The sequence below is a fragment of the Burkholderia sp. PAMC 28687 genome (assembly GCF_001577465.1).
GTDB lineage: Bacteria > Pseudomonadota > Gammaproteobacteria > Burkholderiales > Burkholderiaceae > Caballeronia.
On the sequence record NZ_CP014506.1, the window covers coordinates 688,868 to 919,553 of the forward strand.

Genomic DNA, 230,686 nt, shown 5'->3' on the forward strand with positions numbered 1-230,686 from the left:
CGAAGAACATGCGCACGGTGGACATCGTCTGATAGGCGACGTTCTTGCCGACTGCGCCCTGGCCTGTTTTCGGGTCATAGGGCTTGCCTATGCCCGAGAGCAGGAACAGCCGCGCGTTGTTGTACGCGAACGTGCTGGCAATCACGAGCGCTGCGGGCTGCTCGACGGTATTGCCCTTGATGTCCACATATGTCACGCCCGTCGCTTTCTTTTTGCTGCTGTCCAGGTTGATGCGCAGCACGTTGCAGTTCGATCGCAATTCGAACAGCGGCACCTGTTTCAGCGCAGGCAGGATGTTGACGTTCGGCGATGCCTTCGAGTAGTTGTAGCAGGCGAAGCCCGAACAAAAACCGCAGAAGTTGCACGGACCCATCTGGCAGCCGTACTGGTTCGTGTAGGGTTGCGCAACGTTCGCCGACGGTTCCTGAAACGGATGAAAACCCACTTCACGCGCGGCGAGTTCGAACAGGTGCGCGGTGTACGGCGTCTTTTGCGGCGGCAGCGGGAAGTTGTCCGAGCGGTTTGCTTCGAACGGATTACCCACGCCGTTCGCAACAATCTGACCTTTCACGCGATACGCCTGGCCCGACGTTCCCATCATCTTTTCGACGAAATCGAAGTGCGGTTCCAGCTCTTCGTAAGTTACGCCGAAGTCCTGCAGCGTCATGCCGTTTGGCACGAACTTGCGGCCGTACTTTTCCTCGTAGTGCGACTTGAGACGAAGTTCTTCCGGATACACGCGCCAATGCTGGCCGGACCAGTGCAGGCCCGCGCCGCCCACGCCTTCACCGGGTTTGAAGGCGCCAATCTGCCGATACGGCAACGCGGTGTCGTTCAGGGAATGGCGGAACGTGAAGCTCGTCTTCGACATGTCCTGGAACAGCTTCCAGCGCTGCAAATAGGTCAGCTCATCGAGCGTCTTCGGATACGCGCCGTCCGGGTAGGTGTCGCGATACGCGCCACGCTCCAGTGCAACCACGTGCAGGCCGGCTTCGGTCAGTTCCTTCGCCATGATGGCGCCGGTCCAGCCGAAGCCGACAATCACGGCGTCCCACGGGCTTCATCTTTAAATCGGCCATGCAATGTGTCCTTGTTTGTCAGCATCTGCGCTTATGGAACCGGTTCCAAAACCGGGCAACGATCAGGCGCCCCGTTCAGCCGATTGAAACCGGCGGCAGCGGATAACGCTTGCCGTATTGTTCGACCCAGTCGATGTAATCGCCGCGTGCGCCCGGGAAATTGATCATTCGCCACGCGTCCATGTGCTTGTTGCCGCCGTGCTTCGGATCGCAGAAATAGCCTTCGTGCGTGTTCTGCAGCAACTGCGCGAAGAAGTCGGCGGGCGGGACGTCGCCGATTGCCAGCTTGCCGTGTTCGAGTTCGCCGATGAGCGCATCTTTGCCGGCATCGTCGAGATCGTTGAAAGGCTTGTTGCGCCTGGCGATGACCGCCTTGTCGAAACCGGCGAGCGCCGAACGGTACAGCGTGCGCGGCGAGAATTCGAGCTGGTAGCCCATCAGCGGCGATGTGTCTCTTACGAACGGGCCGCGCATGTACCAGAGCGCCCCGAAGCCATACGGCTGGTTCATCTGCAAGTCGATGAACTCGGCCACGCCGGCCTCGACCGCGCCCGGGCCTTGCGCGTCGGCGGGAATCAGCCGGTCAACCAGCGCATTGAGCGTGGTCCATTCCTGGGCGGTGAAGTAGGCCGGCTTGTAAGGTTGGTCGTCGGCCGCCTTCACGAGCGTGGAACCGGCCACACCTGTTCCAACCGCGACGGCGGCGGGCGCCATGGCAAGTGCATCGCGGAGAAACGCGCGCCGGGCAGGGGAGATGCCGATGGTTTTCATTATCGAGTATCCAGAATGGCGAGCGGTCTTCAAGGGGTGGGATTATGACTGGCCACTTTGAAAGGCGCGCCGAAGCCGCCCGATAAACACCTTTGCAAGAATTGAAAATATAAAAGCAAACGTAAGATTCAAGTAATCATTTGGGAGGCTGGTGCTTGGCGGATCCTAAGATGATTCCGGTGGCCGATCACAAGCAGACAACAAACTTGACACTTACCCGTGATATTTGTTAATAATAATCATTTGCATTTGAGCTAGGGCTGGCTGGCGCGCCCGAGTGCGGTCACGGACCCGGTGACCACCGTCTGCAGCTTCGACGGCAAACAGCGCAACTGCAGCCTGGAACTCACGACCTACGGCGACGTGCTGAGCGGCCTGCGCCTGACGGCAAGCTTGACGTTTAACGACGCGGACGGCGTGCCGAAACGCGCGATCAACTTCGGCGTTGGCTGGGACCTGCCGTGGGTACCGGGCCTGAGCCTGAACGGGCGGGTCATCACCACCTCTTCGCCGTAATTCGATGCGGCCAACCGCATCGAGGTATCCGGCTGGACACGCACGGATGTCGGCGCGCGTTATCGGACGCGGATTGCGGGGAAGTCCGTGGTCTAGCGTGCCAACGTCGAGAACGTGTTCAACGATAACTATTGGCTCGTGAGCGGCGCGTATGCAAAGGTGGCCGCGCCGCGCCGCGCACGTTGCTGTTGTCGGCGCAGATCGACTTTCAATGGCTCCAGCATGACAACGCAAGACACTGCAAGCAAATGAACATCGTCATCACTCGATTCGCCCGCGTGGGGCCGCTGGTATCGCGCATCGTATGCGCCATCTTCGGCGGCTACGCGCTCGCTGCACTGACAAGCGTGGCGACCCTTGCATTGCCGATCAGCAAACCGCAAGCGGTCCTGACGGGCATGCTTGCCAGCTTTATCGTGTATGTCTGCGCTGTGATCTGGGTGTTTGCGGTGCGCAGCGCCTTGCGTGCGTGGACCGGATGTCTGGTCGCGGCGCTGCCGTTGTTGTGTGCAGCCTGGACCGTGTGGTCGGGAGGGCATGTCTGATGAAGGCATCTTCCACCCCGAAGCCGCAGGCCCGCGGCATCCGCCAGAGCATGTCCGACCTGCATACATGGGCGGGCTTGCTTGTCGGATGGATTCTCTACGCAATGTTCCTTACCGGCACGGTCAGCTACTTCAAGGAAGAAATAACGCAATGGATGCGGCCTGAAGTTGCGCACCGGACAGCGCCGCCCGACGCCGCGCTGACGGCCGAGCGCGTAGCCACGACGCTCGGTACGCTGGCCGCAGGCAGCGCGCAGTGGAGTTTCGATCTGCCCAATGAACGAAGCAGCGTGATCGGTTCGTTCTGGCGCACGCCGGGTATTGCGACCGGAAAACGTGCGTTCCAGGAAGCGAGCTTCGACGTCGACACCGGCCAGAAAGTGACGGCACGCGACACGCTTGGCGGCGATTTTTTTTATCGGTTCCACTTCCAGTTCTACTACATGCCTGCGTCATGGGGACGGTGGATCGCGGGCTTCTGCGCGATGTTCATGCTGGTCGCCATCATTAGCGGCGTGATCACGCACAAGAAGATCTTTGTCGACTTCTTTACGTTCCGATGGGGCAAGGGCCAACGTTCATGGCTCGATGCGCATAACGCGCTGTCGGTCTTCGGGCTGCCGTTCCACCTGATGATCACTTACACCGGCCTCGTCACCCTGATGGCGATGTACATGCCGTTCGGGTCCCAGGCCGCGTTCAGGACGCCGGCAGAGAGCCAGCAGATGACAACGCAGTTGAGCGCCTTCATCCAGCCGGGCAAGCCGAGCGGGCAGAAAGCGCCGCTTGCGCCAGTCGGCCCGATGGTGCGTGAAGCCGAGGCCCGCTGGGGACGCGGCAATGCCGGGCGCGTGACGATCACCCATCCCGGCGATAGCGCGGCGCGCGTTGCCGTTTCGCGCGGGGACGCAGCACGTGTTTCCATGAGCCCGCAATATCTGTTGTTCGACGGCGCGACCGGCAAGCTGATCGAAGTGAAAGGCGGCGTCGGCGCGGCGGCGGAAACGCGCGGGGTGCTGTATGCGTTGCACCTCGGCCGGTTCAGCGGCTTGCAGTTGCGCTGGCTGTATTTCATCGTGAGTCTTGCCGGCACGGCGATGGTAGGCACCGGCCTCGTCATGTGGACGGTCAAACGGCGTCAAAAGCTGCCCGATCCTGCGCGGCCTTATTTCGGCTTCTGGCTCGTCGAGCGTTTGAATATTGCGAGCATCGCGGGGCTTTCCATCGCGATGACGGGGTTCCTGTGGGCCAACCGGCTGCTGCCCGTGGCAATGCCCGAGCGCCCGAAAGCAGAGATCAACCTGTTCTTCACGATATGGGCGGCAACCTTGCTGTACACGCTTGCACGGCCTGCAAAGCGCGCCTGGATTGAATTGCTGTGGTTCGCGGCCGGCTTGCTGGCGTTCTTGCCCTTGCTCAATGCGCTCACCACGCAACGGCCGTTGTGGCGTTCCATCGCGCAAGGTGACTGGGTGTTCGTGGGCTTCGATCTGATGATGTGGGCTTTCGCGGCGCTGCATGCGGCGCTGGCGGTCCGCACGGGGCGTCATCGGCCACGTGTGAAGGCTGTGGCAAGAAGCGCGGCCGGACGCCGGGTTGCGGTGCGGGAAGCAGAAGAGGAGAGCACGTGATGCATGGATTGGCTTTGATCATTTGCGTACTGTCCTTTGCGTTTCTCGCCCTTGCCATGGAGCGGCATCAGGACACGGTATTCGGACGGAAATTGCGCGAAGGTCAGTCGCGCAGGTTCCGGATCGCAGGTTGGTGCGGGATTTTGCTGGCGCTCAGTTTCGTAGTCGGCGACGAAGGGTGGGCGATGGGACTCGTCAGTTTCGGCGGTTGCACGAGTCTCGCGGCCGGAATCGTTTATGGCGCGCTGATACTTCGGGACCGGCGGGGCGCACGCGGTTAGCGTTCCTTAAAAGAAGAAGCGCGAAGCACTCACGACTTGCCGCGCCAGGGCACGAGCCGTCGTTCGAGAGCCCGCATGCCGAGATCGAACGTCCACGCAATCAGGCCAATCAGCACGATGCCCATGACCACCACGTCGGTGCGCAGGAAACTCGATGCGTTGAGCACCATCTGTCCGAGTCCTGCTGTCGCTGCAACCATCTCGGCGGCGACAAGCGTGGTCCAGCCGAAGCCAATGGCGATCCTCAGCCCGGTCAGGATCTCGGGCAGCGCCGCGGGCAAGACAACGTGACGCACCACCTGGACAAAACTGCCGCCAAGCGAGTAGGCCGCGTTGATCTGCTCGGCGCTCGCGCTGCGTGCGCCGGCGCGCGCGGCCATTGCAACCGGCGCAAAACAGGCGAGATAGATCACGATCAGCTTCGCGGTTTCATCGATACCGAACCAGATCACGACCAGCGGCAAATACGCGAGCGGCGGCAAGGGCCTGTAGAACTCGAGCAGCGGATCGAGCAACCCCCGCGCGACGCGGCTTACTCCCATCAGGATGCCGACGGGCACGGCCGTGACAGCGGCCAGCGCAAACGCACCGAACACGCGGATGGCGCTCCACATCAGATGCTGGGACAGCGGCAGGCCGCCCTGGATGCGTCCGTTCCAGGCATCGATAAACGCGGCCCATACCGCTTGCGGCGAAGGCAGGAAAAGCGGCGCAACCCAATGAAACGATGTCGCCGCCCACCACAACGCGGCAATGGCGGCGACAGAGACAACACTCAACGCCGCGGTCGGTCCTTCGCCCGGCAATCCGCGCCGCGGTTTGCGACGGCGGCGGGCTCGCGTAGCCGGGGTAGTGTCCGCTGCCGTGGGTAACGAATCGACAGAGCTCATGACCGCGCCTCGCTCGTCGTTGAGTGCGGCTCCGCGTGCAGCCGTCTTACCAGCCGCTCACGCCACTCGATGAACGCCAGCGACGACTTGACCGCGCGTGCATCGCGGGAAGCCAGGAACTGGCGGGCGAACGGTACATCGTGACTCTCGGCGATCCGGCCGGGACCGGGCGTCATGAGTACGAGCCGCGTGGCAAGAAACAATGCTTCTTCCACGCTGTGAGTGATGAAGAAAATGGTCTTGCGCGTGCGGCCCCAGACATCGAGCACGAGTTCCTGCATGGTTTCACGCGTGAGTGCATCGAGCGCGCCCATGGGTTCGTCCATCAGCAGCACCTGCGGGTCACTTGCGAGCGCGCGAGCTATGCCCACCCGCTGCTGCATCCCGCCCGAAAGCGCATAGACGCGCGCGTCTGCATGTTTTTCAAGCCCGACGAGCGCCAGCGTTTCTCGCGCGATCTCGCGCCGGCGTGTGCGCCCGACACCCTGAAAACGCAGCCCGAGCGCGACGTTATCGATCACATTGAGCCAGGGCATGAGCGCGTACTTTTGAAACACCACACCGCGTTCGGCGCCCGGTCCGTCGATTGGCTCGTCATTCAGGCGCGCTTCGCCTGTGGTCGGATCGATGAACCCGGCGAGGCAGTTGAGCAAGGTCGTCTTGCCGCATCCCGAGGCGCCGAGCGCGACGACAAATTCGCCGCTCTCGATCTGCAGGTCGACGCCCTCAAGGGCAGGCGAGGCTGCGCCTTCATAGGTCACGCCGAGGCCACGGATATCGAGCGTGCTCATTTTGCCGCTTGCTGCACGAAGCGCGGATCTACGCCCTTTGAGTAGTCGGGCAGCACGTTCTGGATCGTGCCTTGCGTCTTGAGGAACTCGGCCGTCGCCGCGAGCGACTTCGCAGCACCGCCTTGTGCGCCGCCGCCAAGCCACGTCGGCGACGCCTGCTCTGTGGGTGTCGGGAATGCATAGAGCGCGAGGCTGGCGGGGACATCGGCTGCATTGGCGCCCGATTCCTTCGCCACGCCTTCGACTTCCTTCGAGTCCGGCGTCCATGCAGACGGATGATCACGATATTGCGCGTCGGTCGTGGCAAGCACCTTGACGAGGCTCGTGAGGAACGGCCCGTTATCCTGCGCGAACTTGCGGCTGACGGCGAAGCCATCGAAGGTAGCCTTGCCGGTTTCCTTCGCCACTTGTCCCGATGTGATCAGCACCTGCCCATTCTTCTTGACCTTCGCGAGAACCGGATCCCAGATGTAAGTCGCGTCGATATCGCCGCGCTCCCATGCCGCCGCTACTTCCGGCGGACGCAGGTTGACGATCTTCACCGTGGACGGATCGACGCCGGCGTGCTGCAGCGCGACCAGCGCATGGAAGTGCGAGGTCGACACGAAAGGCAGGCCGATCTTCTTGCCCTTCAGGTCAGTGAGCTTGGTGACGCCCGAACCGTTGCGCGCAACGAGTGCTTCCGCGTCGTTGATATTGTCGAGGATCCAGAAGAGGGAAATGTCCACGCCCTGCGACAAACCCGCCGCAATCGGGCTCGAACCGGCTTCACCAAGCTGGATTGAGCCGGACGCAAGCGCGCGGATCACGTCCGCGCCGCTGCCCAGTTTGCGATAGCTGACCTTGTATCCGGTCGCCTTTTCAACCGCGCCGCTCACTTGCGCATATCGCCAGGGCACGACCATGTCCTGGTAACCGATCACGACCTCGCGTGGTTCGGCTATGCGCGGCGCCGAGGGCAATGGAGAAGAGCGCAACGCCGGCGAATATCGACCGAAGCGAGGAGAAAGGGGGTTTCATCGGGAGCCCGTTATCTGACGGATGTTATGTAAGGCTCTCGACTATATGCAATCGACAACGCTTTGGTTCGAAGCATTCCTGCATTGCAAATGACATGGCATGCAGAACGCCATGCCTTCGCTAACCCTGATTCACAGCGACGTGACTCGCCGACGCTCGCGCCGAACGTGGAGCCGCACGAGCCGAGTCCGGGATCAGTGCTTCGAGCGCGGCGCGATCGCGCGCCTTGATCTAACAAGAAATTGACCGAACCTTATCGCGTGAACGGGGCTGCTTGTTTTCGCCTGTGCATATAAGCTCCCACTCCATGGCGAGATTGTGTGTGGCCTCGTTCTGGTGGTGCAGATCATCGTTGTGATTTTGCGGAGACGCCTTGAGACTCAAAGCGCTCCTCCATGCGAGTAATCGCGTGCCCCAGAAACTCCTGGAACATGCCCATGGCTGTCGTCGTGGTCAGGTCTGATCGCTGATAAAGGCAACTGAACGACTTGGCTCCCGCATCCGAGAGCGGAGTCCACACGAGTCGTCCCTGTTCGACGTCTTCCGCCACGTTCTCGGCAATCAGGAAGCCGATACCCAGGCCATTGGCCACCAGACGCCGAACCATCGAGACCGAACTGGTCTCGACGAGCGGGCGCGCCTTTCTCTGCTCCCGATGATCGATCTGATCGACCATTGCGCGCAATTCCGTGTCGGGTGTCATCAGGATCAGGGGATAGTCGAGACAGTCGCGCAACCGAGGCCGCCTGTCCAGCTCGCACAACGGATGACCGGGCGCTGCGACCAGCCCCAGACGCTGAGCGAACGCCCGCACTTCGACTACGCCTGGCGGCGGCTTGCGGCGCAGGCCATAGCCAATGTCAGCCTCGCCCGTCTCGACCCACTTCAGGATGCTCTCGCCATTGCCGGAGCGCACGCTGAAGGTGATCCCGGGATAACTCTTGATGGCCGCCTCGATGGCCTCCGGGACCATGTGTTCGGCCGAGGAAGGCGACACCGCGAGGTTGATATGACCGCGGCGCAGCGAGCGAAGATCTTCTATCTGCGTCATGGCGTTGTCGAAGTCACGTTGCCCGCGTCGTACGGCCGCGATCACGATCTCGCCGGCCGTGGTCAATTTCATGCCACGCGGCAGCCGGTCGAACAGCGGCGTGCCGACCTGTTCTTCAAGATTCATGATTTGCTGGTGCACGGCGGCCGCCGTCAAATGCAGCGCCTGAGCAGCTTTTCGGATGGAACCGCGGCGGACGACTTCGTCGAAGCATCGGAATGTCTGTGATATTGAGCGCATGGATCGGGTGTATGTTTTTTCCGAACGGGCCGTAAAGAATAATCATATTTTCCTGACGGCCAGTATCCCCTACATTGGGCTCCGTCATCAAAGGAGTTCAACGTGTCAACGTCCGTAGACCAGATTACCCAGCGACGCCGCGGCGTCGGTCTCATCGCCCATGATCCCGCGCTATCGGCGCATGGCTATACCCTGATCGCGCCGCAAACGGGCGGGGGTCATGTCTATCTCATCGATATGCAAGGTGAGGTCGTGCATCAATGGAAGATGCCCGTGCGCCCCGGACGTCACGCTGTGATCCTGCCTAACGGCAACCTCGGCTACAACGGCAGCCATGCACATTCGCCCGATCGCTATGCGCCCTGGTCGATGTGGCACGGCGGCGATTTCTCCGAAGTCACACCGCAGGGCGAAGTGGTCTGGCGTTACGAAGATCCCGCGCATCACCACGACGCGCAATGGCTTCCCAATGGCCACCTCCTGTATTCGGCCTGCGCGCCAGTTCCACCCGGCTTCGCTGGGCGAGTACCCGGTGGCACGGCACACGGACCCGACGAAGTCATGTATGGCGACGTCATCCGCGAAGTGAATCGCGCGGGTGAAGTCATATGGGAATGGAAAGCCTGGGAACATTTGAATCCCGAGGACTTCCCGATCGCCCCGGGCTTCGGCCGATACCACTGGCCGCTCGTGAACGGCATCGGTGTCAACGCACAGGGCCAGGTGCTCATGAGCTTGCGGACGACCTCCGGCATCATCGCAGTGGACAAGCAGACGGGCGCGCTCGCCATGCATATTCCGCCCAGCGTGGTGTCGCACCAGCACGCGCCGGTGGCGCTGCCGAACGGCAACATCCTCACCTTCGATAACGGCAACTTTCGCACTGGCGCGCACGTCGCGTTCTCGCGCGTGCTCGAGATCGATCCCTCGAACAACGCGGTCGTGTGGTCCTACGCTGACGACGTGGTGAACGTGTTCTACAGCCCGTTCATGGGCAACGCGCAGCGCCTGCCCAACGGCAATACGCACGTGACGGAGTCCGCGACAGGCCGCCTGTTCGAGGTCACGCCCGCAGGCGAAGTGGTTTGGGAATACATCATTCCGTGGTTCGATCAATACCCCGATGAAGCCGCACGCAAGACCGGTCCCGGCCAGTTGAACAGCGTGTTCCAGACCCTCCGGTACGGCCGCGAGCAATTGCCCTGGCTACCGGCCTGAACCATGCCCACGCGCCTGACTTCCGGAGGGGCCATGAGTCCTGATCCAGCAAGAGATCCCGTCGATGCACGCCTGCCCGCATGGCAACTCGTGCTGTTCGGCTTACAACATGTTTTATCGATGGCGGCATCGCCGATCACGGCCGTTTTCCTCGTCGCCAGGATGCTGTCGCTGCCCGCTGAACTCACGGTCCAGTTGATCGGTGCGACATTTCTTGCTTGCGGCATCGGCACGTTGCTGCAGTCGTTCGGCTGGGCGGCCATTGGCGCGCGACTCCCGTTCGTGATGGTTCCGGGCGGCGCGCCGGTGATGCTGTTCGCCCTCGTCGCGAGGCAGACCGACCTGCAGACCGCCGCCGGGTCGGTGATCCTCACGAGCCTGTTCTACTGGATCATCCTGCCGGTGTTCGCGCGTTGCCTGCGCTTTTTTCCTCGCGTGGTGATCGGCGCCATGTTGCTGCTGGTGTCGGTGAGCCTGATCAAGATCTATGCGGGCGTGATCGTCGGACAGCCCGGCACTCCGACATTCGCGCAGCCGCAGGCGCTCGGACTTGCGCTCCTGACCATTGCCTCCACGCTTCTGATTGCGCGTGCCCTGAAAGGAGCGGCGGGGCGGCTTGCGGTGCTGCTGGGCCTCGTCATCGGCGCGTTGGCAAGCTGGGCATTGGGCTACATGCCGCTCGCCACTGTCATGCAGGGTCCCGTTTTCACGCACCCGGTGCTGTTCCCGTTCGGCACGCCGCATTTCGATGTGATCGCCGCCCTGCCCATGCTGATTTTCAGCGTGATATCGATGGCCGAAGCAACGGCGCAGACGGTCGCAGTCGGCGAGATCACGGGCAGGGTCATCGATGCTTCGCGCGACGTTCCCCGCACCATTCGCGGCGACGCCGTGGCTTCACTGATCGGTGCGTTGCTCGGCACGTCGCTCATCATCACGAGCGCCGAAAACATTGGCGTGGTGCAGACGACCGGCGTGCGTTCACGCTATGTCACGGCTACCGCCGGCGTTATGTTGATCGTGATCGCACTGTTCGCGCCGCTCGCACGGCTTGCTTATTCGATCCCCGCGCCAGTGGTCGGGGGCACGGCTTTGATCGTCTTCGCGATGATCGGTGTCATGGGCATCAAGATGCTTGGACAGGTCGACCTGAATGCGCGCAGCAATCAGTACACGCTCGCCGTGGCGTTGATCGTCGGCCTGCTGCCGATACTGGTCCCCAATCTCTACGCCCGCTTTCCCGCGAACCTGCAACTCGTGCTCAGCAACGGCATGGCGGCAGGGACGGTGGCGGCGATCATCGTCAATCTTGTCTTTACTGCTGTGTGGGCGCGGCCCGGGAAAAAGATTCAGACAACCTGAACCCGCGCCGTTCCTTTCCCTTCCTTTCCTTCCACGCTTTTCCTCTCTTCCAATGAAAATTGCATCCGTCGTGTGCGCGGCCGGGGTCGCGTCTGCTGTCGCGCTCTCTGCGCCTTCAAGTGTTCATGCGCAAAGCAGCGTGACGTTGTACGGAAGTTTCGATGCGGGACTTGGCTATGTCAGCAACCTCCACGGGTCCCGGGCTTTTATCGCCGAGCAGGGCACATTGCAAGCCGACCGGTTCGGATTTCAAGGCGTTGAAGATCTCGGCGGCGGCCGCTCGGCGCTGTTCCGACTCGAAGGCGGATTCGTCACCACCACGGGCGCGGCCGCGAGCGCCGGCACTTTGTTCAACCGGCAGGCCTATGTGGGCCTCTCCGATCCCCGGTTCGGCACGGTCACATTGGGGCGGCAGACCGACTGGAATTTCGACTGGCTGGGCTCGGTATCCACAGGACAGTTGCTTGGGGATTTTTCCGCGTTTCATCCGGGCAACCTCGATGGTCTCGGCAGCACGTTGCCCGTGCAACTATCGAGCACGGTCAAATGGAAAAGTTCGAACTACAGCGGCTTGACGTTCGGTGCGCTCTACGGATTTCCTGGCGCAACGGGCAGCAATACCAACGGCCGGACGATCAGCTTTGGCAGCAATTACACGAATGGACCGGTGAAGCTCGTCGCAGTGTATTCGGAATATCGGGACCGCTTGCTGCCGCTCGCCGGCGGCCTCGGACTGAGCACATTCGAAGGTCAGGCCCTGGCCGCGGGCGCGACGTTCAACGCCCGGCAGGTCCGCGATGCGGGCATTGGCGGGTCGTACCGGTTCGAACGCGTGACGGTGCACGCGCTGGCCACGGATCTGCGTATCACGTCGGCCCGCACGGAACACTTTCGTACTTTCGATGGCGGCGCGAACCTGCGCCTGACGCCATCGGAAGAAGTATCGGCGGGCGCTTGGACGGCGACGCTCGAAGGGCACCGCTGGACCCAGTTCACGGTCGCCAACGTCTATTCGCTCTCCAAATCGACGCAGGTTTATGCGGACCTGATGTTCGAGACCGCGGGCGGCGGCGCGGTGGCGGATACGTTGGGGATCGGCGCGTCGTCGGGTGGCCGGCAGACGGTCTTGCTTACCGGGATTCATCATCTCTTCTGAGTCATGCACCAACAGGGCCCGTAGCTGCAAATCGGTCCTTGTGTGCGCAGTTGCTCCCGCCACTGCCAAGGGGCCAACGCTGCGCCACCGAAATAAAATGTTGCGATGCAGCATGTATCGGCCTATGCTGGATCAACGTAACGAGATGAGCAACGGCAATTGGCGTCGGCGACGGCCGGCCCGCAGTCGGCCCGTCGATAGCACTCACAGATCGTGAAGGAGCTTGGCTGATTAACTGGCTGTTTTGACCGCTTTGATACCGGGCTGGCCGCCAATCCGGCAAAAACGACGCCGAAACCAGAAGTCAAGAACGAAAGTCCGTGCCCACGCCTCGGACGACCGGATTATTTTCGGTTAGCAGCCCTTTCAGTACTGCGGCATCGCTCCAGGCAATTCCCTTCGCACCATCAGGCACATTTCTGACATATCAAATTTGCGATCTGACACGGTCCTTTATTTATTGATTGGGATCATTATCAGGTATCCCTCTCGGACGTCTTATTCTGGAGCGCTTCATGACTTCTTCCACCCTTTCACCGGCGCTCGGCGAGCTTTCGGCGAACTGGTTACGCCTCTTCACTGAAACCTGCGAAATGCTCACTGCGACGACGGAAGTCGTCAAAGTCCGCACCACTCGTCTTGTCATGGCCGGGCCGCTGCCCAACGAGCGCGACCGGACCGAATTCAGCCTGATGAGCCGGGAAAAAAGCGATGCGGCGAACGAATCGCTTCAGGCAATGGGTTCGGGGTTCATAGGCTTGAGCATGGGACTGGCGATGGCAACCAGCAAGCACATCTGGGCCACGTCGGCCGCCGCCGCGGACCTGGCTTCGAGCCGGTCAGCCGCGCAATTTCTCGAACGCCAGGCAGCGCTTGTAAAGGTCGCAGCAGCCTCTCCAGCCAACCCTTTGCAGTTGGCAAGTTCCGCGACGCGCGTGGTGCAGGAAAGCCTCGCACCCATTCACGGCCGTGCAACAGCAAATGCCAAACGGCTGGGTGCGCTTTGACAGCCGCCGTGCTGACGCCGCCCTCTCTTCGGCAAGAAGACCGGGCGGCGCGCAGCCACAAAGCCCAGGCACCGGCGAAGATCACTTCTACATTGCACGGCGTGTCTGAAACGATGCTATGGACGCTTTACGATCGGGCGTCCGAAGCACGTCGCGACGACGGCATTCTTAACGACCCTGACAGCGTCCGTATCTGCGATGCGATCGACTACGATTTCATCGGCCATTTCGGCGAACCCGTCGGTGCATTTGCGGCGCGTGCGGCAGAGATCGACCAGCTCCTGAAGCGATGGCTCGAACGTCATCCCGACGGCTTGATCATATCCTTGGGCGAAGGGCTGGAAACGCAGGCTCGCCGCGTGGACAACGGGCGGATGCGCTGGCTGACGGTCGATCTTCCTGCTGCCATCGAACTGCGCGAGCATTTTCTTCCATCGTCCACGCGCTTCGATCACATTACCGCGAGCGTGTTCGAGCCAGGATGGATCGACGGGATCGAATCCGGCCCCGATGTTTTCATCGTCGTTCAAGGCCTCTTCATGTATCTCGAACCCGAAACCGTGAGACGTCTGTTCATACAGATCGTGGAGCGTTTTCCGGGTGCTGAAATTGCGTTCGACATCATTCCGCGATGGTTTTCCCAGTTGACCCTGTGGGGCTTCATGCAGACGCCGCGCTATCGCCTGCCGCCCATGCCTTGGGGTATCGATAGTAACGAGATTGCGGGTCGCCTGCGCAACTGGTCGTCATCCATCGCTGCCATGAACGTGCTCGAGTACAGGATCCCGCGTGGCTGGCCGAAGGTGACCGAGGACCTTTTTCGCATGAATCCGCTGACAAGATGTCACTTGCCGTGCCTGGTCCATTTGAAGGTTCGCGAGCAGTAGTGACCGCGCCGCGCAGTTCAATGCCGCGCGCACGAAGGAAAGCGCCTGACACAGACATAACGCAATTCCAAGGCTGGGAAGCATCACGGCAACGGTCATAAAATCCACCCCTTCTTCGAGCCCCGCGTCATGAAAGACAAGATTGTCACCGCTGATGAAGCGATCGAGTTGATCCGCGATGGGGACGCTGTATGCTGCTCCGGCTTTGTCGGAATCGGTACTCCGGACGACTTGATCATGGCGCTGGAAAGACGGTTCACGGGCTCGGGTTCGCCACGCGATCTCACGCTCGTATTTGCCGCCGCGCCGGGGGACGGCAAGGATCAGGGCCTGAACCGGGTTGCACTGCCGGGGCTGGTAAAACGCGCCATTGGCGGACATTGGGCGCTATTGCCGAAGCTCGCGAAGATGGCGACCGACGATGCGATCGAGGCATACAACCTTCCGCTCGGAACGATCTCGCATTTGTATCGGGACATCGCCGCTCATCGGGCTGGCACGCTGACTCAGGTGGGACTGGGCACGTTCGTCGATCCCCGCCAGGGTGGCGGAAAGATCAACGCGAGAACGACCGAGGAACTGGTCAGCACCATCGAAATCGATGGCAAGACGTGGCTTTTCTACAAGGTCTTTCCCATCAACGTGACCCTGATCCGAGGCACCACGGCAGACCCCGAAGGCAACGTCACGATGGAGCGCGAGGCGCTCGTGCTCGACGCGATGGAGGCGGCAATGGCCGCCCATAACTCGAACGGACTCGTGATCGTCCAGGTGGAAAGGATCGCTGCGAGCGGGACGCTCGATCCTCGTGCAGTCGTCGTTCCCGGTATCTTCGTTGACCGTGTCGTGGTCGCATCCAATGGCGCGCACGCCCAGACTTACGGTATGGCATATAGCCCCGCTTTTTCCGGCGAAATGAAGGTGCCGTCGGGCACGACGCGAAGCCAGGTGCTCGACGAGCGAAAGGTGATCGCGCGTCGATGCGCCTTCGAGCTTCCCTTGGGTAGCGTGATCAACCTGGGTATTGGCGTCCCTGAAGTCGTAGGAGCCGTCGCCGCGGAAGAGCAACTGCTGAGCCACCTGACGTTGACCGCTGAACCCGGTGTGATCGGCGGCGCGCCCCAGGGCGGCTTGAATTTCGGCGCGGCAATCAATATCGATGCCCTGCTGCACCAGAACCAGCAGTTCGATTTCTACGATGGCGGAGGGCTGGACCTCGCGTGTCTCGGCATGGCGGAGATCGACCGGTGTGGAAACGTCAACGTCAGCCGCTTCGGGCCGCGCCTGGCCGGTGCCGGCGGATTCATCAACATCAGCCAGAACGCGCGGCGCGTGGTGTTCGCGGGAACGTTCACGGCCGGCGGACTCGAAGTCGCAGTCGAGGATGGACGTCTGCGTATCGTGTCGGAAGGGTCGAAGAGGAAACTCGTCGAGTCGGTCGAGCAGATCACGTTCAACGGGTCTCTCGCGGCCGAACGCGGCCAGCCTGTGACGTATGTGACTGAGCGGTGCGTCTTCCAGCGCGTGTCCGAAGGACTTGAGCTGACCGAAATTGCACCCGGCATCGATATGGAGCGCGACATTCTTGCCCACATGGACTTCATGCCTATAGTGCGCAACGTGCGTTCGATGGACCCCCGTATTTTCCTGCCGCAACTCATGGGGCTCGCAACGGTGCTCCTCGATCGGCAAATGAGCGAGCGGCTCAGCTATGACGTCGGGCGCAACACGCTCTTTGCGAACTTCGAGGGCATGGGCGTCCGCTCGACCAGCGACGTGGAAAGTGTGCGGCGCGTGCTCGAGGCATTCTGCGATGGAATCGCCCATAAGGTTTCACTGATAGTCAACTACGACGGATTCCGTCTGGATGATCCGGTTGCCGATACGTACTTCGCAATGGTCAGGCGTTTGCAGCTCAAGTACTACAGCTCGGCGACCCGTTTCTCCGCCAGTGCATTCATGCGCGTGAAACTGGGCGCCGCTTTTTGTGAAGTCGATGCGGAATCGCACGTATGCGAAACGCATGCGCAAGCCGCAAGCCATGTGGCGAGCCAACTCGAAGATGAAGTAGGGCGCCCGCTACGCTGAGTCTTGCTTCCAGCGTCAGGGACATTCAATGCGCAATCCCGCATCTTTTGGCATTCTGAATGCGCTGGCAGGGACAGTCCGCTGCAATACGCGGCGATTAGCCGTGATTGAAAGAGTCAAGGAGATTACGTATGAAAGCATCAGATCTGTTCGTCAAGGCGCTGGAGAACGAGGGCGTCGATCGCATTTTCGCGGTGCCGGGCGAAGAAAATCTCGACGTCGTCGAGTCGCTGCGACGCTCGAACATCGAGTTGATCGTCACCCGCCATGAGCAGTCGGCGGCATTCATGGCGGCCACCCACGGCCGCCTGACGGGAAGGCCGGGTGTCTGCATGGCAACCCTCGGTCCCGGCGCGCTGAATCTGGTCACAGGTGCAGCCTACGCCCATCTCGGCGCCATGCCGATGGTGCTTATCACCGGGCAAAAGGCCATCATGACAGCGCACCAGGCGCGCTTTCAGATAGTCGACATAGTCGCAACCATGAAGCCGCTGACGAAGGCGTCGCGGCAAATAGTCAGCGGGAGCAGCATCCCGAGCGTGGTGCGCGAAGCGTTCCGCCTCGCCGCGGAAGAGCGGCCCGGTCCGGTCCACCTCGAGTTGCCCGAAGACGTGGCCGCCCAAGAAGTAAGCGACGACGTGGCGCTTGTTCCGCCGCATCCGGTCGAGCTTCCGGTCGCGCAAGAGGCTGCCATCGAACGGGCCGCGGCCATGCTGATGAAGGCCGAGCGTCCGCTTGTCATGTTCGGCGCCGCGAGCAACCGTCCCCGGCTCGCGGGCCAGTTGACCGAATTCATTCGACGTACCGGCATCCCGTTTTTCAACACCCAGATGGGCAAGGGTACCGTGGCCGCAGTTGGCCATGACGAAGCCAGCGAACTCTGGATGGGAACCGCGGCGCTCAGCGAACGCGACTATCTTCACGAGGCAATAGACCGTGCTGACCTGATCCTGGCGATCGGCCATGACACGGTCGAAAAGCCGCCGTTCATCATGGGCCCGGACGGACCCAAGGTCGTTCATGTGAGCTACACGCCGGCCCACGTCGAACAAGTATTCTTCCCCCATGCGGAAGTGGTAGGTGATCTTGGCCTGAGTCTCGCGCGACTTGCCGATCACGTTCAGGGCAAGCTTCCGAACGCAGCGGCGCTGGCGCCGTTGCGCGAGGGCATCCTGAAGCGGACGATGGACCGCGCGGGGGAATCGCGCTTTCCGCTGACGCCGCAGCGCATCGTCCATGACGTACGCGAAGTCATGCCGGCCGACGGCATCGTCGCGCTCGATAACGGCATGTACAAGATCTGGTTTGCGCGCTGCTACCGGACCCGCAGCGCCAACACGCTGCTGCTCGACAACGCGTTGGCAACGATGGGCGCGGGTTTGCCGTCGGCCATGATGGCCGCGCTGCTTTACCCGGCGCGGCGTGTGATGGCGGTGTGCGGCGACGGCGGTTTCATGATGAACTCGCAGGAACTCGAGACCGCCGTGCGGCTGAAGCTCAACTTGGTTGTGCTGATCATTCAGGACGATGCCTACGGAATGATCCGGTGGAAACAGGCCGTAGACAACTTCACGGATTGGGGTCTCACGTTCGGCAACCCCGACTTCGTCAAGTACGCCGATGCCTACGGCGCAAAAGGACGGCGCGTCGAATCAGCCGAAGCACTGGCACCGACGCTGGAAGACGCGTTCCGCGAAGGCGGTGTGCAACTGGTCATTGTTCCGGTCGACTATTCGGAGAACAGCCGCGTACTCGTGGATGAACTCAAGAACCGTGTCAGGGAGGTCGCGCAATGAAGATCAAGGCCGCTGTCCTGCAAGCAATGGGCGCAACGCCGCCTTACGCCGTCTCGCGCCCCTTGCGTATTGAAGAGATCGACCTGGCGCCCCCCGGCGCCGATGAAGTCCTGATCAAGATTGCGGCCGCCGGCCTGTGCCATTCGGACCTCTCCGTCATCAACGGCGACCGTCCTCGTCCAATGCCGATGGCGCTCGGTCACGAGGCCTCCGGCGTCGTAGAGGAACTGGGGGCGGGCGTGACGGATCTCCAGGTGGGCGATCACGTCGTCGTGGTGTTCGTGCCGAGCTGTGGCCACTGTGCGCCCTGCGCCGAAGGACGTCCTGCATTATGCGAACCGGGCGCCGCAGCAAACGGCGCAGGCACCTTGCTGTCCGGCGCGCGCCGCCTAACGCGAGGCGGCGAGGCCTTGAACCATCATCTCGGGTGCTCGGTGTTTGCCGAATATGCGACCGTGTCGCGCCGCTCTGTCGTCAAGATTGATCCCGGTGTTCCACTGGAGGAGGCTGCGCTGTTCGGGTGTGCGGTGCTCACGGGTGTCGGCGCGGTGGTCAACACGGCCCAGGTCAGGGCCGGTGCATCGGTTGCCGTGGTGGGCCTCGGCGGCGTGGGGCTGGCGGCACTCATTGGCGCGCAGGCGGCGGGGGCCCGGCAGATCATCGCAATCGATCTGTCCGATGACAAGCTGGAACATGCGCTCGCCTTGGGCGCTACGCACACGGTCAACGCCGCTCGGGCCGATGCATCCGAGCACATCCGGGCGCTGAGTCATGGCGGCGTCGAATTCGCTTTTGAGTTCGCCGGCTCGATCCACGCGCTGGACCTGGCTTACCGCATTACACGACGCGGCGGTTCGACCGTGACAGCGGGACTGCCTCCGTCAACCGCACTCTGGCCGCTTCCCGCAGTCAGCCTTGTTGCGGAAGAGCGCACCCTGAAGGGGAGCTATATCGGCACGTGCGTGCCTTCGCGCGACATTCCGCGTTACATCGATCTCTATGTGCAAGGTCGTCTGCCCGTGAACAAGCTGCTTACCGGCCGCCTCAAGCTCGACGAGATCAATCGTGGCTTCGACTTGCTGCATGAGGGCAAGGCGATTCGCCAAGTGGTGGTATTCGAGTGATCAGGGGACAGCGACGCCTTGGGTAATTCGACCTAAGTCCGAGGCAGTGGAGTCACGAATGGTGTTCGAGGTCCAGTTGGGATGAAAGGTAGACGCCAGATCACACATCATGAGAGCCGCGCACTGGGTTTCACTCGTCGGGCTAGGATATCGACGAGCCAAAGAAGACTGCCGTGCCATGGACCATGAAGCCGCGCCTGGAACGTCCGGTACAGCATTGCGTGCCCTAACTGTGCGATGCGCCCCCGAATGAAGCCGCCCTTGAAGAAGCCGAAACGACCGAGCGAGCCGTAAGCATCGAAACCTCCAAGGGAAACGAGAGACCCGAAGTCATGATATGAAGCCGCTGGCGCCTGGCTGCCTGCAATCAGTTTTGGAAGATTGCGGCACATATATACGGCTTGCTGATGGGCGGCCTGCGCTGTTGTCGGAACCGCATTGTCACGGCCAGGCAGTTGCGGACTGGCACAGTCACCGACAGCGTAGATGTGCGGATCGTCCACGCTGCGCAGCGTGGGCCCGACCACCAGTTGCCCCGAGCGGGTTCGTTTCACGTCGCCCATGTTGTTCAAGAGATCGGGTGCTTTGACACCGGCCGCCCACACCTTGAGAACGGCCGGAATCGTTTCACCATCGACGAGATGGAAGCCGTTTTCGTCCACCGACGCCACGCGTGCGCTCACGCGCACCGTGACACCAAGTTCCGAGAGCTTGCGGTGGGCTGCGTCGGCCACGCGTTGGGGGAACGGCCCAAGAAGGCGAGGGCCGGATTCGATCAGCAGGACTTTGAGATGGCTCGACGCGCCGCGTGCGCCGTATTCTTCCGCAACGGCCGCGATCCGGATCAGTTCGGCAGCCAGTTCTACGCCGGTTGCCCCGCCACCGACTATCCCGATGGTCAGCAGCGTATTCGACACGACCGCCTGGATCAGCCGAAGCCGCAGTTCGTCATTGAAGGCGATGGCCTCAGACCGCGAATCGATGGTCGAGCAATGGTCTTTCACGCCGGGCGTACCGAAGTCGTTCGCACGGCTCCCGACCGCCAGCAGCAACGTGTCATAGGCGACAACGCGCGCGGGCACGACTTCGATCTCTCCATGGCGGAGCGGTCCAATATGGATCTCGCGCCGCGCGCGATCGACGCTGGTTGCACACCCGGGCTGATAGGTGAACCCATGAGTGCGCGCCTGGGCGGCGAACGCTGTCTCTTGCGCGCCGGCGTCGGAGGTCCCGGCCGCAATCATGTGTAGCATCGGCTTCCAGACGTAAGCCGGTTCCTTGTCTATCAGCGAAATCTGCAACGAGCCGTTGCCTGCTGTGTTTCCTGCGAGGTGGGTCGCGATGTCGAGCCCGGCAACGCCTCCGCCTACGATAACTAATCTGTGCGGTTGCTGATTTGTTCGCTGTGTCGATTCCATGCCCATCACGTCCGCATAGTCGGGACGCAACCTGAAGCAAGCAGCGGTCCTGCGCCACTCGATGGTCCTGGCCTCGATCGCTTCTGGTACGACGCATGTTCCCATGCGCTGCATATTCGGTGCGCCGGAAATGCCATGCCGGGAGCATTGCTTGCTGTCATGCAATGGTGCAAACCGCTCCCCGGTGGAGGAGGATTCAATGACAGATCAACATCGTTCCAGCACGCAGACAGACAAGCATGGACAACCGCCCGACGGCGACGCCGACGAAACCTTCAAGACGTTCAAGGATCTGGTCAACATGACGCCCGCTCAGATCGAGAAGTGGCTGCAAACCGATGAGTCCCGCGACGTCGGCCAGAAATCCGGCGGAAACGAATCGGTCGGTCATCAATCAGGCCGGCACATCATCGCCATTCTCGGCAAGAAGAAGGCCGACCTGTCGGAGGCGGATTATGCGCACATGCGCAAGGTTATCGGCTACATAAAACGACATCTCGCCCGACGTCCTAACGATGTCGAGCACTCGAACTGGCGCTATTCGCTGATGAATTGGGGCCATGATCCTGTGAAGTGACGTGCCGGGCATCAACGAAGCGCAACCCCTTCGCTTTTGGCACTGATCGCCGCGAACAACGCATCTCGCCCTCGGCCTTCCAGCCACCGGTCGAACGTCAGCAGACCGGGGAACGACTCGCGCAGAGATGCAAGGTCGGCGTTACCGGACAGTCGGCCGTCACCGACAAGCCTGGCCAACGTCCCGAGGAACGGGCTTTCGGCGAGCACGGTGTCCGGAAAGCGGCGATAGACCACGGGACGCCCGGTTATCAGGCTGAATTTGCGGGCCAGGGCCGGACCAGTTACTGCATCGCCCGCTATTTCGATAGTGCGGGACGAGAACACTTCAGGCGCCGAGAAGATCCGAGCCACGATCTTTCCGATATCTTCGGCGGCAATGAATTGCATCGGCTGGTCTGCATGCATGAAGAAGGTGAGCTCGCCTTTGTCGAGTCCCATGCCAGGCAGCATCAGGATTTCCATGAACGCGCTCGGGCGCACAATCGTCGAGGTCATGTCAAGGCGGCGGACGTAGGCTTCGATTTCGCTTTTGCTATCGAAATGTCCCATCCCGGTTTTGGTGGGACCCGCTGCGTTGGTCGAGCTGTAGACAAAGTGCTGGACGCCGCTTTTTAGAGCGATGTCAGCGACGGTCTTGCCGTAGCGGATCTCGTCTTCATCCGTGACCCCGTACGCAACGCCTTGACCGGAACTCGGCTGCACGCTGAACACGCCATAGACGCCTGCCATTGCATCCTGTATGGACTGCGGATCGGAGAAATCTCCCTTCACGGTTTCGACTCCCATCGCCGCAAGCGCCTTTGCACTGTCGCTCGCCGGGTTGCGCACGAGCGCCCGCACCTTCCATCCGTCAGAGCGCAATGCCTTCGCCACGAAGCCACCCTGTTGCCCGGTTGCCCCGAACACGAGGATTGGTTCATCAGTTCTGTTCATCGCGGTATCCGAAAGTAACTATTGACGGGGCGATTGTAGGCCGCTATATCTTTTCCGCAAGACGGCACGGGGGTGTGCTTTAGTTACATGGAGGTAACCTTGTCCCAGACAATTTTCGGCCGCCCGTTTGCCATGACGCACGAAGGTCCGGTTGTGACGCCATGTGCGCCGCACGATGTGCTGGCGCGTCTCGGGGACAAGTGGACGATCCTGATCATGTCGTTGTTGTCGCTCGCCCCGCATCACCGGTTGCGTTTTTCGGGCATCAAGCGCGGTGTGAACGGCATCTCCCAGCGCATGCTGACGGCGACGCTCAGAAACCTGGAACGTGACGGCTTGCTCGTGCGGCACTACTTCCCGGAAGTACCGCCGCGCGTCGAGTATGAACTGAGCGAAATGGGCATCAGCATGTTGCCGGCGCTGGAAGGGTTCACCGCGTGGATCCGGATGAACTGGCCCGCGATCGAAGCGTCCCGGCAACGATACGATTCGCAGGCCTGCGGCGACGCCTAGCGCGGATGGCATTCCCAATCGTTGTAAGCCGGCTTGTCGAGCGGAGTCAGCCCGGGGATCATGAATACGGAACAACCGAATCGACGTCCCTTCGTGGTGGTTGCGTCGTAGGTCACGGGCGTTCCCCCAAGTGAGTTGCGCTGGCCGTATTTGATGTTGGAAACGGTTATCTCGTCAGAAGAAGCCAGCCCGATAGTTCTGGACGTGGTTTTCTGAACTTCGATCATGTTCATCTGCGTCGTGCCGCAGGCCGACAAACCGGTCAACAACACGGCCGAGATTGCGGCGAGTATCAGTATTTTCTTGTTCAAGAGAATCCCCGTGAGTGTGATGTCTAAGTCCTGCCATCGGCCGCCCATAGCGCGCGGCCGATCCGTTGCATGCATGCCGCGGTTCAAACGCCGAACAGTGATACAGGCGTACAGAGCGCCCCTTTGCAGTTTCCCGGCGTGAAGTAGAGCGTCTGGATCTTGCCGCTGGGCAGCACGAACCCACCGATCAGGCCGTTACCCTTCGCGCCCTCGACGTTCGCCTGCTGAATGAACGTTGCGCTGGTGGTGGCCGGATCGAGGCCATAGAAGTTGAACGTGGCGGACTGCGACAGATCCTTCGCGAAGATTGCGCCGGTTCCATCGGAGAACACGAACTCTCCGCGGAAACGATAACCACGCGCACCTTCACTATTCAGTTGCGTCATGAAGGAGGTATCGTCGGTCGGCACGGCCGTGATCTCGTAGCCGTATGTCGCATTACCCTGCGAGCTCTTTTCGTAGATCGATGACGTGCTCGCATCGCCCAATAAGAACGCCGGTGCAACGTTGTAATAACCCTGCGCACCTTGCGCGTTGGCCTGTGCCACGAAATCGGCCTTGCTCGCGGGCTGGGTCAGGACCTGATAGGAATACGTAGCGATTGAACCATTGTCTTTCCTGTAGAGAAAGAACATGTCGGTACCCACGGCCAGTTCGCCCGCCCACCGGAAACCCCTGGCGCCTTCGCTATTCGCTTGCGTCAGGAATGCGGCGCTGCCCGACGTGACGTCCTGTACTTCGTAGCTATAGGTTGTCGCTTGATCCTTGACGAAGGCCGATGTCTGATCGAGCGTTGCGGTCGCAGTGAAAGCATAGTCGCTCAGATAGCGATAGCCCTGCGCGCCTTGCGTGTTGAGACTGGACAGGAACTGCGCGCGGCTTGTGTCGGGCGTGAGGCCTTCGTAGATGAAAGCGGTAATTGCCGGTGTCGAAGGCGTGGAAGGTGACGACGGCGTATCGGGCGCCGTGTTGGCCGGCGTGCCATTACCGGAATCAGGGGAGTTACTCGATGTCTTCGCATCATCTCCGCCACAAGCCGCCAGCGCAAAGGCGGCGTATATGACTGGCATCGACCATTTAAGCATCCAGACCCGTGAGCTACTCATTTGCAAACACCCCTTTGTTTTTAATACTCGCAATTGGTTTAGTACCGACGCAAACGGATTACCGGTCGGCCGACTGATCGGCAGACGCGAGACATGATGGAGAAGTCGTTGAACCCGCTGCACCATGGGTATCGAGCCGGTTGACTACCGGTTCCAGTGGCGCAGTGGTTTTCTCACCTGATGAATCAGGCGAAGGAATGGTAGCAGTTGACTAATCGATGAATTTGCCTGAACGTCCCGATTGCTTGCCTGCGCGTCTCAATTGAATGAGAGTGAGTCGGCACGACAATCAGAAGCTGACGAACGTCCTGCTGAGCATTTCAAGCCGGCCGCGGGCGTCGCAGCTCCATCAGCCAAGGTCATGCGCATCCGCTTGACGAGGCCGATGAAGCTGCTGCCTCAACGCATAAGCGGCCACGACAGCCGCTATAAACCCCGATGCAGCACCAACGCCTAGCGACCAGCGCGGGCCGGGATGGTCCGCAATCCAGCCAACGATGGGCGCGCCGATCGGCGTGCCCCCGAGCGCAATGCCAAGACGCAGCGCCATCACACGTCCGCGCATGGCGGGTTCGGTCGAGAGCTGCATCAGCGTGTTGGTGGCGTTGGTGAAGGTCAGGGCCGCTACGCCGATCACGACCAGCGCCGCCGCGAACAGCCAGTAATTCGGTGCGACGGCCGCGAGCGTGCAGCCGAACCCGAACGTCAGGGCGCCGATCAGCAGCGACGTGAATTGCGGTTTGCCGCGGCGGGCGGCGAGGAGAGCGCCCGCGACCGTGCCAACCGCCATGATCGATGACAGGAGACCATAGCCACGCGCATCGGTATGAAAGACGCCGACCGCCATGGTCGAGATGAAGATCGGGAAGTTCAGTCCGAACGTGCCGATCAGGAACAGCATGACCAGGATCGCCTTGAGGTCCGGCCGGGACCATACATAGCGAAACCCTTCGGTGAAGCTGCCCTTGGTGCGGCGAGCCCTCGCATTAGCACGCAACTCGGAGACGCGGAACAACGACAGGGAGGCCAGCACCGCGATAAAACTCACGCCGTTGATCATGAACGCCCAGCCGGTGCCGACCGAAGCGATGACCAGACCGGCAACCGCCGGCCCGATCATCCGCGCGGCGTTGAACGAAGTCGAATTGAGCGCGACCGCGTTCGACAGATCCTCGTCGCCGACCAGTTCCGCCACGAAGGTCTGGCGCACGGGTGCATCGAATGCTGCCGCGCAGCCGGACAGGAAGGCGAACACATAGACGTGCCAGAGCTGGACGACGCCCGTGACGGTGAGCAAACCCAGCGCCAGGGCGAGCGTGCCCATGGCTGCCTGCGTAGCAACCAGCAGCTTGCGCTGGTTGTAGTGATCGGCAGCGAAGCCCGTCCAGGGCAGCAACAGAAGCTGCGGCCCGAACTGGAGCGCCATGACCACGCCCACGGCCGACGCATTGTGATGCGTGAGCTGGGTGAGCACGAGCCAGTCCTGAGCCGTGCGCTGCATCCAGGTTCCGACATTGGAAACAAGCGCGCCGGCCGCCCACACCCGATAGTTGTAGCTCCTCAGCGACCGAAATGTGCCGGTTGACAAAGCGGTCATGAACGCTCTGGACTATCACCGCCGTGCAGGCGGCCAAAGAGCCGCGCGCACAGCAATCCCATGGCCAGGATGCCGAGCCCGAAAGCAAGGGCATCGCTCGTGATCTTCAGTGCGAAATCGCCGACGCGGCAGACGAGCACATACCCGAGGACGATATTGAAGAAGCCCCAGAGCACGTTCACGGTAGACGATGAAAGCCCTTGCCCCGGCGGTTTGGCGAACGGGCTCTGGAACGGCTCTCCTTTCACGCCGCTGACGAGATGCGGCACGGCGTTGGTGAGAAAAACCCCGCCAAAGAAGTAGGAGACAAGCTGCAGCCATTCCATGTTCAGTTCCTCGTTCCAAGCAGGTCGATGATGTCCTGGGCCGTGCCGGTTTCGCCCAGCCTCGGGAAGACGTTCCTGATGCTGTAGTCGTGCGCCTCGGAACGTGAATCCGTCATCGCGTCGATGGCGAGCGTCACGTTGAACCCGTGCTCATAAGCCTGGCGGGCGGTCGATTCGACGCCGGTCCCGGTAGCGACACCCGTGACGACGACCTGGGTCACGCCCAGCGCCTTCAGCCGCTCCCCGAGATCGGTGCTCGCGAACGCACCCCAGGTCCGCTTTGTCACGACGATGTCGCCGGGCTGCTGGCCGAGTTCATCGATCAGGTCGGTCCACCCGGCCGGAAACGTTCTGCTGTGGCGCGGCTGCTCGGTGCGCCCCGGCGCTCCACCCGCGACGTTGACCAGCACGACGGTCAGGCCGCGTTCACGAAACGCGTGGAGCAGGGCACACGAGCGCTCCACGACCTTGTCGATGGGATGGCTGAAAGGGGAGCCGACAAGACCTTTTTGCAGATCGACGACGATAAGGGCGGTGTTCGGATCGAGCGTGGTAACGGCCATGGTTTTCCTGAAAGGTCTGGGACTCGCTCAGAAGTCGGCGAGCCGCTGCAGCAGTTTCACTGCGGCCGCGAGTGCGTCCTGTTCCTGTGGCGAGAGTTGTGCCTGCAAAGCGCGGAGCAGCCAGTCTTCTCTGGCAGCACGGCTGGCCTTGATGGTTTTTCGGAAGGCGGGAGTCAGGTCGATCAGCGTTTTTCGTCCATCGGCTGGATCGGCCTTGCCACTGATGGCCCCGATGGCCTCCAGGCCGGCCACTGTGACGCGCATGGACTGCGGACGCACGCTTTCCGCACGGGCAAGAGCGGAGACGGTTGCGGGCCCGTCGCGATCCAGACGATGGAGGACCGATTTCTGGGCGGAGGTGAAGTCGCCCGGATGCGCTTGCTCACGCAACCGTCGAATGAGTTTTCCAACAGAAATGCGCAGTTCACCGGCAAGAGCGGCCGACCTGAGAGTCTCAGGCGTGGGTGATTGTTTGACCATGTGCAGACGATAACATACATACAGTCAAACTGTACAGTTTGACTGTATGTATCGCTTCATTGCCGACTGCTGGGCCCATGCGGTTCGTCGTGCAGCGAATGCTGGTGCCAGACTTTCCCGACCAGCCACTGAAATATCGATTGATGAGTTTCGTGGTCTTCGGGAATCGGTGTCGTCAATTTCCCGAGCCTGTCCTGACGGGAAGCCAGAAGCTGGCACATCTGCCTGGCAACCTCCGGATGGTCCTTGAGGAAAGCTGTCATGTCCTCCTTGCCCAACTGATACAGCACGGAGGGCGTGAGTGTGGAGACGGACACGCGCATGGGAAGTCCTGCAAGCAGACCTGCCTCTCCGAATGCTTCGCCTGGACCCACTCGCGCGATCTCGCGCTCGCCTGACGGTTCGGTGAATTTGACGGAGAGAACCCCCGACGCGACGATAGACAGACTATCGGGCACTGTATCGGGCGCGGATATCACCTGATGTTCCTGATATTCATGACGTGAAAGTCGTGTGGCGAGCCGCTTTACTTCATCCCCAGTCAGACTTTCGAACAGGCTCACGCGTTTGAGCAGCGCTTCTTTTGCGTCATGCGTGCTTTCGACCGGCGCAGGGACGCCGAGCGCGCGCATGGGAATGGCTGACGAAGCAAGATGCCGGTAGCAAAGGTCGAACAATTCGTTGGACGCGGCGAGTTTCTTGTCCATGTTGTCGACAAACGCAACCACCTCGTATTGCACCGAGTTCACTGTAGTGCGCTTCATGTGGGCATAAGGCGCAGGCGCGTTCAGGATGATGTCGCAGCCGGTGAGTGCGCGGCGCAGCGCTTCGAGCACTGTCTGTGGCCGCGCTTCGGGAGCGATTTCAAGCACAAGCGACAGCCCGTGGACATTGGCCGGCCTGCTGTTATTCGAAATCTTGCCCTTCGATGCAACCGCGTTCGGCACGATCAGCGTATTTCCCTGGCCTGTCAGCAAGTGAGTGGCGCGCCAGTTCATTTCGACAACCCTGCCTTCCACGTCATCGATCATGACCCAGTCGCCGACCGAGTACGGCTCCGTGGTGTTCAACACAATGCCCGCGAACACGTCGCTCAGCGTGCTCTGGATCGCCAGACCCAGGACGATGGCAAGCGCCCCGGATGTGGCGACCAGTCCACGCACCGGCAACGCGAGCACAAAACCGAGGGCGGCCACGACCGCGGCCAGAAAGACCACGGCGCCGAACACGTCCGAAAAGAGCCGCTGCTTTCGCCAGGTGCTTGGCAATAAAAGCGTGTCGAGGGAAAGGGTAAGCAGCCGTGCGCCCATCAGCCACCAGATTATTTCGACGATCTGGCCCAGCCAGTGGAGCTCGGGCGCGGCGGCATCCGGAGCTTGCGTGAAGGGGTTCAGGCCTGACGAGAAGAGCACCGCGCTCAGCGCGCTAAAGAGCGTGAGCCGTATGAACAGCCGTATGAGCTCGTTGGGAGGCACCCGCAGCCGCCATACGACGACATCAAGAGCGACGATACCGAATCCAAGGATCAACGGGTATTTCACAGGCGCTCCGCCAGGAGATAGCTTCAAGAGGACCGATATAGGCACGCGAATGGTATTTCGGCCGTGCGCAGCAGGACACCCGGCAGCCGGGTGCGCCAATTCTGCGGCTCCTGATGGGGCCGCGCAACTGTCCTTTTTTGCGCTGCGTGCGATTTCGAGCCGTAGCTCAGCGGAGAGGATAGTGCAGATGCCGCCCGCACTCGGCGGGACGGCGAAAGAATCATCGAACCGGTTTGGCGCGAGCGCTGAGGAAAGCGGTGGCGATGGAGAATGCTCCCGGACGGGAGACTCGTGAAATCAGCCTGTTTCGGGACCGGCCGGCGGCGGGCCGGAACGGCTTTCGCTGACCGCGCCCCGTGCCCTTAAAATCGCCGGCGCTCCGCTCACGCCACCCGCTTGCTTCTCCGATACTGATCGAACAACACTGCCAGCAGCAGAATCCCGCCGCGAATCAGGTACTGATAAAAGGTCGGCACATTCATGAGGCTCATTGCATCCTGCACCGAGCCCATGATCAGCACGCCGACCAGCACGCCGGAGATCGTGGCCACGCCACCGGTCAGCGACACGCCGCCAAGCACGCAGGCCGATATCACCCCGAGTTCCAGCCCGACCGACGTCTTGGGGTCTCCAAGACTCATCCGCGAAGCCAGCATGACACCGGCGAACCCTGTCACGAGTCCTTGCAGCACGAACACCGTAATCTTGATGCGCATGACCGGCAGACCTGCCAGCAGCGCCGCTTCGCTATTGCCGCCCACCGCCAGCACGTTCTTGCCGAACACGGTCTTTTTCAGCAGAAAACCAAACAGCAAGAAGCCGACGATGTTCGACCAGATCGGAAAGGAGATGCCGAGGAACGATCCGCCGCCGAGATCGAAGAAACGTTCTTCGGAGATCATCACGGCATCGCCGTTCGACGTGATGTAGGCGAGTCCGCGAACCACTTCCATCATTGCCAGCGTGACGATCAGCGAGTTGATCTTCCAGCGTGCAATCAGCACGCCGTTCACGAGTCCGACTGCACCGCCTGCGAGCACGCCGCCGGCGATCCCCAGCGTGACGCTATGCGTGGACGTGATCAGCGTGGACGCCACCACCCCGGCAAACGCCACGATCGAGGCCACCGACAAATCCACCTCGCCGAGCGCGAGCACGAACATCATGGTGACGGAGATCGAACCGATCAACGTGACCGACAACAGCAAGCCCTGGATATTGCGCGAGCTGATGAAACCCGGGACGGTGAAGGCCAGCGTCACGAACAGGATCACGAACACCATGACGATGCCCGACTTGTTGATGAGGTCCCAGGTCCGCGCGGCGCGAGCACGCGAGCCCGTGCTTTGAGCGGGATTCGACTGATTGGTGACGGGGGTAATTTCCATGATGTCTCTTTCGTTCGCAGCGCGTTGAACGTGCTGCGGGTGTTATCGGTGATGAAGGTGAATCAGCCGGGCAGGGCGAGCTTGATGAGTTGATCGGGCGTCGCCTGCGCCTTGGGCAGGTTGCCGACGATCTTTCCTTCGCGCATCACCATCACGCGATCCGCCACGCCAATGACCTCGGCCAGATCGCTCGATACCACGATGACCGTGCGCCCCGCTTCCGCAAGCCCGTACAACAGGCCGTAGATTTCGCTACGTGCGCCGACATCGATACCGCGTGTCGGCTCGTCCATCAGGAACACATCGATCTCTTCGGCGAGCCAGCGCGAAAGAATGACCTTCTGCTGATTGCCGCCGGAAAGCGTGCCAATAGGCGTGTTGCCGTTGCGCGTCTTGATGGCGAGCTTCGCGATGTAGTCGGTTGTCGTCGCGGCTTCCTTGCGGCTGTTCAGGATGTTGAACGGGCTGAAGTGCCGGCGGCAGCTCATGTTCATATTGTCGGAAACCGAAGCGATCGACACAATGCCTTCCTGCTTGCGATCTTCCGGACACAGCGCCACGCCCGCGCGCACGGCGTCGCGCGGCGATCTGAACTTGCGTTTCGATCCCTTGAGCACGATCTGCCCCGACACGGGTTTGACCGCACCGTAGATCAGCTTCATCAGCTCGGAACGGCCCGCGCCAACGAGCCCGAAGAAGCCGACTATTTCGCCCTTGCGCACGCTGAACGACGCCGGTTCCGCCAGACCCGGACCCATCAGCGCCTGCACATCGAGCTGCACATCGCCTATGTCGCGTGCACGGTAGCCGTACACGTCGTGAATGGAGCGTCCGACCATGCAACTGATCAGGCGATCGCGTTCGAGTCCGTCGACTTCCTCGAAGGTCTCGATGCGCCGGCCATCGCGAAACACCGTCACGCGATCGCAAAGCGCATAGACCTCGTCCATGCGGTGCGTCACGTAGATGATCGCGCGTCCCTCGCTTTTGAGCGCGCGAATGATCTTGAACAGTTGCTCCGTCTCGCGCGATGACAATGAACTCGTGGGTTCATCGAACGCGATCACGCGTGCGTTGCGCATCAGCGCCTTGCCGATCTCGATCATCTGGCGTTGCCCGATCGACAAGTGCTTGACTTGCATGTTCGGATCGATCTTTTCACCCAGCCGGTCCAGCTCGGAGATTGCGCGCTTGACCAGCGCCTTTTCGTCGAGCATGCCGAAGCGGTTCGGCATTGCGCCAAGCATCAGGTTCTCGGCCACGGTCAGTTCCGGGACGAGATGCAGCTCCTGATAGATGATCGCGATGCCCGCCTCAATGGCGGCCTTGGTGGTCGTGAACTGCTGCTCGACGCCGTCGAGCGACAAGCTTCCACCGCTTGTCGAATTCACGCCCGACAGCACTTTGAGCAACGTCGACTTGCCCGCGCCGTTCTCGCCCATCAGCCCGTGGACTTCGCCCGTGCGCACGCCGAGCGACACGGAGTCGAGCGCAAGCACGCCGGGAAAACGCACGGTGATGTTATCGAGCAGGAGATAAGGCGCGGCCGTGGCCACTGCGGTATCCATCATTGAGCGTTCCTTGGTTGAAAACTGAAGCGGGCGCCATGACGTGCATGACATGCACGACGCCCGCGGCCAAACGCTCAGATACCCAGTTCCTTGCGCACGTCCTGCCAGTTGCTGCGAACCATCAGCTTGCCGGTGGTCTGCGTATCGGCGGGCGGCTGCTTGCCGTTCTTGATCCAGTCGACGAGGTTCTGCGTGCTGTCCTTCCCATGGTTTGTCGAGCTCACGGCAATGGTGCCGTAGAAGCCCGTTTGTTCCTTCTTCTGGAATTCGGCGAACGCTTCACCCGCGCCGTTGATGCCCACGCCGATCACATCCGCCGACGCAATATGCAGTTGTTCGGTCGCGCGCACGGCGCCGAGCACGGTCTCTTCATTGATCGCGTAGATCACCCATTTCTTGATGTTCGGATGCTGCGACAAGACCGGCGATGCCGCGTTGAAACCGCCTTCGTCGTCCGTCGTCTTTTGCGGGGCATCGAAGATATTTTCTTTCTTGAAGCCGCTCGCCAGGAGCGTCTGCGTGGCGCCGTCGGTGCGTTGCTTCGCCGTCGGGAGTTCGTAATCCGTGATGCGCAGCGCGCCCACTTCCTCGGGCTTCCAGCCGCGCTTTTTCATTTCGTCCGAGATGGCGGTGCCGACCTGATTGCCGATCTTGAATGCGGACATGCCGAGGTGCGGGACGTTCGGCAGCGGCTTGCCGGTCGAGTCGACCAGTTGGTCATCGACCGTCACGAACTTCATGTTGTAGCGCTTCGCGCGGGCCTGGATGGCCGGTCCGAGACGCACGTCGGGCGCGCAGATCACGAAGCCTTGAGCGCCCTGCGCGCCAAGGTTATCGATGGCGGACAGCACCTTCTCGCCATCCGGCGTGCCGATGTTCACCACTGAGAATTTTTCCTTTTGTCCAAGCGCGGATGCCGCTTTCTGTTCGTTGATAAACCACGCCTGTTCGGGCATCTTGACGAGGAAACCGACCTTCAGCGGTTCGTCGGCATGAGCGGACATCTGCGGGGCGAACGTGATGCCGAGTGTGGCTGCGGCAATGGCGGACAAGGTCAAACGACGAAGCTTACGGTTCATGAGGGCGTCTCCTGGTTGAATTGAGGCTGCATGACTCAAGTGACATGCAGCGAAGCGCAGGCTTGCAGCCCGTTCGCCTCTTCTTGCGGTATTGCGGGTCAATCGTTGTTCCGGCAGGCAGGCGGGTTTGTTGTACGGTCGTAATGTGCGCGAGGCAGGCCGCGTCTTGTCGGGTTAGCCCTCATGCCCTCGCGAACTCGCTATCAGGCTTGCTGCAAACGCAAAGGGCGCAGTCTCAGGTTCTAAAAGTTTGACTGCATCTTAAGGAAGCGGCTGATTCCTTTCCAATCAGTTTTTTGACGATACCGATATCAAATCCGGTATGTCCGCGATGCTCCTACATTCTGGGATGGAAGCTTGCTCAAGCTGGCCTCAGCCGGTCAGGATCGGCTACGATTGGCGATCGTAAAACTTGCCGCAGGCGCATTGCATGGCCCAAAACTATTCGAACATCACCGTGCGCACGCGCCTCAAGACGCGGCAACTGCTTCTTCTCGCGGCAATGGAGGAGGAGGGCAACGTGCGCCGCGCAGCCGAGATCCTCGGCATGACGCAGCCGGCGGCATCGCGATTATTGAAGGAACTGGAGGATGTGCTGGAAGTGCGGCTCTTCGACCGCACGCCGCATGGCATGCACCCCACGCTGTACGGCGAAGTGATGATCCGGCACGCGCGCATGGTCCTGTCGAACCTGAGCCAGGCGCATGACGAAATCGCCGCATTGCGCGCGGGTCTCGTGGGGCAAGTCCAGATCGGCGCGATCGCCGCCGCCGCTGCGACGATGGTGCCGCTCGCAATCGCACGCGTGAAGGCGAGCTATCCGCAGTTGCAGATCTGGCTGCAAGTGGAGACATCGGACGTGATGTTGCCGCTCGTGGCCCAGGGACATCTCGACATCATGGTTGGCCGCGTGCTCGAGCGGCAAGGCCAGTTCAAGGATGCAGTGCGTTACGAGCCTATCGCCGAGGAACCGCTTTGTGTGGTCGTGCGTCCCGGGCATCCGTTGGCGAGCGCAAGCACGCTGACGATGGCTGACATTGTCAGCGAGGGCTGGGTCTTGCATCCCCCGGGCAGCGTCTTGCGTCATCGGTTCGACATGGTGTTTTCGCAGATCGGTCTCGCCGCGCCGGATAACGTGGTGAACACGAACAACATCGTCGCGATCTCGGGCATCCTGCTGCAAAGCGACATGCTTGCCGTGATGCCAGAAGAGGTCGCGCGGCAATACGAGGAGTTCGGCACGCTGAAGCGTCTTGCTATCGAATTGCCTTGCCGCATGGACGCGTTCGGAATCATCACCCGGCAAACGCGCTTGTTGTCGCCGGCGGCGACCGTCGTTTTGCGTGCATTGCACGATGCCGCGCTGGAGGTTTACGGCGCGCGGGTGGACGCTATCGCCTGACGCAAAACGCCTGAAATAAGGCCCTGGGCACGCCATCTGCTCTTGCAATCCCTAAACGGATTCTGGAGAGAAGATCATGTTCAGGTTTAGCGAAAGCATTTACCGCGGTTATCGGATCACGGCCTGGGCGCAAAGCGCCCTGGATCTCACCGATAGCGCCAAGCCCACGAGCTTCGTCGCACGTGCTGTCGTGGCCGGGACTGCGGCGGCGGTGATGGACTACCGCTTGCCGGTTCCTGGTCTCGACGCGGCAGCGTTCGCGCAACCGGCAGCGGCCCGGCATCGGGCTGAAGCAGCCGCACGGGCTTATATCGATGAACTGCGCCGCAACGAGGAAGCGGAGTCGGCCGGGCAGTATCGCCGGTCCCGTGCCGATGGAAACCGGGGCGTCAGCGCCGCCGCATAAGCGCCCGACCGGTAACGCATTGAACCAGCCGGGCGGCTGGTTCAGGCCGCGCGTCTAGCCAGGTTCAAGGCTGAAAGCAAGTAAAGACCTTAATTGTAAGCTGCATTTGAGAATGCTTCTCGTTTAGGTTATATTGAAATCCGACCTAGAAATGAGGGGCAACTCGATGACGGAAGTGCTCGACCGGCCGGCACAATCGCCCGCCACACCGCTGATACCTCCTTCGCTCGTTAGCGCCGGGAACGCATGGCGTCCCGTACATGACGCCCAACCGGCAACTGAATCGCCCGCGCAGAAAGCAGCGTGCCCTGCGCGCACGCTGCTCGACATCGCCATCTCCAACCGGCCGATGCTCGTGAACATGGCGCGTGGTTTTGTCGGTTGCGGCAGCCGGGCAGAAGACGTTGTCCACGACGTCTTCATCAAGCTCATCGATTTCCCCAATCAGGACGCGGTCCGCCAGCCCGCCGCGTATGTCGCGCGGATGGTGCGCAATGCATCGATCGATGCGTGCCGTTCGCAGACGCTCGAAAACACCTATCACGCCGACGAAGACGACGGCCTCGACGTGCCGTCGCCGCAATGCACGCCCGAGGTCATGGCCGAGACGCGCGACACGCTGCGTCAGGTTATGGCTGCGCTGGAACAATTGCCGGCGCGCTGCCGCGCGGCCTTCGAGATGGTGCGTTTGCGCGAGGAAACGCTGAAAAGCACGGCGAGCGCGCTCAACGTCTCGCAAACGCTGGTCCATTTCATGGTGCGTGACGCTGAAAAGCATTGTGTCGATAGCCTCGATGCCTGCCATCGCGGCGACGCGAATCCGCGCTATTTCGACGGCTGCGCACGTCGCCGGTAAAAATTCGCTTTCCCCAAGCGTCTATTCCATACAGATGGCGCCGTGAGCTCAAGGCTTCCGGCCGCCGACCTCCCAAGTTTTCCCCGACCAGGCCGCCGATCATGACGCAAGCCCAGCACACCCCGACCGCGTTCGCACGCGAAGCCGACGAACTCGAGTACACGGTCGTCATCAATGACGAGGAGCAGTATTCGCTCTGGCCGACCTTTCGCGCAGTGCCTGCGGGCTGGCGCACGGTCGGCGTGAGCGGCTCGAAGGACACGTGTCTCGCGCATATCGAAACCGTCTGGACCGACATGCGTCCGGCCAGTCTGCGCCGCCACATGGACGGCGTCGCGTCCTGAACATGCATGCCGGGTGATGTCATCCCGCGCCAGGAGAATTTCGCATGAACTCGCTTCCAGAAGCATGGCCGACGCTGGACGATCTGAACATCGAACCGGGATTGCCGACCGTGGTCTCGCCCAGACCCGGCGTCAGTATCTCGCTTGAAGAAGCCGCAGCGCCGCTGCGCACGATCATCGATAGTACGCTCGAGCGTTCAGGCGGGCTGCGCTTCACGGGCTTCGAGGTTGCATCGATAGAAGCATTCCAGCGCTTCGCCGCATCGTGCGGAGATCCGCTCATTGGGTATGAATTTGCATCGACGCCGCGCAGCCAGGTCGAGGGCGCCGTGTACACATCGACGGAATATCCGCCGCATCGCTCCATTCCGCTGCATAACGAACAGTCGTACACACGCGAGTGGCCGTTGCGCATCTGGTTCCATTGCGCGCTGGCGGCGCGATCGGGCGGCGCGACGCCGATTGCGGACAGCCGCGCGGTCTACCGGGCACTCGATCCCGCGCTGGTCGACCGTTTTGCAAAACGCGAGCTGCTGTACGTGCGCAACTTCGGGCAAGGACTCGATCTGCCATGGCAAAACGCATTCGGCTCAGATGACCCTGCAGTGGTCGAACGGATCTGCGCGACGCGCGGTATCGAATACGAGTGGCGCGATGGCGACGCTGACGAACTGCTCCTGCGTACCCGCGAACGCTGCCAGGCGGTCGCGCGCCATCCGCGCACGGGCGAGATGGTGTGGTTCAACCAGGCGAATCTGTTCCATCTCTCGACGCTCGATGAAGACATGCAGGAAGCACTCGTCGATGCCGTCGGCCTGGAAAACGTGCCACGCAACGTGTATTACGGCGACGGCGAACCGATAGAAGCTGAAGCGCTCGCGGAGATTCGCGGCGTGCTGGACGAGCAGCGCATCGTGTTTCCGTGGATGACCGGCGACGTGCTGATGCTCGACAACATGCTGACCGCGCACGCCCGCGATCCGTTCGAAGGACCGCGCAAGGTCGTGGTCGCGATGGCGCAAAGCTACAGCGAGCGGACGGATACACGATGACATTGCCCGCAGGACCCGCACTGGCCGCGCACTCGCTGACGGTTGGATACGGGGAACATATAGTGCTTGACCGGCTGGATGTGAGTATCCAGGCAGGGCGGGTTACCGCGCTGTGCGGCCCGAACGGGTGCGGCAAGAGCACGTTGCTGCGCACGCTTGCCGGATTGCAGCCGGCGCTTGGTGGACATGTCGAAGTGAACGGCGTGCCTATTGGTACATTGCGCCGGCGCGTGCTCGCCCGGACGCTGACCATGCTTGCGCAGTTCAACCAGATTCCGGCAGGGCTGACTGTGCGTGAACTGGTTGCATACGGGCGTTATGCGTATGGCGGCTGGCTGAAAGGACTGACACGCGCGGATCACGCAGCGATCGATGAAGCGCTCGAAGCAAGCGGCCTGGCCGATGATTCAGCACGCGATGTCGCCGCGCTCTCGGGCGGCGAACGTCAGCGGGTGTGGATCGCGATGGCGTTGGCGCAACAGGCGCCTATCGTGTTGCTCGACGAGCCGACAACCTATCTCGACATCCATCATCAACTCGATATTCTCCACGAACTGCGGCGGCTGAATCGCGAGCGCGGATTGACGATCGTATGGGTGCTGCACGACCTCAACCAGGCTGCCGCGTTCAGCGATGAAATCGTATTGATGCGCGCCGGCCGGATCGTCGCTCATGGCGCGCCCGATGCCATGCTCGACCCGCATCATCTCAACGATACGTTCGGCGTGCGGATGCTGAAGATCGCACATCCGCAGACGGGTGCGCCTATGTGCGTGCCGGCTTACGAAGCGGAATCGCTGGGAAGCCCGGCCAGGGATCTGGTCGCATGACCACGCTTGCCTCGTCTTCCGAGCGATGGCGCGCGCCGGTCAAAAGCCGCGTGGGTTTGCTGGTCGTCTTGCTCGTGCTCCTGATCGTCGCGGTTGCGCTGTTGCGCCTCGCGCCCGATGTCCGTGCGTGGCTTGAGGCCGCGCCCGGCAGCGACGCGGCTCAGCTCGCCGGTGTCTTTCTCTTCGACCTGAATGTGCCGCGCATTGCAGCGGCGCTCGTGGCGGGCGGCTGTCTTGCGGTCGCCGGCACGTTGTTCCAGGCACTGACGCGCAATCCGCTGGCATCGCCCGATCTGCTTGGGATCACGGGCGGCGCGCAACTCGGCTTGCTCGCCGCGATGATCCTGCCCGCCGTATTCGGCGCGGCCTCCGTGCCGTTGCTGTTTGCCTGCGGTCTCGCGGCCGCTGCATGTGTTGCGGCGGCCGCCGGCGGCTGGCGGGCGACCCCGCTTCGGCTGGTGCTGGCGGGCAGCGTCTGCATGCTGCTGTTCTCGGCCATATCGACACTGTTGCTGGCCTTCTTCGAGCAGACCGTGGTGGGCGCATCGCTATGGGCGAGCGGCAGTTTGTATCAGCCGGGCGCGGCCGGATTGAAGTCGGCGCTTGGGTGGCTCGTCGTGCCGCTCGTTGCGTTGCCGTTCGTCATGCGGCCGCTCGATCCGCTGTCTCTTGGCGACGATGCCGCCGCTGCGCTCGGCGTTCGTATCGACGCCACGCGGCTCGCGGCGCTGACCGTCGCGGTCGCTTTTGCGAGCGTCGCGGTGAGCATTGCGGGACCGCTCTCCTACGTTGGATTGATCGCGCCGAATCTGCTGCGGCAGATTCGCGGCGCGAAGGCATCGAAGCTGGGCGCGCTCGTGCCGTTATCGGCGCTGGTGGGCGGCGCGCTCGTGCTCGTCACCGACAGCGCCGTACTCGCACTCGATCTCGACTCGACGCTTTCCACAGGCGTCGCCATTGCGTTCGCCGGCACGCCGCTGATGCTCGCGATGATCCGCAGCGGCGCCGCGTGGGCAGGCGTGCTGCATGGGGGCCAGGAACGTGCGGTGGAAGCACGCGGCACGCGCTTCGTCCGCGCGATGAGCGCGTTGCCGTGGCCGGCGGTCGCGGCGATCCTGGCGGCGACGTGCGCGGTGATCCTGGTAATCGGTGCATCGTCTGGCCCGACGTGGCTGGGTCCCGAGCGATGGCTCGGCGTCCTTGCTCATCGTGACGATGTGGCGCGCATGCTGCTCGATCTGCGCGTGCCACGCCTCGTGTGCGCGTTGCTTGCGGGCGCGTTGCTGGCATCGAGCGGCGTGTTGATGCAGAGCATCGTGAGAAATCCGCTGGCGGGTCCCGAGGTGCTCGGCGTCACGCAAGGGGCGGGGCTGACGACGCTCGTCGCGCTGATGATCTGGCCGCTCGCCGGTCACGCGATCGTTTCGGGCGCCGCGTTGACTGGCGGTGGCATAACCCTTCTGCTTACCTTGTTGCTCAATCGGCGGCATCATTACGCGCCACTCGCGGTGGCGTTGACGGGCATTGTCATTGGTACGTTATGGACTACGTTGTCGCAATGGCTGATCACGCAGCAAAGTGTGCAGCCGGCGCGGTTCGTGGTGTGGCTCGTAGGTGGCACATATGGGCGCAGTTGGGGCGAAGTCGCGGCGCTGCTGCCGTGGTGCGTCGTTGCCCTACCGGTACTTGCGTTGCTCGCGCGTCCACTCGACCTGCTCGCACTCGGCGATGATCAGGCGGTCGCGCTTGGCGTGCCAATCAGCGTGCTGAGGCCGCTCGTGCTCACCATTGCCACGCTCGCTGCATGCGCGGCGGTGGCGGCGGTCGGGCCGGTGGGGTTTATCGGATTGATGGCGCCGCATCTGGCGAACATGCTCGGCGCGCGGGCACATCGGACCCGGCTCTGGCTCGCGGCCGCGATCGGTGCGCTGGTGCTCGCCGCCGCCGATATCGCCGCACGCACGCTGCTCGCGCCACGTGAGATTCCGGCGGGCGTGCTGACGGCGTTGATCGGCGCGCCTTATCTGCTTGCGCTTCTGGTGCTGCAGGTATGGCGCGAAAAGCGGAGCGGACGATGAGTCCGGACGCCGCGTCGAATGCTTCGCAATGTCTTGCATCGTTCGCGCCGGCATCGATCGCGCCGTATCTGCAGAACGTGTGGCTCGGTGCGCCCGATCATGCTTTGGAAACGAACGACATCAGCATCCCTTTGTCGTCGCTGGGCGCGCATCGGAACGCGTTGCTCGATGCAATGGTCCATCACTATGGCGGCGATGCCGAGCTTCACGCGCGTGCGTTGTTATCGCAATGGAGCAAGTACTATTTCGGGCTTGCTGCACCCGCGGGTATTCTGGCGGCGCGGCTGCTGCGACGTCCTCTGGACATGTCGCCATTGAGAGCGCAGCTTGTCCTGCGCGAAGGCATGCCGGTCGCGCTGCGTTTCGCAGCCGACGCGCTCAAACCGCATACCCACGATACCGTGCTCAACTACGCCGGCCTGCTCGAGCATCTCGATACAGTGATCGGGATGCTCGCCGGCATGACGCGCATCGCGCCACGCGTGTTGTGGAGCAACGCAGGCAATCTGCTCGACTACTTGCTGGAGCAATGCGCGCTGCTGCCGGGCGAGGAAGACGATCGTGGCGATGCTGCATGGCTCTTCGGACTTTCCCTCGGCGCGGATGGCGCACCCAATCCGCTGCGCGCCCCCATCCGCCAGATGAAGCCGCGCTCGGCGCTGCTGCCCGACCCGTTTCGCGCACGCCGCGTGTGTTGCGTGCGCTACGAGATCCCCGGAGAAACGCAACTTTGCACCAGCTGTCCCTTACTGCTGACAATGTCGGACGAACAACTCGCGCTACAAGAGGCAATCGCGTGAAGAAGCTTTTCTGTGCGTTTGCATGCATGGTGATGACGTCGGTGGCGTCGGTGGCGTCGGTGGCGTCGTCGACGTTCGCGTCGGAGCCGAACGCGCCCGTCTGCGGACCGCTTGCGGATAACGCGACCATATCGCAATTCAGCAAGACGATGCCTTTGAAACCCAAGCGCGTCGTCGTCCTCGAATTCGTGTTCGCGGAAGATCTGGCCGCACTCGATATCACGCCCGTCGGTCTCGTCGATAACGCTTACTACGCCGGCTGGATCGGCTACGACAGCGCGCGTTTCAACGGCGTGCCGGAAGTCGGCACGCGGCAGGAACCGAGCCTTGAAGCGATTGCATCGGTGCGTCCCGACCTGATCATTGGCGTGGGGTATCGACATGCGCCGATCTTCGCGGCGCTCGACCGGATCGCGCCCACGGTGCTCTTCCAGTTCAGTCCGGACATGGAACAAAGTGGCGTGCAGAAAACGCAACTGGACTGGACCCGCACGATCTTTCGCACGATAGGCTGTCTCACCGGACGCGAGGACAGGACGCAAGCAGTAGAAGCGAAACTCGATGCGGGCCTCGCCCACGATGCACAACGCCTCGCTTTCGCAGGCCGCAGCGGCGAGCAGGTGGCGTTGTTGCAGGAACTCGGCTTGCCGGATCGGTATTGGGCCTATACAGGAAACAGCACGGCGGCGGGGGTGGCGCGGGCGCTGGGTTTGTCGCTGTGGCCATCAAAGCCGACGCGTGAAGGCACCATCTACGTGACGTCGGCTGATTTGCTCAAGAAGCCCGACCTCGCGGTGTTGTTCGTGACCGCGTCGAGCGAGAACGTTCCCATCGAAACACAGCTCACGTCCCCCGTCTGGCGCTTCGTTCCGTCGAAGCGGGCAGGGCGCATCGCGCTGGTTGAGCCGAACATCTGGGGCTTCGGCGGCCCGATGTCGGCCTTACGTCTATCGAACGAAATCACCAACAAGTTGCTGGCATTGCCGCTGCCGCCGCGCTGATTACGCAGGCGCGTTCTATATGCGCGCTCCCGGTTTTTTGACGCGACGTTTACACGCGATCCGATACGCTTCGTTTGATCCAATCAAATGAACGCGAGGGGATGGTCATGACGTCCGAACAGGTTTTATCGAAAATTGAAAATGCCCTGGCCCGAGCGGCCATGCGGAGTTGAGCATGGTGTCCGGAATATGGTTGCCTATTGTCACGCCGTTCAAGGACGGACAAGTCGATACCGACGCACTCCAGCGTCTCGCCGAGCGATATCTGAGCCAGGAAATCAGCGGTTTTGTCGCACTGGGAACGACCGGCGAAGCGGCGCTGCTCGATCATTACGAACGGCTCAAGGTCTTGCGTTCATTGTTCGAAGTGATCGGTACGCGGCTGACGGTGGTGGTCGGTATTGGCGGCATGAACACACGCGACATGGTGCAGGAAATTCGCGAACTCGACCGCTGGGGTATTGGCGGCTATCTGGTGTCCGCGCCGGCGTATGTCTGCCCTGATCAAGACGGCATTCGCTGGCACTTCGACGAAGTCGCACGCGCCACGGAACGCCCCGTCATCCTCTACGACGTGCCGCATCGCACGGGTGTTTCCATCGATACGAACACGGTCGAGCGCCTTGCCGAGCATGCCAATATTGTCGCGATCAAGGCCTGTGTGCCGGCGACTTTCGAGAAGCTTTGCCAACTGCCGATCAGCGTTCTCTGCGGCAACGACGACGCCTACCTCGATTGCCTGATTGCCGGCGGATCGGGCGGCATCCTGACGAGCGCCCATCTTTTCGCCGATGTCCTGGCCGAGATCCACGAACGGGTTTTATCGGCGAGAACGGACGATGCCGCCGCGTTCTTCGAAGCCCTCAAGCCTGTCATCAAACTCTTGTTCAGCGCGCCGAATCCGTCCGGCGTGAAGGCGGCGCTTGCCCTCGACGGCGTGATTGGCAGCGAAACGCGCTTGCCGGTCATGGAAGCGTCGGCGACGCTCAAGGAGCAACTGCGGATCGCGCTCGACGCGTGTTTCCGGCAGCTTGCCATCGTGGCCTGAATCTTTTGGTTGAGAAAAAGAAACCGTTTCGGGGCCGCCTAAGTCAGCAAGACGGCCTTGGCGCCACTACTCGATTCGTAGGCCATGGCCATTTCGATCTGATCGAGCGGGAACGCCTTGCCAATCCGGGTCCTGTACATCGGGTCGTCAATTACACCCTCGAGCGCTTTGAGAGCGGAGACGAGCTTGTCATGATCCTTCACCGTGCGGCTTTCGAAATTGCTGAACCGTCGCAAGGTCAGGTTGTTCATCATGAAAAGCACGGACTGAATCGAAACTGGAACGGCGCCGCCTAAAAAGCCGTAGATGTAGACCGTCGAATTCACTGGCAGGACCGGTGCGATCTTCGACAGCAAGTCTCCGCCAACGCCGTCGAATACCGCCGTCGTTCCCAGTTCGGCGGACAACGTGCGGAGCGTATCGGTGAAACCTTCGGTGGTGACAATGACATGCTCCGCGCCGAAACGGCACAGCGTCTCGCGTGCTTCCCCGGTACGCACCAGGAAGATCGCGGGCAACTTTCGAATGCGGGCCAGGGCGGCAAGAGCATGACCGGTGCCCGAATTCCCGGCCGTGACGATGACGCCCTTGTGACCCGCTTCGGCGATCTCTTCGAGAAAGGCGTAGGCCGTCATCACGTTCACGAGCGAACCGCAATAGTCCCGGGCGCGAACATGCTCGGGCAGGATCAGGCACGCAGAGTAGGGCACGTGCGCCCGCTCGGACCAAAGTCCAACGCTTTCGGGACTTCTTCCAAGTGATCGGTAGATCGCCACCTGCTTGCCCACATATTCTGCAGGAACGCCGGCTCCCGCCGCCAACACCTGTCCTGCTCCCGACGCACCCCAGACGTCGTGCTGGCCCAGCGCGAGCGCTTTGCCGGCGGCTGTGGGGATTCGCAGGAAAGTCTTGTCGCCATGGTTGATCGCCGATGCTTCCATGTCGATCAGCAAATGGCCCGGTGCCGGCGCGGTCGGGGTCGGAATGTCGCGAACTTCAAGCTCGCGTTCGGGTGTCACACATATCGCTTTCATCGCTCAGCTCCTTTGTCGGGGTTGTTGCTTGCACAGCCCATAACATAAGCAACTTCATCCATTGCCGAAACGCTGCATCAGGGCATACCATCGATTCCATTCTGGAATTGATGCGGATGGCCGTATGGATAGAGTGAACGCGATCCGCCTGTTTGTACGTCTGGTCGAATGTGGGAGCTTTTCCGCCGTCGGGCGTGAAGAAGGGATTGGGCAGCCTGCAGTCAGCAAACAGATCGGCGCGCTGGAGCGGCACCTTGGCGCACAGCTTGTCTTGCGGACATCGCGGCGGGTCGTGATCACCGAAGCGGGACAGACGTTCTATGAGTCGGCGAGGCAACTCGTGGACGACTTCGACGCGCTCGAGTCGTCGGTGGGCGATCGCCAACAATCGCCGCGAGGCCTGGTCAGGGTCAACACTGCACCGGCTCACGGAAGGTTATGCATTACACCGCTACTCCCTGATTTCTTTCGCCAGTACCCCGACGTCACGGTCGAACTGTCGGTATCGGAGCGTCATGTCGACATGATTGGCGACGGTGTCGACCTGGCGGTTCGCCATGGGCGACTCGTAGACTCTTCGCTCACTGCCAGAAAGCTGTCCGAGACCGACTTCGTGCTGGTGGCGAGCCCCGCGTATCTGGCCGCGAGGGGCGTGCCGGCGCGGCTCGCGGATCTCGATCAGAACGCTTGCATCGTCTTTGCGAAGGGCCGTGAGCGATACCCCTGGGCGCTCAAGGTCGGGCGGGAGTCTGTTTCTTACGTTCCGCACGGCTCGCTGCTGACCGGTGATGCCGAGCACATCCGTGCGGCTGTGCTGAGCGGCCTTGGCATTGCTCAGGCTCCATACTGGCTGCTCGCGGAAGAGATCCGTAACGGGCAGGTCCAGGTCCTGTTGCCGGCGTTGCAGCCCGAGCGCGTGCCGATCCATCTTGTTTATCCGACTGGCCGGAGGGTACCGATGAGGGTGCGGGTGTTCATCGAGTATCTTGTGGAGGCCTTTGGGAGTTCCGGGGTTTGATACATCACTGAGACGAGTTCAGCTTGCGGGTTGGCGTGTCGGGGACTAAAGAAGATCGCCACGCTGTCGATAAACAACGTGCAGCGGCATTTTGGAGCATCCGGTCCGGATAGACAGCCTCGATCCGGCGAGTGGTCGCTTCCCCTGCACGCCATGTAGCAAAAGATCGATAACGCAAGATTCGAAAACGCACAACCTACGGGAAAAATCGAAGTGAGAAACAGGTACGCAGTATGGCTCGCGCTAGGCTTGGTGATTGTCCTCAATGGCACCGCAAACGCTCAGATGAGTCCCTTGCCGAATCTTGGATTCAAGCTCGGCGACGACATCCCTTCGGTCCAAACCGCATTGAATACGCAAATGCAGGTCGAACCGGAAATCCGCAATCCGGCATTGCCCAGTTTTGTCGCCGATCCGAACAAGGGCAAGACAGATCTGCACCTCCGAACGCGTGGCATCTGGGTATTCTTCAATCCGGCGGGCCATGTTGAGACGATACGGCTTGATGCTCCTTACACGGGAAGCGTACTCGGCATCAAGATCGGGGATAGCCTGAGTAAAATAACTTCGACCCTTGGCAAACCAGTGAAGAAGCCGCCGCTTGTAATGCCCGGGACACAAGCCTTGATATACGTTCTTGACGACGCAGCGTATGTTCGATTTGACGTCAACGACGACGGCGTTCAGACGATACTCATCATTCGTTGATATAGCTACGGCACGAACGACGGTTGACTATCCGGGGCGGACGCCTCTGCGCCTGGCTCCTCGCCCAAGCAGAGAACTTTCCATCCTCATCCCTTGACCAACCCTCCATCGACCACCAGGTTCTGCCCCGTCACCGCGCGCGCCCATGGCGAGAGGAAGAACAGCACTGCGTCGGCGAACTCGGCAGGCGTCGTGACCCGGCGCAGCGGCGTGAATCCCGCGACCATGTCGAACACGGCTTCGGGCGTCGCGCTGCTGGCGTCGGTGGTGCGCAGCAGGCCGCCAGACACCATGTTCACCGTGATGCCATCCGGTCCGAGATCGTTCGATGCGGTTCTCGTCAGCGCGAGCAACGCCGCTTTTGCCGCCGTGTAATCGTGATACGGCACAACAGGATTCTGGAACAGATTGGTCCCGACATTGACGATACGGCCAAAGCCAGCGGCGCGCATCGCAGGCAACGCGGCCTGAATCGTGTTCATCGCGCCCCTGAGCGCGCCATCGATCTGCTGCTGAAAGCGCGCCCATTCAATGTCGCCGATCTTTGGACGCGCGTCGCCATCGAAGCTGAAATTCGCGAGCGCGTTGTTCACCACGGCATGCACCGGGCGGCCCGTTTTCGCGTGAGCCTCGTCGAAGAGACGCGCGACCGACGCCTTGTCGGTGATATCGGCCTGGATTGCCACCACGCGCGGCCCGGGACGCTCCGCGAGCAGTTTCGCCTGAACTTCGCTACGACGATAGTTGATCACGACGCCGGCGCCCTCGCGCGCGAGCGCTTCGGTGATCGCCGCACCGAGCCCGCGTGCGCCACCGGTCACGAGTACGTTCTGTTCAGGCAGTAGCATCGATTTCTCCAAAGTTCGTTTGGGACTGGATTGGAGCATTATGCCGGAGGGTCTGGTCGTGCCGTCGGAGCGTCTTGTCGTCGCGCGGTTCGGCTATTCGCAACCGGCCAGATTCGGTAGCGGCGATGATCTCGCGCTGATCGACGCCCCCATTCGCTCAACGCGTGACATCAATCATTAGATGGATTGATCTGTCCTCCGTACTATTTCGCGATTAATATGACGCCTTTCGCCGGCAGCCATGTATTGACCGGCCGTCCCCTATGAGAACGACCGACCATGCCACACGAGACATCAAAATCACCGCATAGCGAGCAGCCGGCAGAGCATCATGCGGCGCCGCCGCATCGGCGGATCGTTCTAGATGACCGGCACCACGTGACAACGCACGGACTCAGGACTTACTTCTGGCATGACATCTATCACATCGCGCTAACCGCCAAGTGGCCGGTCTTCTTCGGTGTCGTCGCGTTGCTGTTCCTTGTGCTCAACCTGGGTTTCGCGCTGTTATTCCAGATGGGGCAGCACGCGATCGCGAATCAGGCGCCCGCCGGTTTGCTCGGCGCGTTCTTCTTCAGCGTCGAAACGCTCGCGACGGTGGGCTATGGCGACATGCATCCGGCGACGCTGTACGGTCATGCGATTGCGACGGGCGAGATCTTCGTGGGCATGTCGGGCATCGCGCTGACGACCGGCATGATCTTCGCGCGGTTCTCGCGGCCTCGCGCGCGCATTCTGTTCGCGAACAATGCTGTGGTTCGTCCTATCGATGGCCGTCTGACGCTGATGGTTCGCGCCGCGAATGCGCGGCAGAACGTCATTGTCGAGGCTAAGGCGCGGATGCGCGTGATACGTTCGGAGACTACCCCTGAAGGCTTTTTCTCGCGCAAGGTGCACGACCTGCCGCTCATCCGCGACCAGCATCCGGCATTTCTGCTGAGCTGGAGCCTGATTCATGTGATCGATGAAAACAGTCCGCTCCACGGAGAGACGCTCGAGTCGCTCGAAGCAAGCAACGCCGAATTGATGCTGATGGTGGAAGGTCTCGACGAAACCACCATGCAGCCCATGCAGGCGCGCCGCAGTTGGCCGCCTGAGTCAATTTTATACGGCCATCGATACGTCGATTTGCTCTCGGTGCAGAACGGCGAAACGCATATCGACTACGCGAAGTTCAACGAAGTCGTGCCGCTTTGAAGCGGCTCAGGCAAGTCGCGTAGCCGAGCGTCCGACGAACAGATAATGCAGCAAGGCGAGAAGCGGAAACACGCTGGCGACGCTCGCAATCAAGGTCCAGCCGCCGCGCTCGAACAACGTGCTCGCAACCGCCGATCCGCATGCACCGCCTATGAAAATGCTGGTCATATAAAGCGCATTCAAACGATTACGGCTTGCGGCATGAAGTCCATAAATCTCGCGCTGGCCGATCACCATGTTCATCTGCACGGCAAAGTCAAGCACGACTCCCGTCACCACGAGGCCGGCCACGCCCCACGCGGGATGGATGAGCAAAGGCATGAACGACAACGCGGCGAGGATCAAGGCAATCAGGGTGCCGAGCCGGGAATGACCGGCATCGGCGAGCCGCCCTGCAAGTGGCGCCGACGTCGCGCCCATTGCGCCGACCAGCGCAAACAGCGCGACGCCGTTCTGCGTCAGCCCGTGATGGCGGATCAGCTCGACGGGCACGGCGGTCCAGAACAAGCTGAACGTGGCGAACATCAGCCCTTGATACAACGCACGATGCCGGAGGACCGGCATGGTCGCGACGAGCGTGCCGAGCGAGCGGATCAGTTGCACATAGGTGGCCTTGTGATCGGGCTGGCGCGACGGAATGGTGAACGCAAGAAACGCTGTCACGATTGCCATGAGCACGGCGGCAGAACCGAACACCACGCGCCACCCGAAGTGACCCGCCACGAAACTCGATATGGGCCGCGACAGCATGATACCCAGCAGCAGGCCGCCCATGATCGTGCCGACGACCCGTCCGCGTGTTTCATCGGGCGCAAGGTGCGCGGCGAGCGGGATCAGGATCTGCACCGCGACCGAGCTGAAGCCGACGAGCAGCGAGATGGCAAGGAACGCGTGTGGCTGATGAACGAGCGCGGCCGCCGCGAGGCTGGCGATGGAAACCAGCGCCGTCGCGATCATCAGTTTGCGGTTTTCCAGCAGATCGCCGAGCGGCACGAGGAAGAATAACCCGAGCGCATAACCAATTTGCGTGAGCGAGACGATCAGGCTCGCCGCGCCGCTCGACAAGTGAACATCCGGCCCGATCATTTCGATGATCGGCTGCGCATAGTACAGGTTGGCGACAATGGCGCCGCAGCAGAAAGCGAACAACGCGATCAGGCCGCTGGTCATCTTGACCTGGGCTGGACCCGTGGCGGCCGACGGGGAATTCGGGGACATGCATGCTCCACAGATTGAATGACGGAATACTCGTGTTCGACGCGTACTGACAGCGGACTGCGGGAATTTGGCGAACGCAGATTGCGGCTGCGCCATCGCACTGCGCAAATGAAAGGCACGCGAACAAATGAAAAAACGTACGAATGGCCAAGGACGTCCGGATGCGGCACGATACCACCAGCAGCACGAGCCCGCTTGCGGACCAGCAGGCGCAATCCCGGTGTACAGGCTACCGGAGAGCCGCATTCAGAGCCGCATTCGGGCGTTTCATCCTGCCCTGAAACAAGCCCCGCGCGATGGCGATAAACTGGTGCGCCGTCACACTTTACCGATCAAAGGAGCTGACCATATGTATATCGCCATGAACCGTTTCAAAGTGGCCCTCGGGTCCGAGACCGCGTTCGAGGATCTCTGGACTAGCCGGGACACGCATCTCAAGGAGGTGCCGGGTTTTGTGGAATTCCACCTTTTGAAAGGTCCTCAAAAGGAAGATCACTTACTCTATTCCAGCCATACGATCTGGTCGAACTACGACGCTTTCGAAGGCTGGACCAAAAGCGATGCGTTTCGCGCGGCACACCGGAATGCCGGCAATGAAACGCGCTCGCTCTATCTGGGGCATCCGGAGTTCGAAGGTTTTGAAGTGATCCAGACGGTCAAATAGACGCATCAGCGTCAGCAATCGCGAGGTGACAGGAGACATGTGCGCTTTAGACAGGCGGACCTGGCTTAAAGGAGCGCTGGCCGCGCCGCTTGTTGGCGGCGTGCCGGTGAGGGCGGCAATGGCGGCAGTATTGGACGGGCCGACCATGCGGCGCGTGCGGCCGGATGAGCCCGGCTGGCCATCGAAGCAACAATGGGATGCACTCAACAACGCGGTCGGCGGCCATCTTCTCAAGGTCGAATCGCCGTTTGCCGCGTGCGCCCAATCGCCCGCGAGCACTGCATGCGCCGATATCTTCGGCCAGCTCAAGAACCCGTACTTCATAAGCGATTCCGCCGCGCTCACGCAAACATCCGGCTACCTCGACGCATGGACATCGTCGCCAAGCGTCTATGCGCTCAACGCAACCAGCGCACGCGATGTAGCCCGAGCGGTGAACTTCGCGCGCAGGCATCGGCTGCGGCTGGTCGTGAAGGGTGGCGGTCACAGTTATCAGGGGACATCGAACGCGGCCGACTCGCTGTTGATCTGGACGCACGCCATGCACGAGGTCACGCTGCATGATGCGTTCATCGGCGAGGGTTGCGAGGGGCGTCAGCCTGCGCAACCGGCTGTGACCGTGGAGGCGGGCGCGCTCTGGAGTCATGTCTACGATGCTGTCACCACCCGCGCCGGCCGCTATGTGCAAGGCGGCGGGTGCATTACTGTCGGCGTTGCGGGACTCGTTCAGGGCGGCGGCTTCGGCAACTTCTCGAAGCGGTTCGGCACGGCGGCGGCCTCGTTGCTGCAAGCGGAAGTCGTCACCGCCGACGGCGCCGTGCGGATCGCAAACCCGTGCTCCAATCCGGATCTTTTCTGGGGCCTGAAAGGTGGCGGAGGCGGGAGCCTCGGCGTGATAACGCGCCTCACACTCAAGACGCACGACCTTCCCGAGCAGTTCGGCGCGGTGTTTGGCGCGGTCGGAGCTTCATCCGACGCCGCGTTCAAGCGCTTGACCAGTGAGTTCATGCGCTTTTATGCAAGCAGGCTCTTCAATCCGCATTGGGGCGAGACGGTGAGCTTTCGCGGCAACAACACCCTCAATATATCGATGGTGTTCCAGGGTTTGAACGAGGATCAGGCCGCCGGCGTCTGGCAACCGTTCTTCGACTGGATCGCAAAGTCGCCGAGCGACTTCTACATGCCGAAGGCGGCGAAGATCATCGCAGTTCCCGCGCAGCGTTTCTGGGACCCGGCCTTCATGGAAGCTTTGCGCCGGGCGTGATGGCCGCGGACAACCGGACGGGCGCGTCGCCCGGCAACGTCTTCTGGAGCGCCGACGCGGCGGAAGCGGGGCAGTTTCTCTACGGGTATCACTCGACGTGGCTGCCTGCATCGTTGTTGGACGAGGGCGAGCGGGCGCGTTGTGTGAATGCGTTGTTTGCCAGCACGCGGGACTGGGGCGTGACGCTGCATTTCAACAAGGGACTCGCGGGGGCATCGGACGATGCGCGAACGGCCACCCGCGATACCGCCATGAACCCCGCCGTGCTCGATGCCTTCGCGCTTGCAATCATCTCTGGCGAAGGGCCGCCGGCATTGCCCGGTATCGCTGGACATGAACCTGATATCCGCGTTGCCCGCCATGCTGCCAGCCGCATCGCGAAAGCGACGGCGACACTGCGAACCGTGGTGCCGCGTGCGGGCTCGTATGTATCGGAGAGTGATTTCTTCGAGCGCGACTGGCAAGACGCATTCTGGGGCGTGCACTATCCGAGGCTGCTGGCGATCAAGCGGCGATACGATCCGGACGGTCTATTCTTCGTGCATCACGGCGTGAATTCAGAAGAATGGAGCGACGACGGCTTCACGCGGCTGCGGGCGTAGTTGCGTATTCGCCTGCGTAGTCGTTTGCATGAGCGCTTGCATCTTCACTGGCAGATTCGACCGGATACCCATTCACGCCCTCAACTGACTCGGCTGCGAGCAGATCGAGCACGACCAGCATCACCGGCTGATTCTCTTCGTTGATCGGGATGCCGACAATGTCGCTCAACCAGCAGCCGATCTTCGTTGCAGCGAAATCCGCGGGACGCGCCGTTTTCCGCAACGCCACGCCCAGTTTCACTGCACGATAGTGATAAGAAGGCACCTTGTGCTCGGCCGCGATTCGCGAGAGGCCGCCCTTGCGGCCCGAATCGCGGCCGAGCGTCCCCGCGAGCACCACACGCTCGTGCCGGTCAAGCGCGCTTATGAAGCAGCGCGCCATGTGCCGCACGCGGGATTCATCGAGTCCGTATTGCAGGAGCACCGACCTGACGGGATCTTCTATAGCCTGAGCATGTTCATCGACTTGCTGATCGATGCCGCTCACTTCCATCGATACATTGCGCTGATGGCTCGCGCTGCGCAGGCAATCGATCAGATAGCGTCTGAAATAGGCGCAAATGGCATAGTTGTTCGATGGCGCGCTTTCAGCGCAGGACTTCGCCGTGGAGTGACCCGGTTCCAGACGCAGCACCTTGGCGTAAATGAACTGCGCGACGAGCTCTTCCTTGTCTTCGCGAAGTGACTGGAGTTCGAGCGGGTGGTAAGCGCGCAACGCGCCGCGCACCAAATGGTACATCGACACCATTTCGTCATGCGACAGATGGGTGCGGCGGCGCCAGAGATCCGGAAGTATTGCGGTGTCAAGGTTCGCGATACGCGCGTGCGCGGTCATGGTGTCCATGTTGCTCTCCCTCGTATGTTTTATTGGATGTCGAGCGAAGTATGGTGACTGGATGCGAGTTGCGCCATATGGCTAAAGTAATAGCCGTCGGGTAAACTTGTGTAAGGTCTTAAGGCGGCTCGACGCCCCCACCGTTATGTCCAGTGTCGTTTTAGCAAGTCGTTCCCACGTGCGTCAGCCAGGCGCGCATCTTGTAAAAAAGGGGCTGACAGGATGCAGAACGATCCAATGCGGCGGGAAATAGACAAAGACCTCGCCAAGGTTCTTTATGCTCAGGACCCCATTGCATTCTTTACGCACTGGTTAGCCATTGCGGCTATAAGCGCAGTTTATTTCGGTTCAATTGCGCATCGAGGCCTGTTCACCGCCTGGATTGTCTTTTACAGCATCGCTAATTTTGGCGGAATAGCACTGTGGGCGTGGAACCGTCATTGGCCGGCGACATTCGCGCCACGCAAGTGGATCAACCTTCACGCGCTGCGAAGTATTGTGCTGTATAGCGCGCCCGGCTTGTCGATCTGGTTCGCGTTCCACAGCCAGCAAGCCGATCTTCCCGTCCTCCATACCGTGCTGCTGGTGACGCTGGCGGCGGGTGTTTTCATGTCGAGCGGCTTCGACCTCTTCAATTTTTCCAGCGCGATTCCGTTGCTCCTGATGCCCGCGGTGGTGCTGAACTTCACCTCGCCCACGCGCGACCGCATCGTAATTGGCTCGGTGCTCGTGGTGTTTTTCATCGCGATGAACTTCTACGCCGCGCGCTACCGGACACTCTTCCGGCGGGTCGTGGAGGCGCGGGTGAACCAGCAGCGGCTGGCTGAATCGCTCGCCATCCAGCAGCGGGTGACGGAAGAGGCGAGCCGCGCGAGGACGCGTTTTTTCGCAGCCGCCAGTCACGATCTGCGCCAGCCGTTGCATGCGATCGGCTTGCTTGCCGAATCGTTGAGGGACACGTTGGCCTCCGGTGCTCAACGCAGCGAAACGGCCGACGGCATCATTTCAAATGTCGAAGCACTGAACGGGCTCTTTAATCAGGTGCTCGATCTGGCGCGCCTTGAAAGCGGTGTCACGCAGGTGATCCCGCTGCACTTTCGCCTCGCGGAGATTTTCACTCGTATCGATAACCAATACCGTCCGCTCGCCGCCGCCAAGGGTCTCGCATTGCGCATCGCGCCGACGGATGCGGTCGCCTTCTCTGACCCTGTATTGCTCGAGCGCGTGCTGGGCAACCTGATATCGAACGCGATTCGATACACCGAGCGCGGCGCGATATGGATGGGATATCGAAGTGGACGGATCGAGGTACGTGATTCGGGGATTGGCATTGCGCCGGAAGAACACGAACTCGTGTTCGAAGAGTTTTATCAGGCGAGGCTGCCTGATGAAAAACCGCGGCAGGGACACGGGCTCGGCTTGCCTACTGTCAGACGATTGGTGAAACTGCTTGGCGGCGATGTCACGTTGCGCTCCTCACCGGGACGCGGCACGACAGTCGGCGTGCCGGTCAAGCGCGGCGACCCGGACCTGATCACGATCACCGCAAGGCTCAGTGATGTGGCGTTGACCGGGCCAACGGCTGCGGGAAGGCGGATTCTTTGCATCGACGATGATCCCGCCATTCTTGCCGCACTCGAACGCCTGCTTGGCCGCTGGGGTTGCACCGTGCGAAGCGTGCGGGACGAGCGCGCTGCGGTGCAAGCCGTTGAAGACGATTTCGTTCCCGATGCGCTGCTTTGCGATTACCAGCTCGGCAATCACCGAACCGGCGCGCAGGCTGTTCGCGCGGTGCGGCAGGCGTTGTGGGAGCGGGGCGATGGCGACATCGTCACGCTGATGATCACGGGCGACATGGCGTCGTCCGAGCTCAGCACGCTCGCCGCGCAAGGGATTCCCGTGCTGCACAAGCCGGTGACGCCGGCCCGCTTGCGCCGCACGCTCGACGCCCTCTGGCAGCAGGGCGAACGCAACGCGGCGCTGGAGCGCCAGCCGCCGGCATCGTAATCAGAGCGTACGGCCGGTTTCAAGCCAGCCGCCAATCAGTGCGATCGCCGCTGACCGGTTGTGCACGCATAGCGCCCGGAACATGACCGACAGATGCACCTTGACGGTTCCCTCGGCGACACCGAGTTCCCGCGCGATCATCTTGTTGGTCCAGCCGCGGTACACGAGCCGCATGATTTCCTGCTGGCGTGGCGACAGGTTTTCCATCAGATGCCGATGATGCGGCTGGATACCGACCGGCAACGCCTCCACGACAGCCGCCCCGGAACGTTCGGCAACGGGCGCAGGGGCCTGCCCGGGTCCGAGCAGACTCAGCGCTTCAATGGGAACGTAGGCGCCGCCGAGAAGCACGAGCTCGATTGCCTTGAGCATCACGCTTGCGGGTTCGCGTTTCGGCACGAAACCGAGTGCGCCGGCAGCAAGCACCGCACGCATTTCGTCGGCTGACTCCTCCGCCGACAACACCACCAGCGGCAGTGCCGGATTCGCCTTCAGCAGCGTTTGCAGCGACGCTGCACCTTCCATGCCGGCCATGTGCAGGTCGACTATCGCGAGGTCGTGGTTCGCTTCCGGCCTCGCAGCGGCAGCGAGCGTTTCCCAGCTATCGGCTTCGTCGAACTGGGCGTCGGGGTCGAGCCCGCGCAGCAGCGATTTCACGCCTTGCCGGATCAGTTCGTGGTCATCGGCCACCAGAAACCTCATGGCATCTCCATGTCGCGGGCCTGCTTTGTCGAGTGGCTTGGATGCGGTCTGACTGAAGCGGTCGTATTGGCGATTATGTGGCTTGAATTCGTTATGGCAACAGGATTATTTATGCGAAGTATCCACGTGCGCTACTTAAACGAACGAACGCCGGTTTTTTTTGAACCCGCGCGTCAGGCTTCAAAGCACGGCAAGCCACCCGCCATCGACGTAGATGATCTGCCCGTTCACATAACTCGACGCCGCCGACGACAGGAACACCGCCGTGCCGACAAGTTCCTCCGGCGTGCCCCAGCGCTGAGACGGGTTGCTGCTTTTCACCCATGCATCGAAGGTGGGATTCTCGACCAGCGGCTTGTTCATGTCGGTGAGGATGTACCCCGGGCCAATCGCGTTCGCCTGGATATTCGATGCCGCCCATTCCGCGCTCATCGCGCGCGTCAGCATCTTGATGCCACCCTTCGCGGCGGTGTAGGCGCCCACGGTCGCGCGCGCGCCTTCGCTCGTGAGCGATCCGATGTTCACGATCTTGCCGCCATTCCCGCGCGCGATCATGCGCTTCGCCGCTTCCTTGGACACGATGAACGCGCTCGTGAGGTTGGTGTCGATCACGCGTTGCCAGTCGCCCAGCTCAAGCTCGATAAGCGGCTTTCGAAATTGAATGCCTGCATTGTTGATGACGATATCGATCTGCACGCCATGTTCGTCCCAGTGCGTGAACGCATCCTTGACGGCTTGTTCGTTCGTGACATCGAACGCACGGCCTTGCGCTTTCAAGCCGTTGCTCACGAGGCGCGAGACCGCTTCGTCGACGGTATCGGGTCTCGTTCCGTTGATGATCACCGCAGCGCCCGCATTCGCGAGTCCTTCAGCGAGCGCGAAGCCAATGCCACGCGCCGAACCGGTGACAAGCGCGGTGCGGTTACTCAAATCGAAAAGCTGTGTCATGCGTTTGTCCTCGTACCTGTTTTGTCATATCGGCTTTAGGTGAGCCGAAGCGCAGGAAAACATTGTAGTGGGATGGCGCTAGGCGGCAGGCTGCGGGCAATGCGGAGCGGGTGACCAATCTAACGGTGCGATTTTTGTTAATTTCGTATCAAAAAGTAGTGTTGCTACGTGAACAACGCATTTTCCAACCGGTAATGCGTGTATTGATATCGTAATTTTTACGCTTTGAGTAAGTAAATCGCCGCGCCGCAGCAAATTTATTGCGCTGAAACAAGTATTTGAATCACGTAAACCCTAGATTGTGATCCACCGTTCAGTCCTTTACATTGCGTCGTAATACTACGGTTCAAATTGTTGTTCACTACAACTTCGGCGACCGACGCAGACTGTCGAAAAGCAGAAATCGCCTGTATTGCCATGAGAGGAGACAAACCATGGATGATGATTCAAAGGCCTTCGCATCAGAGTCAGCTTCACAATCTGCTTCAAAACCGGTTTCCCGCCGCAAGTTCTTGGTCGACATGGCCGCGACCGCAGGCGCGCTTTCCCTTTCGCCACTGGCGCTCGCGCAGCAAAAGCCGCTCGTGCCTTTCAGCAACAAGAGCCTCGATTACTACTTCTTCGCGACGCAACAGGAGGCGGTAAAGCGCGCGGTCGAGGCGAAGGGCTGGACGTTCCAGGCGGTCAACGCGAACTTCAGCACCACGACCCAGCTCGAGCAATGGCAGAGCCTGTTGCTCAAGAACCCGGCTGCCATCATCGCGGACCCGATCGACAGCCAGGCTATCGCGAGCGTGATCAAGAAGTACAACATGAAGAAGATTCCGGTCGGCATCATCGATACCCCCGCGCTCGCCGGCGATGTATCGATCACCGTCGACTTCGACAATTACGCCGGCGGCGTGATGGCGGCCGAAGCCATCGTCGCGGCGCTCAAGAAGAAGAACGGTTCGACCAAGGGCACGGTGCTCAACTGCTACGGCGCGCTGCAATCGGTGGCATGGCGTCTTCGCAAGGAAGGGCTCGAGGCGACCTTCAAGAAGTATCCGGACATCAAGCTGATCAGCCGCCCGACTGAAGGGCTGCTCAAGAACATGCTGTCAGTGACGCTCGCCACGCTCTCGGAATATCCTGATCTCGACGCCGTGCATGCGCCCAGCGATTCACCCGCGCGCGGCATTGTGACCGCGCTGCAGCAAAAGGGTAAGTGGAAGAAAGTCGGCGAGCAGGGCCACGTGATTTTCGTGAATATCGACGGTGAACCGGCTGCGCTCCAGTGGATCGGCGACGGTTACATGGACGCGGTCGTATCGCAGGATCCGATCGCCTATGCGCAGATCACGGTCGAGATGCTCGACAAGTATTCATTGAAGGGCCAACCCGTGCCGCTCGGGCCATATCAGAACAGCCAGTACTTCTGGGAGAAGGCGGAAATCACGAAGTCCGTGACAGGTCCGAGCCTCGTGATCCAGCCCTTCGTAGTCGATGGCAACTCGGTCAAGGACAAGCGCCAGTGGGGCAACATCGCTTACAACGAATGGGGCCTGCGCTACAGCTAGGCCGCCGCTTGGCGCACGTTGAGTCTTCCGGTCCGCGTCACGGCGCGGACCGGTAACAGCAACCGGATGGTCGGACATGGCAGATACCAGCAGCACGGAATATATTCTCAGGACCCGCGATATCGTCAAGCGCTACAAGGCGGTCGTCGCGCTCGATCACGTGTCGGTCAACATCCGGCGCGGCACGATTCACGGCCTGCTCGGCGAAAACGGCGCGGGGAAGTCCACGCTTGTCGGGCTGATTTCAGGCTTGATATCGCCGACGGAAGGCAGCATCGAATTTGCGGGTGAAGAGGTGCAGGGCTTTGACGTCAAGCAGATGGAAGCGCGCGGCGTGTTCCTCGTCACGCAGGAGCCGATGATCGTCGAGTCCATGTCGGTCGCCGACAACCTCATGCTTGGCCACTGGCCCGTGAAGCGCGGTTTCACGAAGACCGTCGATCAGCGCGCGCTGATGGCGAACGCGGTCAAGGCGCTGGAAGGCACGGGGCTCGACCCGCGCATGTCGGCGCGCGAACTCTCGGCAGTCGCCAAGCGCAAGCTGAACATCCTTCGTGCTCTGTACAGCGGCGGCAAGCTGCTGATCCTCGATGAACCGACCGCCGCGCTCACGCTCGCGGACCGCGATCATCTGTTCGGTTTCATGCAAAGCCTCAAGGCGCAGGGCGTGAGCTTTGTGTTCATCTCGCACTACAACGAAGAGATCCTGAGCATCTGCGACGGCGTGACCGTGCTGCGCAACGGGCGGCTTGCTGGGGAGATGGACAATCTTGACGGGATCGATTCGGATGCGTTGTCGGAGCTGGTAATCGGCCGCGATGTGCCGTTGTTCCACCGGGCGCACGGCGAAGGTGATGACGAACGTCATATTCAAGGCGAAGCCGCGTGGCAGGTCAGCGGACTTCAGGCACGCAACATCAATATAGAGTCATTCAGCATCAAGCCTGGGGAGATCGTGGGGTTTGCGGGCTTGCCGGGTTCAGGGGCGAAGGAGTTTGGCCTCGCGCTGTTCGGGCTCAATCGCGCGAGCCGCGGCCGCATCAGACATGGCAATCGGGAGATGGATTTCCCCGATCATCCGCAAGCGGCGTTCGCGAACGGCATCGCGTATCTGTCCGACGACCGGCATCGCGATGGACTCGTCGGCCTGCAAAGCATCGCGCAGAACATCACCATGTCGAGTCTTGCGAAAGTTTCCAAGGCTGGCGTCATCGATGCCCCCGCCGAGCGCTCGGTGGTCAAGCGCTACTTCGAACACCTCAGGGTCAAGGCGGCGACGCCAAAGGTGCTGCTCGGCACATTGAGCGGCGGCAACCAGCAGAAGGTGTGTCTGGGCCGCGTGCTCGCCACGGAACCCAAACTGCTGATCCTCGACGAACCCACGCGCGGCATTGACGTAGGCGTGAAGGAAGAGGTTCATCGCATCATCGATGCCCTTACGCGCGAGGGCCTGAGCGTGATCGTGATCACGAGCGACCTGGACGAAATGGTGCGGATGGTCGATCGCGTCTGCGTGTTCGTGGATGGCGAGGTGAGCCAGGAATACACCGGCGCGGACATCGATAAAGACTCCATCCTGCAGTCGGCATTCGGCGCCGCCAGCAGCGCACTTACACACTAAAACTCAGGAGACGGATCATGCAACCCAGGAGCAATATCTCCGCGAGCGTTCCGCCGGCGGCGCCCCCCGCCGCGGCAAAGCGGCCCGCAAAACACAGCGTGCAATGGCTGTTCCAGAACGTGGTGTGGCTGTGGCTTGCCGCGCTCGTGATTGTGTTCGGCGTGCTCAATCCGTTCTTCTTCACGGTCTCGAACCTGCAGAACGTGCTGGTGCAGGCGACCGTGCTCGGCCTTCTTGCGCTGGCGGTATCGCTGCCGCTGATGGTCGCCGAGATCGACCTGTCGATAGCGAGCAATATGGGATTTTCAGCGGCAATCGGCGCGATCATCAGCACGCGGCTCGGCATGTCGCCGGCGATCGGCGTCCCGCTCGGCATTGCGGCGGCGACGGCGATCGGCTTCTTCAATGGCCTGTGTGTCACGCGCTTGCGGATGGTCTCGCTGATCCAGACGCTCGCCGTGATGATCGTGCTGCAAGGCTCGCTCTTGGCGGTCACGCAAGGCAATACCATCTCGGACATGCCCAACAGCTTTATCTGGATCGGGCAGTACACCATTGGCAACTGGCCGGTGATGCCGGTTGTGTTTCTCGTCGCGCTGATCGGCATGGGCTTCCTGTTGCGCAAGACCGTGCTCGGCCGAAGCCTTTATGCGACCGGCGGGAATGCGCTCGCGGCAAACTCGGCCGGTATCCGCGTGAACCGGGTGAAGGTCATCGCGTTCACGTTGTCGGGATTTCTTTCCGGCGTCGCGGGTTAATTGCTGGCTGCGTGGCAAATGGCGATCACGTCCGATCAGGGCGAAGGATTCCTGCTCTATGCAATCGCGGCGCCGATCATCGGCGGGGTCAGCGTGTTCGGCGGACGCGGCGGCGCAGCGGGGATTCTTGGCGGCGTCTTGCTGCTGACGGTGATCCACGTCGGGCTTGCGATCACGTCGGTGCCGTCGTTTTATGTGCAGATGATCGGCGGCGTGCTGATCTTTATCGCCGTGGCGGTCGATGCCATTCGCGTGAACTTCGTCGCGCAATGAGCCGGCTCAAAGTACTTTTCAGGCATTCAAAGACATGACCGATCCAAGACAGTGCGAGATGTATATCGACGGCCGCTTCGGCAATGGCGGCGAGACCGAATGGCTCGACGTGATGAACCCGGGTACGGAACAGATCATTGCCCGCGCCCCGGACGCGCGTGCTCCGGTCGTCGATGCAGCCGTGGCCGCAGCCAAAGAAGCATGGCAAACATGGCGATGGACCAACCCGTTCGAGCGCTCGCAGTTGCTGCATGCCATCGGCGATAAAGTCACGCTGGCCGAGCGCCTTATCGCCACTGCGATTACCGAAGAGATGGGCAAGCCGCTCGGCGAGGCGCGCGGCGAAGCGAAGAAACTCGCGAAGGCGTTTCACTACTACGCGGAAGAAGCGGTACGCGTCTTCGGCAGCACGATTCCGAACGAAGACGACGGCTTCATCAGCATCGTAGAGAAGGAACCCGTGGGCGTGGTCGGGGCGATCGCGCCGTGGAATTATCCGGTCGAGCTGATCGGATGGAAACTCGCAGCGGCACTGGCGGCGGGGTGCACGATTGTCGTGAAACCGTCGGAATACACACCGTCGAGCGCGCAGGAATTGTTTCGATGCCTGGACGAGGCGGGTCTGCCGCCGGGCGTGGCGAACCTTGTCATGGGCGCCCGCGAGACGGGGCGTTTGCTGGTCGGCCATCCTGACATCGATAAAGTCGCGTTCACCGGTTCGCAAGCTGCAGGAGAAGACATCTACCGGACGGTGCGTGGGATCACGCCGCTTTCGCTGGAACTGGGCGGGAGCTGTCCGCTGATCGTGACGGGGAACGCTGATATAGAACGTGCGGTTGCGGGCACCTTGCGCCGCGCGTTTCGCAACGCCGGGCAGATCTGCATTTCGATCAATCGTGCGTACGTGCATGAGTCGGTCTACGGACGCTTTGTCGATCAACTGGCGTCGGGCGCACGCAGCCTCGTGGTCGCAGACGGGCTCCTGCGTGAGAACGCCGATGTCGGTCCCATGACAACCCGCGCAGGCGTGGCCAAGGTCGAACGTCACGTCGCCGATGCGCGCGAGCATGGTGCGCAAATTCTCTGTGGCGGCGGACGTCCCGATGGCGCAACGCGCGGTTTGTACTACGCGCCCACGGTCATTGCCGACTGCACGCCCGGGATGCTCGTGATGCACGAGGAAACGTTCGGGCCGGTGATCGGCGTGGCGCAGTATCGTTCGCTCGATGACGCCATTGCCGAGGCTAACGGTACGCCGTCGGGTCTTGCGGCCTACGCATACACGGAAAACATCAAGGAAAGTTTCACGCTGAGCAAGCGGCTCGACTTCGGCAACGTGTCAATCAATCATGTCGATGCCGGCATCATGAACGCGCCTTACGGTGGCCGCAAGCAAAGCGGCACAGGCTACGAACACGGCCACGAAGGCATGGAAAGCTACTTGCATCTCAAGCACGTGCGGCTTCGGCACGGCGCATGACGGGGACGTCGATGGAACGCTATCTTCTCGGTATCGATATCGGCACCTCGGCGTGCAAGGTGATCGCAGTCGACAGCCGCGGGCAGGTGGCCGCGAAAGCGGTCGGCGATTACCCGGTAATGAGCCTGCGGCCCGGCTGGGCCGAGCAGGACCCCGAGTACTGGTGGCGCGCGGCGGACAAGGCCGTGACGGAAGTGCTCGCGCGCTTGCCTGACCGGCGCGCGGTGCAAGGCATCGGGTTGAGCGGCCAGATGCACGGCCTGATCGCGCTCGACAAACACGACCACGTGCTGCGTCCCGCGATCCTCTGGTGCGACCAGCGCGCGGCGCCCCATTGCGACGAAATCACCGCGAAGGCGGGCGGCCTGCAGGGCTTGCTCGAGCTCGTACAGAACCGCATGCTGCCAGGTTTCACGGCGGGCAAGCTGCTGTGGATGCGCGAGCACGAACCCGAGCTGTTCGCGCGCTTGCGTCGCATGTTGAACCCGAAGGATTACCTGCGCCTGCGGCTGACGGGCGAGCATGTAACGGATGTATCGGATGCATCGGGCACGGGACTTTTCGATGTCCGCAACCGCAGGTGGTCCAGGCCGCTGATGCGTTTGCTCGACTTGCCGGAAAGCATCTTGCCTGAGGTCGTGGAGTCGTCGGACAGGACCGGTGTCTTGTTGCCCGACCTTGCCGCGCGATGGGGCTTGCCGCCCGCGACGCCGGTCTTCGGCGGCGGCGGCGATTCGGTGATCCAGACCACGTCGATGGGCGTCATCGACAGCGGGCCGCTTGGCGTGACGCTCGGCACGGCAGGGATCGTCGCGGGCGGGATGCGCTCGTGCCCGGTCCCGACCGGCCAGTTGCAGATCTCGTGCGGCAACGCGCCGGGCCGATGGCATGTGATGGGCGTGACGTTAACTGCCGGCGGCGCGTTCGAATGGCTGAAACAGGCGCTGGCAAGCGTCTCGCCAGCAACCGGCGCATTGAGCTTCGAGCGCATGATATCGATGGCGCGTGAAGCGCCGGCCGGCTCCGGCGGCCTGTTGTTCCTGCCATACCTGCTCGGCGAGCGCTGCCCGCACGTCGCCGCTGACGGCCGCGCCGCCTGGATCGGTTTGACATCGATGCACGGCGGTCCGCACCTCGTGCGCAGCGTCATGGAAGGCGTGCTGCTGAACATCCGTACAATCGCTGCGCTGTGTGTATCGTCGGGACTGGCTTGCGATGAAATTCGCGCATCCGGTGGTGCGATGAGCGAGCCGTTCTGGTCGCAGCTTCTCGCCGACGTGCTGCAGCGCGAAGTGACGACCGTCACGGGCGCAGCCGAGGGCGGCGCATATGGCGCGGTGCTCGCGGCGGGCGTGGGCAGCGGCTGGTGGACAACGCTCGATGAAGCCGTCGCAACGCTCGAAGTGACGAGCCGCACGGCGCCCGATCGCGCGCTCGATCCGCTCTATGCGTCGCGCTTCAGCACGTTCCGCGGCCTCTACGACGCGCTGCAACCCGTCATGGCACAGATTGCGGCAGAGGCCGCCCCGACGAATAAAAATGTCCCCTTGCAACCGACTTCTCCGATCGAGGCAACATGACAACAACTGACGCCGCCATTTCTGCCGGCACGCGGGTCGCCGGCATCGTCTTCGATCTCGACGGCACGCTCGTCGATACCGCGCCGGACATCACGAGCGCCGTCAATCGCATGCTTGCGACGCGCGGCTTGCCGCCGCAAGAGGTTCACTTCGTCGAACAGTTCATTGGCGAAGGGTCGTATGGCCTGATCGACAAGCTTTATAAAGGGCTTGGACTGACGCTCGACCAGGCGCGAGTCGCCGCTGATGTCGAGACCTATCTCACGCTCTACAAGCAGCATCCGGTCGAATATTCGACGGTGTACCAGGACGCGCTGCACGCCATTCCCGCGCTTCATGCAGCGGGTATTGCGCTCGGCGTGTGCACGAACAAGGCGCAATTCCTGGCCGAAGCCGTGCTGAAGCATTTCGATCTTGAACGCTACTTCACGTCGATCGTCGGCGGCGATACCTTGCCCGAACGCAAGCCGCACCCGCAGCATTTGCTGACCACGCTGGAGCGCATGAACGTTGCGCCGGATCGGGCGCTTTACATCGGCGATACGACCATCGATGCGCAATGCGCGCGCGATGCCCACGTGCGGTGTTTCATCGTCGACTGGGGAACCGGGCCGGCGGTGGACGTGCCTGCTGCGTCGAGGCTCGCCGCGTTTGTAGATCTGCTCGCCATCAGCGCCGCGTCCGCCGGCGCGATCGTCCGGGAACCCAATGAGAAATGACCTCTTGCGCCGGATCGCGCTTGAACGTCCCGAACTGACGGGCGCGAGTTCGCGCATAGCCGACGTGCTGCTGAGCTCGCCCGAAGCCGTGCTCAAGATGAGCATGGCGGAGTTGTCGCTGGCGGCGCAAACGAGTGACCCGACGGTCGTGCGTTTTTTTCGCAGGCTCGATTGCGCCGATTACCAGGACTTCAAGGTGCAGCTCGGCCAGGGGCTGATTCCGCAAGCGCCGTTCGAATACGAGTCGATCACTGACGCCGATACCCCTGAAAGCGTCTGCAGCAAGATCATCACGAACTCCCTGCATGCAATCCAGCGCTTCAACTCGGATGTGCAGGCAGCAGCTATCGATGAAGCGGCGAGCCGTCTTATCGATGCAAAGGGGATCTTTCTCTTCGGCCTCGGCATCTCCGAAACCATTGCGTTCGATGCCGAGCACAAGTTCTTTCGGCTGGGGCTTCATTGCCGCGTGGTGCTCGATTCGCAGAAGCAATTGCTGCTTGCGCCTACGTTGCGAAACGATGAAGTCGCCGTGTTCTTCTCGCATTCCGGATCGACCAAGGCGCTCGTGATGGCCGCGGGCATGGCGCGCCGCAACGGCGCCGTCACCATTGCCATTTGCGCGCCCGGATCGCGTCTTGCGCAGACCTGTGACCTCGCCATCGGCGTGCCTGCTTACGAGAACACCGAGCTCTACACGCCGCTCACCGCGCGCATCAACCATTTGCTGGTGGTCAACATGCTCGTTGCAATGCTCGGCCTGCGCCAGGGCCGCAAGCTACCCGATAATCTCGCGGCGCTCGACCCGTGGTTCACCGACAAATTCATGGATTGATTGATAAAGGAGACACATATGGGCACGCATATCGAACCGGGTTACGCAACGATGAAACCGGCATCGGCACAGGACGAAGCGAAACTGGCTTCGGGCATCAAGGCGATCGATCATTATCTGCGTCCGGGCATGAAGGTCGGGCTTGGCTCGGGCACGACATCGCACTGGTTCGTGCGGGCGCTGGCTGCGCGCGTCGAGCGGGGCTTCGAGGTCGTGGGCGTGCCAACATCGAATGCAACGCGTGAACTCGCGCTTGAACTCGGCGTGCCGTTGACGGATCTCGGCACGATCGACCAGCTCGATGTCACCATCGACGGCGCCGATGAAATCGATCACCGGGGCAGCATGATCAAGGGTGGTGGCGCGTGCCTGTTGTGGGAGAAGATCGTGGCGGCGGCATCGAAGAAAATGGTCGCCGTCGTGGACGATAAAAAAGTCTTCGAGCGCCTCGGCCGCTTTCCATTGCCTATCGAAGTGATCCCGTTCGGATGGCAAAGCACGGAACGCCTGCTGCGCGAATTGTTCGTCAGCGCCGGTTTCGATAAAAGCGTGCGCATCACCACGCGCATGAAAAACGGCGAACGTCTCCTGACCGACAGCGGCAATCTGATCCTCGATTGCCACCTCGAAGCCATCGCCGATCCGATCTCGCTGGCGCCGCGCTTCAATGCCATTCCCGGCGTGGTCGAGAACGGTTTGTTCGTGGGTATCGCAAGCGAGATGATCGTCGGCCATGCCGATGGCAGCGCCGAAGTCGTCGTTATCCGGGCACTGCCATGACCTTGGCCACGGAAAACACGCTCGACGCATTCAAGCTCGACGGCAAGCTCTGCGTGGTGACGGGCGGCGCGCAGGGGATCGGCTTTGCGATCGCAAACGGTCTGCGCGATGCCGGCGCGCGTCTCGTGATCGCGGATCTGGACGCAGAACGTGGACAGGCCGCGGCGGATAAAGTCGGCGGCATGTTCGTGCAAATGGACGTGACGAACTCCGCTTCCGTCGACGACGCCTTCAACAAGGTCGTCGCCCGGTACGGCACGCTCGATGTACTGGTGAACAACGCGGGCATCGTGCGCAATACCTCCGCGCTCGATACCGATGACCATGCGTGGCGCACCGTCATGGCCGTCAACCTGGACGGGGTATTCTATTGCTGCCGCAGCGCCGCGCGGTTCATGACGGAAAAGCGTGCGGGGAGTATCGTGAATATTGCGAGCATGAGCGGGTCGATTGCAAACAAGCCGCAGCCCCAGGCGTCTTACAACGCATCGAAGGCAGGCGTGATTCATCTCACGCGTTCGCTCGCCGCCGAATGGGCGCCGTTTGGCGTGCGGGTCAATTCCATCTCGCCGGGGTATGTGGCGACTGAGCTGACCAAGCGCGGACTCGAAAACGAAGCGTGGCGCGATGCATGGATCGACGGCACACCGCTTGCGCGGCTCGCAAAGCCCGAGGAGATTGCGCCGGGCGTGATCTTCCTGGCATCGAATGCGAGCGCTTTCATGACAGGATCGGATCTCGTGATGGATGGCGGATATACGATCTGGTAGGCGTCAAAATCAATGGAGACAGAAATGGCGGCACAAGAAGCGGTTCACGCGCTGCGCGAGGCTTTGGGTTCGCAAGTGGTGCAATTGCCGGAGGAGTTCGGGGACCGGCGCGTGGTGGACTGGAGCGGACTGCCGGGCGGCGTGCCGCTTGCGGTGATCCGTCCGCGCGATACCGCCGAGGTCGCAAAAGCGCTGCATATCTGCTCGGAACATGGACAGCCGGTCGTGACGCAAGGCGGACTGACCGGGCTCGTGGGCGGCGCCAACGTGCAGGGCGGGGAAGTCGCGATCAGCCTCGACCGCATGAACAAGATCGTTGAAATCGATCCGGTTTCCAGCACGATGACCGTGGAGGCCGGCACGCCGCTGCAGGTCGTGCAGGAAGCCGCGACGGCTGCGGGGTTCTATTTTCCGCTGGATCTGGGCGCGCGGGGCAGTTGTTCCATCGGCGGGAATCTGGCGACGAACGCCGGTGGAAATCGCGTGATCAAGTACGGCATGATGCGCGATCAGGTTCTGGGGCTTGAAGCCGTGCTCGCAAGCGGCAAGGTGATCGGCGGCCTCAACAAGATGATCAAGGACAACAGCGGCTACGATTTGCGGCATCTGTTGATCGGCAGTGAAGGCACGCTTGCCATCATTACCCGTGTGGTTTTGAGACTGCGTCCGAAGCCGACTGCAACGGCCACGGCATGGTGCGGACTGCCGTCATACGAGGCCGTCACCACGCTGCTCTCGCGCGCTCAGGCCCGGCTGGCGCCGGGGGTATCGGCGTTCGAAGTCATGTGGAAGGGGTACTACGACGCGGTGCTCGCCAACCTCGACACACTGCGCGCGCCGCTCGATGAAGCGCATCCGTTCTATGTCCTGCTTGAGAGCGTCGGGACCGATCCGGTGCGCCACGCGGATGCCTTCGAAGAGTTCCTGGGCGAGATGCTGGAGGCGGGCGTGGTGAGCGACGCGGCGCTGGCATCGTCGGATTCGCAGGCTCTCGCGTTCTGGGCGATCCGCGATGCGCCGGGCGAATACCAGCGCTTCATTCCGAACCACGCGGCCTACGATGTCAGCTTTTCGATAGCGCAAGTCGGCGAGGCGGCGCAGCGTTGCGATGTGCGCTTGCGCGAACGCTGGCCTGACGCGATTGTGATGATCTACGGGCATCTCGGCGACGGCAACATCCATGTCGTGGTCGACGTGCCGGGCATGGGCAAGCACGATCACGATGAAATCGACGACGTCATCTACGATGTCACACGCGATCTCCAAGGATCGATATCGGCGGAACACGGGATCGGCACGAAGAAAAAACATTTCCTGCACTTCACGCGTTCGGACAACGATATCGAGTCGATGCGCGCGATCAAGTCTGCGCTGGATCCGCACGGACTGCTGAATCCGGGGAAGGTTTTTTAGGGTAGCTAGACGACGGGAATCCATCGGGCGAGTGGAAGTCCGCCGTGGCGGACTTCTGCTGCGCCATGGCGGCGGCCAATGCCTCTAAGCTCTTTCTTCAAGCGCCGTAACGAACGATACGCGTTCAAATTCACCGACGCCATGCGTCGATGCCCGCCATGCCGTTTGTAGGCGTCCAGTGCCGCGATCCGGTTGAGCGACTCAAAACGATGATGAGCCTCGCCGGCCATATATACGTCGTGCAGCCCGGGCGATAGCCACTTCAGCAACTCGAGCACCCGGTCATAGGCGATTTGTAAGCGCGTCAGTGCCTCTGCTGGATTTGCGGGCGCGAAGCGCTCCACCCGGATCTTTCGTTCAATCCGCGCGCGACCCTCGGTCATCAGAGGTCCCGCCTTCCAGACCGGTTCCAGGTGCGCAATCCGGTTTCGCAGATCTTTGCAAAAATCGATGCGCGCAAACAGCATGTCGCGGTTTTTCGGCCGGTTCCAGAAACCGACGGAATTGTTCCTATGGCCCGGCATGATTTCCGTGAGCATCTCTGCCCAGTCGAGCGGTCGATGCGCGCAATCGTGACTGATATCGAGCACGTGCGGCCAGAAGCCAAAACTTAATTTCGATACGACGTCGTCCGGCGAGGGTGCGGGTGAACGCGGGACCAATTGATAGACGCCACTCAATCGACGCCGTTCATGTGTAATTTTTCTTATCAAATCAGTGGACTTCGGATTGAGACGCAAGTGTGCGTACCAGTCGCGCGAGATAGTTCCGCCAACGCCATAACGCGCGCTCAACGCGGTATGGAATTGGTTGCGAAGCGCGACTTCGGTAAATCCAAGTGCGCGCGACAAGGCCGCCGAGATCGCGTCGTTCCAGCAATACAGGCCATAAGCGGCCCGGTCCTCGTCGACTCCAAAGAACGTGCGGTAGTTACTGAGGCGCGCCCGCGACAGTGCCTTCACTGCACTCACAACATGTATTTGCTTCAAACTACTCATCGCGGTATAGTTCCTATGTACGCGCTGGGAACAAGTCTTGTTGCGCTCTCGGTTACCCGACAGACCTCAGGATCCCAAGACGCCAAAGAGACAGAAGGCCGCCATGTGCGGCCTTTTGCCTTTTCCAGACTTGAACATCGCGTAGCGTTGCACATTCTTGTCCATATCCGTCGCATGATCGTGGCCGTCAGCTTCACCACGTCCCATACCGCTGGCTCATGGACGGCTTATCGAGTGTAGGAACTTTCCGCTGCAGGGACGAGTCGGCCGAACGGCTAACCTGCAAGTCCGAAAGCCCGCATGTCGAATCGAACTGCCAGAAGACATGCGCACCGGCATTGCCGATGCGCAGTCGAATTGATTCAAGCCGTGATGTCCCGCACTGCGTTTCTCAAGCCACAACCTTCGCTGCCCCCTCGACGGTAAACAACCTCACCGCTTCATCGAGCACATCCGCGCGCTCCGCCAGCCGCAGCGCGGTCGCCGCCGCTTGCTCGACCAGCGCGGCATTCTCCTGCGTCGATCCATCCAGGTGCGCGACCGCCTGATTGACCTGGCGGATGCCCTCGGCCTGTTCGCTGCTTGCATTGGCCACTTCGGAAATGATCGCCGATACCCGATGCACAGCGGCATCGATTGCACGCATCTGGCTGGTCGTGCGCGAGACGAGATCCGTGCCTTCCGCGATCTGCGCAACGCTCGTCTCGACCACCACCTTGATCTCTCTCGCCGATGCGGCGCAGCGCTGCGCGAGGTTGCGCACTTCGGTCGCGACCACCGCGAACGAGCGGCCCGCCTCGCCCGCACGCGCCGCTTCGACGGCTGCGTTCAACGCGAGAATGTTGGTCTGAAACGCAATGCCATCGATCACGCCCGTAATGTCCGCGATCCGCTGCGACGCCGTGTTGATCCCGGCCATGGTTTCCTAAACACGCACCGCGATCTTGCCGCCATCGCTTGCTGCCGTCTGCGCTTCTTTCACAAGTTCGAGCGCGCGCACGCTGGCATCGGCGTTGCCGGTCACGGTGCTGGTCAACTGGTCCATGGTCGCGGCCGTTTGTTAGAGCGATGCCGCCTGCAACTCCGTGCGCCGCGACAAGTCCATGTTGCCGCTGGAGATTTCGCGCGCGGCGTCCATCATGCCGCCGATCTGTCCGCGTACATCGAGCACGATGGCCGAGATGTTAGCCTTCAACTGATTGAGCGCATGCTGGACTTCGCCGAGGTCGTCGCGTTTGCCGGCTTCCATCGACACGGTCAGGTCACCCGCCGCCATGCGCGATGCATAACCCGACATGGCGCTCACGCGCGTGCCGATCTGGCGTGCTACGCTCGCCCAGCCAAATGCGCCCACCAATGCGCTCACGCCAAACGCGATCCACAAGGGCAGCGGCGGCGCGCCCCTGTACGCGATCAGCCCGGTCACGAGCAACGCGAGCGGCGTGCTCGCATAACCCAGCGCCACGCGCGTCGTCACCGGCATGCGCATCAGCGAGCCGATCTTGCCCGCGATCCCACTGCGCACGAGCGTGCCATGTTCGAGACGCAGGGAGCCCATTGCGCCGGTGCGCATGCGCGCATACAGCGCTTCGGCACGTGCCACTTCATCGCGGCCGGGCTTCACGCGCACGCTCAGAAAACCCACTGCCGTGCCATGTTCGATCACCGGCGTGACGTTCGCACGAACCCAGTAGAAGTCGCCATTCTTGCGGCGATTCTTGACGAGCGCCGTCCATGGCCGGCCGCGGCGGATGGTCGTCCACATGTCGGCGAATGCATCGCGCGGCATGTCGGGATGGCGGATCAGATTGTGCGGCTGGCCGATGAGTTCTTCGCGCGGATAGCCGGAAACGTCGATAAAAGCCGGGTTGCAATATTTGATGTTGCCGGAGAGGTCGGTCGCGGAGACCAGCATTTCAGTTTGTGGGATTCATATTCGTGCTGCGTGACAGGCTGGTTGTTTCGCATTCAATGTCCTTTCTCTCTGCTGGAACGTATCCGCAGTTCTCTTTTTTACGTTACCCGTAGGTAATGGCATGTACCCACGAATGCTTCAGGGTTCTTATGCTTAAAAAATGAGAAAGAGCATCGGCGAGCACGGCGCATTGCACGCCGTGCCTTCGTAAATGCAAGCAGGTCAGCCGCTCAGAGCAGCACTGCCTGTTGCAGCATTTCCAGCGCCTTGGCTTCGTCGAGAAGACCGGCCCGCGCCTTGCCCGCCAGCGTCTTGAGCAGCGCTTCGGCTATCGGTTGAATGCCCTGCAGATGATCAAGGCGCGTGGTCGATGCTGGTGCCGGTTGCATCGGAGGAACGTCGACCGCCAATTCGGCCTGCACCGGCTCGTTGACCGGTTCGGCAGGCGTTACGTGTTGTACGCGTGCGGCATGCTTCGCCTCGTCGTGTTCTCCGGCGGAGCGACGCGACGGCAGCAGCAACGCCGTTACCGATGCCGGAATTTCCGCCGCCGTGCGCGCCACATCCAGCCAGCCCGCTGGCAATCCGAGCCGTTCGGTGAAGCGGTTGACCTCGTTGTCGTCAAGGCGTTTCTGGCCGTGCAGCCGATGCGCCATGTTCGATCCGCTCAACTCCATCAGCGCGCTCAGCCGCGCTTTCGATCCATTGCGCGATGTCAGCACATGAAGATTCGCGCGGCGGATCTTTTCGACCGAAGCGTCCTCGGCCGGCAGCAACGACTGTTGAAGGCCAGGCTTCGAGGGCGCCTGTGTTTTCTTGGGCGATGGGTTCATTGCGGGCTTCTCGCCAACTTTCCCGGCCTGCGCGTGAACAGGGTTCTTCTTTCGCATTTCTGCTTCCTTGGGCAAGTGCTCGCTCGATGTGTTTTCCGCATTGGCCTGCATGAAATCCAGCGGCGACTTCAACCGCGTGACGATCTCCGGGGCAAGCACAGGGTTCGGCTGATCGAAAAAACCATCGGGCAGACCAAGCGTTGTTTCGATATGAAAAGCAGTTTCGGGCGTGAACCCGACGCCGTTCACGAGTTCAGCCACGCGCGTGAGATTCGAGTCGAGGCCCAGCGCAATATTCTCGGCGCCGACGGCATCGACCAGCAACTTGAATGACCGCGTCTTGAAGATGGACGCGGTAACTTGCGCGTTTGCGGCATCGCGAGACGGCTGACCTTTCGCGAAGGGTTTGTTTTCGTGGCGGGACGTCGTTTTCGAAGGGCGGCGCGGTTGACGTGGACCGTTCTCTCGAGATCCCGAGTTTCGGCCATGCGCTTGACTCATGAGGTAAGGCTCTCCACCATAGATTCTGATCAGAGCCGGCATTATAGGCGAGGGCCGATCACGCTCCGCCTGATCGGTGCTTTGTTTTCGATTCGATTCAGTCTTCATCGTTGTGTTGTGTGGCGCCTCAACAATGCTGAAATTCCGGGTAAGAATTTCAGACTAGCTTAATGACCGCTTCCAAATTTAGTATCCGGAAGTCGCGTTATCACGCAAAGGTGGAAGTCACGCTGATCGATTCGGACGAGTCGCTGCACGACAGAATGCAAGCGGGCGCTGGGCCCCAATTCGATGTCTTCGCCGCCAACACCGCGGAGATCGAACGATACTCGCGCGAAAACCTGCTGGCGCCGCTCGATCTCGCAAGTATTCCCAACACGAAGCGGCAATTACCGCGCTTTCGCGATTTGGCATCCATTGGCGGTTTGATCCGCGATGGCAACGTGTACGCGATCCCGTTCACCTATTCGTCGATGGGACTCATCTACGATCGCAAGCAGATTCCCGTCGCGCCGCGCTCCATGAACGAGTTGTGGAACCCCCGTTAAGTGTTCAGGCGAAACGGATTTCAAATTCTGAGCCGTAGGCGGCGAGCAGTTTGCCGATCTCAGCATCGATGGTTTCCTTGGTCCAGGTAACGAAACGTCGCCAGTGATACTTTGCATGCTTCCAAACGATTTCGATCAGGTTCAGCTCGGGACTGTAGGGCGGCAGATGGAAGAGCACCATGCGATGCTCGAGAAACCACCGGTCGATCGTTTCCTGCTCGATGTTGTGATGAATCGAGGCGTTGTCGAGGACGACCACCGTCATCAGACCGGGCGAGCCGTCCTTCGCGATCTGGTCAAGAAACTCAACGACGGCGGGGCGTTTGATGGTCGCCTTGCTGACTTCATGCTTCAGAAGGTTGGCGCCGAAATCAAATGCGCCGAGGACCGAGCGTCTGCAATGCGGCCGAGGAACAACACGGTGTGGCTCGCCGATGGGCGACCAGCCGCGTTGCACCGGCGGTGAAGCGCAGAACCCTGATTGGTCAAAGTAGACCAGGCGGCACGCCCCATCACGAGCGGCCTGCTGCAACTTTGAGAGCGTGCCTGCTTTCACGGCGAACTCCAGTTCGTCGCGCTTTTTTTGAGCGAGTAGCGGCCACGTTTGTAGGAAAACCCCGCGCGCTTGAGCGCCACCGACAGCGTTTCCAGGCGGCATGGCAAAGGCTGGCCATGCACCTCCTCAATGCGCAGCGCGATCTGCTTGAGCGTCATCGATTCGGTGCGGGCCGCTTCGATGGCAGTGGCGATCAAGGCATCAGACAACGCGCGAGGCCGCCCGCCTTTATGCCCGGTCAGCAAACCACACAGGCCCCTGTCGTTCCAGGAATGCACCCAGTTGTACACCGACTTGTCGCTCACATCGAGCTCGACGGCGATCTCATGAACCCGTCGGCCGCTGCCAAGCTCCAGCAGACCCAGCCCTCGGGTTCGAAAGTCTTGATGAGGATGCTTGCGCGAGAGTTGTTGCAAGGTCTTCGTCTCCGCTTCGGTCAGTTCAACAGCACATTTCATCGGCAGGCAGGTAATCAGGATGGGATTGCCTGTCAGACTCGCCATTCTGAAATTCGTTTACTCCGCACACTTATCGCGGCAAGGTGCTCGATTTCAACAGCGGCCAGCATAACTATTCTTTCGCGGCACTGGCGCTGGGGTATGCCGATCCCTTCCAGCTCAATGCATCGCAAATGCGGACCATTACTCGCAAGCTGATCGATCTGCGCCGCAACCTGCTCGCTTATTACACGCTGCCGGAAGAGGCGGCTGCGGTTTTTATCGAACACAAGGCGGCGTTGATGTTCGGCAACTACGGGACGCAGCAGGTCGCGATGCTGCGTCGCGCGGGCGCGGATGTGGGTTACGTCATTCCCGACGAGGGCGCGCTCGCCTGGCTGGATTGCTGGGCGATGACGAAGTCGGCAGCCAATCAGCCGCTCGCGCTCGCATGGATCAACTACATGCTAGAGCCGCACGTGAGCGAACAGCTCACGCAGCGCCAGGGGCTCGCCAACACCTTGAACGCGGACCCGGAAAGCAGCGAACACGCGCACATTGTGTGGATCGAACCGGTCGAGGACGGCCGGCGGCGCGAAGCGCTGTGGAGCCGGATTGTCTCGGGCGACCGGCCGGAGCGATTTTGATGTGGCGCCCCGGGCTGACGTTCAAGCTGTCAGTCCTGCTGGCGTGCATCGGCGTGCTTACGTCGGGCGCGACGGGTTACTACGCGTATCGCGCGAACCGCACGTTGCTCGTGAGGGAAGCCGGGCGCAGCCTGATGACTTCGACGGAACTGCTTGCGCGGCGCTCATCGGTTGCCATCGACGATATTGCCGCCGACGCGCAGGTGCTCGCTTCGCTGCCGTCATCGGCGACGGTCGCCCAGGCCGACGACGGCTCCGGCAAGAACGCTGCCCGCGAGCGGCTGGCCCAGGTCTTCTTCAGTTTCATGACGCATCACCGGGAATATCTGCAGATCCGGCTGATCGCGCGCGAGCATCACGGCCTCGAGCTGATCCGTTTTGATCGTGACGCGAGCCACGCGGTGCGAGTGGAGCAAAGCGGACTGCAGGAGAAGGGCCAGTTAGCCTACGTGTTCGATACGCTGGCGCTTGCGCGCGGTCACATCTATGTATCGCCGATCACGATTAATCATGAGCAAGGCGCGCATTCGGCACAAGGGCGCCCGACCCTGCGCCTGGCAACGCCGGTCGCGGACAACCGCGGCACGGTGGTCGGCGTGGTTGTAATCGATGTCGACCTTGCGCGGCTGCTGGAACGTTTGCAGGTCGATCTGCCGGGCAATTACGAGGTGTTCCTTGCCAACGAATGGGGCGATTTCCTCGTGCATCCGGATGTATCGCAGACGTTCGGTTTCGATAAAGGCCGGCGGATATTCATGCAGGAAAACTTTCCCACGACGCGGCCGCTATTCGAAGACGGAAGATCAGCCGTGATGCTCAACGGTCTGACACAGCCCGACGAGGCGTCGTCGCGGATTCTCGCCTTCATACGCCGTCCGTTTGGCTCGTCCGAAGGCAACCGTTTTGTGGTGCTGGGCTTGTCCCGCCCACTTTCCGATGCCCTTAACGGCGCGAGCATGCTGGGCGGCAGTATCGTGCGAATCGTGCTGATTTCGAGCCTGCTCGCGATCATCCTGGCGGCCATGTTCGCCCGCGCGCTGGTCCAGCCACTGCAAACGCTCGCACATGCGGCGACGCATTTCTTCGCCGATCACACCATGGAAGCGCTGCCCGTCCGACGCACCGATGAAATCGGCGTGCTGGCGCGCTGCTTCGACCGCATGCGCCGCGAGATCCGCTCGCAGATCGACGGGCTGCATAGCAGGCAACACGAGTTGGTGCATCTTGCGCGCCACGATGCGCTGACGGGTCTCCCGAACCGGATGCTCTTCATGGAACGGCTGGAGGAAGCGATCCGCGACGCTGCATCGAGCGGCGAACCGCTTGCCGTATTGTTCGTCGATCTCGATCGCTTCAAGCAGATCAACGATCAGTTCGGGCACTCGGCCGGCGACGATGTACTCGTCGAGGTCGCGCGCCGCCTGCAGGAATTGTTGACCGGCGCCGACATGGTCGCGCGGCTCGGCGGCGACGAGTTCGTGGTGTTGATCAACGGCCCGCGCTCGGCCGGCCCGGCGCCGGGAATTGCCTCGCGTATCAAGCAGACGCTGGATGAGGTGCTGCTCGTCAACGAACGGCGCATGACGGTGGGCGCGAGCATCGGGATCAGCCAGTATCCGGTGGACGGCGATTCCGCCGGCGCGCTGTTGCTCAATGCCGACGCCGCCATGTACGCCGCGAAGTCCGACGGAAACTGCTCTTATCAGCGATACCAGGATTTGCCGGACTCCCAGCGCAACCGCACCGCCAAGGGCGTGGTACCGCAGGCGCAGGCCGACGACCTTGCCGCCGCGCAGGATGACGCCGACACGGTGTTCTGACCCAAAAAGCATGTACGTTCAGACAGCGGCGTGCGGCCTCATTAAGGTTTTTGGCTGGAAAGCCGTTATGCCGTTTACATCTTTCGACGAAACAGGGAGCGTCGGGCGTCGTCACGCTCTGTCCGGCTTTTCAGTGATGAAGGCTGGATAATGAAACGATGGTGCTTTTGCATTGATTAGACAAAATATAGTCTATTTTGGTGTAATGCCATTCGATTTACCATGTTGGGGTTTTGCAGCATTGCATCGTTATTTGTTTCGAAGTCGGGCGGTGATTCTGCAGTCCGCGTAAGATATGATCAAATAATTAAATTTAAGCGACTTACTGTTTGGGCCGGCACACGAAAGCCTGGAGCTTCGTGGTGCCGTGAAGCGGACTCGCAGGTTTGAGATTATCTCCAGCAGGGCGCATGACGCCGGCACTGGGTAGATCTGACGAGACGCGCTGACGGGGCGGCAGTCAGAGAATTTTTTCTGGAGTTGCTGATGATGGGTGAAGAAGACGGCCTAGACCTGTTTACGTGGTTTGGCACGACCAGCCCGTGCTGGCGGCTGTCGAGCGACAGTAATGCGCTCGAGCTTGCGACCGTGCGGGGACCCGCGAACGTCAGCATTCCGCTCGACGCGTCTCAGGCAGGGCAGATCCGGGCGCTGACGGGGGTGACGTCGCATCTGGCGCTCGACCTGAAGATATTCGGTTATCCCTACCGGCTCCACCTGGTCGGTAAAAAGATCAACATTCGCGAATGGGCCGGAACGGCATCGGATTACACGGACACCTCGTCGGTCGCCCGCGATCTCGTGCATGGTCTCGCATTTGCCGAACAAGTTGTTTCCGAAGTCAATTCGCTCGTCGTCATTCTCGACGGGCGTGGCCTTATTCAACGCTTCAATCGCATGTGCGAAGAAGTGACCGGCATGCGTGAGGAAGACGTCATTGGCAAAAGCGCCTATGTGCTTTTCATGTCGGATGACGAAGGCGCGGCGTCCAGGACCAACATCAACGGCTTCTTTGCAAGTGGCCAGCCGTACCAGGTCGAGCGTTACATCAATACGGTCACGGGACCGCGGCTCTTTCTGTTTCGCAACAAGTTCGTGCAGAGCGGCAGCGGCGTGGACGAGCGCTTCCTGATCTGCTCGGGCACCGACATTACCGAAGAGCGCAAGGCCCAGAAGCTGCTGCTCAAGCAGGCGACGACCGACGAGCTGACGGGGCTGCTGAACCGCAAGGCCATTCAGGAAGAAATCGAGAACGCGATCGCGGCCGAGAGAGAGGCGGGTGACAGCATTGGCGAAGAGCATCTCGGCATCCTGTTTCTAGACCTCGACAACTTCAAGAAGGTGAACGACCACTACGGACACGTGGTCGGCGACCGGCTGATCCGCGAGGTATCGGCGAAGATCAAGAGTTGTCTCGCTCCCGGTGACACGCTTGCGCGGCTCGGCGGTGACGAGTTCGTCGTGGTCGTCAGGAAGTCGACCATCCCGCTGCTGACCAAGACCGCTGAAACCATCCTGGGCAGCCTGCATCTGCCTTTTGACTTCGGACTGATCAAGCTTTACACCGGTTGCTCTATCGGTATAGCGCTGTATCCCGAGCATGGCGACAGGCTCGAAAGCCTGATTCGCAGCGCGGACACCGCCATGTACGTCGCTAAAGATGGCGGCAAGCATACGTATCGCGTGTTTACGCCGGAAATGAACCGCAAGGTTGCGGAATATGTGTGGCTCGACACGAACCTGCGCCGGGCGCTTGAAGAGAATCAGCTCGAGCTTTATTACCAGCCGAAGGTGAATCTCAGGAGCGGCGACGTCGACAGCGTCGAAGCGCTCGTGCGCTGGAATTCGCCGGAGCGCGGCGTTGTCTCGCCGCTCGACTTCATCCCCTATGCGGAGGAGTCCGGGTTGATCGGGCCGCTTGGACGATGGGTCATGCAAGCGGCTGCCACGCAGGCGTCGAACTGGCAGAAGCAGGGCCTCGACCTGCGCATATCCATCAACGTGTCGGCGCGCCAGTTGCGCGATACGGATATCGTCAAGCATTTCACCGAGGTGCTTGCAGAGACGCGCTCGCGTTCGTGCATGCTCGACGTGGAATTGACCGAAAGCTGTTTCATTGAAGACGAAGCGGCGGCGCTCGTGCTGATCACGCAATTCCGCAAGATGGGCGTGCGTGTGCATCTCGATGACTTTGGCACGGGTTATTCGTCGTTGTCGCAGTTGTCGCGTATTCCGCTCGACGCCATCAAGCTGGATCGAAGCTTCATCAAGGGAATCGATGTCAACAGCAAACCGCAAGCCCTCGTGCGCGCGATGGTCGCGATTGCGCATGAGCTGCGTTTGTCGGTGGTCGCCGAAGGCGTGGAAAGCGAAGCTGAAGCGGATTTCCTGCGCGGCCTGGGCGTGGATCTCGTGCAAGGCTTCCTTTACGCGCGGCCCATGCCTGCAAGAGCCTTCGAAGCGTGGCTCGCGGAGAAAAGAAAGCTCAGGCTCATCGCCTGAGCGTCTCCAGGTTAAGGAGTGTTGGTAAGGCTTAAAACTGCTTAGTGCTGGTCAAGGCTTGCCATCTTCAGTTTGGAGACACGGCGGTTCTGCAACATGACCAGCCGCTCCATGAAGGCCAGATCCTTCTCTTCAATCGTGAAGGCGGCCCGTACCCAGTCCTCCGTAATCTCGATCAGTTCAGCGCGCGGCAACGCCAATACACGTTGCCGCGCCTTGACCATCGCGCGAATGCCGTTGAGCTTGGGTCGAATGCCATCTATGAAAGTCCGCGTCGCAAGGAATGCATCGCCAGGCTGGAAAGTCTGGTCGACAATTCCCTTCTCTGCGTACCACTCGCCGGTATGCGCTTCTCCGGTGCTGATCAATTCTTCGGCGAGCCGCATGCCCGCCTTGCGTTCGACCAGTGAGTAACCGCCCATGCCTGGAAACAGGTTAAAGGCGATTTCGGGGAAACCCATTTTTGCGTCGTTCTGCGCGAGGAGAAAGTGATGTGCCAATGCGGACTCGAATCCACCCCCCAGCGCAGTGCCTTCTACCATTGCAATCGAAATGGCACCGGTACCAAATCCGCTATAGATTTCGTGCAGCCCGTCTATGCACGAACGCGCATAAGCCATGAGCAATTCACGCCGGCCTGATCGAATGGCATCGACAAAGAAGTCCAGATCACCACCTACGTTGAAGATGTCCGGTACGAGAGAACCCGTGACCCAGAAGTCAAAACGCAAGCCTGATTCTCTGGCTGCACGAGCGAGATCGATGATGTCATTCACGAGGTCCTGTGTGAAACACGGACGCGGACGTGAACGAAGCATCATCCACATTGTGTGGCGTTCTTCCTCGTAATAGGCGGAGATTTGCGAGAGGTCGCCGGCTTCGAGAAAGGGACGGCAAGCAGGGTTGTTTTTGAGGTTCATGGCGATGATCCAATTAAAAATAGGGTTGAACTTGGGTAAAGCCATGAGAGGGTAAAGCACAGAATTTCATATCGGCGGGGGTATACGAGGGGCAGCCCACACTCCCGCAAAGCATTTATGAAACACGTAAAACGGCTCAAAAAACGCGGTGAAATAACGTTGCTAAGCGAACCATCTGAGGTTGATAAAGTGTTCGCTTAGCAACGGCGAATCGTCGAGTTATAGTTCCTGTAGAGCGAGCACGAGCCGAGCGTCATTCACTCGGATGCGAGCCAACAAGTTGATGAGTTGGAGACAAGACATGGAAAGCTATTGCGGGCACATACAAGAATCAAAGGCAGCTCAGTTCGTTCAACCACACTTCGACCATCAGGCCCCACGATGACCAACTCACGATCCCCTTCCCAGCTTGGTGATTTTTCGCGTGTCGATTCTGTGGATGCGGACACTTTTGTCGCGCGGCTCGACGTCATGCAGGCGCTCGATTCGTTCCGGGTCTACAAGCAGGAGACGTTTGAATTAATGGGTCTCAAGCCCGGCATGCATATCGCCGACATAGGCTGCGGACCGGGCGACGATCTCGGCAAGCTGGCATTGCAGGTTGTTCCCGGTGGCAGCGCGGTGGGATTCGACTTGAGCGAAGCCATGCTGGAAGAAGCACGCCGTCGTCACGCGGATGTGCTGTCGCTGAGTTTCAGGAATGCGCCGGCTAACGAGCTGGGCGTCCCGGCGCGCAGCTTCGACGCGGTGCGCGCCGACCGCGTGCTGATCCACGTTCCAAGGCCGCAAGAAGCGCTCAAGGAGATGATTCGCGTGACGCGCCCGGGTGGGCGCATTGTGGTAAGCGAGCCTGATATGCCCGGCTGCTGGGTCGCAAGCAGCGACTATGTGTTGACCGGACGCATCATGCAGTCAATTGCGCAGTCATGCGTCAACCCTTACCTTGCTCGCGATCTGTACGCCATGTTCCACGATGCAGGCCTGCGCGACATCACGTTCAGCATGCGCAGCGTGAGCGCGTTCGATCCCCAGTCGGTCAACAAGATCCTCGATTTCAGGAGCGTCCTTGCCGGCATGCACGCGCGCAAACTGTTCACGGACGACGAGGTGACGCGATGGATTACGGAGTTCGAAGAACGCGGCCGGACCGGGCGTTTCGTCGCGGGTCTCCCCGTGATGATCGTGAGCGGCACCACCCAGGACTGAGTCTCGGGAACGGCAACCAAGATGCGTGATACTCAACTCAGTTGGCGCACACTTTACGGCTATGCGCGTGCCGTAAGCGCCTTTAGCAAGTCCGTGCTTCCGGACCTGACGCGCTCGAGCTTCGAGCGGCTTGCGTCAGCAGGAGGCGCTGCTACGCCCGGTGCAATGCAGGCCGCCTTGCCGCCGCACGAAGCGTTCGCGACGTCCGACAACTACCCGTTGGCTTATCGCCATTATGAATCGCGGAGCACGCACCGCGTTGTGATCCTGGTGCACGGTGCGGGATGCTTCGGCGACCAGTTGCACGCGCTGGCGCAGCACTTGTCGCAGCGTGATATTGCCGACGTGTACACGCTCGATATGCGTGGCCACGGACTCTCGCCGGGACGTCCCGGTCATGCAGTCGATGAACCGCGTCAGATGATCTCGGATGTCGCCGACTTCATTACGTTCGCTGCGCGCCGTCACAGAGGATCGTCGATCGTATTGGGCGGTCATTCTGCCGGAGGCGGTCTCGTTCTTGCCATCTCGCGCAGTCCGCTTCATCGGCTGGTGACGGGTTATTTGTTTCTTGCTCCGTTCCTCGGGCTCGGCTCGCCTGTGAATCGTCCTTACTTTGGAGGATGGGTGCGTCTTCGCGGTGTGCGCCTGCGGCTACTGAGCCTGCTTAGCGCATTAGGCATTACGCGTTTCAACGGGAGCACGGTAGTCGAGTTTGCGCCCGCGGCGCGTGCGATCGACAAGCGTTATATCCAAAGCTGGTCGTTCAATACGACGCTCGCATTCGGTCCCGGGCTTTGGGTCGAGAAAAAACCACCTATTGGTCCCGACGTGCCGGTACTGGTCTTGTCGGGAGACAACGACGAGTGTTTCCATGTATCGCTTTATCCTGCGGCATTCAAGATCGTCGCGCCGCACGCGGAGATTTGCAGCATGGGCGCAATCGGCCATTGGGACCTGCTTGCCGATCCCGCGATGCTTGGCGCCGTGGAACGCTGGTTAGGACGGCAAGACATGAAACCCATGGGCGTGCCCCAGGTTGTCAAGGCATCGACTTATTGAATTCGCCCGAAAATCTTTCCACGCTGCTTAATTCTGTAACATGTCGCCTGCAGCGAAACAGGCGGCTCCGGAAACAGCCGGGCGCCTGACGCTTAACTCCCATTCTGATTATTTTTGTTGATCAAAGAGATCCGCTTTTCTCCATTTATCGATGTGGGCTGGCGGACGCCTGTCAGCATTATCCAAGAACAATGAATAACAAGAGACTTACTCAGGCGCCGTCCTTGCATCATTCGCAATTCGTTGCGCATCGAACATCGGTCGTCATGGTTGCCGTTACCACGCTGTTTGGCATGCAGGCAGCATTTGCGCAGGCAGGATCGCCATCGCCAGCCGCGCCTGACGGCGTAGCGGTGCTTCCGGCGGTAAGCGTGACGGCCATGCATGACAATGACTATCGCGCGCGCTCCGCCTCTGTTGCCGGGTTCGACGAAACGCCGCTGCAGGACACGCCCGCGTCTGTGTCGGTCGTCACTCGCGCGCAACTCGATGACCAGCACGCAAAGTTGCTCAGCGACGTGGTGCGCAACGACGCATCGGTGAACAACGATTATGCGCCGGTAGGTTATTACCAGGGTTTCACGATTCGCGGTTTCCCGATCGACCTTGCCAGCGCCATCAAGATCAACGGTCTGACCATTTCCGGCGAGCAGAATGTCGCGCTGGAAAACAAGGACCGGGTCGAGATATTGAAGGGGCTTGCGGGCATAGAAAGCGGGGTGGTCGCGCCGGGCGGCATCATCAACTTCGTGACCAAGCGCCCGCGGAATGTCGCGAGCATCACGACAGATGTCGACAGCCGCGGGTCCACGTCCGCCGCCGTCGACCTGGGGCGGCGCTTTGGTGATCAGAATCAGTTCGGGTTGCGAATCAATGCGGCGAAAGAAAACATCCACTCTTATGTGGATGGCGCCGATGGCCGCCGCACATTCGGCTCGATTGCAGCCGACTGGATCATCAGCCCGCGCGCGAGCCTTCAATTCGATGCCGAGTTCCAGCAACTGATCCAGCGCTCGGCATCGGGGTATCAATTGCTGGGCGGGACGGCGGTGCCGTCGGCTGCGTCGGCATCGAAGCTGCTTGGCTTGCAGCCGTGGACCAAGCCCGTCACCACCGACGCGCTCAATCTCAACACGCGGTTCGACTACAGCTTCAACGACAAGTGGCAGGGTTACATAGCCGCCAGCCGCAGCCACACCATGATCGACGACAACGTCGCATTCGCCTATGGTTGCGGCTACGTCCCGAGTTGTGGCGCGGGCGGCACGTCGCCGTTTTTCTTTGCATCGAACGGAGATTTCGATGTCTACGACTACCGGAGTCCGGGGGAATATCGGCGAAACGATGAAGTTCGTGCCGTGCTCACTGGCAATTTTTCAACCGGCTGGCTCCAGCATGACGTGACCTTCGGCACCAGCGTGCAGCGGCGCGTGGTCGATTTGTCGAACGCGGTGTATGACTATGTTGGCAGCGAGAATATCTACGGGCCGAACCTGACATTCGATCCGTCGCCGAATTCGCCGAGCGCGTCTTTTCCGCAACTTGATTCTCGCCAGTATTCCGTATTCGGCACAGACCGGATCACGTTCAACGATCACTGGCAGGTTCTCGCCGGAGGGCGCGGCGTCCTGCTGCGTCAGCGAAGCTGGACCGAAATGGATGGCCCGGCTACCGACACGGACCGTTCCATCTTCCTGCCGCAAGTGGCGGTCGTGTACAAACCAGTCGCGCCACTTTCGTTTTATGCATCTTATAGCAAGGCACTTTCGCTTGGCGATCAGGCTCCCGTTCGTGCGAGCAATGCGTATGCATTCCTTCCGCCGGTCGTGTCCAATCAGGTTGAAGTGGGCGCCAAGTACGACTGGCTCGACCGGTTGAATCTCACGGCGGCAGTGTTCGCGATCAACAAGCCGTTCGAATACGCAAAGCCCGATTCCACCGATGCAGGCTACACGTTCACGCAACAGGGAACGGAGCGTCATCAGGGCATCGAGCTGAGCGCAGCGGGACGGGCGACGGACCGGCTGACGCTGACGGCCAGCATCGCGGCGATCAGGGCGCGTGCGTACGACTCAGGCACGCCCGCATACGAGGGTCATCAGGTGATCAACGTGCCGCGCTTGAGCGCCGCGCTTTATGCGGACTATGCCGTGCCGCATGTTGCGGGACTCGATCTGCTCGGCGGCGTCAACTACAGCGGCAGCAAGGCCGCAAACGAAGAGGGCACGGCAAGCGTCCCGTCTTATTTCGTCTTCAATCTCGGCGCGCGCTACACCACGAAGCTTGGCGGCCACAAGACGGTGGTGCGGCTCTCCGTCGATAACCTCTTCAACAAGTATTACTGGCAGGATAGCGGCGAGCTTCAGGGCGACGCATATCTCTTCCTTGGCGCGCCCCGCACTGCACGTTTGTCGTTGACTTATGATTTCTAGAAACGTCTTCCACGCATCCTTGGACCGAGGCCAACACAATGTCCGTGCTTGAAATCATCGGTGTGATTGTGAGCGCGCTTGCAATCTGGCTGACTGCGCGACGCCGGATGCTTTGCTGGCCGGTGGGACTGGCGTCGGTGGCGCTGTACGGCTGGATTTTTTTCGATGCAAAGCTTTACTCCGACATGCTTCTGCAAGGCGCTTTCGCGGTCCTGCAGGTCTATGGGTGGTGGGTCTGGCTCGAGCAGGGAAAACGGAACACGCAAGTGGATTCCGGCGAGGTGCGCGTGCAGGCGGTTACGCCAAAGGCGCTACTGATGGGCCTGCTGCTTGCGGTCATTGGAAGCGCGGTGCTCGGGTCGTTGATGGCGCGGTTCACGGACGCCGCGTTGCCGTACGTGGATGCGTCGTTGACGGCGTTCAGCCTCGTCGCACAATACTGGACGGCGCGGCGTTATATCGCGTCATGGTGGCTCTGGATCGCAGTGGACGTTGTGTACGTCGGGATGTTTCTTTTCAAGGGTCTTTATCCGACCTCAGGTCTCTATGCACTGTTCGTCGCATTGGCCGTGATCGGGTTGCGCGACTGGAGCCGTGCGGCGGCGCGTGTCGAACCGGCGCAGACGCCGCACGCAGCCTGAGCCGGTCATGTCGACAGGAAAGCCGTTGAAATCAATCGCTTCGGATGCACCATCCGCCGATATCGCGCCCCTGCAATTCGGTGTCGATGGCGAGCAGGCCGAGCGCGACTGGCCGTTGATCACGCGCGAAGAAGTCGAGGCGGTGCTTGGCAGGTTTCCTTCGATTGGTCCCTTGGCCGGCTTAACGTGGCACAGCCCCCGGCCGTTCTCGGCGGCCGTGCTGATCACGACGGCGAACGGCAACGAGTTTTTCGTGAAACGGCATCATGTGAAAATCCGCGACGTGGAAGGGCTCGCCGAAGAGCATGCTTTCATCGCACATCTCGCGTCACGTGGGCTGCCCGTTGCCGACATCATCGCGATGCCTGACGGCGCCACGGCAGTGACTCAAGGCGAATGGACATACGAGGTTCATCGTGCGGCGGGTGGGGCGGATGTGTATCGGAAAGCGATGTCATGGACGCCCTTCGCCGATACTTCCCATGCGTTTGCGGCGGGCCATATGCTCGCGCGCTTGCACATTGCTGCGCGCGATTACGCCGCACCGGCGCGCGCCATTCGTCCGCTGCTCTCGAGTTTTCGGGCGCTCAATGAATCCGATCTGATCGGCGCACTCGACAGGTGGATCGACGCACAGCCCTTGCTGGTTCGCGCCCTGGGAGCGCGTGACTGGCGTTCGGACGTGTCAGAGGTTATCTTGCCCTGGCATGCGCGGCTGGCGCCTTTCCTGCCCGGATTGCGCCCGCTGTGGACACATGGCGACTGGCACGCTTCTAACCTTCTCTGGACCGGTAGCACACCCGGCGCGCAAGTCAGCACCATCCTGGATTTTGGTCTATCCGACCGGACGTGCGCGGTCTACGATCTCGCGGTTGCGATCGAGCGAAATGCCATCGAGTGGTTATCCGCGCAAGACACACGGCGCGTGCATCTCGATCATATCGACGCGTTGCTGAACGGGTATGAGTCGATCACGCCCTTGTCCGGTGATGAATACGCGGCGCTGGTGGCTTTATTGCCAATCGTACATGCGGAGTTCGCGCTTTCCGAGGTTGCTTATTTTCACGCTACGCTAGGGTCGCCGGAGAACGCGGAGGTTGCGTACGATGGTTATCTGCTCGGACACGCGCGATGGTTCTCCGAGCCGGCGGGAAGGGCGTTGCTCGATCATCTTGAGAGCCGCGGGCGCGTCTCCAGATCGCCGGATTAAAGGTTCCGGTCGCTTGCGATGGCCGACCATCGCAAGCGAAAGCTACATCACACCCTTCACGTGTGGCGTTCCTCGACAAACGTCCCGCGCGGCGCGTTCTCCAGGGCGGTATCGTGTTTAAGTAGCAACACGGCCGCAACACCGACCAGCCCCGCGCCCGACAGACACAACAAGCCGGCGGCGAAGCTGCCAGTACTGTCCTTGATCCAGCCCATCGCATAAGGCCCGAAGAATCCCGCCAGGTTGCCCAGCGAGTTCACCGCTGCAATACCACCGGCGGCCGCCGCTCCTGAGAGAAACGCGGCAGGCAAGGTCCAGATCACCGGCAGGCAACCGAAGATGCCGAACCCGGCAATGGAAAGCGCAAGCATCTTCAGCACCGGATTATCCAGCGCAGTGGATGCCGCAATCCCGCCCGCCGCGACCAGCAGCGCAATCGCCACATGCCATTTGCGTTCGAGCTTGCGATCCGAGTGACGGCCCCAGTACACCATGCTGATTGCGCCGACAATGTAGGGCAGCGACGTGACGAATCCCGTCTGCACATTCGTCAGGCCGAAGCCTTTCACGATCTGCGGCAGGAAAAAGCTCAGGCCGTAGTTCGTTGCGTTTGCACCGAAGTAAATCAGCGCCACCGCGAGCACGCGCGGATTGAACAAGGCTTCCTTCACGCTGAAGCTGCGCACGGCTTCACGTTGGCGGCGCTCTTCGGCCTGCCGGTTGACGAGCCAGTTACGCTGGTCGTCGGTGAGCCACTTTGCGTCGGCGGGTTTGTCGGTGAGATAGAAAAACACTACGAACGCGAGGAAGAGCGCCGGCAATGCCTCGATCAGGTAAACCCACTGCCAGCCCGCGAGGCCCCCGAGTTTGTCGAGATTCAGCAGCGCACCGGAGATAGGCGCGCCGATGACCGTTGAGAGCGGGATCGCGACCATGAAATAACCGACCACACGCCCGCGATACGCCGCCGGAAACCAGAGCGTCAGCAAGAAGATGATGCCGGGGAAGAAGCCCGCTTCAGCAATCCCGAGCAGCACTCGCAGCGTATAAAAGACGTGCGCGGACGACATCCCGGTGTATTGCGCGATATGCGGAATGAAAGCCATCGCGGCCGCGAGGATGCCCCACGTGAACATGATCCGCGCGATCCATTTGCGTGCACCGAATTTTTCCAGCAACAAATTGGACGGCACTTCGAAAAAGAAATAGGCGATGAAGAAAATCCCCGCGCCAAAGCCGAACGCGCTGGGCGAAAAACCGAGGTCCTTGTTCATCTGCAACGCGGCAAAACCCACGTTCACGCGGTCCAGATAAGCGATGAAATAACAAAGCATCAGGAAGGGGACTAGCCGCGCCGTCACGCGCGTCAGTGTGCTTTTTTCGAGGTCCATTTGCCATGTCTCCTGTTTTCAAGTTGTGATTCGTCTGAAACGTTTCATCCGGTTACGGCTGTTTCGGCTGATACATACGTTGTGCTTTCACGCACCAGCAATTCGGCTTTGAAGCGCAAGTGAACAAATTCGTCTTGCTCGCCGTTCAACAGCTTGAGCATCAATTGCCAGATTGCATGGCCGATAGCCTCCACGGGCTGACTTATCGATGTCAGATACGGGCGCAGCACGGACATCCAGGGGGCGTCATCGAAGGAAAGCAGCGACACGTCTAATGGGATTTGCAAGTCGGCATCGCGGATGGCGCGCAGCGCGCCGAGCGTCGTGACGTTGCAACCCGTGAAGAGGGCGGTCGGGCGCGTGGAACCGCTCAATACCTTGAGCGTGGTGGCATGGCTTTGCATGGCCGTCATGCCGCATTCGATCACTGCAATGTGCCGGGCGAGATGCGCTTCGCGCATTGCATCCATATAAGCTTCCGCGCGTTCTCGCGAGTTCACCAGTTCCAGGGTGTTGACGAGGAACGCGATGCGCTGATGGCCGAGCGCGATCAAGTGGGCGGTTCCGTCGGTGGATGCGCTGCGACTGTTGGTCGTCACCGTGTTCGCCGGGAAGGTATCGTCTACGCGATCGGCCATGACAAGCGGCACATTGCATTCCCGCGCCTCGGCTATTGCATGCTGGTACCCGCGGCATGGAATGATGATCATGCCCGCGACCTGACGCGACATCACAAAGCGGATACGCTCGGTTTCACGTTCGGGGTTTTCGTTGGCATGGGCGAGGATGAGCTGATAACCATGCTGCAGCGCATGGTTTTCGAGGGCGCGCGCAATGTCGACGAAGAACTGGTTGGTGAGGTCGGGAAGAACCAGACCAATGGAAGTCGGACGGCCGCGGCGCAGGTCGGCGGCGATCTCGTTGCGCCGGTATCCGATCAGACGTGCCGCATCCCAGACGCGTCGCGCCCGCTCGGCGCTGACTCCGGAAGCACCGGACAACACCTTCGACGCTGTGCCGACAGACACCTTCGCCGTAATCGCGACATCGCGCAGCGTAGGGCGAGTTCTGTCAGGCATGCTCATGGATCATCCATTCGCCATCGACTGAAACGTTTCAGAGGATAGGCGATGAATGGAGCGGTTACAAGAATTCCCCGCTCAGGGTTTACGGCGGGACGGGTTAATGCGGAGGCATGCGGGGTCGCGCTTGTCAGTGACAGTACAAGTCGTTCTCAGCGATAAACATGTCGAATGCAAGTTGCTTGGCGACCGTCTCGCGCGCGGTTGTGAGCCATCGGCTCCGGCGCCAGTCGCGGATGGTGGTATCCACAAAACGCATGCTTGCGGCATCGGCGCCGGGCGTCGCGATAAATGACGGCGCGGGTGCGATTTCGCCCGGCAGGACGCTGTAGTAGCTCCAGTCGGGTTGCTTCAGTAACGCTTTGATGACGAGTTCGTCGTCGACCAGCGCGGTACATTCGCCGGCCTGGAAAGCCAGCAGCGCGTCAAGCGGACGGTCGAACGTCAGCAGGTGCGCACCGTATTGCTTCGCTGCGCGCGTGCCGTACGCATTGCCTGTCGATGTGCAGATCGATCCTGCGCGCAAGCCTTCCCAGTCGCGAACCTGTCCATGGCGAAGCACCAGTCCCTGGCCCCGGCCACTCGCATACGAGGCGGGCGAGAAAGACACGGCCGGATTCGGGCTGAAGGGCAAACCGTCGATTGCTACATCCGCCTTGCCGCTTGCCACGGCCGTTGCCGCCGCCCCGGGCTCGCTGAGCAACAACTCCACTGGCAGTCCCAGACGTTCTCCCAGGTCTGCAGCCAATGCCGCTGAAAAAGAGTCGGGCGAGCGCAGCGCGCGATCCACATGGCCGACGGTCAGCACGGGCGCAGGGCGGGGCGGCACTGCGACGATCAGCTTGCCGCGCAGAGCGGCAGCGGCGAATGGCTTCTCAAGGCTGACGAACTGACTCAACATCACGCCCATGAATACGAGCGCCAGCAGAAAGAGGGAACCCGAGTGCGTATGCTCAGCCCTCGCGAGGAAGCGGAGACGCCAACACCGTGGCTAGCCATTTTGTGCGATGCCGACACGCCAGCGCAGCAGTTTGCGCTCAAGCAAAGACAGGCCGTAATTGATCAGCAAACCAAACAATGCAAGCAGCACGATGCCTGCGTACATATCGGGAATCTGAAATGTTTCCTGCGAGTTGAGCGTATAAAAGCCGAGCCCTGAGCGCGCGCCGATCATTTCTGCGGCGACCAGTGCAGTGATGCTGTACGCGCCGGCGAGCCGGACGCCTGTCAGGATTTGCGGCAAGGCGGCCGGCAAGATGACTTTCGCGAAAATAAAGCCTTGTGTTGCGCCCATGGAGCGTGCGCAATCGATAAAGATTCGCTCGACCTGCTTCACGCCCGAAATGGTGTTGAGCAAGACGGGCCAGAAGGCGGCCCATACGATGATTGCGATCTTCGACGATTCCCCGATACCGAGGAACAGCATGAACACGGGGAACAACGCGAACGCGGAGACTTGCCGCAGCAATTGATACAGCGGATCGGCAATGCGTTCGGCGCGCCGGAACCAGCCAAGCAGGAAGCCGCCTATGATCCCGGCCGCCACGGCAAGCAACAAGCCCGCAAGAGAACGGAAGGCACTGGCGCCAATATGCTTCCAGACTTCGCCGCTGTCGAAAAGATGCGCAATTGCGACCATGACTGCGGATGGCGGGCTCAGATACGCCGAGCTGACAATGCCGAGGCGCGGCAGCAATTCCCACAACACGAGAAATCCGGCCAGTGCGATGCTGCGTTCGAATACGCGCACTGCGTGAGCGCGCCATCGCGAAGGCTCTTTCAGTGCCGCTGCCTTCGAATCGTCGGATGCGTGTTGTTCGCGGGCAGGAAAGAGGACGGTAGCGGTGAATCGATTACGCATCGACAGTCCTCGTTTGCTCTTGAGCAGGCACGTCGCGCGCTTCGGCGACTTCGGTCTTGAGCAGGGCCCAGGCGCGCTGCCGCAACGCAAGGAATTCCGTTGAGTTGCGCACGGAGTCGTCGCGCGGGCGCGGCAGCGGTATGTCGATGATTTCCTTCACACGGCCTGGACCACGCGTCATGATCGCCACGCGGTCGGACAAGAAGATCGCTTCATCGATGCTATGGGTGATGAAGACCACTGTCTTGGCGCTTTTCTCCCAAATGCCAAGTAGTTCGCTTTGCAAGGACTCGCGCGTTTGTGCGTCTAGCGCGCCGAAGGGTTCGTCCATCAACAGGACTTCGGGTCCGTAAGCCAGCGCGCGGGCAATGGCCACGCGCTGGCGCATGCCGCCAGAAAGCTGGTGCGGGTAATGATTGCCGTACGCCTGCAAGCCGACCAGCGCCAGGAAGCGCGTGGCTTCTGCACGGCGTTCGGCGCGCTTGACATCGCGGATCTCGAGACCGATTTCGATATTCTCGATGACCGTACGCCACGGAAACAGCGCGTATCCCTGGAACACGACACCGAGCTTGCGGCTGACGCCTGTCAGGATCTGCCCGTCGATGCGCACATCGCCTTTTGTCTGTGGAACGAGCCCGGCGAGTATGTTGAGAAAGCTCGACTTGCCACAACCGCTTGGTCCAAGCACTGAGAGGAATTCGCCTTCCCGCACCGACAGGCTGAAATCCTGAAGCACGGCGTTGCTGCGCGCGTGCCCCGGCGTCCCCTGATCGACGTAGGTCAGTCCAAGATGCTCGGCGACGATCTTGTCGCGAGATAGAGGCGTGCCGCTCACGATGCCGCTTCCGCCGCCGCGTTCTTTGCAGACTTTTGCTGCGCGTAAGGGTTGAATTCGTTGGTGTACACGTCTTCCACCTTCACCTTGCCCTTGGGAATCTTGCCTGCCTGTTCGAGGATATCGATGTAGTACTGGATTGGCGGCGTTGTCACCACGAGGTCCTTCACGTAGGCGTAACGCTCGACTACGTCCACGTCGATCCCCAGCCGCTCGGCGGTCAGCTTGCGTGCTTCATCCGGATGGGCATTGACCCAGTTCCCGGCTTTGGCGATCGCGGTCACGAAATCGCGCACCGCTTGTGGATGGGCGCGCGCGAATGCGCCGTTGACGCTATACGGCGCCATGCCGCCGAGGCCGTGATCTTCGTCCCAGTCGCTCCAGAGCTTGTGAAGCTGCGGGTCATGTTCCGCTGCGCCCGAAAACGGCGGATGAATGATCGCAACGTCGACGTTCTTCGTGACCAGCGCCTGTTGCGACTGGTTGTCGGGCACGACCAGCCAGTTCACCTTCGACACATCGACGCCATGCTGCGAGAGATATTTCTTCGTGACGAACTCCGCGCACGCGCCAAAACTATTGAATGCGACGGTCTTGCCTTCGAAGTCCTTGGGCTGCCTGATGCCGGAATCCTTGCGCGAGAAATATTTCATATGGGGCGCGTCGGGCAAGGTCTCGCCGCCGGCGGAAACGACCTTGATGTCGGCGCCGCTTGCGATCGCGGAAATGACCAGGGGCACCATGCGCGTGCCGAAGTCAATCTCGCCTGTGCCGACCAGAGGAATGATCTGCGGCGCCGATACCTTGCCTACATACCTCGGACGCGTGCTCGTACCATCGAAGTAGCCGAGCTTGTCCGCCAGATAAACGAGATCGAACGCAGGATTGTCGGGGTACTTGAAATAGGTGACTTTCGTCGCTTCTGCGGTGCTGGTCGACGCCGCGCTCGTGGCGGCGTTCGCGGCCGCGTCGCGGGAATTGCAACCGCTCTGCAGAAGCAGCAATGACGCCGCTATCGATGCTATGGCAACGTACAGTGTACGGCCGCGCAGACGGGACCGGGTCGGGGAGGTGGGCATCGGAATACCTGGCAGAAAGAAAGCGGAATTTTCAATGGCAGACGCGAAGACGGCCTGACATGGCAAGCGCGCGTTTGCAGCCTGACGCTAATGCGATTTTCGCGTTAGCCGGTCACGCGCTTAACCAATTAAAAATGCTTTCGATATCAGGAAAGTTGAAAGGAGACGTTGACTGAGCGGGAACTGAACGTTAGCGGGAAGGGGCGCGCCTATGAATGAGTCGGCCTGTTTTCGCCCTTCAGGCCAACTCACTTACGCGGTCAACTGGCGCTAGTGACAACATCCTCCCGACTCATGTTTTGGGTTGTCGTAACGATCGTGATGCCGCATCCAGTCCGTCATGCCATGTTCTTCATCGCGTCCCTTGGGCGTGATGTCGAGCAGGTCATACGCGCCGATCAGCGGTTCGACTCCGCGTCCATATGCGGAGAACGTGCGGAATACATCGCCGGCTTCGTCCTTGTAGAACACGCTGACGCCGGGCATTTCATCGCTATCGAAACCGGGCTCCTTTGTCTCGTGTATCTGGAAGTTGTAGTCGATCCTGCCCGTGGCACGCTGCTCGGGCGTGAACGATACATGATGGTCGAAATTGAAGTCGCTGCCGAACGACGATACCCATTTGAAGTGCCAGCCCATGCGTTTCTTGAAGGCTTCGATCTTGCCGAGCGGCGCACGCGATACCGCGACATAAGCAACGTCGCGTTGCTCGACATGCATCAACGCTCCGTCCATGTGATCCGATACGAACGAGCAGCCGATGCATCCCGCTTCCCAGTCCGGCCCCAGCATGAAGTGATACACGATCAACTGGCTGCGTCCGTTGAAGAGATCGGCGAGCGTCTTGCGGCCGTCTGGAGTATCGAACGAATAGCGCTTTTCGACTTTTACCCATGGCAGCGCGCGGCGCTTTTCGGCAAGCGCATCGCGTGCGTGCGTCAACGCCTTTTCCTCGGCCAGGTGCGCCTTTTGCGCAGCAAGCCATTCATCTTGCGAAACAATCCGATGCTGTTCCATCTTGCGTCCTCCTCCAGTGATCAGGCGAATTCCCGCATGAGTCCATCGAGGATTTCGTTCCAGCCGGACTCATGGTTATCGCGCGCGGTTTCATCGAAGAACTGCTCGTGCGTCAGCGTGAGCAGAGTGAGCTCGCCGTCGCGCCGCAGCGTGAACGTGACGAGCGATTCCCGTTCGGGCGTGCTGCGCCATGCCCAGGTGTAGACGAGTTTCTCGTCCTGCACGACCTCCGTGAATACGCCGCTTACGTCATGCTCCTCGCCGGCCGGCGTGCGCATGACGATCCGGAAGCGCCCGCCGACGCGCACGTCCATCTCCGCGTGAATCACGTCGTTTTTGTTCGGATGCATCCACTTCACGAGTTGCGACGGTTCCGTCCACGCGGCGAAGATTTTGGCGGGGCTTGCGTTGATTCGGCGCTGGAGCGTGAGACTGGGTTTGGCGGACATGGGTCTTCCTCCACAAAGGCGGCAAGGCGATCGAGTGTGTCGGTCCAGAAGCGCTCGTAACGGGCAAGCCATTGCATGGCTTCCTCCATCGGTCCGGCGGCAAGCCGGCATGCGACGGTGCGGCCCGTCTTGGTCCGCGTGATGAGACCGGCATCCGACAACACATCGAGATGCTTCATCACGGCGGGTAACGACATGGCAAACGGCTGCGCGAGTTCGCTGACGGACAGGTCCGCGCCGGCGGACAGGCGGGCGAGGAGAGCACGACGCGTCGGGTCGGCCAGGGCGGTGAATGTGCGGTTCAAGGCCGCTTCCTGATACTTAACCATAAAGTTAAGTTTATGCGACAGTCGAAGGAAGTCAAGCACGGCACAGCAATTTTTGTGGGTTTAAGCGTTAACACATAGCACGCGTTGTTTCAGTGGACGCGGCGGCAGGGCGGGTCGAGTTGCAGGGGTATCGACGGCTGGAAACCAGATGGTTTATCGCGTCGCGATGATCCACCGGTTCTGATCAGCGATCAACAAATGCAGCGGCGAGCCGCCGCTGCATCGGGCACGCTCATGCTCTGGCTTCGGTGCGCGTAACGGTTCGAAAACGCGTCTCGGGCATTCGGATATAAACGATAAGCGACACCGCCGCCCACGCACTCACATACCAGTAGAAATACTGTTCGTGTCCGCTCGCCTTGAAACGCAAGGCGACAAACTCGGTCGTGCCGCCGAGGATTGCTGTCGTCAGCGCATAAGGCAAGCCGACCGCGAGCGCACGGATGCGCGCCGGGAACAGTTCTGTCTTGGCAAGCATGTGAACCGATGTAAAGCCGCTCAACATGGCGAGCCCGGCGAACGACAGCAGGAATGCGACGAGCGGATCTTTCGTGTGACTCAGCGCAGTGAACAGCGGCACGGAGAAAAGCGTACAGCACACGCCGAAACAGATCAGCACCGGGCGGCGGCCGAACACGTCGGAGGCCAGACCGAACAGGGGCTGCAGCGGCATGTAAAGCAGCAACGCGAGGGAAGAGATGAACGTCGACGTTTCCTTGCTGAGTCCGACCGAATTGACCAGGTATTTCTGCATGTACACCGTGTATGTATAGAAGCCGACAGTGCCGCCTACGGTTATGCCAACGGCGAGCAGGAGTTGTCGCCAGTGCGCCAGCATCTCACGGCTGATCGGCGGCCCCGTTTTTTTTGCGCTCTCGGCGAACGCTTCTGATTCCATCACGTTGCGACGCATGTAGAGCGCAAACAGTGCAAGCAGGCCGCCGATCACGAACGGAATGCGCCAGCCCCAGCGGTCGATCTGCTCGGATGTAAGCAACAAGTGCTGCATGACAAGCAGAAGACCGAGCGCCAGCAACTGGCCAGCCACCACGCTCACTTGCAGGAAGCCGAGGTAAAAGCCACGCCGGTTTTCAGGCGCGATCTCGCTGAGATACGTGGCGCTCGTGCCGTATTCGCCTCCCATGCACAGGCCTTGCAGCAAACGCGCAAGGATCAGGATGATCGGTGCAAGCGCGCCGATCGTGGCATATCCCGGAGTCAAGGCGATCATCAGCGAGCCGACGCACATGCCCATGACCGACCACATGAGCGCAGCCTTGCGGCCACGTTTGTCGGCATACAGCCCGATCAGCCAACTACCCAGAGGCCGTGCGATGTACCCGACCGCCGCAATCGCCGCCGCGTTCATGAGCTGGACCGTCGGGTTATCGGCGGGAAAAAAAGCCTTGGCGAAGTAGATCGAAAAGATGCTGTAGGCGAGGAAGTCGTACCACTCGATCACATTGCCCATCAGGCCGCCGATGATCGAGCGAAGCCGCACCGGACTTGCGCGTACCTGCGGTTCGGTGTCGGGGAAGGACGCTGCACTGGTTTTCGTCACGCTGAAGTCTCCTTGTTTTCTTCGTACTGACGTGGCGGGGTTATTCGCTGTCCGCTGCGTATTGCTTGTCGAGACGGTCGTAGAGCGGCTTGTCGACCAGCCGCTGGCGTTCGTTGAACGGCGCGAGGAGCGTGGGATCTTCGTCGAGCTTGCCTGCATCGCGCAGTGCGCCGAGCGCCTTCTGCATGCCGAGCAGCGCTCCCTGCAGCGCAGCGTTCGCATACAGGACGATGCCAAAACCCATCGCCGCAAGCTCGCTCTGCGGGACGACCGGCGTCTTGCCGCCCACCACGATATTGATCAACTGGGGCGTGTCGAAAAGCGACGGCAGTCTTTTGATTTCATCGAACGTTTCGACTGCTTCAATGAAGAGGACGTCCGCGCCCGCCTCGGCAAAGCGGTGCGCGCGTTCGATGGCCGCCTCGAAACCATGCACGGCACACGCGTCAGTGCGGGCGATGATCTGGAAGTTGGCGTCCTCGCGTGCATCGACGGCGGCGTGCAGCTTGCCGACCATTTCGCTGGTGGAGATGACGGCCTTGCCTGCGAAGTGGCCGCATTTCTTCGGACTGACCTGATCTTCAAGCTGGATCGCATCGGCGCCTGCACGTTCGAGCGTGCGCACGGTATGGCGAACATTGAGGGCGTTGCCGAAACCGGTATCGGCATCGACGAGAAGCGGGAGATCCACGGCATCGCGAATGCGCGACGTGTGCTCCGCAATCTCGCTCAAGCCGACAAAACCGAGGTCGGGCAAGCCAAGCGACATGTTCGTCACGCCCGCGCCCGTGATGTAAAGCGCCTTGAACCCCGCGTCCGCGACGACGCGGGCGCTCATTGCGTTAAAGGCGCCGGGCATGAGCAAGGCCTGGCGTTGTTGAATGGCTGCGCGAAAGGCGGCGCGGCGTGCGGCTGATGACTGCGACATGGCTGTTTCCTTTTGAAAGTTTGCCAGTCTGTTTGCAGCATCCATGCCAGTCTTCTTGAAAGCCTGAATGCGCTTTCAAAACAACGACGTACGGAATCGAGGAATGAGCTGTCAGTGTTTCACCGTCTTATCACTGTGTTTCAATGAATTTAAATGAAACACACATGAAACGCTGTTGAAACGCGGGAGACGGGTCGTGGCCGCTGAACTCAGGCATCGATATCCCCGCTACCTTCATTACGCTTTTGCATTGCACAAAAGTTGACCTTTGAGGGCATCCGGGCTTACCCGAATGCAAAATAGTATCAGCCGACGGTCTCAATTTCGGTAGTGCGGGAGGCGCGAGAAGCATATTGTTCGTGCATGGCGGCGCTCAATGCACATCAACTGCATTTCGTGCAAACGTCCAAAAAGCGTCCAAAAAACAAAAGCGGTTCAGGAGGAAGACGATGCCCACCACTCCGAGTACGACGGCGTGCCAATGCGGAACCTGCGGCTATTGCCGTGCGGCGCGCCTGGGCGCTCGCCGTGGCAACATCGTCCAGCCGGATCTCGAACTGGTCGCCGTTCCGCGCGACGAGTCCTTCAAGGTCTGGTCGCATGGCTATCCGTATCGCACGGTACGCTGGCACTTTCACCCTGAGTACGAAATCCAGGTCATTACATCGACGACAGGAAAATACTTCGTCGGGGATTACATCGGCACATTCGAGCCGGGAAACCTTGTGATGACGGGCCCCAATCTCCCGCACAACTGGGTGAGCAGCGTGCCTGCCGGTGACCGCGTGGATGAGCGCTGCCTGATCCTGCAATTCGACGCAGGCCTGGTCGAACGGGGCATCGAAATATTCCCGGAACTCAGGCGCGTGCAGCCCTTGCTCAATGCAGCCCAGTGGGGCGTGCTTTTTACCCCGAAAACCGGCGCGGCAGCCGAACCGATCATGCGCGAAATGCTGGGCGCTCAAGGCATGCGACGCATCAACCTGTTCGTCGGCTTGCTCGACTTGCTCGTGCAAAGCCCTGAGCCGATCAAACTGGCGAGCGCTGCCTATTGCTCCGACCCTGCGCACTACGCGGAGACCCGCATCAATCATGTGCTGTCTTATATTGGCAAAAACCTGTCGCAAGAGTTGCGCGAGACGGAGTTGGCCGAACTCGCGGGGCAAAGCGCCAGCGCGTTCTCACGCTATTTCCGGCGGCACACAGGCGTGCCGTTCGTCCAGTATGTGAACCGGCTGCGCATCAACCTCGCGTGCCAGTTGCTGATGTCGGGCGAACTGAGCATCACCGATATCTGCTATCAGGTCGGCTTCAACAACATGTCGAACTTCAACCGGCAATTCCTGATGATCAAAGAGATGTCACCGTCTCGATGGCGCGCGTATCAACAGCTCAATGCGGCCAGCGCGATCGAAGAGCCTGAGCTCACGCACGCGCTGGAAGCGCTCAGGTAGCACATTTATTCCCGGCAGGACCCGGCACCGGATGCATGAAGGCATCGGGAGGGACACGTTGGTCTTCACGCTTTAGCGGTTTTTTCATGAGCTCGATCCGGCGACTGAAAACAACGCATGAATCCAGTTTTATCCGCAGCGCACTCACGGCGCCAACCGCGCCGGCTTTTTCTAATAAACGGAGACAATCGATGACCCGACTTTCGACAAAAACGATCGGCGCGAGCGCGCTGACCCTGAGCCTCGGCCTGAGCCTGATCTGCAGCACGGCGGCGCAGGCCGCGCCCAGCGGGACGGTGGCTTTCCTGATGCCGGACCAGGCATCGACGCGTTACGAACAGCACGACTTCCCCGGCTTCAAGGCGGAAATGGCCAAGCTTTGTCCCAACTGCAAGGTGCTTTACCAGAACGCCAACGCGGACGTGGCAACCCAGCAACAGCAATTCAACTCGGTGATCTCGCAGGGCGCAAAGGTCATCGTCCTGGATCCGGTCGATTCGACGGCCGCGGCGTCGCTCGTTCATATGGCGCAAAGCCAGGGTATCAAGGTGATCGCGTATGACCGGCCGGTCCCGTCGACGCCAGCCGACTATTACGTTTCGTTCGATAACGAAGGCATCGGCCGGGCTATTGCGCAGTCGCTCGTTGCGCACCTGAAGGAGAAGGGCGTTCCGACTAATAAAGGCGGCGTGCTGCAGGTCAACGGCTCGCCTACCGACGCCGCCGCCGGACTGATCAAGAACGGCATTCATTCCGGCTTGCAGGGCAGCGGCTACAAGACCCTCGCCGAGTACGACACGCCTGACTGGGCGCCGCCGAAGGCGCAGCAATGGGTCAGCGGCCAGGTCACGCGTTTCGGCTCGCAGATCGTGGGTGTGGTCGCCGCGAATGACGGCACGGGTGGCGGCGCCGTCGCGGCGTTCAAGGCGGCCGGCGTGAACCCGGTGCCGCCGGTAACCGGCAACGACGCGACACTTGCAGGCCTTCAACTGATCGTCGCGGGCGACGAGTACAACACGATCCTGAAGCCGAGCGAGATTGTCGCGGCGGCAGCGGCCAAAGTGGCTGTCGGCTTCCTCTCCGGCCAGGCTCCGAAGGCTCAGACGACGCTCTTCAATACCCCGTCGCAGCTCTTCACGCCGACCGTCATCACCGCGAAAAACATCAAGGCCGACGTGGTCGACAAGGGCATCGTCAGCGCCAAGGATCTGTGCACGGACCGCTATGCCGAAGGCTGCAAGGCCCTGGGCATCTCGAACTGACCGGCGCGTACAGGACGGGGTCCGGCTCGAACCGGATCCCTCCACCTAAATCGAGGTACCCGTTCCATGACTGACAATTCCACGACACGATCCAAGCCCGGCAAGCTGGTGCTCAGCCTGCGCGGCGTTTCGAAAAACTTCGGGGCGGTCTCCGCACTGACCGACATTGAACTCGATGTGCACGCGGGCGAAGTGGTCGCGCTGGTCGGCGACAACGGCGCCGGAAAATCGACGCTGGTGAAAGTGCTGGCGGGCGTCCATCAGCCGAGTTCCGGCACCATCACCTTCGATGGCCAGCCGGTCACGCTGCCCGATCCGGGCGCAGCGCTCGATCTCGGCATCGCGACGGTCTTCCAGGATCTCGCGCTGTGCGAGAACCTCGATGTCGTCGCCAACATCTACCTGGGGCGCGAACTGAACCCGCTGCGCCTTGACGAAGTGGCAATGGAAGTACGCGCGTGGACGCTCCTCAACGAACTCTCCGCGCGCATCCCCAGCGTGCGCGATGTGGTTGCGTCTCTTTCGGGCGGCCAGCGGCAGACGGTGGCGATTGCCCGATCGCTGCTGCTGGACCCGAAACTGATCATGCTCGATGAACCCACGGCTGCGCTGGGTGTCGCCCAGACAGCCGAAGTGCTGAACCTGATCGAGCGGGTGCGCGATCGCGGACACGCCGTGATCATGATCAGCCACAACATGGAGGATGTCCGCGCGGTGGCGGACCGGATCGTCGTGCTGCGTCTCGGGCGCAACAACGGGGTTTTCTACCCCGACTCGTCGAACCAGGAACTGGTGGCCGCGATCACGGGCGCCACTGAAAATGCCGTATCACGGCGCGCCGGCCGGCAACAGGCCGGGCAGAGCGTCTAAATCCAAGGAACGATCATGATTAACGAAACGCAAGGCGGTTCGACCCCGCCCACGCTGCTTGATCGCAGTGATGTTCGCGTCAAGCACGCCACCGGTGTCGGCGGCACGCTCAGCGCTTTTGTCGACCGGGTGCGCTCGGGCGACCTGGGATCGCTGCCCGTCGTTGCAGGGCTGATCATCATCTGGACGGTATTCACGAGCCTGAACCCGGTCTTCCTCTCCGCCGATAACCTCGTGAACCTGCTGTTCGACTGTTCGACGGTCGGCGTGATTTCGCTGGGTATTGTCTGTGTGCTGATGGTCGGCCAGATCGACTTGTCGGTTGGCTCGATGAGCGGTTTCGCTTCCGCGCTCGTCGGCACGCTCTGGGTCAATCACGGCTGGCCGGTGCTTCTGGCGATCGCGGCTGCGATAGTGGTGGGCGCTGCGGTCGGCGCGCTTTACGCGCTGCTGCTGAACCGTCTCGGCATGCCCAGTTTCGTCGCGACGCTGGCCGGGCTGCTCGCCATCCTCGGCATGCAGTTGTATGTGCTCGGCGCGACCGGCTCGATCAACCTGCCTTACGGCTCCGCGATGGTGAACCTCGGACAGTTGATCATCATCCCTGCGGTCATTTCCTACCTTCTTGCGCTGGTCCCGGGCGCGGTGATCCTGTTCATCGGCCTGCGCACGCGCGAGCGCCGCCGTGCATCGAATCTGTCGGCATCCTCGACAGGCAGCCTTCTCGTGCGCAGTGTGATCGTCACGGTGCTGCTTGAAGTCGTGGTCGCGTACCTCAATCAGGGACGCGGCGTGCCGCTGATGTTCGGCGTCTTCCTTGGCCTCGCGGTCGCCATGGACTACGCGCTCAAGCGCACCCAATGGGGCCGCTCGATGAACGCCGTCGGCGGCAATCACGAGGCGGCGCGGCGTGCCGGGATCAACGTCGGCCGGATCTATACCAGCGCCTTCGTACTGTGTGCCGGCTTAGCGGCGCTCGGCGGCGTGCTGACTGCCGCGCGGCTCGCCTCGGCCAGCCAGCAGGCCGGTACCGGCGACGTCAACCTGAACGCCATCGCAGCGGCGGTGATTGGTGGCACCAGCCTGTTCGGCGGCCGCGGCAGCGCTTACTCGGCGGTGCTCGGCATCATCGTGATCCAGTCGATCGCGAGCGGCCTGACATTGCTGAACCTGTCGTCCTCGCTGCGCTTCATGATCACCGGCGCGGTGCTGGCTATTGCAGTCGTCGTCGATTCGCTTGCACGGCAGTCCCGCGTTTCGCATGGACGCGCCTGAAGCACGAAGGAATCACGCAATTTAGGAGAGCAGTCAATGACTGACATGATGAAGGGAAAGGTTGCCGCCATCACCGGAGCGGCATCGGGTATTGGTCTGGAATGTGCGCGCGTGCTGCTCGCCGAAGGTGCGAAGGTCGTGTTGGTCGACCGTGCTGCCGACCGGCTCACACAACTCTGCGCAGAACTCGGGCCGAACGCGTTGCCCCTGCCGATGGACCTGCTGCGTCCGGCTGAGGTCTCTACGCTATTGCCGCAAATTCTCGAGCGCGCAGGCGGCCTCGATGTGTTCCATGCCAACGCGGGTGCGTATGTCGGCGGTGAAGTGGTGGACGGAGACCCCGACGAGTGGGACCGCATGCTCAACCTGAATATCAACGCGGCGTTCCGGTCGGTCCACGCGGTGCTGCCGCACATGGTTGCGCAGCAATCCGGCGACATCATTTTCACGAGCTCGATTGCGGGGATCGTTCCGGTCGTGTGGGAGCCCATCTACACGGCCTCCAAATTCGCGGTGCAGGCGTTCGTGCACACCATCCGGCGACAGCTTTCCAAACACGGCATACGCGTAGGCGCAGTAGCGCCGGGTCCGGTCGTTACGGCGCTCCTCGATGACTGGCCGAAGGCCAAGATGGACGACGCGCTGGCCTCAGGCAGCCTGATGCAGCCCAGGGAAGTCGCCGACGCCGTGCTGTTCATGCTGACACGGCCGCGCAACGTGACCATCCGCGATCTTGTTATCCTTCCGAACAGCGTCGATCTTTGACGCGCGAGTGACTTGTGAAGGACGCGGGCCGTGTACGGCTCGGGTCCGCCTGACCATCTGCAGCGCTTCCCAGACAGGCCGTAAGCTATGACTTCAGAAGACCCGAAATCCGGCGCAGCAGACAATGCGCGCTATGTCATTGGCGTGGATGTAGGTACGGGCAGTGCCCGCGCCGGCATCTTCGATCTTGCCGGGCGCATGGTTGCTTCTGCGAAGCACGACATCTCGTTGTTCCATGCAAGCGGTTCTATCGTCGAGCAGTCGAGCAGCGAGATCTGGCAGGCCGTCTGTACCTCCGTAAGAGAGGCGCTGTCGCAGTCGGCACTATCCGCCGATGAGATCGCCGGCATCGGCTTCGACGCCACGTGCTCGCTCGTCGTACTGGGAGAAGGCGGCCGGCCGCTGCCCGTGGGGCCATCGGAGCAGGCCGAGCGCGACATCATCGTGTGGATGGATCACCGTGCCCTGGATCAGGCGGAGCGCATCAACGCCGGCGGTCACGAGGTGCTGAAGTATGTCGGCGGAAAGATCTCGCCGGAAATGGAAACGCCGAAGCTGCTGTGGCTGCTCGAGAACAGGCCGCACATCTTTGCAGCGGCGTGGCAGTTCTTCGACCTGACCGACTTCCTGACCTGGCGCGCGACCGGAGATCTGTCGCGATCCACTTGCACGGTCACTTGCAAATGGACTTATCTGGCGCACGAGCGGCGCTGGGATGAAAATTATTTTCAAGCCGTGGGTCTGGGCGTGCTGGCCGACGAAGCGTTTGCGCGCATCGGCCAGACGGTGGTCGATCCGGGAACGCCGCTGGGAAGCGGGCTGACGGACGCCGCCGCGGCGGAGCTCGGCTTGCGCACAGGAACGCCGGTTGCGACCGGAGTGATCGATGCCCATGCCGGTGGAATTGGCACGGTCGGCGCCGAAGGTGAAATCGAGTCGTGCCTGGCCTACGTCTTCGGTACGTCGTCGTGCACGATGACCACGACCCGCGAGCCGGTCTTCGTGCCCGGCGTGTGGGGCCCCTATTTCTCGGCAATGGTGCCCGAAACGTGGCTCAACGAAGGCGGCCAGTCGGTAGCCGGGGCGGCCATCGAACAATTGCTGTCGATGCACCCCGCAACGCCCGACGCACGCAAGCGCGCGGAGCAGGCGGGCCAATCCTTGCCGGTCATGCTGGCAGGTCTTGCGGTGGCGGCATCGGCCAGTTCATCCGCTACGGTGATGCTGGCGACGGGGTTGCATATCGTTCCCGAGTTCCTGGGAAATCGGGCGCCCTTTGCCGACCCGAACGCCAGAGCGGTGATCGCGGGCCTCGGCATGGACCACGATCTGGACAGCCTGGTCGCGCTGTACATAGCAGGGATTTGCAGCATTGGATACGGTCTTCGCCAGATCATCGAAGTTCAGGCTGCGGCCGGTGCGCCGATCGAGCGAGTGACGATCAGCGGTGGCGCGGGGCGCCTCGACCTCGTCCGGCAACTGCTTGCTGACACCACCGGCAAGCCTGTGCTTGCCACGGAGGCGGACGAACCTGTTTTGCTGGGCGCCGCGATTCTGGGCGGTGTGGCTGGCGGCCAGTTCGCCAATGTGCGCTCGGCGATGAGAAGCATGTCGCAGATCAGCACGACCTATGAGCCGGCGGCGGGAGATCTCGCCGCCCTGCACGAGACCAGATTCCAGGCCTTCACGCAGTTGCAGACGGTGGCGCGGGCAATTCGATAGGGCGCGGTTTGTGCCGTTTCAGCGGACATCCGCGCTGCTGATCCGATCTGCGCTGAAGAGATTCGCGGATCCACGTTCGATCAACTTGCTGGGTACGATGACCGTGCAGGCGCGCCGCGATGGAGCTGCGAGCCGGAGCGCCAGCATGCGGACGGCCTCGCTCGCGAGTTGCCGAACGTCTTGACGAACCGTGGTCAGCATATAAGTGGGACGCGACGCATCGGGCACGTCGTCGAAGCCGACGATCGATATGTCCTTGGGAACACTCAGGCCGAGATCGAATCGGCATGCATCGAGCGCGCCGAGGGCAATCTGGTCGTTCGCGCAAAAGACCGCGTCGATGTTTCCATTCGCTCTTTTGAAAGCGGCGGCCGTCGCTGCGCTTCCCTCCTCATAAGAGAAGTCGGTATGCAGCGAAACGATCTGCCTTGCGCCCAGACGCTGTGCTTCTTCAACAAAAGCATCGATTCGCGCACGGCTCACGGGCGCATCTTCCGGACCGCCAATGCATAGAAAGCGGCTGTGTCCCGCTTTACGCAATGCTGCGGCGATGCGCTTCGACGCGTTCGCATTGTCTGTTGCGACACTATCCACGCGCCGCGCCGTGGAATGCCTGTTGAAGAGCACGACAGGCACGTCGTGTCGCTGGAAGGCCCTGATGTCGGCGGCCGAAAGGTCGGCGCAGGAGATGAGTCCATCGAGTGGAAAATCCAGCGCACGGCCGAGCGTGTCATGAACCGCCTGGTCGCTCTCGACCGTGATAAGCAGCAACTTCGAGTTTGCCGCAGCCAACGCCTCGCCTAGTGCAAACAAGACATCGGGGTTGTATCGCAGTGTGTATTTCGTGACGATGACGCCAACCGCCTCGGAGCGCCCGAGAATGAGCGATCGCGCCAGCGCGTTTGGCCGATAGTTGAGCTCTTCCGCGATAGCGAGCACGTGCGCACGTGTGTCCGGGGAGATAGGACTGTCTTTCTGGAAGCACCGCGATACGGTCGATTGCGCCACGCCCGCAGCGAGCGCAACGTCGTAGGACGTCGCGCGGGCAGGGCGGGGCAAGGCGGTGTCTATTGGCGGCATGGCGTGGGTGTTGGACGGAGCTGAATCACTGACCTGGCGAGATACCGAATGACTTCGCGGTCAAAAGTGCGATTCTAACCGGGCCGCCCCGCTCAGGCCGTCAGGCTGATTGCAGCGACAGCTTGCTGAGTCTCGTACGGTAACAGGCGCAGCGGCGCCACATAGCCGTTATGGTCGACGCCGAACCCCTCTTGGGCCGCCGCCGCGACGATCGCCGGAGACCATACGATGTGCTTCTTCTGGTCGCCCGTCGTCATGACCGCCACAAGCAGCGGTGTGTCGCCAACAGATCTGACGGAGCGCCAGACGTTCGCCGGCACCGAGTACAAGGCCTGGCGCGGCACGGTAACGGGCGTCTTGTCGGCGCCCTCGTTCAGGATCAATTCGGCTTCACCGTCGAATACGATCAGGACCTGCTTGGCATCCACGCGATGAGTCCCGATCTCCTGCCCCGGATCGATCCGCAACCAGTCGATGGAAAACCCGTGTGGATAGAGAATGTCGGCCTGCTGGTTGCGGTCCTGCGTGATGCCGAAGCCCACGATACTTGCGACCTCTGCGCGATGGCCCGGCAGCACACTGCCGAGAAGGGCATGCCGCGACCATTTCCGGTCGGCGACCGTGACCATGCGCTTGCGCATTTCATCGGGCGAATAGTGACGCAGGCTCTCGGCTGTCTCCTGGTCGATGGGCTCGAGCAGCGCATCGTCTGCAGGCTTCGCTGTGCCGTTGCTGGTGTCGACAAGGAGATTTTCCTTGGTCAGGTAAAGCCCGTGTCGCGCCGCCTGTTCGAGGATCGATGGATGCCAGATGATGCCTCCGGTGTCATCGCCGCCAAGCGCCGAAAAAATCCAGCCGTCGTCATTGCCAATATTGCTGAAGCCGCGAAAGATCCAGGTAGGGATGCTCAGTACGTCGCCGGGCTCGCCGATCACGGTGCCTTCGTCTCCATTCGCACCCCACCGGAATAGCCAGCGGCCGCTGAAAATCATGAAGACCTCTGCCGTGTAATGCACATGGAGATTGTTCACGACACCGGGCGGCATGGCCGCAACGCCAAGACTGAAGCCATGTGGTTCGCGCAGATTGACCACCTGGTCTTCGCTTTGCGACACACCTGCCCCGATCAGCGAATAATTTTCCTTGCGCTCGGACCCTTTCATCTTGCAGTCAATGAACGCGACCTTGCACGCCACCATGTTCGATCTGAGAACCAGCCGGCTCTTCGCCGCGGCCTGGTCGAGCGTCTTTGCTTCACTCATGTTCACTTCTCCATTCCTGTTCTTCGCGATTTTATGCATTCGAATGCATAGGCTAATGCATAACAGGCGGAAAGAGCAAGTTCATCGATGAATTGGCGTGCTGGCCCGAACGTCAGGAGATGTCGGTTTCGAGATATTGCGCAGCTTGCGCCACCGCAATGCCGATGAAATTCATCAACGCAGGATGATCGTCGTCGGATCGCCAGATCAGGTCCAGGACGGCGCTGACGGGTTTGTCGATATCGAGTGGCCGGAAGGCGACGCCCGGGAACCGCATGTGCCTCGCGGACGCCGGAACGATCGCAAGCCCCACGCCGCTCGATACCAGCGCCACGACCGTGTAGAGCTGGGTTGCGTCCTGCACGATCTCGGGCACGACCTCGGCTTCGTGAAGAATGTCCGAGACGATCTTGTGGAAGTAGAACGCGTCCTTGCGGCTGAAAAGAATGAACGGTTCGGCTGCCAGTGCTTCGACTGGCACGCGTTCGAGGTGCGCCAGCGGATGGTATTCGCCGAGCGCCAGCATCATGGGTTCGCGGATCAGCGTGCGCGTGGAGAGTTCGCCGCTGTCATTGCCGATCGGCCGCACGAACCCTATGTCCATCTCCCCCGCGAGGATCGCTTCGCGCTGCCTTTGCGTCACGCCTTCCCGCAGTTCGAGGCGTATGTCGGGATGCCGTGTGCGATAGGCGCCAATGCATTGAGGCAAGAGCTGAGGCAGTGCGCCTGCCACGAAAGCGATCCCGAGGCGGCCTCGTTCGCCCCGGCCGGCAAGCTTCGCATGCTCGATAACGACGTCTGCCTGAGCCAGCAGCCGGCGCGCGCCCGAGAGCAGCTCGACACCTGCGTGAGTCAGCCTGAGCGGGCGTTTGCCGCGAATGAAGAGCGCCGTATCCAGGCTCGCCTCCAACTGCATGATCTGCTGGCTGAGAGGCGGCTGCGTGATGTGGAGGCGCGCGGCCGCGCGCCCAAAATTGAGCTCTTCCGAGAGCACGACGAAATAACGAAGCTGGCGCAAGTCGATCATGTTTCATTCCTAAAACGTATGAAACTCCAATGAATAATATATTAGACAGAACAAATTGACCGGCGCAAATTTGTTCCCGTGCAAGAACGAGCAGTAAATCAAGGCCCGGTCAACGCCCGGCCAATGTCTGGTTAAGGCCCCGAACGCATCAATGGAGCGACGATCATGTTTCATCGATTTGCCTGTGCTGCCTTTTATGTCGCGATTACCGTCACCGGTGTCGTGACGACGGCCGCGGCAGCCGGTGAGCCCGCACCCTACGGACTAAAAGCCGGCAGACCGTACGCAGGGCAGTCGATCAAGGTCATGGCGGTATCGACTCCGCAGTTCACTGCGCTGCAAAAACGCACACAGGAATTCACCGACTTGACCGGCATAGAAGTGAAGTGGTCCTTCGTGCCGTTCAAGGCGCTGCAGGAAAAAGTCACGAGCGTGGGCGTAGCCGCGAACGGCAACTTCGACGTGGTGAACTATCTGGATCAGTGGGGCGCGTCCTACGCATACTGGTTGATGCCCCTCAACGATTACATTGCGCGCGACAAGCTCGACCTCAACGACTATCCGCCCGCATTTCTCGAAGCCCTCACCATCAACGGCAAACTCAACGGACTGCCGTTACGCAGCAACGTGCAAATGATGCTGTACCGCAAGGACATCTTTGCGAAGCTCGGGTTGAAGCCGCCAAAGACCTGGCAAGACCTGATCGATGCGGGCCCGAAGATTCGTGCAGCCTTCCCGGATGTTGCGCCGCTCGGTTGTTACTACGGCGCGGATGGCAACCGCCAGAACCTGTTTGCATGGGCCGATTTCGTGCGCGGCGCGGGTGGCCGGATTCTCGATGACAGGGGCTATCCGGCATGGACCTCGCCAAAAGCCATGGAAGCCACGCGCGAGTACGTCGGCCTGATGACCAAGAACAACCTGTGCGGGGCGGGCGCGACGTCGAATGTGGAACAAGACAGCCGCGTCGCCTTCCAGCAGGGCAGAAGCGCGGTGCTGCCAATCTGGCAATGGGCTTATTCAGCCGCCACCAATCCTAAAGACTCGACGCTCACGAAGGATCAGGTTGGCTTTGCGCCCATGCCGGCCTACAAGGCGGGCGATCCGCCGAGCACAGTGATCAACGTGATGCCGGTTTCCATCTCGGCTTACTCGAAGCACAAGGACGCGTCGTGGGAGTTCCTCAAATGGGTCACGAATTCCGATCTGGACAAACGCAATGCGATCGAGCGCAACGTCAATGGATTTGCCGTTGTGAACAGTGTGGTGAACCGCTGGTCGAGCATGGGCGACCCCCAGGTCAATGCAGCAAACGACCACATCTTGCTGGCGGCCAAAGCGGCGCTCGAAGGCAATGCCGCGCCGATGCCCGAAGTCGTCTACTGGCCGGAGGTCGCAGATCTTGCTTCGGTGGCGATCAACCAGGCGGCGTCCGGAGGCGACGTCGATGCACTCATGAATACGGCAGCGCAGCGCGCGAATCATGTCGTGCAGCGCGCGCTTCGTTAGATCTCGAGCAGAACGGGTCCACTTGAGGAACATGTGTCATGTCTGAACGTATCGCCAAGTATGGAATGGTTGCGCCGGGATTGCTGATCGTGCTCGGCACGGCGCTTTATCCGCTGGTCACGACCTTCTATCTCAGCTTTCGCGACTGGAATCTAGGCCGCGCGAATGAATCGAAGTCCTTATGGTTGCCCTCCGACGGCTTCTCGCAAATTGGTTATCTCTTTGATAACTACACGCGTGCTCTCACCGACCCGTCAATGTGGAATTCGGCGTGGGTCACCGCGCGTTTCACGGTGGCCTCCGTGGTGCTGACCGTCGGGTTCGCGCTCGCAATCGCCGTACTGCTGTTTCGCGGCGGTCTGGTTCGCGCGGTCTTGCGCTCCATGCTGATCCTGCCGTTCGCCATGAGCCCCGCGTTGATCGGCGCGCTCTGGCGTTTCATGGCAAACGCCGACTTCGGCGTGGCCGGCGCAATCAGCCGCGCATTGCATCTGAAGGATATCGACATTCTTGGCAACGCAACCGCGGCGTTCTGGCTGGTTTTATCCAGCGATGTGTGGCACTGGACGCCTTACTTTGCGCTCATCTTCATTGGCGCGCTCGCGTCGGTGCCGAAGGAAAGCCAGGAAGCGGCCGAGATAGACGGCGCAACCCCGCTTCAAGTGTTTTTCTCGATTACGCTGCCGCAGTTGTGGCCGGTTCTGGCCGTTGCCATGGTCCTCAAGGCCATCTTCGCAATGAAAGTATTCGACCAGGTCGTGATGATCACGAATGGCGGTCCCGGGCAGGCAACGCAGACACTCACGCACTTCATCTATTTCCAGGGCTTCAAGTACCTGAACATGGGTTATGCGTCGGCGCTCGGCTGGCTCCTCGTCATACCGATGATGGCGTTGACCGTGCTGTATGTCCGTCTTTCACAGCGTGGGAAATAAGGAACGACATGAACTCGAAATCCATTCCCGACATGTTGCCGCATACGCAATCCGCATCCCCCGCCGGCTACACCGCACCGCACAGATTTCGCGCTTCGCTGGGCTGGTTTGGACGCGGCGTTGCAATGGCCCTGCTGTTCGTGGTGATCGTGTTGCCGCTGCTCTGGATCTTGTCCGCCGCGTTCAAGCACTACGTGGATATCTACAAGTTGCGCGTGACGTTCACGCCGACCATCGGCAATTTCTTCGAGATCATGCGCGAGCCGTTTCGCGTGCAGGACAAACTGATCAACTCGATCATTGTTTCCATGAGCACGGTCGTCATCACGCTGCCGATCGCGACTGCCGCCGCGTACTCGTTCTCGCGCTTCAGGCTCTTCGCGCACAAGTCGATGCTGGTTGCCGTGCTCGCCACGCAGTTCCTGCCGCCAGTGGTGATCGTGTTGCCGTTCTTCCTCATGTTCCGCGATCTCGGACTCTACGACACGCGCTTGGCGTTGATCGTGGTGCAAACCGCGCTCGTCATGCCGTTCGCAATCTGGATGATCAAGGGTTTCATCGATCAGATTCCGATCGATATTGAAGAGTCCGCGCTGATAGACGGTGCGACCCGTCTTCAGGTCCTCTACCAGATGATCATGCCGATCGCGCTGCCGGGCATTGTCACAGCGGGCATCTTCTGCTTCATCTTGTCGTGGAACGATTTCATCATCGCCGTGATCCTGACTTCGGAAGATGCAGTCACGCTGCCAGTCGCCATGAGCCTGTTCAACCGCGAAGAGGGCGATCTGTGGCAGCTGCTTTCCGCCACCGGCATTCTGATCATGCTGCCGATGTTCCTGTTCGCTTCGTTCATGCAGCGCTATCTGATTCGCGGTACGACGGCCGGCGCTGTCCGCTGATCCGTGCTCCAACTCTTTATTTAAGGCGACGTTCATGACTACGGTCACATTGAATCGCATCAACAAGAACTGGGGTGGCTTTCACGCCGTCAAGGACTTGAACCTGAGTATTGCCGAAGGGGAGTTCCTCGTGCTGCTCGGACCGTCCGGCTGCGGCAAGACCACGACCATGCGCATGATCGCGGGCCTCGAAGATCCCACCGGCGGCGACCTGATGTTCGACGGCGAGCGCATGAACGGCGTGCCGCCACGGCAACGCGATGTATCGATGGTATTTCAGAACTACGGTCTGTATCCGCACATGAGCGTGTACGACAATATTGGGTATCCGCTCAAGCTGCGGGGTGTGACCGGCGAGCAGCGCGATCGCGAAGTCAGGCGTGCGGCGGACCGGGTCGAACTCGGCCAGTTGCTCACGCGCCGTCCGGTGGCGTTATCCGGCGGTCAGCGTCAACGTGTGGCGCTTGCGCGTTCCATCGTGCGGCGGCCGCGCGTTTTCCTGATGGACGAACCGCTGTCGAATCTGGATGCCAAGCTGCGCGGGTCGATGCGCGCGGAGCTCAAGCACCTCGCCCGCGAGCTTGCCGTCACGACGGTGTACGTCACGCACGATCAGGTTGAAGCGATGACACTCGCCTCGCGCGTCGCGATCATGAAGGAGGGCGTGCTTCAGCAGATCGACGCGCCCGAGAAAATCTACAACGAACCGGCCAATGCGTTCGTCGCGGGTTTTATCGGCTCGCCGGCCATGAATTTGCTCCGCGGGGAAGGCAGGGGTGGTCAGTTTGTCATGTCGGACGGGCTTGCTTTTCCCATCGCGCCTCCACGCAACGGGCCGCTTTATCTGGGCGTGCGCCCGGAAGACGTGATGGTCGGCACGGGCGATCAGCCAGGCGCTCTTTCAGCAGATATCTTCGCGTTCGAACTGCTCGGCGACGTCACCCTCATCACGCTGAAACTTGCCGGCCAGCACTTTGTGGTCAAAGGCGACAAATCCATTCGATACACCGACGGCGACCGGATCATCGTGCGGCCAGAGCCATCGAAGATGTTCTGGTTCGACGGCACGACCGGCGAGCGCATCAAAACCGGCTGACGGTCGGGGCTGCCCCCAATTCAGTTGCACAAGCTTGAAGCTTGAACCAGGAGAACGAGTCACCATGCGTCCCAACTTAGTCAAACAGAAGTTCCTCGCAGGCGAACCCATCGTCAATGCATGGCTTTCCATCCCGAGCAGTTATGCGGCGGAAGTCGTGGCGTCCCAAGGATTCGATTCGGTGACAGTCGACCTGCAGCACGGGATGATGGGTTTCGAATCTGCGTTGACCATGTTGCAAGCGGTCAGCATCACGCCTGCAACACCTCTGGTCCGCTGTCCTTCGCTCAATCCGCCGGAGATCATGAAGCTGCTCGATGCAGGCGCCTACGGCGTGATCTGTCCTTCCATCGATACCCCGAGATGGCGCGCCAATTCGTTTCTGCATGCCGCTATCCGGACGTCGGGCAGCGCTCGTTTGGTCCGGCGCGCGGACTGCTTTATGGCGGACCTGATTATTTCAGTTGCGCTAACGACACTGTCCTGACGCTTGCCATGATCGAATCGCAGCAAGCGCTCGATCAACTCGATGCAATCCTCGATACACCCGGCCTCGACGGTATCTACATCGGCCCGAACGATCTTGCGTTGAGCCTTGGCATGAAACCCGGCATGCAAACGAACGCGAGGCTGGAAGAGGTGATCGGGCAGATCCTCCGCGGCGCTCGTGATCGCGGCCTGCTTGCCGGCATATTCTGCAGCGACGGCGCCGCGGCGCACAGCCGGCTGGAGGAGGGGTTTCATCTAGTGACACCTGGCAATGATGCCAACGCGCTTGCAGTCGCAAGCACGTCGCGCCTTCTGGCAGCGCGCGGCGCGGGCGGTGCGACAGCCCGCAGCGGCTACTGAAACTCGCCGAAGGAACAGGGCAATGGCCGCCATTCCGCTTGTCTTGCTACCGGGAACACTGTGCGACGCGCGTGTCTGGCGTGCACAGGTCGACGCGTTGTCGGTGCAGCGGCCAGTCGTCGTATGCGAGTTGGGCAGCGAGCGAACCATGGAGGCCGAGGTGGCCTCGTATCTTGCGATACTCCCGCCGCGGTTCGTGCTGGGCGGGTTCTCACTCGGTGGAATTGTTGCGCTGGAGCTTTACAGACAGGCGCCGGATCGTGTGGCCGGCTTGATCCTTGTGTCGGCCAATGCACGACCCGATCCGGAATCAAGCCGGGAGAAACGCCGGAAACTGGTTGAACGGGTCGATGCAGGCGAGCTGGAAAGTGTTCTGGATGAGTCTCTGTTGCCCGATTACTTTTCGCCTGAATGTGGGCACCGTGGTGAATTGACCGCTCTGATCAGGGCGATGGCGCATTCGAGCGCGGCGAACTTTGCGAACCAGTCGCGCTATGCAAGCGATCGTCCGGATTCAAGGCCGATGCTGAAATCGATAACCGTGCCCGTTCTATTGATTTGCGGTGATTCGGACGTGTTGACGCCGCGCGACCGGCAGGACGAGATGGCGCAAGAGCTTGCGCAAGCGAGCACGGTGTTCATTGCACGATGCGGCCATTTTGCAACGCTCGAGTCATCCGATGCATGTAATCAAGCCATGCAGCAATGGCTGCTGAGAATGATTCCCTAGCCGTTTGATGGAGATTGATCGCCGAGAGTAATAGATTACTTATTAGTTAGGAAACCGATATAAAAAATACGCTGAGAGATCAACTGTTGAGGCGTCAGTGTCTTTTTGGCGCCGATACCCGAACCCACGCAAGACATTCCGCACGTCAACACGACCTTTACGAGCCACGTGAAATGAAACCGACCCGCGCGCTTTTATCTATTGCCTGCTGTTGCGCTGCTATCAGCGCTCATGCACAAAGCAATGTGACGTTGTACGGCATTATCGACGAAGCCTTCCAGTACACGACGAACCAGGCGGGCGGCCACGCTTATCAACTGGCCAGCGGAACATTGAGCGCTTCGCGTTTTGGCTTCAGGGGGCGTGAGGACCTTGGCAGCGGATATGCGGCCATCTTCCAGCTGGAGAACGGCTTCAACGCAAACACCGGCAAGCTCGGGCAGAACGGCCGTCTGTTCGGCCGCCAGTCGTGGGTAGGCATTTCGACGCCTTACGGCGCAGTCACGCTGGGTCGTCAATATGATTTCGAAACGACCTTCGTGGGGCCGTTCGAATCGGGTTATGCATGGTCGGGCGGTCCCGGCACGCAGCCCGGCGACAACAACAACATGAACGCCAGCTTTCGCTTGAACAACGCCGTCAAGTTCGTCAGCAACCCGTATCACGGATTGACTGTCGGTGCGGTGTACTCATTCGGAGGCACGCCCGGGTCGGTCACCAACAACAGCACGTACGGCGCCGGCATCACTTACACAATCGGCGGTTTTGCGGCTGCGGCGTCGTATTCGCATATCGATCATCCAAATACATCTGTGTACGACGGAACGAACACCACTACCGGCGTGACCGTGTCGGGGTTGAGCTACTCCGGTTTCGTATCGGCGAAAAGCCTGCAAATCAGCGCGCTCGGCGCCTCATACACGTTCGGAAACTCGACGATTGGCGGGACTTTCAGCAACGTCGACTTTGGCAAGCTGGGCAGCGGTTCGGGGCCAAATCCCGAAGGGTATTCCGGTACCGGCGTCTTGAATACCGGCGAAATCAACTACCTTTACCATTTCACGCCGGCATTCAGTGCGGGCACTGCGTTTATCTACACACGTGTGAATTCGACGGGTGGTGCACCCGGCGCGATTTATCGCCAGATCGATATCGGAACGACATATAGTCTTTCGAAGCGCACGGATGTGTATGTGTGGGCGTATGGTCAGAACGCCAGTGGGACCAATTCCGTGGGTGGGCCGGCCGTTGCGCAGCTTGCCTTTACATCGGCTTCCTCCACCGACAAGCAGCTTGCCGTGGTAGCCGGCATCCGGCATCGTTTCTAAGCGTGGGCGAGCTTTTTGGGTTTTCAATTGAGAGGAGCATAAGGTGAGCTTTGACCTAGGGTCGTACAAGGATGTCCCGGACTTCATTTATGGAATCACGCGTGAAATCTGGGAGGACCGGGGAATCGGCGGGAAGCTCGACAAGCATTACGCGCCCGATATCCTGCTGCGCGCCGCGACCGGATTCACCGGAAGCAACAAAGGTGTCACGGCGCAGACGCTGCAGACGCTGCATCAGTTCCCTGACCGCCAGCTCGTTGGCGAGGATGTGATCTGGACGCCGTATGGCGACGGCACGTTTCTTTCGTCGCATAGGTTGACCTCCGTGATGCGTCATACCGGCGACGGCGTTCTCGGCCGCGCCGAGGGACGCATGGTTCGCAGCCGGATCATCGCGGATTGCTGGGTACGGGATCAAGTCGTGATCGAGGAGTGGCTCGTGCGGGACCAGGCTGCTTTCGCGCGGTGCCTGGGCACAAGTGCGCGCGCGCTCGCCCGCAGCATGACCGACCGGGAATTGCAGCAGGGCGTGCCGATTTCCTTCTTCACGCCTGAGCACGACAAGCCGAGCCGCTATAAGGCAACCGTGCAAAGCGACGACGAAACCGTTCACCGTTATCTCGGCGGCATGCAACGTCTTTGGCACGACAAGGAAACCGCCGTGATTCGCGACATGTATTTCCACGGCGCCGCGTTTCATGCACCCGGTGGGGACGTACTCTACGGGCATGGCGATATCGATACATTCGCGCTTGGTTATCTCGCATCATTTCCCGATGCGGTGCTCAAAGTAGAAAGCGCACGGGTGAACCGCAATCCTGAGCAGCCAGTAAGGGTTGCGGTGCGCTGGTCGCTCACGGGCACGCATTGCGGCTTCGGACATTTTGGAGAACCGACCGGCGCGCCTGTTTTCGTCATGGGCATGTCGCACGCGAATCTCACGAAAGACAAGGTAATGACAGAATTTGTCGTCACCGACGAGGTGTCGATCTGGAAGCAGATTTTTGCGCACATGGAAAGCAAGAATGGTGCGTAGCGTGCCGCTTATAAGCAATGCGCCGACCCGCTTCGTGCCGAATGGCAGTTAGCTCGGGCTTTCGATTTGCCTTTTTGAAAATCCACACAGGATCCAAAACTCAAAGGCTTTCCAAAAAATCTTTCTTGATCCAGTGGGAATAAGCTGAGCACGCGATCCATCGCGCACCAGTTGAACAATGGCCGCTACTGGGGGCAAATATGTGATGCGCGTGTGCTCGGGCTGTATATTCTCTTTGCGCGCGAGCCCAGGGACGATACTTTCCAGTGCCACCTTTGGTGCAGTTCCGCGGCCGAACATGATGATTGGCCTTTGCAGGACGCGTAGAGCAAGAACCCCCGGAGGGGGGCGGCAAAGCGTCTTAAGGCTTGCTGCTCATGGCACCTCAGGACCCGATCTGAGTCTGCGATTCATTGTTCAACTGATTCAACTCAAAGCGCGTGTGAAGCTGAGGGCGCGTTGGCCCGATCCTGCATTTCTAGCTGCCGTCGTTTTGCGAGCGGTGCAGCATCGCGGCCAAGCAACTCGGAATCAGCCACACGACGATGTGGCGGTTTTAGAAGGAGGCTTCGTAGCAGGAGTTGTTTTAGCGCGCCAGCCTGTGCGTCAGATGCGAGAGACCGTGAATGTCGTGCAGCCCGACGTGGCCTGCAATAAACCACGCTGCGGTCCACGACGCGCCGACCACCAGCAGGTCGCAGTGTCCGCTATTCCACCAGTTGAGCGAATGACGCGAGGCGATCCACGGAACGCCGAGCGGATTGGGCCAGTCGGCGAGCAGATGCGTCAGGCCGCCGCACGCGAATCCAAATGCCGGCGCGGCGAGCCGGTCATGCCCGAGCCAATGGTACGAGACCGCCAGCAGCGCAATCCAGCCGATACCCCAATGGGTCACAGTACGGTGCGTGATCCACAGGCGGCGCGTGCGTGACCACCACGCCACTTCCAGCCAGTCGGGGGCAGTGCCGCCCGCAACCGCAGCCATGAAACTCAGCAAGACCCACACGTGAAACGGCCCGACGGTGCCGCTGTGAGCGACGATACTCGCCGTCATGACGCCGGCCGCGAAGCCGGTGGCGTGATGTGCTTTGCTTGATGCCATTGGAACGATACTGCCTGGAAGACGGGCCGCCATGTTTGCAGAACCGTGGGGAAATTGACAGTCGCTGTTACTGTCTTTTTCACTTCCGTGAAGGGAGCGGGCGTCAGACCCGAGCGCCGCCTTTCAGCGTTTCAGCCGTTCAGCCATGCAGCGGATGCAGGATGGAAGCAATGCCCTTCGACGAAAGCGCGCTTTCGATTCCGAGCACAGTGCCGCCAATCGCTCCGGCATATTGATTCAGCGCCGTGTTCTGGATCAGCAGGCTGCGCGTGGCAAGCGGCAACGCTCTTCGGTAAACCACCGCACGCACCCCCGCGAGAAGATCGTCGCTGATCCTCGCCATGCGCCCTCCAAGCACGATGGCCGCAGGGTTGTACATATGCACGAGCATGGCGATGATCTCGCCGATTTCCTCTGCCGCCGCGCGTATCAAGCGCACCGCTTGCGGATCGCCCGAGCGAACGAGACGCACGAGGTCATCCACGGTTTGCGCGTCGGAGTCGGGCAGCGCCTGCAGGTTGGCGAGCACCGCATTGGTCGAAGCAACGGCTTCAACGCAACCGATATTGCCGCAACGGCAAACGACATCGTCGCGGCCCGGCACCCTGATATGCCCGATGTCACCTGCGGAACCATCGGCGCCGCGGTGCAGCATGCCTTCGGACGTGATGATGCCGCAGCCGATTCCGGTCGATACCTTCGCGAAGAGCAGCGGCGATTGATTGGCAGGCCGCGTGCGTGCTTCGCCCAGGGCCATCAGGTTCACATCGTTATCGACCAGCACCGGCGTCTTGAGGCGCGCCTGCAAATATTCCGATACCGGAAAGCCATCCCAACCCGGCATGATCGGCGGCCTCACGCAAACGCCGCGGCTGAAATCCACGGGACTCGGCAAGCCGACCACGACGCTGCGCACGGACTGATCGAGCAGCCTGTGCTCCTGCAGCAATTGATGGAATTGCTCGATGATCGATTCGAGGACCGGCTCCGGTCCAAGTGAAACATCGACGCCAAAGACCCGCTCGGCAAGCCGCCGTTGCGCGAGATCCGAGATCACGAGACGCCCGTGCGTCGCCCCCATGTCCGCCACTAGGATCACGCCGGCGCGCGGATTGAGCACGAGCATGGTTCCGGGACGTCCTCTCGCCGATGCGCTTTGCGCCTGCTCCTTCACGAGATCGCATTCGATCAGCGGCTGGATCAACTGAGAGACGGTCGAGCGCGCGAACCCGGTATTGCGCGCAAGGTCCGCGCGGCTCACGCCCTGCGACGACGCAATCAGCCTCGCGAGCTTGCTATGAACCTCGAACTCTTCGAGCCGGAAAGCGCGGTCGAACGTGGCGAGGCGAGAGGGAGCGGGTTGATTGCTTTGGGTGTGCATAGCGGCTGAGACCTCGGGGAACCGAGCTTACTTTAATCCGAGCATTGGCCACAAGCGAGATTCTCAAGTCGATAGGCAAAGTATTTATGTCGGAAATCGAATTAAATAATACAAAATGTCCGGTTAAGACGCGCCTCGGTATTGTCCCAGTCAACCAAATGGAGTTTAAAAAAATGGCTGAGACAAAACTGGCGGGCGCGCCGGGTGTGGCAATCGTCGGCGCCGGCATGATGGGCGCCGTTCATTCAAGGGCGAGCCGTCTGGCCGGCGCTCGGATCAAGGGCATTGCAACGTCGAGCCCGGAGCGCGCAAAGGAGGCTGCGGCGCAACTGGGAATCGAGCGCGCCTATTCGAGTGTCGAGGAAGCCATCGCTGATCCGTCGGTCGACGTGGTTCATATCTGTACGCCCAACTCCACGCATTACCCGATTGCCATGGCGGCGCTCGCTGCCGGCAAGCACGTGGTCTGCGAAAAGCCGCTTGCCACCAGTCTCGCCGATGCAAAAACATTGGCAGATGCTGCGCACTCGGCGCAGCGTGTGGCGGCGATCCCCTTCGTTTATCGATATCACCCTATGGTTCGAGAAGCACGCGCGCTCGTGCAGGACGGCACGGTTGGCGCGCTGCAACTGATGCACGGAAGTTATCTGCAGGACTGGTTGCTCGGCCGCGACGATACCAACTGGCGCGTCGACGCCACGCTGGGTGGCCCGTCGCGCGCATTCGCCGATATCGGCTCGCATTGGTGCGACCTGGTTGAATGGGTCAGCGGCGAGCGTTTTGAATCCGTTGTCGCGACGCTCCAGACCACGATGAAGGACCGGCCGGCGGGATCGGTCACGACCTTTTCAGCGGTGACGCCAGATGCATCGGCGCCGAGAACAGTGGTGACGACCGAGGACATAGCCGGTGCGTTGTTCCGCACGAGCACAGGCGTCCTGACAACGCTGACCGTAAGCCAGGTGTCGGCAGGTCGCAAGAACCGCTTGTGGTTTGAAATCGATGGCGCCGACGCAAGCCTCGTGTTCGACCAGGAAGAACCCGAAAAATTATGGCTCGGCGAGCGCGACTCGACGCGCCTGCTCGTGCGCGATCCATCGCGCGGCAGCGCCGAGCAAAGGCGTCTCGCGACCTTGCCGGCGGGTCACGCCCAAGGCTACGCGCAATGCTTCGAAGCCTTCGTTGCCGATACATATGCGGTGATTCGCGGCGAGACCCGCGAAGGCCTGCCGACTTTCGACGATGGTTATCGTTCGGCGCAGATCATCGATGCGGTGCTGGGTTCATCGAAAGCGGGTGCGTGGAAACAAATCTAGTGGGTGTGTCATCACATAAAAATCCGCTTGCGCGGAAAAACAGGAGACGAAGCATGAACGTACAAAACTGGCTCAAATCGACAACGGGCGTTGCAGCAGCGGCATTGATGCTGGCAGCGTGGACGCCGGCGCAAGCCGCAGACATCGCGATCGTCTTGAAGACGCTCGCCAACCCGTATTGGGTCGCAATGCGCGACGGCATCCAGAAAGAGGCGAAGGCGAAGGGCGTCACGGTCGACATCCTTGCGGGCAACAGCGAAGAAGATATCCAGGGGCAGCAACGTCTGGTGGAAGACGTGCTGAACAAGAACTACAAGGCGATCGGTGTTGCGCCGATCTCGCCCGTGAGCCTGATTCAAGCCGTGAGCGCGGCGACGAAGAAAGGCATCTACGTGGTCAACATCGATGAAAAAATCGATCAGGGCCAGTTGAAAGCGGCGGGCGGTGCGGTGATCGCTTTCATTTCGAGCGACAACGTGGCGCTTGGAAATAAAGCGGGCGATTTCATTGCGCAGAAACTTGGCAGCTCGGGCGGCAAGGTCGCGATCATCGAAGGAAAGGCGGGGAACGTGTCGGGCGATGCACGCCGCGATGGCGCAAAGCAGGCCTTCGCAAAGGTGCCGTCCATCAAGCTGGTTGCAAGCCAGCCCGGTGACTGGGATCGCTCGAAAGCACTCGACGTCACGACCAACATCTTGCAACGCAACCCCGATCTGAAAGCTATCTACGCGGCGAACGACACCATGGCGCTGGGCGCGGCACAGGCTGTGAAGAATGCGGACAAGCTCGGCAAAGTCGTTGTAGTCGGCACCGATGGCGTTCCCGAAGCGCTCGACTCCGTCAAGCGCGGTGAGCTGACCGCAACGGTTGCGCAGGACTCCGCAGCGATGGGCGCAAAGGCCGTCGACCTGTTGCTCGATGCGCTGAAAAACAAGCCTGCTATCGATCCGAACAAGACGCCGGAGTTCCTGCCGATCGAGTCGCATCTGATCACGAAGTAAACCGCCTCGCGAGGATCAGATGAACGAAGTACTGGTGGCCGTACGCGGCATCACGAAGCTGTTTCCCGGTACGACAGCGCTAAGCGACGTGAGCTTCGACGTCCGCGCCGGCGAGGTGCATGTCCTGCTCGGCGAGAACGGCGCCGGGAAATCGACGCTGATGAAAATCCTGAGCGGCATCTACGAGCCGACTTCGGGCGCGATCATCGCCGGCGGCAACGAGTACGCCAGGTTGTCGCCCTCGTTGTCCGCCCAGCTCGGCATCTGCCTGATCTATCAGGAGCTGAGTGTTATCGACTACTTGAGTATTGAAGAGAACCTGTTTGTCGGGCGCATTCCGACCATCAAGCGCTTTGGTATTCCCGTGGTCGATCGCCGGAAGATGAACGCGAAGGCGCGTGAGGTGCTTGCCCGGGTCGGCCTCGCGCGTGATCCGCGAACGCTGGTGGGCGATCTGGGCATCTCGGAGAAACAGCAGGTCGAGATTGCCAAGGCGCTCGCGAGCGAAGCGCGGCTCATCATCATGGACGAGCCGACTTCGTCACTGACCGATACCGAAGTTGCGAAGCTCTTCAACGTGATCGGCGATCTGAAGCGCGATGGCGTGGGCGTGGCTTATATCTCGCACAAGTTGAAGGAGATTGCGCTGATCGGCGACCGTGTCACGGTCCTGAAAGACGGCAAGTACGTAGGCACGTACGACGCCAGATCCACTTCGACGGATCGCCTCGTCGCGCTGATGGTTGGCCGGGAGATCGTTCACGGCAGGCCGAAAGGCGAGGATGCCACGCACGGAGACATCGTATTTTCCGTCGATCATCTTTCCTCCCGCGATGGCTGGGTGCGCGATGTTTCGTTCAACGTGTATCGCGGCGAGATCTTCGGCTTTGCGGGCCTGATGGGTTCCGGGCGCAGCGAACTGATGGAAACCATCTTCGGCGTGCGGCGAAAATCGGCGGGGCGCATGACGCTGAACGGGTGCGAGATCACGATCGACTCGCCGTATCAGGCGGTCAAGCAAGGGCTTGCATTCGTGACCGAAGACCGGCGCGCGACCGGCTTCTTCCAAAATTTGAACATAGAAGAAAACATCTTCGTGGCGCCTGCCTTGCGCAGCACGCGGCGCGCGTTGTCGCTGGGTTTGATCGACCGCGCACGCCAGCGCGAATTCGGCCTGCGCTACAAGGAGCGGCTGCGCATCCGCTGTGCTTCGTCGACTCAGAACATCACCGAACTGTCGGGCGGCAATCAGCAAAAAGCGATCATCGCAAAGTGGCTTGCGGCGCAAAGCGACCTCTTTATCTTCGATGAACCCACGCGCGGTATCGACATAGGCGCGAAGGCTGAAATCTATTCGATCATGCGTGGCCTCGCGAACGAGGGGAAGGCGATCCTGATGGTTTCATCGGAGTTGCCGGAACTCATTGCGGTGTGCGATCGCATTGCGGTGTACAAGGACGGCACGGTGGCAAGCACGCTTGCGAACGCCGACGCCACGGAAGAATCGATCATGCAAGTCGCCACCTCATGAGCGACCACGAAGGAGGCAAAATGAACCCATCGAATACTTCGGGCGCGCCGTTGCCGGCCGCACCGCGCCGCGATTTCGCCACGATCTGGCAGACGTATGGCACGTTTGGCATCCTGGTCGTGTTGCTGATCCTGTGCAGCATTGCATCGCCACAATATTTCCTCACCCGCGACAACCTCGTGCAGGTCCTGTTGCAAAGCTCCGTCATGGTGTTGCTCGCGTGCGGCGTGTTCTTCACCATTCTGATTGCAGGGATCGATTTGTCGATTGGTTCCGTGCTGGCGCTGTCCGGCATGGTCATGGCCAAGCTGATGATGGCGGGTTTGCCCGTCTGGCTCGCGGTGCTGATCGGCGGCGTGGGCATGGGCGCGTTGCTCGGCGCCATCAACGGCGCCCTGGTCAATCTCACGCAGTTGCATCCGTTCATCATCACGCTGGGAACGGCGGCGATTTATCGCGGCGTGACGCTCATCGTGTCGGATTCACGTTCGGTATTCGGCTTCGACCGTTCATTCACCGATGTCGTCGCCGGGCGTGTTTTCGGCGTACCTGTACCCATCATCATTGCGGTCGTCGTGGCGGGTTTCCTGTTGTTCCTGACCAAGTTCACGAAACTCGGGCGCAACATCTACGCGCTCGGCGGCAACGCGCAAGCCGCGTTCTACTCAGGCATCAGCGTGAAGCTGCATACCATGGTGGTGTTCATCATCGCGGGGACATGCGCGGGTATCGCGGGCATTGTCACGACCGCGCGGACCGCTGCGGCCGAGCCGAATGCGGGCGTCGGGTTCGAGACCTTCGCCATTGCGTCGGCGATCATCGGCGGGACGAGCTTCTTTGGCGGGCGAGGGCAGGTGACGGGCGTGGTCATTGGCGGACTGATCATCGGCGTGATCAACAACATCCTGAACATCATGAACGTCGAGACCTATTATCAGCAGATCGTGATGGGCGCGCTGATCATTGCGGCAGTCACGGCCGACAAGCTGTTCACCCGGAAGTCCCGCTAGGTTTCCAATCAATCAGATCTGCGGTGGACGCGTGTCGACGTTGACCGCGTTTCCCGCTTCAGCCATTCCCTTCCTGGAGCATCCCGTGTCCTCGATTCAAGCCGCAGAGAAAATCCGTCTTTTCATCGCGCCCTCCCCGCGTAACGTCGAAGACATTTTCAGCCCCGCCGATCTGGAACGTCTTCATGCGCTCGGCGAAGTGTTCATCCACGCAGATGGCCCAGTGAGCGATGAAATCTTCAACCAGCACGCAGCCGATGCGCACATCATCGTCGGGCAGCTCGACATGCCGTCCGAACGTCTGACGCGTGCCGTGAATCTTCGCGCGATCGTGAATGTGGAGGGCAACTTTCTTCCGAATGTGGACTATGCGCAGTGCTTCAGACAAGGCGTGCGCGTGCTGAACGTGAGCCCGGTGTTCGCGGAACCGGTGGCGGAAGCCGCGCTTGGCATGGCAATCGATCTGGCTCGCGGGATCAGCCATGCGGACCGGCGCTTTCGCAACGGCACCGAACAATATGGACTCGATGCCAACCGGGACGCGTTTTCGCTTTATGGCGCGCCCGTGGGCTTTATTGGCATGGGCGATCTCGGGCGTGCAATCCTGCCGCTCATCGCGCCGTTTCGTGGCGTGGTGAAGGCGTTCGATCCGTGGCTGCCGCCGGCGTACCTCGAGTCGCTCGGTTGCGAGGCGGCGCCGCTTGAGACTGTCTTGCGCGAGTCGCAGGTCGTGTTCGTGGTGGCGGGCGTGACGTCGCAGAACCAGGGATTCCTCACGCGCGATGAATTTGCATCAATGAAACAAGGCGCCGCGTTCGTGCTCGTGAGCCGTGCCGGCGTGGTCGATTTCGATGCGATGCTCGACGCAGCCGCGTCAGGGCATATTCGTGTGGCGACCGATGTCTTTCCCGAAGAGCCGCTCGCGCCGGGACATCGGGCGCGTTCCATCGATACCATATTGCTCTCGCCGCATCAGGCCGGCGCGCTGAGTGCCGTGCTGCGTGAAATCGGCCGTCGTGCACTGGCGGATATCGAACTGATCGCGCGCGGTTTGCCTCCCGTGATGTGCAAGATCGCACAGCCCGAGACAGTCGGCCTGATGCGCAGCAAACCGGTGGCGAAGAGCTGAGCGATGCTGAGCCGCATATCGCACTTTGCAGGAATCTCCGATACTGGCCGCGAGTTGAAATGGACCGCTTATCGTGGGTGGAACGCGTTATCGATGCGCCAGGGCGCGGTCGAGTTGACTGTTGTGCCCGCCATTGGCGGAAGGCTGATGAGCATCCGGCATGAGGGCGTCGAGCTGGCCTACGTCAACGACGCGCTTGCCGGCCACGTGCCCGACTGGAGTGCGGAGCAATGGCGCACGCTGTGCGGCGAATGGGATTTTCCACTATGGGGTGGCGGCAAGACCTGGGTTGCGCCGGAGTCGGACTGGCCCGAACGCGCGCCACAGCGCGATCTGGACAGCGGTTCTTACGAAGTCGTGAGCACGTGGTTCGACAGCCGGTCTATGGGCGTCGAGTTGCTGAGCCCTGTATGCCGGCAAAGCGGCTTGCAGGTCCGGCGCCGCATTGTGTTGTCAGCACGCGATGGCTCATGGACAACGTTGCATGAACTCAGCAACCGCAGCGAGGTGGCGAGGCCATGTGCAATCTGGGACGTGCTGATGTTGCGGCGGCCCGGCCGGGTTGACGTTGTCATCGAAAACGCGCAGCGGGACTGGCGGAAATCGGTGACGCCGTTTCTCGCTAAAGGCCCATTGGGCGATGTCCGTGAATCCGGCTTCGTGACGGGTTCGAGCAAACACGTCACGACACGGTGCACTGAGGCGATCGAGTTCAAACTGGGCATCGATAACTCGCCGGGTGTAGCGCACGTAGTGTTCGATCTGCCGGAGGGCAGGCATACGTTGAGCAGGCGCTTCCCGGTGTTCCCCGATGCAAGGTATGCTCATGGCTCGCCGCTAGAAGTCTTCAACGCACCGCGACTGCCCTACTTCGAGATCGAATCGCACGGACCGCTGGTCGTCTTGCAGCCGCGTGAGTCGACCACTTTGAGCGTGGTCGAAGCGGTCACGGGCGGCGTTGAGGAACATCGTTAGCGTTTGCCGGTTGGACATCATTCATCTTCCTCATGCTGCTCACTCAAGTCGAATTCCGCACCTCCTGTCTTCTCTTCGACATGGATGGAACCCTGATTAATTCACATGCGCCCGTGATTCGCGCGTACACCGACTGGGCGGCGCACCACGGGCTCGACGCCGCCATGGTCCTGCGCGAATGCCAGGGGCGGCGCGTGATCGATACGGTTCGCGCACTGGCGCCGCCGGGAACGGATGTGGAAGCCGATACCGCCGCGCTGAAGCAGCGTGAACTCGACGACGTGGACGGCATTGTCGAGATACCGGGCGCACTTGCTATGCTGGCATCGCTTCCGGACGATCGCTGGGCGGTCGTGACGTCCGCCGAACGGCCGCTTGCGATACGCCGCATGCAGGCAGCAGGACTGCCGATTCCCCGCTTCCTTTTTACGTCCGACGACATTGCGCGCGGCAAGCCTGCGCCGGATGGGTTTATTGCGGGTGCGAAGGCGCTGGGAGCCGAGCCCCAGCAAGCGCTCGTGTTCGAGGATTCGGCAGCCGGGATTGCATCGGGACTCGCGGCTGCGTCGAAGGTGATCGCGTTGACTTCTACGCTTGACGTGGCGCAGATCGATGCCCTCGGGCCTTCAGGTTATCTTCACGATTTCCTTGGCGTCAAAGTGTTCGAAGACCAGGGCAAGTTGCTGTTCCGGATAGCCTGAACGGGTCATTTATCCTTGCCGCTTCCGGCATGCTGGAAGACGCCGCGCGCCATTGCCGCCGCGCGGCCAACGCCCGGAAGCAGTCCGATCATGTCCGATCGAATCATCAGGCCGACCAGCATGACGGTGAGGGTGGCTTCCCCGATCACGCGCGCAACGGCCATGCCCATGGCGCCATATAAAGGCGCGAGAAACAGCGCTGCAGCCAGGTTGGCGAGACCCGACGTGATCCCGGCTATGGCAAGCAAGCGGTCTTTCTGGCGCGGCACGAACACATAGAACGCGACGAACTCGTTGAACGCGGCGAACGGAAACATCACGGCGAGACACTGCAAGACGTGTGCGCTTGGAGTGAAGGCCTTGCCGAGAATCAACGGCATGAGGAACGGCGACAGGCTCAATGCGGCCAGCAGCGCAAGCACGCCGTACCCCATCAACAACGTCGCGCCGCGCCGACTGCTGGCGCGGGCGCCATCGGTGTCGCCTTGTGCGAGTTGCCGCGAGATGGTCGGGATAAATACCTGGGCGGCCGGACCCATCAAGCTCAACCCAATGGTCGCAAAACGTTCGGCGGCGCCGAAATACCCCACCTGATCCGGCGAAGACAGCAACGTAAGCAAATAAGTCGACGACGCCGTCAGCACCGCCGACCCCGTTGAATAAGCGAACAACATGGTGGACCCGCGCATCAGGTCCATCACGCCGCTCATCCGGAATTTCGGCAAGCCCACATGTGCAAACGTCAGACCGTACGAAATCACTGATGAAATCACGCCCGCAATCAGCAGGCTCGCGACGACCCATACCGAGTCTTGCGGTCCTCTGACTATCGATAAAATGAGAACGAGGCTGATCGCAAAGCCGATGACTTCAATGATGATCGGCGTGCGAAAGCGCTGGCGTCCCTGAAAAAGCCAGCCCAGGTTCAATGCGGACACAAGCCCGAGCATGGTAGCCAAAAGCCCCATGAGAGGCCGCTCGGAGAGCGTAGGCGAGCACAGCGTGGCGATGACACCTACGGCCAGACCGACCGCGCCGGTCAATATCCGTGCGCTCGAATGCAGAGAGAACACATCGTTATGGTGGCTGCGCTCCGGAGACTTCGCGACATCGCGCATGCCGACAAAAGTGAACCCGTAGCTTGCAAGCATCCAGATCACGTTCATGAGTGACATGGCCGCAAGCACGCGCCCATATTCCGTCACGCCAAGCACCCGCCCATAAAACGGAATGACGATGATGAGATAGAGATACCTCATCACATAACCGCCGTACACGAACACTAGGATCTTGGCGTTTTCTTTTTTATCCATACTTCTTTGTTTAAGCCCGCTAGGCAGCGTAATTTATCGCCTTGTTGCGAAGCTTAGCGTGCTGCTGCGCGACGGCGACCTAGCGGGTTGGCAATATAACGGACCGCGAAATCCGACAAGGGTGAATAAGGTACGAGGCACATGCTCGACAACACGAGCGTCCCGATTTTCTTTTTAAGGCTCCAGAAAGGGTTTGCAATAATCGAATGCAAATAACTGCGCGACTCTCTCATCATCCAGCCCCAGCGAGTTGCGAGCGGCGCCTGATACACGCGGGAGCAAAAATGCGCCTTCTCGTGAGAGAAGTCGTGAAACGATACCGGTAAATCGACTTTCAGGCGCGAGCGTGCAATGTTCTGCAAGGTCGCCCATCGCATGCTGAGCGCGCTCGATCCCTTGACCATGCTCTCTGCGTTTGCAAACGACACGCTGGGCGCACTCGTATGATGCACCCGATATCCACCGAGCGACTTGGGAATCGTTGCGACGGAACCCAGCAACACGACACCGTATATGGCGTAGAAATCGGCGCCGTAGCGGTTGATGGCTGACTCGGGCACCGGAAAAATCTGCTTCAAGGCACTGACCCGATACGCATTGCCCGATGCCGGCGGCGACGGGTACAGCCATCCGCGCTTTAGCAACGTGCCGCAATCCGCCGGCGGCTCCGAATGCGGTACGTGTACTCCCATCAGACCGCCAGCGGAGTCGATCACGTCCAGGCGGAACTGGACCTTCGCATAGTCGCCGCTCTGGAAGACGCGCATCACGTCAGACACGGCACTGGGATAGAGAAGGTCATCTGAATCCAGCAGGATCGCGTGGTCCGTATCGATGATATCCACGGCGCGATTGTAGGCCGAGACCTGGCCTCCGTTCTCCTTGAAGACCGCTGAGATACGCGATCCATATCCATCGATAAGCGCCCGCGAGCCATCGGTCGAACCGTCGTCGACGACCACCACGCGCGTGGCCGGATAGTCCTGGGCAAGCGCCGACTCGATTGCCTGCGTGAGAAAGCGCTCGTAGTTGTAGTTGCAGATGACGATCGTGACGGGTTCCATAGGGCCTCGGTGCTGGCTAGAGATTCCATGCGGCAAACGAGAAAGTCTGTCAGGCCAATTCAACAAAATCGGCCCATGTGACGTCGCAATTTCGTCAGATCTCGAGAGTGCAGGTGATTGAAGGACTGTGGTTGGAAGTCAGGATCAAGACTTGAGACGCGATTTTGCGCGATGCGCCAAGCCTTGCAACAAGCCGACCTGGGACCCGAAATTCGTGCTTGGAGCGAACGACTATGCTGCAGTGAAGCATAAACCGTCGAGAACGTCAGACGCCTTTGCCCGGCGCAAAGTCCGGAGCTATTGGCCGATTAAGCTGAGGAATTAGCAGTGGATTTTCGCGTTCGGCTTCTTATCTTTTTCTGCAATAAGCTTGTAACGAAATGGTGGTATCCGCATATGCTCAGTAATTCTTAACAACTACATTATATTGCCTTACATTTTCATTATGTATCTTGACCAATACGGGTAATTCGTGACTTACTGTGCGCCTGCCGACGGAGGATTCCGGGTATGCTTGGGAAGAAGGGGGCGCCCGGGGTAGTATTGGCGTCCTAAATAAATCCATACAAAACTCTGGAAATGCACGATGCGCGTTGATGTTGAGACATTAGTCAGAAAATCCATTAAAAAAGCGGCACGCCACAAGTTCGACAAGGATCATGAGTCGCAGGCCCGAATCATATTCAAGACGCTTGAGAAGAAAAACGGCAAGACCGACCCGGTCAACTTGAGGCTGGCTGATGCTTACGCGCAGGAGGTACTCGGCAATGCCCGTTATGCACCTTGGCTCCGCGTCTATGCCGCGTTCACTGGAACGTTCAAGGAAGGCTGGATTCCCGATAATTATTATGGGAGCGTCGTCGTACCCCGAATGAAAGGACCGTACGGAAAGATATCCAGCCTCAAGCCCTTATCCGGCATTATTTTTAGCAGCGATACTTTTCCGGATATCGCTTACTTTGTTAATGGGCTGTTCTTTACCTCTGATCATGTTGCAGTTCCTGAAGCCGAGGTCGAAGCATTTGTTTTCCGAAACACGGAAAAAATCGTATTTAAAGTCGACAGCTCTTTCCAAGGAAAGGGCGTTTTCTTTTTCGACCGGGAAACCTTCAGTGTCGGCAGCATAAAGTCGTTGGGAAATGGCGTAATTCAGCGATTCATTGTTCAGCATCAATTGTTTAATGATTTCGCATCGAATGCTGTGGCGACTTTAAGGATTAAGTGTGCGGAGTAAACGAATTTCAGAATGGCGAGTCTGACAGGCAATCCCATCCTGATTACCTGCCTGCCGATGAAATGTGCTGTTGAACTGACCGAAGCGGAGACGAAGACCTTGCAACAACTCTCGCGCAAGCATCCTCATCAAGACTTTCGAACCCGAGGGCTGGGTCTGCTGGAGCTTGGCAGCGGCCGACGGGTTCATGAGATCGCCGTCGAGCTCGATGTGAGCGACAAGTCGGTGTACAACTGGGTGCATTCCTGGAACGACAGGGGCCTGTGTGGTTTGCTGACCGGGCATAAAGGCGGGCGGCCTCGCGCGTTGTCTGATGCCTTGATCGCCACTGCCATCGAAGCGGCCCGCACCGAATCGATGACGCTCAAGCAGATCGCGCTGCGCATTGAGGAGGTGCATGGCCAGCCTTTGCCATGCCGCCTGGAAACGCTGTCGGTGGCGCTCAAGCGCGCGGGGTTTTCCTACAAACGTGGCCGCTACTCGCTCAAAAAAAGCGCGACGAACTGGAGTTCGCCGTGAAAGCAGGCACGCTCTCAAAGTTGCAGCAGGCCGCTCGTGATGGGGCGTGCCGCCTGGTCTACTTTGACCAATCAGGGTTCTGCGCTTCACCGCCGGTGCAACGCGGCTGGTCGCCCATCGGCGAGCCACACCGTGTTGTTCCTCGGCCGCATTGCAGACGCTCGGTCCTCGGCGCATTTGATTTCGGCGCCAACCTTCTGAAGCATGAAGTCAGCAAGGCGACCATCAAACGCCCCGCCGTCGTTGAGTTTCTTGACCAGATCGCGAAGGACGGCTCGCCCGGTCTGATGACGGTGGTCGTCCTCGACAACGCCTCGATTCATCACAACATCGAGCAGGAAACGATCGACCGGTGGTTTCTCGAGCATCGCATGGTGCTCTTCCATCTGCCGCCCTACAGTCCCGAGCTGAACCTGATCGAAATCGTTTGGAAGCATGCAAAGTATCACTGGCGACGTTTCGTTACCTGGACCAAGGAAACCATCGATGCTGAGATCGGCAAACTGCTCGCCGCCTACGGCTCAGAATTTGAAATCCGTTTCGCCTGAACACTTACATCAGTCGTAGATGATGCCGGGCTGATTTCCATTCGTGCATGCTTTTTACGCCTTGGCCGGGTTGCAGATACTCACATTCAACCGGACAGCGAGATTTGCGTGCCCGTGGATCTGGCTGACGGCAAACTGTACGCGCAAGGTTACCTGGCGAACTGGATGGCGCTCGATGAGCATCCGGATTCCAGAATCAAGTTCGATGGCCTGAGCGTACCGGCCTTTTCGAAGTGCGTCAGCACCGTGCTTGAACTTCACAAGAAAATTCCCTTTGCCCGATGCGTCGGATGGGATTTGACCGTCGATATGAACGGCAATGTTCAGGTCATGGAATGGAACGCCGAACATAACGACGTCAAGTTCAGCGAGGCCACGCAAGGTCCCTGTTTCTCCGACTTGCGATGGGAGCGGTTGAAACCCTCTCGGAAGAGCTGAATCAAAGCACACGCTTTCAGGCTTCATCTTCCCTGTTGATCTTCGCGCTCCGCGCGGCGAAGATCATTGTTTAATTAGTTAGGATTGCTACCGTCGTGGGCAATTGGCCCGTTCTCCGGGCTCGCCTGCGAGGAGTGCAGGCAGATTACTCGCCCGCATCATCCTCTCCCAACCCTCTTCAACACGCCGCCCGCAGTTATTCATTCGCGCGTCCGTTCAAAAAAAAATTTAAGCAGGCGCTAAACATTCGGATGTCATTGCCGTTAATGCGGTTGAAGATGCGCGCGGATTATCGTCGTCATCCCGGCTGACCGCCCATGCAATTTATCAGCAGGCGAGCTCGTCGGTACCCCATCGAAGCCAAGCTGTGTCTGGCTCGTAATTCGTCATACAAAAACTTTTCGTCGACCACTCCGACGTTGGAGAAACTCGTCATGCTCAGTCGCCGTTCATTTTTGAGTCGTATTTGCGCCTTCGGCGGCAGCTATGCGCTCGCCGGTTGCGGAGGCGGCGGTGGCAGCTCGGACTCCTCAGCGGCCTCTAAAGGCGTAAGTGTTGCCGCAGCGCCCACCGGGAGTAGCGCGGTCACCGTTACACAGCCTCCGGCTGTTGCCGCCGCGCCCGCAGCCGCCAGCGGCGCTGCATCGGAAGTCGCCGTGCCGGAATCCGCAGCGTCGGAGCCGGTCGAAGTTCCTGATGATTCGGCGGTCAAAGCTGCATCGGGCATGTTCTATGGCATGAACGGGCACTACGACTACCTGTACACGCCGTCGCAAACTGTCGCGATCCTGCAAGCCCTGGGATGCACGTCGTATCGACTGACTTGCTTCGACACGAAGTCGCTGAACGCACTTGTGAATATGGCGAAGGCGTTTGTCGGCACTGGCATCAGCCTGTTTGTCTGTATCGATGAAAGCCTGACCGATGCATCCGGCGTGGTCTGGACCAGCGAGGCCGCCGCGTACAACCAGGGTTTTCAATCCGGATCGACCATTGCCGCCGCGCTCATGCCGTATGGCGTCACCATGTACGAATGCGGCAATGAACTGACACGCCGCTCACAGACCGTTATTGATTCATCGTCGGCGGGCAACAGGGTCACGGATTTCAATAACACGAACTGGCCGGCAATGCGCGGCGTGATGCGCGGCATGATGGATGGCGTCAGGTCGGTGCAACCGGGCGCGAAGTGCGGCATCAACTTTTGCGTGGCGGATATCGGCGCGTCCGATGCACTCTGGGACGGCACGCAGCCCGATGGCACCACGGGTCACCCGCAACTGCGCTGGGATATCACGACGTGGCACAACTACGAGGTCTACGGGGATATCTTCAACATCGGCGTGAACGGTGGGGGCCCGAATTTCGATCTTCCTGCGTACTGCAAGAAGCGCTACGGCGTGCCGTTCATGATCACGGAGTGGAACGCCAATCCCGAGGACAGCCAGGCATTTCGCGCGTCGTACATTACCGAGCGGCTGACCCGCTTCTACGCGGCGCGCAAGACGGACAACATCGAGTCGGTGATGTACTACGTCCTGGACAGTGGCAATACGTCGTGGGGCATCTTGATTGACGGCCGGATCGTCGACCCTGAGTACAGCGCCATGCGCAATTTCATCCTGGCGAATCCGGACACTTGATAGGGGCTTGCAAACACGCTTCCCATGTGACTGCGGATCGGTGCAGGAAGCTGCCCGTTATCATGGCGCCACCGCCACTCGGTTACGTCGTCCATGCGCATCGCTCCCTTACCCCCACTCCAATGCCTGATCGCGTTCGAAGCGGCCGTGCGGCACGCCAGTTTCACCAAGGCTGCCGCCGAGCTGCATCTGACACAAAGCGCGATAAGCCGGCAGATCGCGCAGCTTGAAGAGTTTCTGGGCCGCTCGCTCTTCGTGCGCGAGCACCGAGCCCTGCGCCTCACCATCGCGGGCGACCGGTACGCGAAGCACGTGCAGTGGCTGCTTGCGAATTGCTCTGAAGCAACGCTGGATGTGATGAAACGCTACGGCGATCAGGAACTGACGATCGCGTGTTCGTCGGGCGTTGCCGTGCTGTGGCTTACGCCGCGGCTCGGCGAATTCCGTGCGGCGCATCCGAACGTGCGCATCAGGATGATCGTGCGTGACGGGCTTGCGTCCCTGTCGCCGGCCGAGTTCGATGTCGGGCTGTACTACGTCCGACAACGCGCCGAGCCGCATTTCACCGCGCGCCGCATCTTCGACGAAGACGTCTACCCGGTTTGCTCGCCAAGCTACCTTGCCGGCCGCCTGCTGCAGCCCGCCGATCTCACGTGCGAAACACTGCTGATGCAGGAAGACGGTCAGCGCCAGTGGATGTCGTGGCCCGAGTGGTTCCGTCTCAATGAGGTCGCCATGCCGGACTCGCCGCAGTCTGTGATGGTGAACCACTATCCGCAACTCGTGCAGATGGCAATCCTCGGTCAGGGCGTCGTGCTCGCATGGCGTCATATGATCGACGCGTGCCTCAAGGAAGGACTGCTGGTGCGCGCTACGCATTCATCGGCGAGTCATGGCGGCGGGTATTACGTGCTGTCGCCGAACGACCGCTCGCAGAACCAGGCAGCGCGTCTCTTTACGCGCTGGCTATTCGATCAAGCGGAACAACAGGTTGCATCGGCGAAGCTCGCCTGACTGCACTCGAGCGTATGCATTGCACGCATGCGCTACACGCATGCGTGCATGCGAATCTTTCGTTTCGAAAACAAATCCGGTCTCTTTACGATTCGCTGTGTAAGCGAAAGCGCCGCTCAATTTCCGAGGTGGCGCATTGTGAACAGCGTCGGCCGTCAGGCCGTCTGATGAGGAAGAGACTATGCAGGGAACGCTTTCATCCAACGTCGCACTATCTGTCGACACGCTTGCGCGACAACGGCGCTGCGCAATCGTCGCCACCGTATTGGGCAACGGGCTCGAGTGGTTCGACTTCACGGTCTACAGCTTTTTCGCGGTGATCATCGCCAAGCTGTTTTTTCCGACTGGCAGCGAACTGACCTCGTTGCTGTTGGCGGTGGCGACGTTTGGCGTCGGCTTTTTCATGCGGCCGGTGGGCGGTATCGTGATCGGCGTCTATTCCGACAAGGTCGGCCGCAAGGCGGCGTTGTCATTGACCATCCTGCTGATGGCGGGCGGCACCGCACTGATCGGCCTCGCACCCACCTATGACCAGATCGGCTTGTGGGCACCAGCGCTGATTGTCATTGCGCGCTTGTTGCAGGGATTCTCGGCTGGCGGCGAAATGGGCAGCGCCACCGCGTTTCTGACCGAATACGCGCCGCCGGACAAGCGGGCGTTCTACTCGAGCTGGATCCAGTCGAGCATCGGCTTTGCGGTGCTGCTGGGCGCCGCAACAGGAACGTTCGTCACGGCGAACCTGAGCACCGAGGCGTTGCATTCGTGGGGCTGGAGAGTGCCGTTCCTCCTCGGCATCCTGATCGGGCCGGTGGGCTACTTCATTCGCAGCAAGATGGATGAAACGCCCGCGTTCGTTGCAGTCGCAGAAGAGGCGAAGGACGACTCGCCGCTCACCGAAGTATTTCGCAATTATCCCCGTGAGACGTTTGCGAGCTTTTCGATGGTGGTGCTCTGGACCGTCTGCACCTACGTGCTCCTGTTCTACATGCCGACCTATTCGGTGCGCACGCTGCATCTTCCGCAATCCACCGGCTTTCTCGCGGGCATGTTCGGCGGACTGATGATCATGTGTCTGTCGCCGGTCGTAGGCGCACTGGCTGACCGCTTCGGGCGACGCCGTTTTCTGTCGGGCGCTGCAGCGCTGATCCTCGTTCTCGCATGGCCGATGTTCGCGTATATCAATCGCGCGCCGGGCCTGGCGTCGTTGCTGGTTTTTCAGGGTGTCTTCGGCGTATTGATCGCCACCTACACGGGTCCGATTCTCGCCGCCTTCGCCGAACTGTTTCCGACCAAGGTGCTGTCGACGGGGTTGTCGGTGGCGTACAACTTCGCGGTCACCATCTTCGGCGGATTCGCGCCGTTCTTCATCACGTGGCTGATTGCATCGACCGGCAGCAACATGGCGCCGGCCATCTATGTGATCGTTGCCGCGGCAATCAGTCTGATTGGCACGCGCTTCGTGCGCGACCCGCAACGGATCTCGCGCTGATACAGCCGCGGTTTGCGGGCAAATCATTCAACGAGTCAGGAAAACAGCAATGAGCATTACGGTAATCAGCGGCGGCAACGTACTCGACCTGTCGCAAGGCATATTGCTGGAACATCAGTACGTGGTGATCGAGAACGGCCACGTTGTCGAAGTGACCGATCGCCCGGTGAACCTGAACGACGCTCGTACTATCGATGCACGCGGCAAGACGGTCATGCCGGGGTTGATCGATTGTCATGTGCACGTGCTGGCATCGCGCGCGAATCTGGGCGTCAACGCGGCGCAGCCGAACATACTTACGGCCATACGCGCATTGCCCATCCTCAAGGCGATGCTCGCGCGAGGCTTCACCAGCGTACGCGATGCCGGAGGCGCGGACTGGGGCCTGACGCAGGCGCTGGAGGGGGGGCTGATTCCGGGGCCGCGCATTTTCTCCTCGGGCAAGGCGCTGTCGCAAACGGGCGGCCATGGCGACTTCCGTGCACGCGGAGACATGCTTGAGCCGTGCTCGTGCTGTTTCCGCGCAGGCGCGATAGCGCGGGTCGTTGATGGCGTCGATGCGGTGCGGCTTGCCGTGCGCGAAGAGATCCAGAAGGGCGCGACGCAAATCAAGATCATGGCTTCCGGCGGCGTTGCTTCGCCGACTGATCCTATCGGCAATACGCAATACTCCGAGGATGAGATTCGCGCGATCGTCGCCGAAGCGCACGCAGCCAACACCTATGTAATGGCTCATGCCTACACGGGCCGCGCCATTTCTCGGGCTATCCGCTGCGGCGTACGTACGATCGAGCACGGCAACCTGGTCGACGAAGCGGCGGCGAAGCTGATGCGCGAGAACGGCGCGTTCGTCGTGCCCACGCTGGTCACCTACGATGCACTCGCCCAACATGGCGCGGACTACGGCCTCGGGGCCGATTCCATCGCGAAGATTGAAACTGTACGGCGCGCGGGCCGCGACTCGATTGCCATTTATGCGAACGCGGGGGTTCCCATGGGTTTTGGCTCGGACTTGCTCGGCGAGATGCACACGTTTCAGAGCGACGAATTGCGGATTCGCGCGGACTTACTGGGCAATCTGGAAGCGCTGCGTTCGGCAACGACGATCGCGGCGGACATTGTCGAGTTGACGGGAAAGCTGGGTGTGGTCAAGGCGGGCGCGATCGCAGACATACTCGTTGTGGACGGCAATCCACTTGCCGATATCGGCGTGCTCACCGGGCAAGGCGAGCGGATCGATTATGTGTTCCAGCGCGGCGAGATTGTCAGTGAACACGGGCGGGTTACGCAGCGCTGAGGTTGCTGCTTTCGTTCATGGTCAGTGTGCTTGCCCGGACGCATGCAGTCGATACATCTCGAGAGTCAGCGCTTGTTCATCGTGCGAGAGCTGGGTCGCCGCACTTCGGCGGCACCCTCCCGCGGATTCGATGACCCTATCGGCGCTCCGCGCGAAAAGTGCCGCGGGCGTTCGTCGACTTTGTTACGGAAGAGATCAGGAAGGCTTAACCGGGTTTTTTCTTTGCCTTCACGCCCGACACATTGAGGGCAATCGCCTCGCCAACAAGCGCCTTGAATGCAACCGAATCGATTTCCTCACCCTCGTGGATATCGATTGCGCGCCTTGTGTTTCCATCCAGGCTCGAGTTGAAAAGTTTCGCGGGGTCCTTCAGCGAAGCCCCTTTCGCAAAGGTCAGCTTCACCACTGACTTATACGACTCGCCAGTGCAAATGATTCCGTCGTGCGACCAGACGGGCGTGCCCATCCACTTCCATTGCTCGACGACCTCCGGGTCCGCGTCCCTGACCAGCTTGCGCATCCTGCTCAAAGTTTTGCCGCGCCAGCCGCCAAGCTCTGCGATTTTTTTATCGATGAGTTCAGGCGCCAGCGCATCATCTACCGCACTCGTTTTCTTCATCTTCTCCTCCTGAAACGTTCATGCTTCAAATGCCGAATTGCCTTTCGTACTCGGTCTTCAGACGCGGCCAATCGAACTTCATGGCCTCACCGCCGACAATGCGCCCGACCGGATCGCCAGCCACGAACTGCGCCAGCACATCGAGGCAGATATGCCAACCGGCCGCGCCCATCGATATGAAATTGCGGTCGATGTTGTGCCAGAGCGTAAGACGGGTTCCGTCGCCGAGCGGCTCGAGTTGCCACCGAAGGTCGTTGTCGCCCCAGCGGTATTCAAGCAACCTGGGCGCCTCGGCGCGCGTCACTTCAGTCTCCGAGATGACCGGCGTGGGCATTCCGACTGTCGAGAGCTTGACCGGGCCGACAGACGCGAGGCTCCGGTCGGCATCGAAGGGCGCCCATTCACGCAGGCTGACCGGGTCGGTCAACGCGGTCCAGACTTTCTCGGGCGCATGGCGCAGTTCGCGCACCAGAACGAGCGTCCACTTCTCCCCATCCTTCTGGATTTCGGCGCCCGCAGCGGGTCCCGGCCTGTATTCGTCGCGTTTGCTCATCGTTTTCTCTCCTTTTTGCCCGGCGCAGTTTCAGTTTGGTCGATGCGGTCGAGATGGGATTCGAGCGCATCGAGGTGGCCCGACCAGAAGCGCCGGAAGGGTTCGAGCCACGCGTCGATCTCCGCGAGCGGTTCCGGCCTGATCCGGTACACGCGCCGCTGTGCGTCCACGCGTGCCTCGACGAATCCGGCTTCCCGAAGCACTCGAAGGTGCTTCGAGACCGAGGGTTGCGAGAGCTTCAGCTTCTCCTCGATATCCCCCACGGTCTGCTCGGACGATGCCAGCAGACTCAGGATTGCGCGGCGGCTTGGCTCGGCGATAACGGCGAAGGTCGATTCCATGGTGTTTATATACCTGATGGGGAATATACGTGTCAAGCAGGGACGGCACGGCCTGGTCAGACCATGCACTCGCAGTGGGCATCGTGTCGATTTATGAGACGACAGGCACAATACGCGGCGATGCTGCCGCAGCCCCTTCCAGGCCTTCATGACCCAAACGACCTCTGATCCCTCTGTTCCCGCCGCGCTTGTACCGAATTCGCCGCGTTTCTTGCTGTTTGTGATCTGCCTGTTTGCATCGGCCGGACAGCTTGCAATCGATATCTACGTGCCCGCGCTGCCCGCAATGGCGACGTTTTTCGCAACGTCGCCCCAGGCGATCCAGTCGAGCGTGTCCGGCTACATGGTGGCCTACGCGCTCGGCCAGCTCGTCTTCGGTCCCGTAGCCGACGCTTACGGCCGCAAGCCCGTCCTGGCGTTCGGGCTGGTGATCTTCACGATAGGCTGCCTGCTGTCGCTCGCCGCGCCGAATCTCGAGACCTTTCTTCTCGCTCGATGCCTGCAGGGTTTCGGCATCGCCACGACCAATCTTCTTGCGAAGGCGATCATCACCGATTCGTTTTCGGGCCAGGCGCTGTTGCACGCGTTCACCTACATGTCGATTGCGTGGGGACTCGCGCCGATCGTGGCGCCAGTGATTGGCGCCCACTTGCAGACGTGGTTCGGCTGGAAGTCGTGCCTCGTGTTCCTGCTCATCTACTCGCTCGTGATGTGGACATTGTGGTGGCGGTATCGTGAAACGTTGCGGCGTCCGGTGCATCTGGAGCCGCGCACCCTGCTCACCAACGCGGGCAAGGTGCTGGCAAGCCCGGTGTTTCAAAGCTGCTTTCTCGCGCAAGGCTTGTGTTACAGCATCCTGCTTGTATTCAACATCGTCGGGCCGTTCATGGTGCAGAACACGCTGCACAAGCCGCCGACGTATTTCGGCTATCTGGCGCTGGGTATCGGGATGATGTATTTCCTCGGCGGCTTGTCGAACCGCATTCACGGCGCGCGTCTGCCGAGCGCGGAACAACGGCTGCTGCTGGGCGCGCGGGTGATGGCCGGGACATCGATTGCGATGCTCCTGCTCGCGCTGACCGTCGGCCTGCGCGTGTGGACGCTCGCGACGCCCGTGCTCGTGATGGGATTCTGCGCAGGCGCGATGTATCCGACCTTGATGGCAAAGGGCAACTCGCTGTTTCCGCATATCGCGGGGCTGACGAGCGCGATTCTTGGCTGTGCGCTGCTGCTGGTTTCATCGGCGACGATGGGGCTTGTCGGCTTCCTTTCCGTGCAGATCCTTGCACCGCTCGCGGTGTTTTTCGTGATCCTCGCGTTCGGTGTTGTCGCGATGGTGACGAAACTGTTGCGGCACCTGGCGCAACTTCCGCCTGTCGCGGCGTCGGCAGTTCGTTCATAACCGCTCGATACGTTCCAATGCCTCGACAGCCGAATCCGTCGCCGCTCAAACCGCGTAGGGCACCCAGCCAGCCTCGCTCGGCGCGCATGGTCGAGACCCTGCTCGAAGCCGCCGCGCAAGTGCTCGAAACGAAGGGGCTCGAAGGGTTCAATACGAACGCGGTCGCCGAGCGCGCGGGTGTCAGTATCGGTTCGCTTTATCAGTACTTTCCGAGCAAGGATGCGCTAACCATCGCGCTGATGGAACGCGAGAACGCGCGGTTTTACAAGGAGGCGCTCGCGTCCCTCGACCACGCGAGCGGACCGGCCGCGCTCGATCATCTGATTCGCGTCGCCGTGTGCCAGCAGTTTGCGCGGCCCACGCTCGCGCGGCTTCGACGTAGAAGAAAGCCGGCCTCAATTGCGCGCGGCGCTGCCGAGCACCGGATCGATGCGCAGCTTGCTTCTGGACATCCTCGCGCGGGAAGATTCGCCTCAGCAAGCAGACACGGATGTCGCCGCACGCGATGTGTTCGCGATGATCCGTGGTCTCGTCGATGCCGCCGGCGAGCGCGGCGAGACGGATACGGCCGGCCTCACTCGCCGCGTGTGTGCGGCCGTGCAGGGCTATCTGACGATGATGTCGGCCGCCACGCCCGCCGAAGAAGACCCGCACCCCGCCGATAAACGCGAGCAGCCTGCACGCAAGCCGGCGCCGCGCGGCCCGAAACGCCCGTAGTACGGGCCTCGGCGGCTCCTGAAGCCCGAGCGGCGACGCGAGTATAAAACGCGAGCTTTTACTCGTAACATTTCCGTACGGAACGCAAGGAGCGCTCCGCATCAACGGAGATCGACATGAGCACCATCACCACCAACGCAAATACCACCACCTCTGTCAGCACGGCAATGAGGCTCAATCACATGAGCTTTCCTTCGTCCGATGTCAGCGCCACGGCAACCTTCTTCGAAGCGCATCTGGGCTGCACTGTCGCCGGTCGCGGGGCGAGCTGGATCCTGAAACGCCCGGGCTTCGACATCGTGATCGATGACGCCGGCGACCATCCGGTCGAGTGGCCCCACAACTTTCACATCGGCTTCGAACTGGCGACGCTCGACGAAGTTCGCGCGCTTCACGACCGGATGATCGCAGCGGGCGTCGGGATGAAAACCGGCGTGTTCAAGCACGAACGCGGCTCGCGGTTTTTCTGCGAAGTGCCGGGCGGTGTGCTGGTCGAGATCAACACGCGCTCGGATGCCGACGAGCAGTATCGCGGGACGTTCGGCCTCTAGGCAGGATTGATACTTTTCACGACCTAATTTCGCCGAAAAAAGATATTGGACGTCTTACCGGTGGTCTCGCAAAATCCGGGTTTCCCTGCGGCCAACGAACCGGCCCGGGCGTAACACAGGTTCGGATAACCACAATACAGAGGTACAGATGCCCCACTATCGATCACGCACATCGACTCATGGCCGCAACATGGCCGGCGCCCGCGCCCTGTGGCGCGCCACCGGCATGAAGGACGGCGACTTCGGCAAGCCCATCATTGCGGTCGTGAACTCGTTCACGCAGTTCGTGCCGGGCCATGTGCATCTGCGCGATCTCGGCGCGCTGGTCGCGAAGGAAATCGAAGCGGCCGGCGGCGTCGCGAAGGAATTCAACACCATCGCGGTGGACGACGGCATTGCCATGGGTCACGGCGGCATGCTGTATTCGCTGCCGTCGCGCGAACTGATCGCCGACTCGGTGGAGTACATGGTCAATGCGCACTGCGCCGACGCCATGGTCTGCATCTCCAATTGCGACAAGATCACGCCGGGCATGCTGATGGCCGCCATGCGCCTGAACATCCCGGTCGTGTTCGTCTCCGGCGGTCCGATGGAAGCCGGCAAGGTCAAATCGCCGACCGACGGTCAGGTGATCGCGAAGATCGACTTGATCGACGCAATGATCAAGGCCGCCGACTCGAAGGTGAGCGACGCCGAAGTGGCGGAGATCGAGCGCAACGCGTGCCCGACGTGCGGTTCGTGCTCGGGCATGTTCACCGCGAATTCGATGAACTGCCTGACCGAAGCAATCGGTCTGGCGTTGCCGGGCAACGGCACGATCGTCGCCACGCATGCATGGCGCAAGGGGCTGTTCGAACAGGCCGGGCGTCTCGTGGTGGACCTGTGCCGCCGTTATTACCAGGAAGAGGACGCATCGGTTTTGCCGCGCAGTATCGCGACCAAGCAGGCGTTCAAGAATGCCATGACGCTCGACGTCGCCATGGGCGGTTCGACCAACACCGTGCTGCATCTGCTGGCGGCCGCGCAGGAAGCCGGCGTCGATTTCACGATGTCCGATATCGACCGCATCTCGCGCAACGTGCCGTGTCTTTGCAAGGCGGCGCCCGCGACCGACAAGTACCACATCGAGGACGTGCATCGCGCGGGCGGGATTCCCGGCATTCTCGGCGAGCTTGCACGCGCCGGGCTGCTCGACCTCTCGTGCGGCAACGTGCATAGCGGGACGCTTGGCGACGCGATTGCGAAGTGGGACATCGCGGGCGGCGCGGGCGAAGAAGCGCAGAAGTTTTTCCGCGCGGCGCCTGGCGGCATTCCGACGACCGTAGCGTTCAGCCAGGAAGCGACCTTCGCCTCACTCGATACCGATCGCAAGACCGGCTGTATCCGCAGCAAGCAGGACGCGTATTCGAAGGACGGCGGCCTCGCCGTGCTGTACGGCAATCTGGCGGAGAAGGGGTGTATCGTCAAGACGGCGGGTGTCGATGAATCGCAATGGCTGTTCTCGGGCCGCGCACGCGTGTTCGAGAGCCAGGATGACGCCGTCGACGCCATCCTGGGCGACCAGGTCGTGGCGGGTGACGTAGTCGTGATCCGCTACGAAGGTCCGAAGGGCGGCCCGGGCATGCAGGAAATGCTCTACCCCACGTCGTACCTGAAGTCGAAGGGCCTGGGCAAGAGCTGCGCGCTCTTCACCGATGGCCGGTTCTCCGGCGGTTCGTCAGGGCTCGTGATTGGACACGCATCGCCGGAAGCGGCCGAAGGCGGCACGATCGGGCTGGTGGAAGAGGGCGATGTGATCGAGATCGATATCCCGAATCGCAAGATGCATCTGGCGGTACCGGATGCGGAACTGGCGCGCCGTCGCGAAGTCATGGAAGCACGCGGCGACAAGGCGTGGATGCCGGTGAATCGCGAGCGCGTGGTGTCGCTCGCGTTGCAGGCGTACGCGGCGCTTGCAACATCGGCCGATCGTGGCGCCGTGCGCGATCTGTCGCAACTCAAGCGTAAGTAAGCGCCGTCAGGGCTCCGTTGCGTGAAGACATTGGAGCCCGGCAATCGGAGCCCGAAGCCCGGTGCAAACATTCGAGGGCGGTTTAATTCACCCGCCGTCCTTCGACCGGATAGCCGGGATCGGTGTATCCCGGCGTCGATGTGTGTCCAGGCGGCACAAGACTGTCCACGAACGCCTCATCCCGGGCATCGAGCTTCAGGGTGAGCGCGTCCATGTAGCTGTCCCAGTGCGCTTCGGTGCGCGGTCCCGCGATCGTGGAACTGACGAACTTGTTGTTCAGCACCCAGGCGAGCGCGAAGGCGATCGAATTCGTGCCGCGCTCGGCCGCATGAGCAGCGAGTTTCTGCGCAATTTCCAGCGACTCCGGACGGAACTCGGTCTGGTGAATACGCTTGTCGCCGCGACCGGCACGGGAATCGTCCGGCGGCGTGGAACCCGCCTTGTACTTGCCGGTCAGCACACCGCGAGCGAGCGGGCTGTATGGCACGACACCCACCCCGTAATGCGCCGCGGCCGGAAATTGTTCGACCTCGGCCGTGCGATCCACCATGTTGTACAGCGGCTCGCTCGCGACCGGCCGGTCGATGCCGAGTTGATCCGCGAGACGAACGATCTCGGCGATCCGCCAGCCCTTGAAATTCGATAAAGCGAAATACCGCACTTTCCCCTGGCGGATCAGGTCGCCGATGGCGCGCACGCCTTCTTCCAGCGGCGCGTCGAGCAGGGCGCGATGAAAGTAAAGGATATCGATGTAGTCTGTGTCGAGACGCTTGAGGCTCGCCTCAACGGACTGGATGATCCACTTGCGCGACTGGCCTTGTTCGTTGGGACCTTGCTGTGTCGGGTAGCCGAACTTCGTCGCCACGACCCAATTGTCGCGCTTGCCGGCTATCGCGCGACCGACCACCTCTTCGGAGCGTCCGGCATGATAGACGTCGGCGGTATCGATGAAGTTGATGCCCTGGTCGAACGCTTTGCTGATGATGCGCTTGGACGCCGGTTCGTCAGTCTCGCCACCGAACATCATTGCTCCGAGGCAGAGCGGTGAAACTTTGAGGGCGCTTCGCCCCAGATAACGATAGTCCATGGATCTCTCCGAATGAGTGGTTCACTGAGGATGATAAAGAGAGACTGTTCATCGATAAAGGCCCATAAACCGCATGCCCTCATGAGCGTGGTTCATGAGTGGACGGTCGACGTTCATTCGCTATGACGCAGGGCGTCGATGATCAACGACATCGCACGCGAGGACTGGCGGCGGCTTGGGTAATAAGCGTGCAAGCCCGGGAACGTAGGACTCCAGTCTTCCAGCACCCATTGAAGACGGCCGGCCGAAATGTGGGGTTGCACGACATCGGCGGGAAGGTACGCCAGGCCGTAACCGGCCAACGCGGCGTCGAGCATCTGATACGTCCCGTTGAACGCCAGTTGACCTTCAACACGCACCTGGACCTCGCGCGCCCCTTTCTTAAGCTCCCATGCGTAGAACGAACCATGCGTCGGCAGACGCAGGTTGATGCAATCATGCGCGGTCAGGTCCTGGGGTTTCGCGGGCAGCTTGCGGTTCTTCAGGTATGCAGGAGAACCCACGATCCCCATGCGCATGTCGGGCGCAATGCGCACTGCAATCATGTCCTTGGCGACCTGATTGCCGTTACGGATACCGATGTCGTAACGATCCGCGACGATATCGGACAGACCGTAGTCGGTGATGATCTCGACCTTGATGTCCGGATACTTCTTGAGAACTTTCGACAGCTTCGGCCAAAGAACCGTGCGGGTCGAGTGATCGGTCGCCGTGATGCGGATGGTTCCTGCCGGCTTGTCTCTGAGTTCCGTGACCGCTTTCAGTTCGGTTTCGATTTCGTCGAATCGCGGCGCAACGGTGTTGAGCAGCCGCTCTCCCGATTCGGTCGGCGAAACGCTACGGGTAGTTCGAGTGAGCAGCCGCACGCCGAGCCGGGTTTCCAGCGCTCTGATCGTATGGCTGAGCGCCGATTGCGACACGCCCATTTGAGCCGCCGCTTTAGTGAAACTCTGCGCGCGTGCGACGGTGATGAAGGCGAGCAAGTCATTGAAATTTTCACGTGGCATTGATGAATCCGGCTCATGGGTGTTTGCGGATTCTACCGTCTAGTCATGATCGCCGGCGGTGGTTAGATTGACAGAATAAAGTAACTACGTTCGGTGGCATGAGATATTCGAAAGGAGAATTAAGCAATGTTGAATGGCGAAACTCGTCTGTTCCCGATCATTGGTGACCCGATCAAATTCGTGCAGTCACCGCGCACCTTGACCCGGGGTTTCGAGTCACGCGGTCACAACGGCCTGTGCCCGCCGATGCAAGTCCCGCAGGGCGATCTGGACGCTGTCATGCGCGGCCTGACAGCAACGGCTAACGTCGATGGCATTCTTGTCACCATGCCGCACAAGTCCGCAGCGTCCGCCTATTGCACGACCGGCTCGGAGACAACGCGCATGCTGGGCGGCGTGAGCGTGATGCGGCGCAACGCGGACAATACCTGGCACGGCGAAATGCTCGACGGCCTTGCGTTCGTGAAAGCCCAATCAGATGCGGGCGCGCAAGTGGAGGGCGCTCGGGCGTTGCTCGTCGGCGCCGGCGCGGCAGGCAGTGCGATAGCCGTTGCGCTGCTTCAATCGGGCGTACGCGAACTGGTCATCCACGACTCGGATGAAGCGCGTGTCGCCCGTTTGATCGAGTCCGTTGCGCATCTTGCCAAAGGCCGCGCGAGTGCTGGTCCGGCCGACCCGACAGGTTGCAACATCGTGAGCAACGCCACGCCGATGGGCATGGCCAAAGATGATCCGCTTCCCGTTCCTGCGGATTTGCTCGATTCGTCGATGTTCGTTGGCGATGTCATTGCCGGGCACGGCGAGACGCTATTTTTGCGGGCTGCCCGGTCCGCCGGCTGCAAGACCGCAGACGGCGTGCAAATGGTCGATGCGGTGCAGGAGATGATGCTGGATTTTTTTCTCGCAGCCTGAGTTGCGCTGCCAGAAATCGAGCAAGCGTGCGTCCGTAAAACTTGCCTCCAGCGCGGTTATGGAACCGGCCAATTCTTCGTGAAGCAAACGGACGGACCCGAATCCCGTAACCGGTCCGTTGTTTGCTGAGACTGTTGCTCGGAGGACATCACCATGATCCTGCGCATACGTATGGCACCGGTTGGCGACGACACACGATGGCAAGGTCTTCGTCAGCTATCCGCAAGCAGGCGGTCCCGGTATCCAGCCCGGTCCGACGCCATGTAGGTCGATGCGCAGGTTATTTGTGGATTCCCGCCACGCAACAGAACCTGACCAAGGGCTTCAACAACGGCCAGATGACAGTCAAGTTTCCAGTCTGGATCTACAAACTGCAGATCGGCCAGATGCCTAGCCCGATCGATCATTCTTGATAGTGGGAAAGCCAGGAGCGAGCCATGAGTACCGCCGATAAACCCGAGTCCCCGCAACGCCGTACGTTGTTGAGCGCGGCTGCGCTTGGCGGCGCGAGTCTGATTGCCGCCCGCGGGGTGAGTGCCCAAACCAGCGCTCCGGGCACCGCTTCGGGCCAGCCGCTGCATCGCGTGAATCAGCCTGAAGGCGGCGCGGCGGACACCGACACCACCGCCGATATCATCGTGAACACACTGCTCGCGTGGGATGTCGATCACGTGTTCGGCATGGTCGGCGACGGCATCAATCCGTTGATCGAAGCTTTGCGAAAACGTCACGACAAGATCCGCTTCATCGGCGTGCGGCATGAGGAGGCGGCGGCCTTCATGGCGTCGGGCTGGGCCAAGTCGACCGGGCGGCTCGGCGTCTGCATGGCGACCACCGGTCCGGGCGCAGTCCATTTGATGAACGGTCTCTACGACGCCCACTTCGACGGCGCGCCGGTTCTCGCCATCACCGGACTGACGTTCCACGACCTGATCGGGACGCGCTTCATGCAAAGCGTCAGCACGACCGCGCTGATGGAGGACGTGGCGCTCTACAACACGGTGGTGACCGGACCGCGCCATGCGCTGGTCGTGACCGACATTGCGTGCCGCTCGGCGCTTGGCGGGCGGGGCGTCGCGCATCTCACCATATCGAAGGACATTCAGGCGGAGCCGCTCGCAAGCGACAAGGCGTCGATGGAAAACCATGGCCTCCGGACATCGACAAACTGGAACCGTCCCGCCCCGACGCCTTCCACCGATGACCTGCAATCCGCCGCCGACCTGATCAACGTGGGCAAGCGCGTGGCGATCCTCGCCGGGCAGGGCGCGCTCGGCGCGACGCCTGAACTCGAACAACTGGCGAGTCGCCTCAACGCACCGGTGGCCAAAGCCTTGCTCGGCCGCGCCGCGCTGCCCGACGATTCGCCGTTCTCCACGGGCGGTATCGGCCATCTGGGCACGGTTCCCTCCGACGAAGCCATGCATGCCTGCGACACGCTCTTGATCATCGGCTCGACCATGCCCTGGGTCGATTCCTATCCGAAACCGGGCGCCGCGCGCTGCGTGCAGATCGACATGAAGGATGATCGCATCGGCTTGCGTTATCCAGCGGAGATCGGTCTTGTCGGCGATACGAAATCAACGCTGCGCGCGTTGTTGCCCATGCTGCGTCAGAAAGACGATGCGTTCCTGCGCGAAAGCCAGGCGCGCGTCACGCAATGGAACCGGCTGCTCGATCAGGTCGCGGCGACTCAACGCGTGCCGCTGCGGCCGCAAAGCGTGATCCGCACGATCAGCGACGCGCTCGCGCCCGACGCGATCATCTGTCTCGATTGCGGCGCGAACACGCACTTCGCCGCGCGTTTCCTGACGCTGCGGCGAGGTCAGCAACTGGTCGCAACCGGCATGCTCGCGACCATGGCGCCCGGTTTGCCTTTCGCAATCGCGGCGCAGCTGGCGAATCCGGGAAGGCAGGTGGTGGCGTTCGTCGGCGACGGCGGGTTTTCGATGTTGATGGCGGAGATGTCCACGGCCGTCAAGAACCAGTTGCCAATCAAGGTCTTCGTGCTGCGCAACGACGCGCTGGCCGAAGTCCTGTTCGAGCAGCGGGAACTGGGCAATCCGGCGTATGGGTGCGAGCTGGGTGGCATCGACTACGCACAGGTTGCAACGGCGTGCGGCGCGCAGGGCTTCCGATGCGCGGCGCCGGGTGAGGTCGCGCAGGCGGTTCAGGCGACGTTGCGCACGGCGGGGCCTGCGTTGCTCGAAGCACGCGTTGACGCGGAAGAACGTCCATCCATGCCGCATCAGTTGAAGGTTTGAATCGCAGACGCATCGGGTCAAAATACAGGCGTCAAAGTCCCAAACAAACCGCCCCGGCCGCGACGACCAGGCACGCCAGCCAGCGCTTCGCACTGACCGTTTCGCGCAGAAACACACGCCCGATCAGCACCGCGAACACCACGCTGGTCTCGCGCAACGCCGATACCGCGCCCATGGCGCCCGACTGCATCGCCCAGATCACGATGCCGTACGCCGCGATAGACACAAGGCCGCCCCCGATCGACGACACGACCGCCGCTGTCGCATCGCGTACTGGTGCCGAGAGTGCCGTGACCCCGCGCATCGCGATGAACAGCACGGGCATCAGCCAGTAGAACAGGAACATCCACACGGTGTAGGTGAGTGCCTCGCCGCTGGACGAGCGCACGCCGATACCATCGACCACCGTATAAAGCGCGATTGTTGCGCCGGTCATCAGCGCGTCCAGCACGCCCGCCCGCGAAACTTTCCCGCCTTCCAGCGCAAGCGCGATGATCCCGCTTGAGATCAACACGACCCCGAACACGTGCAGCGGCCCGATCGCCTCATGCGCGAACAGCGCCGCGCCGAGCGTTACGAGCAACGGCGACGAGCCGCGCGCAATCGGATACGCCTCGCCCAGGTCGCTGCGCCGGTACGCGCGCACGAGGCTCATGTTGTAGGCAACGTGCAGGAACCCCGACGTCGCGAGGTAGGGCCAAGCCGCCCGGACCGGCCAGGGCACGAACAGGATGACGACGCTTGAGACGACCGCGATCGAGATGCTCATCCATGTCATGGACAGGAAGCGGTCGTGGTTGCCGTGAAGCATCGCGTTCCAGCTCGCATGAAGCACGGCAGCAACGAGGACAAGACCACCGGTATAGCTGAGCATTGCGGACTGGACGCCAGAAAGGGTTCAGTAAGCAGGATATCTATCTTGTTGTCATCGAACAAACCAGATAAATTGGATCATCGCGTTAGATAAACTCTTTTGAATGAAGCGAACCCTTCCTCCGCTCAATGCTTTGCGAGCCTTCGAGGCCGCAGGCCGGCTTGGCAGCTTTAAAGATGCCGCCGCGCAATTGCACGTGACGCACGGCGCCGTGAGCCAGCACGTGCGTCTGCTGGAAGAGTGGCTTGGCGCGCCGCTGTTCGAACGGCACAACCGGCGTGTGGTGCTCACGCCGGCAGCCAGCATTTATCTGGAGGAGATTGGCCCGTTGTTCGAGCAGCTATCGCAGGCCACCACGCGATACGGCATCCCAGGCGCGGTTTCACCCACGCTGACAGTGAACGCGCCTGCTACGTTCACGTTGCGCTGGCTGGTGCCGAGGCTGGCCCGGTTTCACGCCGGGCATCAAGACGTGGACGTGAGCGTGGTGACATCGAACGAGTCGGTGGAGAGTCTCAAGGATGTCCATGACATCGTGATCCGCGGCGGTCCCGATACGTTCTATGGCTATTCCATGCAAGCGTTCCTGTCCGAGGAGCGGCTCCCCGTTTGCAGTCCGGCGCTGTTGCAGCGTCTGCCGCTTCGGGCGCCGGACGATCTGGCGCGGCATACGCTGCTGCATACGGCAAGCCTCCCGCGGCTCTGGCCGGACTGGCTGGCGAGGGCGCAGACTCCGGCGCTGCGGCCGGCTGCGGTCGTGACCTTCGATCACTTTTACCTGACGTTGCAGGCTGCCATCGACGGGATGGGGGTTGCAATGGGGCCGACGGCGCTTGTATCCGACGATCTTGCTTCGGGCCGGCTCGTGACGCCGTTTGCGGGGCCGCGTCTGCCATCGCGGAGTTATTGCACTTATGTGCCCGATGACAAATCCGCCGACGGTCTCGTCATGCTGTTTCGCTCATGGCTCGAGCGCGAAGGGGCGCGTCCGGATTCACAGCCGGCACCTTGAGCGGTCCCGGCAACATCTGCATGGGTTTGTTATTCTCGCTCCAATATTTCGAGACAAACATCCCAATAGCTGCAAGGAGCCTTGAACATGAGCGATTCGTCCGATTACGTGCCGCCAAAAGTCTGGACCTGGAATAAAGGCAATGGTGGCCACTTCGCGAATATCAACCGGCCGATTTCCGGGCCGACGCACGACAAGGACCTGCCGGTCGGCAAGCACCCGCTCCAGCTATATTCGCTGGGCACGCCGAACGGCGTGAAGGTCACCGTGATGCTGGAAGAACTGCTGGCGCTGGGTCACGGCGGCGCGGAGTATGACGCGTGGCTCATCAAGATCGGCGAAGGTGACCAGTTCGGCAGCGGCTTCGTGGCAGTGAACCCCAATTCGAAAATCCCCGCGCTGGTGGACCACAGCGGCGCCGAGCCGATTCGAGTATTCGAGTCCGGCTCGATCCTTCTGTACCTCGCCGAGAAATTCAAGGCATTCCTTCCAACAGAGCCGGCTGCGCGCGCCGAATGTTTGTCGTGGCTTTTCTGGCAGATGGGAAGCGCGCCGTATCTGGGCGGCGGTTTCGGCCATTTCTACGCTTACGCGCCCATGAAGATCGAATACGCGATCAACCGTTTCGCCATGGAAACCAAGCGTCAGCTCGACGTGCTCGACAAACGGCTGGCGGACAACGAGTACATGGCGGGCAGCGAATACACGATCGCCGATATCGCCATCTGGCCGTGGTACGGCGGACTGGTCAAGGGCTGGCAGTACGGCGCGGGCGAGTTTTTATCGGTGCAGGAATACACGCACGTGCAGCGATGGGCCAACGCCATAGGCGAACGTCCGACCGTGCAGCGCGGCCGGATGGTCAACCGGGTTTCCGGCGAACCATCGAGCCAACTTCACGAGCGTCACGACGCGAGCGACTTCGATACCAAGACGCAGGACAAGCTCGCCGCGAAGTAGGCGTCCCGCTCAACTCAGCTTCAGCTTCAGCTTCAGTTGGCAACTTGCCAGCGCAACACCGGATGCGTTGCGCCTGCTGGCAATGCCCACACGCCGATAGGACTGAAGTCATACGACACGAACGACGCCTCCGTGCTCATCTGCGCGGTGGTAAGTCCGTTCGATGCCGGCAGTTGCGTGCCGGCACGAACGCCTTGCGTTTGCGTTGTCGTCTCCGTGTTCCAGTACGAATCGGGCGCGATCGTTCCGTTGTTGACAAACGCAAAGCCGGCCGATCCCTGCGAGCCGAATCCCACTTTCCCGGTGGCGAACGACTGGCTGATCGTCCCTTCGTTGAAGCCGACGAATCCGCCGCCGGAACCGGTCGAGTACTGCGGCGTGACATCGCCGGTTGCATACGACTGGGTAATCGTCCCGGTGTTGTAGCCGACGAGTCCGCCGTTGATGCTGTCGCCGGAGACGCTCGCGCCACTCCAGGACCGTGCGATCAGACCTTCGTTCTTGCCAGCGAGTCCGCCGAACGTATTGCCGTCCTGAGACGGATCGAAGACGCTTCCGGTCGTGTACGAGTTGACGATCGTGCCTTGATTGTCACCGGCGAGCAGTCCGCTGCCGCCGTAAGAAATCCCCACCTTGCTCGTGACGACGCCGACATCACGCACGACGCCCGCCGGCCCGATGACACCGAACAGCCCCGCGTTCAGGTCGGTCGAAAAATCCATGACCTGCGGCGAGAGGTTGGCGATGGTGTGCCACATGCCATCGAACTGACCGGTGAACGGTGTGTTGTGATTGCCTATCGGCGCGGAGGCGACGCCGCCCGCATTGATATCCTTGCCGAGCGCATAAATACCCGCGAGATCGAGCGATACATTCTGCAGGTCGGCCATCGAATTGACGAGTTTGTACGCAGTGATCTGCGTGAGCAGGCCGCTGTATTGCGGCGCCTTCCATGCGGTATTGCTGCGCAGCGTGCCCGGCGTGAAGCTGCCGTTCATGTCGTAGAGCGCGCTGACAATGCCGGTGCTTCCCGACCAGTCGATGACCCCGCGGTTGATCACGCTGCCGCCGTTGTCGATTGCCGATGCATCGCTGCGCAGCGTCAGGTTGCCGCTGCCCTTGTTCTTCACGGTGGTGTTCTGCCCGATGGTCAACGTCCGGTAGGCGGCGAGCGTCAGCGACGCCGGACCTTGCCAGCGGATGTCCGAGTTCATGGTGATATCGCCGGCTGAACCTACGTTCACCGATGTCCCTTTGTTCAGGCTGCGCGACAGCGCGCCGGCGGCGGCATCGCCTGCGGTGAAGGCCGGCGTCGTGACATTCCACTGGGCCGCCACGACGGCCGGACTGCTCGAATCGGCATTGCCGAAGGACAACGTTTGCGCAGTTGTGTCGACTGTGCCGCCCGTGCCGTCTGCATTTGCCGCGCGAACGGTGCCGGTCTGGCGCACGCTGCCGGTATCGGCGACGAGCCATACGTGGCCATCGCGCGTGGCAGTGCCGGTCGCGCGGATCACGCTATGGTTGCCCGCGAGCGCATAGACGTTGCCGTCCGCCGCTTCCAGATTCACCTGGGCCGCGCGCACCGTGCCGCTGTTGATGACCGTGCCGCCGCTGCCCGTTTGCACGAACGTCTGCTTGCCAGTCGATGAATCCTGCAGCAGAACCTGCGCGCCGGCGGCGAGTTCAGCCGTGCCTTCCGGCGCGCTTATCGTGCCCTGGTTCGTCACGTCGCTTCGCGCGATCAGGAAGACATCGCCGCCGCTCGATGCAATCTTGCCCAGGTTGATCACGCTTGCGTTCGATGTGCCTGACAGCGTCAGCGCGCCGCCTTGCATGAACGCGGCGTTAGTCGTGTCCAGCGTCGACCCGACAAAGCGGCCGCCCGTACTGATCACGCCGTTCTGGCCCACAAGAATGCCTTGCGGGTTGATCAGGTACACGCTGCCGGTTGCGCTGAGCGTGCCGAGGATCACCGACTGGTTGCCGCCAGTCACGCGGTTCAGGGTCGCGCCGTTGCCGTTATCGAATTTGACCTTGTTGCCGTTGCCAATAGAAAAGCTGTTCCAGTCGATGACTGTGCGCGATCCGCCGGCCTGCGTGATCGTGACCGCATTTGCGCTGCTGCTGATCGTGCCGCTGCCCGCCACGAACTGGCCGCCGTTCGGCAGCGGTCCGGCCGCGTAGGCCACGGGAATATATAAAACGCTCAGTCCCGCGGATACACACAGCGCGAGCGGCAAAGGCCGCAAGCGCGCGGGAACGGTAGCCAGTTTCAAAGATAAAAGACGCGCCATGACGTCTCCGATTAGAGTGCCGGGAACACGCTGACCGCAACGCGGGACGCGTGGCTTATTCGATGTTTCAAACACGCGGACACACTCATCCGCCTGGCTGAAAAGCCCGGAGAACGCATCTGGTGTTGTGCTGCAAAAGGCGCTGTGTCGTGCGGGCGTCGGTAATCCACGGCTGCACGCTGCATTGGCTCGAATGATCGAAGTTTCACGGCTTGCGTGATGTTGATCTGCAGCCCTCGCGAAGAGTAAACGAAAGCTGGCTGACGATTTTGCAAGGGCCGAAAGTCTTGAAATCTTGACCGATTTGGTTGATCACCTGATTGTGATCGTCGTGAGGCGATTTATTGAGCCTCGACCCATTGTCCGGAATTGGGGCACAGCGCGACACGTGCTCCGTTCAGCCAGACTTGTTCTTCGTCGGGGTGCTTCGAAGTCGATGGAGCGATGTCGAATACCACGTTGAGAGCACGGGTCACGTGTTCGTCTTCAACAGGAAGCTCCCATGTCAGGAACAGTTGGGTGAAGTCGTGTTCTGCCGGGAAGTCGGCGTTGTCGAAACCGCTGCTGCGGCGCTGGATGACGCCGTGAGGCTGGCACGTATCGAAGATCACGACCGTGCCCTGGGTCAGCGGGATTCGAAGATTTACTGACGGGAAATGCAGATCCAGACCCTTGTCGTCGCTCACGAAAAGATTGCAGAAGACCGCGCTGCCATATTGCTCGCCATCGTGGTGGTAGCGTGCGCCGCGGCAGGCCATGAGGGCTACGTCGCTTGCAGCAAGCACCCCGGGCAGTCCTTGCACGCCGGTCCAGTCGGCGACTGCCTGCACGCACTGCCTGTACTCCGGCCACCTTGCGCGGGCCCGCGCTAACGGCATCTCCTCGACGTCCCCGGGTTCCAGGATCAGGCGCGTCGCTATCTCCCTTTCCCAATCGGCAACAAGGCGCGGAGGCGGCGCGGGTATCTCGACGGTGCTTGTCAGCACGACGTCACTCACATACCGGCTGCGGATGACCTCGTCGCTCCAGAACCAGGATGTGAGCCGCTGTTTTCGGGTGATGTGGTTCATCCGGGCATTGTAAATCCATTGATTTGTATCCCACTGCATCTGCCGCGCCGGGCGTTTCACAGCGTTTCACAAGCCGCAGTTGCTGGAATAATTGAAGATCATGAAAGTCATTCGATCGATGATCGTTGCTGCTGTTGTCAGCATCGCGGAAAGCGTTCGCTGCTCCGGTTATCGATGTCGCCTGTTCCTGAGTCTCTAAGCGGCATCTCCATCCGGCGAGTCCGCGAATAGTTTGTGATGCACGTGGCGAAGATGCGCGCGCATTGCGTTCTTCGCGGCGCGCGCATCGCGATTCAGGATTGCCTCGCCGATCTTCCTGTGATCCGCGTTCATGGCGGCGGGGATGTGCTTGTCGGCGTAGAAGGTTTCGAGGTGCGTGAACATGGGGCTGTAGCGTTTGTTCCAGAGAACAGTCATGACTTCTGTCAGCACCGCGTTGCCGGTCATCTCGCTGATGAGCAGGTGGAAACGCTTGTCTTCATCCAGGAACGCGGCGTTGTTGACTGACTGCGCTTCCAGCATGTTGATGTTTCGCGTCAGCGCCTCGCGTTGCACATCCGTGCCGTTCTTCGCCGCGAGCGCCGCGATCTCGCCTTCGATCACCGCGCGTGCCGCCAACAGGTCGGCCGCGCTGAACTCTGCATCGGCCGCCGCGGGTTCGGCACGGGTCGCATCGGGCTGGCGGACGAACACGCCGGTGCCCGTGCGGATCTCGACCCAGCCCGCTATCTCGAGCGCAATCAGTGCCTCGCGCACCGACGAGCGGCCAACGCCGAGCTGCTTTGCGAGTTCGCGCTCCGCTGGTAAGGCCACTCCTTGTGCGAATGTGCCGTCCTTGATCAGCCCGGTCAGCAGCGTCGAAATCTTCTGGTACAAGCGCTCCGCTTTGAGATTCGGCAGGTCCATCACGTCACTCCATCAATTGAATTGCGCGCTCAAAAGCGAGTCGCTATACTGCCTCGGCGGTCGAGTGGCCTGACCACCTGACCGCCTGACCAACGCACCGTCCGCGAGCATAGCATTTCGAGTGTTCATGTTGCATTCCCGGGAGACCAGACATGAAGATGACATTTCGGTGGTTCGGCCCTGACGATCCGGTGACGCTTGCCTATATCCGCCAGATCCCCGGCATGTACGGCATTGTTTCCGCCATCTACGACGTGCCCGTGGGCGAGACCTGGCCACTCGCGAAGATCACCGAGTTGCGTGACACCGTTCATGCTGCGGGCCTGGCGCTCGATGTGATCGAAAGCGTGCCGGTGCACGAGGACATCAAGCTCGGCAAGCCATCGCGCGACGCCTTGATAGCGAATTACGCGCAGACGCTGCGCCATCTCGGCGCGGCCGGCATCAAGGTCGTCTGCTACAACTTCATGCCGGTGTTCGACTGGACCCGGACCACGCTCGAAAAGCGTCTGCCCGATGGCTCGACCACGCTTGCTTTCGACGTCGATACAGTCGCGAACATCAATCCCGACGATGGCATCCAGTTGCCCGGCTGGGATACGAGCTACGACGCGGGCCAGCTGCGCGCACTGCTGGCCGAATACGCCTCGTGCGACGAAGCCCGTCTCTGGGAAAATCTCGAATACTTCTTGCAGCGCATCATTCCGGTGGCGGAAGAGGCGGGAATCCGGATGGCGATCCATCCTGATGATCCGCCTCGGCCCATCTTTGGCCTGCCGCGCATCGTCAAGAATCGGGAAGACCTGGAGCGCGTGCTCGCTATTGTCGATAGTCCCGCGAACGCGCTCACGTTATGCTCGGGCTCGCTTGGCGCGGACACCGCCAACGACGTCGCCGCGATGGTCCGGGAATTCACGGCGCGCGGCCGCATTCCGTTCGCGCACATGCGCAACGTCAAGGTGAACGACAAGGGCGACTTTCACGAGACGGCACATCGTTCAGCGGATGGTTCGCTCGACATGGCGGCGATCATGCAGGCTTATAGTGATGCCGATTACACCGGGTATATCCGCCCTGACCACGGCCGCATGATCTGGGGCGAGACGGGCAAGCCGGGTTACGGCCTCTACGACCGGGCGCTCGGCGCGGTTTATCTGAACGGACTGTGGGAAGGCATTCGCCGAGCGAAGGGAGTGGCTTAGCAGAAACACGCAAGACCGCAGTGCATGACGCACGCAGCATCAAAATCAAAAACGCTGTGATAACAGGAGACAAAATCGATGATCGGTTCAGGAAAACAGCGGTTCGGCGCGGTTGCGCTGGCGGTCGCGTCCGTTGCGACGTGCATGAGCTCGGCGGCGCACGCGCAAGTGGCGACCGGCGATACATCGCAGAAAAAGATTGCGCTGTCCAACAGCTTCGCGGGCAACGCCTGGCGGCAGTCGATGCTCAAGAGCTGGGGCGCGGTATCGACGGCGGCGGTGCAGGACAAGAAGGTTGCCGCCGCGCCGGCCTTCACCACCGCTGAGAACCAGGTCACCGAACAAGCCCAGCAGGTTCAGAACCTGATTCTCCAGGGATATAACGCGATCGTGATCGACGCGGTCTCGCCCACCGCGCTCAACGGAACCATCAAGAAAGCGTGCGCGGCCGGCGTGGTCGTGGTGTCGTTCGATGGCATTGTCGATGAACCTTGCGCTTATCGTGTCAACTTCGATTTCAAGGGCTGGGGTGAAGCGGGTGTCGACTATCTCGCGAAGCGGCTGAACGGCAAGGGCAATATCCTGGAAGTGCGGGGTGTGGCGGGTATATCCGTGGATAACCTCATGCACGAAGGCGTGCTCGCGGGCCTGAAGAAGTATCCGGGATTGAAGCTGGTCGGATCTGTGAACGGCGACTGGACACAATCCGTCGCGCAGAAAGCCGTGGCCGGCATTCTGCCTACACTGCCGCAAGTCGATGGCGTGGCGACCGAAGGTGAGATGTCGTTCGGCATTGCGCAGGCTTTCAAGGCCGCCAACCGTCCGGTTCCAGCGATGATCATCGGCAGCACGTATGCAGAGCTCAACTGGTGGAACGAACAGTCGAAAAACGGCTACCAGTCGCGTTCGCTGTCCAATCCGCCGGGCGCCGTATCGTTTGCATTCTGGGTGGCGCAGCAGGTGCTGGCCGGCAAGAAGATCCCGAAGGACGTGACCATCAACGTGCCGCTTCTCGAGATCTCCCAGGAACAGTTGCAGGCGAAGCTGCAGGCGACACCGCAAGGCGGCATCAGCGACGTGACCTACACGTTGCCGCAGACCGTCGCGCTGCTCGACAAGAAGTAAGCTGAACGCGCCTGCCTGCGGCGGGCGCGTCATGTCGTAACCAGACACGCGGAGCATGTGAATGGGCGAAATAAAAATGGCAGAGACAGGCGGCCAGGCACTAATCCGCTTTCACGGAATCAGCAAGACGTTTGGCCGCGTTCGCGCGCTGACCGACATCGATTTCAGCTTCTTGCAGGGCGAATGCGTGGGGATAGCGGGGCATAACGGCGCCGGAAAATCCACGCTCATGGCCGTGCTTGCGGGCGTATTCGAGCCGACGCAAGGCAAGATCGAAGTCGATGGCGCGCCATCGCCACGCTACGACGCCAACGTCGCGCGCCATGCGGGCGTGCGCTGCGTGTTCCAGGAGTTGTCGCTGTGCGCGAACCTGAGCATTGCGGAGAACATGTGCATCGTGCATCCGCAACTGCGTGGGCGAGGCTGGCGGCGTCGGGCGACTGCGCTCATGCGCGAGAAGCTCGAAGAGATCTTTCCCGGCAACGGTCTGATCGGCACAGAGCTCGTGTCCGATCTCACCCTGACGCAACGGCAGATGGTCGAGATTGCCCGCGCCTTTACCGTCACCGACGCCCCGGTGCGCCTCGTGATTCTCGACGAACCCACGTCCTCGCTCGACGCACACACCGCCGAACAGTTGCTCGCCTTCGTGCGCAAGGCGGCGGAGCGCGGCATCACGTGCCTGCTGATCACCCACATGCTCGGCGAAATACAGCGGGTTGCAGACCGCGTGATGGTGATGCGCGACGGCAGTATCGTAAGCGTGCTCGGGCGTGAGAATCTCAGCCGCGAAACGATCATCACCGCCATGGGCCAGCACCTCGAAGCCGATAAGACGCCCGACGCCTTGCGCGCACGCGTAGAACGCGCGGCCGGTCCGCAATATCAGTGGACGCTCGGTGTAGGAAGCCGCACGAAGATCGATGCGTCGCACGGCGAGGTGATTGGTTTTGCCGGGCTCGCGGGGCAGGGACAGACTGAAGCGCTGCTTGCCATCTACGAAGCGGCGACGAGCCGCGGAGCGGGCCGCGCGAAGGTGGCGTTCGTGGCCGGCGATCGAGGACGCGACGGCATATTCCCCGTTTGGTCGATCGCGCAGAATCTCGATTTGCGCTGGCTGAGCGGCGGCACGGCAACGGGAACCAGACGCCGGCCGGGTTTCGGGCTGGTCGACTTTGCCGCCGCTCGCGCGGTCGTGGAAGCGTGGCGCGTGAAGATCGGTATCCGGGGCGCATCCATGAACGCCGGCATTCTCTCGCTCTCGGGCGGCAACCAGCAAAAGGTGCTGTTCGCACGGGCGCTGGCGTCGGACGCCGACCTGATCCTGATGGACGATCCCACCCGGGGTGTCGATGTCGGCACCAAGCGCGACATCTACCAGCTCGTACGCGACGAAGCCGCGAAAGGCCGTACCTTCATCTGGTACACGACCGAGAACGAAGAACTGTCGCATTGCGACCGGACCTACGTGTTTCGCTCGGCATCCGTCACACGCGTGCTCCACGCCGACGAATGCACGGAAGAAGCGCTGCTGGCCGCTAGTTTCGAGGAGCAAGCCGCATGACGTTTGCGATCACCCAGGCGCGATTGCGCGCGCTGCTGCCGGCCATTTCGCTGGTCGCCGTGCTCGTGCCCATCCTGTTCCTGCAGCCGGCCACGCTGAGCTACTTCGGTTCGAGCCTGCTGCTGAATCTTGCCGTACCGATCGTTCTTGCGACGCTCGCGCAACTCGCGATCATCACGGTCAACGACCTGGATTTGTCGATAGGACCCTTCGTGAGTCTCGTCGCCTGCATCGGCGCGACGTTGCTGGTCAAGCAGCCATGGCTCGGCGTGCTGGCCCTGGCCGGTTGCGTGCTGGCTTATGCCGCGGTCGGCGCGTTGATCGAGTTGCGGCAGATTCCGTCGATCGTGGTGACGCTCGGGCTGGCGTTCGTCTGGAGCGGCCTCGCGATCGTGCTGCTGCCGTCGCCGGGCGGCACGAGCCCTGAGTGGATCGGCGCGGCGATGAACTACCAGACGCCGTGGATTGCGGCGCCCATCGTCTGGTCGGCGTTGATTGCGTTGATCGGACATCTGTTGCTGATGCGTTCGTCGGCGGGCGTGCGCATTCGTGGCGCAGGCGGCAATCCACGCGCAATGCGCCGGTTTGGCTGGTCGCTCGTGCGCAGCAAGGCGACGCTCTACGGCATTGCGGGTTTCTTCGGCGTGTTGTCTGGCTTGTCGCTCCTGGGCCTGACCACTTCCGCCGATGCCAATCTCGCTTTGCGATACACGCTGTTGTCCATAGCGGCTGTGATCCTCGGCGGCGGCGAATTCGTCGGCGGCCGCGTGTCGGTGGTCGGCGCGGTGCTGGGTGCCATCACGCTGACGCTTGCCGCATCATTCCTCGCATTCCTGAACATCTCCTCGGACTGGCAGGTCGGCATGCAGGGCGCGATCCTGATCGTGGTGCTGTCGCTGCGTGTGCTGCTGCAACGCGGAGACCGCCAATGAGCCTGCAAACACCCAGCGAAGCGCATAACGACAAGGAAACGCCGTCGGCTTCGACGGCGAACGCCAGTCTGCTGACTCGCCTCAGAAGCATCCAGGCGCCCTGGGTGTGGTCGTTCGCGGGCGCGATCCTCGTCTGGTTCGCGATCGTCACCATCTTCGGCTTCTCGATTGCAAGCAACGTCGCGCAGACGGCGCTGATCTACGGCGTGTTCATGGTGCTGGTCGGCCTCGGGCAGATGCTAGTCATTACCTCTGGTGTGGGCAACATCGACTTGTCGGTGCCATCGACCATCGCGCTTGCGGGCGTGGTCAGCATGCATGTCATGAACGGATCGAACAATCAGATTGCGCTTGGTCTGGCGGCGGTGGTCGGCGTGGGGATTGCCGTAGGGCTTGCCAACTACGCGCTGATCCGGCTGCTGCGCATTCCGCCGATCATCGCAACGTTGTCATCGAGCTTCATCATCCAGTCGCTCGCGATCACGCAAGGCCGACAGCTTCCGCCACCTCCCGCGGCGCTCGGCGCGTTTGCGAATGGGCGCTTCGCGCATGTTCCGTATATTGCGCTGGCGGCGCTGGTGTTGTCGCTTTTGCTTGGCGTGCTGCTGCATCGTTCCAATTACGGACGAAGGTTGTCTGCGATCGGGCAGAACTCACGCGCAGCCTGGCTCGCCGGTGTCGATGTGCATTGGACACGTTGTATTGCGTACGTGTTGTCATCGGTAATCGCGGCGTTCACGGCGCTGCTGCTTGCGGCGGTGTCCGGCGGCGCGTCGCTCGACATGGGCGTGGAGTACATGCTGATATCGATCGCCGTGGTCGTGATCGGCGGCACGCTTGTGACGGGCGGAAAACCGACGATCGCCGGCGTGTGGGGCGCGTCGATGTTCCTGTTCCTCACGAACGCAGTACTCAACGCGGTCGGCGCGGACGCGGGTGTCCGGTCGATCGTGTATGGAGTACTGATCATTGCCGTGACGGTCGCGGCGGGCGGCAAGGCGCTGCGCTAAGCGAACATTTCAATAAGGGACACGCAGATGAAACCTGACGAGCTTGAAGTACACGACCCGCGCTTTCGCACACTGGTCCAGCTCAACGCGCCGCTACAAAAGCTGACCAGCGAGTGCCTATGGGCCGAAGGGCCCGTGTATTTTCCGGCGACCGATTTGCTGATCTGGAGCGACATCCCGAACAATCGCATGATGCGATGGGCGCAGGGCATGGGCGTAGGGGTTTATCGCTCGAATTCGAACTACAGCAATGGCAATACACGTGACCGGGAAGGGCGGCTCGTGACCTGCGAACACGGCGGCCGTCAGGTCTCGCGCACGGAACATGATGGCAGCGTCGTGGTTCTCGCATCGCATTTCGAAGGCAAGCGGCTCAATTCGCCGAACGATGTGGTCGTGGATTCGCGCGGCGCGATCTGGTTCACGGACCCCGACTACGGGATCATGAGCGACTACGAAGGGTTCCGCGCGCCGAGCGATATTGGACGATGCAATGTCTACTGCATCTCCCCGGACGACGGCCACGTGCGGCTTGTCACCGATGATTTCGTCAAGCCCAACGGACTCGCGTTTTCGCCCGACGAGTCACGTCTGTACATAGCCGACTCCGGCGCGTCCCACGATGAGAACGGTCCACGCCACATCCGCGTCTTCGATGTCGCGAGTGACGGCGCATTGCGCAACGGAAGCATTTTCGTATCGATGGAAACCGGTGTGCCCGACGGCTTGAGAACCGACGAGCACGGCAATGTCTGGACCAGCGCGGACGACGGGGTGCATTGCTACGCGCCGGATGGCACCTTGCTCGGCAAGATCCTGATTCCCGAGGTCGTGGCGAACCTGACGTTCGGCGGCTTGCACAAGAACCGCTTGTTCATTACTGCGACTTCATCCGTTTATGCGCTGCACGTAGGCGTTCGGGGCGCTGCACGCTAAGCCTGCATGAGCGCCGGCCCGTCAAAGCCGGCGCTGCCGTTCACTACTTCCCGTCTACGACAGCCACCACTTCCTCGCGCGTGTATTCCTTGTTCGCAAGCGATCCTGGCGGCGTCTTTGCCAGCACGGCGTCAAGCTCTCCAGGCTTCACTTCGAGCACTGGCATGCGAATGTCATGCGGCATTTTCTTGCCGGCCAGCAATTGCTGCGTGACCCAGAATGCAAACGTGGATGCACCCGGCGGAATGGTGACGGACATCGTCTCGTAGCCGGTCTTCTTCTGTTGGGCCCACCACGCGAGTTCTTCCTGACGGTTGCCGAGGATGATGATCGGCGTCGGCCTGCCTGCGGCCTTCAGCGCCTGTGCCGTACCGAAGCCATCCCCGCCTTGCGTGAGCACGCCGTCGATTTGCGGCAAGGTAGGCAGGATGCCGGCGACCTGTTTTTGAGCGACGGTTTGTGTCCAGTCGCCATGTACCGAACCGACTATTTTCAGGTTCGGATATTTCTTCAGCTCGTCCACCATGCCGCGGTGAATTTCATCATCGACCGAGACGCCGGCGAGCCCGCGAATCTCGAGCAGGTTGCCCTTGCCGTTCAGACGCTTGGCCAAGTAGTCCACTTGCATCTTGCCCATGCCCTGGAAGTCGACGGCGATCCGGTATGCGCAAGGCTCGGTAGCGATGCCATCGAAGGACACGACCGTCACGCCCGCCGCGCATGCCTGCTTGATCACGCCGTTGAGCGCGGTAGGCGAGACGGCATCGACCGCGATCGCCTTGAAGCCCTGGAGGATCAGGTTCTGGATCTGCTGGACTTGTTCGGTTGCCTGACTTTCGGCCGTGGTGAAGGTGGGGGCGGCCGCGACGACCTTTTGCTTGACCGCTGCGTCTGCGACGTTGGACCAGCTCTTGAGCATCATCTGACGCCAGCTGTTGCCCGCATAGTTGTTCGATAACGCGATTTTTTGCGCGGATGTATCGCCCGTTGCCACTTGCGCCGATGCCGGCGACATTGCCGAGAATGCGAACGCCGCAAAAACCGCACCGCTGAGAACCCTCCAAGCTGGTCTGCCTGATTGCACGTGCTGTCTCCTATCGTTAGTGATGTGATTCGAGCGCGCCAATGGTTCGAGCTGCGCTCGCCACCGTGTCATTCTGCCGGAATTGAGTGCACAGCAGTGGCTTGTTGCAGGGCAATCGCCGATCTTTCAACGCGTGTTCGCCTGCACGACCGTATCCTAAGAAAACAACGGACGTTCAGTACCGGAAGATTTTTGGCGCTGGCAACATTTCCCCTTCACCAACACCTGGAGAAACCTATGTTCGAGGACGTGAGCGTACGACGCATCGGCGCCCATGAATCGATGTCCTGTGTGGAAGCATTGGCCGACGTGCTGATCGATTGCGTGGAAGGGGGCGCCTCGGTCAGTTTCATGCTGCCGCTGTCGCGCGAGAAGGCCGTTGCATTTTGGCGCGGCGTGGGCGAAGCCGTAGTGCGCGCAGAGCGAGCGCTGCTCGTCGCAGAAGATCGCGAGGGACGCATTCTCGGCACCGTGCAACTCATCATGGCGCAGCCGGACAATCAGCCGCATCGCGCGGATATTGCCAAGATGCTGGTGCATCGCATGGGTCGCCGCAGAGGCATTGCGCAACAGCTCATGACGGCTGTCGAAGAAACCGCGCGTGAGGAAGGCAAGTCGGTGCTCGTGCTCGATACGGTCACCGGCGGCGATGCCGAGCGGCTCTACGCGCGGGCAGGCTGGCAGCGCGTTGGCGTTGTGCCGAAGTACGCGCTGATGCCGGACGGCGCGTTTTGCAGCACGACCTTCTATTACAAGCACGTTTGAGCGAAGGGGCTCATTCGTCTCAACCGCCTGTCACCGACTGCCCATCCATCCCCGCTTTCTCCGCCAGCCAGGCCCGGAACGTCTTGACCTTCTCGACGTTCCTGTCGCTCGTCCTGAACGATACAAAATGCGTCTCGCGCATGAACGGCTTGAAGTACCCGGCGCCGAACTCCACCAGTTCTCCACGCGCAAATTCGCGCTCGGCGAGGCGCGTGGTTTCGAGCGCCATGCCCATGCCATCGACCGCTGCGGAAATCGCCAGCGCACCGCGATCGAACGATGGCCGCGGCTTGTTCGGAAACTCCACGCCGTTGAGCACGAACCAGTCGCGCCACGTGACCCGGCTCAATTGTGAATCGATCAGCGTAAAGGCCCTGGCCTGCTCCTCGAGCGATATGTCGTCGCGCAACATCGCGGGCGAGCACATCGGAACAATGCGTTCGGCCCCGAGCGCATCGACCTGCAATCCCGGACGCTCGATCGCCGCGCCGTAGGAGATCGCGACATCGACTTCATGCAGACGTGTGAGGTCCACCGGCTCCGCGCCCGAAGAAAGCCTGATCGTGATGTCCGTGTGCGCCTGCATGAACATGGGCAAGCGCGGACCCAGCCATTTCACAGCAAGACTCGGTGCGCAATGCACGGCGAGCACCTGCGCCTGGGGCGCGAGCGCAACTTCGCTGCAGGCGTTTTCAATGACATCGAACACGCGGCCGAGGCTGTCGAACAATCGCCGTCCTTCCGCCGTCGTCTCGACCCGGCGGTTACGCCGGTGAAACAGCGGCACGCCGAAATAGGCTTCCAGTTCCTTCACCTGATGGCTGATGGCCGATTGCGTGAGATGCAATTCCTCTGCAGCAAGCGTGAAGCTTTCAAGCCGTGCCGCTGCTTCGAACGCGCGCAACAGCACGAAATTGGGGATGCGTCGCATGCCTGGGCGTCTCCGTTTTTGTAATGGTTTTCATCGATACATGAATGGGGTTCATCTTTGTATGAACAGTCATCGTTTGTCAACAACCGCTGCAAAGCCGACAGTAGAACCCTGTAAAGCAACTTGATGATTCAACAGGAGAAAGCAAATGGCGGCAGTCATGGAAGCGGGTTCGGAAGTCGTGGAAAAGATCGTGAAGGACGGCAAGGTATCGATCTATCAGCCGGAACAAGAGGGTCTGATCTTCCCGGACTTGCCCGTGTTTTCGGACCCGGCGGCGCATCGGCAACATTTGAAGGAGCGACTTGTCGGCGCATGCAGGGCATTCGCGCTGCAGGGCTTCGACTATGGGTTCGCCGGGCATCTGACGGTGCGCGATCCGGAAAATCCAGGCCTGTACTGGACCAATCCGATGGCCATCCACTTCTCGCAAGTGAAGGTCTCGAACCTGATCTGCGCGGACCATGAAGGGCGCGTGGTGGAGGGCAATCATGCGATCAACCGCGCTGGCTTCGTCCTGCACGCAGCGGTGCACGAGATGCATCAGGACATCGTGGCAATGTGCCATGCGCACACGGTCTACGGCACGGCCTACGCCTCTCTCGGCAAGAAGCTCGAGCCGATCACGCAGGACGCGGCTGCGTTCTTCGAGGACCACGTTGTGATTGGCGATGAAGCCGGACAAGTCGCGGTGGAGAAAAAGGCGGGCCACAAGGTGGCAAATGCGTTCAAGGGCGTGAAGGCGGCGATTCACCAGAACCACGGGTTGCTGACGGCAAGCCGGCACAGCATAGAAGCTGCAGCCTTCTGGTTTATCGCGCTGGAACGCTGCTGCCAGCAACAGCTTCTCATCGATGCAACCGGCATCACGCCGAAGCTCGTCACGCCGGACCGGGCGCGCTATAGCCGCGAACACGTGGGCAGCGAGTACATCGGCTGGCTGCATTTCCAGACGATCTGGAACGACCTCGTGGCAACCCAGCCGGACATGTTCGACTGAAACGTTTCAACGCACAAGCACAAGAAGTGCAGGACGACACGGCCACCCAGAAAGGCCGGCGTCCCGCTCCAATCCGCCCCAGGAGACAAGCATGATTCCCGCCAGTACGGTTTCCCTCAGCAAACGCGACGAAGCCGCCACGTTTGCGAAGATCACGTGGCGACTATTGCCATTCCTGTTTCTCTGCTATCTCTGCGCGTATCTGGACCGCATCAACGTTGCCTTTGCAAAGCTGCAGATGCTCAAGGACCTGAATTTCAGCGACGCCGTCTACGGCGCCGGTGCGGGTGTTTTCTTCGTGGGTTATCTGCTGTTCGAGGTGCCGAGCAATCTGCTCTTGCTTCGCGTCGGCGCGCGCCGATGGATCGCACGGATCATGATCACGTGGGGCATCATCTCGGCGGGCATGATGTTCGTGACCACGCCCATGAGCTTCTACATCATGCGCTTTCTGCTGGGCGTGGCTGAAGCGGGGTTCATTCCGGCCATCCTGTTCTATCTGACCTACTGGTTTCCGGCATCGCGGCGCAGCAAGGTGACCGCGCTGTTCATGACCGGCATTCCGATGTCCGGCGTTGTCGGTGGTCCGCTTTCGGGCTGGATCATGACTCACATGGGCGGCGTCCACGCTCTTGCAGGCTGGCAATGGCTGTTCGTTCTCGAAGGCATCCCCACGGCCTTGCTTGGTCTCATCGCGCTCTTCTATCTCAACGATAAAGTCAGCGACGCCCGCTGGCTCAGCGCGCCGCAACGCGCATTTCTGGAACGCGCGCTCAATGAAGAACGCTCGCCTGATCTGCTGCATTCGGTGAAAGACGGCCTGATGCATCCGAAGGTCCTGCTGCTGAGCCTGATCTACTTCTTCTTCACGATGGGCCTCTACGGTGTGAGCTTCTGGTTGCCCACGCTGATCAAGGCGAGCGGCGTGCAGAACACGCTGGATATCGGATTGTTGAGCGCCATCCCCTATGCCGCGGCAGCAATCGCGATGGTGCTGGTCAGCCATTCATCCGACCTGCGCGGCGAGCGCCGCTGGCATCTTGCTTTGCCGGGGATCATCGGTGCGGCAGGTTTGTACTTCAGCGTGTCCTACGCCCATTCCACGCCGATCGCGATGGTCGCGCTGACCATCGGGACCATGGGCGTCATGACCACGATCTCGCAATTCTGGGTACTGCCGCCGGCCATCCTCAGCGGAGCGGCAGCGGCGGCGGGACTTGCCGTTGCGAACTCGGTAGGCAGCATCTCGGGCGTCGTCAGTCCCTATGTGATCGGGCTGATCCAGACCGCGACGGGATCGACCGGCAATGGCGTGCTGGGACTCGCGGTAAGCCTCGTGATAGGCAGTGTGCTGGTCTTCACGGTGCCCGCAAAACTGGTGAACGTTCGCCGGCGGGAAACGCCGCCGAGCGCTCGACCGGTGCTCGATGCCAGTCCTCAGACGCGAACATGAGCGGACGCGTTGCCGGCGTCGTCGGCCAGCACTTCGCCCAGGCGCCTGACGAGGTTTTCGCGGGCGCGATGCGTGTGCAGATTGGTCAGTTCGACGGCGGCGGCTGCGTCGCCGGCGGTGATCGCGTCGAAGATCGCCGCGTGTTCGTCCCAGATGGATTTGCGTTGCGCCGACGACTGCAGCACCGCGCCCATCACGCGGCGCAAGTGAACCCAGTGGAGATGCGCGGTCTGTTCGATCAGCGGATTGCCCGAAGCGCGGTAGATGGCGGAGTGGAAGGCCCAGTCCGCATCGATCATTGCTTTGACGTCGTCACCTTTCGATGCACGCCGGCCCTTCGAGATCAGCGTCTTGTCGAGCACCGCGCCGCGTTGCGCCGCAAGGCTTGCCGCGAGCGAGTCGAGCGCGCCGCGGATCTCGTAGAGATGCGCGATCCAGGTGGCGTCTAGCGGCGCGACGAGCAGGCCGCGACCCGGTGCGTCCTGGACGAGACCGTCTTTTTTCAGCAGGCGCAGCGCCTGAAGCACCGGTGAACGCGATACCGCCAGTTGCTCCGCGATCTCTTCCTGTGTGATGCGTGCGCCGGGCGCGAGGGAGCCTTCGCTGATGGCGTCGAGCAGCACTTTGTAGACTTCATCGACATAGTCGGTGCGTGCCTGGAGCTTCAGAAGTTTGGCGGCCATGATTGCTCTCGTAATTTCTGGATACAGAGTTCAAGAGCGTACAGGCAGTGTCGGGCAGGTGCAAACGGAAAGGAAAATTCCGCGCCCAAGCGTTTACCTGTAGAGACATGGCCGCATTGCGAAACTAATCTTTGGATACAGAGTTCGGAGTTCAGAAACCGATCTTAAAAATATGACAAAAACGCAGTTCCCCTTATCGATACACCCAGCAGAGGCACACATGAACATCAAGTCAGAAAAGGCGGAAGGGCAGAAAAGCAGCGCTGGCGGCGCGGTCCAGAAGAAACTGGTGCCCTTCGGCGGTTACTACACCAACAAGGTTCCGGGTCACGATCCCGAACTGACCGAAACCGGCCCCGGCACGCCGATGGGCGAATACATGCGCGCGTTCTGGCATCCGGTGTGCATGGCCATCGAGCTCACCGATACCCCGCGCTTCCTGAAGATCCTCGGCGAAGAACTGGTCGCATTCCGAGATGGCAGCGGCGCCGTAGGCGTGCTGCATGCGCATTGTGTGCATCGCGGGGCATCGCTGGAATATGGCGCGATCCAGGAGCATGGCATCAAGTGCTGTTACCACGGCATGGTCTTCGACGTCGACGGCTCCTGTCTCCACGTGCCGTTTCCGAACGGCGAAGAAAAGGAAGCCGAGAAATACGCGTGCTCGATCCAGCAGGGCGCATATAAAGCCGTCGAGCGTCACGGACTCGTGTTTGCCTACATGGGACCACCCGACAAGGAGCCGCCGTTCCCTGAATGGGAAGGTGATTTCACGGTAGCCCCGACCGATGAACTCGTGCCCTACAGCAATTTCCAGCATTGCAACTGGCTGCAAGTTCAGGACAACGCCGCCGATAACTATCATCCGACCGCGCTGCACGCAGGCAAGAACGTGGTAAACGGCAAGTATCAGGGCACGACTTTCGACGAGGTCGGCGCCAAGTCCATGGAAGTTGCACCCGACATGCATTTCGCGCCGGTGCAACAGGGACGCAGCCTCGCGTGCGCGGGCGCTCGCCGCGTCGACAAGGACCGTATGTTCGTGCGCGTTCAGCATCAGGTATTGCCGAATCTGAGCCTGCATGCGTACACGTCGGAAGATGGCGCGAAGAAGAAGCTCTTCAGCCGCTTTCACATCATTCGCTGGACCGTTCCCGTCGATGATGAAAATTCGAAGATGATCGGCTGGCGCGTGATGGGTCCGGGAATCGATACACGCGGCATCGGCGATAAATCGCTGGTCGGTTACGAGTCGATCGACTTCCTCGAAGGACAGGTTGCGATGCGGCGTCCGGAGCGCTTCGGCAAATACAAGCTCGAAGAATTGCCGCCGATCCCGACGAATCATCGTGAACGCGAGCACTACAAGGACGCGCAATACGCGCCCGGCGATTACGAGGCCATCATCAGCCAGCGGCCGATCGCCGTGCATTCGCTCGAGAATCCGACCAAGTTCGACGCCGGTCTTTTCCTCTTCCGCAAGATGCTGCGCGATGCGGTTCGCGGGACGAACCCGGCAGCATCGGCCGAAAATTTCGCGGACTGGTTCAGAGCGAACGCGGGCTCGCCCAATAGCTACTGTTCGGGCAACGTATTCGATTTGCCGGAAGCGGAGACTGTCGAGCAGGAAGTCGCCAACCGGCGCGCGCTGACGAAGAAGCTGGTCGCGATCCTGACGGATAGCGAGGCGCTCAAGGGCGAGGAGCGTGCGCAATTCGTGCGCGAGAAGTTCGAGTCGCTCGAGGCGTCGATGAAGGCGTGAAGGCAAAGGGACCGCGCGTGCTCGATTAGCGTTTGTCTGCACGCGCGGCCCGAGAAAACAATAGGAAAGTTCATGGCAAGTCCAGACAGCACCCTTGACCTGATGGTGCGGCAGATTCGCTTCGAAGGCAAAGGCATCAACTCGTATGAGCTCGTCGATCCGGAGGGCGCCACGTTGCCGCCATTCACGGCAGGCGCCCATATCGATATCCATCTGAAAGGCGGTACCGTCCGCCAGTATTCGCTCAGCAATTCGCCGGGCGAGCGGCATCGCTACGTGATCGCCGTGCTGCGCGATGAAGCCGGGCGCGGCGGATCAAAAGCCGTACACGACACGCTGCGCGTTCAGGATCGCGTGAAGGTCAGCGCGCCGCGCAACAATTTCGAACTGGCCGCCGACGCCAAGAAGGTCGTGCTGCTGGCCGGTGGTATCGGCGTGACGCCTCTCAAAGCGATGGCGCACCGGCTGGAAGAAGCCGGTATCGACTACGAGATGCATTACTGCGCGAAGGACGCGCGCTGCACGGCATTCACCGATGAACTGGCAAGCATCAAGACCGCAGGCCGGTTGCATTTTCATTTCGACAACGGCGACCCATCGGCGGGAATGAACATCGGCGAACTGTTGCGCGAACCTGCCGCCGATACCCACTTGTATTACTGCGGCCCTGCCGGATTCATGAAGGCGTGCGCGGCCGCGGCGCAACATTGGCCGTCGGGCACGGTTCACTTCGAACACTTCAAGGCGCCCGAGCGGGACTTGAGTCAGGAGGTTGCGGGCGCGGTGGGCGAGTTCATCGTGAAGATTGCGAGCACCGGGCAGATGATTCCGGTCACAGCAGACCAAAGCATAGTCGACGCACTGGACGAAGCCGGCGTGCCGATAGAGACATCCTGCCGCGCGGGTTTGTGCGGCACGTGCAAGGTGCGGTACTTGTCGGGCGAAGTCGAGCACAACGACTGCATTCTCGGCGACGATGAAAAGCGCGAATACCTGACCGCGTGTGTATCGAGGGCAACGAGCAGGGAGCTTGTGCTCGATCTATAAAAACGAATTCGCCACGGCGGAGACATCATGTTCTTGAGCTGGATTCGCCGAGTGTTCAGACGAATGTCGTTCGGCAATGCCAAGTTGATTGGTGATTCCGGCTGGTCGCTTGTCAGGTCTGATGACGAGCATCGGGATCAGGCGTAGATGATTTCGATGCCGTTGCTGCTGCCTTGTCGTAAGAGTGACCGTGCCGAGAGGTGAGGGCTGGGCAAGGCTTATTTCGAATCCGAAACGTTGAACGGCTTTCCCGGCACCCACGCCCACGTCGCCAAAACCTTCGCGCCCGCAGGCCCTGCGGTCGTGACATGGGCGACATTCGCGGGCATTGCCCAGCTCTCACCGGCGCGGACGACGTGCGCCGGCTGAGCGTCAATCTGCACCGTGACTTCACCGTCCAGCACGTAAGCGAGTTCCGGTCCCGTGGCTTTATGTCTCGGCTTGGATGCGTTCGGCGGGAACTCCGAATTCCCCATGCCCATCTCGCGATCAGTGCCTGCAACAGGCACGCGTTGCAGAACGACCGTGTCTTTGGCGGCAGCCGCCGAGCCGGCTGCGAATGAAGGCACGCTAATCGCCGCGCTCACGACGACCGCCATGTATCGATGGAACATCATTGCGTCTGCGCCTTATCGGCCAGCGACTCGAGGATCCGGTACGCCGCCGTGACACGCGCGCCGTTCGGGATGTTCTTGTTCGTGAGAATCACGATCCCCAGACGTTTTTCCGGAATGAATGCCACATACGTGCCAAAGCCGTTGGTCGAGCCGGTCTTGTTGATCCAGACATCGTCGCGCGGCGGTTGCGCCGGTTTGAGCTGGGTGACCGGCGTCGCGTTCATGATCATTGCAGGCGCGTTGCCTTCCAGCAGATTTTCCAGCGCGACCGGATAGGGATATTGCTCCCAGATCAGGTCTTGCGTCATTGGCCCTGCGTCGAAATAGCCGGTGTGGGTATCGGTTATTGCGCGCTGAAGCTTCGGGTCGAGTTTGACCAGGTTCATGTTCGCCTGGAGGAAGCGCAGCATGTCGGCAGCGGTGGTCTTGATGCCGTAAGCCTCGGACGAGAGCACACCCGGTTTCATCCTGATGGGCGCGTCGTCCTTGGTGTAGCCCTGCGCGTAGTCCTTCATTCTTGCTGCGGGCACGTTGATGTAACTGTGCTGCAGACCCAGCGCGGGAAACAGGCCCTGCGTCATGAGCGTATCGAAATCCTGACCCATGCTTTTCGCGGTGATGAGGCCGAGCGTTCCAATGCCTGGGTTCGTGTACGTCCGATACGTCCCCGCCGCGTACGCAGGTTTCCACTGCCTGAAGTACTGCATCAGTTCGTCGATGCTGTTGACGTTGTCGGGCACTTGCAGTGGAAGGCCGCCGGGCGTGTGCGTGCCGAGATTGAGCAGGGTCACATCGCCGAACGGGGTGTTCTGCAAGGACGGGAGAAACTTGCTCGTGCGGTCGGACAAGGACAGGTCACCGTCGATTTGTGCCTTGGCGGCAAGCGTCGCGGTGAATGTCTTGCTGACCGATCCAAGCTCGAACAAGGTGTCGCCCGTCACCAGTTTCCTGGGCCGCACCGACGCAAGACCATAGTTGAATACATGAGGCTTGCCGTCGGCGATGACCCCGACCGCGACGCCGGCGATTGCGTATTGCTTCATCAGCGGCTGGATGACGCCGTCCACTTCGCTCTGGATGGTGTTATCGGCGGCTTGAACGACGCTCGAAACCGTGCACGAAAAAACGATTGCTGCAAACAGACGTCCTGCTCTCAATGTCATGTCCCTGGTCCTTGGCGGGTTTGGCTGGGTCAAGCTGTGAGGCAGGAGTATCCGTTTTTTATGAGTGACCGACCATCTACGATAAGTTATTAAAGGCAATAGAAAAACTATCGCTAAAGAATGCGCTAATCACGCCGATATGCATTGCAAGGACACCGTTGCTCAGCTTGTCACCGTGATTGCCATGATTCGGATATCGTGGCGCGGTCGGGGAGTGCGCACGTTTTCGAACTAGAGCAGACAGAAGTGATGATCAAGACAAAAGGCGCCTTTGTTCAGGCGCCTTTTTTTTGTCGGTCATTCGGCGGGCCGGCCGGCCAAACGCCTTCAATGCCCGGACTGAACCCCACCGAGCGTATTGAGTTCGGCGAGCACATCGTCCGGCAGCTTCAATTGCGATGCCTGCAGGTTTTCGCGCAGATGCGTGACCGACGACGTCCCCGGAATCAGCAAGATGTTCGGCGCGCGATGCAAGAGCCATGCAAGCGCGACTTGCATGGGCGTCGCTTTCAGGCCCTGCGCGATCGTGGAAAGCGCCGATGACTGGATCGGTGTGAAGCCGCCCAGCGGAAAGAAGGGTACGTACGCAATGCCTTGGGCTGCGAGGTCATCGACGAGTGCGTCGTCGCTGCGCTGGATCAGGTTGTAATGGTTCTGCACGCAGACAATCTCGGCAATCCCTTGCGCTTCCTCGATCTGCGTCGGCGTCACGTTGCTCAGGCCAATGTGGCGTACGAGCCCCTGGCGCTGAAGCTCGGCGAGCGTCTCGACCTGCTTCGCAATCGATCCCTCGGCCGGCGCGTGGATGTCGCCCATGTTGCGGATGTTCACAATCTCGAGCGCATCGAGCCCGAGGTTGCGAAGATTGTCATGAACGCCGCGTTTCAGGTCTTCCGGCTCGAGCGCCGCGTTCCATGAACCGTCCGCGCCGCGAACGGCGCCAAGCTTCGTGACGATCACGAGGCCGTCCGCATACGGATGTAGCGCCTCGCGAATGATCTCGTTGGTGACGTGGGGGCCGTAGAAATCGCTGGTATCGATGTGATTGACGCCTGACGCCACGGCCTCGCGAAGCACGGCCACGGCCGCATCGCGGTCCCTCGGCGGACCGAACACGCCAGGTCCGGCAAGTTGCATGGCGCCGTAGCCCATGCGCCGCACCGTATGGCCGGCGAGTGAAAAGGTATCGGTGGTATTGAGGTTCGACATGTTGATCTCCGTGGAAGGTATGACGCCAGTATGAGACCGATTGCGCTGTTCGATAATCGGGTCTAGATTGCACAGGTCGTGCACTATTTTGAACAATGGCCATGGAATTCAACGATCTTGCGGCGTTCGTATCGGTTGCGCGGGCCGGCGGCTTTCGGGACGCCGCCCGCATCAGCGGCGTATCGGCGTCGAGCCTTAGCATCGCCGTGCGGCGCCTCGAGGCCAAGCTCGGACTGCGCCTGCTCAACCGGACCACGCGCAGCGTGGCGCCGACGGAGGCGGGCGAGCGTCTTATCGAAAAACTGTCGCCGCTCTTCAGTGAGATGGAAGCGGCGCTGGACGTTCTGAACGGTTTTCGCGACAAACCCACGGGCACGCTCAAGCTGAACGTGCCGTCGAGCGCCGCGCGGATCGTGTTGCCGACGCTCATCGCGCGGTTTTTGAAGGCTTTATCCTGACATTCGGGTGGAAGTGGTGGTCGAGGATGGTTTCGTCGATGTGCTGTCGATTGGTTGCGACGCCGGCATTCGCTACGACGAACGTCTGGAACAGGACATGATCGCCATCCCGATCGGGCCGCGCGTGCAGCGTTTCGCGACGGCGGCAGCGCCGGAATATCTTGACACGCACGGCAGGCCCACGCATCCCCGCGAGCTGCTCGAGCACGCGTGTCTGCGCGGCCAGTTCGCGGGCGGCGCCATGCCAATGTGGTTCTTCGAACGCGACGGTGAGGTGGTGCGGCTGGACCCGTCAGGACCGCTTCTGGTCAGGCCAAGCGCCGCGGTCGAACTCGCCATCAGCACGCTGTAGCCGGTGTGGGTGTGGTCCATCTTTTCGAGGGGATGCTTCAGCCGTATCTGGATAGCGGCGCGCTGGAGCCGATCTTGCAGCCCTGGTGGCCACAATTTTCTGGACCGTTTCTTTATTATCCGGGGCGCAGGCACTTGCCGGCGCCGCTGCGGGCGTTTATCGACTTCGTGAAAGCCGAAGGTTCGCTGGCCGCTCCAGATTTCTGACCGTTTCCGGACGGCAGACAGGCACATTGCATCGCACAAGATCAAGCCCGCTGACCGTAGGTCAACCAGTCTCGTAACCGCATCCGCTCTCGCTTCGACCGCGCATGTTGCGCCACATGAATTGCGTTTTCCTTCTCGCGAGTGGGGTGCCTTCGACTCTGTGAAATCAGGGTAAATCCCAGAAAAAACATCAGACGTCTGATGTATATTGCAAAAAAGTTTGAGAAAAGGCTCCCATGCGCTTGAGCGTCGAACAATCGATGAGCGACAAGATCCAGGAATCGCTGCTGGCCATGATTCGCGAAAAAGGCCTTAAACCAGGGGATCAGATCCCGACAGAGATCGAGTTGTGCGAGTTGCTGGGCGTGGGGCGGTCGAGTTTGCGCGAAGCCGTGGCGCAAATGATCTCGCATGGATTGCTGTCGCGGGTCCAGGGGCGCGGGACCTTCATCAGACAAATTTCGCTGAAGCTTAAGGGCGGTCTGGATGATCTGATGTCCGTGACCGACATGATCAAGAGCGTCGGCGCAGTGCCCTCAACAAGCAGGCTGCAGATCGAGAATATCGAGGCATCGGAAAGCCTGGCGGAAAAGCTGGCGTTGGATGTGGGCCATCCGTGCGTGCGCATAGAACGGGTCCGGCGGGCGAACGACGCGATTGCGGCGTATTGCATCGATATTGTCTCGAAAGAGGTTTTCGATTCCGTCGGCAACGATCTCGGCGAATCGCTCTTCGCCATGCTGGGCAGGACCGGCCGCAGGCTGTCGCACACGCATACGTCCGTCCAGCCGACCATCCTGACGCCGCGCGACCTGCCTGAACTGGGCGATGGCTTCGGCCTGTTCCTGCTTCTGGATGAGGTCGATTTCGATCAGAGCGGCGATCCGCTTTGTTATAGCAACGACTACTACAACACGAGCATCTTCAAGTTCGACCTGGTTCGCAAACGTCATTGAGACGCGGGCAGAACCGGGGGACACGGAGGAGACATCATGGAATTCGAGGCGTTGAATGCTTCGGAACTGACGGCTTACCTGCGGGGCATTCCTGCTGTGCACGCGTTGCTGGGCGAGCCGGCGGAACTGGATATTGCGGAAGTGGGCGACGGCAATCTCAACTACGTCTACTTCGCGAGCAACGCAGGGGCTGCTGAAAAAAGCGTGGTGGTGAAGCAGGCACCGCCGTTTCTGCGGCTGGTCGGCAAGACATGGCCGCTTGGACGCGAGCGCATGGAGCGTGAAGTCGCCGCGCTCAGGCGCTTTAGATCGCTATGTCCGCAGCATGTGCCCAAGGTCTATCACGCGGACAGCCAGCTTTTCCTGATGGTGATGCAGCGGCTTGCCAGTCACCGGATCCTGCGGCAAGGGCTGACGGATGGCGTCGTGTATCCGAGGCTTGCGGATCACCTGTCCACGTACCTTGCGAACACGCTCTTCTTCGGCTCGGATCTTTTTCTTAACGCCGACATCAAGAAACAGGCGATGAGCGCAGCCGTGAACAGCGAGTTGTGCGGGATCACCGAGGCCCTGGTTTTCACGTATCCGTTCGAGGACCATCCATCGAACGTATATAGCGCTAAATTGCCAAGGGCGGCGCTGGAACGCCTCAGGCAGACGCCCGCATTGCGCGTGGCCGCGGCCGAAATGAAATGGGCGTTCATGAACCACGCCGAGACTTTGCTGCATGGCGACCTGCATACGGGTTCCATCATGGTCAACGCGGACGAGACCTATGTGATCGACCCCGAGTTCTCGTTCTACGGTCCCATGGCGTTTGACATTGGCGCGGTGCTCGCCAATCTTCTGCTGGCCTATTTCTCGCGCGACTGGCACGGCCGGCTTCACGACGGGCGGCCGGAAGCCTATCAGGCGTGGCTGCTGGAACAGGTCAGCACGATCTGGTCGGCGTTCGCCGCCAAGTTCCAGAAGCTATGGCGGGAACACGAAGGCCGCAGCAAGACTTCGTTCATTGGTGACGATCCGGACCGCGCCTGCGCCGATGCCTTCAAGGCGCGCTTCATGCAACGGCTTCTCGCCGATACCCTCGGCTTTGCTGGCTGCAAGATGATCCGCCGGATCGTGGGCATGGCGAAGGTCGCGGAGATCGCGCACATTCCAGACGACACGGCACGCGCGGCGATCGAAGTGCGTTGTCTGCAATGCGCCGAGACGCTGCTGGTCGAAAGGCAATCCCTGACCGATATCGAACAGGTCGTTCGGCTGGCGCGAGCGCTGCAGTCCACCCACAATCAATAACCAACCGGAGCACGCATGATATCGGCGCCGCTGTTTTCGAGCCTTCCAGCGACCATCACGTGGGAAAACGACAGCTTGTCGATCCTTGACCAGACCCGTTTGCCTCGCGAAACGGTCATCGAAAACGTGACGACGGCCGAACAGGTCTGGCGTGCAATCCATGAACTGAGGGTTCGCGGTGCACCGGCAATAGGCGTAGCCGCAGCGTACGGTTTATGCGTCGCGATGCGCGCGTCCCTTCATTTGCCGATACATGAATTCCGCGCGGCGCTTGCGCAGCAGGCGGCTTATATAGACAGCGCGCGTCCCACCGCGGTCAACCTGAGCTGGAGCCTCAAGCGGATGTTGCAGGCGGCGCAGGCGTGCGATGCCAATGATTCCGCCGCGCTTCTGAACGCATTGATCGCAGAGGCCGTTGCGATCCACGCGGAAGATCAGGCGCTGTGCGATGGCATCGGCGAGCATGGCCTGCCGCTGATCACGCCTGGCTGCGGAGTGCTGACGCATTGCAATGCGGGCGCGCTCGCGACCACCGGTCTTGGCACCGCAACCGCGCCCATATACAAGGCACATGGCGAGGGGCTGACATTCCGCGTCTACGCCGATGAAACCCGTCCGCTTCTGCAGGGCGCGCGCCTGACCGCCTACGAGTTGCAGCAGGCGGGCGTCGATGTCACGCTGATCACCGACAGCATGGCGGCGTCGATCATGGCGCAGGAACTGGTCGATGTGGTGATCGTCGGTACAGACCGGGTTGCGGCCAACGGCGACTTCGCGAACAAGATCGGCACACTCGGGCTTGCGATCGTCGCGCGGCACTTCAACATTCCGTTCTACGTGGCCTGTCCGTCGTCAACGCTCGACCTTCACACGGCGACGGGGCGTGACATCGTGATCGAAGAGCGTCACGACGACGAAATCACGCATCTGTACGGCGAACGGGTTGCGCCGGCCAACATGAAGGTCCGCAACCCCGCTTTCGATGTCACGCCTAATCATCTCGTCACGGGTTTCATCACGGAGCGGGGCATCGTGCAAAAACCTTTCGATACCAACCTGGCAGCGTTGTTCGCCATGGAAGGAGACGCAGCATGACCGAGGCCGCGCTGCGTTCGGGAATAGTGGCAACAGCGCGCGAGATGGAACGTCTCGGCATCAATCAGGGCACGTCGGGCAACGTGAGCGCACGGTTCAGCGATGGTTTCCTGATTACGCCAAGCGGCATCCCATCGGCACAACTGGACCCGGCCTCGATCGCGTTCCTGCCAATGAACGTGGACGCGTCGTCGCCGTTGTTTTCGCAGTTGCGGCCATCGTCGGAATGGCGCATTCACCGCGACATCTTGCAGGCGAGGCCGGAGATTGGCGCAGTGGTTCATACGCATTCCAGCGCGGCCACGGCGCTCGCCATTCACTCACACAGTATCCCCGCGCACCACTACATGGTGGCGGCCGCGGGCGGCAATTCCATCCGATGCGCGCCGTACGCGACCTTCGGCAGCAAGGAATTATCCGATTACGCGATGCAGGCGCTGAAGGACCGCACAGCGTGTCTGCTGGCGCATCACGGCGTGATCGCACTGGGCCGGGATCTCGCGCGTGCGCTATGGCTCGCACACGAAGTCGAGGTCTTGGCGAAGCAATATCTGCTGGCGTGCCAGTTGGGAACGCCGCCCGTTTTGTCGGATGAACAGATGGACGAGGTCGTGGAGAAATTCAGGAGCTACGGACCACGAAGGCCACAGGATAACTGAACAATCAATTGCTTCAAATGTTGTACCGCAGCGCGCAACAGAACCGCCTTTATAACTTGAAAAATGGAGACAGTCATGGCCTGGAATTCAGGAAGATTTGACGCATGGAGCAAGCTGGGTGCACGTACGGGAACAGCGGTCTTATGCGCGGCAGCCGCGCTCTCCGGCTGTTCGAAAAGCGAATCGCCTTCAACGACCACCGCCGCAAGCGACGCAAGCGCAAGTCCCGCTGCAGTCGCAAGCGCTGCACCCGCGGCACCGGCGGCATCGGGCGGGAAGACGAAGATCGGTTTCTCGGTGTCTACGCTGAACAACGCATTCTTCGTCGGCTTGAAACTCGGGGTGGAAAAGGGTTCGAAGGAACAAGGCTTCGATCTGGTCCAGACGAACGCAAACGGCGACGCACAACAGCAGGTCAATGACGCGATCAACCTGCTGAGCCAGGGCGTGACTGCGCTGGTGCTCAATCCTATCGACTCGAAGGCGATCATTCCGGCGGTCGAAAAGGCCAACAGCATGGGCATTCCCGTGTTCACGCTGGATCGCGGCTCCGATGGCGGCAAGGTGACGTCGTTCGTGGCGTCGGACAACGTGGCGCTTGGCACGACGGCGGCAAAGTGGATCGCGGATCAGTTGAAGACGCGTTATGGCTCGCCCAAGGGCAACGTGGTCGACCTGATCGGGTTGGTCGGGACGACGGCTGCCACCGACCGCGAGAAAGGCTTCTCCGATGAAATCGCGAAGTATCCGGACATCAAGGTCGTGGCCCGCCAGGAAGGCGCGTTCGACCAGGAAAAGTCACTCAACGCGATGACGAACATCCTGCAAAAGTACCCGCAGATCGATGCAGTTTTCGGTGCGAACGACGACAACACCGTGGGTGCGGAAAAGGCCATCGACAACGCCAACCGCTACAAGCCGCTCGGCGACAAGGAGCACATCATGGTGATCGGCGCCGACGGCACGGCGCAGGCATTGTCCGCGATTCGTGCCGGCAAGCAGGACGCAACCATTTCGCAGAACCCAATCGAAATGGCGGCGAAGGCGTTGAGTTTCATCAAGGACTACACGGCGAAGAAGGACGTGCCGGCGAACTACGCATGGCCGACCTTGTTGATCGACAAGTCGAACATCGACTCCGATACCACCAAGAAATACGGTCTCTGGTCGCTGCAGGTCAGCCAGTAATCGCCGTCATCGACCAAGCGCATGCGTTTCCGCAAGTGTCCGATGGCGCGGAGCGCATGCCTCGCAAGAGAGATCCGATCATGAGTGCCGAAACGAGTTCGCCCGACCTTTCCGGCGGCGTGCAAGAGGCGCCGGAGAGCGGCAACGTGCCGCTGCTGCGCATGGAGGGCATCGTCAAGAGTTTCCCCGGCGTGAAGGCGTTGCGGGGCGTCAGCCTGTCGTTGCAGGCGGGTCACGTGATGGCGATCGTCGGCGAGAACGGCGCAGGCAAGTCGTCGCTGATCAAGACCTTGTCGGGTGCGTATGAGCCCGACGAAGGCCGCATCGAGATCAACGGCGTGCCGCTTGCACGCGGAACCAATGCGGCGATCGATGCCGGCGTCGCCGTGATTTACCAGGAGCTGTCGCTGATCAACGACATGACCGTCGCGGAGAACCTGTTCCTCGGGCGCATGCCGTCGCGCGGCGGGTTCGTGATGCGGCGCGAAGCCAACGAGCAAGCGCGTCAGGCGCTTGCGCAGGTAGGACTGGATAACGTCTCGCCGTCCATGCGTCTCGGCGATCTGCCGTTGAACAAGCGGCAGCTCGTGGAAGTCGCAAAGGCGGTGGCACGCGACGCCCGCATCCTCGTCATGGATGAACCTACGGCGGCGCTGCAGCGTGGCGACATCGCCAATCTGTACGCCGTGGTCCGGCGGCTTCGCGCGGCAGGGATGGGGATAATCTTCATCTCGCATCATCTGGAAGAGGTATTCGAGCTGGCGGACTCGGCCGTCGTGATGCGCGATGGCGCAACCGTCAGTTCGCGGCCGATGAACCAGTGGACCGAGCAGGAGCTCGTGCAGGCCATGGTCGCGCGCAATCTCGATTCGTTCTATCCGTGGGAGCCGCGCGACTACGGGCCCGTCGTGCTCGAAGTGCGCGATCTGGCGAGCCCGCCAATCGTGCGGCATGCGAGCCTCAGCGTGAGGGCGGGTGAGATCGTGGGTATCGCGGGGATTGCGGGCGCGGGGCGCACGGAGTTGTTGAAAGCGATCTTCGGCGCGCTGCCCGTGACGAAGGGCGAGCTGCTGATACGCGGCAAGAAGGTCAGCATCAAGTCGCCAACCGATGGCATCCGGCACGGACTAGTCTATACCGCGGAGGACCGCAAGCTCGAAGGTCTCGTGCTCGAGGCGAGCATCGAGGAGAACGTCGCGCTTTCGAGCCTGAAGGCGCTTGCAACCGGCGGCTTCACCAGCAACGCAAGAAAACGCAAGCTCGCGCAGGAAGCGAGCACGCGCTTCGCGGTGCGTTCGCCATCGGTCATGCAGATCACGGGCAATCTCTCGGGCGGCAATCAGCAGAAGGTCATCCTGGGACGCGCCACGGCCACTCAACCGGCCGTGATCATGCTCGATGAACCCACGCGCGGTATCGACGTAGGCGCGAAGACCGAGATCTATGCGCACATGGTATCGATGGCGCGCGCCGGCGCGGCCGTCATCATGGTCAGCTCGGAATTGCCGGAGTTGCTCGGCATGTCCGACCGCGTGCTGGTGATGTACAGAGGCAGCATCGTCACGGAGATCGCACGCGACAAGGCGGACTCCGAGACGGTGATTCAATGGGCTACGACAGGAGTAGGCGCATGACGTCGACAGCAGCAAAGCAGGCGGATCAGGAGGCGCTCTCGCGCCGTTTCATCCGGCAGTTACGCAGCGGTATCGGACCTTTGTTCGCGGCGCTCATTCTCATATGCGTGGTGCTGTCGATCGCATCGCCCGAATTTCTCACGACGAGCACGCTCACCAACATCATGGTGCAGGTCTCCGTGGTGGGCATCGCGGCGGTCGGCGGTACGTTCGTCATCATCACGTCCGGGATCGACCTGTCGGTCGGCTCGCTGGTCGCGCTGAGCGGCATGGTCGCGGCGACGGTCATGGCGGGATCGGTGCCGGGGAACATCGGGCTGGGTATCGGTGGACTTGCGGTGGCGCTTGCCGTGGGCGCGTGCGTGGGCGCGTTGAACGGACTCTCGGTCGCGTGGTTCAGGCTGGTGCCGTTCATTGTCACGCTGGCCATGATGGCGATGGCGCGCGGCCTCACGCTCGCCATTTCCGATGGCCGCACCAAGTTCGACTTCCCGAACGCGTTCACCGCGTTCGGGGCAAAGACGGTTGCCGGGCTTCCCGCGCCGATGATCGTCATGCTGGTCGTTTTTATTGTCGGGCATGTGCTGTTGCGCAAGACGACCTTCGGGCATCAGGTCTTTGCGGTCGGCGGCAACAAGGAAGCCGCACGGCTCGCCGGTATTCCCGTGCGGCGCGTGATCTTCCTGACGTACACGCTTGCCGGTGTGACGGCGGCGATTGCAGGCATCGTGCTCGCGGGACGGCTGAATTCGGCGCTGCCCTCTGCGGCAAACGGACTCGAGCTTCAGGTCATCGCAGGCGTGGTGATCGGCGGTACGTCGCTTGCCGGCGGGCGCGGTTCGATCATTGGCACGTTCATTGGCGTGGTGCTGATCGGCGTGATCAACGTGGGCCTGTCGCTGCTCGGCGTCAATCCATTCTGGACGCAATTCATTCAGGGCGGCGTCATCTTCGCCGCCGTCATGCTCGACGCGCTCAGCCAGCGCCGCAAGGTGTGAGCCATCGCAGTTTCCTTTCAAGGAGCATCACGTGAAAAAGATCATCAACCAGCCGGATCAGTTCGTGGATGAAGTCATCGATGCGCTGTTGCTCGCGCATCCGGGCTGGATCAAATCCGCGACCGCTGACAACCGTGCGCTCGTGCGCGCCGATGCGCCGAAGCAGGGTCGCGTGGGCATCGTGACCGGCGGCGGGTCGGGGCATATGCCGGGCTTCCTGGGCTACGTGGGCGAGGGTTTGTGCAGCGGCGTGGCGGTGGGCAACGTGTTTTCATCGCCGTCGTCGGAACAGATTTTCGAAGCCACGAAAGCCGTCGATGGCGGCGCCGGCGTGCTGTACGTGTACGGCAATTATGGCGGCGATGTCTTCAACTTCGACCTCGCTGCGGATCTGGCGGAACCGGAAGGCATCGATATCAAGACAGTGCTGCTCACTGACGACGTGGCGTCGGCACCGAGCGCGCGCAGTGCTGAACGCCGGGGCGTGGCAGGGATGGTGTTTGCGTTCAAGTGCGCGGGGGCATCGGCGGAACGAGGCGATTCACTCGATGAAGTCGCCCGCATCACGGCGAAGGCGAACAACCAGTGCCGCACCATGGGCGTGGGCCTCTCGCCGACCATTCTGCCGGCTGCGGGCAAGCCTACGTTCACGCTGCCCGAAGGCGAGATGGAGATCGGCATCGGCATTCATGGTGAACCGGGCACGCATCGCGGCGCACTCGAAACCGCCGATCAGATTGCAACGCGCCTGACCGGCGAGATCCTTGCCGACCTGAATGCGCCCAAAGGATCGCGCGTCGCAGTGCTAATCAACGGGCTCGGTGCGACACCGCTCGAAGAGCTGTATTTGTTGTATCGGCGATCGGCTGCGATCATCGGCGAGCAGGGTTTGACGATCGCACGCTCGTATGTGGGCGAGTATGTGACGAGCCTCGAAATGGCGGGTGCGTCGATCACGATCATGCTTGTCGATGACGAACTCGAAGCGCTGCTTGCCGCACCGGCGCGTTCGCCTTTCTTTCGCGAATGGTCGCAGGCTTGAACGGGGGACGTCATGAGTATTTTTTCCACTGAACTGCGCGACGTGCTCGCGCGCACGCTCGCCACGCTGCCGGCCCATGCCGAAGAGTTGCGCGAACTCGATGCCGCACTCGGCGACGGCGACCTCGGCATTACCGTGCAAGCGGGATCGGCGGCGGTCGTGAAGGCGCTTGCCGGGTTGCCTGGCGAGGCGACCGTGGCCGAAGTGCTGCTCGCCGCGGGGAAGGCATTTTCGACCGCGAATCCATCCACGTTCGCGGCATTGATAGGCGGCGGATTGCTGGCGGCATCGAAGACCATGGCGGGGAAGGACACGGTCGGCAAGGACGAGGCGTTGACCATCGGGCGTGCGGTTGCGGGGCGCATCATCGAACGCGGGAAGAGCCAGGTCGGTGACAAGACCGTGCTCGACGCGCTCGTTCCAAGTCTCGATACGCTTGAAAAATCAGACGGCGATACCGATGCGTTGCTGGCCGCGATGATCGCGACATCGCAGGAACGCGTGGAGGCGACAGCGGGGTTGCAATCGCAAAAGGGACGTGCGGCATGGGTGCAGGAACGCAGCATTGGACATGCCGATCCGGGCGCTACCGCGTATTTAAGGTTTCTCGAAGCGTTGCGGGAAGGCGTGAAGGGTTAAGCCTTCAGCACGCCTGCCTTGCGTAGTATCTCCAGAAATACAGCCAGTGGACTGCCTTCCCCGAACGCAAAATAATTAAAAGCCAAAGCCTCGGGCACGTGATGTGCGTGACGCATGGGGCTCGTCCAACTGGAAAACGCTGCCTGCATGACCTGCGCCCAAGCTTCGGATCGTTCTGGATCCCAACGCTTGCAAAATCCTTTCGATGAAGGCGTGCCGCATCTCTGATGACCGCATGCCCTGCGGGGTTTGAGTTGCGTGACGCGATGCCCGAGCGGTACGAGCCGGGAAAACGATGCACCGTGGATTAGACCTTTGTCACCGGTGCATCGTTTATCGCATCTTTACCTTCAGTGAAGGATTTACCCATGACTCCAACCAGCCCGAGATATCGGTCAAGACTGGCGACATCACTCTTCGATCTTTTAAATCCCATCCCGTACGGACTTTTCGTCGGCACCCTGATCTTCGACATTATCTACGCGATAACAGAAAATGTTTTCTGGGCTAAAGGCGCTGCGTGGCTCGTAACCGTCGGACTCATTTTCGCGATCATTCCACGCTTCATCAATCTCGGCCACGTCTGGTTCGGATACCGCTACGCAGGCAAAAATCGCGAGAGGCTGGCCTTCTGGCTGAACCTGCTCGGCATCGTCGCGGCAATCGTGAACGCATTCGTTCATAGCCGCGATGCTTACGCCCAGGTTCCGCTGAGCGTCATTCTTTCAGTCATTACAGTCGCGTTGCTGATCCTTGCTCAAATCGCGCTCGCGTTCGACAAGTTCGATTTCAAGGAGACGGCTCGTGAATAGATCCATCTTGACCAGCGTGATCGCGGTGGCCGTCGCAGCTTCGTTCAGCGGATGCGACGAGAAAGCCAAATATGATTCCGCGCATCAGGCCGGCGCCAATCCGCCATTGCCGAGCGCTCAGAGTTTCTTCACGCCGCCCATGCAGGTACCCAAGCATGTTGGATGGCAGAACAACGAAACACCCAAGGTCGCGGACGGCCTGAAGATCGAGAAGATCGCGTCCGGGCTTGAACATCCACGGCAGGTGTATGGGCTTCCTAACGGCGACATCCTGGTAGCGGAATCCAGCAGCCCCGATGCCGAACCTGTAACCACGCCGAAGCAGTTGATTGCGGGCATGGTCCAGAGCCGTTCGGGCAAGGAAGCGAAGGGTGGCAACCGCATCACGTTGCTGCGAAAGCGCACCGATGGCAGCGGCGAATGGGACAAGCATGTGTTCATCGATCATCTGCATTCGCCGTTCGGCATGCAACTGGTCGGCGACACGCTGTACGTGGCCGATACCGACGCCATCCTCAAGTTCCCGTACAAGTCCGGCGATACGGCCATTACCACGACCGGTGTCGAACTGACCGACCTTCCGGACCGGGTCAACCATCACTGGACCAAGGCGCTGCTCGCGAGCCCGGACGGCAAGAAGCTTTTTGTCGGCGTCGGATCGAACAGCAATGCCAGCGAGAACGGACTCGACGTCGAATACCGCCGCGCTAACGTCCTCGAAGTGGATATCGCCACCGGCGGCAGCCGCATCTTCGCGGCCGGCATACGCAATCCGACCGGGCTGCAATGGGAACCGAAAACGGGACAACTCTGGGCAGTCGCCAATGAACGGGATGAAATCGGCGCCGACCTTGTTCCGGACTATTTGACCTCGGTGAAAGACGGCGCCTTCTATGGCTGGCCGTACAGCTACTATGGGCAGAATGTGGACCGGCGCGTGCAGCCGCAACGCCCCGATCTGGTCGCGAAGGCGATCCCGCCGGATTATGCGATCGGCTCGCACGTTGCGCCGCTCGGCTTGTTGTTTTATACCGGCGATAACCTTCCGGCACAGTTCAAGGGCGGGGCTTTTATCGGCGAGCATGGCAGTTGGGATCGTTCGCCGCTGAGCGGTTACGCGGTCGCGTATGTGGCGTTTGAGAACGGCAAACCGGTCGGCACGCCGAAACCTGTTGTGACGGGCTTTGTGACCGCTGACGAGAAGGAACTGCGCGGTGCGCCGGTCGGGCTCGCGCAGGGTCAGGACGGCGCGCTCATCATCGCCGACGATGCCGGCAACACCGTCTGGCGCGTGACGAAAGCAGGAGGTTGAACGTCACGTCGCAAGAGAAAGAACAGCACTTCTTACGTCTTGCGGGCGGCGCGCGGTCTCTGTTGCGGATCGCCTGCCGCCCGTTTTCGTGGCCGGCCGGTTGTGTCGAAAATTTGGAGTTGCCGCATAATCCAAGCGGGCAACATCCATTGCCACGCATTTGATGATGTAAGGAGCCGATATGCCTTTGGTCAGAATCAACGTTTCGAAAGAAGCCTCCGCTGATAGCGTCCAAGCCATCAGCGATGTCATTTATGAAGCCATGCTCGCCGTTGCGAATGTTCCGGCGAACGACCGGTTTCAGATCATCACGCGCCACGCACCCGGCGAGCTCGTGTATCCCACGGAGGGATACCTGGGCATCGATTATTCGCCGGGCATCGTTTTTATACAGGTGACGTGGAATGCAGGGCGCTCGGTCGATGTAAAGAAAGCCTTCTACAAAGCGGTTGCAGAAGGCGTTCATCAAAAAGCGGGGGTGCGGATCGAGGACGTGTGGATCAGTCTGATCGATGTCCAGCGCGAGAACTGGTCGTTCGGGAACGGTGAAATGCAGTACGCGCCAGCCGATTAAGACTCGCTCGGCTCGGAAGCCGCTGCCGGCGCTGATTCGGCAGGCGCGGCTTCGGCGGGTGCTGCAGGCGTCGCCTGCGCCTTGGCCGCAACGCGGGCTACCCGCGCTTCCTCGAGCTTCTGCGCGCGAACCGCATCTTCCGGCGACACGCGGCCGGCTTCTGCGCCCGAAAGATCGACGCGAATCGCGTCGACGCTCATTGCGCTCCAGTAGCGGCTGCCGCGGCACCACACCTTGATGGCGTCGCGCAGTTCCGGCTGTGTCACCTTCAACTCCGCGATATGCGCAATCAGATCCTCGAAAATGCCGATCTTGAGCGGAACCTTGGGTGCCGGATTTTTCGGGAACGCTTCCGGGAAACGCTTTTGCAGCCGGCCGATATGCACCACGACCGGATCTACCGGTTTGGCATTGACCGGCGGTTTCGGCTGCGGCGGAGCCTTCGATACCGGTTTCGCGGGTCTCGGATGGGGCTTGCGATCGGACCTGACGTCGGGTTTGCCATCCGCAGCCGGTTTCGCTTTCGAAACGGCGGACGGCGCCCGGTTGCGGTCTGCGCGCGCGGGGGCCTTCGTCTTAGCCGATTTTGAAAGCTGATCCCTGAGTTTTGCTAGCTGTTCGAATCCCATTACGTCCGTCCGGGCAAAAAGAACAGGAATTGTAGCAGTCCCGCGACCAGCAAGCGCTGACGTCAGTCACACATAAGCTGCGGGCGGGGTGCGGTATCCTTGCCTGTTCCTCGGACCACCACTCTTATCCCCCATGTCCAAGCTTCCTTTCGATGCCGTACTGTTTGACTGCGACGGCGTGCTCGTCGATTCCGAACTCATCACCAATCGCGTACTCAGCGAAATGCTGGGCGAACTCGGATGGCGTCTGAGCGTCGAGGAAACCATGCGGATTTTCGTCGGCAAGGCCGTAAAAGACGAGGCGCCGCTGATCGAAGCCAATACCGGCGTGCCGCTTACGGAGGAGTGGCTCGTGCAGTTCCGGGAGCGGCGCAATGTGGCGCTCGAGCGCGGGCTGGTCGCTATCGATGGAGCGCTTTCAGCCGTCGAAACGCTGCACCGGGCGCTCGATGGACGCATCGCAGTGGCCTCCGGCGCCGACCGCTTCAAGGTCGAGATGCAACTGACGAAGGTCGGCATGATCGATTATTTCAATGGCCGTGTTTTTAGCGGCCATGAAATGGCGCACACCAAACCGTTTCCAGACGTATATCTGGCGGCGGCCAGGGCGCTGGGTGTCGATCCGGCGCGCTGTGCCATTGTGGAAGATACGGTCACGGGTGCGACTGCCGGCGTTGCTGCGGGCGCCACGGTGTTTGGCTACAGCCCGCATGAGGAAGGTCATAGCGAGCCGCGAGCGCTTCGCGAAACGGGTGTGGTCCAGGTATTTCGGAACATGGCCGAGTTACCCGCTGTGCTTGCTCAATGGCAAGGCCGCGCCGCGTGATGTCGGCCTGAACGTTTTGTTCAGCGCGAGTCATTGCTGGCGGTCCGCGAAAGCATATCGACCCATTCGAGTCGTGCGGGATTCGGGCGCGCGGACATCAAGTCCGCACAAACCCCGGTCTAACGATTTGTCCAACAATGACGCTCAAGGCAAGTGATTGCCGCCCGTCACGCCATAGACCTCGCCTGTCGTAAAGCTCGATTCCTGCGACGCCAGCAACACATAAACCGGCGCCAGTTCCGCCGGTTGGCCGGGCCGTTTCATGGGTACTTCGGAACCGAAGGTGACGATTTTTTCCTGGGGCTGTCCGCCGCTTGGCTGCAGCGGTGTCCACACCGGTCCCGGTGCAACGGCGTTCACACGAATGCCCTTGCCAATGACTTGCTTCGCCAGTGCATGCGTGAATGCGGTGATGGCAGCTTTGGAAGGCGCATAGTCGAGCAGGCTCGGGCTTGGCTGGTAGCTTTGAATGGAGGTCGTGTTGATGATCGTCGCGCCGGGCGGCATGTGCGGCAGCGCTGCCTTGCAGAGCCAGAACATGGCAAGAACGTTGGTGCGCAGCGTGGCTTCGAACTGCTCGGTGCTCAGATCGGCGATGTCTTCGACCGCCGTCTGCTTGCCCGCCACATTGACCAGGATATCGATCCCGCCCAATTGCTCGATCGTCTGGGATACGAGCGACTTGCAAAACGACTCGTCGCCGATATCGCCCGGAAGTGCGACCGCCTTGCGGCCGGCTTGCTCGACAAGGCTCACGACTTCGCGCGCATCTTGCTCTTCGCTTTGCAGGTAGTTGAGCACGACATCCGCGCCTTCGCGTGCGAACGCGATCGCGACGGCCCGGCCAATGCCGCTGTCCGCACCGGTGATGAGCGCGCGCCGGCCGGCCAGTCTGCCAAAACCCTTGTAGCTGGTTTCGCCGTGATCGGGCCTGGGGTTCATGTCGGCGGTGAGTCCGGGAGCAGACTGCGGCTGCTTATCGAATTCGGGTTGGGGATATTGCTTGGTGGGGTCCTGCATTGCGTACTGGTTTTCGGTGCTCATGCGTGCTCCTCGGCTAATTGAATAAAACGATTGGTCGTCGGCCAAGTACGCAGCAATGCACGTTCCATACAAAAAAGGCCGAAGCGATTTGCTTCGGCCCGCTTGAGGTTGGCCCAAAGACTTACAACGTTCCGGTTCCTGGACGCACTACGCGGCTGCGTGCGGAAATTGCATCGTTGCCTACAGCCGTTCCGCCCACATCCTCGTACGGAGGCTGATGACGGAACCCCGCGCCGCCCGAAACAATGGCGATGATCGCTCCAACAAGGAGGGCGGCAAACGAGAACCAGCTTGCACGAGCGACACCGCGTGCGGCGGTATTGGCGGTCTGCCTTGCATCCTGTTCGGCGTCGGGGCTCGACGCGGCGGACGCAGCCGATGCAACCGCAGCCTGCAATTGCTGCTTCGCGGAATTCATCATGGATGGATCTGCGTTAGCCTGGTTTGCGGCCGTCGCGCCGACTTGCGCGCTCGTGGCGGCGACACTGCCAACCGTGCTCACGGCGCTTCCGATCAGCGAAGTCATGCCGAAGACAATCAAAAGCGTCATGACGGCCCATGAAAGGAGACCGTGCAGCCAGCCAAGGACGGGTGCGCACCGGCCGGCAAAATAAGAGCCGATGAAAACAGCGAGCACCGTTGTAACGATCACCCAGACGCCTGATCCAAAGCCGAATCCGTGCATGGGATTGGGCTGGGACAACGGAGACAGCAGTGAGGCGCCTATGGCGGCACCAAGCACGCTCATGATGAGATAGACGATGGACGAGAGAATCACGCCAGCGATCACGGAACCCCATGAAAGGCGCGGCAGACCGTCTTGAGTATTGAGCAGTTTCATAAGTTTTCCTGATTGAACGGAAGCCGAAGGGGTTAAGAATGTGTCCTGGTATATGCGCGCAGTGGCGTGCCCCATTGTGGAGCAAACGCCGTGCCGCGGGTATCGGCCAGGAGGCATCTTCGCTAATGGAACGGGGAAAGCTGGGTTAACGCGGTTATGCGCCGCTTTCCCCGAGAGCCATGTCCGCCAGCATGTCGGCAGCCAGCGATTCGAGCAGGGCGCGCAGGGCGTCGACTGACATGTTTTCGGGCACAGCAAGCACTGCCTTGACCGCGAACTGATGCGCCCGCGCGGGTCCGGACGCGAGTTCCGTGGTGAGTTTCTCGATGCTGACGTCGTGCGCCGACAAACTCGCCGACAGATCCTGCACGATGCCGGGACGGTCGGGTGCCGTCAGCTCCAGCGACACGCGCCGCCGGCCGCTCTCGAGCGGCGGCAGGTCGCCGCGTGCGATCACGACGCGCAGTCCCGCGCTTTCGAGATCGCGTAATGCGGTAGTCAGCGCATCGGCGTGACGCTCTGCAACTTCGAACTGCACCATGCCGGCAAACTGGCTGCCGATGCTCGCCATGCGGCTGCCGGTCCAGTTGGCGCCGAAAGCCCGCGCGCGCTCGGAGAGCAGATTCACGATACCCGGACGATCCGCGCCGATCGCCGTGACGACGAGCGTTGCAAGCGGTCCGGCCGGCTCCTCGCTGATGTCGATGCGTCGGCGAATGATCGGCGCACGCGTGGCGAACTGCGCGTCCTGCACGCTCGCCGGCAGCTCGCCATGTTCACGAGCGTGATGGGCGACGCGCAGCAAAAGCTCAAGCCCCATTGGCGCGAGCGCGCGTTCCCAGAGTTCCCGTGCGGTTTCGCCCTTCTTGACGAAGCACCAGTCCTGCGCGGCAATCGCGCCCGCATCCCAGCCGTGCGAGAGATGGTAGATGGAGCCACCGGCGATCGGGTCGCCTTCCAGGATGGTCCACTCGACCGCCGCAATGCCGCGGTGACGAGGCAGCAGCGAAGGGTGATAACCCACGCCGCCCAGGCGCGAGCGCGCCAACGCCTCGTCGCTTACGCGCGCATGAGTGTGCGCGGCGACGATCAGACCAGTGTCTTCGGGAATGGCGCTGCCGTCGATGAACTTCGGATCCTCGTGGATGAAGGTCGGCAAGTTGGCCGCCCGGGCAGCCACGGCGAGGCGGTCGTCGGCGGCGGGCGCCACCACGCCGGCGATCTCGATTCCATCGGCCAGAAACGCTTCCAGCACCAAGGCGCCGAAATACCGCGATCCTACGATCGTGCATTTCATCAAGCTGTCTCCCATGCAACAGGGTTGACTGTGCGCGTGCAGCCGGCCAGGGCCGGCGCCGCTTTATTGAATCGAGCCCACATTGTCATATGAACAGCCGTCCGAATCTACACGGGGTGGCTTGCCTGCCCTCAGGGTTTGAGGACGACCTTGATGCACTCGTCTTCCTTGTCGCGGAACGTCTTGTACATCGCAGGACCGTCTTCCAGCGAAACCGTGTGGGTAATGACGAAAGACGGATCGATCTGGCCTTCCTGAATGCGGTTCAGCAAATCGTCCGTCCAGCGTTTCACATGAGTCTGGCCCATCTTCCAGGTCAGTCCCTTGTTCATCGATGCACCGAACGGGATCTTGTCGATCAGGCCGCCATACACCCCTGGCACGGAGAGGATGCCTGCCGGACGGCACACGTAGATCATTTCGCGCAGTACATGCGGACGGTCCGACTCCAGCATCACGGCCTGCTTGACGCGGTCGTAGACGGCATCGACAGAACGGGTTGCATGGGATTCCATGCCAACCGCGTCGATACACTTTTCCGGGCCCTTGCCATTGGTCAGCTCCTTTAGCCGGTCGAGGACGCTTTCTTCGTCGAAGTTGATGGTGATTGCGCCACCAGCCTTCGCCATGGCAAGGCGTTCGGGCACCCGGTCGATCACGACGACCTGCTTTGCGCCCAGCAGCACGGCGCTGCGTATCGCCATCTGGCCGACCGGGCCCGCGCCCCAGATTGCGACCGTATCGTCGGGCTGGATGTCGCAATTGACCGCCGCTTGCCAGCCAGTCGGAAAGATATCGCCCAGAAACAGGACTTGTTCGTCGGTCAGGCCGTCCGGAATCTTGACGTGGGTGGTGTCGGCCATGGGCACGCGGACGTACTCAGCCTGGCCGCCCGCATAACCGCCGGTCAGGTGCGAGTAGCCGAACAGTCCGGCCGTGGCATGGCCGAACACCTTGTCGGCCTTGTCCTTGTTACGGTTGCTGCGTTCGCAAACCGAAAAATTGCCGCGTTTGCACTGGTCGCAATCACCGCAGAAGATGGTGAAGGGAACCACGACCCGGTCGCCAACCTTGAGCGCCTTGTTGTCCTTGCCTACTTCGACCACTTCGCCCATGAACTCGTGGCCCATGATGTCGCCGCTTTCCATCGTCGGCATGAAGCCGTCGAACAGATGCAGGTCGGAGCCGCAGATCGCGCAAGTCGACACCTTGATGATCGCGTCGCGCCCCTCTTCTATGACCGGGTCGGGCACCGTGTCACATCGAATGTCGTGTTTTCCATGCCAGCGCAGGGCTCTCATTTGCAACTCCTGAATGTTCGTTAGCCGGGATCCGTGAGCACCCTTCAGACGTCTCACTGTCGGCCACGACAATTCAGCAATACCCATTCCAAGCGAACCAACGCGACTTCAGCGAGCCGCGCACACATTCGTCAAATCGACGTCACCCCCATGGCGACCGAAATCACCAGCATGACGGCCGTCGCAATCCAGCCGAGCGCGCGCAGCCAGCCCCGAGCGGCGAATCTCCCCATGATGTCCGGGCGGCACGCGATTTTCATCATCACGAACATCACGGGCACCGCGACCACGCCATTGAGCACCGCGCTCCAGTAGAGCGCCTTGATTGGATTGACGGAAGTGAAGTTGATGACCATGCCGATCAGCGTGGCAATCGCGATAGTCGCGTAAAACGCCTTCGCTTCCTGCATCTTGCGGGTGAAACCCACCGGCCAGTCGCGCGCCTCGCCGATCGCATAAGCCGCCGATCCGGCCAGCACCGGCACGGCCAGGAAGCCGGTCCCGATCAGCCCGACCGTGAAAAACAGCGCAGCGAACGGGCCGGCAATCGGCCGCAGCGCCTGGGCTGCCTGCGCGGAGGTTTCAATATCGACAATGCCGCCCGCGTGCAGCGTCGCCGCCGTGGTCGCGAGGATCGCCAGGGCGACCATGTTGGATAGCCCCATGCCGGCCATCGTATCGACTTCTATTCGATGCAGCGCCGCCGGACCCTGCTCGGGTGCATCGAAGAGATCCACGCGCCGCGGATGCACGCGCATGTCCTCGACTTCTTCGCCGGACTGCCAGAAAAACAGATAGGGGCTGATCGTGGTTCCGAACACGGCAACAACAGCAGTCAGATATGCCGATGTCCAGAGCGGACGCGGAATAAACAGGCTGCTTGCGAGCCGGGACCAGTCGACATGCGCCACGGCCAGCACGGCGAAATAAGCAAACAGGGAGAGCGTGAACCACTTGAGCACGGCCACGTAGCGTGTGTATTGCAGCAACAACTGCATGGCGACGCAGATCACTGAGAACAGCAGCACATACAGCCATTTGGGACCCGGCAGTAAAAGCGAGAGTGCATCGGCCATGGCGCCCAGATCGGCGCCCACGTTGACGATGTTCGCAATCAGCAGCAGCACGACGATCCATTGCAGCAGCCATGCCGGATAGTGCCGGCGCAGGACGCCTGCAATGCCGTGGCCGGTAGTGCGGCCGATGCGGGCGCTGATCATCTGGATGGCGACCATCAACGGATAGCTGAAGAGCAGCGTCCACGACAGCCCATAGCCGAAGGCCGCGCCCACCTGGCTATACGTGGCGATGCCGCTGGGGTCGTCGTCGGAGGCGCCTGTAATGAGGCCGGGGCCGAGCACGCCCAGCAGATGCGGTTTGGTCGGGCCTATGACGGGGTCGGGACCTTCTGCATCGTAGTCCGGCAAGGGCTTGTTCATGATGGCCTAGTGCCTGGTTTTTCGTTTGTATCGAACGTTCGGCCCGCGCGTCTGAAGTCACGCCACCGTCAATCGATGAAACAAGACTTGTTTGACTGAATCGAGTACGACGGCGAGCACCGCCGCGGCGCCCAGCAAGCCGAAAATGACGACGAACGGCACGGCATCCATCAGAACGCCGTTGATTGCCAGGACGCTGATGAACGTCAGATCCACCATGGACGACAGAATCAGCCATTTCCCCGGCACCGAACTCCATAGATGTTCCCGTTCCCGCGCGACATAAAAGACCGCCTGACCGCTGAATACGAGCGTCACGACTGCCACGGTGCGCAGCATGCCGGTGTCGAAGCCCAGTGCAAATTTCGCCGTTGCGAGGCATGCAACGCAGAACAGCAGATCCACGATTCCCAACACGATACCCGCGATGGTCAGGTTGCGGATGCGCCAGATGTTCGGGCGTGGCGAGGGGCGCACGTTATCGGTGGAAGACGACATGGCCAGGAAGTCGCCGGTCACCATCATCAGCACCATGAGCGCCGGCGTGAGGATCGCGTGACCCGTCAGAATCAGGCCGACGGCAAGGAACAGGACCTGCACGATCTTGTGGATGATCGAGCGCAGCGTGTAGGTCAGGATGCGCTGGAACGTGGTCCGGCCTTCCTTGACCAGCGCGACGATACCGCCAAGGCCCGCTTCCGTGAGCACGACGCCCGCGGCCGATTTCGCTACATCCGTGGCCGTCGATACCGCAATGCCCATCTGCGCCTGCCTTAACGCGGGCGCGTCGTTCGCGCCATCGCCGCACATCCCTACAATGTGTCCGCGCTGCTGCAGCGACTTGACGAGCTGGTACTTGTCCTCCGGCAGCACGCCTGCGAAGACCGCGTAGCTTTCCGCATTCATGTCGGCGGGAATCGGGCTCTTGTCCCAGACAGCGCCCTTGATGCCAACCGATGTCGCCACCGTTTCCGCCGTCTTGCGCGCGTCGCCCGTCACCATGACCGTGCGCACGCCGAGCCCGTCGAGTTCGGTAACCAGCGCAGCGGAGTCGTCGCGGGGCGGATCGCTCAGGGCGATGAACCCGGCTATCGTCAGGGCACCGGACGTTCCGGCCGCGACGGCCAGTACGCGTAATCCCTTGGCCTCGAATTCATCCACGATCGGCGCCGCATCTGCGTTCGGCTGCGCGAGTGCCGCAATGGTCGAGAATGCGCCTTTCAAAACGCGTTGTTGCGCGCCGTCTGCACGGCGCACTGTGGCTTCAGAGCGTTTCAGGGCGGGATCGAACGGAATGAACGTGATCAGCGCCGGTGTGTCCTTGACCGGCTGGCTCGCCGATGCGCGGCGGATGGCGGTATCGACGGGATCCTGGCCGCCGTCCGAACTCGCGGCTGCGGCCAGTACCAGGACGTGGGCTTCGTCGTAGGGCGGCAGCGCGCGAACAGCCATTACCGCGAGTTCGTTGCGCGTCAGCGTGCCGGTCTTGTCGGAACAAAGAATGTCGATGCCCGCGGCTTCATCGACGGCTGAGAGGCTTGTCGGCAAGACGCCGCGGCTTGCGAGCGAGCGTGCGCCGACCGCGGCGGCGAGCGTGAACATGGAAGGCAACGCCACGGGAATCGACGATAAAAGCGCCACGAGCAGCAGCGGCACGACCTCGCCGATCGGCATGGCAACCGAAAACGCATAAATGCCAAGAAACAGGGTCACCGCGCCGTTGAACAACACCAGATTGCGCACGACACGCAAGACCGTCTTCTGTTGCGAGCTTTCGACCTTGGCCGTGCGCACCAGTTCCGCCGTGCGGCCGAACTTCGTGCGCTCGCTGGTTGCGATCACTTCCGCCACGGCTTCGCCGCGACGCACCAGCGCGCCGGCAAACGCCAGCGATCCCGCGCCGGATTCGGTGGCGGCGGATTCGCCGGTGAGCATCGACTGGTCGAGGAGGACCGAGCCGGCGCTCAGCCGGACATCGGCGGCGACGACGGTGCCAAGCGACAGCTTGACGATATCGCCCGCCACAAGCGCGGCCGCCGGGACGGTAGTCCACTGGCCGTCGCGACGCACGGCCGCAATCAGCGCGAGGCGTGACTTGAGGGTATCGACGGTGGCTTGCGCCTGACCTTCCTGGAATAGCCCTAGCCCCGCGTTGAAGAGCAGCAACAACAGGACGATACCCGCGCCGACATAATCGCCCAGTCCCAGTTGCAGCACGATGGCCGCTTCGAGCATCCACGGAACCGGCGCCCATAATTTCCTGACTGCGCGCCATAGCGGGTGAGGCGTGATATCGGCAACGGCGTTCGCACCGTTTTGTTTGAGCCGTAGCGCGGCTTCCGCCGTGCTGAGGCCGGCGGCATCGGTTGTCGTGAGTTTCGGCGCACCCGCTTGCGGGACCGAAAGGGCGATGGTGTCATCGCCCGGGCCGGGCGACGAGACGGTCAAGAGATGCTCCACGCGTCAGTCGTGCCCAGGGCCCTGCTCGAGCTTGCGGCGAGTTTCGATGGAACGGCGTGTAGCCGTTCTGTATGGTTGCCTGGCATGATTTTCCGATTCCGAGAGGAGGAGGTCGATCACGCGCTGGATCATGACCGGCGATGAACGAGTAAGGACCATCCTTGAAGGTAGTCCACATCGCGACGCCCTGGTTGACCCAGGTCAACAAGCAGCCCTTATAGAGCGACCTGAGCGGCCGGGTCCATCTCTTTGTCGACGGGCGCGATGCCGCGTTCGGCAAGTACGTCGTCCAATGAAGAACGCAACAGGTCGATGGCGCGCATCAGCCGGCCTGGAACGGAACCATGGACGAACCAGACATCGACGCCGGTGCGGAAATCGGTGGTATCGATGATCTGCAGCGCCGCCCGGTGCGAACTTCGCTCCAGTATGTCCGGCGTGACAAGCCCGATACCCAGCCCGCGTGCGACAAGGGACAGTTGCAGCTCGGAGCCGAATGCTTCGACCGCGACGTTCAACGGCAGGCCGGCTGCCTGCAGTGTGCGCCTCAACACCGAGCGCATTCCGCAGCCGTCCTGATTGAGCACCCACTCGTGGCGGCTCAGCTCTGCGAGCGTTGCCGGCGCGTCAGGAAGCCCGAGCGAACGCGCCGCGACAATCACCGTCGGCACGAATGCGAGGCGCGCTGCGTGCAATGCCTCCGGCGGCGCGAAGCCGGGCGGCATCAATACGATTGCTGCATCGAGCGATCCGCGTTCGACGCCTTGCACGAGTGATGGCGACCAGCCCGCCGTGACACGCAGCGTCAGTCGCGCAAACATGCAGCGCAGACGGTCAACGGGCTTCTCCAGCGCCACTTCGCCGAGAAAGGGCGGCATGCCGATCCGCATTTCGCCGGACGGTTCGCTGTCGAGCGATGCAACCGACAACAATTCGTCCACCGCGCGCAGCACGGTTCGCGCGAGCGCATACACCTCGTTGCCGGCAGCCGATGGCTTGAGCGGCTTGCTCTGACGCTCGAGCAGTTCCACGCCAAGCATGGTCTCGAGGTTTTGCACGCGCCGCGTCAAACCCGGCTGCGTGAGATGGAGCTTTTCCGCGGCACGAACCATCGAACCGCTTTCTACGACTGCGACAAACGCCTGCAAGTCCCGGGTGTTCACAATTAACTCGCATAATCATTATCAACATTTTTCAATTGTCGCATAATGTTCGCATCGTTAGGATGCTTCTCTGATCCAGTCCAGAGAAAACATTCGATGCGTCCCACCGCAGAAACCACCCCCGTCGTCAGTACGGCGCCGGAAGCCGACGCCACCCCTACGCTCACTGTCCCGCTGACCGTTTTCTTCGCAACCGCAGTCGGCGTGATGGTGATGAACCTGTTTGCCGCTCAAACGCTGACCGGCGCGATCGGCTTGAGCCTGCACCTTGCACCGCAGTTCGCCGGCCTCGCTGCCATGCTGCCGCAACTTGGCTACGCAATCGGACTGGTGCTGCTCGTGCCGCTGTGCGATCTGCTGGAGAACCGTCGGCTTATTGTGTGGACGCTTGCGTGCGGCGCCGTCTTTCTCGCAATCGCGATGGTCGCCGACTCGCGCGTCTTGTTTCTCGTCGCTGTATTGCTGGCAGGCGTTGCGTCCAGCGCCATCCAGATGCTCGTCCCGATGGCCGCTTCAATGGCGCCGGAAATTCATCGCGGACGCGCGGTCGGCAATGTGATGAGCGGCTTGATGCTCGGGATCCTGTTGTCGCGTCCGGCCGCGAGCCTGATAGCGGGGACAGTCGGCTGGCGTGCTTTCTACGGTCTCGCCGCGCTTACCGATGCGCTGGTCGCCGTCGTGCTGTATCTGAAGCTTCCCGTGCGCACGCCGGGCAACCGGTCATCGTATTCCGCTCTCCTGTATTCGCTTTGGACATTGGTGGCAACCAAGCCTGTGCTGCAACGCAATGCTGCATCGGCGGCACTGGTCATGGGTGCGTTCAGCGCGTTCTGGACCGCGATCGGCCTGCGGCTCGTTCAACCGCCGTTCGGCTTCGGCATGAATGGCATTGCGTTGTTTGCGCTCGCCGGTGCGGCAGGAGCGATCGTGACACCGCTCGCCGGCCGTGCGGGCGACCGGGGATGGAGCCGCAAGATGCTGCTGGCCGGCCATCTGACGATGCTCGTTGCGCTCCTGGTAATCGGCGTGGCCGGTGCCGGCTGGGGAGGCTTTTCGGCGCAGGCCCATCCGATATTGGCTGTCGCGATGCTGGTCGTAGGCGCGGGCGCGCTCGATGCCGGTGTTGTCACCGACCAGACGCTCGGCCGGCGGGCAATCAACCTGATGGACCCGACTGCGCGCGGGCGACTGAATGGCTTGTTCGTCGGGATATTCTTTGTTGGCGGCGCGCTCGGCGCCGCATTGTCAGGCGCTGCCTGGGCGCTGTCCGGATGGTCCGGCGTCTGTGCGGTTGGGTTCGTGTTCACCGCCTTCGCTTTCGTCTTGCGGGCCGCGGGGGAGAGGAGCAAATCGCGCTTTGCCGCTCAGCAGAAGCAGTGACGATAAACATCCGGATCCTGTTCCGCTTCACGCGCCGATCATCCCGCCCAGGCATTGACCTCAAGAATCGCGTCGGCGAACGCATCCGGCGCCTCCTGCGGAAGATTGTGACCGGCATTCGGAACCACGCGGTTCTCATGACGGCCCGTGAACCGCTTCAAGCCGGCCTGACTGCCGCCTGGAGGACTGACGCCATCGGCATCGCCTTGCAGCGTGATGGCCGGCACCGTGATGGATGGCATGACCGCCAAGCGGCGCTCTATGTCGTCGAATTGCGGATCGCCGTCGACGAGTCCATAGCGATGCCGGTACGAATGGATGACGACATCGACGAAATCCGGATTGTCGAATGCAGCGGCTGAACGCGCGTACGTGTCGTCGTTGAAATGCCAGGTCGGCGACCACAATGACCATAACAGCCGGCAGAACTCACGACGATTCTCGGTCAGTCCGGCCCGGCCGCGTTCGCCGTGGAAATAGTACTGGTACCAGAGACGGTATTCCTTCTCCGGGCTTTCAGGCTGTGAAGCGGTGGCCAGGTTCTGGATGTTGTAGCCGTTCACCGAGACCAGGCCTCGCGCTCTTGCAGGGTAGAGCGCTGCCACGATGCACGACGCGCGGCCGCCCCAGTCGTATCCGCCGAGCACGGCTTGTTCGATCTGAAGTGCGTCGAGCAGCGCCAGCAGGTCCGCCCCGAGCGCTGCCTGCTGACCTGACCGGGGTGTCGTCGGTGCAAGAAAGCGCGTGGGTCCGTACCCCCGCAGATAGGGCGTCAGGACCCGGGCGCCCTGGGCCGTCAGGCGCGGTGTGACGTCGTCGTAGGCGTGAATATCGTATGGAAAGCCGTGCGACAGGATCACCGGCCATCCGTTGGGATCGCCTTGTTCTTCGTAAGCGATGTCAAGCAAACCGGTTGCAATGTTCTTGAGCATGACGCCGTCCTCAGGGTGAATTGTTCCGGCCGGAGCGTGGCGGATTTCGAGTGAATGCGCCACGGAAGGATATCGATCGCGTGGCTCGCAAGCAATCTAGATTTATTCGGGGTTCGTGTTAGTTCAACTTTCGTGATGGAGATCCTTGGGCTTGTTGACGGAGGGCGGCCCCAGCTGAGACTACGCCGAAACGGCCTTGTCATGACGCCCAACGCGAACGGAAGCGTAGCTACCGTTCGCGTTGACCCTTTTGCATGTTCCACGTCACTTCGCAGTGTCGTGAAGGTCCGCTTGCGACGGCACTCGCTCACCCGGATGTTTTGTTACAGCATGGACGTCCTGATTGCGCGCAACGGTGGCCGCGCTGGGCGGATAGTCGTTCTTCGTAGTCGGAATGATGCCATCGTGCCGCGCTTGTACCAGTTCCTGCTGCACTTGCTGGCGAGTTTTTCCGCTTGGCGGCGTTTGAGCAAACGCAACCACTGACGCGCATGTCAAAACCAGAACTGCGGGAATATTTTTCGACGCTTTCATAATTTGGTTTCTCTCGATTAAGGACCGCCGATGTGGCGGCTTGGAGAGAAGTTTGTACGGCCGACGGTGCACGACCATGATCGCGCCATGATAATTTTGTCATATAGAAAAAACTTATAGACCATTCAATACAGTTCGGACTTCTAAATCCGGATGACAAAAAAATCATCTGGTCGTCATGTTCACATGGGAAGCAACGCCTCAGACTGGGATCAATTGAAGACCGCTTCGGTCCGCATTGTCTGGAGGTATTTCTCATGAAGCCAGCTCTCATTCTGATCGCCGTTTTTGCGGTAACCCTTTCCTCGAATAGCTTCGCGGATGGTGGGCACGACTATCCGCCACGTATCCTCGACAGACCGAGTTATCCCGCGCAGACGCCCGATGCCGGCCGAACGGACCCCTCCACCGAAAAGCTGCCTTCACAAGCGATGCCTGACGATGCACTTCAGGAAAAGGTCGATGGTGCTAGTGCCGATCCCTCTGTCAGCAAGTTGATTCACAGGGTCGGGCCTTGATACCAGGGGCCGAAACGCGTTCCCCGCCAAAGACTTCACACGCCCTGCACGATCGTTACTAGGTTGAGGCCACCGCCCGCGTCCAAGAAAATCGATCGGCCACGGGCGTTTGGGGAATCGCGCGTCCGCACTTGCCGCGTCATGCGTTCATCAACTCGTTGCACTATTAACCAAAGGTGCTGATCGTGAAATCAATCAAGCCGAATCCGGACCGTAAAGACAGTGCTGCAGCGTCTGCGCGTCCATTGCGATCGATCCGCGCCTTGAGCGTCTCCATCGTCTTGGCCGCGGTCGTCATGTTGACGGGTTGCTCGTCTTTCGATGCAGATGGTCACAAGAACAGCGGCTCGTCAGCGACCCCTGCAGTCAAAAAGCGCACGCCTCAACTGAGGCCGGACTATCCGTGTCAGAACCTGCACGTTCGCTTGCCGTCGTGTCCCCCGCGCTGAGTTTCGCGCGGAAATTATCGTTTAAAGAGACCACCCGGGGATCAATCACGAACATGACAAAAATCTCATGTTCATCTCATCTTGGCAGCGTAGCCGGTTCGTATGATGACCCCACATATTCAAGAGTTAATCGAGTAAAGAAAATGCGTATACGCCTATTAGGAGTGGCCGTATCGGCCACGCTTGCCGGCACGGTCGCAGCACAAACCACGGCGACAGAAAGTTCTCCGCCGCTGCGCTTTGATGCAGTCACGCAAACCGCAGGTAACACGGTTCAGACAGTGCCGTTGACGCTGGACGAAGCGCAGCGTATCGCGCTCGACAATAATCCGCTGCTGCTAAGCGCTCGCTCGGAAGCAGACGCAACGGCAGGATCATATATGCAGGCCGGTGCTCGCCCGAATCCGGAAGTGTCATTCCTGCAAGAGGGATTCAAGAGTGCCGAACGGACTTCGACAGGGCTCTTGAGCCAGCGCATCGAACTTGCGGGTCAACGGTCCTACCGCCTGGATGCTGCCTCATACGCGCGGCAGGGTGCTCTCGCATCACTCGATGGACGGGTCGCCATATTGCACGCCGATGTGAGCACAGCGTTTTACGGGGTGTTGTTCGCGCAAAAGACAGTCGAACTCGCCCGGGACTCGGCCGACATCGCAACCCGCTCGGCGCAATTGGTCCAGCGACGTGCGACAGCGGGCAAAGTCTCCCCGGTTGAAGCAACCCGGGCGCAGGTCGCGGCAACCGAAGCTCAGATTGCCCTGACAAGCGCGAACGCGTTCGTTTCGGCTACGCGAGTAAAGCTTGCGTCGACCATGGGAATCCCTGATTTGACGAATCGAGTCGTGACTGGGGACGCCGAAGCGCTGCAGGTGCCTATCGGCTTGTCGGCGCTGCAACAGAGGATCGAAGATTCGCCGGCGGCCCGTCGAGCATTCGCAGAGATAGGCCGTTCCAACGCGATCCTGTCCCTCGAGCGCGCGAGGCGCACGCCGGACATCACCGTGAGCGCCGGCATGAAACGCATCGTCGCAGGCGGGATATCAAGCAATCAGGCTGTGGTCGGTATCTCGATCCCGTTGCCCATCTTCGATACCAATAGAGGCGCGGTGCTCGAGGCCAGGCATCGTGCGGAAAAAGCCAGCTCGGATCGTGACGGGGCGCTCGCGCAAATGCGCATGGACATCGCTCAAGCCTACGCGAGCTATGACGCGGCGAGCTCAGAGGCGCGGCGCTTGAAGAGCGAAGTGCTCCCAGCCGCTCGGCAGGCGCTGGACGCCACGTCACGCGGATTCGACCTGGGCAAGTTCGGTTTCATAGATGTCCTCGATGCACAACGCACGCTCTTCCAGACACGATCGCAGTACCTCAAGGCCTTGATCGCGGCGCGACAGGCTTACGCCGACCTCGAGCGCCTCGTTGGAAATATCGAACTGGCATCGTCATTATCCCCCTCTGCACAACCCTAAGGCACGTCATGGCAAGCAAAAAAAGTCTGGTTCTGGCTGCCGGCGGATCTGCCGTCGTAGTTGCATTCCTGTTGTTGTCAGCGAACTACTTCGGCGCGGACATCAACGGCACAAGCGCAGCGAATGCCGCACCTGCGACCGACCCGTCCGCGGGTCCCCGGGGAGGCACAGTGCTGACAAGCGGGACGCAGTCCATAGAGGTCGTGTTTGTGGAGCAGGGTGACGCCGTGCAGCTTGAGGTATATCCCCTTTCCCAAGGCAAGCCCATCGGTCCCGCCGGTGTTTCCATATCGGGCGTTATAAAGCGCTATGACGGCAGCCAGCAACTGGTCGATTTGGTTGTATCCGGACAAAAATTTGTTTTGCCCGGACCGATTGCGAAGCCTCATGTATTCGACGTCTCGTTGAATGTCCGTGTCGCCGGCGCGAATGCGAGCTATGAGGTGTCTCGCGCAGACGGTGCAATTCGAGTGTCGCCGGACCAGTTGAAGGCGTCCGGCATCGCGATGAAAAACTCGGGGCCGGCGTCGGTCGCCAGTTCGTTTGTTCTCCCGGGCGAAATCAGATTCAACGAAGATGCCACCGCGCATATCGTGCCTCGCGTCGCCGGAATCGTTGAGAAGGTCTCCGTGTCATTGGGTCAGCGTGTCGAGAAAGGCCAGGTGCTGGCGCTCATCGCGAGCACTGACCTTGCAGATCGCCGCAGCGAATTGCTGACAGCCGAGCGCAGGCTATGGGCCGCACAGGCCACGTATGCGCGGGAAAAAACGTTGTGGCTGGAAAAAATATCGGCTGAGCAGGACTATCTGCTGGCCGAGACACAGTTGCGCGAAGCGGAGATCGCGACTGCGAGTGCTCGCCAGAAGTTACTGGCGCTCAATGCTTCTGCTGCCACTGGCGCGCTGAGTCGCTATGAATTGCGGGCGCCATTTACGGGCACGATCGTTGAAAAGCACGTCACTGTTGGCGAAGCGGTTGCGGCTGACGCGAATGTATTGGTCCTGTCCGACCTCAACACGGTATGGGCCGAGATGGCTGTGCCCGCACAACGGCTGAACGATGTCCAGGTTGGCCGGGAAACCACCATCAGTGCGGCGGCGTTCGAGTCGAAAGCCTCGGGGAAAATCGCGTATGTCGGGTCGCTGCTTGGTGAGCAGACCCGAACCGCACCCGCGCGGGTCGTGCTCGCCAATCCAGACGGATCATGGCGCCCCGGCATGTTCGTGAATGTCTCGGTAACTGCAGGTTCAAAGGACGCGCCTGTTGCAGTCGCCACCGACGCGTTGCAGGACATCGACGGCAAGCCTGCGGTCTTCGTTCAGACCTCGAAAGGATTCGTGGCGCAAGGCGTCGAACTGGGCCGCCGTGACGACCGTTTTGTCGAAATCACCAAGGGGCTGAAGGTGGGTCAGCAGTATGCCGCTGCGAACAGCTTCGTTTTAAAAGCCGAACTTGAAAAAGGCAGTGCAGAAGGGCATTGAGCCAATTCCCGCCTCACGGTCATCGACCCCGACAACACCTTGACGGCTCACGGCCTTCGGGAAGGACACGTACCATGTTTGAGCGTTTGATTCGTTTTGCCATCGTGCACCGCTGGCTGGTGATGATCGCGGTTTTTGGCGCCGCGGCGCTCGGCGTCTACAGTTATCAAAAGCTGCCGATCGATGCGGTCCCGGACATTACCAACGTCCAGGTCCAGATCAATACGGCCGCACCCGGTTATTCACCGCTCGAATCCGAACAGCGGATTACGTTTCCGGTCGAGACGGCCATGGCCGGACTTCCCAATCTCCAGCAGACGCGCTCGATTTCCCGCTATGGACTTTCGCAAGTCACCGTCATCTTCAAGGAAGGCACCGATATCTATTTCGCGCGGCAACTGGTGAATGAGCGGATGCAGGAGGCAAAAGACAAGCTCCCGCCCGGCGCAACACCTGCTATGGGTCCCACATCGACCGGCCTCGGCGAAATCTATCTCTGGACTGTCGAAGCAGATGCAAACGCGCGCAAGCCCGATGGAACCGCGTACACACCAACGGACCTGCGGGAATTGCAGGACTGGGTGATCAAGCCGCAGCTTCGCAATGTGACCGGCGTCACCGAGGTCAACTCGATTGGCGGCTTCGTCAAGGAATTCAGAGTCGCCCCTAACCCGACCAAGCTGATGTCATACGGCCTCTCACTTGGCGACGTGGTTCGCGCGCTGGAGCGCAACAATGCGAATGTGGGCGCCGGCTACATCGAAAAGCGAGGGGAACAATACCTTGTCCGTGTGCCGGGACAGACCAAGTCGATCGACGACATCGCCAACGTCATACTGACCAACGTGGGCGGGGTGCCGGTTCGTATCAAGGACGTGGGCCAGGTCGAAATTGGCCGCGAGCTGAGAACCGGGGCCGCAACGGCCAATGGCGAGGAAGTGGTCCTCGGCACGGTGTTCATGCTGATGGGGGAAAACAGCCGCAAGGTTGCAAAAGCAGTCGCGAAGAAGATGGAGGACGTCAATCGCTCGCTGCCTGCCGGAGTTCGTGCCATCACTGTCTACGATCGTACCGTCCTGGTCGAGAAAGCGGTCTCTACAGTCAAAAAGAACCTGTTTGAAGGCGCATTGCTGGTGATCGCGGTCCTGTTCCTGTTCCTCGGCAACATTCGGGCGGCGATCATCACGGCAGCCGTGATTCCGCTTTCGATGCTGATCACGTTCACAGGCATGGTGAACGGCAAGATCAGTGCAAACCTGATGAGTCTGGGTGCACTCGATTTCGGCATCATCGTCGACGGTGCGGTCGTGATCGTCGAGAATTGCATTCGACGGTTATCGCACGCGCAAACCAAAGCGGGCCGGCCACTCTCGCCTGAAGAACGATTCGCAGAGGTGTTCGCTGCCTCTCAGGAGGCGCGCCGGCCCCTGATCTTCGGCCAGTTGATCATCATGGTGGTCTATCTGCCAATCCTTGCCCTCACAGGTGTGGAGGGGAAGATGTTCCACCCGATGGCGATCACGGTCGTCATCGCTTTGGCGGCCGCCATGGTGTTGTCGGTGACGTTTATTCCGGCTGCGGTGGCGCTGTTCATCGGCCGCCGCGTCGCCGAGAAGGAAAGCCGCGTGATGGGCTGGGCCAAACGTGCATACGAGCCGGCGCTGCACGCATTCCTCGCGCGTCCCAAGCGGGTGTTGGGGGGAGCGGTCGTCATCGTCATGTTGACCTTGTTGCTCACGATGCGGCTTGGAAGCGAATTCATTCCCAGTCTGAACGAAGGCGACATGGCTCTTGCAGCGGTGCGCATCCCGAGTACCAGCTTGACTCAATCCGTCACGATGCAGAAAGCGGTCGAGAAGACGCTCAAGGAACGCTTCCCGGAGATCGAGCGCGTGTTTGCAAGAACCGGGACCGCGGAGATTGCCGCCGACCCGATGCCGCCGAACGTCTCCGACGGGTACATCATGTTGAAGCCGGCGGATCAATGGCCAGATCCGAAAAAATCGCGTGAGGCGCTGCTCGCGGAAATGCAAGAGGTGGTCGAGACGCTCCCTGGCAATAACTTCGAGTTCTCGCAGCCGATCCAGCTCAGGTTCAACGAGCTGATCTCGGGCGTGCGAAGCGACGTCGCGGTAAAGATATTCGGCGATGACATGGCCGTGTTGAACGCCACCGCCTCGAAGACTTCGGCGATATTGCAGACAGTGCCCGGTGCGTCCGAGGTGAAGGTCGAGCAGACCACGGGCCTCCCTGTGCTGACCGTCACGCTGGATCGCGAAAAGCTCGCGCGCTACGGCGTGAACATTGCCGATGTTCAGGACACGGTCGCAGCCGCAGTCGGCGGACAGACGGCCGGAACATTCTTTCAAGGTGACCGGCGTTTTGACATTGTCGTCAGGCTTCCTGATGACCTGCGTACGGATATTGAAGCGATCAAGCGATTGCCGATCGCCTTGCCAACCACCGCGGTCGGTTCGGGTGCAGGCGCGAGCGCAGTACCTGTACAAGCCCCGTATGTACCGCTTGCAGAGCTGGCTGACATCGACGTCTCGCCCGGACCGAACCAGATCAGCCGCGAGGACGGCAAGCGCCGGATCGTCATCAGCGCAAATGTCCGCGGACGGGATGTGGGATCATTCGTGGCTGAGGCGCAAGAGAAGTTGCAGCAGGGCGTTCAAATTCCCTCAGGCTACTGGGTGTCCTGGGGCGGCCAGTTCGAGCAGCTGCAAACGGCGACCGCACGGTTGAAGCTCGTGGTCCCGGTTGCGCTGTTGCTTGTTTTCTTGCTGCTCTTCATGATGTTTGATAACGTCAAAGACGGCCTGCTGGTATTCACCGGGATTCCGTTTGCATTGAGCGGTGGCGTGCTGTCGTTATGGATGCGCGGTATTCCGTTATCCATTTCCGCAGCGGTCGGGTTTATTGCACTGTCCGGTGTGGCCGTTCTGAACGGATTGGTGATGATTGCATTTATTCGTAGTTTGCGCGAAGAAGGACGAGACCTCGACACCGCGGTGACAGAGGGTGCGTTCACCCGGCTTCGACCGGTTCTGATGACCGCACTGGTCGCTTCGCTTGGTTTCCTGCCCATGGCTTTCGCCACAGGGACCGGGTCCGAAGTTCAGCGGCCGCTTGCGACTGTTGTGATCGGCGGCATTATCTCGTCTACCGCATTGACTTTGCTGGTGCTGCCTGTGTTGTATCGGGCGTGTCACTCCACGTCTTTCCGGGGGGCGGCAATCAACCTGCTTCGTCCGCTGGTTCCAGCGCGGTTGCGTCGCCGGTTTGGTCAGTCGGCTGGGGAAAGCATATGAGAATCCTGATCGTAGAGGACGAGGCCAAGACGGGAATCTACCTTCGCAAGGGCCTGAATGAAACAGGGTTCGTAGCGGACTGGGTCGCCGACGGCGTGAGCGGTCTGCATCAGGCCCAAACGGAAGACTACGACCTGATCATCCTGGACGTAATGCTTCCGGGGCAGGACGGGTGGTCCATTCTCCAAGAACTGCGCAAGACGCGTCTCACGCCGGTATTGTTTCTGACGGCGCGTGATGATGTGGGCGATCGAGTGAAAGGGCTGGAGCTGGGAGCGGACGACTATCTTGCGAAGCCGTTCGACTTTGTCGAACTGGTGGCGCGAGTGCGATCCATTTTGCGCCGTGGGCAAAGTCGCGACTCGTCCACATTGAAAGTGGCGGACCTGGAACTTGACGTGACCCGCCGAAAAGCGACGCGGCACGGCAAGACGATTCTGTTGACGGCGAAAGAGTTTGCGTTGCTTTGGCTGTTGATGCGGCGCCAGGGCGAGATCCTGCCGCGCTCCACCATTGCGTCGCAAGTCTGGGACATGAATTTCAATAGCGACACAAACGTGGTGGACGCCGTGATCCGCCGGGTGAGAGCCAAAGTCGACGACGACGTCGAGCCAAAGCTGATTCACACGGTTCGTGGCATGGGCTATGTCCTTGAAGAGCGAGCGCGGCCGTCCGAATGATGACAAGTCTGCTGCCTCGAACACTGCGTGCTCGCCTGACAATACTTTTTGCAGTCTCGACGTCGATGCTTCTGGCTGTCAGCGGGCTGTTGCTTTACCAGGCACTGAAGACCAACATCGCCTCGATGTCCGAACAGGAAATGACGACGACATTGACGGCAGCGCGCTCGCACCTGAGTGAAATCAGGACCATCGAGGAGGTTGCGTCAGAAGGTGCTCCACTGGCCGCGCCACTTCACGGCCATCAAAATGTGGATCTGGCGCTCTACGACATGCAAGGGCGAAGACTCACCGGTACCAGTGGATTTCTCGCGAACAGCGCTGTTCTCGCTGCGAAACCCGCCGCTGCACCCAAGGCAATTTCCATCCCGGGGACTACCCTCAGGTATCTTGTCGCGCTCGTGCCTCTGGACGGCGTGCAAGGGCCGGTCGTGCGCGTAGCGGTCCAGTACGACGGAAGAAGTGAGCGCGCGTTATTAAAAGCGTACGCGCTCAGTGTGCTGTTCGTGGTGGTGGTCGGCACCCTGGTTACGGCCGCGGTCGCCTACATGATTGCTTTAATCGGCCTTCGCCCGCTTGCCCGGCTGACGGCAAAAGCCGAAGCGGTTTCGAGCAGCCGGCTGGCGCAGCCTTTGGCCGAGGCAGGCATGGCAGGAGAGCTAAAGGAACTGAGTCAGGCGTTCAACCGCATGCTGGCAAGACTCGATGATTCCTTTGGCCGCCTCAACCGCTTTTCTTCCGATCTTGCACATGACATGCGAACGCCTCTGACCAATTTGCTGGCGGAAGCGCAAGTTGCCTTGACGCAGCCTCGTAGCGGCGACGAATATCGCATGGTCATTGAATCGAGCGTTGACGAGTGCCAGCGGCTGTCGCGCATGATCGATGACATGCTGTTCCTCGCCCGTTGCGACAACTCGCAGAAAAAGCTTGTCTTCGTCCGGATCGATGGCCGCAGGGAAGCGGATCGCATCGCCGGCTTCTATGAGATTTCGGCCGAGGATGCCGGCGTCAACATCGATGTGACCGGGGAAGTGCAGTTTCCTGGTGATCCACTGCTCGTTCAGCGGGCCATCAGCAATCTGGTCTCCAACGCAGTGGCTCATGCGCCCCATGGCACGACGGTAGAGATACGCTGCGAGGCTCGCGGAACGTCCAGCGAAGTCAGTGTCACCGACTTTGGCCGGGGCATTGGCGCCGAGCACATGGATCGTATCTTCGATCGTTTTTATCGGGTCGATCCATCCCGGCATGGCTCCGCGACGGGGACCGGACTTGGGCTTGCCATTGTGCGTTCAATCATGCAGGAGCACGGAGGCGAATGCACTGTCACGAGTATTCCGAATGTCCGGACAACGTTCACGCTCATCTTCCCGGACAACGGTGCTGTCCGATCGGGCGAGACATCGTTGACAGCGCGCGGCCAGCTCTGATCAGCATGCGCCATGCGGTTGTCAGCAGGCACCGGAATTGGATTCATCGGGTCTCAGGCGGCTTGCTCTCCACACCCACTACAAAACTTCGCGCCGGGAGGCAGTGCAACGCCGCACTTGGAGCAGGCAGAAGGTGCCATTGACGCTCCGCATTGCGAACAGAACTTCGCATTCGCCAGATTAGCGGCGCTGCATTTGGGGCACGTTACGCTTGGCGCTGTGTCCCGGCCCCATCCTTGACCTGGGTCGGGATTGTTCCGAACGCTGTCGGCCGGAGCCCGAGGGGCGTCACGATGCTCCGGACGGTTCCCTCCATCTCTTCCCCATCCTTGACCAGAGTCGTAGTGGCCGTCGCGATTGCGGCCGTGCCCTCCACCATGACCGCCCCCGCCGTGACCGGCGCGGTAGCCGCCCAAAAGCTTGTCCAGAAGTCCCATATCGTGCTCCATTCTCAGTTGTTACATCTCGCGTGCAGAAAATTGCCCGTGAGTCATTTGCGCAGCAGGCGCAAACCGTTGCTGACTACCAGCAGGCTTGCACCGACATCAGCAAACACCGCCATCCACATCGTTCCCAATCCCATCAGCGTCAGTGTGAGAAACACCGCTTTGACGCCGAGCGCGAGCGTGATGTTCTGCACAAGGATGCTATGAGTCGCTTTCGACAAACGCACGAAGGCAGGGATCTTGCGAAGGTCGTCATCCATGAGCGCGACGTCGGCCGTTTCGATCGCCGTGTCGGTTCCCATGGCGCCCATCGCGAAGCCGATGTCGGCGCGCGCAAGAGCAGGCGCGTCATTGATGCCGTCGCCGACCATCCCGACCACCGACCCGTCCGCGGACAGATCGACAATCGCCTTGAGCTTGTCTTCCGGCAACTGATTCCCGCGCGCTTCATCGATTCCGACCTGCTGTGCGATCGTGTTCGCGGTGTACGGGTTGTCGCCCGTCAGCATGGCGGTGCGGATGCCGAGCGCGTGCAGGTCTTCGACCGCTTCCCGGCTGCTTTCTTTCACCGTATCGGCGACTGCGAACAGAATGAGCACATGGGTCGGACTGCTCAACATGACGACAGTCTTGCCGTGTCGTTCCAGCGACCCCAGGGTTGCCTCGAGTGAAAGCGAGCATAGTCCGAGCTCTTCAACGAGCCGGTGATTGCCAAGCGTATAAGTTCTTCCCGCCACCACCCCACGCACTCCGCGTCCGGGAATCGCCTCGAAACTGTCGACCGGCATGCGAATGAACCCGGCAATACCTGCTGCCTTGGCGATCGACAGCGAGACCGGGTGATCGGACCGGCCGGCGAGACTGGATGCAATTCGCCGGCATTGTTCGAGATCGGCTTGGTCATCGATCAATTGAACGTCGGTCTGGACGGGCTTGCCGTGGGTGATGGTTCCTGTTTTGTCGAGTGCGAGCCACGTCAGTTTCCTGCCTTCTTCGAGATAAACGCCGCCCTTGACCAGAATGCCCTTGCGTGCCGCTGCGGCGAGGCCGCTCACGATCGTAACGGGGGTCGAGATGACGAGCGCGCACGGACACGCGATCACGAGTAATACAAGCGCCTTGTAAATCCAGTCTTGCCAGCTACCGCCGGAAATAAGCGGTGGCACGATTGCTATGGCGAGGGCGACCGCAAACACAATGGGCGTATAGACGCGCGCGAATTGATCGACAAAGCGTTGGGTCGGCGCTTTCGCACCCTGGGCCTCTTCCACTGCATGGATGATTCGCGCAAGGGTCGTATTGCCGGCGATCGCCGTGACCCGGAACTCGAACGAGCCCGCTTCGTTGATGGTCCCCGCAAATACGGAGTCACCCTCGGTCTTGTCGACAGGCAAGCTTTCGCCGGTGATCGGGGCTTGATTGACGGTTGACCGTCCGGATACAACCGTGCCATCCAGACCAATACGTTCGCCGGGCTTGATCCGAACGATCGCGCCTATGACGACCGCCTTGGCATCGACGTCCTCCCAGGTGCCGTCCGGCTGGCGCACCGTCGCTTTGGCCGGCGTGAGTTGCATCAAACCCTGTATGGCGTTGCGCGCGCGATCGAGCGCTTTCGCCTCGATGAGTTCGGCAATGGTGAAGAGCACCATCACCATCGCGGCCTCGGGCCATTGTCTGAGCACGAGCGCGCCGGTGACGGCGATGCTCATCAGCGCGTTGATGTTCAGGTTGCCGTTGGAGAGGGCGACCCAGCCCTTTTTATACGTGGTCAACCCGCAGGCAACGACAGCAAGAATTGCCAGGGCCGCGGATAACCACATCGACGCCCCCAGCCAGCCCACCGCTTCTGAGCCGATGGCAGCAACCCCGGCCAGCGCGAGAGGCCACCATGGTTTGCTGGTTGCGGCCACCGCGGTGTCGAGCCGGCCAGTCGAGTTCGGCAATTCAGGAATGAATCCAAGCGACCGGATCGCGTCCGCAATGGACTCGAGTGCGTCCGGGGCATGTTCGACCGTGATGACGCGCTGAATGAGATTGAACTCCATGCCTTCGACGGATTTCATTGTTCCGAGCTTCTTTCGAATCAATGCTTCTTCAGTCGGACAATCCATCTGCTTGATACGGATCGGAGTACGAACGTTCTTGCCGGCTTGCTGCGGACTGTCGAGCTTCTGCGTTGGGCGATCGGGCTTGAAACTTGTATCGGACATGGTGACTTCCTTGCTGGAATCGTGCATCCAGTAGACACCCTGCAGCCCCTATAAGGTCAAGTCAATCTTGGCGATAAGTGTGATATTTGGTGCGATCGTAAAAGCAGCCCGGTGCATAGGAAAGTCGATCTTGGCCAAGCGCGCGGAGGTTTTCAAAGCATTGCGCTACGGAAAAATAAGGAAAGCGAATCAATGGAACTTACCGGATTGATTCGTGTAGTGGGAAGAGATGATCATGCGCCGTTGATTCGACTTCAAGCGGTAGCGCATCTGCCACGCCAAAGCATCGAATCAAAAGCAATGGATTTGACGGCGACGGCGACGGCAACGGCGACGGCCACGCGCCAGGCGTGGCGACCGTGATCGATCAGGAAAGCTGCTGAGCGAGCGTCTTTGTAAGCGGCGTATCCACGTTACCCGTATGCAACGTCGTGACCGGCTCGATCAAGACGATCCAGCACTCCTCTTGCGCCACCGGGTTGTGCAGCACGCCACGCGGCACGACATGCATGCTGCCTTGCGCCAGCGGCACCACACGCCCGTCCTCGTACTCCATGCGCAGGTTGCCACGCACGATATAAAACAACTCGTCCTCGCCCTCGTGGCTATGCCATGCAAGTTCGCCGCGCACTTTCGCCACCTTGACGTATTGATCGTTGACCTGGGCCACGACTTTCGGCGACCAGAAGTCCTGAATTGCGTCGAAGGCGGACATCAGGTCGAAGGATTCGGCAAACAACATCGTGTTCATTTTTCATCTCCACATTGGAATGATCGATACCGCTAGCAAAAGGGCCATCGACCCGTTCAGAAGCCGCCATTGTCGCGGCGTCTTCAACAAGCGTGCAAACATCACGCCGGCGGCGCACCAGATAGACAAGGACACGCACGCGGCCAACGCGAAGGCGCCTCCAAGCAGCGCCGCGAGGTGCAGCGGACCGTCCGACAACATGGCGAAGGACGCCGCCGCGCCAAGCGCCATGGCCCAGCCTTTCGGGTTGAGCCACAGCAAACAGGCACCGCCGATAAACGTGGCGGGCACCGCGTTGCCTTTGCCCGCCGCCGGCGGCCCGCTGCGCGCAATTTTCACGGCCAGCCACAGCAGGTAAGCCGAGCCGATGACTTTCATGCCGGTCTGTAACGAGGGCGCGGCGAGCAGGATGCCCGCCAGACCCGCTGCGGCGGCAGCAGCAAGCGTACCGAGCCCGACTGCAATACCGGCCAAAAGCGGCGTTGACTGGATGAATCCGAAGCGCGCGCCCGATGCGGTCGCGAGCGTCGTTGCGCCGCCGGGCGATAGCGTGGCAATCGTGACAAACAACGCGAGTGGGGCGATCGAGTGGGCAGACATGGCCATCCTTGCAGGAGACCGGAGTGTAAGCACTTGCTGTCTATTAGTGAAACGACGAATCATGATGGCGTCCATTACGAGACATAATGCACCCATGAACCGAAATCTCGACATTACGCTCGTCCGCACATTCGTGGCGGTGGCCAACACCGGCAGTATGACCATTGCAGCTAATGCACTCCACCTGACGCAGGGCGCAGTCAGTCAGCAAATCAAGCGGCTTGAGGAAACTTTCGATTGCCTCCTGTTCGAGCGCGACGGCCGGCGGCTCGAACTGTCGCCCGTCGGCGAGCGTTTCCTCGGCAAGGCAAAGCTGCTGCTTGGCATGAACGACGAGATCTGGAACGACATGACGGCCCGCCCGCTCGAAGGCAAGCTGAAGGTCGGCGTGCCGTACGATCTGGTCGGGACCCATTTCCCGCCGGTGTTCAAGGCGTTCAGCGAGGCTTATCCGAACGTCGAGGTTTCGCTCATGTGCGCAACGTCACCGGAACTGATCGATGCGATCGGCGCCGGCTCGCTCGACCTCGCCGTGGTAGAGGAGACTGCCGACGCGGCGAGCGGCGAATGCCTGCGCATCGAGCAACTCGTTTGGGTCGGCGCGCGCGGCGGGAATGCGCATCTCAGGCGGCCGCTGCCTATATCGATGGTCGCCGATTCGTGTTGCTTCAGGCCCGTCGTGCTTGGAGCGCTGCGGGAACGGAGCATCGAATGGCGCACCGTGTTCGAGAGCGGCAACATCGAAGCGACGACCGCCACCGTGCGCAGCGACATGGCGGTCACCGCATGGCTTGCATCGACGATTCCCGGCGACCTCGCAATCCTGCGGGGCGAGGATGATCTCCCGGCCTTGCCAAACTTTGCGATCAGTCTGCGCTTGCCATCGGTCGCGCCCTTCATCGCGCAGGAGTTCGCCCGATATGTGCGCGAACGGTTGGTGCGGGTTTCGTGACAGGGGAGGCAGTTCCCGCTCCGGGGCCTTAGCGCCTGCCGCAGGCCTTTGGACAAGGCCTGCACCGCCTGCCGGCTTTATTCATCAACCGTCTCCGGCACGAACACGGGGCCGCAAGGGCTCGTGCGCATGCCACTCGCCAGACGCTTCCACGGCAGATCGGCGGGATCGGCGGTCATGGGTCCGGGCGCCTTCGCGACAAGCACCGCATGGGCGATGGGTTCGAAATCGGCACGAAAATGCACCGAACTCTTGTTGACAAGCACCTTCATGGATTCCGGCTCGATGCCGGCCACCCGGTACAGATTGCGATCGAGCATCTGCGCCTTGGACGAACTCACGGCGACCAGCACATCGTCGACTCGCAGGCACGCAACGGGACCGAGTTCGGCTAGCATGCCGTTCATCATTGGACCATCGTAGCGGCAACGTCCATCGGAGAGGAACATCACTTCGAAGTTGCCGTTGAACGGTGTATCGCCCGGTACGCCCGACCGGCCTCCGAGCGACAGATCGAGTCGCGCGCCCACGCCGGCCCGATGCGCCGCTGCCGCCGCTTCGGGATCGCAGATGAGGCCGAACGCTGCGCCTTGCGCGCGATGCCGCACGAGCGCGTGCAGCATCTCCATGGTGTTGGCGTCGCCACCGGCGCCGGGATTGTCCTGGGTATCGGCGATAACGACCGGACGGCTCGCCCCGGTGGCCAGATGCATTGCTTCCTGTACGGCTTCATCGGGCGACAAGAACGGCACACGCCATGCGGCTTCCTGATCGATCATGCGGTTAAAGAGTGCATCGACAGCCGCTTGCGCTGCGTGCTTCGTATGACCATAAGCCCAGATGACAGGCCCGCATTCGAAAAAGTCGGCCGCCGGAAAACCCGGCGCAAACGACACGGACACGACCTCGCCGGTTTCCAATGCACCGACATGCTCGTACATGCCGCGCGATGGTTCGAGCAACGTGCACATGCCGTTGATCGGAATCAGGAAGGGAAGGCGCCGCGATGCGCGGTGCAGGGTCTCGCCGGCCATCAGCCGCTCGAGCAGCGCGGCGGCGCGCGCGCCGGTATCGGCCATGTCCACATGCGGATATGTCCGATACGCAACGAGTGCATCGGCCGAGCGCAACATGCGCTCAGTCACGTTTGCATGCAGATCGAGCGACGCCACGATCGGTACGTGCTTGCCAGCCACCTTGTCGATCACAGTGCGGACCCGCTCGAGCAGTTCGCCTTCGCCATCATCGACATGCTCGGCCACCATCGCACCATGCAGGTCGAGATACACCGCGTCGAACTTGCGTGTGCGGGCCGCTTCGACGATCTCGCCGCTGATCCGCTCGAATGCGTCGACGGTCACATGCGCCGAGGGACTCGCGCCCGCCCAGATCACCGGCACGAGCGTATGGCCGGCCGCTTCGGCCGCGCGGATGAAACCGCCTGCGGGAATGTTGACGTCGCGCAGCCCGAGGACGTCTGCACCGCGCGACATCAGAGGGAATCCCTCGCCGCGCTCGAAGTTTTCGTAAGCCGCTTTCGATGGAGCGAAGGTATTGGTTTCGTGCTGGAAGCCTGCGAACAGGATGGTGCGTGCTTGATGAGACAAGATAAGACCTCTCGAAGAAAGTAGGCGTCAGCGCGATGCCGGCGCGGCCGCCGGGCGCATCATGATCAACACGAGCGCACCGAACGCGAGCAAGCCGGCCATCACGTACAGACCGGCCTGGAGACTGCCCGTCGCGGTGCGCGCCCAGCCGATGATCGTGGGACTGAGAAAGCCGCCAGTGAGGCCGATCGTGTTGATGAGGGCGATACCGCCCGAGGCCCCATCGCCCTTGAGGTAGTCCGGCGGCATCGCCCAGAACACCGTGTAGGCAACCCACATCATTGCGGTGGCGATGGTGATGCAGATGAGCGAAATCGCGAGTTGGCCGCCGTAGAACGTGGCGATCGCAAGCGTCACGGCACCGATCAGCGCAGGAATGGCGCTGTGATAACGGCGCTCGCCGCGGCGATCGGAACTGCGTCCGACAACCGTCATCGCAATCGCCGATGCAATGTACGGAATCGCGGAATACAGGCCGATCTGCATGGTGTCGGTGACGCCATCGGCTTTAAGGATCGTCGGCAACCAGAAGCTGACCGCGTAGATCCCGCAGATGAAGCAGAAGTACGGCACGGCCATCAGATAGACACGCGGGTCCTTCGCAACCTGCGCGAACGAATGATGAGTGCTCGACGATTCGACTTCCGATGCAAGCAGACGCTTCTCTGCGTCGTTCAGCCAGCGGGCATCGGCGGGGCGATCGTCGAGGACGAACAGCGCGAGAATGCCGAAGATCACGCAGGGCAAGCCTTCGACGAGGAACATCCACTGCCAGCCGTCGAGACCGTGCGCGCCGGAAAACGACGTCATGATCCAGGTGGAAAGCGGGCCGCCGAACATGCCGCCCAAGGGGCCGGCGAGCATCACGATCGCCATCACCTGCGCCATGCGTGCGCGGCTGTACCAGTAGGTCAGGTAGAAGATCATGCCGGGTGCGAAGCCCGCTTCGAAGACGCCGAGCAGGAAACGCATTGCATAGAACATCGGCTCGTTGCGCACGAACAGCATGGCCGCCGATGTCAGCCCCCATAGCACCATGATCCGGCTGATGGTCTTGCGCGCGCCGATCTTCGGCAACAGCAGGTTGCTCGGCACTTCGAACAGCACGTAGCCGAGGAAGAAGATTCCTGCGCCGAGTCCATAGACTGCATCGGAGATACCGAGATCGATCTGCATCTGCAGTTTGGCAAAGCCAATGTTGACCCGATCCAGATACGCGAAGGTATAGCAGAGCAGCAGGAACGGAAGTAGTCGCCAGTTCAGTTTGCGATACAAGGCGGCATGCCGGTCGTCGGTCAGCGTGGAAGGGATGGCGGACAAGGCAGTCTCCGGAAGACATGGGGCGCGCACGGCGCGAAAACGTTGCAAAACCAATCGTCGGCATCCAAAATTAGGCGAGCAAGAGCAACCGAAGTTGGCTATCGTTGCCTTGCGGGCAACACCGAACCGACACCGGGCATCTGATCGACGAGGAGCGAATGCGAGAACTGAATCAACGGCGGTTGCGCTATTTCTACGAGGTGCTTACCTGTGGCTCGATCCGTGCGGCAGCCGACAGTCTAAACACGGCCCCGTCTGTCATCACGCGGCAGATCCGGTTGCTCGAGGAAGAGATCGGCGCGGTGCTCTTCGAGCGTCAGGCCCGAGGGGTTCAGCCGACCGACGCAGCGTCGCATCTGCTTGAATACTGGCGCGGCTGCCAGTCGCAGCAGGAACAACTCGAAGACCATCTCCAGGAACTGCGTGGCCTGCAGCGCGGGCAGATCAGGCTCGCGATCAGCGAGGGGTACATAGACGGATTGATGGAGCAGGTGCTCACGGACTTCTGCATTCAATACCCGAACCTGGATGTGGCCGTCGACATCTTGCCGGTCAACAACGTGCAGGTCGAGGTGGCGGAGAGTCGCGCGCACATCGGCCTCGCTTATAACCCGCCCGCGCATGCGGAGATCGAATACCGGGCAACTGCGTCGCAACCCGTCGTGCTGCTCGTCCATGCACAGCATCCGCTCGCACAGCGCGGCGGTCCCGTGACTGTCGATGAGATGCTGCAGTGTCCACTCGCCCTGATGCCGCCGGCCTTCGGTCTCGGTCAAGTGGTCGAACTGCTTGCGTATGCAGAGAATCTGCGAATTCGCCCGACACTCACGACGAATTCGCTGGCGGTGTTACGTCACTTCGTGAAGCGCGGCGAGGGCGCGACGTTGATTGGCGCGTTCTCGGTGTATCGGGAAATTGCCGCGGGCGAACTGGTGGCGCTGCCAATCAGGCATCCGGTCTTCGAGGCAGCGAAGGCGCGGGTGCTGGTGAAATCAGGGCGGCCGCTCGCCGCAGCCGCCAAAGAGTTGCTGAAGTGGATCCTGGAACGGATGACTGTCTTTCAAACGCCGCCTGAGCCCGCACCGCCAGCCACCGGGCCACGCCGCCGCGCTGTGGTCATAAGCAAGGAACGTCGTCGGTGAATACCCTCGATTGACGCTGCCCGACTTCAAGCCGATACTTTGTCCGTACAAACTAACAATTGAGACGGGAGCATCGAGCATGCAAGCCGAAGAAGTGGGAAAGCAGCGGTATCGCGCAAGCTATGGCCGGTATTTCGAGGAATTCACGGTCGGAGATATCTACGAACATCGTCCGGGCCGCACGATCACCGAGGCCGACAACATCCATTTCTCTTTGCTGACGATGAACTTTCATCCGATGCACTGCGACGCCGCTCACGCGGCTAAAAGCGAATTTGGCCAGTTGCTGGTGAATAGCGGCCTGACGGTTGCGATCGTGCTCGGCATGTCCGTCAACGATGTCAGCGGAAAAGCCATCGCCAACCTCGGCTGGAAAGAGATCAAGCTGACAGGTCCGGTGTTTTGCGGCGATACGCTGTATGCCGAGTCGGAAGTGCTGGAAAAGCGTGAATCGAAATCCCGTCCCACGCAAGGCATCGTCACGGTTCACACGCGTGCATTCAAGCAGGACGGCACCGCGGTCATGGACTTCGTGCGCACCGCGCTGATCGCGAAACGCGGTCACGGCACGGGGGATTAGAACACCGTTTCAACCCGCAGGAGATGTCGATTCGGCCCAAGAACGAACGGCGTTTCAACTCACTCTCACAGTAAGGAGACGACTGTGAATCAACTCGTAAGCTCAGGTGCGCGCCTGGACAGATTGCCGATGGCGCGCTTCCACTGGAAGATCCTCGGCCTCATCAGCGCGGGAGCGTGCCTCGATGCATTCGATGTGTATCTTGCCGGCGGCGTTGCCGCGGCGATGATGAAGCAGGGCTTCTCGACGCTTCAGTTGAATGCGCTGTTTGTATCGGCGGGATTTTTCGGGATGGTGATCGGTGCGGGCTTGTCCGGTTATCTCGGCGACCGGTTCGGACGCCGCTCTTCTTACCAGTTCAACCTCGCGCTGTTCGGCGTCATGTCGATTGCCGCCGCGTTCGCGCCGAGCATCTACTGGCTGATCGGCTGCCGTTTCCTGATGGGCATCGGGCTCGGTGCGGAACTCGTGGTTGCGGCCGGCACGCTGTGCGAATTCATTCCGCCGGCGTATCGCGGACGATGGATCTCGTTGCTCGGATTGATCGTCAACTCCGGGCTCGTGATCGCCACGAGTGTGGGCTATGTCGTGATTCCGATGTTCGGATGGCGCTGGATGTTCGGCATTGCGGGGATCGGCGCGATGATCGTCTGGGCCTTGCGCCACAGCATGCCGGAGTCGCCGCGCTGGCTCGAATCGGTCGGCCGCCTTGAAGAAGCGGAGCGTACTGTCAGCGCAATCGAAGCGGAGGTGGCGAAGCAGCGCGGGCCGTTGCCCGAATGCGCGCGCACGCAGAATCTCGAAGTCCCGCAACTGCCGTTCAGCGCACTGTTCCGGCGCGGCATGATCGGCCGCACGCTGACGGCGGCGCTTACCGCGGTCGCGGTGAATGTCGCGGTGTACGGCTTTGTTGCGTGGCTGCCGACCTTCTTCGTAAGGGAAGGCCGGGACGTCGTGACATCGCTGGGCTTCACCACGCTGATGTCGTTCGGCGCGCCGTTTGGCGCGGTGCTCGGCTTTCTCAGCGCCGACCGGCTGGGCCGCGCCAAGGGTCTCGTGTTTTTCTCGGCGATGACCATCGTGCTCGGTTTCATCTATCCGCAGATGGTTGCGAACGTGGCGATTGCGTGCGTTGGCTTCGTCCTGGTGAGTTGCATCTTCGCCATCGTCACGCTGGGCCTTTTCGGCTACGTGCCCGAGTTGTTCCCGACTGCCTTGCGCTTGCGGGGAACGGGTGCCGCGGGCGTATGCGGCCGGCTTGCGTCCATGACCACGTCGTATGCCGCCGTGCTGCTGTATCAGCAGTTCGGGTTATTCGGGGTGCTCGGCATGGTCTCGGGCGTGCTGGTGCTGCTGATCGTGGCGGTCATTTCACTGGGTGTCGATGCAAACCAGTATTCGCTCGAAGCGGCATCGCCCGACGAAGATGCGCTCGATACCCAACTGGATTTCAAGCAAGGAGGAATTGCACGGTGAGCTCAACTTCCATCTCCGCAGCGCTTGCCCGCTTCACGACGAACCTGCGGCTCGACGATGTGCCACAGGCCGTCCGCGAACGCGCCAAGCATTTGATACTCGACAGCATCGGTCTCGCATTTGCCACGACCATGTTCAACTATTCGCGTGCGACGCTTGCCGCCATGCAGGAACTCGATAGCGGCCACGCGTCGGTGTTCGCGCATTCGGAGCGGCTTGCGATGCGCGACGCAATGCTTTTCAACGGCCTTCTGATCCACGGCCTCGATTTCGACGATACCCACGCACGGGGCGTCATTCATTCGACCGCGAGCGCCTTGCCCTGCGTGTTCGGGCTTGGCGAGCGCGAGAACGCAAGCGGCGCCGATCTGCTCGCCGCCTATCTTTGTGCGATGGAAGTATCGACCCGGGTGGGCGCCGTTGCGCAAGGTGGTTTCCACAAGACGGGTTTTCATCCCACGGGACTGGCCGGCGCGTTCGGCTGCACGCTGGCGGCCGCACGTCTCCTCGGTCTCGACGAAGCCCGCGCGACGCATGCGCAGGGCATTGCGCTGTCCATGGCGTCGGGCAGCCTGGAATTCCTGCAGGACGGCGCGTGGACCAAGCGTCTGCATCCGGGCTGGGCCGCGGTCAGCGGCACGGTTGCGGCGTCGCTTGCAAAGCATGGATTCGTGGGCCCCGGTGCGCCTTATGAAGGCCGCTATGGGCTTTATTCGCTGCACCTGAATGACGATGCCACGCCGGATCTTTCCATTGCGACGAACGGGCTCGGCGAGCAATGGGAGATCGACCATGTTGCGCTCAAGCCGATTCCCGCATGCCATTTCACCCATGCATCGTCCGATGCCGCGGTCGAATTGCACAAGCAGCACGGCCTCAGCATCGATGAAATCGAAAACGTCGTCGTGCGCGTGCCGGGTGCGACCGTGAACGTGATCTGCGAGCCGGTCGCGAACAAGAAGCGTCCGGCGAACAGCTACGACGCGCAGTTCAGCATTCCGTACATCGTGGCGACAGGCTTGCTCAAGGGACGCTTCACGCTCGATGACCTCGACGACGCGGCGCTCGCCGATCCAGCCGTGCTGGCCCTGGCGCAACGCGTCAATTACGAAGTGGATCACGAGTCCACGTTCCCGCGCCATTACACCGGCGAAGTGATTGTCTTCACACGCGATGGCCGCCGTCTTGCGCATCGCGAGGCGATCAATCGCGGCTCGTCCGATCGGCCGCTGACCAACGACGACATCGTCGCCAAGTTCTTCGATAACGCGCAGCGCGTGGTCTCGCGCGAGCGCGCCGCGCAGGTGCGCGACGCCGTGCTAAATCTCGAACGGTCTTCCGTATCCACGCTCGCAGACGTGCTGCGCCGTCCCGGCTAATTGTTGCTGCATGCATTCAGGGCCCGTCAGGGCAGGAGATTTTCATGGCTACCATCGATGTAGAAACGATTGAAACAGCAGAAGAGGCGAAGGCTAACGAGGTGCTGATCCTCGACATGCTCGACCGTTTTCTCAAGACGGAAGTGAAGCCGTATGTCCACGCACTCGAAGCGGCCGACGAGTACCCGCACGAGATCGTCGAGAAAATGAAGGACATGGGATTGTTCGGATGCCTGATCAGTCAGGAATACGGCGGACTGGGTCTTTCCACATCGACGTACGCGAAGATTGTCGACCGGATCTCGGCGGTCTGGATGTCGGTGAGCGGCATCATCAACTCGCATCTGATCATGGCGATGACCGTGCAGCGCAACGGCACCGAGGAACAGAAGCGTGCCTACCTGCCGCGCATGGCGACCGGCGAATTGCGTGGCGGCATTGGGCTGACGGAGCCGGATTGCGGCACGGACCTTCAGGCGATCCGCACGGTGGCGCGGCGCGAGGGCGACGAGTATGTAGTCAATGGCAACAAGACCTGGATCACGAACAGCCTGCACGGGAACGTCCTGGCGTTGCTCGTGAAGACCGACCCGAAGGCGGAGCCGCGGCACAAGGGCATGACGCTCTTGCTCGTCGAAAAGGGTCCGGGCTTCGAAGTGAGCCGCAAGCTCGAAAAGCTCGGGTACAAGGGTATTGATACGTGCGAGCTGACCTTCACGGATTTCCGCGTGCCGGTGTCGCAGGTGATCGGCGGCGTAGAAGGACTGGGACTCAAGCAGATTCTGGGCGGCCTGGAACTGGGGCGCATCAACGTGGCCGCGCGTGGCGTGGGATTGGCGCAGGCAGCGCTCGATGAATCCGTGTCCTATTCGCAGCAGCGCAAGACTTTCGGCAAGCCGATTTGCGAACATCAGGCGATTGCGCTGAAGCTGGGCGAGATGGCGACACGCTTGCAGGCTGCGCGTCTTTTGACCGAAGCGGCGGCGGTTGCTTACGACCGCGGCGAACGCTGCGACATGGAAGCCGGCATGGCGAAATACTTCGCCACTGAAGCCGCGCTTGAGAACAGCATCGAGGCCATGCGAATTCATGGCGCCTATGGCTACTCGAAGGAGTTCAACGTCGAGCGCCTGTACCGCGATGCGCCGCTCTTGTGCATTGGCGAAGGCACCAACGAGATGCAGCGAATCATCATCGCCAAGAACCTTATTGCGAGGAACCCGGTATGACTTTGCCGCTCTCAGGCGTGCGTATTGTCGCGGTCGAACAGTACGGCGCGGGTCCGTTCGCGACGCAGCATCTGGCCGATCTCGGCGCGGAAATCATCAAGGTGGAGAATTTCCGCGAAGGCGGCGATGTCGGGCGCGCGGTCGGTCCATATTTTTTCGGCGAAGGCGACAGCCATTTTTTCGAGGCGTTCAACCGCAATAAGTGCAGCCTGACGCTCGATCTCAAGAAGCCGGAAGCACGCGGTGTCCTTCTCGACCTGGTGAAGAAAAGCGACGCGGTCTTCAACAACCTGCGCGGCGATCTGCCCGCAAAGCTCGGGCTGACTTACGACCAGCTGAAAGAGTCGAATCCGGCGATCGTCTGCGGTCACTTGTCGGCTTATGGGCGCACCGGAAGCCGTGCGTCGTGGCCGGGTTACGACTACCTGATGCAAGCGGAAGCAGGGTATCTGTCGGTCACGGGCGAGCCTGACAGTCCGCCGGCGCGCTTCGGGCTGTCTATCATCGACTTGATGACGGGCACGACCGCCGCCATGGCGCTGCTTGCCGGAATCGTGCAGGCGCGCGCTTCCGGCATCGGCCGCGACATGGACGTCAGTCTCTTCGATGTCGCCATGCACAATCTCGCTTATGTCGCCACGTGGTACCTGAACGGCGACGTGGTGACGGGGCGCGATCGCCGCTCGGCGCATCCTTCGCTCACGCCGAGCCAGTTGTACAAGACACAGGACGGCTGGATCTTCCTGATGTGCAACAAGGAGAAATTCTGGGGTGTGCTGGCCGAGGTCCTCGACAAACCGTCGTGGGTCACGGACGAACGCTTCAACAATTTCAAGGCGAGGCTGCTCAACCGGGACTTGCTTGAAAAGGAACTCGATGCCGCGCTTTCCACGGCAAAGACCGAAGAGTGGCTCAAGCGTTTCGGGGGCCGTGTGCCCGCGGCGCCGGTCTACGACGTCAGGCAGGCGCTCGACAATCCCTTCGTGGCGGAGCGCGAGGGCGTGGTCAATGCCGAGCATCCGCGCTTCGGGAAGATCCGCGGCGTGGCGGCGCCGGTGCGCGTGGATGAGGCGCTGCCACTGCGCGCAGCCCCGGATCTGGGCCAGGATACGGACAGGCTGCTCGCGGAACTCGGTTACGATGCTAAACGGATCGCCTCGCTTCGCGAGAAGGCCGTCGTGCAATGAGCTCCGAAGTCTTGCGTGACGGGTCCGAACGGGCGCATTCACCCCGTTTAATCCGTTCACCCTTACTCACGCAAGAGCCGATGGTCACAGTCCTGGGTCAGCAACCGCGTTATGTGCAATTGGCGCAGACGCTCGTCAACGAAATTCAGAGCGGCAGGTTTCCGGTGGGCTCGACAATACCAACCGAGTTCGAGCTATGCGAGCAGTTCGGCGCAAGCCGTTCCACTGTGCGCGAGGCCGTGAAGCAACTGGTGCAACTCGGCATGGTCGTGCGGCAGGCGGGGGTCGGCACGACTGTCAAGGCGGTTCGATCCGAAGGCGGGTATCGGCAGGTCATGCAGCAGTTGAGCGACCTGCATCGCTATACGGCGGACACCGTTCTCGAGATCCTGACAAAGGACACGACCGAGGTGCGCGACCCTGCCGTTTGCGAATTGCTGAAGGCTGGCCCCGGCGAGACGTGGCTGCGCATTGCAGGCTTGCGCCGTTCGGGCGACAGCCCCGATCCGATCTGCCATACCGAAGTATTCATTCAGCCGGCATTTCGTTCGCTCGTGGTGAGCGAACGCGAATCGCATGTGCCGATCTATACGCTTATCGAAAAACAGTTCGGCGAGCGGATAGTGGAAGTGCAGCAGGAGATCCGGGCGATCGCCTTGCCGGCGGCCATCGCCTCGTTGGTCAACGCAAAGGCGCGTTCACCCGCGCTCTGGTTGTGCCGCCGATATCTCAACCGGCGCGGCGAGATTGTCGAAGCCGCGTTCAGCATCCATCCGGCCGACCGTTTCAGTTATTCGGAAACATTCCAGCGCGACTGGACGTCCGGTTGATGCTCAAGTCAGGAGACATGCATGCCGCTTCATAGTTATCTCTTCGTACCGGGCGATCGTCCGGAGCGGTTTTCCAAGGCGCTTGCAACGGCCGCGCATCAGGTCGTGATCGATCTGGAAGATGCGGTCGCGCCCGAGGGCAAGATCCAGGCGCGCGAGGGTTTATCGGAGTGGCTGCGGGATGGCTTGCCGGATATCGACAAGGACCGCGTCGTGATTCGTGTCAACGCATACGGCACGCCCTGGCACGAGGACGATGTGAAAATGCTGCGCGAGTCAGCGGTCACGCGCATCATGGTCCCAAAGGCCGAAGCCGCGAGCGAACTGGCGGATATTGCGTCGCGTTGCGGCAAGGCGGTGTCGCTTATCGCGCTGATCGAGAGCGTGGCGGGCGTGGTGGAGATGCGGGCCATCGCGCATGAGAAGGCGGTGTCGCGACTTGCGTTTGGTTCGTTCGATTATTGCGTCGATGCAGGTGTGGAGGACAGCGGCCGCGAGCTCGACTACGTGCGCTCGCAATTCGTGATCGAGTCGCGTTATGCGGGGCTCGCGGCGCCGGTCGACGGCGTGACTTTATCGATTGACGATGCCGACCTGATCGCCGCCGATGCCGCCTCCGGCCGGCGCTTCGGCTTTGGTGCGAAGCTGTGCATTCATCCGAAGCAGGTCGAGGCAGTGAATCGCGGCTTCGCTCCGAGCGATGCGGACTTTGCCTGGGCCGAGCGCGTGCTGGCAAAGCTCGCCGAGAATCCGAGGGGCGCGATCGCCGTGGACGGCAAGCTCGTCGACAAACCTATCGTCGACAAGGCGAAACGCATTGTTGCGAGCTTCACGCGCTGAGCCCATGGAACGTCAACTCCTGCATGTGCGGCGTATCGAACTCAGCGGCTATCGGCGCGAAGACGGGCTGTATGACATCGAAGGTGTGCTGCGCGATACGAAAACCTACGATCGTCATTCGAGCGGTGTCGTGCGTCTGGCCGGTGAAGCGATCCACCAGATGCGCTTGCGGATCACGGTCAACACGGATTTCCTGATCGTCGATGCACACGCGGAATCCGAAGTCGTGCCGTATCCCGGTTTCTGCGATGTCATCGGGCCGGAGTACAAGAAGCTGATCGGCCTCAAGCTCGCGGCTGGCTTCACGCGCGAGACACGTGCGCTGTTCGGCGGCACGAAGGGCTGCACGCATCTGACCGAGCTGATCGGCGGCGTGGCGACGGCTGCGTTCCAGACAATGAGCGAGGAGATCAACGCGTCGAACAGCCAGCAACCATTCCAGCTCGACGGCTGCCATGCGTTGAGAACCGATGGCGATGCCGTCAGGGAGTTCTACCCCAAGTGGTATCGGGCGTGAGCGTTGCGGCGCGCGCCGTTTTGCCTATCGGGCGCCGCAACCCCTGCATCGACTGCCGATGCCCTACGCGGCGAGCCCGCCCGACTGATGCGCAACCAGTCTCGCATATGCGCCGCGCGCAGCGAGCAGTTCGGCATGGCTGCCGGCCTCGATGACCCGGCCGCCGTCCATCACGAGAATCGTGTCGGCATTCTGAATCGTCGACAGCCGATGCGCGATGATGATCGAGGTCCGTTGCTTCATCAGTTCACCAAGGGCCGTGCGGATCTGCTGCTCGCTGATGGTGTCGAGATGCGAAGTCGCTTCGTCCATGATCAGTATCGGCGCGTCCTTCAGGAACGCGCGGGCGATCGCCACCCGCTGACGCTGCCCGCCCGACAACTGCACGCCGCGCTCGCCCACCCGGGTCGCAAGGCCATCCGGCAACCGGTCGACGAAATCGCTCAGCGCGGCACGATCCAGCGCGCGGCGTACATCTGCGTCTGAGACATCCCGGCCGGCCAGACGGATGTTGGCCTCCAGCGTATCGTTGAAGAGATACGTGTCCTGCGCCACCAGCGCAATATGACTGCGCAAGTCAGCGAGACGAAGCCGGCGCAAGTCGACGCCACCCAGCGTGATGACGCCTTGCTGCGGATCCCAGAAGCGCAGCAGCAGATTGGCTACCGTCGACTTGCCCGCGCCCGAGGCGCCGACCAGCGCCACGGTGCTGCCGGGACGCACGGCAAAGCTCACACGGTCGAGCGCCGGTGCGCTGCGGCCCGGGTACGCAAAGCTCACCGACTCGAGCCGTACTTGCGGGTTTGCGGGGACCGGCAAATCGCCATCGGTGACCGGCTCCGTCTCTGCTTCGACGACATGCAGGCGGCGCGTGGACGCGATCGTATCGGCCAACTGGCGTGCAACCTGGCCGATCTCGGCAACGGGCATGAAGGCCGCCACGGAAACCAGCACGAGCAACGGCAGCCACTGGGGCGCAAACCAGCCGTTCGCGGCGAGCACGGCGCCCGTCAGGGCCACCGCCAGGCCGCCCAGTCCGGTTGCGATTTCCAGCGCGGCGCTCTGGCGCGAGAGATCGTCCAGCAGGGCGGACCGCTGCTGCTGGTATGCCTCAATGTCGGCGAGGAAAACGGCGCGTCGGCGGCCGGTCGCCTGGAAGGCTGCGAGTTCGGCGAGACCCTGGATCGTCTCCGTGAGATGCGCGCCGAGTTGTCCCAATGCTGCGCGCGCCCGGCTGCCGAGACGGTCGATCTTGCTGCGTGCGAATACCGGTGTCAGTCCGGCCCAGGCGAGAAAGGGCAGCAGGACGAGCGCGAGCGGCCAGGCCGCCCATGCCAGTAGCGCCAGCACGCTGGCCGGGATCACGATGGCGACAAAAGCCGGCGCCACGGTGTGGGCGTAGAAGTACTCGACCGTCTCGACGTCCTGGGTCGCCAGCGCCACGAGGTCGCCGGAGCGCCGGCGCAGCAGGTAGGCGGGAGCGAGGCGCTCCAGCTTGGCGAACAGTGCGATGCGCATTTCCGCCAGCAGCCGGTAAGCCATGTCGTGCGCAAGCCAGGATTCCAGCCAGTGCAGCGTTGCCGCGGCGGGCGCGGCGATCAGCAGCCCGACGGTCAGCCCGAAGACCGGCCGTCCGGACGCCACACCCGCAACCACGAGCGCGCCCAGCACGCCGACGCCAATGAAGCTCAGCACCCGCCCGATACCGCACAGCACGGTCAGCGCCAGTTTCGTTCTCCACGGCCGCACGAAGCGCAACAGGGTGCGCAAGGTATCGACCCAGCCGATTTCGGCGGCATCCTCGGCAAGCGCACGTTGTTGCGGACCTGAAGACGATGACGCAGGCGCCGCGACCAACCGTTCCACCGCAGCCGGACGCTGGCCGGCCGCGCCGACCTGCGGACCCATCAGGCGGCGATACGCCCCGGGACGGGCGATCAACTCGGCATGCGTGCCGCTCTCCACCACGCGCCCGTGATCGAGCACGAGAATCCGGTCGGCGCCGATCACGCTGGATAGCCGGTGCGCCAGGATCAACGTGGTGCGCCCGCGCATGAGCCGGTCGAGCGCCTGCTGGATGACCGCTTCGTTTTCGGCATCGACGGCGGAAAGTGCTTCGTCCAGCACGAGGATGGGCGCATCGCGCAACAGCGCCCGGGCAATGGCGATGCGCTGGCGTTGCCCGCCGGACAGCGTGGCGCCACGCTCGCCTATGCGTGTCTCGTAGCCTTCGGGCAAGCCGGCGATGAAGTCGTGAATGTTGGCGGCCGCAGCGGCTGCAATCATGTCGGCGTCGCTCGCATCATGCCGGCCGAGCCGCAAATTGTCGGCGATAGTGCCATCGAAGAGCGTGGTGTCCTGCGCCACGATCGCGATCATGCCTCGCACCTGGTCGGGGTCCAGGGTGCGAATGTCATGGCCGCCGATGCGGATCGCGCCTGCCTGCGCGTCGTGCTGGCGCAGCAGCAGGCGCAGGATGGTGGACTTGCCCGCACCGCTGGGTCCGACGATCCCGACCGTCTCGCCGGCAGCGATCTCGAAGCTCAGCGCGGCATGCGCATCGGCGCGACGGCCGGGATAAGCGAAACCGACGTTATCGAACGCGATGCCCGCAGCAAGGCCGGCCACATGTGGCGCGCCCGCAGCCGGTGCATCGCTGCGTGCTTCCAGCAGCGCATGGATGGCGTTCGCGGCAGACTGTCCGACCATGCCCTGATGCAGCACGGAACGCAGGTCGCGCAGGGGACGGAAGATCTCGGTGCCGGCCATCAGGATGATCAGCAGCGCTTCCAGGCTCATTTCGCCGTGGCTTACACGCCAGGCGCCGAGTGCGATGGCAGCCGCCGCGCCCAGGCCGGTGCCGAGGTCGGTGAAGAACCGCGTGAGCAGACCGAGCGCAAGTACCCAGAAGGTGCTGTCGGACAGCGCCCGCGCGCGACCGGCGAGCTTTTGCGCGAAGGCGCCGCTCTGGCCGAACGCCTTGAGCGTTGGCAGGCCCTGCACCGCGTCGAGGAACTCTTCGCCGAATGACTTGAACGCCGCGGCGCGGGCAATGGCCGCGTGCTTGTCGGCGTTGTGAATCAGCATGGGCAGCGCGAGTGTTGCAAGCGCGGCGACCAGCAGCACGGCCGCGGTCGGTACATCCCACCAGGCCAGGACGGCGAAGATCATCACCGGTGCGCAGGTGGCAATAATCAGTTGTGGCACGTAGGCGCCAAAGAAAGTCTGTAACTGCTCCACACCGTCGATGACAGCCAGCATCACGCCGCCGGTGCGCTCGGCGCCGAACCAGGCCGGGCCGAGTTCGGCAATACGGTCGAAGAGCCGGGCGCGCAGCACCGACTGGACCCGTCCGGCGGTGCCCTGCGCGAGCACGACCCGGCGATGGTCGAGCCAGGCTCGCAGGATCATGCAGGCGACCGTGCCGGTTGCAGCAAGGGCAATCTGTCGAAGCGGCGCGCTTTCCAGTGCGAGCGCGAGCACGCGGCCGAGAAAGACGAAGCGCAGGACGCCGAATCCCATGGCGAGCAAACCAAGGCCCACGGCGCCGGCCACACGCAGCCGCAGCCCTGCCATCATCATCCATAACTTGCCATCGAAATACATCCCTGCCTCCGGTTGGTCACTGCTTCAGTCGTCAGGACCTTACCTTGGGCCGCAGGGCGAGGCAAAAGATGGTTTTTCAAGGGGTGTTGAATATCCTACAATACCCCGATGTCCAATATTCCTTCTCTGACAGCGCTACGGGCCTTCGAGGCGGCGGTGCGGCTCGGCGGGTTCGCTCGCGCGGCGGCCGAGCTGAACGTATCGACCAGCGCGGTGAGTCATCAGATACGCGGCCTGGAAGATACGCTGGGTGCGCGGCTGCTCGAGCGCAGCACGGGTATAGGCGGGATTCGCCTGACGGCGGCGGGGGCGAGCCTGCTGCCTGCAGCGAGCGGCGCACTGTCACTGCTGGAAGACGCATGTTCGGAAATCAAGGGCGTCGCGAGGCGACTGACCGTCTCGGCCAACGCACCGTTCTCCGCCATGTGGCTCGCGCGCCGTCTTGCCGAGTTTTCG

General features: G+C 61.1%; 206 protein-coding genes and 8 pseudogenes (2 of these 214 cut by a window edge). 134 read left to right on the plus strand and 80 right to left on the minus strand.

Annotated features, from left to right (window positions below):
• Nucleotides 1-1,012 carry the 5' portion of a GMC family oxidoreductase gene (locus tag AX768_RS18500; RefSeq protein ID WP_082779019.1) on the minus strand. 707 nt of this gene lie to the left of the window's left edge, so the window shows 1,012 of its 1,719 coding nt (coding positions 1-1,012); the start codon lies at nucleotides 1,010-1,012; its stop codon lies beyond the left edge, outside the window.
• A 142-nt stretch (nucleotides 1,013-1,154) separates the two neighbouring features.
• Nucleotides 1,155-1,850 (minus strand): gluconate 2-dehydrogenase subunit 3 family protein, encoded by a 696-nt coding sequence (locus AX768_RS18505; protein WP_062001561.1) that lies wholly within the window; start codon nucleotides 1,848-1,850, stop codon nucleotides 1,155-1,157.
• A 294-nt stretch (nucleotides 1,851-2,144) separates the two neighbouring features.
• On the opposite strand from AX768_RS18505, the gene AX768_RS18510 reads away from it, so the two are divergent.
• The 4 genes from AX768_RS18510 to AX768_RS18525 all read left to right on the plus strand — a co-directional run bounded on the left by AX768_RS18510 (nucleotide 2,145) and on the right by AX768_RS18525 (nucleotide 4,823).
• Nucleotides 2,145-2,366 (plus strand): hypothetical protein, encoded by a 222-nt coding sequence (locus AX768_RS18510; RefSeq protein WP_062001562.1) that lies wholly within the window; start codon nucleotides 2,145-2,147, stop codon nucleotides 2,364-2,366.
• Between the two features lie 248 nt (nucleotides 2,367-2,614).
• Nucleotides 2,615-2,911, plus strand: a complete 297-nt coding sequence (locus AX768_RS18515; protein ID WP_062002317.1) for a DUF3649 domain-containing protein — start codon at nucleotides 2,615-2,617, stop codon at nucleotides 2,909-2,911.
• On the plus strand, nucleotides 2,911-4,542 hold the full coding sequence (locus AX768_RS18520) for a PepSY-associated TM helix domain-containing protein (RefSeq protein ID WP_062001563.1): 1,632 nt from the start codon (nucleotides 2,911-2,913) through the stop codon (nucleotides 4,540-4,542). Before AX768_RS18515 ends, AX768_RS18520 begins: the two co-directional genes overlap by 1 nt.
• Entirely contained in the window at nucleotides 4,542-4,823 is a 282-nt protein-coding gene (locus tag AX768_RS18525; protein WP_062001564.1) for a DUF3325 domain-containing protein, read from the plus strand. Before AX768_RS18520 ends, AX768_RS18525 begins: the two co-directional genes overlap by 1 nt.
• Nucleotides 4,824-4,852: 29 nt before the next feature.
• On the opposite strand, the gene AX768_RS18530 is transcribed toward AX768_RS18525, so the two are convergent.
• The 4 genes and pseudogenes from AX768_RS18530 to AX768_RS18545 all read right to left on the minus strand — a co-directional run bounded on the left by AX768_RS18530 (nucleotide 4,853) and on the right by AX768_RS18545 (nucleotide 8,815).
• A complete protein-coding gene (locus AX768_RS18530) occupies nucleotides 4,853-5,713 on the minus strand; it encodes an ABC transporter permease subunit (RefSeq protein WP_062001565.1) in 861 nt (286 codons plus the stop codon).
• On the minus strand, nucleotides 5,710-6,504 hold the full coding sequence (locus AX768_RS18535) for a taurine ABC transporter ATP-binding protein (RefSeq protein ID WP_062001566.1): 795 nt from the start codon (nucleotides 6,502-6,504) through the stop codon (nucleotides 5,710-5,712). Before AX768_RS18535 ends, AX768_RS18530 begins: the two co-directional genes overlap by 4 nt.
• Nucleotides 6,501-7,524, minus strand: a pseudogene (gene tauA / locus AX768_RS18540) (taurine ABC transporter substrate-binding protein). Before tauA ends, AX768_RS18535 begins: the two are co-directional and overlap by 4 nt.
• Before the next feature lie 346 nt (nucleotides 7,525-7,870).
• Nucleotides 7,871-8,815: a LysR family transcriptional regulator gene (locus tag AX768_RS18545; protein ID WP_062001568.1), complete on the minus strand. Its 945-nt coding sequence runs from the start codon at nucleotides 8,813-8,815 to the stop codon at nucleotides 7,871-7,873.
• Between the two features lie 102 nt (nucleotides 8,816-8,917).
• Here AX768_RS18545 and AX768_RS18550 point away from each other — a divergent pair, with 102 nt between their 5' ends.
• The 8 genes from AX768_RS18550 (at nucleotide 8,918) to AX768_RS18585 (ending at nucleotide 19,453) form a co-directional block, all read left to right on the plus strand.
• A complete protein-coding gene (locus AX768_RS18550; RefSeq protein WP_062001569.1) occupies nucleotides 8,918-10,033 on the plus strand; it encodes an aryl-sulfate sulfotransferase in 1,116 nt (371 codons plus the stop codon).
• Between the two features lie 33 nt (nucleotides 10,034-10,066).
• On the plus strand, nucleotides 10,067-11,395 hold the full coding sequence (locus AX768_RS18555; protein WP_062002318.1) for a uracil-xanthine permease family protein: 1,329 nt from the start codon (nucleotides 10,067-10,069) through the stop codon (nucleotides 11,393-11,395).
• A 52-nt stretch (nucleotides 11,396-11,447) separates the two neighbouring features.
• On the plus strand, nucleotides 11,448-12,551 hold the full coding sequence (locus AX768_RS18560; RefSeq protein WP_062001570.1) for a porin: 1,104 nt from the start codon (nucleotides 11,448-11,450) through the stop codon (nucleotides 12,549-12,551).
• A 515-nt stretch (nucleotides 12,552-13,066) separates the two neighbouring features.
• Nucleotides 13,067-13,558, plus strand: a complete 492-nt coding sequence (locus AX768_RS18565; protein ID WP_231941519.1) for a polyhydroxyalkanoate granule-associated phasin — start codon at nucleotides 13,067-13,069, stop codon at nucleotides 13,556-13,558.
• A gap of 113 nt (nucleotides 13,559-13,671) precedes the next feature.
• Nucleotides 13,672-14,445 carry a class I SAM-dependent methyltransferase gene (locus AX768_RS18570; RefSeq protein WP_231941520.1) on the plus strand — a complete coding sequence of 258 codons (774 nt, stop codon included), beginning with the start codon at nucleotides 13,672-13,674 and terminating at the stop codon, nucleotides 14,443-14,445.
• 129 nt (nucleotides 14,446-14,574) lie between these two features.
• On the plus strand, nucleotides 14,575-16,533 hold the full coding sequence (locus tag AX768_RS18575) for an acyl CoA:acetate/3-ketoacid CoA transferase (RefSeq protein WP_062001571.1): 1,959 nt from the start codon (nucleotides 14,575-14,577) through the stop codon (nucleotides 16,531-16,533).
• Between the two features lie 131 nt (nucleotides 16,534-16,664).
• Nucleotides 16,665-18,329 (plus strand): acetolactate synthase large subunit, encoded by a 1,665-nt coding sequence (locus tag AX768_RS18580; protein WP_062001572.1) that lies wholly within the window; start codon nucleotides 16,665-16,667, stop codon nucleotides 18,327-18,329.
• A complete protein-coding gene (locus AX768_RS18585; RefSeq protein WP_062001573.1) occupies nucleotides 18,326-19,453 on the plus strand; it encodes a zinc-dependent alcohol dehydrogenase family protein in 1,128 nt (375 codons plus the stop codon). The genes AX768_RS18580 and AX768_RS18585 overlap by 4 nt, the downstream gene beginning before the upstream one ends.
• A 107-nt stretch (nucleotides 19,454-19,560) precedes the next feature.
• On the opposite strand, the gene AX768_RS18590 is transcribed toward AX768_RS18585, so the two are convergent.
• Complete coding sequence (locus AX768_RS18590) at nucleotides 19,561-20,976, minus strand: NAD(P)/FAD-dependent oxidoreductase (protein WP_231941521.1); 1,416 nt, start codon at nucleotides 20,974-20,976, stop codon at nucleotides 19,561-19,563.
• 94 nt (nucleotides 20,977-21,070) lie between these two features.
• On the opposite strand from AX768_RS18590, the gene AX768_RS18595 reads away from it, so the two are divergent.
• The gene (locus AX768_RS18595) at nucleotides 21,071-21,448 is read left to right on the plus strand and encodes a DUF3140 domain-containing protein (RefSeq protein ID WP_062001574.1); all 378 of its coding nucleotides are present in this window, start codon (nucleotides 21,071-21,073) and stop codon (nucleotides 21,446-21,448) included.
• An 11-nt stretch (nucleotides 21,449-21,459) separates the two neighbouring features.
• Here the strand turns inward: AX768_RS18595 and AX768_RS18600 are convergent, their stop codons facing one another.
• Nucleotides 21,460-22,383 carry an NmrA/HSCARG family protein gene (locus tag AX768_RS18600; RefSeq protein ID WP_062001575.1) on the minus strand — a complete coding sequence of 308 codons (924 nt, stop codon included), beginning with the start codon at nucleotides 22,381-22,383 and terminating at the stop codon, nucleotides 21,460-21,462.
• A gap of 99 nt (nucleotides 22,384-22,482) precedes the next feature.
• Between AX768_RS18600 and AX768_RS18605 the strand changes: the two genes are divergently transcribed.
• Nucleotides 22,483-22,896, plus strand: a complete 414-nt coding sequence (locus AX768_RS18605) for a winged helix-turn-helix transcriptional regulator (protein WP_062002322.1) — start codon at nucleotides 22,483-22,485, stop codon at nucleotides 22,894-22,896.
• Here AX768_RS18605 and AX768_RS18610 read toward each other — a convergent pair.
• The 10 genes from AX768_RS18610 to AX768_RS18655 form a co-directional block, all read right to left on the minus strand.
• Nucleotides 22,893-23,207 carry a hypothetical protein gene (locus tag AX768_RS18610; RefSeq protein ID WP_231941522.1) on the minus strand — a complete coding sequence of 105 codons (315 nt, stop codon included), beginning with the start codon at nucleotides 23,205-23,207 and terminating at the stop codon, nucleotides 22,893-22,895. The genes AX768_RS18605 and AX768_RS18610 overlap by 4 nt on opposite strands.
• Nucleotides 23,208-23,290: 83 nt before the next feature.
• Nucleotides 23,291-24,313 carry a hypothetical protein gene (locus AX768_RS18615; protein WP_155524282.1) on the minus strand — a complete coding sequence of 341 codons (1,023 nt, stop codon included), beginning with the start codon at nucleotides 24,311-24,313 and terminating at the stop codon, nucleotides 23,291-23,293.
• Nucleotides 24,314-24,662: 349 nt separating this feature from the next.
• Nucleotides 24,663-25,910 (minus strand): MFS transporter, encoded by a 1,248-nt coding sequence (locus tag AX768_RS18620; protein WP_062001577.1) that lies wholly within the window; start codon nucleotides 25,908-25,910, stop codon nucleotides 24,663-24,665.
• The gene (locus tag AX768_RS18625) at nucleotides 25,907-26,236 is read right to left on the minus strand and encodes a hypothetical protein (protein ID WP_062001578.1); all 330 of its coding nucleotides are present in this window, start codon (nucleotides 26,234-26,236) and stop codon (nucleotides 25,907-25,909) included. The genes AX768_RS18620 and AX768_RS18625 overlap by 4 nt, the downstream gene beginning before the upstream one ends.
• 2 nt (nucleotides 26,237-26,238) lie before the next feature.
• On the minus strand, nucleotides 26,239-26,799 hold the full coding sequence (locus tag AX768_RS18630) for an isochorismatase family protein (protein ID WP_062001579.1): 561 nt from the start codon (nucleotides 26,797-26,799) through the stop codon (nucleotides 26,239-26,241).
• 27 nt (nucleotides 26,800-26,826) lie between these two features.
• Nucleotides 26,827-27,279 (minus strand): MarR family winged helix-turn-helix transcriptional regulator, encoded by a 453-nt coding sequence (locus AX768_RS18635; protein ID WP_062001580.1) that lies wholly within the window; start codon nucleotides 27,277-27,279, stop codon nucleotides 26,827-26,829.
• Between the two features lie 56 nt (nucleotides 27,280-27,335).
• Nucleotides 27,336-28,820 carry a mechanosensitive ion channel family protein gene (locus AX768_RS18640; RefSeq protein WP_062001581.1) on the minus strand — a complete coding sequence of 495 codons (1,485 nt, stop codon included), beginning with the start codon at nucleotides 28,818-28,820 and terminating at the stop codon, nucleotides 27,336-27,338.
• Nucleotides 28,821-29,203: 383 nt separating this feature from the next.
• Nucleotides 29,204-30,208: an L-arabinose ABC transporter permease AraH gene (gene araH, locus AX768_RS18645; RefSeq protein WP_062001582.1), complete on the minus strand. Its 1,005-nt coding sequence runs from the start codon at nucleotides 30,206-30,208 to the stop codon at nucleotides 29,204-29,206.
• Nucleotides 30,209-30,270: 62 nt separating this feature from the next.
• Nucleotides 30,271-31,779 carry an L-arabinose ABC transporter ATP-binding protein AraG gene (araG, locus tag AX768_RS18650; RefSeq protein ID WP_062001583.1) on the minus strand — a complete coding sequence of 503 codons (1,509 nt, stop codon included), beginning with the start codon at nucleotides 31,777-31,779 and terminating at the stop codon, nucleotides 30,271-30,273.
• A 74-nt stretch (nucleotides 31,780-31,853) separates the two neighbouring features.
• On the minus strand, nucleotides 31,854-32,858 hold the full coding sequence (locus AX768_RS18655; protein WP_062001584.1) for an arabinose ABC transporter substrate-binding protein: 1,005 nt from the start codon (nucleotides 32,856-32,858) through the stop codon (nucleotides 31,854-31,856).
• A 430-nt stretch (nucleotides 32,859-33,288) separates the two neighbouring features.
• On the opposite strand from AX768_RS18655, the gene AX768_RS18660 reads away from it, so the two are divergent.
• The 10 genes from AX768_RS18660 to dapA all read left to right on the plus strand — a co-directional run bounded on the left by AX768_RS18660 (nucleotide 33,289) and on the right by dapA (nucleotide 42,675).
• Entirely contained in the window at nucleotides 33,289-34,260 is a 972-nt protein-coding gene (locus AX768_RS18660; RefSeq protein WP_062001585.1) for a LysR family transcriptional regulator, read from the plus strand.
• Between the two features lie 76 nt (nucleotides 34,261-34,336).
• On the plus strand, nucleotides 34,337-34,666 hold the full coding sequence (locus tag AX768_RS18665) for a hypothetical protein (RefSeq protein ID WP_062001586.1): 330 nt from the start codon (nucleotides 34,337-34,339) through the stop codon (nucleotides 34,664-34,666).
• 166 nt (nucleotides 34,667-34,832) lie between these two features.
• The gene (locus AX768_RS18670) at nucleotides 34,833-35,522 is read left to right on the plus strand and encodes an RNA polymerase factor sigma-70 (RefSeq protein ID WP_062002324.1); all 690 of its coding nucleotides are present in this window, start codon (nucleotides 34,833-34,835) and stop codon (nucleotides 35,520-35,522) included.
• Between the two features lie 101 nt (nucleotides 35,523-35,623).
• On the plus strand, nucleotides 35,624-35,866 hold the full coding sequence (locus AX768_RS18675; RefSeq protein WP_062001587.1) for an MbtH family protein: 243 nt from the start codon (nucleotides 35,624-35,626) through the stop codon (nucleotides 35,864-35,866).
• A gap of 44 nt (nucleotides 35,867-35,910) precedes the next feature.
• Entirely contained in the window at nucleotides 35,911-36,918 is a 1,008-nt protein-coding gene (locus AX768_RS18680; protein ID WP_062001588.1) for a TauD/TfdA family dioxygenase, read from the plus strand.
• Nucleotides 36,915-37,748: an ABC transporter ATP-binding protein gene (locus AX768_RS18685; protein ID WP_062001589.1), complete on the plus strand. Its 834-nt coding sequence runs from the start codon at nucleotides 36,915-36,917 to the stop codon at nucleotides 37,746-37,748. Before AX768_RS18680 ends, AX768_RS18685 begins: the two co-directional genes overlap by 4 nt.
• Complete coding sequence (gene fhuB / locus AX768_RS18690) at nucleotides 37,745-39,826, plus strand: Fe(3+)-hydroxamate ABC transporter permease FhuB (RefSeq protein WP_062001590.1); 2,082 nt, start codon at nucleotides 37,745-37,747, stop codon at nucleotides 39,824-39,826. The genes AX768_RS18685 and fhuB overlap by 4 nt, the downstream gene beginning before the upstream one ends.
• On the plus strand, nucleotides 39,823-40,626 hold the full coding sequence (gene fhuF / locus AX768_RS18695; protein WP_062002325.1) for a siderophore-iron reductase FhuF: 804 nt from the start codon (nucleotides 39,823-39,825) through the stop codon (nucleotides 40,624-40,626). Before fhuB ends, fhuF begins: the two co-directional genes overlap by 4 nt.
• Before the next feature lie 26 nt (nucleotides 40,627-40,652).
• The gene (locus AX768_RS18700; protein WP_062002326.1) at nucleotides 40,653-41,627 is read left to right on the plus strand and encodes an ABC transporter substrate-binding protein; all 975 of its coding nucleotides are present in this window, start codon (nucleotides 40,653-40,655) and stop codon (nucleotides 41,625-41,627) included.
• A 175-nt stretch (nucleotides 41,628-41,802) separates the two neighbouring features.
• Entirely contained in the window at nucleotides 41,803-42,675 is an 873-nt protein-coding gene (dapA, locus tag AX768_RS18705) for a 4-hydroxy-tetrahydrodipicolinate synthase (RefSeq protein ID WP_062002327.1), read from the plus strand.
• 38 nt (nucleotides 42,676-42,713) lie between these two features.
• On the opposite strand, the gene AX768_RS18710 is transcribed toward dapA, so the two are convergent.
• A complete protein-coding gene (locus AX768_RS18710; RefSeq protein ID WP_062001591.1) occupies nucleotides 42,714-43,709 on the minus strand; it encodes a zinc-binding dehydrogenase in 996 nt (331 codons plus the stop codon).
• Between the two features lie 124 nt (nucleotides 43,710-43,833).
• Between AX768_RS18710 and AX768_RS18715 the strand changes: the two genes are divergently transcribed.
• Both AX768_RS18715 and AX768_RS18720 read left to right on the plus strand, forming a co-directional pair.
• Complete coding sequence (locus AX768_RS18715; RefSeq protein ID WP_062001592.1) at nucleotides 43,834-44,727, plus strand: LysR family transcriptional regulator; 894 nt, start codon at nucleotides 43,834-43,836, stop codon at nucleotides 44,725-44,727.
• Nucleotides 44,728-44,976: 249 nt separating this feature from the next.
• Nucleotides 44,977-45,435 (plus strand): hypothetical protein, encoded by a 459-nt coding sequence (locus tag AX768_RS18720; RefSeq protein ID WP_086380392.1) that lies wholly within the window; start codon nucleotides 44,977-44,979, stop codon nucleotides 45,433-45,435.
• Between the two features lie 86 nt (nucleotides 45,436-45,521).
• Here the strand turns inward: AX768_RS18720 and AX768_RS18725 are convergent, their stop codons facing one another.
• A complete protein-coding gene (locus AX768_RS18725) occupies nucleotides 45,522-46,283 on the minus strand; it encodes a 3-oxoacyl-ACP reductase (RefSeq protein WP_062001594.1) in 762 nt (253 codons plus the stop codon).
• Between the two features lie 40 nt (nucleotides 46,284-46,323).
• Here AX768_RS18725 and AX768_RS33280 point away from each other — a divergent pair, with 40 nt between their 5' ends.
• A complete protein-coding gene (locus AX768_RS33280) occupies nucleotides 46,324-46,464 on the plus strand; it encodes a hypothetical protein (RefSeq protein WP_162916251.1) in 141 nt (46 codons plus the stop codon).
• Between the two features lie 98 nt (nucleotides 46,465-46,562).
• Nucleotides 46,563-47,480 (plus strand): ion channel, encoded by a 918-nt coding sequence (locus AX768_RS18730; RefSeq protein WP_062001595.1) that lies wholly within the window; start codon nucleotides 46,563-46,565, stop codon nucleotides 47,478-47,480.
• Nucleotides 47,481-47,486: 6 nt separating this feature from the next.
• Here the strand turns inward: AX768_RS18730 and AX768_RS18735 are convergent, their stop codons facing one another.
• Nucleotides 47,487-48,698, minus strand: coding sequence for an MFS transporter (locus AX768_RS18735; RefSeq protein ID WP_062001596.1), 1,212 nt, complete (start codon nucleotides 48,696-48,698; stop codon nucleotides 47,487-47,489).
• A 349-nt stretch (nucleotides 48,699-49,047) separates the two neighbouring features.
• On the opposite strand from AX768_RS18735, the gene AX768_RS18740 reads away from it, so the two are divergent.
• From AX768_RS18740 to AX768_RS33745, 3 genes are read left to right on the plus strand one after another with little or no spacing between them, the layout of a single operon-like run.
• Nucleotides 49,048-49,362, plus strand: a complete 315-nt coding sequence (locus tag AX768_RS18740; protein ID WP_062001597.1) for an antibiotic biosynthesis monooxygenase family protein — start codon at nucleotides 49,048-49,050, stop codon at nucleotides 49,360-49,362.
• 37 nt (nucleotides 49,363-49,399) lie between these two features.
• Nucleotides 49,400-50,626: an FAD-binding oxidoreductase gene (locus tag AX768_RS18745; RefSeq protein WP_231941523.1), complete on the plus strand. Its 1,227-nt coding sequence runs from the start codon at nucleotides 49,400-49,402 to the stop codon at nucleotides 50,624-50,626.
• Complete coding sequence (locus AX768_RS33745) at nucleotides 50,626-51,228, plus strand: BBE domain-containing protein (RefSeq protein ID WP_231941539.1); 603 nt, start codon at nucleotides 50,626-50,628, stop codon at nucleotides 51,226-51,228. The genes AX768_RS18745 and AX768_RS33745 overlap by 1 nt, the downstream gene beginning before the upstream one ends.
• Here AX768_RS33745 and AX768_RS18750 read toward each other — a convergent pair.
• Nucleotides 51,209-52,072, minus strand: a complete 864-nt coding sequence (locus AX768_RS18750; RefSeq protein ID WP_231941524.1) for a hypothetical protein — start codon at nucleotides 52,070-52,072, stop codon at nucleotides 51,209-51,211. The two genes, AX768_RS33745 and AX768_RS18750, sit on opposite strands and share 20 nt — an antisense overlap.
• A gap of 213 nt (nucleotides 52,073-52,285) precedes the next feature.
• On the opposite strand from AX768_RS18750, the gene AX768_RS18755 reads away from it, so the two are divergent.
• Nucleotides 52,286-54,070, plus strand: coding sequence for an ATP-binding response regulator (locus tag AX768_RS18755; protein ID WP_062001598.1), 1,785 nt, complete (start codon nucleotides 52,286-52,288; stop codon nucleotides 54,068-54,070).
• Here AX768_RS18755 and AX768_RS18760 read toward each other — a convergent pair whose 3' ends face one another.
• Together AX768_RS18760 and AX768_RS18765 are read right to left on the minus strand one after the other, a co-directional pair.
• Complete coding sequence (locus AX768_RS18760; RefSeq protein WP_062001599.1) at nucleotides 54,071-54,772, minus strand: response regulator transcription factor; 702 nt, start codon at nucleotides 54,770-54,772, stop codon at nucleotides 54,071-54,073.
• A gap of 180 nt (nucleotides 54,773-54,952) precedes the next feature.
• Entirely contained in the window at nucleotides 54,953-55,720 is a 768-nt protein-coding gene (locus AX768_RS18765; protein WP_062001600.1) for an SDR family oxidoreductase, read from the minus strand.
• A 434-nt stretch (nucleotides 55,721-56,154) separates the two neighbouring features.
• Between AX768_RS18765 and AX768_RS18770 the strand changes: the two genes are divergently transcribed.
• The 11 genes from AX768_RS18770 to AX768_RS18815 all read left to right on the plus strand — a co-directional run bounded on the left by AX768_RS18770 (nucleotide 56,155) and on the right by AX768_RS18815 (nucleotide 67,508).
• Nucleotides 56,155-57,279 carry a sugar ABC transporter substrate-binding protein gene (locus tag AX768_RS18770; protein ID WP_082778928.1) on the plus strand — a complete coding sequence of 375 codons (1,125 nt, stop codon included), beginning with the start codon at nucleotides 56,155-56,157 and terminating at the stop codon, nucleotides 57,277-57,279.
• A 76-nt stretch (nucleotides 57,280-57,355) separates the two neighbouring features.
• Nucleotides 57,356-58,900 (plus strand): sugar ABC transporter ATP-binding protein, encoded by a 1,545-nt coding sequence (locus AX768_RS18775; RefSeq protein ID WP_062001602.1) that lies wholly within the window; start codon nucleotides 57,356-57,358, stop codon nucleotides 58,898-58,900.
• Nucleotides 58,901-58,917: 17 nt separating this feature from the next.
• Entirely contained in the window at nucleotides 58,918-59,658 is a 741-nt protein-coding gene (locus tag AX768_RS18780; protein WP_231941525.1) for an ABC transporter permease, read from the plus strand.
• Nucleotides 59,659-59,676: 18 nt separating this feature from the next.
• Nucleotides 59,677-59,931, plus strand: a complete 255-nt coding sequence (locus AX768_RS33750) for a hypothetical protein (protein ID WP_231941526.1) — start codon at nucleotides 59,677-59,679, stop codon at nucleotides 59,929-59,931.
• Nucleotides 59,932-59,965: 34 nt separating this feature from the next.
• Nucleotides 59,966-61,411 (plus strand): aldehyde dehydrogenase family protein, encoded by a 1,446-nt coding sequence (locus tag AX768_RS18785; protein WP_062001603.1) that lies wholly within the window; start codon nucleotides 59,966-59,968, stop codon nucleotides 61,409-61,411.
• An 11-nt stretch (nucleotides 61,412-61,422) separates the two neighbouring features.
• Nucleotides 61,423-62,991, plus strand: a complete 1,569-nt coding sequence (gene xylB / locus AX768_RS18790) for a xylulokinase (RefSeq protein WP_082779021.1) — start codon at nucleotides 61,423-61,425, stop codon at nucleotides 62,989-62,991.
• Complete coding sequence (locus AX768_RS18795) at nucleotides 62,988-63,710, plus strand: HAD-IA family hydrolase (protein ID WP_062001604.1); 723 nt, start codon at nucleotides 62,988-62,990, stop codon at nucleotides 63,708-63,710. The genes xylB and AX768_RS18795 overlap by 4 nt, the downstream gene beginning before the upstream one ends.
• The gene (locus AX768_RS18800; RefSeq protein WP_062001605.1) at nucleotides 63,700-64,545 is read left to right on the plus strand and encodes a MurR/RpiR family transcriptional regulator; all 846 of its coding nucleotides are present in this window, start codon (nucleotides 63,700-63,702) and stop codon (nucleotides 64,543-64,545) included. The genes AX768_RS18795 and AX768_RS18800 overlap by 11 nt, the downstream gene beginning before the upstream one ends.
• 18 nt (nucleotides 64,546-64,563) lie before the next feature.
• Complete coding sequence (gene rpiA / locus AX768_RS18805) at nucleotides 64,564-65,325, plus strand: ribose-5-phosphate isomerase RpiA (protein ID WP_231941527.1); 762 nt, start codon at nucleotides 64,564-64,566, stop codon at nucleotides 65,323-65,325.
• Nucleotides 65,322-66,095, plus strand: coding sequence for an SDR family oxidoreductase (locus AX768_RS18810; protein WP_062001606.1), 774 nt, complete (start codon nucleotides 65,322-65,324; stop codon nucleotides 66,093-66,095). Before rpiA ends, AX768_RS18810 begins: the two co-directional genes overlap by 4 nt.
• Before the next feature lie 24 nt (nucleotides 66,096-66,119).
• The gene (locus AX768_RS18815) at nucleotides 66,120-67,508 is read left to right on the plus strand and encodes an FAD-binding oxidoreductase (protein WP_062001607.1); all 1,389 of its coding nucleotides are present in this window, start codon (nucleotides 66,120-66,122) and stop codon (nucleotides 67,506-67,508) included.
• A 5-nt stretch (nucleotides 67,509-67,513) separates the two neighbouring features.
• On the opposite strand, the gene AX768_RS18820 is transcribed toward AX768_RS18815, so the two are convergent.
• The 3 genes and pseudogenes from AX768_RS18820 to AX768_RS18830 form a co-directional block, all read right to left on the minus strand.
• A complete protein-coding gene (locus AX768_RS18820) occupies nucleotides 67,514-68,506 on the minus strand; it encodes an Abi family protein (protein ID WP_086380380.1) in 993 nt (330 codons plus the stop codon).
• A 391-nt stretch (nucleotides 68,507-68,897) separates the two neighbouring features.
• Nucleotides 68,898-70,474 (minus strand): annotated as a pseudogene (locus AX768_RS34200) (methyl-accepting chemotaxis protein).
• Between the two features lie 177 nt (nucleotides 70,475-70,651).
• Nucleotides 70,652-71,755, minus strand: coding sequence for a hypothetical protein (locus AX768_RS18830; RefSeq protein ID WP_062001609.1), 1,104 nt, complete (start codon nucleotides 71,753-71,755; stop codon nucleotides 70,652-70,654).
• 197 nt (nucleotides 71,756-71,952) lie between these two features.
• On the opposite strand from AX768_RS18830, the pseudogene AX768_RS18835 reads away from it, so the two are divergent.
• Nucleotides 71,953-72,300, plus strand: a pseudogene (locus AX768_RS18835) (extracellular solute-binding protein); the annotation flags it as partial.
• A gap of 7 nt (nucleotides 72,301-72,307) precedes the next feature.
• On the opposite strand, the gene AX768_RS18840 reads toward AX768_RS18835, so the two are convergent.
• The gene (locus AX768_RS18840) at nucleotides 72,308-72,859 is read right to left on the minus strand and encodes an IS630 family transposase (protein ID WP_197672636.1); all 552 of its coding nucleotides are present in this window, start codon (nucleotides 72,857-72,859) and stop codon (nucleotides 72,308-72,310) included.
• Complete coding sequence (locus tag AX768_RS18845) at nucleotides 72,856-73,362, minus strand: helix-turn-helix domain-containing protein (protein ID WP_231941265.1); 507 nt, start codon at nucleotides 73,360-73,362, stop codon at nucleotides 72,856-72,858. The genes AX768_RS18840 and AX768_RS18845 overlap by 4 nt, the downstream gene beginning before the upstream one ends.
• A 26-nt stretch (nucleotides 73,363-73,388) precedes the next feature.
• On the opposite strand from AX768_RS18845, the pseudogene AX768_RS18850 reads away from it, so the two are divergent.
• The 3 genes and pseudogenes from AX768_RS18850 to pdeR form a co-directional block, all read left to right on the plus strand.
• Nucleotides 73,389-73,943: pseudogene (locus AX768_RS18850) on the plus strand (extracellular solute-binding protein); the annotation flags it as partial.
• The gene (locus AX768_RS18855) at nucleotides 73,943-75,763 is read left to right on the plus strand and encodes a diguanylate cyclase domain-containing protein (protein ID WP_062001611.1); all 1,821 of its coding nucleotides are present in this window, start codon (nucleotides 73,943-73,945) and stop codon (nucleotides 75,761-75,763) included. The pseudogene AX768_RS18850 and the gene AX768_RS18855, both read left to right, overlap by 1 nt.
• A gap of 486 nt (nucleotides 75,764-76,249) precedes the next feature.
• Nucleotides 76,250-78,265, plus strand: coding sequence for a cyclic di-GMP phosphodiesterase (gene pdeR / locus AX768_RS18860; protein ID WP_062001612.1), 2,016 nt, complete (start codon nucleotides 76,250-76,252; stop codon nucleotides 78,263-78,265).
• 41 nt (nucleotides 78,266-78,306) lie between these two features.
• On the opposite strand, the gene AX768_RS18865 is transcribed toward pdeR, so the two are convergent.
• Nucleotides 78,307-79,185 (minus strand): crotonase/enoyl-CoA hydratase family protein, encoded by an 879-nt coding sequence (locus AX768_RS18865; RefSeq protein WP_062001613.1) that lies wholly within the window; start codon nucleotides 79,183-79,185, stop codon nucleotides 78,307-78,309.
• A 381-nt stretch (nucleotides 79,186-79,566) separates the two neighbouring features.
• Between AX768_RS18865 and AX768_RS18870 the strand changes: the two genes are divergently transcribed.
• From AX768_RS18870 to AX768_RS18890, 5 genes are all read left to right on the plus strand, one after another.
• Complete coding sequence (locus tag AX768_RS18870; protein WP_082778930.1) at nucleotides 79,567-80,391, plus strand: methyltransferase domain-containing protein; 825 nt, start codon at nucleotides 79,567-79,569, stop codon at nucleotides 80,389-80,391.
• A 21-nt stretch (nucleotides 80,392-80,412) separates the two neighbouring features.
• On the plus strand, nucleotides 80,413-81,453 hold the full coding sequence (locus tag AX768_RS18875) for an alpha/beta hydrolase (protein WP_062001615.1): 1,041 nt from the start codon (nucleotides 80,413-80,415) through the stop codon (nucleotides 81,451-81,453).
• A gap of 266 nt (nucleotides 81,454-81,719) precedes the next feature.
• The gene (locus AX768_RS18880) at nucleotides 81,720-83,885 is read left to right on the plus strand and encodes a TonB-dependent siderophore receptor (protein ID WP_442857268.1); all 2,166 of its coding nucleotides are present in this window, start codon (nucleotides 81,720-81,722) and stop codon (nucleotides 83,883-83,885) included.
• 38 nt (nucleotides 83,886-83,923) lie between these two features.
• Nucleotides 83,924-84,526 carry a nicotinamide riboside transporter PnuC gene (pnuC, locus tag AX768_RS18885; protein ID WP_062001616.1) on the plus strand — a complete coding sequence of 201 codons (603 nt, stop codon included), beginning with the start codon at nucleotides 83,924-83,926 and terminating at the stop codon, nucleotides 84,524-84,526.
• 7 nt (nucleotides 84,527-84,533) lie between these two features.
• Nucleotides 84,534-85,736 carry a phosphotransferase enzyme family protein gene (locus tag AX768_RS18890; protein WP_062002330.1) on the plus strand — a complete coding sequence of 401 codons (1,203 nt, stop codon included), beginning with the start codon at nucleotides 84,534-84,536 and terminating at the stop codon, nucleotides 85,734-85,736.
• A 56-nt stretch (nucleotides 85,737-85,792) separates the two neighbouring features.
• Here the strand turns inward: AX768_RS18890 and AX768_RS18895 are convergent, their stop codons facing one another.
• The 11 genes from AX768_RS18895 to AX768_RS18945 all read right to left on the minus strand — a co-directional run bounded on the left by AX768_RS18895 (nucleotide 85,793) and on the right by AX768_RS18945 (nucleotide 96,271).
• Nucleotides 85,793-87,127: an MFS transporter gene (locus AX768_RS18895; protein ID WP_062001617.1), complete on the minus strand. Its 1,335-nt coding sequence runs from the start codon at nucleotides 87,125-87,127 to the stop codon at nucleotides 85,793-85,795.
• Between the two features lie 44 nt (nucleotides 87,128-87,171).
• Complete coding sequence (locus AX768_RS18900) at nucleotides 87,172-88,206, minus strand: LacI family DNA-binding transcriptional regulator (RefSeq protein WP_231941529.1); 1,035 nt, start codon at nucleotides 88,204-88,206, stop codon at nucleotides 87,172-87,174.
• 133 nt (nucleotides 88,207-88,339) lie between these two features.
• Nucleotides 88,340-89,119: a transporter substrate-binding domain-containing protein gene (locus AX768_RS18905; RefSeq protein WP_062001619.1), complete on the minus strand. Its 780-nt coding sequence runs from the start codon at nucleotides 89,117-89,119 to the stop codon at nucleotides 88,340-88,342.
• An 81-nt stretch (nucleotides 89,120-89,200) separates the two neighbouring features.
• Nucleotides 89,201-90,070 (minus strand): ABC transporter permease, encoded by an 870-nt coding sequence (locus AX768_RS18910; protein ID WP_082778932.1) that lies wholly within the window; start codon nucleotides 90,068-90,070, stop codon nucleotides 89,201-89,203.
• Nucleotides 90,063-90,908: an ABC transporter ATP-binding protein gene (locus tag AX768_RS18915; RefSeq protein WP_062001620.1), complete on the minus strand. Its 846-nt coding sequence runs from the start codon at nucleotides 90,906-90,908 to the stop codon at nucleotides 90,063-90,065. The genes AX768_RS18910 and AX768_RS18915 overlap by 8 nt, the downstream gene beginning before the upstream one ends.
• Nucleotides 90,905-91,987, minus strand: a complete 1,083-nt coding sequence (locus tag AX768_RS18920) for an ABC transporter substrate-binding protein (protein ID WP_062001621.1) — start codon at nucleotides 91,985-91,987, stop codon at nucleotides 90,905-90,907. The genes AX768_RS18915 and AX768_RS18920 overlap by 4 nt, the downstream gene beginning before the upstream one ends.
• Nucleotides 91,988-92,257: 270 nt before the next feature.
• Nucleotides 92,258-93,004, minus strand: coding sequence for a DUF899 domain-containing protein (locus AX768_RS18925; protein ID WP_062001622.1), 747 nt, complete (start codon nucleotides 93,002-93,004; stop codon nucleotides 92,258-92,260).
• A gap of 20 nt (nucleotides 93,005-93,024) precedes the next feature.
• Complete coding sequence (locus tag AX768_RS18930) at nucleotides 93,025-93,453, minus strand: SRPBCC family protein (protein ID WP_062001623.1); 429 nt, start codon at nucleotides 93,451-93,453, stop codon at nucleotides 93,025-93,027.
• Complete coding sequence (locus AX768_RS18935; protein ID WP_305954585.1) at nucleotides 93,360-93,758, minus strand: ArsR/SmtB family transcription factor; 399 nt, start codon at nucleotides 93,756-93,758, stop codon at nucleotides 93,360-93,362. The genes AX768_RS18930 and AX768_RS18935 overlap by 94 nt, the downstream gene beginning before the upstream one ends.
• Before the next feature lie 256 nt (nucleotides 93,759-94,014).
• Nucleotides 94,015-95,343 carry an MFS transporter gene (locus tag AX768_RS18940; protein WP_062001625.1) on the minus strand — a complete coding sequence of 443 codons (1,329 nt, stop codon included), beginning with the start codon at nucleotides 95,341-95,343 and terminating at the stop codon, nucleotides 94,015-94,017.
• Between the two features lie 40 nt (nucleotides 95,344-95,383).
• Nucleotides 95,384-96,271, minus strand: coding sequence for an isocitrate lyase/PEP mutase family protein (locus AX768_RS18945; RefSeq protein WP_062002332.1), 888 nt, complete (start codon nucleotides 96,269-96,271; stop codon nucleotides 95,384-95,386).
• A 449-nt stretch (nucleotides 96,272-96,720) separates the two neighbouring features.
• On the opposite strand from AX768_RS18945, the gene AX768_RS18950 reads away from it, so the two are divergent.
• The 6 genes from AX768_RS18950 to AX768_RS18975 all read left to right on the plus strand — a co-directional run bounded on the left by AX768_RS18950 (nucleotide 96,721) and on the right by AX768_RS18975 (nucleotide 103,619).
• Nucleotides 96,721-97,725: an AraC family transcriptional regulator gene (locus AX768_RS18950; protein WP_083637537.1), complete on the plus strand. Its 1,005-nt coding sequence runs from the start codon at nucleotides 96,721-96,723 to the stop codon at nucleotides 97,723-97,725.
• Nucleotides 97,726-97,916: 191 nt separating this feature from the next.
• On the plus strand, nucleotides 97,917-98,987 hold the full coding sequence (locus AX768_RS18955) for an ABC transporter substrate-binding protein (protein WP_062001626.1): 1,071 nt from the start codon (nucleotides 97,917-97,919) through the stop codon (nucleotides 98,985-98,987).
• Between the two features lie 66 nt (nucleotides 98,988-99,053).
• Nucleotides 99,054-99,857, plus strand: a complete 804-nt coding sequence (locus AX768_RS18960; RefSeq protein WP_062001627.1) for an ATP-binding cassette domain-containing protein — start codon at nucleotides 99,054-99,056, stop codon at nucleotides 99,855-99,857.
• Between the two features lie 15 nt (nucleotides 99,858-99,872).
• Entirely contained in the window at nucleotides 99,873-101,132 is a 1,260-nt protein-coding gene (locus AX768_RS18965) for a sugar ABC transporter permease (protein WP_062001628.1), read from the plus strand.
• A gap of 36 nt (nucleotides 101,133-101,168) precedes the next feature.
• Nucleotides 101,169-101,897 (plus strand): SDR family oxidoreductase, encoded by a 729-nt coding sequence (locus AX768_RS18970; RefSeq protein ID WP_062001629.1) that lies wholly within the window; start codon nucleotides 101,169-101,171, stop codon nucleotides 101,895-101,897.
• Nucleotides 101,898-101,984: 87 nt separating this feature from the next.
• Nucleotides 101,985-103,619 (plus strand): FGGY-family carbohydrate kinase, encoded by a 1,635-nt coding sequence (locus AX768_RS18975; protein WP_062001630.1) that lies wholly within the window; start codon nucleotides 101,985-101,987, stop codon nucleotides 103,617-103,619.
• Nucleotides 103,620-103,637: 18 nt separating this feature from the next.
• On the opposite strand, the gene AX768_RS18980 is transcribed toward AX768_RS18975, so the two are convergent.
• From AX768_RS18980 to AX768_RS18990, 3 genes are all read right to left on the minus strand, one after another.
• Nucleotides 103,638-104,678: a LacI family DNA-binding transcriptional regulator gene (locus AX768_RS18980; RefSeq protein ID WP_162916250.1), complete on the minus strand. Its 1,041-nt coding sequence runs from the start codon at nucleotides 104,676-104,678 to the stop codon at nucleotides 103,638-103,640.
• Between the two features lie 113 nt (nucleotides 104,679-104,791).
• On the minus strand, nucleotides 104,792-105,961 hold the full coding sequence (locus AX768_RS18985) for a cupin domain-containing protein (protein WP_062002334.1): 1,170 nt from the start codon (nucleotides 105,959-105,961) through the stop codon (nucleotides 104,792-104,794).
• A gap of 112 nt (nucleotides 105,962-106,073) precedes the next feature.
• Nucleotides 106,074-106,988 carry a LysR substrate-binding domain-containing protein gene (locus AX768_RS18990; RefSeq protein WP_062001632.1) on the minus strand — a complete coding sequence of 305 codons (915 nt, stop codon included), beginning with the start codon at nucleotides 106,986-106,988 and terminating at the stop codon, nucleotides 106,074-106,076.
• A gap of 165 nt (nucleotides 106,989-107,153) precedes the next feature.
• On the opposite strand from AX768_RS18990, the gene AX768_RS18995 reads away from it, so the two are divergent.
• From AX768_RS18995 to AX768_RS19030, 8 genes and pseudogenes are all read left to right on the plus strand, one after another.
• The gene (locus AX768_RS18995; RefSeq protein WP_062001633.1) at nucleotides 107,154-108,497 is read left to right on the plus strand and encodes an ABC transporter substrate-binding protein; all 1,344 of its coding nucleotides are present in this window, start codon (nucleotides 107,154-107,156) and stop codon (nucleotides 108,495-108,497) included.
• A gap of 38 nt (nucleotides 108,498-108,535) precedes the next feature.
• Nucleotides 108,536-109,432, plus strand: a complete 897-nt coding sequence (locus AX768_RS19000; RefSeq protein WP_082778934.1) for a carbohydrate ABC transporter permease — start codon at nucleotides 108,536-108,538, stop codon at nucleotides 109,430-109,432.
• A gap of 8 nt (nucleotides 109,433-109,440) precedes the next feature.
• Nucleotides 109,441-110,334: a carbohydrate ABC transporter permease gene (locus AX768_RS19005; RefSeq protein ID WP_197672672.1), complete on the plus strand. Its 894-nt coding sequence runs from the start codon at nucleotides 109,441-109,443 to the stop codon at nucleotides 110,332-110,334.
• A gap of 34 nt (nucleotides 110,335-110,368) precedes the next feature.
• Nucleotides 110,369-111,430: an ABC transporter ATP-binding protein gene (locus AX768_RS19010; protein ID WP_062001635.1), complete on the plus strand. Its 1,062-nt coding sequence runs from the start codon at nucleotides 110,369-110,371 to the stop codon at nucleotides 111,428-111,430.
• A gap of 64 nt (nucleotides 111,431-111,494) precedes the next feature.
• Nucleotides 111,495-112,279: pseudogene (locus tag AX768_RS19015) on the plus strand (HpcH/HpaI aldolase family protein).
• A gap of 22 nt (nucleotides 112,280-112,301) precedes the next feature.
• The gene (locus tag AX768_RS19020) at nucleotides 112,302-113,009 is read left to right on the plus strand and encodes an alpha/beta fold hydrolase (protein ID WP_062001636.1); all 708 of its coding nucleotides are present in this window, start codon (nucleotides 112,302-112,304) and stop codon (nucleotides 113,007-113,009) included.
• 173 nt (nucleotides 113,010-113,182) lie between these two features.
• Nucleotides 113,183-114,337 carry a porin gene (locus AX768_RS19025; protein ID WP_062001637.1) on the plus strand — a complete coding sequence of 385 codons (1,155 nt, stop codon included), beginning with the start codon at nucleotides 113,183-113,185 and terminating at the stop codon, nucleotides 114,335-114,337.
• 43 nt (nucleotides 114,338-114,380) lie between these two features.
• Nucleotides 114,381-115,373: an ester cyclase gene (locus AX768_RS19030; RefSeq protein WP_062001638.1), complete on the plus strand. Its 993-nt coding sequence runs from the start codon at nucleotides 114,381-114,383 to the stop codon at nucleotides 115,371-115,373.
• A gap of 586 nt (nucleotides 115,374-115,959) precedes the next feature.
• Here the strand turns inward: AX768_RS19030 and AX768_RS19035 are convergent.
• Together AX768_RS19035 and AX768_RS19040 are read right to left on the minus strand one after the other, a co-directional pair.
• Nucleotides 115,960-116,475, minus strand: coding sequence for a metal-dependent hydrolase (locus AX768_RS19035; protein ID WP_062001639.1), 516 nt, complete (start codon nucleotides 116,473-116,475; stop codon nucleotides 115,960-115,962).
• A 139-nt stretch (nucleotides 116,476-116,614) separates the two neighbouring features.
• Nucleotides 116,615-117,856 carry an ROK family transcriptional regulator gene (locus AX768_RS19040; protein ID WP_062001640.1) on the minus strand — a complete coding sequence of 414 codons (1,242 nt, stop codon included), beginning with the start codon at nucleotides 117,854-117,856 and terminating at the stop codon, nucleotides 116,615-116,617.
• A 173-nt stretch (nucleotides 117,857-118,029) separates the two neighbouring features.
• Between AX768_RS19040 and AX768_RS19045 the strand changes: the two genes are divergently transcribed.
• From AX768_RS19045 to AX768_RS19075, 7 genes are all read left to right on the plus strand, one after another.
• The gene (locus AX768_RS19045) at nucleotides 118,030-119,172 is read left to right on the plus strand and encodes a Gfo/Idh/MocA family protein (protein ID WP_062001641.1); all 1,143 of its coding nucleotides are present in this window, start codon (nucleotides 118,030-118,032) and stop codon (nucleotides 119,170-119,172) included.
• A 53-nt stretch (nucleotides 119,173-119,225) separates the two neighbouring features.
• The gene (gene alsB, locus AX768_RS19050) at nucleotides 119,226-120,173 is read left to right on the plus strand and encodes a D-allose transporter substrate-binding protein (protein WP_062001642.1); all 948 of its coding nucleotides are present in this window, start codon (nucleotides 119,226-119,228) and stop codon (nucleotides 120,171-120,173) included.
• A gap of 19 nt (nucleotides 120,174-120,192) precedes the next feature.
• Nucleotides 120,193-121,704 (plus strand): sugar ABC transporter ATP-binding protein, encoded by a 1,512-nt coding sequence (locus AX768_RS19055; RefSeq protein WP_062001643.1) that lies wholly within the window; start codon nucleotides 120,193-120,195, stop codon nucleotides 121,702-121,704.
• A 20-nt stretch (nucleotides 121,705-121,724) separates the two neighbouring features.
• Nucleotides 121,725-122,714 carry a D-allose ABC transporter permease gene (alsC, locus tag AX768_RS19060; RefSeq protein ID WP_062002336.1) on the plus strand — a complete coding sequence of 330 codons (990 nt, stop codon included), beginning with the start codon at nucleotides 121,725-121,727 and terminating at the stop codon, nucleotides 122,712-122,714.
• A gap of 85 nt (nucleotides 122,715-122,799) precedes the next feature.
• Entirely contained in the window at nucleotides 122,800-123,843 is a 1,044-nt protein-coding gene (locus AX768_RS19065) for a hydroxyacid dehydrogenase (RefSeq protein ID WP_231941530.1), read from the plus strand.
• 3 nt (nucleotides 123,844-123,846) lie between these two features.
• Nucleotides 123,847-124,818, plus strand: coding sequence for a hypothetical protein (locus tag AX768_RS19070; RefSeq protein ID WP_155524283.1), 972 nt, complete (start codon nucleotides 123,847-123,849; stop codon nucleotides 124,816-124,818).
• Between the two features lie 32 nt (nucleotides 124,819-124,850).
• Entirely contained in the window at nucleotides 124,851-125,519 is a 669-nt protein-coding gene (locus AX768_RS19075) for an HAD-IA family hydrolase (RefSeq protein WP_082778936.1), read from the plus strand.
• A 5-nt stretch (nucleotides 125,520-125,524) separates the two neighbouring features.
• Here the strand turns inward: AX768_RS19075 and AX768_RS19080 are convergent, their stop codons facing one another.
• Nucleotides 125,525-126,832, minus strand: coding sequence for a lipopolysaccharide biosynthesis protein (locus AX768_RS19080; RefSeq protein WP_062001645.1), 1,308 nt, complete (start codon nucleotides 126,830-126,832; stop codon nucleotides 125,525-125,527).
• Between the two features lie 53 nt (nucleotides 126,833-126,885).
• Nucleotides 126,886-127,896: a glycosyltransferase family 2 protein gene (locus AX768_RS19085; protein WP_062001646.1), complete on the minus strand. Its 1,011-nt coding sequence runs from the start codon at nucleotides 127,894-127,896 to the stop codon at nucleotides 126,886-126,888.
• A 586-nt stretch (nucleotides 127,897-128,482) separates the two neighbouring features.
• Between AX768_RS19085 and AX768_RS19090 the strand changes: the two genes are divergently transcribed.
• From AX768_RS19090 to AX768_RS19125, 8 genes and pseudogenes are all read left to right on the plus strand, one after another.
• Entirely contained in the window at nucleotides 128,483-129,130 is a 648-nt protein-coding gene (locus tag AX768_RS19090; protein WP_062001647.1) for a hypothetical protein, read from the plus strand.
• Between the two features lie 12 nt (nucleotides 129,131-129,142).
• Nucleotides 129,143-129,649, plus strand: coding sequence for a helix-turn-helix domain-containing protein (locus tag AX768_RS19095; protein ID WP_231941265.1), 507 nt, complete (start codon nucleotides 129,143-129,145; stop codon nucleotides 129,647-129,649).
• A complete protein-coding gene (locus AX768_RS19100; RefSeq protein WP_197672636.1) occupies nucleotides 129,646-130,197 on the plus strand; it encodes an IS630 family transposase in 552 nt (183 codons plus the stop codon). The genes AX768_RS19095 and AX768_RS19100 overlap by 4 nt, the downstream gene beginning before the upstream one ends.
• 3 nt (nucleotides 130,198-130,200) lie before the next feature.
• A pseudogene (locus AX768_RS19105) lies at nucleotides 130,201-130,635 on the plus strand (sugar-transfer associated ATP-grasp domain-containing protein); the annotation flags it as partial.
• Between the two features lie 434 nt (nucleotides 130,636-131,069).
• Nucleotides 131,070-132,278: a hypothetical protein gene (locus AX768_RS19110; RefSeq protein ID WP_062001649.1), complete on the plus strand. Its 1,209-nt coding sequence runs from the start codon at nucleotides 131,070-131,072 to the stop codon at nucleotides 132,276-132,278.
• Nucleotides 132,279-132,371: 93 nt separating this feature from the next.
• Nucleotides 132,372-133,292: a LysR substrate-binding domain-containing protein gene (locus AX768_RS19115; RefSeq protein WP_062001650.1), complete on the plus strand. Its 921-nt coding sequence runs from the start codon at nucleotides 132,372-132,374 to the stop codon at nucleotides 133,290-133,292.
• A gap of 181 nt (nucleotides 133,293-133,473) precedes the next feature.
• Nucleotides 133,474-134,781, plus strand: coding sequence for an MFS transporter (locus AX768_RS19120; RefSeq protein ID WP_062001651.1), 1,308 nt, complete (start codon nucleotides 133,474-133,476; stop codon nucleotides 134,779-134,781).
• Nucleotides 134,782-134,830: 49 nt separating this feature from the next.
• A complete protein-coding gene (locus AX768_RS19125) occupies nucleotides 134,831-136,078 on the plus strand; it encodes a metal-dependent hydrolase family protein (RefSeq protein WP_062001652.1) in 1,248 nt (415 codons plus the stop codon).
• 205 nt (nucleotides 136,079-136,283) lie between these two features.
• Here the strand turns inward: AX768_RS19125 and AX768_RS19130 are convergent, their stop codons facing one another.
• From AX768_RS19130 to AX768_RS19140, 3 genes are read right to left on the minus strand one after another with little or no spacing between them, the layout of a single operon-like run.
• The gene (locus AX768_RS19130) at nucleotides 136,284-136,697 is read right to left on the minus strand and encodes a DUF1801 domain-containing protein (protein ID WP_062001653.1); all 414 of its coding nucleotides are present in this window, start codon (nucleotides 136,695-136,697) and stop codon (nucleotides 136,284-136,286) included.
• A 25-nt stretch (nucleotides 136,698-136,722) separates the two neighbouring features.
• The gene (locus AX768_RS19135) at nucleotides 136,723-137,250 is read right to left on the minus strand and encodes an SRPBCC family protein (protein WP_062001654.1); all 528 of its coding nucleotides are present in this window, start codon (nucleotides 137,248-137,250) and stop codon (nucleotides 136,723-136,725) included.
• The gene (locus tag AX768_RS19140; protein ID WP_062001655.1) at nucleotides 137,247-137,591 is read right to left on the minus strand and encodes an ArsR/SmtB family transcription factor; all 345 of its coding nucleotides are present in this window, start codon (nucleotides 137,589-137,591) and stop codon (nucleotides 137,247-137,249) included. The genes AX768_RS19135 and AX768_RS19140 overlap by 4 nt, the downstream gene beginning before the upstream one ends.
• Nucleotides 137,592-137,739: 148 nt before the next feature.
• On the opposite strand from AX768_RS19140, the gene AX768_RS19145 reads away from it, so the two are divergent.
• The 5 genes and pseudogenes from AX768_RS19145 (at nucleotide 137,740) to ilvD (ending at nucleotide 142,272) form a co-directional block, all read left to right on the plus strand.
• Nucleotides 137,740-138,993, plus strand: a complete 1,254-nt coding sequence (locus AX768_RS19145) for a multidrug effflux MFS transporter (protein WP_062001656.1) — start codon at nucleotides 137,740-137,742, stop codon at nucleotides 138,991-138,993.
• An 86-nt stretch (nucleotides 138,994-139,079) separates the two neighbouring features.
• Nucleotides 139,080-139,169, plus strand: a pseudogene (locus AX768_RS34275) (TetR/AcrR family transcriptional regulator); the annotation flags it as partial.
• Between the two features lie 253 nt (nucleotides 139,170-139,422).
• Nucleotides 139,423-139,710, plus strand: a complete 288-nt coding sequence (locus AX768_RS34280) for a hypothetical protein (protein WP_335340479.1) — start codon at nucleotides 139,423-139,425, stop codon at nucleotides 139,708-139,710.
• A 116-nt stretch (nucleotides 139,711-139,826) separates the two neighbouring features.
• On the plus strand, nucleotides 139,827-140,261 hold the full coding sequence (locus AX768_RS19155; RefSeq protein WP_231941531.1) for a VOC family protein: 435 nt from the start codon (nucleotides 139,827-139,829) through the stop codon (nucleotides 140,259-140,261).
• A gap of 148 nt (nucleotides 140,262-140,409) precedes the next feature.
• Complete coding sequence (ilvD, locus tag AX768_RS19160; protein WP_062001657.1) at nucleotides 140,410-142,272, plus strand: dihydroxy-acid dehydratase; 1,863 nt, start codon at nucleotides 140,410-140,412, stop codon at nucleotides 142,270-142,272.
• Nucleotides 142,273-142,354: 82 nt separating this feature from the next.
• On the opposite strand, the gene AX768_RS19165 is transcribed toward ilvD, so the two are convergent.
• Nucleotides 142,355-143,359: an aldo/keto reductase gene (locus AX768_RS19165; RefSeq protein ID WP_062001658.1), complete on the minus strand. Its 1,005-nt coding sequence runs from the start codon at nucleotides 143,357-143,359 to the stop codon at nucleotides 142,355-142,357.
• A gap of 113 nt (nucleotides 143,360-143,472) precedes the next feature.
• Nucleotides 143,473-144,366, minus strand: coding sequence for a LysR family transcriptional regulator (locus AX768_RS19170; protein ID WP_062001659.1), 894 nt, complete (start codon nucleotides 144,364-144,366; stop codon nucleotides 143,473-143,475).
• 126 nt (nucleotides 144,367-144,492) lie between these two features.
• Between AX768_RS19170 and AX768_RS19175 the strand changes: the two genes are divergently transcribed.
• Nucleotides 144,493-145,278, plus strand: a complete 786-nt coding sequence (locus AX768_RS19175) for a shikimate dehydrogenase family protein (protein WP_062001660.1) — start codon at nucleotides 144,493-144,495, stop codon at nucleotides 145,276-145,278.
• A gap of 437 nt (nucleotides 145,279-145,715) precedes the next feature.
• Nucleotides 145,716-147,542 (plus strand): thiamine pyrophosphate-binding protein, encoded by a 1,827-nt coding sequence (locus tag AX768_RS19180; RefSeq protein WP_082778938.1) that lies wholly within the window; start codon nucleotides 145,716-145,718, stop codon nucleotides 147,540-147,542.
• Between the two features lie 31 nt (nucleotides 147,543-147,573).
• Here AX768_RS19180 and AX768_RS19185 read toward each other — a convergent pair whose 3' ends face one another.
• The gene (locus AX768_RS19185; protein ID WP_062001661.1) at nucleotides 147,574-148,416 is read right to left on the minus strand and encodes a DMT family transporter; all 843 of its coding nucleotides are present in this window, start codon (nucleotides 148,414-148,416) and stop codon (nucleotides 147,574-147,576) included.
• Nucleotides 148,417-148,519: 103 nt separating this feature from the next.
• Between AX768_RS19185 and gcvA the strand changes: the two genes are divergently transcribed.
• The gene (gene gcvA, locus AX768_RS19190; RefSeq protein WP_062001662.1) at nucleotides 148,520-149,428 is read left to right on the plus strand and encodes a transcriptional regulator GcvA; all 909 of its coding nucleotides are present in this window, start codon (nucleotides 148,520-148,522) and stop codon (nucleotides 149,426-149,428) included.
• A gap of 87 nt (nucleotides 149,429-149,515) precedes the next feature.
• Entirely contained in the window at nucleotides 149,516-150,388 is an 873-nt protein-coding gene (gene yghU, locus AX768_RS19195; protein ID WP_062002340.1) for a glutathione-dependent disulfide-bond oxidoreductase, read from the plus strand.
• A gap of 32 nt (nucleotides 150,389-150,420) precedes the next feature.
• Here the strand turns inward: yghU and AX768_RS19200 are convergent, their stop codons facing one another.
• From AX768_RS19200 to AX768_RS19210, 3 genes are all read right to left on the minus strand, one after another.
• Nucleotides 150,421-152,685: a two-partner secretion domain-containing protein gene (locus AX768_RS19200; RefSeq protein ID WP_062001663.1), complete on the minus strand. Its 2,265-nt coding sequence runs from the start codon at nucleotides 152,683-152,685 to the stop codon at nucleotides 150,421-150,423.
• Between the two features lie 341 nt (nucleotides 152,686-153,026).
• Nucleotides 153,027-153,755, minus strand: a complete 729-nt coding sequence (locus AX768_RS19205) for a hypothetical protein (protein WP_062001664.1) — start codon at nucleotides 153,753-153,755, stop codon at nucleotides 153,027-153,029.
• A 195-nt stretch (nucleotides 153,756-153,950) separates the two neighbouring features.
• Nucleotides 153,951-154,661 carry a FadR/GntR family transcriptional regulator gene (locus AX768_RS19210; RefSeq protein ID WP_062001665.1) on the minus strand — a complete coding sequence of 237 codons (711 nt, stop codon included), beginning with the start codon at nucleotides 154,659-154,661 and terminating at the stop codon, nucleotides 153,951-153,953.
• A gap of 152 nt (nucleotides 154,662-154,813) precedes the next feature.
• Here AX768_RS19210 and uxuA point away from each other — a divergent pair, with 152 nt between their 5' ends.
• From uxuA to AX768_RS19240, 6 genes are all read left to right on the plus strand, one after another.
• Complete coding sequence (gene uxuA / locus AX768_RS19215; protein WP_062001666.1) at nucleotides 154,814-155,863, plus strand: mannonate dehydratase; 1,050 nt, start codon at nucleotides 154,814-154,816, stop codon at nucleotides 155,861-155,863.
• 78 nt (nucleotides 155,864-155,941) lie between these two features.
• The gene (locus AX768_RS19220; RefSeq protein WP_062001667.1) at nucleotides 155,942-156,988 is read left to right on the plus strand and encodes an ABC transporter substrate-binding protein; all 1,047 of its coding nucleotides are present in this window, start codon (nucleotides 155,942-155,944) and stop codon (nucleotides 156,986-156,988) included.
• 61 nt (nucleotides 156,989-157,049) lie between these two features.
• Nucleotides 157,050-158,552, plus strand: coding sequence for a sugar ABC transporter ATP-binding protein (locus AX768_RS19225; protein WP_062001668.1), 1,503 nt, complete (start codon nucleotides 157,050-157,052; stop codon nucleotides 158,550-158,552).
• Nucleotides 158,549-159,484, plus strand: a complete 936-nt coding sequence (locus AX768_RS19230) for an ABC transporter permease (protein WP_062001669.1) — start codon at nucleotides 158,549-158,551, stop codon at nucleotides 159,482-159,484. Before AX768_RS19225 ends, AX768_RS19230 begins: the two co-directional genes overlap by 4 nt.
• Nucleotides 159,481-160,494: an ABC transporter permease gene (locus AX768_RS19235; protein ID WP_062001670.1), complete on the plus strand. Its 1,014-nt coding sequence runs from the start codon at nucleotides 159,481-159,483 to the stop codon at nucleotides 160,492-160,494. The genes AX768_RS19230 and AX768_RS19235 overlap by 4 nt, the downstream gene beginning before the upstream one ends.
• Nucleotides 160,495-160,521: 27 nt before the next feature.
• A complete protein-coding gene (locus AX768_RS19240; protein WP_062001671.1) occupies nucleotides 160,522-161,430 on the plus strand; it encodes an SMP-30/gluconolactonase/LRE family protein in 909 nt (302 codons plus the stop codon).
• A 43-nt stretch (nucleotides 161,431-161,473) separates the two neighbouring features.
• Here AX768_RS19240 and AX768_RS19245 read toward each other — a convergent pair whose 3' ends face one another.
• The gene (locus AX768_RS19245) at nucleotides 161,474-162,445 is read right to left on the minus strand and encodes an ABC transporter substrate-binding protein (RefSeq protein ID WP_062001672.1); all 972 of its coding nucleotides are present in this window, start codon (nucleotides 162,443-162,445) and stop codon (nucleotides 161,474-161,476) included.
• Between the two features lie 306 nt (nucleotides 162,446-162,751).
• Here AX768_RS19245 and AX768_RS19250 point away from each other — a divergent pair, with 306 nt between their 5' ends.
• Nucleotides 162,752-163,279 carry a GNAT family N-acetyltransferase gene (locus AX768_RS19250; protein WP_062001673.1) on the plus strand — a complete coding sequence of 176 codons (528 nt, stop codon included), beginning with the start codon at nucleotides 162,752-162,754 and terminating at the stop codon, nucleotides 163,277-163,279.
• Between the two features lie 19 nt (nucleotides 163,280-163,298).
• On the opposite strand, the gene AX768_RS19255 is transcribed toward AX768_RS19250, so the two are convergent.
• Nucleotides 163,299-164,210 carry a LysR substrate-binding domain-containing protein gene (locus AX768_RS19255; protein ID WP_062001674.1) on the minus strand — a complete coding sequence of 304 codons (912 nt, stop codon included), beginning with the start codon at nucleotides 164,208-164,210 and terminating at the stop codon, nucleotides 163,299-163,301.
• Between the two features lie 148 nt (nucleotides 164,211-164,358).
• Between AX768_RS19255 and AX768_RS19260 the strand changes: the two genes are divergently transcribed.
• Together AX768_RS19260 and AX768_RS19265 are read left to right on the plus strand one after the other, a co-directional pair.
• The gene (locus tag AX768_RS19260; RefSeq protein WP_062001675.1) at nucleotides 164,359-165,210 is read left to right on the plus strand and encodes a class II aldolase/adducin family protein; all 852 of its coding nucleotides are present in this window, start codon (nucleotides 164,359-164,361) and stop codon (nucleotides 165,208-165,210) included.
• A gap of 91 nt (nucleotides 165,211-165,301) precedes the next feature.
• Nucleotides 165,302-166,663, plus strand: coding sequence for an MFS transporter (locus AX768_RS19265; protein ID WP_062001676.1), 1,362 nt, complete (start codon nucleotides 165,302-165,304; stop codon nucleotides 166,661-166,663).
• Here AX768_RS19265 and AX768_RS19270 read toward each other — a convergent pair.
• On the minus strand, nucleotides 166,648-167,346 hold the full coding sequence (locus tag AX768_RS19270; protein ID WP_062001677.1) for a GntR family transcriptional regulator: 699 nt from the start codon (nucleotides 167,344-167,346) through the stop codon (nucleotides 166,648-166,650). The genes AX768_RS19265 and AX768_RS19270 overlap by 16 nt on opposite strands.
• Nucleotides 167,347-167,566: 220 nt before the next feature.
• Here AX768_RS19270 and AX768_RS19275 point away from each other — a divergent pair, with 220 nt between their 5' ends.
• A complete protein-coding gene (locus AX768_RS19275; RefSeq protein WP_062001678.1) occupies nucleotides 167,567-169,108 on the plus strand; it encodes a Rieske 2Fe-2S domain-containing protein in 1,542 nt (513 codons plus the stop codon).
• A gap of 72 nt (nucleotides 169,109-169,180) precedes the next feature.
• Nucleotides 169,181-170,155: a PDR/VanB family oxidoreductase gene (locus AX768_RS19280; RefSeq protein ID WP_062001679.1), complete on the plus strand. Its 975-nt coding sequence runs from the start codon at nucleotides 169,181-169,183 to the stop codon at nucleotides 170,153-170,155.
• A 218-nt stretch (nucleotides 170,156-170,373) separates the two neighbouring features.
• On the opposite strand, the gene AX768_RS19285 is transcribed toward AX768_RS19280, so the two are convergent.
• The 3 genes from AX768_RS19285 to AX768_RS19295 form a co-directional block, all read right to left on the minus strand.
• On the minus strand, nucleotides 170,374-170,772 hold the full coding sequence (locus AX768_RS19285) for a cupin domain-containing protein (RefSeq protein WP_062001680.1): 399 nt from the start codon (nucleotides 170,770-170,772) through the stop codon (nucleotides 170,374-170,376).
• On the minus strand, nucleotides 170,769-171,935 hold the full coding sequence (ampC, locus tag AX768_RS19290) for a class C beta-lactamase (RefSeq protein WP_062001681.1): 1,167 nt from the start codon (nucleotides 171,933-171,935) through the stop codon (nucleotides 170,769-170,771). Before ampC ends, AX768_RS19285 begins: the two co-directional genes overlap by 4 nt.
• 327 nt (nucleotides 171,936-172,262) lie before the next feature.
• The gene (locus AX768_RS19295; RefSeq protein WP_062001682.1) at nucleotides 172,263-173,144 is read right to left on the minus strand and encodes an aldo/keto reductase family oxidoreductase; all 882 of its coding nucleotides are present in this window, start codon (nucleotides 173,142-173,144) and stop codon (nucleotides 172,263-172,265) included.
• Nucleotides 173,145-173,245: 101 nt separating this feature from the next.
• Between AX768_RS19295 and AX768_RS19300 the strand changes: the two are divergent.
• From AX768_RS19300 to AX768_RS19360, 13 genes and pseudogenes are all read left to right on the plus strand, one after another.
• Nucleotides 173,246-174,160 (plus strand): annotated as a pseudogene (locus AX768_RS19300) (LysR family transcriptional regulator).
• A gap of 260 nt (nucleotides 174,161-174,420) precedes the next feature.
• Nucleotides 174,421-175,116 carry a GntR family transcriptional regulator gene (locus tag AX768_RS19305; protein WP_231941406.1) on the plus strand — a complete coding sequence of 232 codons (696 nt, stop codon included), beginning with the start codon at nucleotides 174,421-174,423 and terminating at the stop codon, nucleotides 175,114-175,116.
• A gap of 36 nt (nucleotides 175,117-175,152) precedes the next feature.
• On the plus strand, nucleotides 175,153-176,415 hold the full coding sequence (gene mtnK, locus AX768_RS19310) for an S-methyl-5-thioribose kinase (protein ID WP_062001684.1): 1,263 nt from the start codon (nucleotides 175,153-175,155) through the stop codon (nucleotides 176,413-176,415).
• 15 nt (nucleotides 176,416-176,430) lie between these two features.
• Entirely contained in the window at nucleotides 176,431-177,510 is a 1,080-nt protein-coding gene (gene mtnA, locus AX768_RS19315) for an S-methyl-5-thioribose-1-phosphate isomerase (RefSeq protein ID WP_062001685.1), read from the plus strand.
• Nucleotides 177,507-178,169, plus strand: a complete 663-nt coding sequence (locus AX768_RS19320; protein WP_062001686.1) for a class II aldolase/adducin family protein — start codon at nucleotides 177,507-177,509, stop codon at nucleotides 178,167-178,169. Before mtnA ends, AX768_RS19320 begins: the two co-directional genes overlap by 4 nt.
• Before the next feature lie 75 nt (nucleotides 178,170-178,244).
• Entirely contained in the window at nucleotides 178,245-179,357 is a 1,113-nt protein-coding gene (locus AX768_RS19325) for a substrate-binding domain-containing protein (protein WP_062001687.1), read from the plus strand.
• Between the two features lie 80 nt (nucleotides 179,358-179,437).
• On the plus strand, nucleotides 179,438-180,991 hold the full coding sequence (locus AX768_RS19330) for a sugar ABC transporter ATP-binding protein (protein ID WP_062002341.1): 1,554 nt from the start codon (nucleotides 179,438-179,440) through the stop codon (nucleotides 180,989-180,991).
• Nucleotides 180,988-181,989, plus strand: coding sequence for an ABC transporter permease (locus tag AX768_RS19335; RefSeq protein ID WP_062001688.1), 1,002 nt, complete (start codon nucleotides 180,988-180,990; stop codon nucleotides 181,987-181,989). Before AX768_RS19330 ends, AX768_RS19335 begins: the two co-directional genes overlap by 4 nt.
• 31 nt (nucleotides 181,990-182,020) lie before the next feature.
• Complete coding sequence (locus AX768_RS19340; protein ID WP_062001689.1) at nucleotides 182,021-183,031, plus strand: dihydroxyacetone kinase subunit DhaK; 1,011 nt, start codon at nucleotides 182,021-182,023, stop codon at nucleotides 183,029-183,031.
• A gap of 12 nt (nucleotides 183,032-183,043) precedes the next feature.
• Entirely contained in the window at nucleotides 183,044-183,670 is a 627-nt protein-coding gene (locus AX768_RS19345) for a DAK2 domain-containing protein (RefSeq protein WP_062001690.1), read from the plus strand.
• A gap of 368 nt (nucleotides 183,671-184,038) precedes the next feature.
• Nucleotides 184,039-184,482, plus strand: coding sequence for a DUF2231 domain-containing protein (locus AX768_RS19350; RefSeq protein ID WP_062001691.1), 444 nt, complete (start codon nucleotides 184,039-184,041; stop codon nucleotides 184,480-184,482).
• Nucleotides 184,475-185,794: a PQQ-dependent sugar dehydrogenase gene (locus AX768_RS19355; RefSeq protein ID WP_062001692.1), complete on the plus strand. Its 1,320-nt coding sequence runs from the start codon at nucleotides 184,475-184,477 to the stop codon at nucleotides 185,792-185,794. The genes AX768_RS19350 and AX768_RS19355 overlap by 8 nt, the downstream gene beginning before the upstream one ends.
• 181 nt (nucleotides 185,795-185,975) lie before the next feature.
• The gene (locus AX768_RS19360; protein WP_062001693.1) at nucleotides 185,976-186,368 is read left to right on the plus strand and encodes a tautomerase family protein; all 393 of its coding nucleotides are present in this window, start codon (nucleotides 185,976-185,978) and stop codon (nucleotides 186,366-186,368) included.
• On the opposite strand, the gene AX768_RS19365 is transcribed toward AX768_RS19360, so the two are convergent.
• Nucleotides 186,365-186,997 carry a ProQ/FinO family protein gene (locus tag AX768_RS19365; RefSeq protein ID WP_062001694.1) on the minus strand — a complete coding sequence of 211 codons (633 nt, stop codon included), beginning with the start codon at nucleotides 186,995-186,997 and terminating at the stop codon, nucleotides 186,365-186,367. The genes AX768_RS19360 and AX768_RS19365 overlap by 4 nt on opposite strands.
• Nucleotides 186,998-187,130: 133 nt before the next feature.
• On the opposite strand from AX768_RS19365, the gene AX768_RS19370 reads away from it, so the two are divergent.
• Nucleotides 187,131-187,823 (plus strand): HAD family hydrolase, encoded by a 693-nt coding sequence (locus AX768_RS19370; RefSeq protein WP_062001695.1) that lies wholly within the window; start codon nucleotides 187,131-187,133, stop codon nucleotides 187,821-187,823.
• Between the two features lie 144 nt (nucleotides 187,824-187,967).
• Here AX768_RS19370 and AX768_RS19375 read toward each other — a convergent pair whose 3' ends face one another.
• The 7 genes from AX768_RS19375 to AX768_RS19405 form a co-directional block, all read right to left on the minus strand.
• Nucleotides 187,968-188,867, minus strand: a complete 900-nt coding sequence (locus AX768_RS19375; RefSeq protein ID WP_062001696.1) for an SDR family oxidoreductase — start codon at nucleotides 188,865-188,867, stop codon at nucleotides 187,968-187,970.
• A gap of 121 nt (nucleotides 188,868-188,988) precedes the next feature.
• A complete protein-coding gene (locus tag AX768_RS19380) occupies nucleotides 188,989-189,708 on the minus strand; it encodes a TIGR04086 family membrane protein (RefSeq protein ID WP_062001697.1) in 720 nt (239 codons plus the stop codon).
• Between the two features lie 154 nt (nucleotides 189,709-189,862).
• Nucleotides 189,863-191,005 (minus strand): ACT domain-containing protein, encoded by a 1,143-nt coding sequence (locus AX768_RS19385; RefSeq protein ID WP_062001698.1) that lies wholly within the window; start codon nucleotides 191,003-191,005, stop codon nucleotides 189,863-189,865.
• A 131-nt stretch (nucleotides 191,006-191,136) separates the two neighbouring features.
• On the minus strand, nucleotides 191,137-192,306 hold the full coding sequence (locus AX768_RS19390) for a zinc-dependent alcohol dehydrogenase (protein ID WP_062001699.1): 1,170 nt from the start codon (nucleotides 192,304-192,306) through the stop codon (nucleotides 191,137-191,139).
• Between the two features lie 131 nt (nucleotides 192,307-192,437).
• On the minus strand, nucleotides 192,438-193,745 hold the full coding sequence (locus AX768_RS19395) for an NRAMP family divalent metal transporter (protein WP_062001700.1): 1,308 nt from the start codon (nucleotides 193,743-193,745) through the stop codon (nucleotides 192,438-192,440).
• A gap of 57 nt (nucleotides 193,746-193,802) precedes the next feature.
• Nucleotides 193,803-196,205: an HAD-IC family P-type ATPase gene (locus AX768_RS19400; RefSeq protein WP_231941407.1), complete on the minus strand. Its 2,403-nt coding sequence runs from the start codon at nucleotides 196,203-196,205 to the stop codon at nucleotides 193,803-193,805.
• Nucleotides 196,206-196,420: 215 nt separating this feature from the next.
• Nucleotides 196,421-197,368 (minus strand): LysR family transcriptional regulator, encoded by a 948-nt coding sequence (locus AX768_RS19405; RefSeq protein ID WP_062001701.1) that lies wholly within the window; start codon nucleotides 197,366-197,368, stop codon nucleotides 196,421-196,423.
• Between the two features lie 96 nt (nucleotides 197,369-197,464).
• On the opposite strand from AX768_RS19405, the gene AX768_RS19410 reads away from it, so the two are divergent.
• On the plus strand, nucleotides 197,465-198,748 hold the full coding sequence (locus tag AX768_RS19410; protein ID WP_062001702.1) for an MFS transporter: 1,284 nt from the start codon (nucleotides 197,465-197,467) through the stop codon (nucleotides 198,746-198,748).
• A gap of 38 nt (nucleotides 198,749-198,786) precedes the next feature.
• Here AX768_RS19410 and AX768_RS19415 read toward each other — a convergent pair whose 3' ends face one another.
• Together AX768_RS19415 and AX768_RS19420 are read right to left on the minus strand one after the other, a co-directional pair.
• Complete coding sequence (locus tag AX768_RS19415) at nucleotides 198,787-199,680, minus strand: alpha/beta fold hydrolase (RefSeq protein WP_062001703.1); 894 nt, start codon at nucleotides 199,678-199,680, stop codon at nucleotides 198,787-198,789.
• A 264-nt stretch (nucleotides 199,681-199,944) separates the two neighbouring features.
• Nucleotides 199,945-200,292, minus strand: a complete 348-nt coding sequence (locus AX768_RS19420) for a DUF4148 domain-containing protein (protein WP_231941408.1) — start codon at nucleotides 200,290-200,292, stop codon at nucleotides 199,945-199,947.
• A gap of 179 nt (nucleotides 200,293-200,471) precedes the next feature.
• Here AX768_RS19420 and AX768_RS19425 point away from each other — a divergent pair, with 179 nt between their 5' ends.
• The 6 genes from AX768_RS19425 (at nucleotide 200,472) to AX768_RS19450 (ending at nucleotide 209,555) form a co-directional block, all read left to right on the plus strand.
• Nucleotides 200,472-200,732: a hypothetical protein gene (locus tag AX768_RS19425; RefSeq protein WP_062001705.1), complete on the plus strand. Its 261-nt coding sequence runs from the start codon at nucleotides 200,472-200,474 to the stop codon at nucleotides 200,730-200,732.
• 592 nt (nucleotides 200,733-201,324) lie between these two features.
• On the plus strand, nucleotides 201,325-202,647 hold the full coding sequence (locus AX768_RS19430; RefSeq protein WP_082778939.1) for a TolC family protein: 1,323 nt from the start codon (nucleotides 201,325-201,327) through the stop codon (nucleotides 202,645-202,647).
• Nucleotides 202,648-202,655: 8 nt separating this feature from the next.
• On the plus strand, nucleotides 202,656-204,128 hold the full coding sequence (locus tag AX768_RS19435) for an efflux RND transporter periplasmic adaptor subunit (RefSeq protein ID WP_062001706.1): 1,473 nt from the start codon (nucleotides 202,656-202,658) through the stop codon (nucleotides 204,126-204,128).
• A 74-nt stretch (nucleotides 204,129-204,202) separates the two neighbouring features.
• Nucleotides 204,203-207,442, plus strand: coding sequence for an efflux RND transporter permease subunit (locus AX768_RS19440; protein WP_062001707.1), 3,240 nt, complete (start codon nucleotides 204,203-204,205; stop codon nucleotides 207,440-207,442).
• The gene (irlR, locus tag AX768_RS19445) at nucleotides 207,439-208,122 is read left to right on the plus strand and encodes a heavy metal response regulator transcription factor IrlR (RefSeq protein ID WP_062001708.1); all 684 of its coding nucleotides are present in this window, start codon (nucleotides 207,439-207,441) and stop codon (nucleotides 208,120-208,122) included. Before AX768_RS19440 ends, irlR begins: the two co-directional genes overlap by 4 nt.
• The gene (locus tag AX768_RS19450) at nucleotides 208,119-209,555 is read left to right on the plus strand and encodes a heavy metal sensor histidine kinase (protein ID WP_062001709.1); all 1,437 of its coding nucleotides are present in this window, start codon (nucleotides 208,119-208,121) and stop codon (nucleotides 209,553-209,555) included. Before irlR ends, AX768_RS19450 begins: the two co-directional genes overlap by 4 nt.
• Before the next feature lie 53 nt (nucleotides 209,556-209,608).
• Here AX768_RS19450 and AX768_RS32075 read toward each other — a convergent pair whose 3' ends face one another.
• A complete protein-coding gene (locus tag AX768_RS32075) occupies nucleotides 209,609-210,004 on the minus strand; it encodes a zinc ribbon domain-containing protein (RefSeq protein ID WP_082778940.1) in 396 nt (131 codons plus the stop codon).
• A gap of 41 nt (nucleotides 210,005-210,045) precedes the next feature.
• Complete coding sequence (locus tag AX768_RS19455; protein WP_231941409.1) at nucleotides 210,046-212,214, minus strand: heavy metal translocating P-type ATPase; 2,169 nt, start codon at nucleotides 212,212-212,214, stop codon at nucleotides 210,046-210,048.
• A gap of 192 nt (nucleotides 212,215-212,406) precedes the next feature.
• On the opposite strand from AX768_RS19455, the gene AX768_RS32850 reads away from it, so the two are divergent.
• The gene (locus AX768_RS32850; protein WP_155524284.1) at nucleotides 212,407-212,577 is read left to right on the plus strand and encodes a hypothetical protein; all 171 of its coding nucleotides are present in this window, start codon (nucleotides 212,407-212,409) and stop codon (nucleotides 212,575-212,577) included.
• A gap of 4 nt (nucleotides 212,578-212,581) precedes the next feature.
• On the opposite strand, the gene AX768_RS19460 is transcribed toward AX768_RS32850, so the two are convergent.
• Together AX768_RS19460 and AX768_RS19465 are read right to left on the minus strand one after the other, a co-directional pair.
• Nucleotides 212,582-212,965 carry a cupin domain-containing protein gene (locus AX768_RS19460; RefSeq protein ID WP_062001710.1) on the minus strand — a complete coding sequence of 128 codons (384 nt, stop codon included), beginning with the start codon at nucleotides 212,963-212,965 and terminating at the stop codon, nucleotides 212,582-212,584.
• Nucleotides 212,966-212,968: 3 nt separating this feature from the next.
• Entirely contained in the window at nucleotides 212,969-213,565 is a 597-nt protein-coding gene (locus AX768_RS19465) for a LysE family translocator (RefSeq protein ID WP_062002345.1), read from the minus strand.
• Nucleotides 213,566-213,659: 94 nt separating this feature from the next.
• Between AX768_RS19465 and AX768_RS19470 the strand changes: the two genes are divergently transcribed.
• The gene (locus AX768_RS19470; protein ID WP_062001711.1) at nucleotides 213,660-214,517 is read left to right on the plus strand and encodes a LysR family transcriptional regulator; all 858 of its coding nucleotides are present in this window, start codon (nucleotides 213,660-213,662) and stop codon (nucleotides 214,515-214,517) included.
• Between the two features lie 77 nt (nucleotides 214,518-214,594).
• Here the strand turns inward: AX768_RS19470 and AX768_RS19475 are convergent, their stop codons facing one another.
• Together AX768_RS19475 and AX768_RS19480 are read right to left on the minus strand one after the other, a co-directional pair.
• Nucleotides 214,595-216,124: a M81 family metallopeptidase gene (locus AX768_RS19475; protein ID WP_062001712.1), complete on the minus strand. Its 1,530-nt coding sequence runs from the start codon at nucleotides 216,122-216,124 to the stop codon at nucleotides 214,595-214,597.
• Between the two features lie 27 nt (nucleotides 216,125-216,151).
• Nucleotides 216,152-217,444 (minus strand): MFS transporter, encoded by a 1,293-nt coding sequence (locus tag AX768_RS19480; protein WP_062001713.1) that lies wholly within the window; start codon nucleotides 217,442-217,444, stop codon nucleotides 216,152-216,154.
• A 158-nt stretch (nucleotides 217,445-217,602) separates the two neighbouring features.
• Between AX768_RS19480 and AX768_RS19485 the strand changes: the two genes are divergently transcribed.
• The 9 genes from AX768_RS19485 (at nucleotide 217,603) to AX768_RS19525 (ending at nucleotide 226,624) form a co-directional block, all read left to right on the plus strand.
• Nucleotides 217,603-218,586, plus strand: a complete 984-nt coding sequence (locus AX768_RS19485; RefSeq protein ID WP_082778942.1) for a LysR family transcriptional regulator — start codon at nucleotides 217,603-217,605, stop codon at nucleotides 218,584-218,586.
• 79 nt (nucleotides 218,587-218,665) lie between these two features.
• On the plus strand, nucleotides 218,666-219,166 hold the full coding sequence (locus AX768_RS19490) for a MaoC family dehydratase (RefSeq protein WP_062001714.1): 501 nt from the start codon (nucleotides 218,666-218,668) through the stop codon (nucleotides 219,164-219,166).
• Nucleotides 219,167-219,295: 129 nt separating this feature from the next.
• Nucleotides 219,296-220,642: an MFS transporter gene (locus AX768_RS19495; RefSeq protein ID WP_062001715.1), complete on the plus strand. Its 1,347-nt coding sequence runs from the start codon at nucleotides 219,296-219,298 to the stop codon at nucleotides 220,640-220,642.
• On the plus strand, nucleotides 220,639-222,021 hold the full coding sequence (locus AX768_RS19500) for an MmgE/PrpD family protein (RefSeq protein ID WP_062001716.1): 1,383 nt from the start codon (nucleotides 220,639-220,641) through the stop codon (nucleotides 222,019-222,021). The genes AX768_RS19495 and AX768_RS19500 overlap by 4 nt, the downstream gene beginning before the upstream one ends.
• Nucleotides 222,022-222,065: 44 nt before the next feature.
• On the plus strand, nucleotides 222,066-223,250 hold the full coding sequence (locus tag AX768_RS19505) for an acyl-CoA dehydrogenase family protein (RefSeq protein WP_062001717.1): 1,185 nt from the start codon (nucleotides 222,066-222,068) through the stop codon (nucleotides 223,248-223,250).
• Complete coding sequence (locus AX768_RS19510) at nucleotides 223,247-224,437, plus strand: CaiB/BaiF CoA transferase family protein (RefSeq protein ID WP_062001718.1); 1,191 nt, start codon at nucleotides 223,247-223,249, stop codon at nucleotides 224,435-224,437. The genes AX768_RS19505 and AX768_RS19510 overlap by 4 nt, the downstream gene beginning before the upstream one ends.
• A gap of 80 nt (nucleotides 224,438-224,517) precedes the next feature.
• Nucleotides 224,518-225,267, plus strand: coding sequence for a GntR family transcriptional regulator (locus tag AX768_RS19515; RefSeq protein ID WP_062001719.1), 750 nt, complete (start codon nucleotides 224,518-224,520; stop codon nucleotides 225,265-225,267).
• A 21-nt stretch (nucleotides 225,268-225,288) separates the two neighbouring features.
• Complete coding sequence (locus tag AX768_RS19520; RefSeq protein ID WP_062001720.1) at nucleotides 225,289-226,107, plus strand: HpcH/HpaI aldolase/citrate lyase family protein; 819 nt, start codon at nucleotides 225,289-225,291, stop codon at nucleotides 226,105-226,107.
• 4 nt (nucleotides 226,108-226,111) lie between these two features.
• Nucleotides 226,112-226,624, plus strand: a complete 513-nt coding sequence (locus AX768_RS19525; protein WP_062001721.1) for a DUF2889 domain-containing protein — start codon at nucleotides 226,112-226,114, stop codon at nucleotides 226,622-226,624.
• Between the two features lie 63 nt (nucleotides 226,625-226,687).
• Here the strand turns inward: AX768_RS19525 and AX768_RS19530 are convergent, their stop codons facing one another.
• Nucleotides 226,688-230,230: an ABC transporter ATP-binding protein gene (locus AX768_RS19530; RefSeq protein ID WP_062001722.1), complete on the minus strand. Its 3,543-nt coding sequence runs from the start codon at nucleotides 230,228-230,230 to the stop codon at nucleotides 226,688-226,690.
• 108 nt (nucleotides 230,231-230,338) lie between these two features.
• Here AX768_RS19530 and AX768_RS19535 point away from each other — a divergent pair, with 108 nt between their 5' ends.
• Nucleotides 230,339-230,686, plus strand: the 5' portion of a protein-coding gene (locus AX768_RS19535; RefSeq protein WP_062001723.1) for a LysR family transcriptional regulator. Its footprint extends 561 nt past the window's final position; 348 of the gene's 909 nt are visible here — the first part of the coding sequence; its start codon is at nucleotides 230,339-230,341; the stop codon falls past the right edge of the window.

Coding starts and splice junctions, on each gene's coding strand:
- AX768_RS18505 (WP_062001561.1), bottom strand. CDS start 1,850: ATGAAAACCATCGGCATCTCCCCTGCCCGGCGCGCGTTTCTCCGCGAT.
- AX768_RS18515 (WP_062002317.1), top strand. CDS start 2,615: ATGAACATCGTCATCACTCGATTCGCCCGCGTGGGGCCGCTGGTATCG.
- AX768_RS18520 (WP_062001563.1), top strand. CDS start 2,911: ATGAAGGCATCTTCCACCCCGAAGCCGCAGGCCCGCGGCATCCGCCAG.
- AX768_RS18525 (WP_062001564.1), top strand. CDS start 4,542: ATGCATGGATTGGCTTTGATCATTTGCGTACTGTCCTTTGCGTTTCTC.
- AX768_RS18530 (WP_062001565.1), bottom strand. CDS start 5,713: ATGAGCTCTGTCGATTCGTTACCCACGGCAGCGGACACTACCCCGGCT.
- AX768_RS18535 (WP_062001566.1), bottom strand. CDS start 6,504: ATGAGCACGCTCGATATCCGTGGCCTCGGCGTGACCTATGAAGGCGCA.
- AX768_RS18545 (WP_062001568.1), bottom strand. CDS start 8,815: ATGCGCTCAATATCACAGACATTCCGATGCTTCGACGAAGTCGTCCGC.
- AX768_RS18555 (WP_062002318.1), top strand. CDS start 10,067: ATGAGTCCTGATCCAGCAAGAGATCCCGTCGATGCACGCCTGCCCGCA.
- AX768_RS18560 (WP_062001570.1), top strand. CDS start 11,448: ATGAAAATTGCATCCGTCGTGTGCGCGGCCGGGGTCGCGTCTGCTGTC.
- AX768_RS18565 (WP_231941519.1), top strand. CDS start 13,067: ATGACTTCTTCCACCCTTTCACCGGCGCTCGGCGAGCTTTCGGCGAAC.
- AX768_RS18570 (WP_231941520.1), top strand. CDS start 13,672: ATGCTATGGACGCTTTACGATCGGGCGTCCGAAGCACGTCGCGACGAC.
- AX768_RS18575 (WP_062001571.1), top strand. CDS start 14,575: ATGAAAGACAAGATTGTCACCGCTGATGAAGCGATCGAGTTGATCCGC.
- AX768_RS18580 (WP_062001572.1), top strand. CDS start 16,665: ATGAAAGCATCAGATCTGTTCGTCAAGGCGCTGGAGAACGAGGGCGTC.
- AX768_RS18585 (WP_062001573.1), top strand. CDS start 18,326: ATGAAGATCAAGGCCGCTGTCCTGCAAGCAATGGGCGCAACGCCGCCT.
- AX768_RS18590 (WP_231941521.1), bottom strand. CDS start 20,976: ATGGGAACATGCGTCGTACCAGAAGCGATCGAGGCCAGGACCATCGAG.
- AX768_RS18595 (WP_062001574.1), top strand. CDS start 21,071: ATGACAGATCAACATCGTTCCAGCACGCAGACAGACAAGCATGGACAA.
- AX768_RS18600 (WP_062001575.1), bottom strand. CDS start 22,383: ATGAACAGAACTGATGAACCAATCCTCGTGTTCGGGGCAACCGGGCAA.
- AX768_RS18615 (WP_155524282.1), bottom strand. CDS start 24,313: ATGAGTAGCTCACGGGTCTGGATGCTTAAATGGTCGATGCCAGTCATA.
- AX768_RS18620 (WP_062001577.1), bottom strand. CDS start 25,910: ATGACCGCTTTGTCAACCGGCACATTTCGGTCGCTGAGGAGCTACAAC.
- AX768_RS18625 (WP_062001578.1), bottom strand. CDS start 26,236: ATGGAATGGCTGCAGCTTGTCTCCTACTTCTTTGGCGGGGTTTTTCTC.
- AX768_RS18630 (WP_062001579.1), bottom strand. CDS start 26,799: ATGGCCGTTACCACGCTCGATCCGAACACCGCCCTTATCGTCGTCGAT.
- AX768_RS18635 (WP_062001580.1), bottom strand. CDS start 27,279: ATGGTCAAACAATCACCCACGCCTGAGACTCTCAGGTCGGCCGCTCTT.
- araH (WP_062001582.1), bottom strand. CDS start 30,208: ATGGAAATTACCCCCGTCACCAATCAGTCGAATCCCGCTCAAAGCACG.
- araG (WP_062001583.1), bottom strand. CDS start 31,779: ATGATGGATACCGCAGTGGCCACGGCCGCGCCTTATCTCCTGCTCGAT.
- AX768_RS18655 (WP_062001584.1), bottom strand. CDS start 32,858: ATGAACCGTAAGCTTCGTCGTTTGACCTTGTCCGCCATTGCCGCAGCC.
- AX768_RS18660 (WP_062001585.1), top strand. CDS start 33,289: ATGGCCCAAAACTATTCGAACATCACCGTGCGCACGCGCCTCAAGACG.
- AX768_RS18665 (WP_062001586.1), top strand. CDS start 34,337: ATGTTCAGGTTTAGCGAAAGCATTTACCGCGGTTATCGGATCACGGCC.
- AX768_RS18670 (WP_062002324.1), top strand. CDS start 34,833: ATGACGGAAGTGCTCGACCGGCCGGCACAATCGCCCGCCACACCGCTG.
- AX768_RS18675 (WP_062001587.1), top strand. CDS start 35,624: ATGACGCAAGCCCAGCACACCCCGACCGCGTTCGCACGCGAAGCCGAC.
- AX768_RS18680 (WP_062001588.1), top strand. CDS start 35,911: ATGAACTCGCTTCCAGAAGCATGGCCGACGCTGGACGATCTGAACATC.
- AX768_RS18685 (WP_062001589.1), top strand. CDS start 36,915: ATGACATTGCCCGCAGGACCCGCACTGGCCGCGCACTCGCTGACGGTT.
- fhuB (WP_062001590.1), top strand. CDS start 37,745: ATGACCACGCTTGCCTCGTCTTCCGAGCGATGGCGCGCGCCGGTCAAA.
- fhuF (WP_062002325.1), top strand. CDS start 39,823: ATGAGTCCGGACGCCGCGTCGAATGCTTCGCAATGTCTTGCATCGTTC.
- AX768_RS18700 (WP_062002326.1), top strand. CDS start 40,653: ATGGTGATGACGTCGGTGGCGTCGGTGGCGTCGGTGGCGTCGTCGACG.
- dapA (WP_062002327.1), top strand. CDS start 41,803: ATGGTGTCCGGAATATGGTTGCCTATTGTCACGCCGTTCAAGGACGGA.
- AX768_RS18710 (WP_062001591.1), bottom strand. CDS start 43,709: ATGAAAGCGATATGTGTGACACCCGAACGCGAGCTTGAAGTTCGCGAC.
- AX768_RS18715 (WP_062001592.1), top strand. CDS start 43,834: ATGGATAGAGTGAACGCGATCCGCCTGTTTGTACGTCTGGTCGAATGT.
- AX768_RS18725 (WP_062001594.1), bottom strand. CDS start 46,283: ATGCTACTGCCTGAACAGAACGTACTCGTGACCGGTGGCGCACGCGGG.
- AX768_RS33280 (WP_162916251.1), top strand. CDS start 46,324: ATGCCGGAGGGTCTGGTCGTGCCGTCGGAGCGTCTTGTCGTCGCGCGG.
- AX768_RS18730 (WP_062001595.1), top strand. CDS start 46,563: ATGCCACACGAGACATCAAAATCACCGCATAGCGAGCAGCCGGCAGAG.
- AX768_RS18735 (WP_062001596.1), bottom strand. CDS start 48,698: ATGTCCCCGAATTCCCCGTCGGCCGCCACGGGTCCAGCCCAGGTCAAG.
- AX768_RS18740 (WP_062001597.1), top strand. CDS start 49,048: ATGTATATCGCCATGAACCGTTTCAAAGTGGCCCTCGGGTCCGAGACC.
- AX768_RS18745 (WP_231941523.1), top strand. CDS start 49,400: ATGTGCGCTTTAGACAGGCGGACCTGGCTTAAAGGAGCGCTGGCCGCG.
- AX768_RS33745 (WP_231941539.1), top strand. CDS start 50,626: ATGGCCGCGGACAACCGGACGGGCGCGTCGCCCGGCAACGTCTTCTGG.
- AX768_RS18750 (WP_231941524.1), bottom strand. CDS start 52,072: ATGGACACCATGACCGCGCACGCGCGTATCGCGAACCTTGACACCGCA.
- AX768_RS18755 (WP_062001598.1), top strand. CDS start 52,286: ATGCAGAACGATCCAATGCGGCGGGAAATAGACAAAGACCTCGCCAAG.
- AX768_RS18760 (WP_062001599.1), bottom strand. CDS start 54,772: ATGAGGTTTCTGGTGGCCGATGACCACGAACTGATCCGGCAAGGCGTG.
- AX768_RS18765 (WP_062001600.1), bottom strand. CDS start 55,720: ATGACACAGCTTTTCGATTTGAGTAACCGCACCGCGCTTGTCACCGGT.
- AX768_RS18770 (WP_082778928.1), top strand. CDS start 56,155: ATGGATGATGATTCAAAGGCCTTCGCATCAGAGTCAGCTTCACAATCT.
- AX768_RS18775 (WP_062001602.1), top strand. CDS start 57,356: ATGGCAGATACCAGCAGCACGGAATATATTCTCAGGACCCGCGATATC.
- AX768_RS18780 (WP_231941525.1), top strand. CDS start 58,918: ATGCAACCCAGGAGCAATATCTCCGCGAGCGTTCCGCCGGCGGCGCCC.
- AX768_RS33750 (WP_231941526.1), top strand. CDS start 59,677: ATGGCGATCACGTCCGATCAGGGCGAAGGATTCCTGCTCTATGCAATC.
- AX768_RS18785 (WP_062001603.1), top strand. CDS start 59,966: ATGACCGATCCAAGACAGTGCGAGATGTATATCGACGGCCGCTTCGGC.
- xylB (WP_082779021.1), top strand. CDS start 61,423: ATGGAACGCTATCTTCTCGGTATCGATATCGGCACCTCGGCGTGCAAG.
- AX768_RS18795 (WP_062001604.1), top strand. CDS start 62,988: ATGACAACAACTGACGCCGCCATTTCTGCCGGCACGCGGGTCGCCGGC.
- AX768_RS18800 (WP_062001605.1), top strand. CDS start 63,700: ATGAGAAATGACCTCTTGCGCCGGATCGCGCTTGAACGTCCCGAACTG.
- rpiA (WP_231941527.1), top strand. CDS start 64,564: ATGGGCACGCATATCGAACCGGGTTACGCAACGATGAAACCGGCATCG.
- AX768_RS18810 (WP_062001606.1), top strand. CDS start 65,322: ATGACCTTGGCCACGGAAAACACGCTCGACGCATTCAAGCTCGACGGC.
- AX768_RS18815 (WP_062001607.1), top strand. CDS start 66,120: ATGGCGGCACAAGAAGCGGTTCACGCGCTGCGCGAGGCTTTGGGTTCG.
- AX768_RS18820 (WP_086380380.1), bottom strand. CDS start 68,506: ATGAGTAGTTTGAAGCAAATACATGTTGTGAGTGCAGTGAAGGCACTG.
- AX768_RS18830 (WP_062001609.1), bottom strand. CDS start 71,755: ATGAGTCAAGCGCATGGCCGAAACTCGGGATCTCGAGAGAACGGTCCA.
- AX768_RS18845 (WP_231941265.1), bottom strand. CDS start 73,362: ATGGCGAGTCTGACAGGCAATCCCATCCTGATTACCTGCCTGCCGATG.
- AX768_RS18855 (WP_062001611.1), top strand. CDS start 73,943: ATGTGGCGCCCCGGGCTGACGTTCAAGCTGTCAGTCCTGCTGGCGTGC.
- pdeR (WP_062001612.1), top strand. CDS start 76,250: ATGATGGGTGAAGAAGACGGCCTAGACCTGTTTACGTGGTTTGGCACG.
- AX768_RS18865 (WP_062001613.1), bottom strand. CDS start 79,185: ATGAACCTCAAAAACAACCCTGCTTGCCGTCCCTTTCTCGAAGCCGGC.
- AX768_RS18870 (WP_082778930.1), top strand. CDS start 79,567: ATGACCAACTCACGATCCCCTTCCCAGCTTGGTGATTTTTCGCGTGTC.
- AX768_RS18875 (WP_062001615.1), top strand. CDS start 80,413: ATGCGTGATACTCAACTCAGTTGGCGCACACTTTACGGCTATGCGCGT.
- AX768_RS18880 (WP_442857268.1), top strand. CDS start 81,720: ATGGTTGCCGTTACCACGCTGTTTGGCATGCAGGCAGCATTTGCGCAG.
- pnuC (WP_062001616.1), top strand. CDS start 83,924: ATGTCCGTGCTTGAAATCATCGGTGTGATTGTGAGCGCGCTTGCAATC.
- AX768_RS18890 (WP_062002330.1), top strand. CDS start 84,534: ATGTCGACAGGAAAGCCGTTGAAATCAATCGCTTCGGATGCACCATCC.
- AX768_RS18895 (WP_062001617.1), bottom strand. CDS start 87,127: ATGGACCTCGAAAAAAGCACACTGACGCGCGTGACGGCGCGGCTAGTC.
- AX768_RS18900 (WP_231941529.1), bottom strand. CDS start 88,206: ATGCCTGACAGAACTCGCCCTACGCTGCGCGATGTCGCGATTACGGCG.
- AX768_RS18905 (WP_062001619.1), bottom strand. CDS start 89,119: ATGGGCGTGATGTTGAGTCAGTTCGTCAGCCTTGAGAAGCCATTCGCC.
- AX768_RS18910 (WP_082778932.1), bottom strand. CDS start 90,070: ATGCGTAATCGATTCACCGCTACCGTCCTCTTTCCTGCCCGCGAACAA.
- AX768_RS18920 (WP_062001621.1), bottom strand. CDS start 91,987: ATGCCCACCTCCCCGACCCGGTCCCGTCTGCGCGGCCGTACACTGTAC.
- AX768_RS18925 (WP_062001622.1), bottom strand. CDS start 93,004: ATGGAACAGCATCGGATTGTTTCGCAAGATGAATGGCTTGCTGCGCAA.
- AX768_RS18930 (WP_062001623.1), bottom strand. CDS start 93,453: ATGTCCGCCAAACCCAGTCTCACGCTCCAGCGCCGAATCAACGCAAGC.
- AX768_RS18945 (WP_062002332.1), bottom strand. CDS start 96,271: ATGTCGCAGTCATCAGCCGCACGCCGCGCCGCCTTTCGCGCAGCCATT.
- AX768_RS18950 (WP_083637537.1), top strand. CDS start 96,721: ATGCCCACCACTCCGAGTACGACGGCGTGCCAATGCGGAACCTGCGGC.
- AX768_RS18955 (WP_062001626.1), top strand. CDS start 97,917: ATGACCCGACTTTCGACAAAAACGATCGGCGCGAGCGCGCTGACCCTG.
- AX768_RS18960 (WP_062001627.1), top strand. CDS start 99,054: ATGACTGACAATTCCACGACACGATCCAAGCCCGGCAAGCTGGTGCTC.
- AX768_RS18965 (WP_062001628.1), top strand. CDS start 99,873: ATGATTAACGAAACGCAAGGCGGTTCGACCCCGCCCACGCTGCTTGAT.
- AX768_RS18970 (WP_062001629.1), top strand. CDS start 101,169: ATGACTGACATGATGAAGGGAAAGGTTGCCGCCATCACCGGAGCGGCA.
- AX768_RS18975 (WP_062001630.1), top strand. CDS start 101,985: ATGACTTCAGAAGACCCGAAATCCGGCGCAGCAGACAATGCGCGCTAT.
- AX768_RS18985 (WP_062002334.1), bottom strand. CDS start 105,961: ATGAGTGAAGCAAAGACGCTCGACCAGGCCGCGGCGAAGAGCCGGCTG.
- AX768_RS18990 (WP_062001632.1), bottom strand. CDS start 106,988: ATGATCGACTTGCGCCAGCTTCGTTATTTCGTCGTGCTCTCGGAAGAG.
- AX768_RS18995 (WP_062001633.1), top strand. CDS start 107,154: ATGTTTCATCGATTTGCCTGTGCTGCCTTTTATGTCGCGATTACCGTC.
- AX768_RS19000 (WP_082778934.1), top strand. CDS start 108,536: ATGTCTGAACGTATCGCCAAGTATGGAATGGTTGCGCCGGGATTGCTG.
- AX768_RS19005 (WP_197672672.1), top strand. CDS start 109,441: ATGAACTCGAAATCCATTCCCGACATGTTGCCGCATACGCAATCCGCA.
- AX768_RS19010 (WP_062001635.1), top strand. CDS start 110,369: ATGACTACGGTCACATTGAATCGCATCAACAAGAACTGGGGTGGCTTT.
- AX768_RS19020 (WP_062001636.1), top strand. CDS start 112,302: ATGGCCGCCATTCCGCTTGTCTTGCTACCGGGAACACTGTGCGACGCG.
- AX768_RS19025 (WP_062001637.1), top strand. CDS start 113,183: ATGAAACCGACCCGCGCGCTTTTATCTATTGCCTGCTGTTGCGCTGCT.
- AX768_RS19035 (WP_062001639.1), bottom strand. CDS start 116,475: ATGGCATCAAGCAAAGCACATCACGCCACCGGCTTCGCGGCCGGCGTC.
- AX768_RS19040 (WP_062001640.1), bottom strand. CDS start 117,856: ATGCACACCCAAAGCAATCAACCCGCTCCCTCTCGCCTCGCCACGTTC.
- AX768_RS19045 (WP_062001641.1), top strand. CDS start 118,030: ATGGCTGAGACAAAACTGGCGGGCGCGCCGGGTGTGGCAATCGTCGGC.
- alsB (WP_062001642.1), top strand. CDS start 119,226: ATGAACGTACAAAACTGGCTCAAATCGACAACGGGCGTTGCAGCAGCG.
- AX768_RS19055 (WP_062001643.1), top strand. CDS start 120,193: ATGAACGAAGTACTGGTGGCCGTACGCGGCATCACGAAGCTGTTTCCC.
- alsC (WP_062002336.1), top strand. CDS start 121,725: ATGAACCCATCGAATACTTCGGGCGCGCCGTTGCCGGCCGCACCGCGC.
- AX768_RS19070 (WP_155524283.1), top strand. CDS start 123,847: ATGCTGAGCCGCATATCGCACTTTGCAGGAATCTCCGATACTGGCCGC.
- AX768_RS19075 (WP_082778936.1), top strand. CDS start 124,851: ATGCTGCTCACTCAAGTCGAATTCCGCACCTCCTGTCTTCTCTTCGAC.
- AX768_RS19080 (WP_062001645.1), bottom strand. CDS start 126,832: ATGGATAAAAAAGAAAACGCCAAGATCCTAGTGTTCGTGTACGGCGGT.
- AX768_RS19085 (WP_062001646.1), bottom strand. CDS start 127,896: ATGGAACCCGTCACGATCGTCATCTGCAACTACAACTACGAGCGCTTT.
- AX768_RS19090 (WP_062001647.1), top strand. CDS start 128,483: ATGCGCGTTGATGTTGAGACATTAGTCAGAAAATCCATTAAAAAAGCG.
- AX768_RS19095 (WP_231941265.1), top strand. CDS start 129,143: ATGGCGAGTCTGACAGGCAATCCCATCCTGATTACCTGCCTGCCGATG.
- AX768_RS19110 (WP_062001649.1), top strand. CDS start 131,070: ATGCTCAGTCGCCGTTCATTTTTGAGTCGTATTTGCGCCTTCGGCGGC.
- AX768_RS19115 (WP_062001650.1), top strand. CDS start 132,372: ATGCGCATCGCTCCCTTACCCCCACTCCAATGCCTGATCGCGTTCGAA.
- AX768_RS19120 (WP_062001651.1), top strand. CDS start 133,474: ATGCAGGGAACGCTTTCATCCAACGTCGCACTATCTGTCGACACGCTT.
- AX768_RS19125 (WP_062001652.1), top strand. CDS start 134,831: ATGAGCATTACGGTAATCAGCGGCGGCAACGTACTCGACCTGTCGCAA.
- AX768_RS19130 (WP_062001653.1), bottom strand. CDS start 136,697: ATGAAGAAAACGAGTGCGGTAGATGATGCGCTGGCGCCTGAACTCATC.
- AX768_RS19135 (WP_062001654.1), bottom strand. CDS start 137,250: ATGAGCAAACGCGACGAATACAGGCCGGGACCCGCTGCGGGCGCCGAA.
- AX768_RS19140 (WP_062001655.1), bottom strand. CDS start 137,591: ATGGAATCGACCTTCGCCGTTATCGCCGAGCCAAGCCGCCGCGCAATC.
- AX768_RS19145 (WP_062001656.1), top strand. CDS start 137,740: ATGACCCAAACGACCTCTGATCCCTCTGTTCCCGCCGCGCTTGTACCG.
- AX768_RS34280 (WP_335340479.1), top strand. CDS start 139,423: ATGCGCAGCTTGCTTCTGGACATCCTCGCGCGGGAAGATTCGCCTCAG.
- AX768_RS19155 (WP_231941531.1), top strand. CDS start 139,827: ATGAGCACCATCACCACCAACGCAAATACCACCACCTCTGTCAGCACG.
- ilvD (WP_062001657.1), top strand. CDS start 140,410: ATGCCCCACTATCGATCACGCACATCGACTCATGGCCGCAACATGGCC.
- AX768_RS19165 (WP_062001658.1), bottom strand. CDS start 143,359: ATGGACTATCGTTATCTGGGGCGAAGCGCCCTCAAAGTTTCACCGCTC.
- AX768_RS19170 (WP_062001659.1), bottom strand. CDS start 144,366: ATGCCACGTGAAAATTTCAATGACTTGCTCGCCTTCATCACCGTCGCA.
- AX768_RS19175 (WP_062001660.1), top strand. CDS start 144,493: ATGTTGAATGGCGAAACTCGTCTGTTCCCGATCATTGGTGACCCGATC.
- AX768_RS19180 (WP_082778938.1), top strand. CDS start 145,716: ATGAGTACCGCCGATAAACCCGAGTCCCCGCAACGCCGTACGTTGTTG.
- AX768_RS19185 (WP_062001661.1), bottom strand. CDS start 148,416: ATGCTCAGCTATACCGGTGGTCTTGTCCTCGTTGCTGCCGTGCTTCAT.
- gcvA (WP_062001662.1), top strand. CDS start 148,520: ATGAAGCGAACCCTTCCTCCGCTCAATGCTTTGCGAGCCTTCGAGGCC.
- yghU (WP_062002340.1), top strand. CDS start 149,516: ATGAGCGATTCGTCCGATTACGTGCCGCCAAAAGTCTGGACCTGGAAT.
- AX768_RS19200 (WP_062001663.1), bottom strand. CDS start 152,685: ATGGCGCGTCTTTTATCTTTGAAACTGGCTACCGTTCCCGCGCGCTTG.
- AX768_RS19205 (WP_062001664.1), bottom strand. CDS start 153,755: ATGAACCACATCACCCGAAAACAGCGGCTCACATCCTGGTTCTGGAGC.
- AX768_RS19210 (WP_062001665.1), bottom strand. CDS start 154,661: ATGGACCTGCCGAATCTCAAAGCGGAGCGCTTGTACCAGAAGATTTCG.
- uxuA (WP_062001666.1), top strand. CDS start 154,814: ATGAAGATGACATTTCGGTGGTTCGGCCCTGACGATCCGGTGACGCTT.
- AX768_RS19220 (WP_062001667.1), top strand. CDS start 155,942: ATGATCGGTTCAGGAAAACAGCGGTTCGGCGCGGTTGCGCTGGCGGTC.
- AX768_RS19225 (WP_062001668.1), top strand. CDS start 157,050: ATGGGCGAAATAAAAATGGCAGAGACAGGCGGCCAGGCACTAATCCGC.
- AX768_RS19230 (WP_062001669.1), top strand. CDS start 158,549: ATGACGTTTGCGATCACCCAGGCGCGATTGCGCGCGCTGCTGCCGGCC.
- AX768_RS19235 (WP_062001670.1), top strand. CDS start 159,481: ATGAGCCTGCAAACACCCAGCGAAGCGCATAACGACAAGGAAACGCCG.
- AX768_RS19240 (WP_062001671.1), top strand. CDS start 160,522: ATGAAACCTGACGAGCTTGAAGTACACGACCCGCGCTTTCGCACACTG.
- AX768_RS19245 (WP_062001672.1), bottom strand. CDS start 162,445: ATGTCGCCGGCATCGGCGCAAGTGGCAACGGGCGATACATCCGCGCAA.
- AX768_RS19250 (WP_062001673.1), top strand. CDS start 162,752: ATGTTCGAGGACGTGAGCGTACGACGCATCGGCGCCCATGAATCGATG.
- AX768_RS19255 (WP_062001674.1), bottom strand. CDS start 164,210: ATGCGACGCATCCCCAATTTCGTGCTGTTGCGCGCGTTCGAAGCAGCG.
- AX768_RS19260 (WP_062001675.1), top strand. CDS start 164,359: ATGGCGGCAGTCATGGAAGCGGGTTCGGAAGTCGTGGAAAAGATCGTG.
- AX768_RS19265 (WP_062001676.1), top strand. CDS start 165,302: ATGATTCCCGCCAGTACGGTTTCCCTCAGCAAACGCGACGAAGCCGCC.
- AX768_RS19270 (WP_062001677.1), bottom strand. CDS start 167,346: ATGGCCGCCAAACTTCTGAAGCTCCAGGCACGCACCGACTATGTCGAT.
- AX768_RS19275 (WP_062001678.1), top strand. CDS start 167,567: ATGAACATCAAGTCAGAAAAGGCGGAAGGGCAGAAAAGCAGCGCTGGC.
- AX768_RS19280 (WP_062001679.1), top strand. CDS start 169,181: ATGGCAAGTCCAGACAGCACCCTTGACCTGATGGTGCGGCAGATTCGC.
- AX768_RS19285 (WP_062001680.1), bottom strand. CDS start 170,772: ATGATGTTCCATCGATACATGGCGGTCGTCGTGAGCGCGGCGATTAGC.
- ampC (WP_062001681.1), bottom strand. CDS start 171,935: ATGACATTGAGAGCAGGACGTCTGTTTGCAGCAATCGTTTTTTCGTGC.
- AX768_RS19295 (WP_062001682.1), bottom strand. CDS start 173,144: ATGTCGAACCTCAATACCACCGATACCTTTTCACTCGCCGGCCATACG.
- AX768_RS19305 (WP_231941406.1), top strand. CDS start 174,421: ATGAGCGACAAGATCCAGGAATCGCTGCTGGCCATGATTCGCGAAAAA.
- mtnK (WP_062001684.1), top strand. CDS start 175,153: ATGGAATTCGAGGCGTTGAATGCTTCGGAACTGACGGCTTACCTGCGG.
- mtnA (WP_062001685.1), top strand. CDS start 176,431: ATGATATCGGCGCCGCTGTTTTCGAGCCTTCCAGCGACCATCACGTGG.
- AX768_RS19320 (WP_062001686.1), top strand. CDS start 177,507: ATGACCGAGGCCGCGCTGCGTTCGGGAATAGTGGCAACAGCGCGCGAG.
- AX768_RS19325 (WP_062001687.1), top strand. CDS start 178,245: ATGGCCTGGAATTCAGGAAGATTTGACGCATGGAGCAAGCTGGGTGCA.
- AX768_RS19330 (WP_062002341.1), top strand. CDS start 179,438: ATGAGTGCCGAAACGAGTTCGCCCGACCTTTCCGGCGGCGTGCAAGAG.
- AX768_RS19335 (WP_062001688.1), top strand. CDS start 180,988: ATGACGTCGACAGCAGCAAAGCAGGCGGATCAGGAGGCGCTCTCGCGC.
- AX768_RS19345 (WP_062001690.1), top strand. CDS start 183,044: ATGAGTATTTTTTCCACTGAACTGCGCGACGTGCTCGCGCGCACGCTC.
- AX768_RS19350 (WP_062001691.1), top strand. CDS start 184,039: ATGACTCCAACCAGCCCGAGATATCGGTCAAGACTGGCGACATCACTC.
- AX768_RS19360 (WP_062001693.1), top strand. CDS start 185,976: ATGCCTTTGGTCAGAATCAACGTTTCGAAAGAAGCCTCCGCTGATAGC.
- AX768_RS19365 (WP_062001694.1), bottom strand. CDS start 186,997: ATGGGATTCGAACAGCTAGCAAAACTCAGGGATCAGCTTTCAAAATCG.
- AX768_RS19370 (WP_062001695.1), top strand. CDS start 187,131: ATGTCCAAGCTTCCTTTCGATGCCGTACTGTTTGACTGCGACGGCGTG.
- AX768_RS19375 (WP_062001696.1), bottom strand. CDS start 188,867: ATGAGCACCGAAAACCAGTACGCAATGCAGGACCCCACCAAGCAATAT.
- AX768_RS19380 (WP_062001697.1), bottom strand. CDS start 189,708: ATGAAACTGCTCAATACTCAAGACGGTCTGCCGCGCCTTTCATGGGGT.
- AX768_RS19385 (WP_062001698.1), bottom strand. CDS start 191,005: ATGAAATGCACGATCGTAGGATCGCGGTATTTCGGCGCCTTGGTGCTG.
- AX768_RS19390 (WP_062001699.1), bottom strand. CDS start 192,306: ATGAGAGCCCTGCGCTGGCATGGAAAACACGACATTCGATGTGACACG.
- AX768_RS19395 (WP_062001700.1), bottom strand. CDS start 193,745: ATGAACAAGCCCTTGCCGGACTACGATGCAGAAGGTCCCGACCCCGTC.
- AX768_RS19410 (WP_062001702.1), top strand. CDS start 197,465: ATGCGTCCCACCGCAGAAACCACCCCCGTCGTCAGTACGGCGCCGGAA.
- AX768_RS19415 (WP_062001703.1), bottom strand. CDS start 199,680: ATGCTCAAGAACATTGCAACCGGTTTGCTTGACATCGCTTACGAAGAA.
- AX768_RS19420 (WP_231941408.1), bottom strand. CDS start 200,292: ATGGTCGTGCACCGTCGGCCGTACAAACTTCTCTCCAAGCCGCCACAT.
- AX768_RS19425 (WP_062001705.1), top strand. CDS start 200,472: ATGAAGCCAGCTCTCATTCTGATCGCCGTTTTTGCGGTAACCCTTTCC.
- AX768_RS19430 (WP_082778939.1), top strand. CDS start 201,325: ATGCGTATACGCCTATTAGGAGTGGCCGTATCGGCCACGCTTGCCGGC.
- AX768_RS19435 (WP_062001706.1), top strand. CDS start 202,656: ATGGCAAGCAAAAAAAGTCTGGTTCTGGCTGCCGGCGGATCTGCCGTC.
- AX768_RS19440 (WP_062001707.1), top strand. CDS start 204,203: ATGTTTGAGCGTTTGATTCGTTTTGCCATCGTGCACCGCTGGCTGGTG.
- irlR (WP_062001708.1), top strand. CDS start 207,439: ATGAGAATCCTGATCGTAGAGGACGAGGCCAAGACGGGAATCTACCTT.
- AX768_RS19450 (WP_062001709.1), top strand. CDS start 208,119: ATGATGACAAGTCTGCTGCCTCGAACACTGCGTGCTCGCCTGACAATA.
- AX768_RS32075 (WP_082778940.1), bottom strand. CDS start 210,004: ATGGAGCACGATATGGGACTTCTGGACAAGCTTTTGGGCGGCTACCGC.
- AX768_RS19455 (WP_231941409.1), bottom strand. CDS start 212,214: ATGTCCGATACAAGTTTCAAGCCCGATCGCCCAACGCAGAAGCTCGAC.
- AX768_RS32850 (WP_155524284.1), top strand. CDS start 212,407: ATGGAACTTACCGGATTGATTCGTGTAGTGGGAAGAGATGATCATGCG.
- AX768_RS19460 (WP_062001710.1), bottom strand. CDS start 212,965: ATGAACACGATGTTGTTTGCCGAATCCTTCGACCTGATGTCCGCCTTC.
- AX768_RS19465 (WP_062002345.1), bottom strand. CDS start 213,565: ATGTCTGCCCACTCGATCGCCCCACTCGCGTTGTTTGTCACGATTGCC.
- AX768_RS19470 (WP_062001711.1), top strand. CDS start 213,660: ATGAACCGAAATCTCGACATTACGCTCGTCCGCACATTCGTGGCGGTG.
- AX768_RS19485 (WP_082778942.1), top strand. CDS start 217,603: ATGCGAGAACTGAATCAACGGCGGTTGCGCTATTTCTACGAGGTGCTT.
- AX768_RS19490 (WP_062001714.1), top strand. CDS start 218,666: ATGCAAGCCGAAGAAGTGGGAAAGCAGCGGTATCGCGCAAGCTATGGC.
- AX768_RS19495 (WP_062001715.1), top strand. CDS start 219,296: ATGGCGCGCTTCCACTGGAAGATCCTCGGCCTCATCAGCGCGGGAGCG.
- AX768_RS19505 (WP_062001717.1), top strand. CDS start 222,066: ATGGCTACCATCGATGTAGAAACGATTGAAACAGCAGAAGAGGCGAAG.
- AX768_RS19510 (WP_062001718.1), top strand. CDS start 223,247: ATGACTTTGCCGCTCTCAGGCGTGCGTATTGTCGCGGTCGAACAGTAC.
- AX768_RS19515 (WP_062001719.1), top strand. CDS start 224,518: ATGGTCACAGTCCTGGGTCAGCAACCGCGTTATGTGCAATTGGCGCAG.
- AX768_RS19520 (WP_062001720.1), top strand. CDS start 225,289: ATGCCGCTTCATAGTTATCTCTTCGTACCGGGCGATCGTCCGGAGCGG.
- AX768_RS19525 (WP_062001721.1), top strand. CDS start 226,112: ATGGAACGTCAACTCCTGCATGTGCGGCGTATCGAACTCAGCGGCTAT.
- AX768_RS19530 (WP_062001722.1), bottom strand. CDS start 230,230: ATGTATTTCGATGGCAAGTTATGGATGATGATGGCAGGGCTGCGGCTG.